The sequence below is a fragment of the Frankia sp. BMG5.23 genome, assembly GCF_000685765.2.
Lineage (GTDB): Bacteria > Actinomycetota > Actinomycetes > Frankiales > Frankiaceae > Frankia > Frankia casuarinae.
On sequence record NZ_JDWE01000003.1, the window covers coordinates 1 to 169,362 of the forward strand.

Consider the following 169,362-nt stretch of genomic DNA (forward strand, 5'->3'; position numbering starts at 1 on the left):
ATGTGGGAAGTGATGTCCCTGCCCCGGTACGCCGCCTTGGCCAGAGAGAACCGGCTATGAGCCCAGACGCGAGGAACGGCGATCCGCCAGGCCGGATGCCGCCCGGGTACGCAAAGACGGCATCCGCCTGTAAGCCCGTGACGGGTAGAGGTCCGCCTGCCCGTCACTGCGGGGAGGACCCCTGCCCCTGCCCCCAACCACCGGGCGGGGTCCTCCCCGCCTGAAGACGTGGCCGGCAGGCCTGCGCTTCCCTGCCGGCCACCTGACCGGCCTCGGATCCGGGTTGCGCCCCCTCGCGCCCGGTTCGGGGTCTTCTCGTATGCGGCGGGGACGGTAGTGCTCTACCGGTGGTGGGGATGCTTGGGGCTGGCTGGCAACGGCGGGGATGGTGATCTCGCCGGTGACTCGGTTGGGCTGGTTGCGGGGGTGGTGTGCTGGCGGGGGTGGTGTGTTGGCGGGGATGTGGGGTGTGGGGAAGGCATGCGGGGGTGGTGGGATGCTGGGTGTCCAGGGCATGGGGATGGCATGGGGATGGCCTGGGGGTCGGCGGTGGGCTGTGCGGCGGTGAGCCTGCGCCAGATTTCCGCTGCTAGTGCTTCTGTGACGGTGCGTTGATGGCGGCGCAGGAAGCTGCCCCCGGTGATGTCGTACGGCTCCGCAGCGTCTGCGCGCCGGTCGGTGACGCTGCGTTTCTCTTTCCCGTCGAGGTCCAGGAGGAGGCGGAGCGCGCGTGCTTCGCTCCCGCCGATGGCGGCAACGCTGGCTTTGATGATCGCGTGGGCGGCGAAAGCCCTGCGGAGAAGCGCGTCGGGTTCCTCGGGCTCAACTCGCGGCGGAGCGATCATGTCTGTTAGCTGTCGGCGTACATCAGGGGTGATCATGTAGGTGGGCAACCGGATACCGTTGCGGTAGCAGAGGGTTAGGACTGTGGTCAGTTCTGTCACGTCGGGGGGCATGGCGATCCTTTCTTGTCTCGTGTTGGCGCGTCCGCGTGGTGTCCGGGTTCCGTCCGCGTGCCGTCCGGCCACTGACTATGCACGGTGCGTGTCTGTGCTCCGTCTGCGTTCCGTCCGGGTTGGGGACATGTAGAGCGGACTGCGTCCGTGGCTGGTCTGGGTCTGGTCTGTGAAAGAGCCGCGGACAAGCCGCGTCTTGTCCTAGGACGTGGGATTCCTGGTCCGCAGGATGGGGTGTGTGAGGCGGTCGGCTTCACGGTCTTCGTTCCTGGAGGGTTTTCCCATGCCCCGTTACTATGTGCGGACCAGCTTCGGGTTCGGCTGGTGGGTAGCTTTCTTTTGGTGCCTGTACCTGAGCCTTTTTCTGTTTTCTGAGGCGTCGGCCGCGATCCCGTTCATCCTCGTCGCCGTGATCGTCATTGCCGTGATCCGGCTGGTCGGAAAGGCGATGTGGTGATGCGGCGGCGTGTCGAGCTGGCCTCCGAAGAGATATCCCGGCGTCATCAGGCGCTGTTCGTGCTGGCGCTGGTGGCGTGGTGCGCGGGGATGTGCGCGCTGTCGTTGGCGGCGACGGTGGTCGTGGAGGTGCTGCACCGTCCGGGGCCTGGTCCGGTGTCGGTGACCGTCGCGGCCGGTGATGCCGGTGATGCCGGTGATGCCTGGTGAGCGTGGAGAGTCTGCCGGATTTGGACATGCTGTGGATGGGGCTGTGCTCCACGATCCGTCACGGCGCCACGGCCGCACGGTTGGGGGCATATACCCCCGTGGTGGTGGATGTGCTGGAGCCGGGGGTGACGCCGTGGGCGGCGCGGATGCTCGCGGCTGAGGATCTGATCCGGAACGCGGCGGCGGGGCTGGATAGTCCGGAGGATCGGGCGGTGCGGCTGCTGCTCGGGCTCTCCCCCGGAACGGCGGGTTTGCGCGTCAGTACGCGGCGGGCGCGGGCGGCGGATGCGCTGCGGATCGCACCGGCGAGCCTGCGGGGTGACCGTGAACATGCGTTGATGTGGGATCTCGCGGTGCAGGTATGCAAACTGCTCCTCCAGCGTTAGCACGAGGGGCACGGGCGGGGTACAAGGCTTTCCTGTACCCCGCTTTTCCGTGTGCCGGGTGCGCTGGTTGTGCGTGCGGACTGCGTGAAAAGCGGATGGCCGGCTGGCGCACTTTTCACGCACAACCTAGAAGATTTCGGCGCACTACCCCGGGAGACCATGAGATCAGGCCGCTGACGGGCGGCACCAGAAGATACCAATGATCAGGGGTGACGCGATGCGGGTGATTCCCGTGGACGTGACGGCGTTTTCCGTGGTAACCGCAATGGGTCCGGCTGCGCCGGTGATAGACCGAGAGTCCGGCAGCCAGCGAGGGAACGCGGATGGGCTGCCGTTGTGGACCGTGCCGGTTGCAGTCGCGATGGCGGACGGCACAGCGGAAGTGATCACGGTCCGGATCGCGGGGGAGGCGCCGACGGTACAGCCGGGGACGCCGGTACGGCTGACGGGCCTGGTGGGCCGCTCCTGGCAGATGCAGGGCCGTCACGGCATCTCGTACTCAGCGGCCTCGATCACCGGGGTGTCAAGCAAGAGCTAGGGCTACCCGGTTCGGGGGTGGCGGTGCCCTGACCGTGTGCCGCCATCCCGGCCGGTCCTGCTCGTGCGCGCAAAGGAGTAGGTGTGTCGGTGCTACGGATCCGGCCCGGCCGGATGCGGAAAGATCAGTTTCGGCTGTCGTTGCGGCCGTCGGTGCCGGAACTGCTGGTCCGGTACGGCCTGCGGCATATCTGGGGATGGCGCCGTGAGGTGCTGGCGCTGCTCGTGCTGCTGATGGTGCCGCAATCGATCATCGGCCGGTTCGGTTCCTTCTGGGGACGGGGGCTGCTCCTCGGCCTGGTGCTGGTCGTGCTGGTCGTGCCGGTGCTGCGCCGGGCGGTGGTCGGCTGGCTGCTGGGTGGGCGGCTGCGGCGACGCTGGGCGGCCGCTTGCCATGCCTGCCGGGTGGAAACACCGTCTGCTGGGGGCGGTGGGCGTGTTCCCCGGATACGGCGGGCGCGGCGGGGCGCGGCGGGCTGGCATCTGCGGCTGGTCCTGTCACCAGGCCTGAGCGTGGACGATCTCCAACAGGCGGCGGGGAAGCTGACGGCCACGCTGAAGCTGCGGGAGGTGCGGATCTCTCCGGATCTGGACCGGGCGGACCGGGTCGGCCTGGTGTTGGTGCGCCGTGAGGTGCTGGGCCGGGCAGTCCGCGCGGATCTGCTGCCCGCCGGTGCGGCCGGTGAGCTGGACGCCCTACCGATCGGGGTGCGGGAGGACCGCCGGGCCTGGCTGCTGCCGCTGCGCGGGTCGCATGTGCTCATCGCCGGGGCCACCGGGGCCGGTAAAGGCTCGGTCATCTGGTCGATCATCCGGGCGCTTGCCCCGTCGATCCGCGGGGGCGTCGCGGAGGTCTGGGCGTGTGACCCGAAGGGCGGCATGGAACTCGCCTTCGGGGAACCTTTGTTCGCGCGTTTCGCCGTAACCGCGGCGACGATCGCGGATCTCCTCGAAGATGCCGTGACGGTCATGGAGCGGCGCACGGGCCGGCTACGCGGGGTGGCCCGGTCCCACACACCCACCCCGGACGATCCCCTGATCGTGATCATCATCGATGAGGTCGCGAGCCTGACGGCCTACGTATCCGATGCGGAAGTCAAGAAGCGGATCGCGGTTGCGCTGCAACTGTTGCTCTCCCAGGGCCGGGCACCGGGGGTCGTCGTCGTCGGTGCGCTGCAAGACCCCGGCAAGGATGTGTTGCCGTTCCGGGACCTGTTCCCCGTCCGGGTCGCGCTCCGGCTCACAGAACCAGTACAGATCAACATGGTGTTGGGAGAAGGTGCCCGGGATCGAGGCGCGCTTTGCGACCGCGTTCCCCGGGGCCTGCCCGGAGTCGGCTACGTCCTGGTGGACGAAGACCCGACCCCCGTCCGGGTCCGCGCCGGATGGCTCACCGACGACGACATCCGGACCATGGCCGCGCAGCACGCTCCGGTCCATCCCACCACCCCGATGGAACCGGCGGAAGGGTGGCGACCACAACTGCCCTCGATGCCCTCGATGCCGTCCATGCCCCCTTGCGACCCCCGCGCAGCCTCCCCACCCTGCACCACCCCCACCGGTCCCCGGGACGTGGACGACCCGACGATTCCGCTGCGCGCATGGCGGCGACCCCCGCCACCCCCGGCGCTGCCCCCGGCTCCCCCGCCGGTCACCGCGGACGACGGCTCACCAGCCGCTGAACAAGCATGGGCGCGCTGGGAAGAGCAGTTTCGGCGGTCCGACTGACCATCTCACGCCGATGACCGCGGCGCGTTCCCCCTCCATCTGATTCCCGCATGTGGGTGGTGTGGCTCTGCCACACCCGAAAGGAGTCACGGAAAGTGGCGGAGTCCGTACAGGTTGCGGTAGCCGGTGGCTGTGTTTCTCCGATTCGCCTGAAGGGCCACACCGATCATGTGGATGTCACGTCCGGGGAGGTGCGGCGGGCGTTCTCGGCGGCGGGTCTGCCCGGCGGGGTGGTGCATGTGCGGTGCAACAACCGGCGGGAGTCGGTCTGCCCGGCGTGTTCGGCGACGTACAAGCGGGATGCCCGGCGGATCGTGCTGTCCGGGCTGGCCGGTGGCACGAGCGTTCCCGACACGGTCAGCGGTCATCCGGCGCTGTTCGTGACGTTGACCGCGCCGAGTTTCGGGCCGGTGCACTCCCGCCGGTCCCGGGGGAAGCGGGGTGAGGCGCGGGCGTGCCGGCCTCGGCGGAGCGAATGCCCGCATGGACGGCCGGCGGGCTGCCACGCCCGGCACGGGGACGGGGATCCCACGCTCGGACAGCCGCTGTGCCCGGACTGCTTCGACTATCCGGGCGCGGTCATCTGGAACTCGCTCGCGCCGGTGCTGTGGAAGGCCACCCGGGACGCGACCGAATCCGCCGTAGCGGCGGCGGCCGGTCTGACGGTGGCCGGTCTGCGCCGTCAGGTACGGATCACCTTCGTGAAAGCCGTGGAAATGCAGGCCCGGGGCCTGGTCCACCTGCACGCCGTCGTCCGGGTCGACGGGCGCGGCGAGGACCCGGATGACCTCGTGGCCCCGCCCGGGTGGGCGACCACCCGTCTGGTTGCCGACTGTCTGCGGGCTGTCGTGGCAGAGGTATCGGTGACAGCGCCCGACCCGCACGATCCGGCCGGAACGCTGGCGGTGCGCTGGGGGGTGCAGGTCGATATTCGGCCGGTCGCGTTGGATGGACCCACCACCTCGGGGAAGATCGCTAACTATCTGGCGAAATACCTGACGAAGTCCGTCACGGCCGGGGGGCTGCTGGACCGGCCGGTGCGTAGCCTCGCCCATCTCGCCCGGCTCCCCCTGCACGCGCATGCGCGGCGGATGGTGGAAACCTGCTGGCAGCTTGGCACCGATGAAACGTTCGCGGCGGCACTCGACGAGGCGGCCGGACGGCTTCCGGGCCGGTTGCCGGGGTTGCTGCGTTGGTCCCACGCGTTTGGCTGGGGTGGACACTGGATCACGAAAAGCAGGAAGTACAGCACGACGTTCGGCGCGTTGCGCGGCGCGCGGCGGGTCTACGCACGGCTGATCGGCGGGGCGCTGTCCGGTCGGGGGCTGGTGGATGCGTTCGGCCGTCCGGACGGGGACCCGAACACGGTGGCCGTCGGGGTATGGCGGTATGCCGGGCGGGGCCTGCTCACCGATGGTGATATCGGTCCGGCCGGTGCGGGACCCCCTGTGTCACCTGCTGGGAGGTCAGCCCCTGGGCGGGGTGAGCCGTGAGCATCGACACGATGCTGCCGTTTGACGACTGGGACCCCGGCGGCGGCCGGCGCGAACCGGCCGGGCCGGTGGCCGTGCCGGAAGAGATGAGCACCGAAGGTGCCGATCCGCCTGTCACCCCGACCATCGGGCCAACCGCCGGGAAGGCCGTCACGCCGCGACCGGTGGGGGTGGGCGGGCGGGCCGCCGGACAGCCGTCCGCCACCCCGGGGCATAACGGACAGCGTTCGAATGGTTTTGTTCCGCCGTGTAAGGGGGTGCGGCGGGGGATACCGTCTCCAGACGAGTGGGGACGGGTCCAAGCGGCTCACGCGCCGCGCTGGTCGGCCCGGCAACGCGCGCACGCGGCTGCCCCGGTGTGCTCATCCGTGGCCGGACGATCGGCGTGCCGGTGTGCTCGCCACCGTGCCCGCGAGGGTCATCGACGGCCGGGTCGAGCACACGGTCAGCCCCGACAACCGCCGGGGCTGGCGCGGCCGGGATGTCGGGCTGGGCCTCGTCGTCGCCGTGTCCGCCCGTGGCCTTCATCAGCGTCACGAGCGCGAAGGCGACGACCGGCCACACCGCCATCGCCGGACGCCACGCTCCCGGATGGCCGGCGAGCCTGCCGCCGTCGCTGCGGACCAGGGCGGCGGTCAGGTTGCAGGCGGCGGAGAAGCCGAACGCGGCGATCGTGACGAGAACTGGCCAGAACAGACCGCCGCCGGTCCGGCGGCGGTGGCGGACCTCGAGGACGGCGGCGACGGCCATGGCCTCGCCGGTGCCGGTGATGACGACCGCAGCCCACAGCGGCTGGCCGGCCCACTCGGCGACGCGGCGACCGTGTGGACGCCGGCAACGGCGAACGCGCCGGCGCCGAGGAGGAACGGCAGCGCCCGGCGAGCAGTGCGCTCAAGCCAGCCCGGCCGGTGAAACGTGATCACTGGGATTCCTCCTTGCGGTCGAGCGCGGCGACCCGCAGGTCGAGGTCCGCCAGCACGGCGCGCCCTTCGCTGATCGCGGCAGCCGTCTGTCTGGACAGGTCCGGGTCGTCGGCGACGAGTCGCCGGGCAGCGGTCCGGACGAGGAAGGCGACCTCGGCGGCGACGTTCGTCCGGGCGACGGCCAGCGATGCCCGCTCGTCCGCCAGGCCGCTGGCCGGCTCGCGGGTGCTCACTTCCGCCACCCCGCTCCGTGCCTGCGCCGGCCACAGCCACGGCGGTTCATCGGGCATCGCCCGTGAGGTTGTCGGCCTCGGCGCGCAGGCGGTGCCACGAGCCGATCAGGGCTGATCGGTGTTGCCGCAGGTCGTCGAGGTCGGCGTCGGGCGGTGTGTCGCCGCCGTGGATCACCTGCTCGGTGGCGGTGATCGCGGCGTCGTAGTTGTCGGCGAGGGCGCGCAGCTGCGCGGCCAGGACTCGGCGGTCGAGGTCGGCCGGTTCCCGGTGCGGCCCGGGCAGCTTGGCGCTCATCGGGCCGTCTCGCTGGCGGTCCACTGGGCGGTCGCGCCGAGCGCCCTCAGCTGGGCGGTGGTGTGCCGCTCGGCGCTGTCGACCCGGGTCCAGATACCGGCGCCTTCATGTCGCCACGTCCAGCGGGCGCCACCGATGACGACCTCGGAGATAGTGCCCTCCGGGTCGTCGTCGCCCGGCTTGCCGTGGTCGTAGCTGCGGGTGCAGCCGCACCAGCGGCAGCCGCCCACCTCGTCGACGTCGCTGTGCTCAGCGCCCAGATGGCCGCACGGCGCGCCGTCGATGCCAAGGCAGACCACCGAGTCGACGCCTGCCAGGGCAGCCGGGGCGAACGCGACCAGCGATCCGCAGGCCCCCGCCTCACGCCACCCGTCGCCGCGGTGCTCGGCGACCAAGGCGCCACACTCGCAGCGCTCCACCACGATCGGCGGGCTGGGCGTCTTGTCCGTCACGGGCCCTCCTGCGCCGACATGTCCTGGGCTGGCGTCTCCCACGGTAGAGGGAACTGTATAGACAGTCAATACCGTCACTCTGGTAGTGACTGTCAAGACCGTCTCCCAGTACGGTCTGGCCATGGCGCCCGAGGAGCGGATCTACCGGAGGATCGAGGCGGACCTGCGCCGTCAGATCGCGGACGGCACCTTGCCGCCAGGCGCGAAGCTCCCGCCTGAGAAGGCGCTCGCCGAGCAGTGGGGGACGTCGCGGCCGACCGTGCGCCAAGCGCTCGCTCCGCTCGAAGTCGAGGGGCTCATCGACCGGCGGCCACCCTTCGGGACGTTCGTCCGGCGCCGCCCAGCCCTCGACACCCAGCACGTCATTCGAGACCGCGCTGTCTACCGTGACGAACGCGGCTACTACTTCGACCCCGCCGCGGTCGACTGGGTCGCGCTCGTCCCGCCGTCGCTGTCGCGCGGCCCGGCCCCCGCCGACATCGCGCGGATACTCCGCCTACCCGACGCGAACGCCGAAGTCGTCATCCGCGACCGGCGGATGGGGCCACCAGGGGGTGAAGTCCTCCAGATCGCCACGTCCTACATCCCCGCCGACCTGGCACACGGGACCGTCCTCGAAGCGATCAACAGCGGGCCAGGCGGGATCTTCGACCGCATGGAGCAGGACATGGGACTCCACCTGTCCTGGGAGGATCTCTACGGCGCGCGGATGCCGACCGGCGACGAAGCCGCGATCCTCGGGATTCCCGCTGGCGTACCCGTCTTTCGGATCATCTGCGTCACGCGCGATGAGTCCGGCCGCATCGTCGAGGTCAACGACCGGCGGATGTCCGCGGAATGGTTCATGGTCGCTCGCCCTCTGGCGAGGGCCGCCGAGGCGTAGGCCGTCTGGCCGGCCGGCGACCACCCGCCGGCCGAGACGGGACCGCCGGTCATGAGGCGACCGGCCCGAAAACCGACCACTCTGCGTGGTCACCATTCGATGCCGCGCAGGTGCTCCCTTCGGTGCGCGCTTCGTCGCCGCGCTCTTCGGGGATACTCCCGCCGGACCGCTGCCGGTTGCTGTCTGTGACGTCGATTCGCCACACCCAGGGGCCCGCCATGCTGGATTTCTCGGATCGGACTCCGGCCTTGCGCTTCGCGCGCTTGAGCTGATCGGTGCTGAACCCGTCGGCTCGGCCGGCCTTCTCGATGTCCCTCGGCGACGCCTCGCCACCGTGCCCGGTCAGGTAGTCGCGTAGCCAGTCGGCGGCTTCCGCGCGGTCGGCTTCGGCGTCGGGGTCGGGTGCACTGGAGGAGCTGAGCACGTCGGCGACGGTCCGGTCGGTGCGTCCGGTGAAGTGGAGCCGGCCGACGTGAGACGTGCCGCGCCCGGTTTCGACGACCGCGCTCGCGATGCCGTAGGTGAGCGAGGGGAGATCGTCCCTGCCGAGCGAGTTCTTCACCTGCGTCATGACACGACCGCCGGCAGCCGAGGCGTCCTCCGAGTCGTCCCGGGCGAAGCCGAACACGGCCCGGGGAACGTCCTTGAAGGCCCCGGAGCCGGTGATGAGCTGGGCTACATCGGTGCCGCTCGACTTGTTGAAGTGGGCGATTCCCAGGATGACGGCGCCCGTGCGGTCCGCGATCCCGGCCAGCGGGTCCAGCGCGCGGCGAACCTCCCGGGTTCGGTGGCTGTCGAGTGTGGCGTCGAGCGCCGACATCAGCGGGTCGATCACGACGAGCGCGGCACCGAGATCGGTGATCGTCTCTTCGAGTAGGTCGTTGTCGACCGGCAGGGAGAGCGCGACCTCGGCGTCGTCGTCCTGGACCACGTCGAACCGGGCGACCTTGGAGCGGTCGGCACCGGCCGCGATCAGACGCGGGACGAGGGTGTGTTTCCAGGAGTCCTCGACGGCGGCATAGAGCGCCGGCCGTGGCGTGCCGTAGAACGAGCCCGGGAGCAGGCCACGGCTGACCTGAGCGGTGATCCACAACCCGAACGAGGACTTCCCGGTGCCCTCTCGGCCCGCGGCGAGCGACAGAGCACCCGCCGGGATCCGCCCCTCGCCCTCGTCCGTCCAGGCCCACACGACCGGCTCAGGGTCGATCGTGTCTGCCCACGTCACGCGGGCGCGCCGGCCCGAACGAGCAGGGCGGCCCCGCGAGGCGAGCACCTTGACGACGTCGCCGGCGACCTGGTCGACGTCAGCGCCCTTCCCGATCCGCTCGGCGGCGAGCGCGAGCGCCTCGGCCGTCCGGCGCCGGTCGCCTGCAGCCGCCACCTTGGCGACGTAGTACGGCACCATCGCCAGGTTGGGGACCACGGCGACCATGTCCGTCAGATCGGTGCTCTGAAGACCGTGATGGGGCGTGGCCCGATCCGCTGCCGCGCGGCGTCCGACCTCCGCCCACACGGCGCTCGGGTCGGGTGGGACGTCGGCCGCCCAGAGCTCGACGATCACCCGGTAGATCACCCGGTGGGATGGCAACCGGAAGTCCGCGCCTTGGTCGAGCCGGGCGATCGCGTCGACCATCGTCGTGGGGTCGGCGTACATCAGCGCGCCGAGCACGACCCGCTCGGCGTGAACGATTTCGTCCTCGTCGGCGGTGCTCACCGGCTGGCCGTGCCGTCGGTGCCGCGCGGCCGGCGCCTGCGCCAGCGGGTGGCAGGCGCGCTGGAGACCACGTCGAGGCCGATCTCCCACAGCGCTCGGTCCTCGACCTCCCAGGTAGACCAGCCGGCCGTCGAGGGCCTGGCCGAGGTCACGCGGCGGTCGGCTCGATACCGAGCAGCTCCAGCAAGGGCCGAACGGGGACCAGCCAGCGATCGCCGTTGTGGATGACGCGGGTCGGCCAGGTACCGGCGCGGACCATGGCCCTGGCCTTGGTCAGCCCCATGTCGAGGATCGACGCCGCCGTCTCGACGTCCACGATGACCGGCAGCGCACGCAACTGCTCAGCGCTCCACTGCCCCTGCGCGCCCGGATCTCGGCCACACTCAGCCGACCCCGCTGCCCCATCTCTCCCGCCCCGGCATCCTGTGCTCCCACGCGCAGCCTCCCCGGTCAAATTGGGTCAAATTATGAGCATCTGTGAGTACAGACCCAGAACTACCCGTACGATCGCCACATGTCAACTAGGACCGGGCGCGATCGCCTACTGTGCCTGTATGCACAACCCCGACTGGTCGGAGAGGCAGGCCCGAGTGATCGGCGCTGAGATCCGGCGCCAACGGACCCGCCTTGGACTGAGCGCGCAGCAGGTGGCCGACCGCTGCTCGGAACTGGGACTCCAGATCAGCAGATCGCTGATCGCGAACACGGAAAACGAGCGACGGCCGGGCGTGACCGTCGCCGAGCTGGTCGTTCTCGCCGCGGTGCTCGGGGTCCCGCCCCTGCAACTGCTGTATCCGCTCGGCCACGTCGAGACCGTCGAGGCTATGCCCGGCCGAGTGGTCCCTACCTGGGACGCGGCGCGGTGGTTCGCTGGCGATGCGTCGCCGGATGGCCTACCGCCGTGGGCTCAGGTCAGCACGCAGGAGATCTTTCGTAGGCACGCAGCCGAGATCAACTACACCATCGCCGCGCGAGGTGAGGCTGAGCGCGTCGCTGAGAGGGTGGCGAGCGCGAGAGCCCGCATGGTGCCCGGCGGCGTGTCGGACGGTGAATATCACGCTGCGAGAATGGCTGCCAGCCGCGCACTCGAAAGCGCGACCAGCGAACGTTTCATTGCGGAGAAGACTGCTCGCCGGGCGGCTCAGTACCTGAAGCGGCTTCGGGACGCCATCCGGGCGACCGGCCTGACCCCGCCGCCGCTGCCGCCCAGCCTCGCCGATGTCGACAGCCTCGATCCAGGCATGCCTGAGAACGTGGGTGGGGGTCCAGCACCGAGCGGCTCCGACTGGCTGCGTGTACTCCTCTCCGAGCCGGAGGAAGGCGAGTGAAGCCGACGGTCAAGCATCTGTGTGGGTGCCGCGACCCCGAGACCCGGACGGCATATCCGTACGGGCAGTGCCCGAAGCTGTCACAGCGGGGCCATGGGTTCTGGGAATGGCGCGTCTACGTGCCCAAAGAACTGCAGACCCTCGTCGGCAAAAAGGAGCTGAAAGGCAGGGAGCCGTCGAAGACGGCGGCGGAGAAGGCTGCCGACGAGGCGATCGGGACGGTCCGCGCCGGGCAGCGCCACGCCGGCGGCCTCACCGTCAGGACCTACCTGGCCGAGCAGTGGCTGCCATCGAAACGAAAGCTGCGGCCGTCCACCCGGGCGCGCTACGAGCAGTTCATCCGGCTCTACCTCGTCCCGTACCTCGGCGACCTGCCGCTCGCCGGACTCCAGTCCCATCACATCGACACGATGTTCCGCCGGATCGAGGAGACCAACCCGACCCGGCGTAACCCCGTCGGGCCGGCGACGCTCGGCGACATCCGCGACATGCTGCGGGCGACGCTCGGCGACATCCGCGACATGCTGCGGGCGGCGCTGAACCACGCGCTACGCCAGCGGATGATCCCCTTCAACCCCGCCGTGACTGTCGAACTGCCCGAGCACGCGGCACCCGAGGTTGAGCCCTGGGAGGCGGAAGACGTCGGCGTCTTCCTCGACGAGGCGGCCGGCGAGCGGCTCTTCGCGCTCTACGAGCTCGCCGCACTGCATGGGCTGCGCCGCGGCGAGCTGTGCGGGCTGACCTGGCCCGACCTCGACGTGCTCACCGGGGTCCTACGGATTCGCCAGCAGATCACCCGGTCGGGCAAGGAGACGCACGTCGGGCCACCGAAGACGTCAGGCAGCAAGAACAAGGTCGATGTCGACGCGGGCACAGTCGACAGCCTGCTCGCCTGGCAGGTCGCCCAGGAGCAGGAGCGCGCCGATGTTGGCCTGGCGTGGAACAACGGCACGCTGCCGAACGAACACGGCGTCCCGACGCAGCTCCGCGACCTGATCTTCACGCGGCCAGACGGGCGCCACCTGGACCCGGAATACGTGACCCGGCACATGCACGTCATCGCGAAGCGGGCCGGCCTGCTGGGCACAGTGAAGGTCGCCGCGGCCGTCGGTGCGACCGAGGTAGCGATCGGGAACCTCTACCGGAAGGCCGCCGGCGACTGGAACGTCTACGTCGGCCGGGAGGACGCCGGCCACACGGTGCGGGTCGTGGGCGCGCACCGGGTAGGCGGCCGGTATCTCCTCACACTCGCCGAGCCGCTGTCGGTCGTCCTCGATGCGGGGACCGAGCTTGGCCGAGGGCTGCTCCCCCGCCGTCGTCTCCACGATCTGCGCCACGGAAGCGCCAGCATCCAGCTGGCCGCAGGCCTCGATATCACGATCATCTCGAAGAGGCTTCGTCACTCTTCGCCAGCGATCACGGGGAAGATCTACGCGCACATGCTTCGGTCGACGGGCCAAGCCGCGGCCGAGGCGGTCGCCGCGGCGATCCCTCGCCGTAGGCGCGTCGCCCAGCCATCGCCCAGCGAGCCTCCGGCCGGACCCCGCGTGGTGCGGCCGGCTGGCGTCGATGCTGGTCAGGGCACGAAAAAGGCCCGGCCAAAGGCCGGGCCTCTCGTGGAGGTGGCGGGAATCGAACCCGCGTCCTCCGGCCCCGACACAGGGCTTCTCCGGGCGCATCCTGCTACTTGTTTCTCAGCCTCGTCGGACACGCAGGCAAGCCGACATAGGCTCAGTCGCTGTTTGATGTCCCGACCGACCCCGCGACCAGGTCAGCCGGTGATCCTCCTAGCGACGTCAGATTCTGGGCCGGAGGCTCTCCCAGACTGACGACTACCTAGTCCCTCTTAAGCGGCGAGCGCGTAAGTGGGGGTAGTGGGCTGCGTCTTGTTGGCAGCTGTTGTTCTGAACGGATCGTTAACGAGATAACCGCTCATCCTCGGCCCGCTTCCCCTGCCTCGACGTCCGGAGTCGAAGCCGGTCACCCCCAAGTTCTGATCAGTTACGACGTTTCAGTGTACCGCAGACGCAGACGCAGACGCCGGCACCAGCCAACAGACGCTCCTGCCAACCCGACCCATCGCGCGCGTCACTGCGTCCAACGCTCGGACGCCGGCTCCATGTTCCCACGTCGGGCACCCCGCGTACCAACGGGTTTCCGATGTGGCGGCTGTGGCGGGCGTGGCGGCCGCGCGTCACAGCGGCCCGGCCCCGTGGGCATGCCGTCGCGGGCAACGTCGTTGTACGGAGTTGTTGTATGGATAACGGCTACCAGACGACCAGCGCCTCGGGAGATCACCGTGGAGATCAAGGAACTGGGACATCTCGTCCTCTACGTCCGGGACATCGAGCGTTCCAGCGCCTTCTACCGGGACGTACTCGGCTGGCGGCAGATCTTTCCCGACCCGGCGGGCGCGGACGGCAACCCACTGCGGGCCCCGGCCGCCGCGTTCTCCTCCGGACGCACCCACCACGAGCTGCTCCTCATCGAGGTCGGCGAGGACGCGGCGGCCATACCCCAGGGCCGGCGGGTGGGATTGTACCACTTCGGGCTGAAGGTTGGCGACAGCGACGACGAGCTGCGCGCGGTGCTCGCCCGTCTGCACGACGCGGATGTGACCGTCGTCGGCGCGTCGGATCACACGGTCACCCACAGCTTGTACATCCTCGACCCGGATGGCAACGAGATCGAGCTCTACATCGACGTTCCCGGGGTCGACTGGCGGAGCACTCCCGCGCTCGCCGCGGCTCCGGTCCGTCCGTTGCGGCTCTGATCAGATCAGAAGATCAGATCAGAGCCGCCGAAATCAGAGGCGCCGGGAGTTCCCGCCTTCCGCCGCACGGGCCGTCGCTCGGTGAAACTGTGCCCATGCGACCGTCCCCCGACCAGCGTCGGCGGCTGCCGACTCTGCTGGTGGCGTTGGCGATCCTCAGCGGTCTCGTCGACGCGGTCAGTTTTCTCGGACTCGGCCGGGTGTTCGTGGCCAACATGACCGGAAACGTCGTCCTGCTGGCCTTTGCGCTGGCCGGGGCCCCGGGCCTGTCCGCCGACCTGTCGGCGCTGGCCCTGGCTGGCTTCCTGGCCGGAGCCGTCATCGCCGGACGGATCGGCACGGTGACCATAATCGGCGGTCGCCGCTTCTCGTGGTTGATCATCGCGATGGCCGCGCAGACCGGGCTGATGGCCGGCGCGCTGATCGCCACGCTGGTCACCCAGGGACTCGGTACGGAACCCGAGATCCCCGAGATCCCCGGGGCCCGGCCCTATGCCGTCATCCTCCCGCTGGCCCTCGCGATGGGCCTGCAGCACGCGACGGCTCGGCGGATGGCCGTTCCGGACATCCCGACGAATGTGCTGACCAGCACGTTGACCGGGATCATCATCGACTCCCGGCTCGGCGGAGGAACGGGCCGCGGTGGGGCGCGGCGGACGCGGCGGTTCGCCGGCCCCGTCGCCATGTTCGCCGGAGCCCTGATCGGGGGCCTGTGCCTGCTCCATCTCGGCCGGATCGTCCCGCTCGTCCTGGCGACCGGTACCGTCGCCGGCTGCCTGATCGCCACCGTGACCGGCACCGTTGCGGCGCCATGATCAGGAAGCCGGAGAGACTTCGCCACCCGCGCCGCCCGGCCTGGTCGCACGGCGCCGCTGCCGGATGACGACCGTCGTGTCGAGACCGCCCTCGCCGTCCGCCTGGGCAGCTGCGAGATCCCGCTCAGCCAGCTCGATCATCGGCAGCGGGATACCACGCCGGCCCGCCTCGGCAAGGCAGATCCGCAGATCCTTGCGCATCCAGTCGACCGCAAACCCGAAATCGAACTCGTCGCGCACCATGGTCTGACCACGATTCGCCAGGTACCACGAGTTGGCGGCGCCGCCGGCCACGGCGGAAAGCACCAGATCGGTGTCCAGACCGGCGGCAATAGCAAAGTTGATGGCCTCGGCCGCCCCTTCGACGGCTCCCGCCACCAGAATCTGATTGACCATCTTGGTGAGTTGTCCGCTACCGACCGGCCCGATCCTCGTGATGGTCGCGCCGTAGGCGGCGAGCACCGGCCTGGCCCGCTCGATCGTCTCAGGATCCCCACCGCACATGATGCTCAGCCGGCCGGCCATGGCACCCGCCTCCCCGCCGGAGACCGGGGCATCGACGAAACCGACGCCGACCTCGGCGGTGCGCGCCGCGATCTCCTCCGCAAGTTCCGCGGAGGTCGTCGTGTGATCGACGATGATCGCACCAGGCCGAAGCGCCCCCAGCACCCCGTCGGCACCGAGGACGACCTCGCGGACGTCGTCATCGGCACCGACGCAGAGGCAGACGACGTCGACCTCGGTCGCCGCGGCGGCGGGCGACGGCGCGATCCGGCCGGAATGTTCCTCGGCCCAGCGTGCCGCGGTCGCGGCCGTGCGATTGAACGCGGTGGTGGAGAACCCGGCCCGAACCAGGTGACCGGCCATGGGAAATCCCATCGTGCCCAGTCCGACGAAGGCAACACGCATGAACGTCACTCCTGTTTCGCCCCCGATGGCGTCCACCGGGATCGGTCGGTCATGAGAGTCGGTCGGTCATGAGAGTCGGTCGCCACCGCCCCGACATCCGATACCCCCGACATCCGATACCGGGGTGCAGACGAAGGCCCAGGGAGCTCCACGCAGCCTCGTCATCACCACGGTGACGGCCGGTCCACCGGGAATCAGATCACGACGGCGGGGTAGCAACCGGCGACGGATCTCCTCGACGTCGCCGGCGAGACCGCGTCGCCGGACGTCCAGCGACCCGATCTCACGAGACCGCAACAGGTCCGCGATCCGGCGCACGTCGAAGGGCAGCTCGGCCTCGATGCACAGCAGGCGGGCGAAGGGGGTCGTCACTGCCTCGTCGGAGGTCAGGAAGGCGATCATCGGATCAATCTGCCAGGCTCCGAGGCGCCGCCCGAGCTCGCCGATCAGGCCCGCCCGAGTGACCGCCGGGCTCGGATCGTGGAGGAACCGGCCCGGAGCCGCTACCCGACCGGCTAGCTCGCCGACCCGACCCACCCGACCCACCCGACCCGCCCGACCTGTATCCGCCGGGACGACTGGATCCGGGGTCCCGGTGAGGCTCACCGGCGCTCCCCTGGCCCGCAGGGACGCCGAGCCGCCCGGCCCGGGCAGCACAGTGGCGCGACGCGAGGCGGTCGCGAGGGCCGGTGAAAACAGTACGGCCTCCTTGAGATCCCGTCCGTCGGCCACAAACTCGATCTCCCAGCCGGGGGGAACCAGCTCCGTCGCCAGCCCTGGCGCGGCCTTCACCGCGACGGCCGCAACCTTGTCGGCAAGCCCGAAGCACCAGGCCAGCGGCGGCTCGCTCGCCCGCGACACCAACCGACGGTCGCCGGCACGCCGGGCCGGATCGACGAACACGGCGTCGCATCCGGAGAGGTCCACCTCCCGCACGTCGGACAGGCGCGTCTCGAGGCATCCCGTCGGCACGGTCGATCCCGTGGGCGGCGCGGTCGTGGGCAGCGCCGTCGTGGGCAGCGCCGTCGTGCCCTCGACCGCGTGGACGGCGACGTTGAGCGCGGCCATCCGCAGATGAACCGGATCCCGGTCGACGAGCATGATCTCCCGGCCCCGCGCGAGGGCCAACGCGTCCCCGCCGATCCCCGTGCACAGGTCGACGAGCCGGCACAGACCGGCGAACCGCGCGGCCCGATGCTCGGCCGCCGCCTGCGAGGACGCTTGTTCCAACCCGGCTCGGGTGAAGAACATCCGATCGGCCCGAGCAAACTTGACCATCGCGCGCCGCCTCAGCTCCGCCTGAGTGAACGCGGCGGCGAGGAGCGCGGGGGACACGCCCTCGGCGCGCAGGCGGGCACCGACAGCCAGTTCCCGGGCCGCGCCTCCACCGGCACGCTCATCCTCGGCAAATGCCGCGACCGCCGCCGCCAGCACCGCCTTACCCTGGGCGCTCAGCAGGGCCTCGAACTGCGCCAGCCGGTCGCCGTCGGAGGCGGTCACGGCGACCCGGATGCTGCCGGAACCGGCGAATCCGCGGCACGACGACGAGATAACGACGACGGGAACATCGACAGAAACGTCGACAGGAACATCGGCGGCACCACGGACGGTGTCATGGACGGCTGGCTATCAGAGGTAGCGCCCCTTGGCTCGGCGGCCCATCGCCCGGCCGATCTCCCGGGCCGCGTCCCGCTCCGCGATCGCGTGCCGTTTGTCGTAGGACTTGCGGCCACGCGCCAGCGCAATTTCGATCTTCGCCCGCCCGTCCTTCCAGTAGAGCGAGAGCGGGACCAGCGTGAGCCCACCCTCCTGGGTCTTACCGACCAGCTTTTCGATCTCCGCCCGGTGCAGCAGCATCTTGCGCTTGCGGCGGGGAGCGTGGTTCGTCCAGGTCCCCTCGGTGTACTCGGGGATGTGCACGTTGTGCAGCCAGATCTCACCATCGCTGATCTGGGCGAACCCGTCGACGAGCGAGGCCCGCCCGGCCCGCAGCGCCTTCACCTCGGTGCCACGGAGCACCAGCCCAGCCTCGTAGGTGTCGAGGATGTCGTAGTCATGCCGGGCGCGCTTGTTCTGCGCGATCAGTCTGCGCCCCGTCTCCCTCGGCACTGTCCTGTCCCTCTTCCCACACCGTTCGCGAAATCTTCTCCGAACCTACGTCCTGCCTCCCGCGTCGGTGACACGCCGGCTCCACCGCGAGGACACCCATGGTATCGATCATGTGAGCGCCATCGTCGGTCGCCGGCGTGGCCCGGGTGACGTCGCCGAGCACTCCGTAGGGCGACGAGCGCCGTCAGCGCGCCCCGCGGAGGAGCCGCCGCGGCGGCGCGACCTGGGCGTTCAGCACCTTCCACCTCCTTGCTCGGCTGTCGAGCTTGCTCGGCCGTCGAGACGATGGACTTGATGACGATGGACTTGATGAACGGTGCCAGCGAGTACTATACTCGAACACAAGTTCGATGGCCAGAGTGTTCAGGCGGATCGGCGGCGATTCCTGCCGGCAGATCCAACCGCTCCCTCTACGCGCCCATGACAGGCGGCATGATGCATCCAGTGACCAGACCCGGTTCATCGCTTCGGCCCGGCTCACAGTCCAGTTCAGGCAAGTCCAGCCCGCGCGAGGAAGCAGAGGCTCTGGGCCCCCGCGACACCGGAGTCGACGACCGTGGTTCTCTTTCCCGTCATCTGGACTCATCGATGGTTTATGGTCGTCGTGTAGCTGAACTCGACGCGGACGGATGTCTCCGGGCAGATGTGGAGATCGGTCGGGAGATCGCGCGCTGGGAGGCGGCACGGCTGCTCGTGAGAGCGAGGTTCGCGCAGCTACGGCCGCCCACGGAAGAGGATGAGAGCGGGGTTGCTAGGGGATTTCACGAGTTCGCGGGAGACGAACTGGCCGCCGAGCTGAGAATGTCATCAGCGGCGGGAAACAAACAGTTGGGTTTCGCGGTCGGCGTCGTCCGCCGCATGCCGGCCGCGCTGACTGCCCTGGAACATGGTGAGCTAGATTCCCAGCGGCTGACCGTGCTGGAACGACTGACAGCCAACCTGTCGGACGACCAGGCCGCGGACGTGGCGGAGACGGTTCTGCGTCGGGGTGGGCGGCCGAGCCACGCAGCGTTCGCGGCCGCCGTTCGACGGCGTGTGGTGCTGGTAGACCCTCAGGGCGCGGAACAGCGTCGCCGCAGGGCGACGAAGGCGCGTCGGGTGACAGTGCGGGCCGAGCCGGATGGTATGGGCCGCATCTCGGCCTCGCTTCCGGCGGACCGCATGCTCGCGGCGTTTCGACGAGTGGACCTTCTGGCGAGGAGGGCGGGCGGTGCGCAGGACGGTCGCGGGCTCGAGCAGCGTCGGGCCGACGTTTTCTACGACCTGCTGATGGGGCGGGATCGTGACCGTGTAAGTATCGAGATGCAGGTGGTCGTGTCGGCTTCCTGTCTGCTGGGTATGTCGGAACAGCCGGCGGAACTTCCCGGTTATGGCCCGATACCGGCCGGACTCGTTCGCGAGATGGCCGAGAACCCCCGGTGCACATGGCGGCGGATACTGATGGATCCGCCGGAAGGACGAGTTCTGGAGGTCAGCCGGCGTCGCTTTCCCTCGGCCGCCCTGGCTCGTCATGTTCGAACTCGAAACCCTACATGTGTCTTTCCGGGATGCGAGCAGCCTTCCATTCACTGCGATCTTGATCATACCAGGCCGCATCGTCGAGGTGGCCAGACGAGCGAGCAGAACCTCGGGCCAAAATGCCGGAGGCATCACCGGCTGAAACACTCGGGTGAAAAGCGGCCTAGGCGTGACGCCAAGCAAGGAGCTACGAGAAGACCGGGGCGGCCGGGCACATCATCTCCTGATCAATCCACGCAGAAGGGATGGTCCGTGTGCCAGCCCAGGCCTGGACATTTCACCTGGACGAGCCCGGAGGGACGCCAATATGAGGTGTCACCCAAAGATTATCTCAAGGAAGTATTCATCGAGGATGATGTCCAGTTCGAATCGAATCGAATCGAAGCGAACCGGGGCCGAGCGACGGATGACGCCTCAGACCCGCAGATGACGGCGGAGCGCCACCGAAGCCATCACGGCGGCGGCGAGCACACCGACCCCCAGCACGACGGCCGCGGTCTCCCAGACCGCCGACCAACCGAACAGGGGGAACATCGTCTGCTTCGCGAACCGGCCGTCCACCAGGTAGATCTTGGCCAACGCAAGCACGCCCGTGGCGAGCAGCCCGCCAACCAGCCCCACCGCCGCGATCTCCAAGACGAACGGAGCCCGGATTGTTCCATTGGAAGCACCGACCATCTTCATGATCGCAGTCTCCCGTCGCCGGGCGTGCGCCGAGATCCGGATCATCGTGTAGATGAGGGCGAAGGACGCCAGGGCCTGCACGCCGGCGAGGGCGAAAGCGCCCGCTGTGAAGGCGTCGAGGAACCGGTACAACGGGTCAAGCAGGCCGCGCTGGTCGCGAACAGCTTCCACCCCGTCGAGGCCGGTGTAGGTGACGACGATGTCGCGGGCCCCTCGCGGATCGGTAAGCGTGAGTCGTAGCGCCGCGGGCAGGTCGTCGGGTCCGACACCGGCGAGGACGTCGGGCGATCCACGGAAGTCCCGGCGGAAACGGTCGTACACCTGCTGTTTGCTTTCGTACCGCACGTCGGCGACCAGTGGATCCGCCGCGATCTCGGCATCGAGGGCAGACCGCTCGCCCGGGGTGATGCCATCGGAGAGATCAACGACGACCTCGATCTGGTCGAGCAGGAAGTCGTCGATGGTGTGCACCTGCGCCCGCAGGAGCAGGCCCGACCCCAGCAACGCCAGGCAGATCGTGACAGTTATGATCATGGCACAGGTCATCGCCAGGTTGCGGCGCAGGCCCGTCCACAGCAGCGACGCCAGCAGACCCGGTCGCATCAGCGGACCCGGTCGGCCGGCACCCTGGGCCGGGGCCGGGGAATCATCGGCACCGCCAGATCATCCTGGTTGTAACGTCCGCGAGCCTCGTCCCGGATCAGCGCGCCGTCGCTCAGCTCGAGCACCCGGCGGCGCATCGCGTTGACGAGCGACGCGTTGTGGGTGGCCATCACGACGGTGGTGCCGGCCTGATGAACAGTGTCGAGCAGGTTCACGATCTCGATGCTGGTGTTCGGATCGAGGTTGCCGGTCGGCTCGTCGGCCAGCAGGATCCGTGGACGGCCAACGAACGCCCGGGCGATCGCGACCCGCTGCTGTTCGCCTCCGGAGAGTTCGTCGGGATACCGGTCCGCCTTCTCCGCGAGGCCGACCAGGTCGAGTGCCTCCGGCACGACGCTGCGCACGACATGCCGAGGACGGCCGACCACGTCAAGGGCGAACGCGATGTTCGCCGTTACGGTCCGATTCGGTAGCAGGCGAAAGTCCTGGAAGACACAGCCGACCAGCCGGCGCAACTGGGGCACCCTGCGGTCCGGGATCCGCGCGACGTCACGGCCAGCCACCAGCACCCGGCCGGACGTCGCTCGTTCCTCCCGCAGCAGCAATCGCAGCAATGTGGTCTTACCCGATCCGGACGGACCCACGAGGAAGACGAACTCACCGACACCGATCTCCGCGGTGACATCGACCAGCGCCGGCCGGTCGCCGTTCGGGTACCGCTTGCTCACGGAACTCAAAACAATCATTGCGCCTTCCCGCACGCCTATGACTTTCAGTAGCCGTATGGTAGGGCGTGACGAAGGTCGGGGACCGCAGGTTACGCCCGACCGGAATCTCCGGGAACAGCCCGGACGGGTCGCCGCCCGCCCGATCGACCTTTGACGGAGCGGCACGCCACCGTGCGCGGGCGTAACGTGGAAGTCGATCGTGCGCGTCGCCAGCGGTCGTGCTCCATCCGGAACGTCCGGGTGTTGTCCCCCATCCCGGGGAAGTGCGACGATCGCCCGATCATGGCATCCGTCACGGGTGGGAAGGAGGCGCCATGGGCAGCGAGGATCTCGTCTGCGCGCGCTGCGCCGGACTAGTGGTCGAAGGCCGGTGTCCCACCTGCCGCGCCTCGCGCGAGTATCTGCGCCAGAACTTCTTCCAGATGTCACCGCAGGTGATCGTCGCACTGATCGCAATCGTGATGCTACTGGCGGTCCTCGCCGCCCGTCACGTCTCCTGAGCCCGGCCACGCTGGGACCGCCCCGACGGTACCTATCACGCCTGCAAGTCGATCACGTAGCGTAACCACATCTCCGATTACGATGACCGCGGGAGAACTGATCGCGGCTTCGGCCGCGAGCTGGGCGATATCCACCAGGGGCCCGATGATAATCGTCTCATCGGCTGTCCCGCCAGCGTGGATCACCGCGGTCGGAGTCTCCGGCCGGCGGCCCCGCTTCACCAGCTCGTGACTGATCTCAAAGAGTGCCCCGACGCCCATCAGCACGACGACCGTGCCCGGACCGGTAGCGAGCGCGTCCCAGTCGGCAGTGGAACCGGGATGCGAAGGATCGATGTGGCCGCTGACGACGGCCACGTCCTGGGTGATGCCCCGGTGGGTCACCGGGATCCCGGCGAGCGCGGGGACCGCGACGGCGCTCGTCACCCCGGGGACGATCTCGCAGGGCAGGCCGGCCGCGGCGCAGGCCAGAGCCTCCTCGCCGCCACGACCGAAGACGAACGGATCGCCGCCCTTGAGCCGGACGACACCGAACCCGCGCAGTCCCCGATCGACGACCACCGCGTTGATCTCGTCCTGGGTCAGGTTGTGACCGTGCGGCGCCTTGCCCGCATCGATGATCTCGGTACCGGGTCGCACCTCGTCCAGCAGTTCACGGGGAGCCAGCCGGTCGACCACCACGACATCCGCAGCTTGGAGCAGCCGTAGACCGCGTACGGTGATCAGATCCGCCCGCCCGGGACCGCCACCGACAAGGGCCACCCATCCGCCCGGGGCTGTCTGCGCACCGGTCATCTTCGTCCCCTCCCGCGTCGGCTTTCTCCCAGTGTGCGGCCTGACCAGCCCGTTCGGGGCCGATCACCGTAGCCGACCGTTTCGGCTGATCGCCCGACTGATCGCCTCAGCTGACCGGCCGGGCCGCCGCGACGGGGCCGACCAGCACCCGACCGTCCTGCACCTGCACCGGGTAGACGGGGATGCGCACCCCCTCGGCATCGAGGCACTCCCCCGTCGCCAGGTCGAACGCCTGCTTGTGCAACGGCGAGAAGACCACGGCCCGGTCTCCGCGGGAGCCGACGAGACCCCGGGAGAGCACGTTGGCCAGGCCGATCGGGTCGGCGTTGCCGACGGCGAGCACGGGACCGTCGCTCAGCCGGAAGATGGCCACTTGGGCGCCGTTGACGAGCGCGGCCACGCCGCGATCGGGAGTCAGATCGTCCAGGGCACAGATGTCGGTCCAGATCATGGCGGCCTCCAAATCGTCCGTGATGCGCCTACTTGCCTATCCAGAGGCTTTTGTGTCCGTTTCGTCCCTCTGGATAGGCAAGGAGCCTGGATAGGCAAGGAAACGGTCAGCCACCACGGGTAGCGTGGCACCGGCGATGAGGGCCGCCCGCTCGGCCGGGCGGGCCGGCCGGGGCTGGCCGCGTTCGAGGACGTGGATGACGTCGGGGTCGGCCCCCTCGGGGGCGTTGACGAACGAGGCGAACCGGCGCAGTGCGACCGGATCGGCCAGCGTCGTCTTCCACTCGTCCTGATAGGTCGCGACGTGGTAAGCCATGGCCGTGTCAAGCTCAGCGCAGATGCCCAGCGAGTCGTCGACGATGACCTCGCGGACATGCCCAAGGCCGCCGTCGAGGCTCTCCACCCACGGCGCGGTGCGCTGGAGGCGATCGGCGGTGCGCACATAGAACATCAGAAAACGGTCGATGTAGCGGACGAGCGTCTCGGTGTCGAGGTCGGAGGCGAACAGCTCCGCGTGCCGGGGCCGATGACCGCCGTTGCCGCCCAGGTACAGGTTCCAGCCCTGCTCGGTGGCGATCACCCCGACGTCCTTGGACCGCGCCTCCGCGCATTCCCGGGCACAGCCGGAGACCGCCATTTTGATCTTGTGAGGGGATCGCAGGCCGCGGTAGCGTAGCTCCAGGTCGACGGCCAACGTGGTGGAGTCCTGTACGCCGTAGCGGCACCAGGTCTCCCCGACGCAGGACTTCACCGTCCGCAACGCCTTGCCGTAGGCGTGTCCGGACTCGAGTCCGGCGTCGGTCAGCCGCTTCCAGATCTTCGGCAGCTGCTCGGCCCGGGCGCCGAAGAGGTCGATGCGCTGCCCGCCGGTGATCTTCGTATAGAGGTTGAAGTCCCGGGCCACCTCGCCAATCAGGATGAGCGTCTCGGGCGTGACCTCGCCGCCGGGCAGCCGGGGGACGACCGAGTACGTGCCGTCCTTCTGCATGTTCGCGAGCAGGTGGTCGTTGGTGTCCTGCAAGGCGGCCTGCTCGCCGACTAGGACGTACCCGTTGTAGAGGGAGGCAAGAATCGAGGCCACCACCGGCCGGCAGACCTCGCAGCCCCGGCCCCGACCGTGCTCGGCGATCAGCTGCGAGAACGTCGTGATCCCCCGCACCCGGACGATCTCGAACAGTTCGGCCCGGCTGACGTCGAAGTGCTCGCACAGCGCCTTCGACACTTCGAGGCCCGCGGCGGCGAGCTGCTGGCCGAGGATCGTCCTGAGCATCGGCACGCAGCTGCCACAGCTCGTGCCCGCGTTGGTGCACCCCTTGATCCCAGCGACGTCGGTAAGGCCATTCGCGCTGATCGCGGCGCAGATCTGACCGTGGGTGACGTTGTTGCACGAGCAGATCTGCGCCCCGGCGGAGAGCGCCACCCCGGCCCCGGAGCCGCCGGCCCCGGCGACGTCGCCGGCCGGCAGGATGAGCCGCGCGGGATCGTCCGGCACGACCCCGGCGGAGCCGACCATGGCCCGCAGCGTTCCGTACTCCCCCGCGTCGCCGACAAGGATGCCACCGAGGACGCTACGCGCGTCGTCGGAGAGCACCAGCTTCTTGTAGACCTTGGCCACCGGGTCGGCGAACGTGATAGGCAGCGCACCGGGAGTCGTCCCGAAGGCGTCCCCGAAGCTCGCGACATCGACGCCGAGCAACTTGAGCTTGGTCGACATGTCGGCGCCGGTGAAGGTCGCGTCGCCGCCAAGCAGACGGTCCGCGACGACCTCGGCCATCGCGTATCCGGGCGCGACCAGCCCGTACACCCGTCCGGCCGCCAGGGCGCACTCGCCGACGGCATAGATGTGCTCGTCGCTGGTGCGGCAGCCCTCGTCGACGACGATGCCACCGCGATCCCCGACGTCGAGTCCGCACTCGCGGGCCAGAGCGTCCCGCGGGCGGATCCCCGCCGAGAACACGACGACGTCGGTGTCGAGGCCGGCCAGCCCCTCGGGGTGACGGGCGAAGACCATTCGGGCGACCCGCCCGTCGGCATCGGCCTCGATCCGCTCGGTGGCCGTGTCGGTGTGGACGCCGATCCCGAGCCCGGTGATGTGGGCTCGCAGTGTCTGCCCGCCGGCCTCGTCGACCTGGGCCGGCATCAGCCGGGGCGCGAACTCGACGACGTGGGTGGCCAACCCCAGGCTACGCAGCGCGTTCGCCGCCTCCAGGCCGAGCAGGCCGCCACCGACGACCACACCGGTCCCGGTCCGGCTGCCGCGCGCCGAGGCGGAGATCGCATCCAGGTCCTCGATCGTGCGGTAGACGTGGCAGCCGGTGGCCTCCCGGCCGGGTACCGGTGGGACGAACGGGTAGGAACCGGTCGCAAGCACCAGCGCGTCGTACCGGTAGGTGCGGCCGGCACCGGTGGTCACCGTCCGGGCGGCCCGATCGACGGCGACGACCGGTTCACCGAGACGCACTCGCAGCCGGGGGTGCTCAAGGAATCCGTCCTCGACGAGGCTGAGGTCCTCCGCGGTGGCCCCGGTGAAGTACGCCGAGAGGCCCACCCGGTCATAGGCGGGCCGAGGTTCCTCCGCGAGGACCGTGACATCCCATCGCCCCTCGACGTCGCGGTCCCGCAGCGCCGCCAACAACCGATGCCCCACCATGCCGTGGCCGACGACCACCAGTGATCGAGAAGACATCCGCGCACCACCCGCACGTCCGAACCGATGGGTGCCGGTCCGAACGGGCACCCGCTACGGCCAGAACCGTACGAACCCAGGATGTCAACGCTGACTCGAAGTCAGGTCGGTCCGGCTACAAGGCATGCACTCCACGACACGACGGGATGTGAGATGCCCGACGAACGCTCGATGCGGACGTCGTGAATACGCAACGGTGCCGGTTAACACCGGCGTTGCACACCGGCAAGCGCGTGGACATGGCCGTGTCCGATCCTGCGGTGACCGGGGGATCGGCGCGGGACCCCAGCCCAGGAGGTAGCCTTGTGACAATCCGTAGTCCCGGGCGGCCCGACGCTGGCGACCGGTCCGGCGCACCCGGGACCGCCGGAACACCCGAAACCACCAGCCCGCCCGAAACCACCAGCCCGCCCGAAACCACCAGCGCACCCGGGATGTTCCCGGCGTCGGCGACATCGAGGGAGCCGGCCGTCAGCGCCGCGCTGCCACCGCTGCTCGGCTTCACCGTCGGGGTCACGGCCGCGCGTCGCCGCGACGAGCTCGCGAACCTCCTCGAACGGCGCGGAGCCCGGGTGGTCCATGCCCCGGCCCTGCGCATAGTGCCGCTTGCCGACGACAGCCTGCTGCTCGCCGCGACCCGGGAGTGCCTCACCCGGCCGCTGGACGCGGTGATCGCCACGACGGCAATCGGCTTCCGCGGCTGGGTGGAGGCCGCCGAGGGCTGGGGGCTCGGCGAGCGGCTGCGCGACCGGCTGGACGGCGCCCGGCTGTTCACCCGCGGGCCGAAGGTCACCGGCGCCGTCCGGGCCGCGGGGCTGACCGAGTGCTGGTCGCCCCGCTCGGAATCCGGCGCCGAGCTCGTCGCCCATCTGCTCACGGAGAACCTGGCCGGGCTGCGCATCGCGGTGCAGCTACACGGCGAGCCATTGCCAGACATGGTCGAGGGACTGCGCGCGGCGGGTGCCGAGGTCGTCGAGATACCGGTGTACCGGTGGGAACCACCGGACGATCTGCGGCCGGTCCGCCGGATGGTCGAGCTCATCGTCACCGGCGGGGTCTCCGCGGTCACCTTCACCAGCGCGCCCGCCGTGGTGAGCCTGCTACGGATCGCCCGGGAGATGGGACAGTTCGACGAACTGCTGACCGCGCTGCGTGGCGAGGTACTGCCCGCGTGCGTGGGTCCGGTCTGTGCCGCCCCCCTCGAACGGCAGGGCGTGGCGACGGTGACCCCGGACCGGTTCCGGCTCGGAGCACTCGTGCGCACGCTGTCCGACGAGCTCCCGCGTCGCCGGGTGCGGACCGTCGAGGCCGCGGGGCACGTGCTGCGGGTCCAGGGCGGGGCAGTGATCGTCAACGGCGAGCCGGTGATGCTCGCACCCAGGACCGCGGCAGTCCTCGACGCGCTGACCGAGCGTCCCGGCCGGGTGCTGTCCCGAGCCGAGCTGCTGCGCCGGACGGGCACGGCCGGGCTGACCGACGAACACGCGGTCGAGATGACCGTCGCCCGGTTACGCACCGCGCTGGGACCGGCCGGCTGCGCGGTCGAGACCGTCATCAAGCGGGGCTATCGGCTCGCGGTCGTGTGAGAGAGCACGCGGTAACCGCCGGGCCCCGGACTCCAGTTTCCCGCGCCCCCGTCGTCAGGCGCCTCGGCCGAGCCGCCAGCGCGCCGCTCGATATGTCCGCCACCCCGACTGCAGTCCTCGCCGGACGCTGAGCAGGGCGTCGCGATGCCCCTGGGAAACGAGCCGAAGGATGTCGGCCGCCCCAGCGGCCCGATTGACGATCAATCGGCTGATGGCGAACCGGGACAACGTCGGTTGATGAATGCGGTATCCGACCTCACAGGCTGATTCGAACCCGGCGGCCGCGACGACATGGCGCACCGCCGCACAGTGATAACCGAAGGGGTAGCAGAAGCTGTCCGGACGCCGGCCGGTTCTCTCCTCGATCAGCCGCCGGCTGGCGGTGACGTCGTACCGCGCCAGAGCGGTCGGCACCACGTCGAGCTCCAGATGACGGTGACCGTGCGAGCCAAGCTCGATGCCCTCCCCGGCGAGCGCGGCGAGGTCGGACCAGTCCAACAGGGGGAGGTTGCGCTCGGTGTAGCCATCCAGCCAGGTGGCGCGCCGGCCGACGAAGGCGGTCGGCACATACAGGGTAGCGCTGGCCCCGATCGCCCGCAGAGCGGGCACCGCGGTGGTGACGAAGTCCTCGAAGCCGTTCTCAAAGGTAATCACCACCTGGCGGCGGGTGGGATGTGCCAGCGCGTCAGTGAGACCGGTGAGGTGGTAGCCGCTTTCGACGAGGGCCTCGAGCTGCTCGGCGAAGGCACCGGGAGGGACCTCCCAGCGTCGGAAGTCCGCACTCACCGAATCACCGACGCCGTGGTACATAAGGACGGGCAGGGGCATCGTGGGCGCACCCTCGAACACGCCGCCTGCGGCGCCGGACGCCGCAGGCGCCAGGGAGGTCACGGCGTTCCCGTACCGGCGAGACTGGCCATCTTGCCCGGATTTGCACCGTTATTTCCACACATATACATGCGTGCATTCGTGTGCAGGGACACAGACCGCACTCCCTCCGCGACAGCGGTTCGCAATTGTGAACGACCAGGTGACACGGGCGTACATCCCATCGGGTGAAGCAGTAGGCGGACCAGATCAAGACACCGAAACTAAAAAATCGAACGGTCCGCGAACTACCCGGAACTCTACACGTGTATACCCGGCATGCCAATGGCGTCAGGAGATCCGGTGGAGTCCTTCCCCGACGCCGGGCCGGGCCGAGCCGCCGGCCGGGCCTACGTCACACCGACGTTCCCACCACGGCCGGATCTTTGTCTTTTCACCGTCCGTTCCCCGAGAGGCAGGCGACATTCGGATGCCGTCCCGGAAACGGGGGATCTCCAGACCCCCGAACCCCCGGAACTCCGAACCTCCGGAACTCCGAACCTCCGGAACCGGAGCGCCGGGCGCCGGGCGCCGGGCGCTCATCGTCTCGCCGGGCCACGAGCGCCCGGACGGTGCGGCGAGGCTTGCCCGCTCAGTCCGGAACCAGACACATCCCAGGCGTCGACAAAAGCTCCGAAGAACCCTCTCACGCCTGGTTCTCAACCGACCGCCGCCACCGGATCTCCGCGTCGATGAAATCATCGAGCTCGCCGTCGAGAACACCGCTGGTGTTCGAGGTCTCGGTGTCGGTACGCAGATCCTTCACCATCTGGTACGGGTGGAGGACATAGTTACGGATCTGCGATCCGAAGGAGACGTCCTGTGGCCCGCCGGTGATGCGCTGTTTCTCCGCCGCCTCCTCGGCCCGCCGCCGCTCCAGGAGCTTCGCCTGCAACACGATCATCGCGGCGGCCTTGTTCTGGAGCTGGCTGCGCTCGTTCTGACACGTCACCACGATGCCCGTGGGCAGATGCGTGATGCGGACCGCGGAGTCGGTGGTGTTGACCCCCTGCCCACCCGGACCGGACGAACGGAAAATATCGATACGCAGATCCTTGTCGTCGATGTCGACGTGGTCGGACAGCTCGACGACCGGGGTGACCTCGACCCCGGCGAAGGAGGTCTGCCGCCGGTTCTGGTTGTCGAACGGCGAAATCCGGACGAGCCGGTGCACCCCGTGCTCACTGCGCAGCGTCCCGTACGCATAGGGCGCCTTGACCTGGAAAGTTGCCGACTTCAGACCCGCCTCCTCGGCCTCGGAGGTGTCGAAGACCTCCGTGGCGTAGCCGTGCCGCTCGGCCCACCGCAGGTACATCCGAAGCAACATCGCCGTCCAGTCGGCCGCGTCCACCCCGCCGGCCCCGGCCGAGAGCTGCACGATCGCGTCCCGCTCGTCGTACTCGCCGGACAGCAGGGTCCGAACCTCGAGACCGGCGATGTCACTGGACAGCCTGGGAAGATCGGCTGCGGCCTCGGCGAGCAGATCCTCATCGCCGAGGTCCGCGGCGGCGGCGATGTCGTCGAGACGGCGACGCAGCCCCTCCACCCTGGCGATGTCCCCGCGCGTCGACGACAACCGGCGGGTGACAGCCTGGGCCCGGTCCTGATCGGACCAGAGGTCGGGGTCCGCGGCCTGACGCTCCAGATCCTCGGCGCGACGGCGCAACCCCTCCACGTCGAGAACCGTCTCGATGCCGGTCAACGTGGCATCCAGCTGTTTGATCTCCTCGGACAGGTCGACGGCCATGCTGTTCACCTTACCGGCGGCGCCCGGGGCCACCGCCACAACGGATCTTGTCCGCCCGGACGGGAGCCGGCCGAGTTCGCATCGGCGTCGCGCCGAGCCCCGACGGCATCCCCGCGACCTCCCGACGGCATCCCGACGGCATCCCGACGACGCCTCGACCGGGAAACATCATCGTGGCGAAACATGCAATGGCTCGACGACACGAGGATGAAACATTCGCGGGATGCCACGAGCATTTCGGCCAACCGACGCCCGCACTGCGGACAATCGTTACGGCGGCCCCGGGCGGTCAGGCGGTTCAGCCGTCCGACAACAACCTCCGACAACAACCGATACCAATCCCTGAAGAGACACGTACCACATCGCCGAGTGCGCACAACTCGACGCGTCCGCGGCCCCCAAACGATACCTTCGAAGGCGGCGCTTCGCGCACGAATACGTGAACGCCGGGTTTCGTCGGGACAGTGCGGCCCCGCGACCATATGGGTGTCGGCCATGGAGAGCCCGGATGCGGAGAGCTCGGACGCATCGACCGGTGCGCGCGTGTGCACCGGTCGATGTCGCCGGGACGGGACGAAGACTCAAGGACCGACCCCTACCACGGGAAACCGACCACTACCACGGGAAGAGGAGGAAGGCCGCCGTGAATAACCGGATCCGTCGTCCGAGCGATCGGATCACGCCGTTAGCGGCGGCGACTCACCGCCCCGTCGCGTGCCAGCGGAAGGCCGCGATCATTCCCGCAGGAGCACGGAGGGTCCCATCGTGTCGGAGGTCCCGGAGGTCGCAGACCGACGCTCTGTCCTGGTTGCCACCGGCCTCGCGGCGGTGGGCTCCGTGAGTCTGCGCGGCGACGCGTCCGGCCTGCACGAAGCCTGCATGGCAGCCCTGACCGCGACGGTCAGGGCCTACGAGACGTCTGATCTGATCACTACCACGTCCGCCCTGGTCTCGCTGGAGCGCACGACACAGACCGTGCCCCGGGAGCACCGGCTGCGCGGCCGGCCGGCGCTGGAGTGGATGCGGCTGCACGCGGCGGTCACGACGGTGGCTGCTGCCACCGCCTACGACCGCGGCAAACACTCCGACGCCGCTGCGCGGGCCGACCGGGCCGCGGCGCTCGCCCGGGCGGCCGGGGACGGGCCACTCGCCGCCCGCGCCCTGGCCCTGCGCGCCCGGGTGGTCCGCCCACACAGCCCGGCGGTGTCCTTGCAGATCGCCGGGGCGGCGGCGCGGATCGCGGGGCACAGCTCCACCCGGGCCCTCATCGCCGGGAAGGTCGTCACCAGCGCCTGTGCGGCGACCGGCGACCGGGCAGGCGTCCGGGACGCCGTCGCCAGAGCCTGGCAGACGATGGAACGGCTCGACGACACCGCCCACGGCTCGCCGGGTTTCTCGCTCGACACTTACTCCCCGGCGGATCTGGCCTTGGCCTGCGCCGAGGCCCTGACCACCGTCGGCGCGGCCGACGAGGCCACGCCTCACCTGGAACGCGCCTCGACGTTGATCACCGGCAGCGGCCAGACGGGCATGGTGGTCTCGGTGCGGATGGCGCAGGCCCGGGCCGCGCTGGCCCGGGAGGTCCCGGATCGCGACGAGGCAGCCCAGCACGCCGCTCAGGCGGTGGCGCTGTCCGCCGGGCGGCCGGCCGAATGGGTGGCCCGGCTGGTCCGGGACGTGTCGGATCTGGCCGAGCGCCGCACCGGCCACGGTCTCGACGATCTCATGGACGCCACCTCGACCTGGTTGCATCAGGGGTCGGAGGAAAGCCAACGGGTGACGCGCACGCAACCGGCGCGGTTCGGCGTTCCGGCGCCGGCCGGCGTCATGGTGCAGCGGGCTGGCGGACCACCGACTGTGCCTGCGCTCCGGCACGTACCGTGACCGGACCCACCCCGAGGGAGCCGACGACCGGAAGGTCGACCACACGCGTGCCCTCCACCTCCACCGTCGTCGCGTCGACGAGGGTGGAGGTGAGGATCGTGCGGCCACTCGGATCGGCCCGGCGCTGGTACTGATCGACGGTCGTGGCGATGTCGGCGAGGGGCAGGCGCTCGAAGGCGTCGGTGGTGGTGTAGATCGCGTTCTCGTCGATGCGCTGGGCAGCGGCCAGCGCGGCGCCGTCGGCGGCCGAGGCCACCGACCGACGAGCGAGGTAGACGGCGGACACGTCGGTCACAACGACCACCAGCATCGCCGCGACCATGAGATACCCCAACGTCAGCACGAGAATGGTCCCGCCGTCCGCGCGGTTGGTCCCGTCCGGGCGGACGACTCCGTCCGGGCGGACGACTCCGTCCGGGCGGACGACTCCGTCCGGGCGGACGACTCCGTCCGGGCGGACGACTCCGTCCGGTGTTCCGGTCGACCCCGTTACTCCGGTCGACCCCGTTACTCCGGTCGACCCCGTTACTCCGGTCGACCCCGTTACTCCGGCCGACCCCGTTGCTCCGGTCGACCCCGTTGCTCCGGTCGACCCCGTTGCTCCGGCCGACCCCGTTGCTCCGGCCGACCCCGTCCCGCCGCTGGTCACAGGCACATGTTTGGTCACGGGCACGCGTTCTCCTTGCTGACGCTCCTGCCGGAAGGCCGAACAGGCGAGGCCGGAAACCCACTGCCCCAGCAACCCTATTAGCAACCCTATTGTGGAAGAATAGCAGCCCCATTGCGGGAGAATACGGTCATGCGGCACTGATCCGCCTTACTACCGGAGTCATCGACCGGTTCCGCTCGATGGACGTCAACGGCGGCGCACTGATCGTGGGACACGTCGTGGCGAGCGTGCTCGCAATCTCGTCTCGACGGCGCTGGTGTTCGGCGTGGCCTTCGCCATCGGCTTCCGCTCGCCCGCGGGCCTCGGGCGGTGGCTCGCCGCTGTGGGCGTGCTGGCGCTGTTCGTACTCTCGCTGTCCTGGCTGCAGGGCTTCGCTCGTAACCAGCAGCCGCGTGCGGGTCAAAACCATCTTGCCGTACGGCGCGCGGACAAAGTACTCACCTCACCCCTGACGATCGCGTACACCTCTAGGCTCCGAACCCGTGCACCGGGAGACTTCCGCACCACGGATCCGATATCCGGATCTCACCTCGTCACGGCCGCGGACGATCGCGCGTCCGTCGGCCAGGTTCGCCGGCAGGCTCCTTTTCCCATACCCAGAAGGGGATCATCCAAGTGACCACGGCTGCCAAGACCACGAACGTGTTCGATTTCGCGCCCAATGACAGAACACTGCTCGACGCGGAGATCGCCGCTCTCGAGAATCTCGAGAGCGGCGACTTCAAGAATCTCCCGCCGGCGACCGTGGCAAAGTTCGGGGAACTGCGGGGGGCGGGGACCTTCACGGCGACCAGGATCCCCGGAGCCGATGCCGACGTCCAACTCGACGCCGGCGTGCTGGTCCCCCTCAAGCCGGGGCCGCACCCGGTTGTCATCATGCCGGCTCCGCTGGCGCCGACGGGATGGAAGTCGTATCCGGGGATGCTCCTGAACTTCGCGCTCAAGGGATATCTGGCGGTCGCGTACAGCGAGCGTGGGATCGCCGACTCCACAGGGAAGATAGACGTCGCCGGTCCGCGGGACCGGGCGGACGGCTCGGCCGTGATCGACTGGGTACTGAACACCTATCCCGACCGCGCGGATCAGGATCGGATCGGGTTCGCGGGGTCGTCCTACGGCGCCGGCCAGAGCCTGATCATCGCGGCGCATGACGACCGGGTGCGGGCCGTGTGCGCGCAGAGCGCCTGGGCCGATCTGGGCCGATCGCTGTACGAGAACGAGACACGACACCTGCTGGCGTTCGAGGAGCTCGCCAAGCTGTTCGGCGAGGAGAACCTCTCCGCCGAAGTCAGGGAAATCTTCGACGACTTCCGGGCGAATCGGAATATCGAACGGCTGCTGGAGTTCAGCGCGGTCCGTTCACCGGTTACCTATCTGAACGAGCTCAACGCCAGGAGGGTCCCCATCTTCCTCGGCACCTACTGGCACGAGACCATCTTCTCGGTACCCGCGGTGGTGGAGTTCTTCAACGCATTGATCGGTCCCAAACGTCTCCTGGTACTGATCGGAGATCACGGCGGCGACGAGATCAAGGGATTTCTCGGCGGCATCAGTCGTCCGACAGCGACGACCTTCCGCTGGCTGGACCGCTTCGTTGCCGACGAGGAGAACGGCGTGGAGAACGACGGCGACGTGCACACCGAGTACATGCACAACCTGTTCACGATCAAGAAGCTCGCCGACTGGGACTCGTACACGCTGCCGCCGCGACGCTACTACCTGAACGCGCCGCTGCCGGGGACATCGGACGGCTCACTGACGCCTCAGCCCAACTCCGGGTGGAGCCACACCTTCCGGGCCGGCACGGACACCCCAGCACTGATAGCCCCGGCCCTGGTAAAGACCGGCGTCCTCGAAAGACTGGGGGCTCCGATCGTGTACGAGACCTCGGAGATCTCCCGCGAGGACGCCGCGGTGTGGTCGACCGAACCGCTCAACGCACCGAGTCAGATCACCGGAACCGTCTCGGCGCATCTCACGGTCACCCCGTCCGCGAAGAGCGCGACGCTCGTGGCGCACCTGTTCGACGTCGACCCGGGTACCGGTAAGGCAAAAATCATCACCAGCGCGCCCTTCACCCTGCTCAACGACCGCGAGGGAGAGACGCAAACGATCGACATCCACCTACAGCCGGCCGACTACCGCATCACGCCGGGCCACCAGATACAGCTGGTCGTGGACACCAAGGACAGGTTCTTCGGCGACGCCACCGTCACCAACAGCAAAATCGAGATCTCGTCCACCGACGGCTCCTCGTCCTACCTGAACATCCCGCTCGACGAGATTCCGCTCGAGAACGACTAGCCGACCGGATCCCACGGCGCACGCCTACCCGGGTGCGGAACCGTGGTCGCGGTCCCGCACCCGGGCTCGCCCCCCGGGTGCGGGTCGGAAGGATCGGATCGCGCCGCAGCACGATGTGCTGGTCCATCGTGCGTCGTCAAGCTCGACTATGATTGCATCGTCCTCGACGGTATCGCGGTCTGTGATGGTCGGAGGTTTACATGGCGCCTGCGCCACGGTTTCATCGGGTCGCCGCACTGCAGCGGCGTTTCGTGGACCGCGAACCGGTGCTGGCGGCTTTCGCCGAAGAGCTGACCCATCTAGGTGACGGTCCACGGGTCTTCAACGCCATCGGCGTGGGCGGTATAGGTAAGTCACGACTACTGCGCGAGTTGAAGGACCGGGCGGCAACCCGGTATCGAACGGCATCACTCGATCTGCAGGTGCACTCGTTGCGCCAGCAGGAAGACGCGCTGGCGGTGCTACGCAACGAACTGGGGTCGCAAGGGGTACACTTCGATCGCTTCGACATCGCCTACGCAGTGCTGTGGCAGCGGCTACACCCACATCTGCGGTTGAACCGTTCGGAACTGGCATTCGTCGACGAGAGTTCCATTCTCGCGGATATCGCCGACACGATGACCGGAATTCCGATTTTCGGTACGGCCCGCGGCCTTATCAAGCTGTTGGAGCGTGGCGGCTGCGACATACGCCGCCGCCTGCGGGTGCGGCGCGATCCCACCCTGGCGACACTCGACGACCTGCCGAACAGTGAGCTCGCCGACGCCGTCACGTTTCTGTTCGCTGAAGACCTTCGGGCTGCCAGCCAGGACAGACAGTATGTGATCATCCTTGACAGCCACGAGGCACTGGTGCCGAGCCCGGTACGCACCGGACGGGCGCAACTCGCGGATGCCTGGCTACGTGATCTCGTGGCACAGCTCGACCGCGGCCTGGTGGTCATCGCCAGCCGGGAACCGTTGCGGTGGGAACTGACGGATCCCGACTGGGACGGCCTCATCGAGATATGCGACATCGGCGGCCTGCCCATGGAAGCCCGGCTGGAACTCCTCGACACCGGTGGGATCACCGATCCGTTCCAGCGCCAGACAATTGCGGACGCCAGCGCAGGTCTCCCATTCTATCTGAACCTGGCGGTGGACACGCACCTGCAGACCGGTGGGCGGGTCAGCGGTGCCCTCGTGTCCCAGCAGGAGATCTTGGCGCGCTTTCTTCAGCATGTCGCCCCGGAAGAGATTCGATCACTGGAGGTCCTGAGCCCGGCGCGAATCTTCGACTATGATATTTTTCGGATGCTGACGGCCACGTTCCATCTCCCGGGACATCGCATCGCCTGGGAATCCCTCACCGCATATTCATTCGTATACCCGGCGAACACCGCGCTGCGGTTTCATCAGCTCATGGCCGCAGCCCTGCGGGAACGGCTTTCTCCGGGCACTACCACCGACATCCACGCCCTGCTACAGGGACTGTGGGAGAACCGGGCCGACCAGGCGACCGGCCAGGACAGCGGCGCTCATGCCGCCCGCGCCCTGCGGGAGGCCGCGTATCACGCCCTGCGGGGTCGGCAGATCAGCGGCGAGAGCATCCTCGGCTATGCCGACCACGCGGTTCGCCGTGGGGGACACAGCGCAGCCCAAGGCATCACCGAGGACCTGCGCGCCCGGCTCAACGACCAACCCGACCACGACAACCTGCCCGAAGCGCTGCGGTGCCTGCAGGCTGAGGCGGCGATTCGCCTCGGCGACGCGGCCACGGTCACGGCGCTGGTTCCCGAACCGGTCACCGCTCTGGCCATCGACACAATGGTCGGCGCGCGGCTCGCCGTGGCCGCCGGACATGGTCGACGCATCGCCGGTGAGACCCGGGCCGCGCTCGACGCCTACACCCAGGTCTGGGACCACGCCACGGGGGCATCCCGGCTGACCGCGGGCCTGTGGGCCGCCGACCTTCACATGGCCCAGGGCCGGTTCCGAGACGCGGAAGCACTCGCCACCGACCTGAGTGCGTCCGCTCCGGGGCAGGACACCGAGTTTCACGGAGACGTGGCCCGGATGCGTCACCTCGCCCACCGGTTCGCGTTCGAGTTCGACGCCGCCGCCCGCTATCTCGACGAGGCCGCCGCCCACTACGCCGCAGCCGATAGCGTTCTCGGGTTGGCCAACATCCAGACCAACCGGGCCGAACTCCTCGCCTATACCCACCCTGCCGAGGCCATCGTCGAGGCAGGCCAGGCGATCGAGATCCAACGCGAGATCGGCGCCCATCACGAGCTCGGCAAGGCGTATACCGCTCTCGCCATCGGGCAGCTCCGATGCGGTCAGCTCGACGAGGCCGAGACCTCCCTACGGTCCGCGTGCGCCGCCCTCGATGGGGTCGGGTATCGCTCCGGTCGAGCCCGCGCCGAGTTCTACCGCGCCCTGGTCCATGCTCGCCGGGGTCAGCTCGACGAAGCGGTTTCCTCGCTCCAGTGGAGCGTCCGCGAGCTGGAAGCAGCCGACGTCTACCCGACAATCATCCTCTGCTCGGCGCACGCACTGTCCATCCTCGGCATCGATGACGGGCAGGTGACCGCCGCCGCGAGCCGGGCACGGGCAGGAATCCAGCCGTTCGGCACGCTTACCGATCTTGACGCCCGCGTCGAGGACTTCGTCGCCGACCTGCTCAACGGGCACACGTGGCGGCCCGACGAACTGTACCGGCAGGCGGTCGGGCGCCCCGATGCCGCGTCGGGTTTCTACAATCACAACATCCGGATGGACACGCCGGCCGGAGACGTGATTGTTCGTATCCCGATTCCGGGCAGCGACATCATGGACCTGATGATCTGGCCGGAAGGGGACGTGCTGCGCGCCATCCGCGGGACCGTGACCCACGCGCCCCGTCTGCTCTACGCCCGCATGCAGCCCCGCTATCAGATCGTGGAATTCCTTCCCGGTCAGCTCCTCGACAACACCGCACCACGCGGCACCCGTGTCCCCGACCACGTCATCGGCGACGTCGTGGAACTCTTCGGGCAGCTCGGCCTCGTCCCGCGCGAACGCCTGCCGCAATCGCCGCCAGGCTGGCCGGCGGACGGGCGGACCGCCGACTTCGCCCGCCGCCTGTCCGCTGTCACCGCAGGCGTGCATTCCCGGTTCCTTCCCGACTTCGGCGATCTGTACGCCGAGTTCGGCATCCCCATCGACGCGCTCACCGAGATCAACAGTCGATGGACGACGCTGCACCCGCGGCCTTTCCGCCTTCTCCATACCGACATCCACCGCAAGAACATCATCATCTCGGATGGCCAAGCCTACTTCCTCGACTGGGAACTCGCCCTGTGGGGCGATCCGGTCTATGATCTTGCGGTCCACCTGCACAAGATGAGCTACCAGCCCGACGAGTCAGCCGCACTCGTCCATGGGTGGACCTCCGTTGTCAACGGTCCGGCCACCGAGGGATGGCAGTCAGACCTCGACACCTACCTCTCCCACGAACGGGTGAAGTCCGCCATCGTCGACACCGTCCGCTACACAAAAATCATCACCGAAGGAAACCTCAGCCGCGATGACACACATGCATTCATCGACAAGCTCGTCAGGAAACTCGCCGCCGCGCACGCCGTACTCAGCAACCGAGTTACCATCGACCACGAGGCCGCCGCAGCCCTCATACAGCAGTGGGCCGGCAGACGCCGATAGCCAGCCCAGCAAGAACGGCCAGGTGTCCGCGCGGATCGACATCAGTGGAGTCCACGGACGTGGTGTACATCGCGTGGCGGCCGAGTTTTGGGGAGCCAGTCACGCTTCAGGGACCGCAGACCGGACTCTGCTCCCCCAAATTCGCCGACCTGGCGCGCCGAGCCGAGTTGCTCCCCGAGCCGGACAAGTCCTTCGCCGCCAAAAAGTCCACCGGACCCCGTAAAACCTTGCGATCCCGCGTAACCCCGTGAACGTACGAAACCCCTGCTAGGGCTGGGTTTCCCGCCTGTCGGCGCGGAACTGATCAATCACTACGGTGAACTGGCCGTTAACCGTGACATCGGTAATGCCGGAGAACAAGGCGCCGGTTCCCGGCAGCGCCACGACCGTACGGACACAGACGACGAACGACGCGCCCGGCTCCAGGGTTGCCGCGCCGTCTCCGGGATCCCCCGCACCACAGTCGGCGCCCTCGGGAGCGAACCGGACCTGTGGCGCGCCGGGGACGCCCTGGTCGGCGAGGGCGAGCTGCGCGGCGAGCCGCGCCCGGTCCATGCCCTGCGTCTCACTGTCCGCGGTGGCGAACGCCCGCCCGGCCTCCCGGGCGGCCTGGGTCACCCCGAACGCCGCGCGCTGCACCGCGAAGACGCACAGGAACAGGTAGACGAACGGGATGAGCAGCACGACGGACAATCCAACGAATTCGATCATCGCCGAACCGTCGTCGGCCCTGGTCGCCCGGCCTTCCTGTCCGGGCCCGACAACGCGGCCTATGCGACCGACGCGGCGCACGAAAGCCACACAACCTGTCCTGATCATCATGATCGCCCGCGGCAGGGAGTGCAGGATCGCCCGCGCGACCCGATCTCCCGCCACGCCACCCCTCGTCACGGCAGTTCCTTGAGCGCATGGCCCTTCACCGTGATCGTGATGCCGTCGCCCAGTGGGACCAGGACGAGCGGCACGGCAACCCGGCAGGTGACCTCCGCGAGCGGCGTGCCACCCGGCCCATCGACCTGCGCCCCGGTGCAGACGGCGTCGGACCGTCCCGGGATGGTCCGCGCGATGAGGGCCTGGGCGTAGGGACCGCCCTCGCTCGCCGGTACGCCGAGGTTGGCCGCGTGCCTGGCTCCCTCCGCGGCGTCCGCCGCGAGCGTGTTGCGGATGTGCAGCACCAGGCCGACCTGGATGATCCCCAGGATCAGGAAGAGCAACAACGTCCCCACCAGGATGAACTCGACGACGGCCGATCCGCCGTCAGCCGCGTCAGCCGCGTCCGAGGCGTCCGAGGCGTCCGAGGCGTCCTCGACGCCGTCCTCGACCGCGTCCGGTCGGTGCCCGGTTCCCCTGGGGCCGCCGTCGATCCCGTCCGGCCCCGCGGCGGCCGCGAGCTCAGCCGCCACCGCCGATACCCGACACCGAGTTGATGGCCGAGGTGAACAGGTTCTGCAGGGCGGGCGTCGCCAGGGTGGCGATCGCGACCACCAGCGCCGCCGTCATGACGGTTATCATGACCCAGCCGGGGACGTCCCCCCGGTCGCGATCATGGCGGCTGCCCGATGCGACGGCTGACCGCCAGGCCCGCCATCTCGCTTTCACGGCCTGCCCTGTTCGTCCCATGTCTCCTCCTTCAGGCTGGCTGATCCGACCTCGCCGGACGGACGCGTCCACCCCGCGGGCGGCCACCTGCGCGCCCCCGGACACTCACTGCGCGATCACGGTGAAACTCACCAGGGCCGGGTAGAAGGCAAAAATCACGGTCGTCGGCAGGACGAGGAACACGACCGGGATCATCATCGCGATCTCCTTGCGGCCACCGGCCTCCAGCAGCTGCCGCTTGCCCGCCTCACGCGCGTCGACGGCCTGCGCGCGCAGGATGTCCGCCAGCGGCGTCCCCCGTTCGATCGCGACCGCCATCCCGTCGACGAACCGCACTAGGGGCGCCAACGCCGTACGCGCCGCGATGCCCTCCAACGCCTGCACGAGGGTGGCCCCGGCGCGGGCGTCGGCCAGCGCAAGCCGCAGCTCGCGCCCAAGCTCGCCGTGGGTCAACCGGCTGACCCGCTCCAGCGCCCCGATGGCCGACTCCCCCGCGGTCACCGCGAGCGCCAGCAGCTCCGCGATCGTCGGGAACTCCAGCAGCATCCGGTCCTCGCGTTCGGAGATCGCCCGCGACAGCCAGTAGTCCCGGGCCACCACCCCACCGGCCGTGCCAGCGACGATCAAGGCGACACTGACCAGGGCCGGCGGGCCGACGCCGAGCAGCGCGCGCAGCGCCAGCAGGAAGGCGCCGATCAGCGCCCCGCTGGCCGCGCAGATGACCTGCTGGACGCGGAACTCCTCGATGCTGGTCCGTCCGCCGGCCTGGGTCAGCCGGCGTTGCAGGGCGGCCCGGCCCCCCAGGAAACGGTCGAGTCGACCGGCGGCGTCCGCGAGTAACGGGCGCGCGAGCGCCTCGACCGCGGCGAGGCCCGGCCGCGGCACCCCCCGCGGCCGGTCGTCGAGCAGCCTCGAGGGTGTGGGGGTGTCCCGCAGGTAGGGATCGATTCGGTCAGCGAGGTGGATGCGCCGGGCCCGGGGGGAGCGGTAAACGATGATGACCAGGCCCAGCCCGACGAGGAACCCGATCAGCGCACCGCTGGCGACCGTGGTCACAATCCCGCCCCCCGGCCGGCTGCCGCTCCCCCGCGCAGCACCCGGCCCTCCTCCGGCAACCGGCCGATCCGCTTCATGAGCAGGTAGGCGAGGGCCGACACGGCGCCGCCCACCACGAGCACCAGGACCCCGGTCGGGCTGTCGTAGGCCCGCACGTTCTGCCCCCGGGTGGCCAGCAGGAGCAGCACGATCCAGGGGGCGGCGAGCGCGAGTCGGGCGGCGTTCACCGTCCAACTCTGCCGCGTCTCAAGCTCGGCGCGGGTGCGGGCGTCCTCCCGCAGGAAGGTGGACAGCGTGCGCAACAGCCGGCCGAGGTCGGTCCCGCCGACCTCCCGGGCCATCCGCAGCGACTCGATGATGCGGTCGGCCACCGGATCGGCGAGCTCGTCGGCGAGGCGGTCCAGGCAGGCCGAGAACGACCCGGTGGCGCTGTAGTCCTCGCCGAACCGGGTGAAGGCCGGTCGCAGCTGCACCGGCCCCCGCACCCCCACCGCGGCCAGGCCCTCGGGCAGCGACATCCCGGCCCGCACCGCGCTGGACAGGTTGTCGACGACGTCCGGCCACAGCTCCCGCAGATCATGCCTGCGGGCATGCCGCCGACGGACCACGAGAGCTCGGGGCAGCAGACTCGCAAACACGACGAAGGCGCCGGCCAGCGACACGGTCTCGGTGAATGCCAGGACGACCAGGCCGACCAACAGGCCCAGACCCAGGCTAATCATGACGAACTGGCGCGGGGTCACGCCGCGGATGCCCGCCTGGGCGAGCAGGTCGCTCGTCGACCGTTCCCAGCGCGCCGTCGCCGACCAGGCCGGGAACCGCGGCCGGCCGCTGGTGACGATAAGGAACAGACCCAGACCGAACAGCAGGCCGAGGAAGATGCCCATCAGCGCTCCGCGGCGATCTCGGGCCAGCCCCCGCCGGGCCGATGATGATGGTAATCATGGTCGCTCTGGGCCAGCAGGGCGGGCAGGTCGTAGCCGGCGCGGGCGAACCGTTCGGGATGTGGCGGGAAGCCGTCGGCGCGGACCAGTCCGTCCGCGCGCGAGCGGTAGATCTGGGCAATCTCGATGACATCCCCCTCCGTCCGGCCGGGCAGCGCGACGACCTCGGTGACGCGGCGCCGGCCCGAGACGTCCTTCTCCAGATGGACGACGAGGTCCACGCTGGCGGCGACGGTGGGCACCACGAAGGCATGGCTGACGTTCTCGCCGGCGAGCAGGGGCAGGGTGCACAGCTTCGTCACGGCCTCGCGAGCCGAGTTCGCGTGCAGGCTGCACATACCGGGCAGCCCGGAGTTGAGCGCGATCAGCAGGTCGAGCGCCTCCTCTTGGCGAACCTCGCCGACCAGGAGCCGGTCCGGGCGCATCCGCAGGGCCTCCTTGACCAGCCGGCGCAGCCGGATTTCCCCGCTGCCCTCCAGGTTGGCCTGCCGGGTCTGCATCGCCACCCAGTCGGCGGCCCGCAGCTTCAGCTCGAACACCTCCTCGCAGCTGATCACCCGTTCCCGGGCCGGGATGGCCGAGCCGAGACAGTTGAGCATGGTCGTCTTGCCGGCCTGGGTGCCGCCCGCAACGATGATGTTGAGGCCGGCGACGACCGCGGCGTCCAGAAAGGCGGCCGCTGCCAGCGTGATCGTCCCAAGACCGACCAGTTCGTCCAGGCTCGACGCGGACAGCACAAACTTACGGATGTTGATCGACCAGTGCACCCGGGTGACATCGGGGATGACCACGTGCAGCCGGGAACCATCCGGAAGCATGGCGTCGACGAACGGGGTCGAGAGGTCCACCCGCCGGCCCGAGGACTTCAGCATCCGCTCGACGAGGTCCTGGACCTGATCGGCGGTCAGAATGGTCGTCGTCAGCTCGCTGCGACCGGCCCGGGCGACGAATACCCGGCCCGGCTCGTTGATCCAGACCTCCTCCACAGTCGGGTCGTCGAGGTGGCGTTGCAGCGGCCCGAACCCGGCAACCGCGTCATAGACCAGCCGGGCGGTGACGTCCCGGTCGACGACCGGGGGAAGGTCGCTGACGAGAGCCCGTTCCTCATAGTCGGCGAGCACCTCGTGAACGAGCTGACGCACCTGCGCCGGGTCCCGCACGGGATCGAGAGAACGCCGCCGGACAAGCTCTCTGACCTCGTCCTCCACGAACGATGTCGCGTCCAGCCAACTGCCGCGTGCCACCGCCACGAAAACCGCTGCTCCTCCGACTTTCGTCTCTTCCCGCCCCAACAATTGCCACGAAGCGTAGAAAGAAGGTCACTGGTAAGCAACCCCCGACGTCGGGGGCAGACGCAACAACGTTCGCACAACCCCCACCGAGGGTGTGGAGCGGGTAGGACTCAGGTAGGCCACAGCCCGTACAGGGTCCCACCTTGACCACCAAGACTGCTACTCTCCGCAGTCAAAAAGCGGCCGCGGACCGGACATTCATCCTCGCTCTGCGCGCATATCGACTGCACCGACGGTGCACCAACCGCCCCGGAAACGCCCGCGCGATTTCTCCCTCGAAACGACGCCGAGGCGATAGCCTTTCGGCGGTCCCTAACCCGAACATCCCTGTAGTCGATATCGCATCGCTGGGTCGACAGGCGGAACCCCCCCACCCCGCCGGTCTCATCCAGCGTCCCACCAACGCCTGCCTCGGGGGTCCCTTCCGTGTCCGGTCAGCCAACAACCAGCGCGGTCGTCAGCCGCTCGCGAGAACCTCATTCGGCCACCAGGGCGGCGTTGCCCCCGACGCATCCCCGGCACGATCCCCCGGGGGGGAAAGGGGCATCACGATGAGTGGCGCCCGGGATCCCCGATCGTCAGACATGTTCGACACGACCGCTTGGAAAATGTTCTGGCGGATTGTCGAAAACTGCCCGGTCGCGGTATTCGCCACCGATACGGCAGGCCGGTATCTCTTTGTGAACCGGCTGTGGTCCGAGTTGACCGGCGTTACCCGCGACGAGGCGGTCGGACGGGGATGGCAACGCATTGTCCATCCCGGCGACGTAGCGAACGTCGGCAGCCGATGGCGGCACCTCGTCACGCACGGCGACGGGTTTTCGATCCAGGTCCGGTTGATCCGACCGGGCGAACCACCCTGCGACGCGGTCATGCAGACGGTGGTGACCTCGGCAGGGGACGGTAGACGACGGATCGTCGGCACCCTCACCGTGCCGTCGGCCAGTGCGTTCGAGAACGCCGCCGGGCCGGTGACGGGTGTGCCGATGAAGGGTGTGCCAGTGTCCTCGCCGCGGGTCCAGGGGCGTCGCTCCCCGATCGGCCCATCGTCCGCGGACCAGCCCGATACCGACGACGTCGCTGTCCGGGAACGAGCCGAACCCGACGTCGCCTCCCGCGAACCGGCGCCTCACGAAGCGGCCGATCTCGAACACCTTGACGACGAGCAGGCCGAACTCGACCGCCTTCACCGTCGCGAGGCGGCTTTCGAACTCGCAGCTCTCGATCCCGACCTCCTCGACGGACACCTGCTCGGTCATGATCTCCTCGGCCTCCAGGCCCTCGCCGCCGATGGGGTGCCCGCGGGCGATCTCGACAGGTTCGGCGTGTTCGACGGACCGGACCCGTTCGACGGACCGGACCCCTGTGATCTGCCGGACCAGTCCGATCGGGGCGATCGGGGCTGGGAATGGTCTGTTCCGCTTCCCCGCCGGCCGGTTCCCGGCGAACCGACGCCAGGCCGGGCGACATCCCGTGAATCCACCGAGGATCGGCCCACGGTCGGGTTTCCCCGCGGGACGCTCCCGCCTGGAGCGGAGTGGCGCGCGGCCGTGGCCCTGCATCGCAGCGAGAACGACGACCTGCGTCCCTTCGGACGCGCCAGGGGCTCGAACCACACCTGTGGCTGCCTGTTCTCCGAGGCCCGACGGATCGAGGAGGCATGCCGGGACCGGGAACGCTGGCTGACGACCCTGCTCGCCGAACTGACGACCGCCGTGCTCATCGCCGACCGGGACGGGCGTGTGGTGGCGGTGAACCAGGTGTACTGCGATCTGTTCGATCTGGCGGACCTGCCCGTCGACCTGGTCGGAACGGACTGCCGGCTGCAGCTGCGTCCCCGGCCCGGACTGGTGGACGATCCATCCGGATTCGCGACGCGCCTGGACATCCTGCTCCGCCGACGGCGGACGCTACGCCGGGAGACGGTGATGTTCGCCGACGGACGGGTGTTCGAGCGTAGCCACATCCCGCTGACCGCGGCCGACGGCTACCGCGGCCATGTCTGGCTCTACTGCGACGTCACCGACCGCCGGATCCTGGAGGCTGAGATCGAGGGACTCATCTCCGGACTGTGACCGAGCGGGGTGGAGGGCGGTCCGGTCAGTAGACGCCGCCGTAGTGCCGGGCCTGCAGATCCTGGGCCTGGCCGACCCAATCGTCGGAGACGATGCGGTCACCGAAGCCATCCAGCCGGTGAGCGAGCCGCTCGACGTCGGTATCACCCATTTCGGCCAGCTGGCTGAAGGTTGTGATGCCCAACGCCCGCAGCCGGGCCTCGATCACCGGGCCCACGCCGACAATCTCCTTGAGGTTGTCGCCGCCCGACCGCACGGGATCGAGGAGACCGTTCCACCGCGGCGCGGGTTCCAGCACGACCCGGCTACCCGTGCCCGGCTGGCCGCTGGCCCCGTTCGTTCCACCGGTGCTCCTGCCACCGGTGCTCTTCACGCCGCCGCCACTCCCCTGACCACTCGACGGCGGTCCGCCCAGGGCCGGTGGCCGGTTCTTCGTGGCAACGCCGCTCGCCTGGACCGTCGCCCCCGAGACGTTCGGCTCGGGCGACAGGGCCAGGCCGTGCGCGGGCAGCGCGCTCTTCGACGGCCCCGCGTCGTTCGGGGTGACCGCGAGGTTCGACGGGACCACGCCGCCCGCGGCAGCAACCCCGACCGCCTCGGCGGCCTCGGCAGTGGGGGCGGCCTCGGCAGTGGGGGCGGCCTCGGCAGTGGGGGCGGCCTCGGCAGTGGGGGCGGCCTCGGCAGTGGGGGCGGCCTCGGGATGCTCGGCACCGGCTTCCTCGTCGGAGGAGGCCTGGCCCAGAAGCGCCTCGGATTTCGCGATCCGCCCCAGCAGACTGAGCCGTTCGGCCGCCCATTCGGCCTGGTGCCGATCCAGCCGGGTGGTCATGGTGGCCACCTGGCGTTGCGCGTCCTCCGCCTCCGTACGGGCCATGGCCAGCCGGGAGGAGAACTTGGCCGCCCGGCCCTCGGCCTCGACGAGCTGTCTGCGCAGCAGCTCGGCCTCATGGGCGAGCTGCGCAGCCGAGGGGCCGACGGGATCACCGCCCGCCCCCGGAGAGCCCGCCGGCACCGGGCCGGCGGCACCCGAACCGGCGGCACCCGAACCGGCGGCACCCGAACCGGCCGGGAGGGCCTGGGCCGCGCCGGGTGTCACGGCGTACGCCCGGGCCCGCAGCGCCGTTTCGATCTCCTCGACCCGGGCGCCTGCGATCACAGCATGGCGCTCCGCCTCGGCGATTCGCCGTTCGGACTCCGCGGCACGCTGTTCGGCGACAGCGAGCCGGGCAGTTAGATCCGCCTTCTCCAGGGCGACGTCGTCACGCTGCCGGCGCAACCGGGCGATCAGCTCGGCGGCCTGCCCTGTGCCCGTGCCGCGGGCGCCCGAATCGGGGACACCCGTGTCGGCGTCGCCGGTGCCCGCCGGCCCGGCGTTTACCCGGTTCACGTCGTTCGCGGCTGCCGCCCGATCGGCCGACGGGACCGCGCCGGGGCGGGATTCGTCGAGGTCCGGTCCGGTGCCGGCCGGTGTCTCCCCCGATCCCGCCCGATTTCGCGCGGCGTCGGCGTCGGCGTTGCGGGCCTGCCGGCGCAGCGGCGCGATCAGGAAGACCCATGCCAGCGCCGCACCAATGAGCATCGCCACCAGCACGTACGCCAGGATCTGCCCGGCGAGGTACAGCATGGGCTGCCAGCCTCCTTACCGCGGTGGGTCGGTCGAGATCACACCTGCCAGCGGGGGTGACATCTCGGTACGAAGGTTGTGGAAAGTGGAGCCCCCTCGGCGCCATCCAGGTGGTGACCCGGTCGCCGCCGCAAGGCTCCCCAGCATTATTCGCAACGCCCGACATCGGCCGCACCCGGGGAGGTTCAACCGTTGGCCACGTCGATCTCCCTGGGTGGGAAATCACCGTTCACGGACGTCAGACGACGAACAGCACCCCAGGGAGGAGCCTGGAAAGACAACCACGAGGGCCGCCCGTCGGGAACATTTCACGCCAGCTGGTCACCAGTCCAGACAGCATGCCCCAACGAGCCGTCAACGTGCGTGGTCTCCTCCCCCGTGCGGGGGTGACCTCCACCGCGCGGGGGTCACCCCCGCGCACTCAACATCCGCGTCTCCGCCGGGGTCAGAGAAGATCGGGAAGCTCCTGAGGCGCGAACCACAGCAGTTCGAAGCCCTCGACGCTGTCCACGGTGAAGGCGGCGTCATCCCCACCGAGATCGGCCTCGACGATGCACTTCGCCGCCGCCGCGACCGCCGCGACGACCTCCTCGTCGTCTCCGTCGTCGACATGGATGGCCTGCGCGGCCGACCACGGCACCGGGAAGTCCACCTCGACCGCACCCCGCTCAAGATCGTCGCGTACCCGCACCTCGCCGTCCGCGACATCGGCCACGAAGACCACGCGCCGGCGCGGCGCGGACGGGTCGGCGTCCAGCAGTCGCAGGCTCGCCCGGCCGGCGTCGTGCAGCGCCGCGTACTCCAACTCCTCCTCGGACTCCGACTGGGCGTACCACTCACGCGTCGCGGGGGTGACCGCGAATCCGGTGCCTGGGGGGATGCGCGCGGATTCCCAGACCGATCGGGCGACGGCCAGCGTGGACGGGAGATAGATGCGCACCCGCTCAGTGTGCAACCAACCGGGGCGAGCCGGCCACGAGAACCCGGTCAGCCACGAGAACCCAGTCAGCCACGAGAACCCAGTCAGCCACGAGAACCCAGTCAGCCACGAGAACCCAGTCAGCCACGAGAACCCGGTCAGCCAGCCAGGCCGAGCCCGAGCCGGCCCCCCCTCGCCTCGGCGTCGTCGGTGGCCCCGTCGTCGGTGGCCCCGGCCACGCCGGAACGGGCGGAACGGGCGGCGACATGCAGGGCCTCGCCCGTCGTACGCAGCGCCGTCTCGAACACCTGGGCCCGCCGGGTCAGATCCATCACGTTTCCGCCGATGACCTCGAGGTCCTCCGGACCTGGGCAGAGCACCGTCACCCGGGTGCCCGCCGCCTCCACCATCTCGATCTCCCGCATCAGCCGGCGGGTGGCGGCCCGGCGGACCTGGCGTTCGACCCGGGCCACCGTGCCACGGGGTCGGTCGAGTTGGAACGAGCAGGCCGGGGCGAGCACCAGGATCTCCGCGAGGCCCGCGTCGGCAAGAAGATCGACCGATGCGGGCGATCGGGTTCCGCCGTCGACGAACCGCTGGCCGTCCACCGCGACCGGGGCGTACCAGCCGGGAATGGCACACGACGCCATCACCGCCTCGGACAAGGTCGCCCGAGGCGCATCGGCCACGCCGAACAGCACGCGCTCACCGGTGTCGAAGTTCATGGCCACCACCCGCAGCGCGGGCCTGGTCGGCCATTCGGTCGGATCGAGGCCCTTGCGGTCCATCGCCGCGGTCACCAGATCGCCGACCGCGGAGATCTTCCCACGGCCCTGTGGAAGCATCGCCGCCAGCGTGACCATCGGCGAGGACCGCCGGGGGTGCCGGGCGCTGGCCGTCAGCAGCCTCGGTGAGCCCATGCGCATCCGGGGGCGCGGGGGTAGGGAGGCACCGAGGTCGCGGTAGTCAAGAACGGGATCACCCGCCTCGTAGATCCCCCGCTCGGAATTGGCCATCACGTCGATGCCGATCCCCAGACCGAGCAGGGCCGCGACCACCGAGCCGGCGGACGTGCCGACCACCAGGTCGGCTCCGCTCAGGTCGCGGCCGGTCGCGGTCTCGACCGCCCGCATCGCGCCGATCATCCAGGCGGAGCCGAGCACTCCACCGGCCCCCAGGACCAGACCTCTGCGTGGGGCCCGTTTCCTGGTCATAGTCCACCTCCCGGCGCGGCGACCGGGAAGGGAGACGCATCGCGCTGGGATGCCCGCCGCCCGGCATGCTCGCTGCCATGTGGGCCGCCCGGTCGCACCTGGGCCGGGCCGCCCACGAACGGCGTGCCCGCCGCGTCGGGACGGCCGGGGATGGGCCAGTAGCAGTCCACGGTCCGCGTTGACCGTACCTTGCTGCTCTCGGCGCTCGAAGCGCCCGGGCAGTCCACCGGACTACTCCGGCGGCTCCTCGCTACTCTCTTCGGGGAAACTGGTCTCCAGCACTCCCCAGGTCCGCAGCCGCTCGGCGAACTCCTGGGGGGTCGTGTCGTGGAGCAGGGCGAGCGCACGCACGTCGCCATCCCGGATGGACAGCACGCGGCCGGCGTAGTCGTCCCGTTGGCGCTGGATCTGGGCGACCCACCGACGAACGAGAGCAGAGGAGTCCGGCGGAGCCTCGCTCAGCTTCTCCAGGTTGAGCACCGTACGTGGGCGACGCTCCCGCGGCGGCAGCTGATCCTCGTTGGGCAACAGCGCCGAGACCGGGACTCCGTAGAATCCCGCGAGTTCGGAGAGCTGATGCACGCTGATCATGCGGTCACCGCGCTCATAGGAACCAACGGCAGCGGTCTTCCACCGCCCCCGCGACTTCTGCTCCACTCCCTGCAGCGACAGACCCTGCTGTATCCGAATCGCCCGCAACCGGGCGCCCACGGCCTTCGCGTACTCTCGGCTCACCCGACACACCCCCAGCCGTCTCGAACGAGCATCACGTACCTCTCGTCGCGCCCATAGGAGATCAAGGTACGACTCGTGTGGCGCTGGCGAGGCATGCTCCCACTAACGTAACGTTGCCGAAAGAGACCGCTCACAGATACATATACGATGCTACGTTGCGCGACTTTCTTGTGCGACTTCTCTCGCATCTCAGGCTCTATGAATTAAGAAAGTTACTCTATGTAGTAAATCTTATAAGATCGAAAGCTATCAGCAAGATCCCTCTCACGACTTGACCGAAGTCCCTCCACATAGCGATGCCCCTAAATTGCTCGCCGTAACCGCTCCCACTACGCCGGGATGATGGTGCGAATACTTTATGTCACGGTTACGCCAAGGGCGTAACCGTGAGTTGCCGACACCGCGCGAGCGATCAGCCGAACGGCAGCAGGCCCAGCGGCAGGCCCAGCAGGGGATGCGGCTCTGGCTCGTACGTCGGGACGGCCCACCCGCCCACCAAGATCACCGGGCCTGGCGCCGCAGGCTCCCCCGCCGACGGCGGGGAGCCGCCGGGCGGCCAAGCAGCCGGCCAGCCAGCTCCCTGATCGCCAGCCGGGCCGGGGAGGTCGGAGCGATGTCACGCAGGAGCTGTCCGGCCACCTGGGCGGCGTCCAGCCCGGCGAGGTCGTAGGGCACCAGGGCCACCGGCTCGGTCCCGGTGTGGCGCAGAATCGCCCGACTGACCTCGCGGGCCGGGTCCGCGCCCACAACCGAGGCGCGCAGCCGGTTCACCACGACAAGCGGGTCGACGGCGGGGACGGTCTCCCGCAGGTCGGACAGTCCCCGCACGAACCGGACCAGACCGACCGGTTCGGCGGACGCCACCGCCAGCACGACGTCGGCCGCGCCCAGCACGGCTAGCGTCGCTCCGTTACGCCGGGGCGCGGAGGTGTCGAACGACAGTTCCTCGTCCGTCTCCAGGCAGAACCCGCAGTCCACGACGACGAAGGACGCCAGACGCCGGGCCATCGACAGCACGGTCTCAACGGATGCCGGGCGTAGCTCGGGCCACCGCGAGGGGCGGGAGATGCCGGGCAGCACTCGCAGGCCGCCGCCCAGATCCCGGCACAGTACGGCGAGCCGGGGCACGTCCAGCAGCCCCTGGTTGGCCGACCGGGCCGCCGCGGCCAGACCGGGGGCCTCCTCGAGCAGGCCGACGAGCTGCCCGACCGCGCCGCCGTAGGAGTCGGCGTCCACCAGCAGGGTGGAGGTCCCCAGCCCGGCGAGTTCGGCGGCCAGGCACAGCGCGATCGTGGTGCGTCCCGGCGCGCCGGCCGGACCCCATACCGCAATCACCCGGCCCACCCGGCCGTCGCCCGGTTCGATCGGCCCCACACCGTCGGTGACGTCGATGGCCGGGGCGAGCGGCCCGAACCCGACGAGTGGTTCGCTGTACGAACCGGACGCCCAGGTCGCCGGCGCGGCCGCGTTCGTCGCCAGCGCCCGGGATGCCTCGACGACCGCTCCCGCGATGACCTCCGCGGTGGCGTCCGAGGGGATGACCGCGGCCACGCCGAGTTGCCGCAGCCGCCGGTCGCCGTCCTCGTCGCCGGGGGCGGTCAGCCCGACCACCGCGATGCCCGCCATGGCCAGGCGGGTCAGCGCATCCCGGTCGAGCCGGCGCAGGTCCGCGGACAGCAGGGCGGCCCGGGCCGCGCCGGTGGTCGCCGCGGCCAGCAGGTCCGGCAGGTCGACGCAGCGGCGCACCACCGTAACCCCGAGGTCGCGACGATCGAAGGCCGAGACCAGGCCGGCCTCGACCATCGCATCGGTGACAGCGGTGAGGATCGGCAGGCTCACCGGCCGTACCCCGGCACAGTGGTCGGTCCCGTCGAGCCGACCTCACCGCGGGAGTCGCGCTCAAGCTTCACGACGTCGACCCGCTCGCTCTGCGAGGCCGCGACGGCCTGGATGGCGTTGTCCACCGGCACGCGCAGCGTCAGCGAACGGTCCCCGCTGGTCAGCTTCTCGAGGCTGACGAACTCGACGTCGTGCAGGACCAGCGCCTCGGCCCCCGCACCCGCGGGCGCGGCCGGTGTGCTCCGGCCGGCCTGCTGATCGCCCCCGGTAGTGCTCGGCGCTGCGGCGCCGCTCTGGAACACGAAGACGTCCACATGGTCACCCGGTCCGAGGGTCGGCAGCCGCCCGGCCTTCACAATGATCGGCACCAGCCGCGTCGGCTGGGTGTTCTGGCCGGCGAAGTCGGGTCCGCTCACCAGCTCGCCGGTGTCCACCGGCCGCGCCAGGGTGGCGCCGATCAGGTCGTCGAGACGGCTTCCCGGGTAGTAATGACCCGAGGTCCTCTCGTCGAGCCTGGCCGATACCGTGGCGAGATCCCCGGCAACGATGATGTGCCCGGCCGGCAGGTCCACCTTGGCGACCACCCACTGGCGGGTCGCGTCCGCGCTGGCGAACAGCCGCGCCCCGACGACCACCGAGACGAGCACGAGCAACACCCCGACGAGCAGCCGGGAGTCGCGCCACCGTCGGCGGGTCAACCGACGGGCCGGGGGTGATGTCGGTGGCGGGGACGCCTCCGGGCGGGCCGGTGCCGCGGCGAGCTCGGTCACCGGGAGACCTCCCTCTTCTCCTAGCCGGACCATTGGTACATGTTCGCACCTTCCGGTCGCAGAGCGTACGCGGTCGTCGGCCCTGAGCCCAGCCAAACCAGCGAGGAATCGGCTGCGGACCGAACGGGATCCGTCGACATCTGGGCCATGCAGGCGCGGGTGGCGGACCAGTCCAGTACCTGCGAGCACGGGCTTTTGGCGGTATCCGCGTGCACTTATCCACAAGCACACGCATCCGGACGCGATGAGCGGTGGTATCTCTGATACACACATGAGGAGAGACATCCGCCCTCAGAAGGAGGACTTTGATGAACGACCGCTTCCTTCAACTCAGCGATGTGGCGGACATCCTCAACATCTCCTCCAGTCAGACCTACGCGCTTGTCCGCTCGGGCGAGCTCCCCGCCATCAAGATCGGGGGGAGGGGCCAGTGGCGGGTGGAGCGCACCGAGCTGGAGGCGTACATCCAGCGCGCCTATGAACAGACCCGGGCCTTCGTCGCAGCCAATCCGATGAGCCGTAACGAGGCTCCGCCCGAGGACTAGGCACAGTAGGCGCGGCGAGGTCAGTGGATCCGACGAACGTAGGCGATCGCGTCGAGGGGGATGGTCCAGCCGGAGCGGATCTGGCCGCGCCGGGCGAACTCGCCGACGGCGTGTTCGGCCACCTCCAGGAAGTCCGAGCCGACCCGCACCGGCGTCCCGTGCAGGGTCACCCCGTCCACCAGCATGAGCGTGCACGCCGAGCGGTCCCGGACGAGCCCGCGCAGGACGTACCGCAGATCCAGCTTGGCCGCCAGCGGACCCTCATGACCCGGCTGGGCCGAGACCACCGGCAGGTTCTCCACGGCCAGCAGCGACCGCACCGGTACCAGAACCTCCGTCGCGCCGGGCTCGGTGATGAGCAACCAGTCCATCCCGAGGGCCGCCAGGGTGCCGTGCAGGATCTCGGGAGCGCGCTGACCACCCACCACCCGGCAACGTGTCGGGTGTCCGACGACGGGTCGCATCCGATCGATCAACCGCAGGTAGGCAGCCTCCCGTCGGCTGCGGTCCGCGAGCTCGGCGGAGAGCTCGGCGGCCTCGTTCGCCTCCCACTGCAGCTCCAGGTCGGCGAACAGATCCTCCCATCGCATCGATACCCCTTCCCATAAAGGTAGATTTCGCCCACTTCCCCCAGTTGCCCCTCACTCCCTACACAAGCAGGGTTGACAGCGAGATTTCAGGGGTTTACACAAGCAAACATAGGCAAACGAACGAGTTCGACAGCATCCGGCGGACAGGAGCACCCACAATGATCGCGAGGGCGGCTCGACAGACGCTGGCGCGGTTCGCCGGCGCGACCGCGGCCGCAATCACGGCGATCATATTGATCGTTTTCGGCCCCCGGCTGGCCGACCTGCCGGAGAGCGTCGAGGCCGCCCCGGAATGGTTCGCCGCCGCGCCCGAGCAGGCGCTGGCCACGATCATCGGGGGCGTCGCCTGGGTGTGCCTGCTCTGGCTGTGCCTGGGGGTTCTGCTCGGCGCGCTGTCGGCTATCCCCGGCGGAGTCGGCCGGCTCAGCGCGGCGCTGGCCCGCCGGATCGTTCCCCGCACGATCCGGCGGATGCTCGAGATCAGCCTCGGAGTGACACTCGTCACCGGGGTGGCGCCGATCATCGCCGCGGTCCCGGCCTCCGCGGCCACCGGACCTGCGGGGACCGGTGTCAGTGCGGGCGCCACCGCCGCACTGCCCGATCTGGACCGGCCCACCACCGTCGGCCATCCCCCGAACCCGATAGCCGGCTTCCCCGACCTCGATCGCCCCCCGGCCGGCACCCCCGCCGGTCACGCCCCCGCGACACCCCCCGTCTCCTCCACCGGCCCCGTCTCCCCTGCCGGCTCCACGTCCTCTCCCGAACCCGGTGCCGGTGCCGTCCCGGCGACCAGCCCCACCCCAACGATCTCGGTTCCCGGTCTCGGTGAGGCGATCCCCGTCGTGGACCTGCACGAGACCACCTCGGCGGCCGGCTCGCCAACGCCGCCCCCAGCCCCGGTTTCCGCCGCCGGCGGAAACCCGGTGCACACCGCCCCTGACCCCGGCGCCCTCACTCGGCTCACCACGGCTCGCACGACCACAGCCGGCTGGCCGGACCTGGACCGACCCGCCACCACCTCCCCGAGCAGCCCGGCCGCGCCCGGCGCGGCCATCACTCCGACACCGTTCAACCCGACATCGTTCAACCCGACATCGTCCGGACCGACATCGTCCAACCCGACATCGTCCAACCCGACATCGTCCGGACCGGCGGCTCCGATCGCATCGGTACCGGCCCGGGATCCGATCGTGCCGCCGGCCCCTCGTGGAACGGGCAGGCCCATGAGCCTCCCGGGTACCGACCGGACCTCTCCCGGCGTCGAGGCGGCGGAAATCGTCGTCCTCCGCGGCGACAGTCTCTGGTCCATCGCGGCCCGTCATCTCGGCCCGAACGCGACGCAGGAGCAGATCGCGGCCGAGTGGCCACGGTGGTGGGCCGCCAACTCCGACCTGATCGGCCACGACCCGAATCTGATCTTCCCCGGCCAACGCCTGAAACCACCCCCCGGGCCCTGACCCCGCCCACCACTTCCGGAGCCTGCCGTGACCGCCACCTACGCCCTGACCCTGCCCCGGCGTCCAGTTCCGGCCCCCGGAATGCGCCGCCTTCCCATCACCCCCCACGAACCGCCCTATGACGACGAGGCCGGCTCCTCGTCGGCCGGCGCCCCGACCGGCTCGTCGACAAGGCCGCCCCGACCCCGGGTGCGGCCGGCCGGACGCACCACCGCCGATCGTCCAGGCCGGCCCGTGACCGCCCCGGGAGGCGGCGGACGCCGCCGTGGCGGCCCGTCGGGACCCGGCGGGCCGCCACGCGGCCGTGGCGGTGCGGACGGCCAGACCGAGCCCGGTGGCACGACGGTCGATCGGACTCCTCGGCACCTCGCCATGCCCGAGCGCACGGTCACGGGCACAGGCATGGGATCAGCGGCGTCACACGCGGTGCCGGGTCTCGATCCGGTAGCCGGTCCGCGGCCGGGACACCCCGCCGGGAGCCGGACGAACCCACCGCCCCGGGAAACGGCGGTGGTCATCGTCAGAGCGATCGTCGAGACGCTCGGCGGGGTGCGCCCGGCCTCGCATCTCGCCGGATGGACGACGCCCCGCCTGCAGAACGATCTCGAACGCATCGTCGCCCAGACCACGGATCGCAGGCGGGGTCAGGTCCGCAGCGTACGGGTCAGCGAACCGCGCCCCGGAGTCGCCGAGGTCTCGGCGGTCATCAGCCGAGGTGCCCGGGTGGCCGCACTCGCGCTGCGCATGGAGTCGTCCAGCGGACGCTGGCGGGTGACGACCCTGCAGGTGGGTTAGTGCGGCCACCGGTCCCGGAGATGGATCACTCGGTGTTGCGGCGCGCCGGGTCGCCGTGGCAGCGCTTGTACTTGCGGCCCGACCCACACGGGCAGGGCGCATTGCGAGCGGGACGCGTGCCCGCACCGGGCTGCGCCGTGCCGGCCTCGCCGCGGGCGGCGCTGAGCGCACCGTCTCCAGCCGGGCGGCCCAGTCCCGACCTGCCATCCACCGTCGTGACCGGCCCGGATCCACCGTCGACCGACGGCGCGGTGTAGCGCAGGCCACCGGTCGGCCGCCGCGGCTCGAGCCCCTTGACGAAGACCGGCAGCGGTGCGGACGGAACCGGTGAAGGGGGTGGCGGAGTCTGACGGGCCGCCGCGGGGCGAACGGGCTGCGCGTCCGCGACGGGACCGGCGCCGTCCGGAATCGTCGGCACCGCCGGAGCGGGCAGGGTCGCGGCTGCGGCCGGCGGTGCGGGAGCAGCGGACACGGCCGGCTCGACGCCCACCGACGTGGCGGCCTCCTCCTGCCCCGCAACCTGGACCTCGACGTTGAACAGCAGCCGGACGGACTCCTCCTTGATGCCCTCCATCATCGTCTGGAACATGTCGAAACCCTCACGCTGGTACTCGACCAGCGGGTCCCGCTGTCCCATCGCCCGCAGCCCGATGCCCTCCTGCAGGTAGTCCATCTCGTAGAGGTGCTCGCGCCACTTGCGGTCCAAGACCGCGAGGACGACCCGTCGCTCCAGCTCCCGCATGATCGGTTCGCTGTCGGGGCCGTCGCCGAGGTCGAGTTCCCGCCGGTCGTACGCCTCCTGCGCGTCGACCTGGATGTCCTCGAGCAGGTGATCGGCAGTGAGCCCGTCTCGATCATCGACATCGGGTGCCACCACACCGACCGGGTAGAGCTGCCCGAGCGCCGTCCAGAGCGTGTCGAGATCCCACTCCTCCGGGTACCCGTCGGCGGTGGCGCCGCGCACGTATCCCTCGACGGTGTCGTCAACGAAGTGACGCACCTGCTCGTGGAGATCGGCACCGCCGAGAACCTTGCGGCGCTCCTCATAGATCACGGTGCGCTGCTTGTTCATGACCTCGTCGTACTTGAGGACGTTCTTGCGGATCTCGAAGTTCTGCCCCTCGACCTGGGTCTGGGCCGACCGGATCGCCCGAGTCACGATCTTCGATTCGATCGGGACGTCCTCGGGGATGTTCAGCCGATCCATGATGCCCTCGACCGCGGCCGCGTTGAACAACCGCATGAGATCGTCACCGAGGGAGAGGTAGAAGCGCGACTCACCGCGGTCGCCCTGCCGGCCGGCCCGGCCACGCAGCTGGTTGTCGATGCGCCGGGACTCGTGCCGCTCGGTGCCGAGCACGTACAGGCCGCCGGCGTCGACGACCTCCTCGTGCTCGGCCTTCACCGACTGCCTGGCCTTCTCCAGGGCCTCCTGCCAGGCCGCCTCATAGTCCTCGGGGGTCTCGATCGGCGAGAGGCCGCGCTGGCGCAGCTCGGCCTGGGCAATGAACTCCGGGTTACCGCCGAGCATGATGTCCGTACCACGACCGGCCATGTTCGTCGCCACCGTGACGGCGCCCTTGCGGCCCGCCTCGGCGATGATGGCCGCCTCCCGCTCGTGGTGCTTGGCGTTGAGCACCTCGTGCGGCACACCACGCTTGCGAAGCTGCTTCGAGAGGTACTCGGACTTCTCGACGCTGGTGGTGCCGACCAGGACCGGTTGGCCCTTCTCGTGCCGCTCGGCGATGTCCTCCACCACCGCGTCGAACTTCGCGATCTCGGTCTTGTAGACGACGTCCGGCTGGTCGAGCCGGACCATCGGCTTGTTCGTCGGGATGGGGACGACCCCGAGCGAGTAGATCTGGTGGAACTCGGCCGCCTCGGTCATGGCGGTACCGGTCATGCCGGAGAGCTTGTCGTAGAGCCGGAAGTAGTTCTGCAGCGTGATCGTCGCGAGGGTCTGGTTCTCCTGCTTGATCTCGACCTTTTCCTTGGCCTCGATCGCCTGGTGCATTCCCTCGCTGTAGCGACGACCGTGGAGCACGCGGCCGGTGAACTCGTCGACGATGAGAACCTCACCGTCGGTAACGATGTAGTCCTTGTCCCGCTTGTAGAGCTCCTTGGCCTTCAGCGAATTGTTCAGGTAGCCCACGAGCGGGGTATTCACCGATTCGTAGAGGTTCTCGATGCCGAGCTGGTCCTCGACCTTCTCAACCCCGGACTCGGTGATGGCCACCGTCCGCTTGCCCTCTTCGACCTCGTAATCGACATCGCGTTCGAGCAGCGGGGCGATCCGGGCAAACTCCGTGTACCACCTGGTCGGATGATCCGCTGGACCGCTGATGATCAACGGCGTGCGGGCCTCGTCGATGAGGATGGAGTCCACCTCGTCGACGACCGCGAAGTTGTGGCCACGCTGGACGAGCTCCTCCGAACTCCAGGCCATGTTGTCACGGAGGTAGTCGAACCCGAACTCGTTGTTGGTGCCGTAGGTGATGTCGCAGGCGTACTGGGCCCGCCGGACCGGCGGCGGCATCTGCGGATGGATCACCCCCACGGTGAGGCCGAGGAAACGATGGACCCGGCCCATGTTCTCGGCGTCGCGCTGGGCGAGGTAGTCGTTGACGGTGATGACGTGCACACCCTTACCGGCCAGCGCGTTGAGGTAGGTCGGCAGGGTCGAGACCAGCGTCTTGCCCTCACCGGTCTTCATCTCGGCGATGTTGCCGAGATGAAGGGCCGCGCCCCCCATGATCTGCACATCGAAATGCCGCTGGCCCAGCGTGCGCCGCGCCGCCTCGCGCACGGCGGCGAAGGCCTCGGGCAGCAGGTCGTCGAGGGTCTCCTTCCCGTCCGCGAGCCGCTGGCGGAACTCGTCGGTCATGCCTCGCAGTTCACCGTCGGACAGGCCGGTGAAGTCGTCCTCGATCAGGTTCACCTGCTCGGCGATCGCCTTGAGCTTGCGCAGGATCCGGCCCTCGCCGGCACGCAAGATCTTGTCTAGTACCACGGGCGAAACTCCTCCGGCAGGCGCGTCGGCGAGGTCACCGACCCCACGATGCTAGCCCTTCGACAGCCGCCTACAACATCCATCCGCGCGCGGTTCCTCCGGCTGGGACCGGTGAGGAGCGGGCGACGGGAAGGGGTGCCGGCGAGCGAGGCCAGGGGTCGTACGGACGGGAACGACCAGAACGGGATGACAACACGGCGTGCATGGTCCGCCCATGCCACGCCGCACTGTCCAACGACCGGGAGCGCGGATGGGTGCCCTGGATCGGCGGCAACGGTGGCGGCCGGTGCAAGGTTGGAGCATGGCACCTCTCGAACCGGCGGAGATCACGGCGGGCCGTCTGCATCTGCGCCCCTGGCACCCCCGGGACGCCGACGCCGTACACCTGGCCTGCCAGGACCCGGAGATAAGCCGGTGGACGAGAGTCCCGACGCCGTATCTGTACCAACACGCGGTGGACTTTGTCTCACGCCAGTCGCCGCAGAGCTGGGCCAGCGGGACCGGGGCGCTGTTCGCGGTGGTGGATGCCACGACCGAGCAACTCCTTGCCTCGGTCGGACTGACGGATCTCTCCGGCGACGGCGACGCGAAGATTGGTTACTGGTGCGCGGCGCCGGCGCGCGGGCGGGCAGTGACCTCCCAGGCCGTTGCCGCGCTGACCCGCTGGGGTTTCGGAGCTCTGGGGCTGGCCCGGATCGAGTGGCGGGCCGCGGTGGGCAACCTCGCGTCTCGCCGCGTGGCCGAGAAGGCCGGCTTCACCGTGGAGGGCACCCTGCGCCGGGCCCTGCTGCTGGGCGACGGTAACCGGAGGGACTGCTGGGTGGGATCGCTCCTACCGGACGATCCCGCGCCGCGGTGACGCCCCCCCGACCGGGCCTCAGGTGATCTCGAGCAGCTTCTCCCGGACCGCGTACACGACCGCCTCCATCCTGGAGTGCAGCTGGAGCTTCTCCAGGATGTTGCGGATGTGGTTCTTGACCGTGTTCTCACTGATGTAGAGCTGCTTGGCGATGTCACGGTTGTTCATGCCCTTGGCGACGAGCCGCAGCACCTCCATCTCCCGGTCGGTCAGCCGGGGGGTAGGGAGCTGCGGACGGTCATCCTTGTTCTTAATCATGGCTGCGAACTCGCTGAGCAGCTTCGACGCCATGGACGGGCTGATGAGGCTCTGCCCCCCGTACACGGCGCGGATGTCCGCGGCGACCTCGTCGATAGAGATCTCCTTCAGCAGGTAGCCCATGGCCCCCGCCTTAATCGCGTCATAGAGGTCGGCCTCCTCGTCGCTGATGGTCAGCATGACGATCTTGGCGCTCGGGACAGCCTCCTTGATGGCGCTCGTGGCGTCGATCCCGCCACGGCGCGGCATCCGCACATCCATGAGCACGATGTCCGGCGCCATCTCCTTAGCCATGGTCACCGCCTCGGCACCGTCCGCGGCCTCCCCGACGACCTCGATGTCAACCTCCTGCCCCAGCACCATCTCCAGCCCACGCCGGAACAGCGCATGGTCGTCAACGATCAGCACCCGGATGGGGTTCGCCTCCGATGGCGTCGGCAGCATCTCCTCAGAGCGCTGCTCCTCCACCGTCATCTGACCTCCCTGGACCACTGCCCGCGGCGCACCGCCCCGCGTGCCTCCACGCGGGGCGGTGCGCCGTGTACTCCGACACCCGAGGCAAATGGTCGCACGTCGGCCGGCGGACGCGGCCTTCAGATCGTCTAAACGGCGGCGGCCGAGCTCACGAAGGCGCCTCGGGTTGGCGACGGCCGCTCGTCCCGCTGATCGGCGCCCGCCGGCCCCGACCTGCCGGCCGCCGCCGAACCGGACAACCGGATGACACCGTAGTCGTAACCGACCCGCCGGTAGACGACGCTGGGGAGGCCAAGATCGACGTCGAGGAAGAGATAGAAATCATGCCCCACCAGTTCCATGTTGGACAGGGCCTCCTCCAGCGACATCGGCTCCGCCTCGTGGGTCTTCTCCCGGACGATCAGCGGAGCCTGCTCGCTCTGCTCGCCCGCACCGATCCTGGCGGTGGATTCGTCGGCCGGGGCGGCGACGACCGGCCTGGATCCGCCGCTGCCGCTCCTTCCGGCGGCACCGGCCTCCTCGGCACCGGTCGGTAGGGCAGCCGCCGGCTTCGTGCCCTCCAACGGCATGAGACTGCCGAGCGGAACCGAGGTGATCCCGGTCGGCTTGGCTCCAGCGTGGTTGGCGTGGTGGCGGACCCGCCGGTCGGCGGCCCGGCGCAGCCGCTCGGCCAGTTTGCCGGCGGCCAGGTCGAGGGCGGCGTAGCAGTCGGCCGCGGCGGCCTCGGCCCGGATCACCGGACCCCGTGAGTACACGGTCAGCTCGACCCGGTCGCAGACGTCGGACAGCCGGGGGTTGCGTTCCTTCGACAGCTCGACATCCACCCGGATGATGTTGGAATTCAGCCGTTCCAACTTGGCGAGCTTGGCCTGGACATGATTGCGGAACCGTTCCGGAACCGCGGTGTGCCTGCCCTTGACCACGATGTCCACGCGATCCACCTCCTGTTCGCCTGTCCGACGCCCACGGCCCTCGCCAAGGCTGCCGACCGTGCGCCGGTGTCTCGGAACTTCCGGAGGGAACCGTCTCCGCGGGGCCGAGACGATCCCCCGGGCGCCCTATCTACGGTTGTCGCACCTTCCCAACGTTCTGCGGCTGGCTGCCCGCATTCGGCTCCCTTCCCTTCAGCGGCGGCGCTACTCCGTCCGCCGGCCCGGTATCCGCACGACGAGTGCACTGCGACCGACAAGCGGTCACTCCCGCTCCGTCGGGCCACTCGGCCGTTGCGCCGACTGCCTGGTCAGGCGGTGCGTACTGGTAGTTTCACCCCGACGGCCCCGTCATTGCGAGCAAGCGGTCCCGTCCGCGCGTCGGGCCCGAAGCGGCCACCACCGCGACGGCGCTCGCCCGCAGGGCGCCGGCTCGTAGGGCCCGTACCGCCTCACCCGCCGTGGCTCCCGTCGTCAGTACGTCGTCGACCACGACGATGCGCGGGTCCGCGGGAGGTCCGTCCGAGAGATCGTCGGCGGCCCGCACCAGCCGGGCCGTGCGGGCAGGACCGACCAGGCCGAAGGCGCCCGTGAGGTTGACGAACCGTGCCGCCGCCCCCAGCCCGGCCTGGTCCGCCGTGTGCCGCACCGGCCGCAGCACGGGAGCGATTCCGACCCGGTGCCCGCGTCGGCGCAGGACCGCGGCCGCCACGGAACACAGCAGCTCGAGGTGGTCGAAACCACGCCGACGCCGCGCGGCGCGGTTCGAAGGCACCGGGACCAGCACCACACCGCGCCCGCGAGGACAGCGACCGGGATGCACGTCGGTGGCACCCACCGCGCCCGACGACACCGCCCGCGCTACCGCGCGGGCGAGCGCACCGCCCAGCGGACCGGCCAGGTCGCGCCGGCCACGCTCCTTGTAGGCGAGAAGGAGCGCCCGGACCCGGTCGGCGTAGCGGGCGGCGGCCAGGCACGGCGGCAGCCCTCGCCGCCACGGGGTGGCCAGGGAGCCCGCGGCGGCGAGGAACACGGGACCACGAAGCTCGGCGACACACGCCGGGCACGCCGACGCCCCCCAGTCGCCGCATCCGGCGCAGGCAAGCGGCATGATCAGATCAGCGAGAATCGCAAGATTCCTGGTGAGCAGGGACAACGTGGCTCGAGGCATGACAGGAAGGATCAGCCGCGGGCCGCGGGCCGACCAGCCCCGAGTGGTGATCTGTGGATACCGCCCCCGGCAGTCGCGAAGCGGCTGTGGACAATCCCGGGCGACGCGGTCGGCCACCGGCCCCGCAGCCGAGGTGGGGCCGGTCTGGCCGGCACGTCCCGGCCGGCACATCCCGGCCAGACCGCGTAATTCCGCCGGCATCGCCAGCATCCATCCTGGCCGAGAGCACAGAATCCTCACAGTGGCCGCGGCATGCCCACCACAAGCACGGCATCCTTACCTCGACACATCGAACCTCGACACCGAACCTCGACACCGACCGCGACGAGTGGAGACACACCGATGGCCGACGGACCCGGTTGGGCCTCGCCCGGCACCCCGCCGCCCGGCGCCCCGCAGGGCCCGTGGGGACAGTGGCGGTGGGGCCCGGCCGTCCCGAAACCGGGCATCATCCCGCTGCGCCCCCTCGCTCTGGGCGAGATCCTGGACGGCACGTTCGCCACGATCCGCACGAATCCCGGCGCGACCGTCGGGGTGACGGTGGCGGCCGCGGCGGTGGTGGAGACGGTGTCCACCACCGTCGCGATCAGCGGCGAGGACGCGTCGCCGGGCGCCAGGGCCGCCATCACCGTCGCGATGCTCGGTCTCGATCTCATCCTCGGGCTCTTTCTTTCCGGGGTGCTCAGCGTCGTGGTGAGCGAGGCGATCCTGGGAAGCCGAATCACCACAATCGACGCGGTCCGACGGGTCGCGCCGCGGCTGCCCGGCCTGCTCGGCCTCACGGTCATCGTGGCGCTGTCGGTGGTACTGGGGCTGATCGCGCTGCTGGTCGGGGCGATCGTCGTCGGGGTCTACCTGGCGCTGGCCACGCCCGCGTACGTCCTCGAGGGCGGCACCGTGCGCGACGCGCTGCGACGGTCGATCGCGATCGTGCGTGGATCATGGTGGCGGACGTTCGGTATTCTGCTGCTCGCCATGCTGGTGGCGGGGTTCCTCGGTGCGATCTTCGCCATCGCCGCCAGCATCGTGATGGCCTCCTCCGAGTCGGTGTTCGGCGACCCGATCAGGGGTGATCTCACCGTCACCGGCTACATCGTCCAGGCGATCGGCAGTCTGCTCGCCACCGCGATCTCCACGCCGATCGTCTCCGGAGCCGTCGTCCTGCTCTACGTCGACCTCAGGATCAGACGCGAGGGTCTGGACGTGACCCTCGCCGAGGCGGCCCGCGCCCGCACCGCCGGCCTGCGGCCCTCCGGATGACGCTCGGCGGTCCTGTCACTCGGGACGGAGCTCGGGAGGAGGCTCGGCGGGAACTTTCCAGGCACCTCTACAGTAGTTCCGAACCCAGCTGGTGGAGCCGGGCGGTCCGGTGGATCGACGACAGGATCGGGGATCTGGTCCACTGGCTGCTCCCCGGCGGAGACGGCCTCGGCGGAGGGTCGGGTGGTCTCGGGGTCCTCGCGCTCGTCCTCGTACTCGTCGTCGTGGCGGTGGCGCTGCGGTGGTGGCTCGGCCCGGTGCGCCGCAGCGCGCGTACCAGGCGGGAGGATAACGACCTGTCCAGTTCGTCAACCGCGGCGCAGCTGCGTGCCGAGGCTGACGGCCACGCCGCCGGCGGAGCCTATGCGGAGGCGGTTCGGTCCCGGCTACGGGCCATCGTGCGGATGCTGGAGGAGAAGGGCGTGCTCGATCCGCGCCCCGGCCGTACGGCCGGTGAACTCGTCGAGGAGGTGGCGAGAATCGCGCCGTCCCCCGACGGCGGGCAACCCCGGGGCGGAACGGACCGGCCGGGCGCGACGACGGGCGCGGCGGGCGATGGACCCGGCACGGCGTTCGAGCCGGCCGCGGCGCTCGCCGCGGCGGTCGAGGTCTTCAGCGAGATCTGGTACGGCGGGCGCCCGGGGTCCGCGGCCGGCTACCGGGTCCTGGTCGAGGCCGACCGCGCCCTGATCCAGCTGCGTCGCGGCGCAGACGGCGCAGACGGCGCAGACGGCACAGACGGCACAGACGGCACCGGCGGCACCGGCGGCACCGGCGGCACCGGCACCCTCGCGGTCCCGGCATGACCATCCCCGGCGCCCCGGCGATCACCGGCGACCATCTCGGTGGCGGCGGGACGGCCGGCGGCCGGTCCGGGCGGGGGTCGCCGAGCGCGTTGCGCAGCGGTCCCAGGCCTCCAGCGGTGCGCCGCGGGATCCTCGTGGTGGCCGTCCTCGGCGTCCTGGTCCTCTGTTACGTGGTCGTCTCGGCGCTGGCCGGGCGGCCCGACGGCCAGGCCTACCTGGACGTGGCCTCCGCCGAGCCCGGAGGAACCCGGGCCCTAGCCGAGATCCTGCGGGCACGCGGGATCATCGTCTCCGCCACGGACAACCCTTCCGGCGGCCGGCAGCAGGGGCCGAACCCCGGTGGTCTGGGCGGCGGGGTCGGTCCAGCCGGGGCGGGCGGTAGGGCGACGCTGGTCGTCGTCCATCCGGGACGGCTCACCCATGACGAGCTGATCGCCCTGCTCGGACGGGTCTGGCAGGGCGCCGACGTCGTCCTCGTGGCGCCGGACGCCACGGTGCTCGGTGCCCTAAATGTCGGGGTGGTCACAGCAGGCTCCGCGCCCAGCGGCGAGCAGAGTGATCCACGGTGCCTCCTGCCCGAGGCGACCACGGCCGGAACAACCTCGATCGGCGCCGACGAGACCTTCACCCGCCAGGGCGACGGAGCCGGTCTCGGCGACATGGCGGTCTCGTTGTGCTACGGCGACCCGCACGGCGAGGCACGCCTCGCCGTGCTGACCCCCACCCGATCGGGCTCACCACGCGCCGGTGGCGGGCGGCTGGTACTGCTCGGCTCGGCGGGGTTCCTCACCAACGAACACCTCGGCCGCACGGGGAACGCGGCGCTGGCCCTCGGCCTGCTCGCCCGGCAACCCGTACTGTCCTGGATCACACCCGACGCGGGTGGGGCCGGCGGGGTCGGCACGAAAAGCATGATGGATCTGCTGCCGTCCGCCTTCTGGTGGACCTTTCTGCACATCGTCGTCGTCCTGGCGCTGCTGGCGCTGTGGCGTGGCCGGCGGCTCGGGCCGCCGGTGCCGGAGCCCCTTCCGGTGGTCGTCCGGGCGGCCGAGACGGTCGAGGGACGCGGGCGACTGTACGCGGCGGCACACGCCCGGGACAGGACCGCCGACGCGCTGCGGGCCGGGACGCGCGTCCGGCTGGCCGAACGGATGGGCCTGCCCCTGATCTGGACCCCCGCCGGTTCCCTGAGCCCCGATCCCGTCGCTCTGGTGACCACTGCCAGCGAGCAGACGGGACGGTCACCCTCGGAGATCGGATCGCTCCTGTACGGTTCGGGCATGCCGCCGCAGACCGCCGGACCGCCCGGTCACCTCGGGCGGGCCAGGGACTGGTACCAGTCAGGCCGCTACCCGGCCGAGAACGGACAGCGGGCGGCATCCGGCGGGGCCGGACGGTATCGCGACGGCGGATCCGAGCGGACCGCCGCGGCGGGCGTTCCCCGGGCCGGCGTTCCCCGGGCCGGCGTCGGCGCCCCTCGACGCGATACGCAGGACGCGGCGCTGCTGGCGCTGGCCCACGCGCTCGACGAGCTCGATCGACAGGTAGGCATACGGTGACATCCCCGCGCATCGACGCGCCGACGACAGCCCCCCCGCCCTCGACCGCATCGTCGTCCGCCGCGGCGCCGGGTCCGGGAGAGCAGCCGGCACCACCGGACGCGCAGACGGCCCGCCGGTCCCTGATCGCGCTGCGCGGTGAGGTGGCCAAGGCGGTGATCGGTCAGGACGCGGCGGTCAGCGGGCTCGTCATCGCCCTGCTGTGCCGGGGACACGCACTGCTCGAGGGGGTGCCCGGCGTCGCGAAGACGCTGCTGGTCCGCACGCTCGCGACCGCGTTGGCACTGGACACCAAGCGCCTGCAGTTCACCCCGGACCTCATGCCCGGCGACGTCACCGGCTCGCTGGTGTACGACAACCGCAGTTCCGAGTTCACCTTCCGGGAGGGCCCGGTCTTCACCAACCTCCTGCTGGCCGACGAGATCAACCGGACTCCGCCGAAGACGCAGGCCGCCCTGCTGGAGGTGATGGAGGAGCGTCAGGTCAGTGTGGCGGGCGTCCCGCGGCCGCTGCCGGCCCCCTTCGCAGTCCTCGCCACCCAGAACCCGATCGAACACGAGGGCACCTATCCGCTTCCCGAGGCGCAACTCGACCGCTTCCTGGTGAAGGTGACGCTGCCACTGCCGCCCCGCGACGACGAGGTCCGTGTCCTCGCCCACCATGCGGACGGGTTCGACCCCTCCGACCTGCCCGCCGCGGGGGTCCACCCGGTCGCGGGACCAGCGGACCTCGCGGCGGCCCGCGCCGCGGTGCTCACCGTCGCAGTCCACCCGGAGGTGCTGGCCTACATCGTCGATCTGGCCCGGGCGACCCGCGCGGCACCGTCGGTACAGCTCGGGGTGTCCCCCCGCGGCGCCACCGCGCTGCTGGCGACGGCCCGGGCCTGGGCGTGGCTGTCGGGACGCGGCTATGCGACCCCCGACGATGTCAAGGCGCTGGCCCGGGCAACCCTGCGGCACCGGATCAGCCTCCGTCCGGAGGCCGAACTGGACGGCGTGACGGCCGATGTCGTGCTCGAACAGGTACTCGCCACCGTTCCGGTGCCCCGGTAGGCGGAAACGGTGGCGATCACCGGCCGTACCGTCGCACTGGCCCTGTTCGGGGCGCTGGTCGTCGTCCTGTCCCCCGCCCCGGGCCTGACCCTCGTGCTGGTCGACCTGGTGGTGGTGGGCTTGGTCGCCCTCGACCTCGCCCTGGCGGGTGGGGTCCGCACGCTGGAGTTCAGCCGCTCCGGACCGACCGCCGGGCGGCTGGGTCAGCCCGTTCCGCTGGTGCTCGGCGTCACGAACGGCGGCACCCGCACGGTGCGTGCCCACATCCGCGACGCCTGGCCGCCGTCCTCGGGGTCCCGGCCGCGGGAGCACCGGGTCACCGTTCCGGCGGGGGAGCGGCGCTTCCTGGAGACGACGCTGCATCCGACCCGGCGCGGCGACCGGGAGCCGTTCCGCATCACGATCCGTTCGCTGGGGCCACTCGGCCTCGCCGGCCGGCAGGGACGGCATCACTGCGCATGGCGGGTCCGAGTGCTGCCGCCGTTCACGTCACGCCGCCATCTGCCGGCCGCTCTCGCGCGGCTGCGGGAGGTCGAGGGCGAGGTCGCCATCCGCGGCGCGGGCGCCGGCTGCGAGTTCGACAGCCTGCGGGACTATGTGATCGGCGACGACGTTCGGCTGATCGACTGGCGGGGTACCGCCCGGCGCGGGACCGTCGTCGTCCGTACCTTCCGACCGGAGCGTGACCGCAGGGTCGTCTGCGTACTCGACACGGGTCGGACCTCGGCCGGGCGAATCGGCGATACCCCCCGACTGGACCACGCGCTCGACGCCGCGCTGCTGCTCACCGCGGTGGCGCTACGCGCGGGTGACCAGGTGGGTCTCGTGGCGCACGACAGCGTTCCTCGGATCACCCTGCCAGGCGGGCACGATCACGGGTTGCTCGCCCGGATGAGCGACGCGATGGCCGCCCTGGAACCGGCCCTGATCGAGGCCGATCATGGCGGAATCGTGTCGACGGTGCTGCGCGGGACTTCGCGGCGGTCCCTGGTCGTCCTATTCACCGACCTGGTACCGGCGGTGATCGAGGAGGGGCTGCTCCCGGCTCTGCCGACGCTGGCCGCGCGGCACACTGTCGTGGTCGCGGCGCTGCGCGACCCGCGCGTGGACGAGATGACGACCGGCCGAGGTGACGTCCGTGAGGTGTACGCGGCCGCGGCGGCCGAACAGACTCTGCTGCGGCGACGGGAGCTCACCGAGACGCTGCGCCGCCGCGGGGTCGAGGTGGTGGACGCACCGCCGAGCGGCTACGCGGCGGCCGTCACCGACACCTACCTCACCCTGAAATCCCTCGGCCGGCTCTAGACGACTATCTCAGCGAAATCATCGAAGGTGATTTCGCGAGGTGCCGGCCGGGCCGGCCGGTGTCCCCGGATGGTTCCGTGGCGGTAGACGGTACTCTGACCAGCATGGTCCGGGGATGGCCGCTGCCAAGGCGGCGTCACGGGACATCGCACCGACCGCGTCGCGCCCTTGTCCAGGAGGCCGGTTTCCGCGGTTCTTGGCCGGCCGAGGCACACCATGCCCCTCCCACCGCCCGGCCCGAGGCCGGCGCGACCCGAGAGTCCGCGCTCCGGCGCCCATCCGCGAGGGTGGGGCATCTCAGGAGGTCTTCCATGCAACGCCCACGGCGGCCTGCCGCTCTCGCGCTGGTGGTCGCGGCGGTACTGGCACTCGCGTCCTGCGCGTCGTCGGGTGGTTCGACCCCGGGCTCGTCGGGCACCACCGGGTCGGCCTCCCTTCACCTGGTCAAGCCCGGCCAGCTGACCATCGCCACCGGCTCACCGGCATATGAGCCGTGGTTCGCCGACGGCAGACCGGAGAGCGGCCAGGGATTCGAGAGCGCAGTCGCCTACGCCGTCGCCGCGAAACTCGGTTTCACCGCGGCGCAGGTGCACTGGATGAACGTGCCGTTCAACAGTTCGTTCGCACCCGGCGCGAAGAACTTCGACTTCGACATCAACGAGATCTCGATCACGCCGGAACGGCGGCAGGCAGTCGACTTCAGCAGCGGCTACTACGACGTCGCGCAGGCCGTCGTGGCGCTCAGATCCTCACGTATCGCGCACGTGACGACTCTCGCCGGGCTGAAGAACGCCAAGCTCGGCGCCGCGATCGGCACGACGAGTCTGACCGCCATCAACAAGCAGGTGAAACCGGCAGCGCAGCCGGCCGTCTTCAACGACACCAACGAGGCCGAGACCGCGTTGGAGAACGGCCCGATCGACGGGATCGTCGTCGACCTGCCCACCGCGTTCAAACTGACCGCCACCGAGATCGAGAATTCCGTCATCATCGGTCAGTTTCCCTCGACCGGCGAGCCCGAGCAGTTCGGCCTGCTGTTCGAGAAGGGTAATCCGCTGGTGCGCAACGTCAACGCCGCGCTGGCGGAACTGACCGCCAGCGGCGAGCTCAGGAGGATCACCGAGCAGTGGCTTTCAACCACGGCCGGAGCCCCCGTTCTGAAAACCGATGGTGCTCGCCACCCATGAGATGGTGCCGGGTAGTCGGTGTACCCGCGCTCAGGCCACCGGGAGCAGGTCGGCGCCGCCGCGTCCGGTGTCGATGTCACCGGTCTCTCCGGCCGCGGCCGCCCGGCCGCCATACAGCCGGACGTAGGCGATGAAGCCGCCGAACGCTACCGCGCCGATCCCGATCCGGATCGCCGTGGGCAACCCCGACGGGGTCACGAACGCCTCGATCAGCCCGGAGGCGGCCAGCACGAGCGCCATCCCCATCGTGATGGCCACCGCCGCGCGCCCCTCGGCGGCCAAGGCCTCCACCCGCCTGCGCGGACCCGGCGCAATGATCGTCCAACCGAGACGCAGCCCGACCCCGCCCGCGACGAACACGACCGTGAGCTCCAGCAGGCCGTGCGGGAGGATCAGGCCGAAGAACTGCCCGCTCTCCCCACAGCTGGACATGTATCCGCCGACGACGCCGAGATTCAGCGCGTTCAGCAACATGACCAGCAGGGTCGGGAGACCCAGCAGCACCCCGGAGACCACCGCCTGCGCGGCCACCCAGGCGTTGTTCGTCCACACCTGGCTGGCGAAGGACGAGGCCGGATTCTCGGTGTAGTAGGACGCGAAGTCGTGGCGGCACAGATCCGCGACCGCGTCCGGCGCACGCAGGTTCGCCTGCACCTCGGCGTCGTGCACGACCCACAGACCGACGGCCAGCGCGACGAGCAGGGAACCGAGCGCCGTCGCGACAGCCCACCATCGGCGTTCGTACACGGCCACCGGAAACGTCACCGCGAAGAAACGGCCGACGACATGCCAGCCGGGGTCGGGTGCGCCGCCCACCGCCGCCCGGCCTCGCGCCACCAGGTTCGTCAGATCGTCGACCAGGGTCGTGTCGTACGACCGGCTGCGGATGACCGAGAGGTGGGTAGCCGTGCGCTGGTACAACTCGACCAGTTCGTCGAGCTCGTCCGGTGCCATCCGCCGCGGCCGGCCGGCCTTGTCGACGAGCCGACCAAGCCGGACCCATTCCGGACGGTGCACGGCGACGTACGCATCGAGATCCATGGCGGTCTCATCCTCCCAGCCCGTCGAGATCCTCCCAGACCTCGAGCCGCACGCGTCCGAACCGTCCTCACCGCCGTCGGCGGCACCACCCGGCGAGGAGGATCGAACCGGGCGGCGTAAGCCATAAGGTGATGTCCGGATACCCATCGAGGTCCCGGGGGGCCCAGATGAACCAGGTCGTCACGGGAAAGGGATCCGCCGGTCTCGCCGGCACGGGTGTCCTCACGGGTGAGGCGATCGTCACAGGTGAAGCGATCACCATCGAACTGCGGGTGGCTCGGCTGGGCTCCCGTCTGATCGCCGGCCTGCTCGACCTGCTCATCCAGCTCTACATCCTCTACGCGGTCGGCGCCGCGGCCCTGCTGATCGTGCGGCCCGACAACGACGCCCTGATCGCCGCGGTATTCCTGCTGGTCTACGTCGGCGTCGTGCTCGGGTATCCGGTCACCTGCGAGACGCTGACGCGCGGGCGGACCCTCGGCAAGATGGCCATGGGGCTGCGTGTCGTCCGCGACGACGGAGGTCCCATCCACTTCCGGCACGCGTTCGCCCGGGGTCTGGTCGGGGCGGTCGTCGAACGTCCCGGACTGCTACTGGGCCTGCCCGCGGTGATCAGCATGCTGGTGTCGAAACACGCGAAGCGGCTGGGGGACGTCTTCGCCGGCACGGTCGTCCTGCAGGCCAGCGTGCCGCGCCCTGGCGGAGCGCCGCCGTCCGTCCCGCCCCAGCTCGTCGGCTGGGCCGCCACCCTCGACCTCACCGGGTTGGATGATGCTCTGGCCCTGCGTGCCCGCCAGTTCCTCGGCCGGGCGCACGAGCTGTCCCCGCAAGCCCTCGAACGCCTCGGCAGCGGGCTGGTCCGGCAGGTGCGGGCCGTCGTGACACCACCGCCGCCGCCCGGCACGCCGGGCTGGGCCTACCTGTCCGCCGTGTTGGCCGAGCGAACCCGGCGTGCCTACCATCGGCTGACGGCGAACCGGCCGAGATCGATACCCTCTCCCGTCTTCTCCCCGTACCCGACGGCCCAGTACCCGACGGCCCAGTACCCGACGGCCCAGTACCCGACGGCCCAAGACCAATCCCCGCCACCCCCCTACCCCACGGCCCCGCAACCCCCGCCGGGCCGGTAACCCCCGCCGCCCTCACCGGTCCCCGGCAGGCAGCCAGCCCATCATCCGGCCGCACCCGCCCGGACCAGCCGGGACACGCACCATCAGATCCACACTTCCTTAACGTCTGCTAAACAATGTGGGGCGTACCGCACACACCGGACGTGGCGGCTGGTCCGCCGGTGAAACGCTCGTCTAGCGTTACCTAGGAATCAGACCGTCCGCACCAACCGCCTCGAACCCGGCGCGCACCCGCTGCCACGTCGCACCGGGTTCGAGGCGGTGATGCCGGTGAGCGACCAAGTGCCGGCTCACGCATGCTGGACAGGTCCCAGGAAGACTCCGGCCCTTGCGCCGGTCCACGGAGGGGGTGACGTTGACGTCTGTCGGACGGGAGTCGAGCACTCCATCTCAAGCCACCCCGCCCCCGCGCGCGAGCAAGCCGGCCGACCCGAGCAAGCCGGCCCGGCCGGGTGTCCCGTCGCGCGCCGTCGCGCCGGAACGTGCCCCCGCCCCGCCCCGATCCGCCGCATCGCCCCGATCCGCCGCATCGCCCCGATCCGCCAGGCCGTCCCGATCCGCCAGGCCGGGCAACGTGGCGAGCGGCGTCACCTATGCGGACGACGGCGCTTCCGCGCGTCGCTCCCCCGGCGGCACGGGCGACGGTCCGGCCGCAGCCGGCGCGGCCGGGGCCGGTGGAGCGGGTAGGCCGCTCAACCCCCGTCCGCCCGTGAACCGGCGTCGGGTCCTGAAGAAGATGGGGCTGACGGCGATCGTTCTGGGGCTGGTCGTCGCGTTGTTGTCCCTGCCGTTCGTCGGTGCGGTCGGCCTGTTCGCCAAGGAAAGCGCGGACCACTTCCTCGGGCTGCCCGGCGAGCTCGTCACGCCTCCGTTGCCGCAGAGTTCGACGATTCTGGCCGCCGACGGATCAGTGATTGCCACGTTGCGCGGCGCCGAGAACCGCATCGTCGTGCCCGGCAACGAGATCCCGAAGATCATGCGCGAGGCGATCGTCTCGATCGAGGACGCCCGCTTCTACAAGCACGGCGGCGTCGACCCACAGGGCGTCTTCCGCGCCGCGCTGCGCAACAGCGAGGCCGGCGGAGTCGCTCAGGGCGGTTCGACGCTGACTCAGCAGTACGTCAAGAACGTGCTGCTGCAGAACGCCCGCACCACGCGGGAGCGAGAGGTCGTGGCCGGAGACTCCCTGGACCGCAAGATCCAGGAACTCCGGTACGCCCTGGACATCGAGAAGCGGTTCTCCAAGGACGAAATCCTGGAGCGCTACCTCAACATCGCGTATTTCGGTGACGGCGCGTACGGGATCGGCACCGCCGCCGAGCACTACTTCGGGGTGCCCATCTCCCAGGTCACCCTCGAACAGGCGGCGCTGCTAGCCGGGCTCGTGCAGAGTCCGTCCCGGTACAACCCCGCAGCTCACCCGGAGGCCGCGCTGGCCCGGCGCAACACCGTGCTGGACAAGATGGCCGCCGAGGGGTATGTCTCTACCACCCAGGCGGAGGCGGCGAAGCAGCTGCCGCTGAACGTCGTGAAAGCCCCGCCGCCAGCCGCGGACTCCTGCGAGACGTCGTCGGCGCCGTTCTTCTGCGACTACGTGCGCTCCCAGCTGCGGGCGAGCCCGGCGCTCGGTTCCACCCTGGAGGAACGCAACCGACGCATCTACGAGGGCGGCCTGGTCATCAGGACCACTCTCGACCCACTGGTGCAGCAGGCGGCGCAGGACGCCGTCAACTCGACCATATCGCCGAGCAACCGGGTGTCGGCGACCGAGGTCGTCATCCAGCCCGGTACCGGCAACATCCTCGCCATGGCAGTGAACCGGGTGTACGGCTCGAACACAGCAGCCAACCAGACGGTGGTGCCGCTGCCGACCAACGCCACCTTCCAGCCCGGGTCGACGTTCAAGACCTTCGTGCTCGCCGCCGCGCTCGAACAGGGCTACGGCACCTCGACGGCCTTCTACTCCCCGGCCTGCTACGAGAGCAAGAAGTTCCCGTTGGACCGCGGTGAGGGCGACTGCCCCAGGGGTTTCTCGAACTCCGATCCCGCCGAGGCCGGCATCTACGACATCCCCAAGGGCACCTGGGACTCGGTGAACACCTTCTACGTGCAGCTCGCGGAGAAGACCGGCATCCCGGCGGTCCTGGAGATGGCCAAACGCCTGGGCGTCACACCGCCGAAGGCGGACAAGATCGGCTCCACCGACGGGGCCACCGCCATCGGTGGCGGCCAGTACATGTACGTTTCCCCGTTGCAGATGGCCGACGCCTACGCGACGATCGCCGGCGGCGGGGTGCGCTGCACGCCCCGCTTCGCCACCGGGGCCGTCGACTCCAGCCACGACCCGATCGACATCGCCCAGCCGCCGCAGTGCGAACAGGTACTCGCCAAGGGTGTCGCCGACACCGTGACCAGCGTGCTCGCCGGCGTCCCGCTCCACGGGACCGGGACCAAGGCGGCCATCGACCGCCCCTCGGCGGGCAAGACCGGCACCACCGACGAGTTCTCGGCCGCCTGGTATGTCGGCTTTACCCCGCAGATCACCGCAGCGGTAGCCGTCGGCGATCCCATGGGAGCGGAGAGCCACCCGCTGCGGGGCGTCGTCGCCGACGGCCGGACCTGGCCCCGTGTCTTCGGCGGCGACCTGCCCGCGATCATCTGGAGCAAGTCGATGCGGGCCGCCCTAGCCAACCAGCCGGTAGTCCCGTTGCCCGGTGCCGATCCGACCGTCGCGCGCGGCATCAAGGGAGGTCTGCAGAACACCCCGCCAGCGCCGGCACCCGGTCAGGGCCTCGGCGACCTGTTGCAGAACCTGGGTCAGCAGATCTTCCCTGGCACGGGCGGGCAGCCGCAGGGAGGCGGCACCCCGCTCGGCCAGCCCGGCACGGACCAGAGCGGGCAGAACCAGGGACAGCCGCAGCAACCCCAGAACGGCGCCGAACCGGGATCCGGCAGAGGGGATCAGCCTGCCGCCCACTAGCCCGCCTTCCGGCGGTCTGTCAGCGCCTGAGGTCTGTCAGCGCCTGAGGTCGTGGGCGGCGGGTACCTGCACGGGATCGACCCCGAGCGCCAAGGCGAGATAAACGGCCGTGTAGTCGAACAGGCCGATGAGTGAGGCGAGCCGTTCCAACGGCCCGCCGCCGTCGGCGCGCAGTTCGGTGACGCCGACGCCTCGCTCGGCCGCCACCGCCACCGCCGCCTCGGCCTGCCGGGCGACATCCGGACGTTCGACGTCGGGATCGCGCAGCAGGACCAGGCGGAGCCGGATCGACTCGTCCTCCTCGGCGCGGTCGCGGAAGAAGTCGTCGAGGTCGTCGCGCGCCGGGTCGCCAGCCGCCGCGAGACCCGCCCCGAAGGCACCGTCGAACAGCGCGACCTGGTGGCGGGCGGGATGCGGCAGCGCCCCGGCGATGGCCGGATACTTCGCGCTCGTCGCGAGCTGGGTGACGGCACGTTCGGCCACCACGTTCGTCACCGGTGAGGTTCCCCAGATGAGCGGCAACGTACCGGCCAGCTCGAGCGCGAGCGTCTTCGCCGGATTGACGAACGACTCGCTGGACGAACGGCAACGGGTCGCGACGTCCTCGAGGCGGACGGCGGCCGCCTCGATCGCCTCGTCCGCCACCCGCGCGATACCCAGGGCCCGGGCGACGATGATCAGTGGCAGCGACAACGACCACAGGACGGCACGAGCGGGCCGCTCCGCCGAAGTCACGACGAGGGGCGCACCGGCCACCCCGGCCAGGTAGGCCAGGGGGGTGTCGGCAGGGGCGACCACGGCCACCCGCGCGCCGCGCCGGTTCGCCTCCTCCACCGCCGAACAGGTCTCCGCGGAGGCACCGGACGCCGACACCGCGAGGACGATGTCGGCCACCCCCACCCAGCCCGGAAGGCCGTAGGTGTGGTGACCGATGACGGGCACCGGGCTGGCCGGCCCGGCGACGGCGGCGAGCACCTCGGCGGCCAGCGCCGCGCCGCCCACACCCACCACGACGACCGCCCGGGGCCGTCCGTCGGCGGCGAGGCGACCGACCCCGGCCTCCTGGGCGAGGGTGGCACCGCGACGGACCTGGCGGGCGGCGGAGGCGATGTGCGGCAGGAGACCGCCGGCGTGACCGGCGTCGATCCGGGCGGTGTCGTCGAGGATCGCCTCGTCGAGATACACGTCGAGGCCGCGGCGTCAGTTCGACGCCGACGCGCCGGAGAACGGGATCGCCTCGTCGAGCAGCATCACCGGGATGTCGTCCCGCACCGGGAACGCCAGGTCGCAGGCGAGGCACACCAGCACGGGGGCGCCGCTCAGCTCGTCGGGCCGCAGCTCACCGTGCTTGCTGCACGGGCAGACAAGGATCTCCAACAGCAGCGGGTCGAGACTCATCAGGCTTCCCTTCCGCTCCGGATCCGAGCGAGGATCTCGTCGCGCAGCCGGTGCATCGTGGCGTCGTCGGGCCCCTCCACATTGAGCCGCAACAGCGGCTCGGTGTTGGACGGGCGGAGGTTGAACCAGGATCCGTCCGAGAAGGAGATCGTCAACCCGTCCAGGTGGTCCACGTCGGCAGCGTCCGGCGCGTACGCCTTCTCGATCACGTTCATCGCCGCCGCGGCGTCCGCGATCTCGGAATTGATCTCACCGGACGCGCTGTAACGGGCGTACCCCCCGAGCAGCTCGGACAGCGGCCGGTCCTGGCTGCCCAACGCGGCGAGCACATGGAGCGCGGCGAGCATGCCGGAGTCCGCTCGCCAGAAGTCGCGGAAGTAGAAGTGACCGGAATGCTCGCCACCGAAAACCGCGCCGGTACGGGCCATCTCGGCCTTGATGAACGAGTGGCCCACGCGGGTCCGGACCGGGACCCCCCCGCGCTCGGTGACCAGCTCGGGGACCGCCCGGCTGACGATGACGTTGTGGATGATCGTGCCCCCCGGCTCCCGGGCCAGCTCGCGATCGGCCACCAGGGCGGTGATGGTCGACGGAGAGACGATCTCCCCCCGCTCGTCGACGACGAAGCAGCGGTCGGCGTCGCCGTCGAAGGCCAGGCCGATGTCGGCTCCGGAGCTGCGGACGGCGGCCTGCAGGTCCCGCAGGTTCGCCGGCTCGATCGGGTTCGCCTCGTGGTTCGGGAAGGAGCCGTCCAGCTCGAAGTAGAGCGGGATCACTGTCAGCGGCAGCCCGGTGAAGGTGGCCGGGACGGTCAGCCCGCCCATGCCGTTGCCCGCGTCCACGGCGACCGTCAGCGGCCGGATCTGCGCCAAGTCGACCAAGGTGCGCAGATGACGCACGTAGGAGTCCAGCAGGTCCCGCCGAGCCACGGTGCCGCGACGACCGGGACCGGCGGGAATGCCCGCCTCGATCATCGCGCGGATGTCGGCGAGCCCGGTCTCCTGGCCGATGGGTGCCGCGCCGGCCCGGCAGAGCTTTATGCCGTTGTACTTCGCCGGGTTGTGCGACGCGGTGAACATCGCACCCGGAATGTTCAGCGAACCGGCGGCGAAGTAGAGCAGATCGGTGGATCCCAGCCCGGCGGCGATCACGTCCGCGCCCTGGCTGGCCGCCCCTTCCGCGAAGGCCTCGGCGAGCGGGACCGACGACTCCCGCATGTCGTGCGCGGTCACGATCCGCGGGGCGCCGAGCAGCCGCACGAAGGCGGCTCCGGTGGCTCGGGCGACGTCGGCGTCGAACTCCGCCGGCACCACGCCACGCACGTCGTACGCCTTGAAGATCCGCGAGAGGTCACGCATCCCTTCCAACCCTTCTCCCTGGTGTCCCCCGGCACCGGGTGAATGGTGCCTCCCGGCCGCGCGGCCACTACTGCGACCGGCTCGGTTGACCTTATCCGCCGGGTCCGACACCGCTGGAACCGCGTCCGGGCGAACTCGCGCCGAACCACTCGCCGAACCACCGGTACCAGGACAAACGGAAGATCGGGACGACCACCTGACCGGGACGGCCAAGAGGTGGGAGCGCTCCGGATCAGGACGGGCTGGGAACGGCCCGCAGGTGACCCCGCCGGCCACCCGGGGGTGGGGCCTGCGGACCCTGCGGGGGCTCCGGCCCTCCCCGCCGGGACGCCTCACGCACGGCGTCCGCGAGGGCCTCCAGATCGTCCCCGGCCACCTCACGACCCCCCTCACGGGGTGCCTCGGCCTCGAGCCGGACCACAGCCCAGCCAAGCGGCACGGTGAGCCGATCCGCGTGGGTGCCGCACAGATCGTAGGAGTGTGGTTCGACGTACGGGGAGAGCGGGCCCAATACCGCCGTGGATTCCGCGTAGGCGTACGTGAGCGTGGCGACCGCGGCTGCGGAACAGGCCGAGCGGGAGCAGCGCCGAGGCTTCACGTTCCGGACGGTAGCCCCCGGAACGGACGACGGCCACCACCTCGGGTCGTGTCGCGTGGCGCGACGACTAATCGTCACGCGGCGTCGACCATGCCATCGCGGCCCGCATACAATATCCCTCGTTCAGCACGTATCCAGAGCGATTTTGAGATCATGGACCGTCCTCGAGCTGGTAGCGATGGGGGATGGAGCGCAGGGATGTGACCGGAACCGTCGTTGCCGCGCCCACGGATCGGCGCACCACTCCGAGCGATGCCGGAAGCGGCGCGGAGTTCACCGCGATCGACGGACGACCGTCCATCCTTGAACGCTACGCTGACAGGGTGACCGAGCCCGAGCGGTTCCCGGCAGTCGCCCGGCCGATCCCGCCACGGCGCCGGCGCGACCGGCGCGGCCGTGGCATCCGGGGCACTCTCCTTCCGCCGGACGTGCCCGCCTACGCCACCCGCGGCGACCGCTTCGACGATCTCGTCTTGGACGCCGTCGAGCATCTCGACCACCGGTGGTCCACTGAGCTCGCGGACGTCGAGTTCGCCGTCGAGGACGTACCGCCGGTGGCGGTGACCGATGACGAGATCCCGCTCGCCCATTACCAGCCGGCCGGCGGCAAGGGTCGGTCGGGAACCCCGCGACGCATCGTCGTCTACCGCCGCCCGATCGAGGCGCGGGCCGTCGACAGCGAGGACCTGGCCGAGCTCGTCCTCGATGCGATCATCCACGAGATGGCTGAGATGATGGGGGTCGACCCCGCCGTGATCGACCCGGAGGGCCACGGCTGGGGCGACGAGGAATAGCGAGCAACAGCGAGGAACAGCCGAGCCGCGGTGGCTGGCCGGCCGCAGGACACCCACCACGAGGGAGACCGTGACCACCAGGAACGAGCCCGCTCGGGCGACGGCATCCGGCGCCCGGGTCCTGCCACTGCACGGTCAGGCGCAGTCGTACGCCTGGGGGTCCCCAACCGCGATTCCGAACCTGCTCGGGGCGGCCGCGACCGGTGAGCCGGTCGCGGAGCTGTGGCTCGGCACCCATCCGGTGGCGACGGCCCTCGCCGAGGACGACGGCATCCGCCGTCCGGCCACCGACCTCGTCGGTCAGCTGCCGTTTCTGCTCAAGGTGCTGGCCGCCGAGAAGGCGCTGTCGCTGCAGGTGCACCCGGACCTGGCGCAGGCCCGGGCCGGCTTCGACGCGGACGACGCGGCCGGTCTCGGCTTGGGCGATCCACGTCGACGTTACCGTGACCGGAATCACAAGCCCGAACTGATCGTCGCGCTGTCCCCGTTTCGGGCTCTCGCCGGCATGCGTGATCCCGGCCGGACCCTCGCCATCGTCGCCCGGCTGGGCTCACCGGCCCTCACCGCCGCCTTCCGACCACTGGCCGACGATCCCTCGGGCGGCGCCGCACAGGTGCTCCGCTCCCTGCTGACCATGCCGCGCGAACCCGCCCGTGACCTCGTTCGCGGCCTCGTAGCGACGGCCCGCCGGCTCGCCGCCGGCCCGTACGGCGCGGCAGCGCCGACGGCGCCGGGGCCGCCCAGCGCCGAAACGGACGACACGGCGACGGACGGGGCCGCGGTGGACGGCGCCGAAGCCGATGACGTCGCGCGGGCGGCCGATCTGATCGGTCTGCTCGCGGCCGCGCACCCGGGCGACGTCGGGATCGCGGCCGCCCTGTTGCTGAACGACGTCACCCTGCGCCCCGGGGAGGGGCTCTTCCAGCCCGCGCGGCTGCTCCACGCCTACGTCTCCGGCCTGGGTATCGAGATCATGGCGGCCTCGGACAACGTGCTGCGCGGCGGGCTCACCCCCAAGCACATCGATGTCGACGAGCTCCTACGCATCCTCGATCCCACTCCGAGCGCGGCACCGATCCTCATGCCCCGTACCCTCGCGGTCTCCTCCGGTGGTCTGCTCCGCGGCTGGGATGTCCCCGTCGGGGACTTCGCCCTCACCGAGGCGATCTGCACCGGGGGTGCCCTGGACGTGGGACGGCCCATGCTGCTGCTGGCCATCGAGGGTGCGGTCCGGGTGACCGGCACCGCCGACGACGGGACGACCGTCGCCCCGGTGGAGTTGCGCGGGGGCCGGTCCGCCCTGCTGGCCGGATCCGCCGCGTTGACCCTCACCGGCACCGGTCGGGTCTTTCTCGCCGCTTCCGGCCGCTGACGGGCGACGCCACCGACAGGGCGGGGTGCTGACGGCCCGGAAGACCGGAAACGTCACGAACCTCCCGCACGTCCTGGGAGGACGCCGACCGGTGCCCGGCCCGCCACGAGGCGAAGGTCGAAGGTCGGCGGACACAGGCCTAGCCGCGCTGATACAGGACGGTGGGATCCTCGATGGAGACCGGAGCGTCGAGGAGCCTCGACGCCCCCCACAACGGAACGACGGTGGAGATGCTCCGCGGCATCACGGGCTTGGGCATCCCGAAGGTCGACGACGCGGCGGTCGACGACGCGGCGGTCGACGACGCGGAGCCGGTGGAGCCGGAGGAACCGGAGGGGGTAGGCCCACGGGGCGGATCCCCGGATACCCGGCCCTCCCCCGGCGTACCGGGGGGAGGGCCGATCACGGCGGTGGCCTCCAGCGGGCCGCCGACCGCGACAAGCCGTCCACCGGCCCGTCCGATCGGCATGCGGGCAGTCGCGACGGTGCCCGGCCGTACCCGTACCAGCTCGCCGTCGATCCACGCCGTGACCGCTCCCGCCGGAGCTGCGAGCACGACGACGCCGGTCGCGCCGGGCGGCACCGGTGGGAGGGAGACGACCGCGTCCGGCGCGGATCCCGCCCCGGCGGCCAGCCCCGTCGGCCCGGAGAGGCCGACCGCCTGGCCGTACGCGTCGAGCCCGCGCGGGTCGAGCGGAGGATCAAGGCTGGTGGCGCCGACCCAGGTGGATCCGCCGGCCGAGCCGGTCGACCGCTCTCCCGCCCGGCCCGACGGTGCGGCCAGTCCGGCGAGCACCGGTGCGTCATCGGCCGATTCGACCAGGACCGCCGAGGCGGCGCCCGCCGGCAGCGGCACGGGCGTGGTGATCGCACCCGTGGCGGGCACGACGACGGCCTCCAGGCCGATCGGCGTGTGCCGACCCGTACCCGTGAGGACCGTGATGCGCACCGTGGCCTCCCGCAACGGTGCGGCGAGCACCAGGTGCGCCGTCGAGGACGCTGACCCCGCCGGGACGACGACCCCGCCAAGCAGGAGACGCCGGGCCGGGGCGGAGGTGCTCGGGACAAGGCTCACCGGATCCGCACGCCCCGCCCGGTCCGTCCCCGGCACCGAGTCCGTACGCCCCGCGCTGGGCCGGTCCGCGACCCAGGTGAGAACCCGGCCGGAGCGCACCTGGACGTCGAGCGCGGTCGCGGTGGCCTCCGGTGCGAGGGAGGCGAGTCGCCGGATCACCGCGTGCTCCGGGGGCACGGTGATGTCCTGCGGCGACGTCGCCGGTCCGTCGGAAAGCACCCGCACGTTGATCCGGGCCGGTTCATCTGCCAGATTCGACCAGATCACCACCGGATCCCGACCGGCCACGGTCGATGGTCCGGTGAACCAGACCCGGGCCCGGGACGGCTCGCAACGCGCCTGAATCGGCCCGACGCCGTCCATTGACCCGACGCCGTCTTTGTCCCGGGCCGTCACGGTGGCCGACAGTCCCCCGGCGGACGCACCCTGGGCGGTCACCAGGATCGATCCGCGGCTGCCCGCCACGCCGGTGACGGCGCTGCTCTCCGAGGGCCGCGGAAGGTCCAGGTGACGTCGACCACGGGCGTCCATCCGTAGTCCAAGCCCTTTGGTTGGAACCTCGGACCCCACCGTGGACACCCGCACCCGGCCCGTCGGTCCACCGCCGGCGGCCACGTCCAGGCCGAGCGAACGGGCCCGCCCGCCCGGCCCGTCCGGATCGGGTGCCACCAGCGTCAGGTCCGGGCAGGCCAGCATGGCGCCTGACAGCGGCCAGATCCGTCCCTTCCCGGCACCGGTGCTGGTGCTGGTGCTGGTGCCGGTGCCGGTGCCGGCGAGGAACGCCCCGGTCAGCCCGAGCAGTCCGAGGACCGCCAGCGGCAGCACCGTCCGCGAAACGACCGTCCGCGAAACGACCACGACGTGACACGACGGCCGCTGGTATGACGGCCGTTCGACCTTCCCGACCCGCCCCGGCTGCGTCGCAGCCGGGGGAGCCATCCGCCGCGACCGCATGACCGGGATTCCCAGCATGACCGGGATTCCCAGCAGGACGAGCGCGGCGAGTGCCGCAGCCTGGCCCACCACTGCCCGGTGGGGTGAAGTCCGGTCGTGGTCGATGCGGAGCCGACCGCCGTCGGGCGGCAGTTGGAATCCGGCTGCCCAGCCCCACGCCCGGAACGGAGCCAGCGGCCGGCCTTCCAGCCACGCGTGCCATCCGGCATCCGCCGGCACGGCGAGCACCAGGCAGCGTGCCGGGCCGGACCGGGCTGCGAGGGCGGGCAACCGCTCGCCGGAGGCCAACCGACGTACCGAGGAGGGCGCTGGCGGCAGCGGCGCCGAGAGGAGGGGAGGAACACCCGGCGCCGTACCGATCGGGCGGGTTGTCGGCCTCGTCGCCGCGGGAGCGGAGTGCCGCGCCACCGGCTCACGACGATCGGCCCGATCGGACTCCATCACCCAGGCCAGGGGTCCGCCCGCCCACCCGGATGCGTCCGGTCGCGGCGCGCCGGCCCCACCGGGCTCTCCCAAGGCCGTCGCACCACGGGCCGCAACGGCGGGGCGCCAGAGGATCGCCCCCGGGCGGGGACGATCCCGGATCAAGGACGGCGTCGCGTCCAGGCGGGCGACGAGCTGAGAGGCCGAGTCGACCGTAGGTACAGCGACCGATGTCACGCCCAGAAGCGGGAGCCAGCCGGCTGCCCGGCCACCGTTGGTGGCGAGGTCCGCGACCATGTCGGCGAGGAACCGGCCGGACCGCCGCGGGGTGCGGGCGCCGGCCTCGGGAAACGTCGGCCCGGACGCGGAGGCCAGGGTGTACCGGATCGTTCTGGCCGAGGCCGGTTGGTGCAGGACGAGGACGCGGGCACCCGGCCCGGCGGCGCGGGTCACGGCCGCGACCGCGTGGGCGAGGGCGGACCCCTCGACGCCGGCCGGGTTCGCCCCTGTGGTGTCGCCGGGCCGGGCCACGTCCACGGCCAGGAAGCGGGCGGCAAGGATCAGCGGCCCGACGAGGAGGAGCAGCGTCACGGGAAGGACCACCAGCACGGCCGTGCGCCGCCGGCGGCCCCGCTCCCGGCCCGCGAGGCGGCCGAACAACCAGCAGGCCAGACATCCACCGACGAAGCCGGCCACATCGGCCCTGGGTCCGCTGTCCGCACCGGCCAGCAGGGCCAGGGAGTACTGGGGCAACCGGGCCAGGGTGATCGCCGATTCGGTGAGGACAGCGACGGGATCCACCCGCAGGTCCGGAAGCACCGGTATGATCGTCGCGAGCAGAGCGACGATCATACCGGGCAGCCTGGACCGCGCGGTCAGGAACGCGACGACGACCAGGCCCGCCCAGGCGATGGCCAGCGTCGACGGGGCGCAGGCGATGAACCCGACCAGACAGATCGCGAGCGTCCACACCGGCCGGCCCGGCGCCCCACCGACGCCAAAGCCGGAGCCGTCCCGCCGGTCCCGCAGGACCGCGTCGGCGGCGGCGAGCACCAGGGGAAGGCCGATCACCGCGCCCACGGTGTCGGTGCGGCCGGCGAGGACCGACCCGGTCATCACCGGGTTCAACCCGTAGCCGGCGGCGAGCCCGAACCGGGCGATCGGATGTGGTCCCAGCCGGGCGAGGGCCCGGTAGACGCTCAGGCCCGCGAGCGCCGGGCCGGCCGCCAGCAGGATCCAAGCGGCCGGCGCCGGCCTCCCCCCCAGCAGAGTGGCTGCCGCGGCGAGCAGCGCGGTGAAAGGGGGTGCCGGCCCAGGACCACTCAGAGGTCCATCGGGCGCCCCCGCCCATCCAGACCACACGGCCGACCACAGGTTCCGGCTGCCTGCCGGGAGCGGCAGGCCCCCGCCGAGCATGTCCGCCGGCATCCCCCGCATGGCCAGGAGCCCGACGGCACCCAGCAGGGCCGCCAGGGTCGTCGGCGGCCAGGCCGGCCGGCGCGGGTGCACATCCGGTCTGGGCCCGGTGACCATCAAGGTGGTGTCGGCGACGTCTTCGGCGGCTCCGGCCCGATCAAGGAGATCATCGGCGCCGGCTCCGCGCCGCCACGGCAGGCGGGCCGGGAACAACGGGCGGACGGCCCGATGCGGCACCGCCCACGTGCGGGCGGCGCGCCGACGCATCCGGCGCAGCTGCCATGGCCGCCCCAGCACGGTACCGGCGAGCGTGAGCTCGGCGAGCGCCGCCCGGCGTCGGCCGCGCAGGAGCAGGCCGAGGGTGCGCACGACCGTTCCGACGAGCAGGGCGACCACCATCGCCGGAAACAGCACCGTCGCCGTGTTCGCCAGCCGGACCCGTAGAACCCCCGCGCGGTCGGCCGATGCCCTGGGGAAGGCCGGCCCCCCGGAAAAGGCTGAGGCCGAGGTCACGGTCACCGTGGCCGACGGGACGACGACGACCCGTAGGCCGGCACGGGCCACCCGCCAGCCGAGATCGATGTCATGACCACCATCGAGCTCGGGGTCGAGTCCACCCAGCAGTCGCCAGACCACCGCCCGCACGAGCATGCCCGAACACGCGACGGCGAGGACGTCACGTACCCCGTCACACTGTCCATGATCATCATAGTCCGGGCGAATTCCGGGATGCCGTCGCCCGGCCCGGTCGACGCTCACCCCGGCTTCAACCACCCGGGGTCTCGTCACCGGCCGGGACCGCGCACCTGCCGGTCCAGCGGAACCGCCCGCTCCGGCGGGTGGGACGAATTCGGCGGGTGGGGCGGATTCCGGAGCGCGGGCGAGCAGTTTGGGGCCGAGGACGGCGGCGCCCCGGTCCAGCCGGGCGTAGGCCAGCAGGGTGTGCAACGCGCCCGGGGTGGGGATCGCGGTGTCGTCGAGGAGCCAGACGAATCCGTGCTCCGGTGGGTTCCCCAGCCGAGCCAGCCCCACGGCTACGGCGGCGCCGAACGGTGTGGCGGACGGCACCTCTACGACGAGGGGCTCGGCGACCGGGTCACCGGCCTGAGCATCCGCGCCGTCGGTGCCCGGGTCGACGGGATGGTCGGCGGACGGGAGGCGACCCTCCCCGTCCAGGGGAGACGCGCGTTGCCGGGGAACGCATCCCCCGCCACCGAGCCGCACCTCGACGACCCGGTCCGGCGGTCTGGTCTGGGCACGCAGGGCGGCCCGGACCTGGGCGGCAACGTCGGGTCCACCACCCCCTCGACCGAGCACGCAGACCGCGACGACCGGCGGCCCCGCGTCATCGGCCACGGTCACCGCGGCGACCGTGGCCGCCTGTGACCTGCCCGGATCGCCCGTCATGCGCCGACCGCCGGTCACCGGTCGGGATCAGACCGCTCGGCGTCGCTGCTTGCGCCTCTCCCGCTCGGACATGCCGCCCCAGATCCCGAACCGCTCGTCGTTCTCCAGCGCGTACTCCAGGCACTCGGCCCGGACCTCACAGCCCGAGCAGATGCGCTTGGCCTCGCGGGTCGAGCCGCCCTTCTCCGGGAAGAACGCCTCGGGATCGGTCTGCGCGCACAGCGCGCGTTCCTGCCACTCCATCGCCTCGCCGAGAAGGTCCCCCATCCCCAGATCGATCACCTGGGCGAGGGCGGACCTCCCGGCCGATCCACCAAGATCCTCCAAGTCCTCGGTCTCGGCCTCGTCAGCCTCGTCAGCCTCGTCGACATCGTCGACATCGTCGATGTCCTCGACGGAATCGTCCTGGATGTCCTCGACGAGGTCGGTGCCCTCGGCGACGGACCGACCGGTCAACTCGGGGAGGGCGGGAGCGGCCGTGGCCGGCACCCGCGCCCGCGGGACCGTTTCGGATGTGGCCCGGGTGTGCCGTTCGGTGAGCACCCGCTCAGGGTGATCAGCGAACGGGTCATGCTCAGCGGGACGCTCGACGTCCGCGAGGACAGTGTGGACGCCCGCGTCGGCGTGCTCCATGTGGACTCCTCCAGACCCGTCGCGGTGCGGTCGGCCACCCCTGGGCGCCGGCGCGCAGGTGACTAGTTTCCACACCGGTCAGGCGACGCACTACCGCACGAACCCCGCCAGCGGGGGGAATGACACGCCGGTAATTACACGCTCCAGACTCGATCGCGTCAACCCCACCGTCGCAACATCTTCTACAACCAGCGATGAGACCATAGCTCACAGTCACTACAGCCTGTCGCCGAGGGTCCACGCAACCCTCCCTTCCGTCACTCTGCGCGATCAGACGGGTCGCGGCAACGGCATTATCCCGCCCAGATCTAAAGGGCATAAACCCCTAAAAGGGCAGGTCTGAGCTCGGGCAACCGCCGCAGGCGCATACCGATCAGCCGCCAGACCCGGCAACCCCAGCCCATTCGACTACGGAGAGTAGTTTTTGGTGATCAGAACTTGGCGGGTGTCAGGACACCACCGGCAGCATGGCCCGGACGGTGCGGCCCCGGGCAGCGCGAAAGCGCTCGTCAGGGATCCGGCCATACGTGGTGGTGCGTTGCCGAGCGGGACGACCCGCCCCCGCGGCCACCTCCTCGAGTTCGGCCACGGAGCGCCGCGAGCCGTGCTGCGAGCCGGCCATCCGACTGATCGTCTCCTCCATCAGCGTGCCGCCGATGTCGTTCGCCCCACCGGTGAGCACGGCCCGACAGCCCTCCACCCCGAGCTTGACCCAGGAGCACTGGATGTTGTCGATCGAGCCGTGCAGCAGAATGCGCGCCATCGCGTGCACAGCCCGGTTCTCCTGGCGGGTGGGGCCGGGACGAGCGACACCGGCCAGGTAGATCGGCGAGCTGTGATGGACGAAGGGGAGGGCCACGAACTCGGTGAAGCCGCCGGTGGAGTCCTGGATGCGCCGTAGCAGGCGCAGATGGGCCACCCAGTGTGCGGGGGTGTCCACGTGCCCGTACATCATCGTGGCCGAGGAGCGCAGGCCGACCCGGTGCGCGGTGGTCACCACCTCGACCCAGCTCGCCGCGGGCAGCTTGCCCTTCGTCAGCACCCAACGGACATCGTCGTCGAGGATCTCCGCCGCGGTGCCGGGGATCGTGTCGACGCCGGCCTCACGGGCCGCGGTGAGCCAGTCGCCGATCGACAGGCCGGTGCGGGTGACGCCGTTGAGAACCTCCATCGGCGAGTAGGCGTGCAGATGCAACCCCGGCGCCTGCCGCTTGATCTCACGGGCAAGATCGAAGTACGCGGCGCCCGGTAGATCGGGATGGATCCCGCCCTGGACGCAGACCTCGGTCGCGCCGACCGCCCAGGCCTGCGCCGCCCGGCTGCCCACCTCGTCCAAGGACAGCGTGTAGGCGTCGGCGTCCCCACGGCGTTGCGCGAACGCGCAGAACCGGCATCCGGTGTAGCAGACGTTGGTGAAGTTGATGTTGCGGTTGACGACGTAGGTGACGTCCTCGCCCACGACGTCGCGGCGCAATCCGTCCGCGAGCGCGCAGAGCTCCTCCAGGGCGGCGCCGTCCGCGCCGAACAGGGTCAGCGCCTCGGCGTCGGTGATCCCGGCCGGATCGGACCCGGCGTGGCGCAGGGCGGCGAGCATGTCGGGGTCGATCCGCCGCATGGCACCGGCACCGGCAGCCGCGCCGGCCCGGCTCGCGATGGCCCGGCTGCCCGTGCCGACGACTCCGTCAACCCCCGTCCCGGCCGCGCTGACCTGTGCCCGAAGCGACTCCCAGTCACCGTAGACCGTGTCGAAGTCCGCCCGTTTCTCGCTGCGGCGCCCGACCGTGTCGACCGCGGCGTGCAGATCGGTGCGGCCGGTGTCAGCGAGTCCGCCGTCGGGCTCCTGCCAGGGGCGGCCGACCGGGAGCACGCCGTCGGCGAGCAGGCCGTCCACGCCGGCCAACGCCCCGACGTGTCCGGCCAGGCGCGGGTCGATCCACGGTTCACCGAGATGGGAGGGGTAGACGGTGAGCCGGGGCCGCAGCGTGAACCCGGCCTGCGCCGTCACGGCCGCCAGGACGTCCAGGTCCGGCCAGGGCCGCTCGGGGTTGACGTGGTCGGGGGTGACCGGGGAGACGCCGCCCCAGTCGTCGATGCCGGCCGAAAGCAGCAGGGCGCACTCCACGGTGTCAACGAGGTTCGGCGGAGCCTGCACCCGCATCGTGGGGCCCAGCACCAGCCGGGTGACCGCGACGGCCGCGGCCAACTCCTCGGCACCGACGTCGGGCGCGGAGCGCATCGCGGTGTCGTCCTTGGCGCGGAAATTCTGGACGATCACCTCCTGGATCGACCCATAGCGGCGGGCCAGACCTCGAAGCTCGAAGATCGTCTCGGCCCGCTCCGTCCGGGTCTCCCCGATGCCGAGCAGCAGGCCGGTCGTGAACGGGATCGACAACCGCCCGGCGTCGGTGAGGACCCGCAGGCGGACGGCCGGGTCCTTGTCGGGTGATCCGTAGTGCGCCCCGCCCGGCTCCGACCACAGGCGGGTCGCGGTCGTCTCCAGCATCATCCCCATCGACGGGGCCACCGGCTTGAGCCGGGCGAGTTCCACCCAGCTCAGTACACCCGGGTTGAGGTGCGGAAGCAGACCGGTCTCCTCCAGCACGGCGATCGCGACGGCACGCAGGTAACCCAGCGTCGAGTCGTAGCCGTGGGCGTCGAGCCATTCCCGGGCCGCCGGCCACCGATCCTCGGGACGATCACCAAGCGTGAACAGCGCCTCGGCGCAGCCCGCCGCGGCGCCCGCCCGGGCGATGCCGAGCACCTCGTCCACCGTGAGGTAGGGGGCGGGCAACCGGTGCGGCACGGTGGCGAAGGTGCAGTAGTGGCAGCGGTCCCGGCACAACCGGGTCAACGGGATGAACACCTTCGGCGAGTAGGTGACGACACCCGGCCGCCCGATCGACGCCAGACCCGCGTCGCGGACCCCGGCCGCCGAGCGGCACAGGTCCGCGAGGTCATCGCCGCGCGCGGCCAGCAGAATGGTGGCCTCTACCACGTCGAGCGTGGCGCCGTCCCGGGCCCGGCGCAGCGCCCGGCGCAGCGCCGACGGGGACGGTGGGGAACTGGATTCGGCACCGCTGGATTCGGCACCGCTGGATGTCGCCGCCGTACTCATCATGAATTCCTCTGATTCTCCGGCGGCGCCCCCGGCGCCCGGCAGGTGAACCGGTCCGGTCGGTGGCCATCGGGATCGAAGGGATGCGGTGTCGAAACGGTACTGAGCGGTTCGGGAGGAAACCCGGTCGGCCCGGAGTCAGGGGGTCACGCGGCCGGCCGCACGCCACCCGGTGGCGGGTCTGCGCAGCCGGTCGAGCGTGCCGATCAACATATTCGTCCGCCGGCGCGAGGCCAGCGTCTCGACCAGAGCCTGCGTCCGGTCGGCTCGCCGGCCGGCGCCGGCGACGTCGGACCCGTCCGGCGTCGTACCGGTGGTCTGTCGCATCTGGGCCCGGCGGGCGGCCACGACCTGGGGGGCGCGGACCCCAGCAAGCGCGCGATTAAGGGAGGCAGACAGGGCTTCGAGGCTCTTGGTGGTTCTGATATCGGACATGACGGTCCTTCCAGCAACGTAGAGAGCTGGGATTCACTCTCACAGCTCTCTCTAATCGGAATCAAGAGAAAGACGGTGAGCAGGACACATCCGCCCGAGACGTCCACCGGACCCCGCTACCCGAGCCCGGCCGGAGTGCACCCACCGACACCGGGACACGATTCCGATCATGCCGGCGTCGGGACGGCGCCGGCGTGCGCCGGCGTACCGCACGGGGGCTACCACTACTGGGCATCGATTTTCTCCTGCCCCACCATGGGAGTCGTTACGCTGATCAGGTGCCACGCAACCGCCAGGAGGTTCCCCGCGAGGAACGGATCGATGCGTTGCTCACCGTCGCCGAGGAGCAGTTCCTGGCCCGCGGGTTCGCCGGGACGTCCATCGCGGAGATCGCCCGTTCCGCCGGCATCGAACCGGGCTCCGTCTACTGGTATTTTCGGTCGAAGGACCACGCCTTCGCGGCGGTGCTGAACCGACTGCTCGACGTTGAGGTCGACCGGATCGCCGCGTTACCCGGAGACCCGGCGGCGAAGCTCTTCCTTGCCCTGGACTCGGTCGAGCGGCGCCGCACGCTGCATCCCTGTGTCGCCGAACGCGCCCCGCACGCCGCGCCGGTCATGGAGTACCACGAGCGGCTGCACGACTGGCTGCACGGGCTCGCGCTCGCCGCGGTGCACGACTTCGTGCCCGAACCCGATCGGGAGCTCGCGGCGGACGCGGTGGTCGCCACCATCGAGGGCGGGCTCGCCAACCCTGCACCCTCCCGGCCGACCAGCCATCTCGTGCACTTTCTGCTCTCGGCCTTCTGCACGGACACGCCGATACCGGCGAAGCCGGAGTTCCACGGATGGATGACGCCGTTGTTCGCCCGACCGAGGCTCGGTTAGGAACCCCGACCGAGGCTCGGTCAGGAACACGACCGGCGCGCCCGCCCCGGTCCGGAGAAATCCGTCCGTGGCCCGGCGGTGGCCGCTATCACCCCGGCCGGGAGATCCACCACCGCCCACCGGTGCCCCATCCGTCGGGGCGCGGTGCCAGGATTGGTCGGTGTGAGAGTTACAGCCCTGGCTGGCGGGATCGGTGGCGCCCGGTTCCTGCGCGGCGTGCTCGCGGCGCTGCCGGAGGCCGACGTGACGGTAATCGGCAACACCGGCGACGACATCACGTTGCACGGACTGCGCATCTGCCCCGATCTCGACACCGTCATGTACACCCTGGGCGGCGGGATCTCGGCCGAACGGGGCTGGGGGCGCGAGGGCGAGTCGTTCGTCGTGGCCGAGGAACTCGCCGCCTACGGCGTCGGGCCGGCCTGGTTCGGACTCGGCGACCGCGACCTCGCCACCCACCTGGTGCGCACCCGGATGCTCGACGCCGGCTACTCCCTCTCGGACGTGGTCCGGGCGCTGTGTGAGCGGTGGAAGCCGGGGGTACGGCTGCTGCCGATGTCGGACGAGCGGGTCGAGACCCACGTGGTGATCTCGGACGCCGACGGCCAGCGCGCGGTGCACTTCCAGGAATGGTGGCTGCGGCTGCGTGCCGCCGTGCCGGCACAGGCGATCATCCCGGTAAACGCGGAAAAGGCCAGGCCCGCGCCCGGCGTCCTGGCCGCCATCGCCGACGCGGACGTCGTACTGCTCCCCCCGTCGAATCCGGTCGTCTCGATCGGCACCATCCTCGCCGTTCCCGGGATCCGCTCGGCCGTGCACGAGACCGCGGCGCCGGTGGTCGGGGTGTCGCCGATCATCGGCGGCGCGGCCGTGCGCGGGATGGCGGACGCCTGCCTGGCCGCCATCGGCGTCGAGACCTCCGCCCAGGCGGTAGGCGTGCATTACGGCGGCCGGGGGCGCACCGCCGAGCCGGCCACCGCGCCCGCCACGACCGGGCACGGGACGGCCCCGCGCCCGGGAGACGGGACGGCGGACGGCCTGCTCGACGGCTGGCTCGTCGACACCGCCGACGCCGGCGCGACCGTTCCCGGCGCGACCGTGGCCGCGACACCCCTGTTGATGACCGATCTGAAGGCCACGGTGGCGATCGTCCGGGCGGCTCTGGAGCTCGCCGGTGTCTGAGCGCAGCGCGGAACGGGCGCTGCGCGTGTTCCCGCTCACCGGCATCGGCGAGGTCCGTCCCGGCGACGATCTCGCCGTCCTGGTGGCCTCGGCCGTCCGGACGCACGGCCCGACACTCGCCGACGGCGATGTCGTCGCGGTCACCTCAAAGATTGTTTCGAAGGCCGAGGGACGGCTCGTCACGGTGTCCGGCGACCGCGAGGAAGCCAGACAGGCCATGATCGACAGTGAATCGGTACGCGAGGTCGCCCGGCGCGGCCCGACCCGGATCGTCGAGACGCACCACGGTTTCGTCCTCGCCAGCGCGGGGGTCGACGCGTCGAACATCGCCAAGGACTCCCTCGCCCTGCTCCCGGTGGATCCGGACGCCAGCGCCAGGCGGCTGCGGTCGGGCCTGGCCACCGTGCTCGGCGTGGATGTCGCCGTCATCGTCACCGATACCGCCGGACGGCCGTGGCGGCGCGGCCTGACCGACATGGCCGTCGGGGTGGCCGGCATGGCGGCGCTGCGCAGCCACGTCGGCGACCTCGACGGCTACGGCAACGAGCTGGGGATGACCGAGGTGGCCGAGGCCGACGAGCTCGCCGCGGCCGCCGACCTCGTCAAGGGCAAGCTGGGCGCCACACCGGTGGCAGTCGTCCGCGGCTACGGCCGGCTGCCCGACGACGGCGCCGGCGGGCGGGCACTGCTGCGTCCCGCTGGTGAGGACATGTTCCGCCTCGGCACCCTCGAGGCGCGCCGGGCGGCGCTGCGCGACCGGCGCACCGTGCGGGACTTCTCCGACGCCCCGGTCGACCCGGCCGCGGTCGACCGGGCGATCGCGGCCGCACTCACCGCCCCGGCCCCGCACCACACCACACCATGGCGTTTCGTGATCGTGACCGAGCGGCACGCCGCGCTGCTCGACGCGATGGCCGAAGCCTGGGCGGACGATCTACGACGCGACGGGTTCGACGAGGCGGCCGTCGAGCGTCGGCTTCGGCGCGGCGAGGTGCTGCGGCGTGCCCCGCTGCTGATCGTTCCGATCATGGTCCTCGACGGCGCGCATCCCTATCCGGACGCCCGCCGCGCCGCCGCCGAGGAGCGGATGTTCACCGTCTCCGTCGGGGCCGGGGTGCAGAACCTGCTCGTCGCCCTGGCCACGGAGGGTCTGGGGTCGTGCTGGGTGTCGTCGACGCTGTTCTGCCCGGAGGTGGTCACCCGGGTGCTCGACCTGCCGGCCGATTGGACACCGATGGGCGCGGTCGGGGTCGGGCACGCCGCCGCGCCCGCACCCGCCCGACCGGACCGCGATACCGCGGCGTTCGTCCTCCACCGCTGACCTCGTGGCCGACCTCTTCCGGGTGGCCCGGCTCCGGGATGATCCGGGACGCCACGGTCACGGTGCGGCGTGGCGGAACAGGGCGTGTCCGGTGGTGTTCGGCGGGTCGGATCCATCCTGCCCGGACGACGTGGTTCAACACTTCGTAGGATCAGTTGCCGTGGGTAAGAAGAGCGTCGAACGCAACACCCGGCTCGAGCAGTTGCGCCGTGAACAGAAGCGCAGGGAACGCCGCCGCGCGCTGCTCATCTACGGGACGTCGGGGCTCGTCGCCGTCGCGCTCCTCGTCGGCATCATCATCTACAGCGTCGCGGACAGCAGATCGAAGAACGAGGCCCGCAAGGTCGGCTACGTCGCGCCGGCCTCGGCGGCCGCCACCGCGGCCGGGTGCACCGGCACGGCGAACGACCCGTTCCGCGGCTCGACGCACGTCAGCACGGCGGTCACGTACGAGGCGTCACCGCCATCCTCGGGTAACCACAACCCCGACCCCCTGCCCGACGGCATTCCCTTCTACAACCCGAACTCGGGCATCTCGGTGGAACGGGCCGTACACAACCTCGAACACGGCTTCGTGATCGGCTGGTACGACAAGAGCCTGCCGACGGATCAGGTCGACAAGCTGCGCAAGCTCGCGGCGGACGCCGGGCCGCGGTTCATCGGTGTGCCCTGGCCCCGGAGCACCTTCGTCGACAACAAGCACTTCGTCCTGACCGCCTGGGACCGCACCCAGCGCTGCTCGACGGTCTCCGCGGACGTAATCAAGGATTTCGTCACCAAGCATGCGAACCCGGACGCCGCCGGGGCCACCTGGGACTCACCGACCGCGCCGGAGTCCGGCGCGGCGGGCGGCACCCTGAACGTGACGGCGGACGGCCCCCTGGTGGATCCGGGCGCGGCCGCCTCCCCGATCCCCGGCGCGGGCACCATGTCACTGTCGCCCACCACCCCGGCCCCGGCACCCTAACCCTCTCGGCCGGGGCGGAGATGTCGGTGACGAGGCGGGCCGCCCAGGACGAGCACCGTCCCGGGCACGGCCCGCCCGGCTAGCTCCAGATACCGGTGCTAGCTCCAGATACCGGTGATGTCCGATGCGCTTCCGGCGTTACCCGCGTGGGTGGTCAGTCCACTCAGGTCCTCCAGGGTACGTAGCACGTTGTAGTGGTTGTAGGTCGTCGACGAGCTGCTTCCGGGGGTGACGTGCGCTCCGTAGAGCACCGTGGTGATGTGATTGCCGCTGGAGCCGTTGTCCTCGTCGAAGGTCACGATGAGCAGACTGTTGTGGGTCTGGGCCCAGGTCGCGTAGGCGCTGAGATTGCTCTTCAGCCACGTGTCACCGGTGGAGACCGAGCAGTCGTGCATGTCGTTGCACAGGTTCGGGATGACGAACGAGACCTTGGGCAGCGTGGAGTAGTTGCTCGGGAACTGGGCGAAGGTGTGGGCGGTGTTCAGCGGCACGTTACTGAAGGCGAACCATGGATTGTGCTTGCGCGCATACTTGGTGCTGCTGTTGGTGCACACCGTCGAGCCCTCGGCGGGCAGGCCCTCGTTGTAGCTTCCCCAGGTGCGACCGGCGGCGATCAGCTCGGAGCCGAGATTGGCGGCGCTACTGAACCCCGGCGTGTAGCAGTTGTCGTTGGTGATGCCCTGGGTACCTCCGGAGAAGAGGGCGAGATAGTTGGGCTGGCTCGGGTGGGTCAGGCCGTACGACGCGGTGAGGTTGGCGCCACCACTTTTCAGTGTATTGTTGATGTAAGGGGCGCTGGAACTACCGATGATCTGCGAGTAGGAATGGTTCTCGAACACCACCACGACGACATGGTCAGGGCTGGGCAGCGCCGCCGCCCGCGCGGGCGCGATATTCCAGGATACGAGCACGGCGACGATCAGACCGACGGCAAACGCGGTCAACACGAGACGTGAACGCCGGACACCGGCGAGAACGGACACGGCAGGCCTCCCGAGGAACCAGAAAAGTAACAACGAGTTCTTACCGTGGAGCCAGATCAGGTTAGAGCCTCCACCGGACATCGTCAGTGCACCAGAGGTAAGAACCGGGGAAACAGGAGGGGCCGGATCCCGAACGGGAGATGTCGGGTTCTCTCCGCATCGGTAACCCGAGCGGGGTCGCGCGGAGGCCGCGGGACGAATTTCCCACGGTGTTTCTTCGGCGTATCTGTGGCCTGTCTCCGGCTATCCGGGTACAAGGCTGTCCGGTCCTCGTCAGGGCCGCGGCCGGGCCGGCTCATCACCCCGGATCCATACCCTGGACCGCCGAACCAGACGATCAGGAGGAACGGTCCTGGCCCTCGGCTCAGCCCCCGCCGTGGCGGATCGGCATCAGTAGGTAGCGGTAGGCGCCCTCGTCGACAGCGCCGCGGCCGCTGTCCTTGCCGGTGAGCACCGCGGGTTTCGCGGCGGCCTCGACCGGATCGTCGTCAACGAACCCGATCGTCGCCTGATCGTCCTCGACGGCACCGAGCCCGTCCAGCAGGTAGGACGGATTGAACAGCACCGAGAGCTCGGGACCTGCGTACTCGACCGGAATCGTCTCGCTGGCCTGTGCGCCACCACCGTCCCCGGCCTCGGCGACGACCTGGTTGTGGGTGAAAGTGAACCGCAGCGGCCCGGTGCGGGTGGCGACGACGGCCACCCGACGGACCGCCGCGGCGAGCGCCGCGGTCTGCGCGGTGACGACGAGCGCGGCCGCCTCGGGCAGGAGCTTGCGGTAGTTGGGAAACGTCCCTTCGATGAGCCGGACGATGGTCTGCCGGCCGCCGGCGGCGAGGCCGAGCCGGGCGCCGGACGGATCGTCGAGGTCCAGACCAATCACGATGCGGGAGGCCGACGTCGGCGTGCGGGCCACCTCGGCGAGAACCTTGGCAGGCACGTGCGCGAGCGCCCACGGATCGTCGACTGTCGGCTGCCAGGGTATGCCGCGTACCGCGAGCCGGTACCGGTCGGTGGCGACGAGGGCCAGCCCACGCCCGGAGATCTCCATCCGGACCGCGGTGAGCACGGGCATGGTCTCGTCCCGGCCGGCCGCCGGGGCGACCTGACCGACCGCGGACGCGAACCCAAGCGTGTCCACCTCGCCGATCGGTCCGGGAAAGCTAGGGAGCTGCGGGTACTCACCCGGGTCCATCAGCGGCACGGTGAAACGGACGCTGCCGCAGCGCAGGACCAGCCGGTCACCGTCGACCACGACGTCGACCGTCGTCGCGGGCAGGCTGCGCACGATGTCCGTGAGGAGCCGGCCGGGCACCAGCACCCGCCCCGGTTCGTCCACCGAGGCCGCGACCGGAGCCCGCACCGCCACCTCCGTGTCGTACGCGCAGATCGTCAGGACCGAGGCCGTGGCCGCCCCCAGGGGCGCCGCGGAACCGGGAGACGCCGCGGAGCCCGACGGCAGGGGAACCGCCGCGGAACCGGGAGACGCCGGGGAGCCATGGCCCGCGGCGAGCAGGATGCCGGTCAGGACGTTCCGGGCCGGGCCCGGCCGGTTGGGCAGATGCCGAGCGGCCCAGCCGGTCGCGTCGGCGAACGCGTCGCGTTCCACGCTGAACCTCATGAGTGCGATTGTCCTCGGCCACGGCGCGGAATCGCCGCATTCAGCGGACGGTTTTTGTTCCCCGTCCGTGGATGTCCGCGAGATCTCCGCACGGACGGACCGCAGCCGCCGCGTCGTGAGGAAACGCGGCGGCGCTACCAGTGGTCCGCCGCCACCCGCAACCGGTCGGCTGCGCTCAGGTGCGGTCCGAGCTGAATCGCACAGCGCCCGCCGAGAGGACGACTCCGGGGAACACGCGCGCCCCGGACCGTAGTTCGTTGCCTCGCTCGATCCGTACCCCGTCGCCGATGACCACCCCGTCGAGCGCGACACCGGAGCCGATCACCGCGTCCCGACCGATCACGCTGTCCCGCACGACCGCCCCGGCCTCGACAACCGCACCGTCGAACAGCACCGCACCGTCGATCGCGGCACCCGCGCCGACCCACGCGCCGGCCCCGACGGTCGCCCCGCCACCGATCTTGGCGTCGGCGGCCACGACGGCACCGGGCAGCACCAGGCAGTCCCCGACCGGCCCCGGCAGCGCCGGCGACGCCATCCGGCCGGTCACCAGGTCGCGACTGCCCTGCACGAACGCCGCGGGAGTTCCGAGGTCGAGCCAGTAGGTGTCATCCGGGTAACCCATGACCGCCGTGCCGGCGGCCAGCAGTCCCGGGAAGGTCTCCCGCTCGACCGAGACCGGTCGTCCCGTCGGGATCGTGTCGATGACGGACCGCCGGAACACGTAGCACCCGGCGTTGATCAGATTGGTGGGCGGGTCCGGGGTCTTCTCCAGGAAGGCGGTGACGCGACCATCGTCGTCGACGGGCACGACCCCGAAGGCACGCGGGTCCACCACCCGGGTCAGATGCAGGGTGACCGCCGCGCCGGTCCCCGTGTGCCGCGCGACGAGGGCCTGGATGTCCAGACCGGCGAGGATGTCACCGTTGAAGATCACGACCGGATCGCCCGGTCCCCCGTGGAGCCGCTCGGCCACGTTGCGGATCGCACCGCCCGTGCCCATCGGCTCGGTCTCGGTGACGTACTCCAGCTGGAGTCCGTGCGCCGAGCCGTCCCCGAAGTACTCCTCGAAGACCTCCGCCCGGTACGAGGTGGCGAGCACCACCCGGTCGATTCCCGCGTCTCGCGCGCGAGCCAGCATGTGCGCGGTGACCGGCACCCCCGCGACCGGCAACATCGGCTTCGGCGCCGACATCGTGAGCGGTCGCAGGCGGGTCCCCTGACCGCCGACAAGCATCACTGCGTCCATGGGGCGTCAGTGTCGCAGAACACGCGGTGGACGCTGAAAACGGATCGGGGTCAGGACCATACGACGAACGGCATGCCATGGTTTCGACACGTTGTGTCGGACCGGGGTTCACCAAGCCGCCCGGATATTCCAAATATCTCGGACATCCAGGACATCCATGACTACCAGCAACTCGCCTGCCGGCCATCGGCCGGCCGCGGTCCGCTCAGGCGCCCCGCGCGGCACCACCCCGGGGAAGCAGATCCGCAGAACGGGTCGCCTTCGCCCCCGCGCTGTCCCGGGCGAAGATCAGCGCGAGCAGCAGCCGAACCACGAGACCGACCCCGAGCAGCAGCCGCAGCGGCGCGCGCGCGTTGCCGGGGTACTGCCAGGACAGGTAGCGGAACATGCTGCGGTGATGAGCCAGCACCATCCGCCGTGACGACCGCTTCGTCGAGTGTCCGCCGAGATGCTCGACCACCGCGGACGGCACGTACACCGACTGCCAGGACGCCTCGCCGATGCGGCGGCCGAGGTCGACATCCTCCATGAACATGAAGTAGGACTCGTCGAACCCGCCGACCGCCTCGAACGCCTCCCGGCGCAGCAGCTGGCAGGAACCGGACAACCAGCCGGCGGTCATCTCCTGGGGGAGACCCCGCTCCCGCCGATAGGAGGCCGTCCACGGGTTCGTCGGCCAACACCAGCCGAACAAGGCGTGCCCCACCCCGCGGCCGAGCGAGGGCAGGTCCCGGGCCGAGGGGTAGAGCGCCCCGTCCGGATTGATGATCCCCGGGCCGAAGGCCCCGCCCCCCGGCCAGCGGTCGGCCGCGGCAAGCAGTTCGTCGACCGCACCGGGCGCGAAGGAGATGTCGGCATTGGAGATCACCAGCCAGGGCCCGCGGGCTCCGGCGGCACCACGGTTGACCGCGGTGCCGTAGCCGAGGTTGCGACCCGGGCGCACCAAGCGCACCTCGGCCCGCTCGGCGGCCGCCGCCGTGCCCTCGTCGAGGTGCGGCGAGTTGTCCACCACGACGACCTCGTAGGGCCGCGTGGTCGCCTTCGCCAGCGAGTCGAGGAAGGCTCCGATCACCTCCCCGGACCGGAAGGTCACGACGACGACCCGGATCTCCGGATCCACACCCATGTCTCGCCCGCCCGTTCTCGCCCACCACCGGTCGCCCGACACATTCCCGTGACGACGCACGGCACCTTGTGCACCGAGGAGACCGTAGCGCGCCCTTTGCGGCGGTCCTTGCCCCGGGGCCGGGCCGACGGGCGCCTCAGTGCTCGGCGACCGCCCGCGCGTAGCTCGCGAGATGCGCCTCGGCGCTGGCCGCCCAGGTGAACTCCCGGGCCCGGGCGAGACCGGCCTCACCGAGTTGCCTGCGCCGCTCGGCGTCATCGAGCAGGGCGCCCATCTCCCGGGCGATCGAGCCGGCGTCCGGCTGAGTGTAGGCGACGGCGTCGCCGCCGACTTCCGGCAGCGACAGACGCGGCGTGGTGAGAACCGGGGCGCCGCAGGCCATCGCCTCCAGCACCGGCAGCCCGAAGCCCTCACCGTGCGAGGGATACGCCACCAGTGACGAACCTCCCAGATAGCCCGGCAGGTCGGAGAAGCGCAGATAACCCGGCCGGATCACCCGCAGGTGGCTCGGCACCGAGGCGACGGCGGCATCGACGTCGTCGTCCCAGCCGGAGCCGCCGGCCAGGACGAGCGCGGGCGGCTCGTCCCGCCAGTGCACCGCCTCGGCCCAGCCCCGGATGAGGTTCGGCACGTTCTTGCGCGGCTCCAGCATCCCGAGGAACGCGACGTAGCGCGAGTCGCCGAGCCCGAGCCGGCGGCGCACCCGCCGCTTGTCCTCCTCGGTCGGCGGATGGAAGGTCGACGTGTCGACGCCGTGGTAGGCGACGTCGGTGGTCGTCGACTCCCCGTCGAGCACCCGCACCAACTCGTCCCGGGTGGCCTTCGAGGGGACGATGATCCGGGCCGCCCGGCGCACCGCGGTGCGCATCGCGGACCGGAAGAACGTGCCCTTCACCGCGGTGTGCATGTCGGGCTCGGTGAAGAAGGTGACATCGTGAATCGTCACGCACACGGGCTGGTGCGCCCGCAACGGCATCGTGTAGTGCGGTGAATGGATGACATCGGCATTCACCTGTTCGGCGACCAGTGGCAGCCCGGTCTGTTCCCAGGCCAACCGCGCGGGCCGGTGGGCGATGGCCGCCGGCCCGGACAGAACGGTGGCGTGTGGGGCCATCCGGCTGTAGCGTTCCTCATCCGACCGTTGGCAGACGAGCGCCATGTCCGCGCCGGTCGCGCCCAGCGCCGCGACCAACCCGTCGACATAACGCCCTACGCCACCACGGTCGGCCGGGACCGAAGTGGCGTCGACGAGCACCCGGGGTCCCACGGCGCTCCCTCCCTGACGCGCCACCCGCGACGGGGTGGTCGCTTGCTTCACGGTGACCGCTTGCTTCTCAACGGGGGCAACACTACGCCCGCCCGTCGTCGGCGACGGACACGGCGGGGGAACCGCTGACTCGACGGTAGAGCGCCCACGTCGCCAGTGCTGCCCCTTTCCAGGTAAATGACCGGGCACGGAGACGTCCAGACTCCGACAGCCGCCCCCGCAGGTCCGGATCGCCCATGACCTTCGCCACCGCGGCGCCCAGCGCGGCCGGGTCGTCCACCCCGACCACCACGGCGGCGTCCCCGCCGACCTCGACCAGCGCGGGGGCATCCGAGACGATGACCGGCACACCGTGCGCCATCGCCTCGACGACCGGCAGCCCGAAGCCCTCCGACCGGCTCGGCGCGAGCAATACGCCCGCACGGGACAGGACCACGGCGAGATCCTCGTCACTGAGCCGCCCAAGGGTGCGCACCCGGTCCGCGCCCAGACCGTGCCTGGCCGCCGCCGCGCGCACGTCCAGCCCACCCCAGCCGGTCGCGCCGACGTGGACCAACGGCAGGCCCGGATCGTCCGGTCGTCGCAGCGCCGCGAGCGCGGTGTCGAGGCCCTTACGGGGTTCGAGCGTGGCGAGGGTGAGTAGATAACGCCCCGGAGGGGGTAGCCCCATCCGCGCGGCGCGGGCGTCGGCATCGGGCGGAACCCGGACCACCGCGTCGGCGACTCCCTCCCCGATCGCGTGCAGGCGATCTTCGGGGATCGGCAGATGCCGGGCGATCTCGGCCGCCACCGCGAGCGTCGGCACGACGATCGCGTCGGCGTGGCGTGCGGCCCGTTCGCCCATCAGCCGGTGCCACCGGACCCCGTGCGGGGTCAGGGTCTCGGGATGCGTCCAGGGAACGGCGTCGTGGATCGTCACGACGAGCTTCGGGCGCGGCCGGCGCCGGTCCAGGGCATCGCCCAGGGCCGGCGCGACGGTTCCGGAGGCCCAGGAAGCCAGCGACGGACGGGGCGGCGCGCCGGAAAGTCCGGAAGGTGGATATGAGTCCACATAACCAGGGGAGCACCGATAACCAGGAGAACGCCGATAACCAGGAGAACGCCGGGAGCCACCGGACCGTTGCCCGCGCCGGGACCCGGTCCGGTCGTCGAGGCCGCGCAGGGCGTCCGCCACCGAACCGGTCACGAACCCCCGGGTGCCACCCGCGGGTGGCACCAGCAGGGTCGGAGCGTGAATGACGTCTACCCCCGTCGGAGCCGGACCCACGCCACGCGCCCAGGCCACGGCGAGTGCGCGGCGAGGCAGACCGAGCCGGAACGGACCGAGGACGCCGGGCAGCACGGCCGGACCGACCTCTCGGCGCCCGGCACACCACCCGGTCACCCGATCCTCGGGAGCGGCGGTGCGGGCGAGCGCCGCCGCGAGTTCGGCGGAGTAGCGCCCGGTCCCGCCGGGAACCGGCGCGAGCAGCTGCTCGACAAGGAAACCCACACGCACGGGTCACAGTCTGCCCCTGCCTCCTCCGTCCCCGGACAGCCGGCCCGGTCCCCGGACAGCCGGGGCCGGCGGGTCAGCGGGCCGGCGGGTCAGCGGGTCAGCGGCCGCGGGCGCGCAGAGCCGCGAGTACCATCACGACGCAGGAGATCCCGCCGACCAGGTATCCCCAGCCCCGATGGCCGAAGAGCGCGAACCCGGCACCCGTCCCGGCCACGATCAGCCCGAACAGCAGCACTGTCAGGACGGCGGCGAGGATGCGCTGGTTGCGCAGGGAGGTGGGGGGCGCCGGCGGGCCCGTCCGCGGGTCGTGCTCCGGCTGCCGGCGCGGTTCACGGCCGGGGCCCGGGCCTGCCGACCGGCCGGCGGGCGCCATCGTTCAGCCCTCCCGTCTGCGGGCGTGGGTGAGTACGACGCTGCCCGCGGTGTCGGGAGCCCGCCGGTCCGACAGGGCGACGGCCGGCGAGAGCACGGCCGCGGCGTTCCATCCCGTCCTGCCGCCCTTGGCGGACAAAGTCAGGTAGAGCCGCTCGGCGCGTTCGCTGCGGAACATGTACGTCTGCCGGATGACCTCAAGCCCGACATCATCGAGCAGCTTGGCGAGATGGTCGCCGGAATAGGTGTGCCTGACGTGGTAGCGCTCGCGGTGCCGGTCGAACAGGTCCGGCCAGGACGCCGCCCGGGTGAGGGCGTCGGCGGACATCACCAGGTCGCCACCCGGACGCAGCACCCGCGCCATCTCGGCAAGCGCGGCCGGACCATCGTCGAAGTGCTCGATGGCGCAGACCGACATGACGACGTCGAACGTGGCCGCGGCGAACGGCAGCGCCAAGGCGTCCCCCTCGACGAGCCCGGGATGCCCGCGCAGCCGGCGACCGAACTGCAGCTTGTGCCGGGCGAGGTCGAGGCACACCGCCCGAGCCCCGCGACGGACGGCCTGGCCGGCCCAGTAGCCGTCACCGCCGGCCACATCGAGCAGGGTGCGCCCGGCCAGTTCTCCCGCCCACGACAGCAGGGTGCCGACCTCCCGGCGGCGCATGACATGTACCTGATGGCCCACGAAGGCGAGGGCGTCGTCCCGCACCGGGCTCACAGGTCGGCCCCGCCCGTCCAGTCAGCCCCGCCGATCCGGTCCGCCTTGCTCATTCCACTCCGCCTTCCGAGTCCACGATTCACCCGTGGGCCGTGACCCATGGATGGGCCGTGACCCATGGATGGGCCGTGACTCGCGTATGCGCCACGGCTCATGTGCGCCCAAGCGCGCCCAACGTCACATCAAGGTAACGCTCCCACGCCCCGTCAACGTCCGGCGGTATGACCTTCGAGCGCAAACCGGCGAGCACGCCGGGCTCGTAGAGCCGCCGCAGCGCCACCGCCAGCGCCTCCGCGTCGTCGGGCGGCACGAGTAGACCGTCCACCCCATCGCGGACCGTGGTGGCGAGCGTTCCCACCGTGGTCGCCACGACCGGCACGCCGTGCAGGTGCGCGAGACCGACGTTCTGCGACGCCGTTCCGGCCCGGTAGGGAAGCACCAGGGCGTCGGCACCAGCGAACAGCGCGGGCACCTCCGCCGCGTCGACATAGCCCGACCGCAGGTCCACCCGGGTGGCCAGGCCGAGCTCCTCGACCAGCCGGGCGATCTCCCCCGTCCCGCCCCAGAACTCGCCGGCGACGGTGAGACGGACGTCCGCCGGCCCGCGGGCCAACGCCCGCAGCAGGACGTCCAGTCCCTTGTACGGCCGCACCAGCCCGAAGAACAGCAGGTTGCGCCGGGTGACGTCGGCGGATGGCCCACCGCGGCCGGCCACCGGCCCGGGCGGCGAGGACGACAGAGCCGAGGACCACAGGTGCGTGGCCATCTCGGCCACCAGGACCGGAGCAGGGGTGAGGCGCGCGGCGAGCTCCGCCTGGGCCGGCGTGTGGACGAGAACAGCCGACGACCGGCGCAGCACCGCACTGGTCAGCGGTTCGTCCACGGCCCGGCGCTCGTGTGGCAGGACGTTGTGGCAGAGCGCGACGACCGTGGGACCCGCACCCCCGGGGTCCGCACCCCCGGAACCCGCTCGCCCGGAAGCCGTGCCCCGGCCGCGCGGCCCCCGGGCCCGCAGTGCGCCGAGGACGCCCAGGTACGCCGGGGCCTGCACGGGAGTGACGACGACCAGGATCACCGCGTCGGCCTGCCGCCGCAGGCGCCTGCCGAGCCGGATCCATCCGTCCGGCCGGCGCCACGACAACGGGTAGCGGGTGACCTCGAACGGCTCCATCTCGGGCTCGGTGACGCGCTGCACGCCGGGATAGAGCCGCGCGGGGTACTGCGCCGACCAGGACTCGACCGCCACCTCGTGGCCCCGCGCCGACAGCCGGTGCGCGAGCTCGGTGGTGTGCTGCGCGATCCCCCCCTTGTAGGGATGGGTCGGACCGACGATCGCGATGCGCACGCCGGTCAGGTGTCGCTGCGCGAGCGGGCCACCAGATCGCCGATCAACGCCAGCACGACGATCTGGAAGCCGACCAGAATCGCCAGCAGCGTTGACGTCGCCACATGGAAGTCGTAGCGGATCAGGTCCACGATCAGCTTGACGAAACCCAAGCCCATGATCCACAGGGCGACCGGCATGAGAACCTTGATCGGATCGAAGTACATCACCATCCGCAGCACCTGAAGGATGTAACGCCGCGCGTCCCGGAAGGGATGGAACTTCGACGTTCCGGACCGTTTTGCGTAATCGATCGGGATGTAATCCACCGGATGCTGGTTCGACAGGAAGGACATCGTGATCGTGGTGACGCAGGAGAAACCGGGGGGCAGCAGCCGCAGATAGGGCAGGGAGACGTCCCGGCGGAAGGCGCGAAGCCCGGAGTTGAGGTCGGGAATCTTCATGCCGGACAGCCGCTGGGCGATCATCCGGATGAACCATTTCGCCGGCACCCGGGCCCACTTGTGAGTGCCCTCCTCGGTGCGGCGCGCCCCGACGACCTGGTCGACGTCGAGGTTGTCGTCCAGGTAACGGACGAACTCCGGGATGCGCTCGTTCGGGTACGTCATGTCCGCGTCGGTCCAGACGACGATCTTGCCGCGGGCCTCCTGGGTCCCGATCCGGCGGGCCGTGCCGGAACCACCGTTGCGGCGGAACGGCATCACCCGCATGCGCGGAAACCGCGGGGCCACCTCGCGCAGCACCGCGAGCGTGTTGTCGGTCGACTTGTCGTCGATCGCCAGGACCTCGTAGGAGTAACCGCTCGCGTCCATCGCGGCGGTGATGCGCTCGAGTTCGAGCAGCACATGGTCCTGCTCGTTGTAGCAGGGCAGCACGATGGTCACGTAGGGGGCGTCCGGACCGACGGCGGCGACGCCGTCCCCGGAAGCCGCCTGCACTGGGGTGCCGGCCTGCGGATGTTCAGGTCGGTGGATGGCGCTGACACTCACGTCGGTGTGGCTCCCGGTCGTCGTTCCGGCCCAGCGGCGTCCCGGGCCGGCGTCCTGGCGGTCCGACGTCGTCGTTCCCGCTCCGATCGCCGGTCCGTGGCGGTGGTGCACGCTCCGTCGAGGGCTCGCGCACGACTCTAGGGTGGCACGCCCGACCCGGCGAGCCGACAGCCGGGCGGTCCGGCCACCTGGGCAGCGCCTACTGTTGCTCCGTGGGTGCGTTCAAAAGTGATCTGCGGGAGTATGTGCGGCACGTTCGTTCGCTGCGGGCGGCGCAGGAGACCTCGGCCCGCTCGTTCGTGGCCGGGCTGCGTTACCCGCTCGCATACAGGCAACCGATCTGGACCGGTTCCCCCACCGTGATCGAAGGCCGGGAGCGCATCGAGTTCGCCGAGGGCGCGGCGCTGCGGGTGGGGCTCGGCGCGTTCGGGCTGTCGACCCGACGCGATACCTCGATCATCCGGGTGCATCCCGAGGGCCGCCTGCGCTGCGAAGGTGTCGTGTCGCTGCAGCGGGGCGTGCGGATCGTCGTCGACTCGGGCGTGCTGGAACTCGGCCCCGGGGCGAACATCAACGGGTTCGCCAAGATCCTCGTGCGCGAACGCGTCTCGATCGGCGCCTGCTGCAACGTCTCGTGGGACACCCAGCTACTCGACAACGACTTTCACCCGATGGTCGTCGACGGCGTGGAGCAGCCGATGAGCGGACCGATCGTGCTGGAGGACCGGGCCTGGATCGGCGCGGGGGCCATCGTGCTCAAGGGCGTGACGATCGGCGAGAGCGCCGTCGTCGCCGCGGGCTCGGTGGTGACCCGGGACGTGCCGCCCAAAGCCGTCGCCGCCGGATCCCCCGCGAAGATCGTCGGCCACATCGACTCCTGGCGCTGATCCGGCGTCCGGATCACGCGCTCCGGACGCCGGACCTCGGACCTCGGACGCCAGGGTGGGAAGCCGGACGTCGGGGGCAGTCGGACGTCAAAGGCGGCCTCGGCTGTCCGCGTGCCACGCGGACACCTCCGCGGCCACGCCTAAACCGGAATCTTCGCCTCGCCGAAATCCGACAGATCCTGCTATCCGACAGGTCCTGCTATCCGGCGGACTTCGCAGCCGGATAGCCGAGGACATCCGTATCGACCTCCCGATTCAATGACGGTGAACCGGCCCTCGGGCGGTCAGGATGATGGTTGCGGGCTGCGACGTTGATGGTCCGGGAACACTGACGGTCCGGGAACACCGCGACAACGGTCTGGACACCCGCCCGGGAGCACCCTCACCACCGTGCGCGACCAGGGCTGACGGGAGAAGGGCACCCATGATGTCGACGGGGAATCGGGGGTCCGTAGCATGACTCCACCTTCGTCCGATGGGACTCTGCCACTCGTGGGTGACTCTGTGGATTCGACCGCAACGGCCCGCGCCGACGCCGAGGCCGGCGGAGACGTGTTCCCGATGGGGACGCGCTTCCGGCCGTGGGGGATTCTCCGCACCATCCCCGCGGCCATCTGGGTGATCACCCTGCTCTTCACCGCGCTGCTGGCCGGCTGGTCGGTGATGATGCCGCAATACCATGCGCCCGACGAACCAAACCACGTGGACGCTGTGATGCGGCTCGTCGAGGGCAAGGGCTGGCCGCATCCGGGCCATGCGATCGTGACGCAGGGCGGCGTGGGGGCGATCATGGCTGCCCCCTACGGATCCGAGGAGCGGCCCCGCGACCTGTCCGCCGGCCCGTTCACCGCGGCCGACGCCGTCCCCCGCCACGATCGTCCCAGCTGGGAGGAGTTGGACCGGACGCCGGCGCCGGAGGGTAGCATCCAGCAGCTCGTGCAGCATCCCCCGCTGTACTACTGGGTTGACGCCATGATTCTCAAGGCCGTCCCCGGCGGTGGCGACCACCTGCGCTGGGACGAGATCATCGGGATCCTGCGCCTGATCAGCGTGGCAATGGTCGCGCCGTTGCCGTTGCTCGCCTGGGCCGGGGCGAACCGGCTCAGCGGTGGCAGCCGGGTGGCGGGGATCTGTGCCGCCCTGGTACCGCTCGGGATCCCCCAGCTCACCCACATCGGATCCAGCGTCAACAACGACAACCTGCTGGTTCTGACCAGCGGCCTGGCCACGGTCTCGATCGTCTACGTGCTGCGCGGGGACACCTCCCTGCGCACCGCGACCTGGACGGGGGTCTTCGTCGGCCTCGCCCTGATGACGAAGTCACTGGCGATCACGCTGGTTCCCATGGCGGCGCTGGCCTACCTCGTCGCCTGGGGCCGGGCCCGACGCGACGCCCGGGCTGCGTGGGCGCGGGGACCAGCGGTCGCCGTGGCAGTAACCGGACCAGCCGCCATCGCCCCTTACCCGGCCACCCCTTACCCCGCCGGCCCCCGCACAACCGGCCCCCGCACAACGGGCCCTCACCCCACCGGGACGGAGCCCTTCCTGCTCGCCGAGGCCGGACCCGCGGGACCACCCGCCTCCGCGCTTCGCGTGCCCTGGCGCCAGCTGCTGCTTGGCGGCGCGCTGGCGATCGCGCTCGGCGGCTGGTGGTGGATCGTCAACATCGTCCGCTACGGCACCTTCCAACCGGAGACGCCGGGATTCCCGCTCGGCCAGTATCTGGGCGACGACTGGGGTGCCTACACCGAGCTGCTGATCAACGGGACGATCCTGCGCTGGTGGGGATCCTTCGGATGGTTCGAGGTCAACCTGACGACGGTCCCGGTGCGCACGGGCACCGCCGTCGTCATCGTCTTCTTCGCCCTCGCCCTCATCCGGGCCCGGACCGGACGCATCCGGGTGGACCTGCTGTTCCTGCTCTGGCCCACCTGGGCGCTGTTCGGCCTGATGACCCTGCAGTCCGCGAAGAACTTCGACAGGTACTTCCACGTCAGCGGGATCTCCGGCCGCTACCTGTACGCGGGCCTGGCGTCGCTGGCGATCGGGGTCGGGATGGGTGCGGCGGCGACCGGCCGTTATCTCTCCCGGATCATGCCGCTGCTCTTCCTGGCCGGCGCGACCACCCTGCAGGCCTGGGCGATCTCGATGGTGTTTCCGCACTTCTGGCGACCCACGGGCGGCGACCTCAGCGACGCGTGGGACGCGATGGTGGCGTGGGCCCCATGGCCGCAGGGCGCCCTGACGTGGCTTGCCGGCGCGGTGTGCGTCCTCGCCGTGGCAGCCCTGGCCTGCTGCATCGGGGTCCTTGTCACCGGCGGTCCGGCCACCCGCTCCGCCGGCGGGGCCCCCGCTCAGCCTCCGTCCTCGTCCAGGGGACGGTCGCCATCGACGGGACAGCGGCCGGCTCCACCCCTCGCGCCGTATCCGTCGCACCTGCCGCCGAAACGGCCGCGGACCGCCGGCGCGCCGGATGCCACCACCGGCTCGAAGGCGGTCACCGGCTCGGGCCCGGCGGCCGGCACGAGTCCGGAGCCCACCGGCCAGGGCCCCTCCGCCGCGGGGCATCCGCGCTCCCCCTGATCCGGCATCGCCGACAAGGAACCGGAAACCATCCGACCATCGTGCGCGTTCTCTCACGGAGAGTAACACTGAATCCTGGGCCTCGGACAAGGCGCAACCGGCCACGGCGGCGCTGCGCATCGGGGCTCGGGGGCCTCGGATGGTGATTCCGAGGCGCATAGGATCCGCGATGTCAACCATCTCGGTTCGGGAGGGGTCTTGCGCCGCAAGCGGGAGACGGGCAACGCGGGGACGGTGGCGCCCCCGTCCGCATCGCCCGCTCGACCCGACCCCGCCTCCGAAGCGAACCCCGTGGGACCCGAGACGCCCTCCGGACCCGCCGCTCGGTCGGGACGGGGGACGTCCTCGGCGCCGGGCTTCGGCCCGGTGGGCGGCAGCGGTCTGACGGGGCCGTCCATCGAGCCCCTCGACAGCGGCGACCCGACCGAACTGGGCCAGTTCACGCTGCTGGGACGCCTCGGTGAGGGCGGGATGGGGACCGTCTTCCTCGGGCGGGGCAGGCCGGACGTCGCCGAGCACGCCGGCCGGCTCGTCGCGGTCAAGGTCATTCGGCCCGACCTGGCCCGGGTGCCCGAGTTCCGGGCCCGGTTCCGCCGGGAGGCCGACATCGCGCGCCGGGTCGCCCGCTTCTGCACCGCCGAGGTACTCGGCGTCGTCGATCCGCCGGACGGGCGGCCCTACCTCGTCACCGAGTACATCGACGGCCTCACCCTCGCCCAGACGGTGGCCGCGGACGGCCCGCTGCGGTCGGCCGACCTGGAGCGCGTCGCGGTCAGCGTGGCCGCGGCGCTGACCGCCATCCACGGCGCCGGCCTCGTACACCGTGATCTCAAACCGTCCAACGTGCTGCTCTCAGCCTTGGGTCCCCGCGTCATCGACTTCGGCATCGCCCGGGCGCTGGACGCCCCGACGATGCTCAGCCAGGAGATCCAGCGGATCGGTACACCGGCGTTCATGGCCCCGGAGCAGGCCAACGGCGAGCCGGTGACGGCGGCGGCGGACGTCTTCGCGTGGGGTGGCCTGGTGACCTATGCGGGCACCGGTTCCTTCCCCTTCGGGGACGGGCCGACGCCGGTGCAGCTCTACCGCGTCGTACACCGCGAACCACTGCTCGACGGTCTCGCTCCAGCCCTGCGGCCGATCGTCGAAGAGGCCATGCGCAAGGACCCGGCCACCCGGCCGAGTGCCCAGGAGCTGTTCCTGCGTCTGGTCGGAATGGGTCCGACCACGCATCCCGACCCGGAGGTGACCCGCGTCATCCGTGCCGGGGTGTCGATGCCCGCGCCCCCGCAGCGGACCGACCCGGACCGCTGCGCGCCCGGACAGATGTCTGCCCCGGGCGGGTCTGCCTCAAGCGGGTCGGTCGGCGCCGGGCCGCCCGTCGACCTGTCGGCACGGGACCGCGGCCGGTGGAACTGGCGCCGCGTCGCGCTGCTGGCCGCCCCGCTCCTCGCGGTCCTGCTCATCGCGGCCCTCATACCATTCGCGCTCACCACCGGCAGTGACCGGCGGCCGAGCCGGGAGGAGACGGCCGCTCGCGTCGCTCTGGCCGCCGAGGCCGTCCGCAACTCCGATGCGAACCTGGCCGCCCGGCTGTCCCTGGCGGCCTACCGCATCAGCCCGGTGCGGGAGGCCCGCGCCGCCCTGCGCACCTCCTTCGCCGCCGCGACGGCGACGGTGCTCGACGGGCACACGCAGTCGGCGCTCGGTGTGGACATCAGCCGGGACGGGCGCCTGCTGGCCTCGACCGGTGCCGACAACCTCGTCCAGCTGTGGGACATCTCCGCGCGTTCCCATCCGGTGAAGCTCGCCACCCTGGCCAGGCACACCTCGTGGACGCTCGACGCGGCGTTCAGCCCGGACGGACGGCTGCTCGCCACGGTCAGCTACGACCGGTCGGTGATCCTGTGGGACCTCGGCGATCCGCGCCACCCCGTCGAACTCTCCGTCATCCTCGGACACAACGGCTGGGTACTCGACGCCGCGTTCAGCCCGGACGGGAAGGTCCTCGCCACCTCGGGCTATGACAACACGGCCCGGCTGTGGGACGTCACCGATCCGCGCCGCCCCAGTCAACTGTCCGTGCTCGACCGCCACACCAGTTGGGTGAACGAGGTCGCGTTCAGCCCGAATGGTCACCTGTTGGCGACCGCCAGCGCCGACCGGACGGCCCGGCTGTGGGACGTCACCGATCCGCGCCGGCCGCGACCGCTCGCGGCCATCACCGCGCACACCGACTACGTGTGGGCGGTCGCCTTCAGCCCGGACGGCCGGCGCCTCGCCACGGGCGCCTATGACGGTACGGCCCGAATCTGGGACATCACCAATCCGTCTCGGCCGGCGGCCACCGCTTCCTTCCCGGCCGACGAGAAATGGGTGTTCGACGTGGCGTTCAGCCCGGACGGCAGGACCCTGGCCACCGCGGGCTGGGACACCACGGTGCACCTGTGGGATGTCACCGAACCGGGCCGGCCGCCGGCGATCGGCACCATCACCGGGCACGGGGACTGGGTGCAGGCCCTGGCGTGGACACCGGACAGCCACAGCATCGCCACGGCAAGCGACGACTACACCGTGCGCATCAGCCGGATCGGTGACGCCGACCTGATCGCCGCCGCGTGCGCCGACCCGTCGAAGCAGATCACCGATGCCGAATGGCAGCGCCACATCTCAGACGTGCCCTACCAACCGGTCTGCTGACCATCCGAGGTCCGCTCCGAGGGCGGTCGCCGCATGCCCGGCGGCGCCGCTGCCGGCGGGGGTGGCACCGGGGTGGCCGAGCGACGGCGCAGCGCGGGCAGGGCGCCGCGACCCGCGCCGGCATCGGCGATCCGCGTCTGTACCCTCGCCAGGCGGTCCTGTCCGGTGGTGCTCAGCCGGGACCGCAGCACCGAGTTCGCGATCCGCGCGACCTGCATCAGCTTGGGCTCGTCGACGTCCGCGGCCGCCCAGTGGCTCTGGGCCCACCGCTCCTCGCGTTCCTGCTCGCGCCGGCGGAGCTCGGCGACCTCCTGCTCAAGCTGGGCGATACGGTGCAGGTGCTCGAGCTCGATGGCCGCGAGCCGGCTGCGCTCGTCGTCCAGGCGCGCCCACTCCCGCTGCCGCGCCCGGGCGACCGCCGCCGCGGTGTCCTGCAACCGCAGGACGTGCAGGTAGAGGTCGATGCGGTTGCGCTCCAGGCGGGAAAGTAGCCGGTTGGACACCCACGGAATGAGCAGGTCGGCGACGCGACGCGCCCAGGGAGCCCGCCGGTCGATCACCACGCCCAACCCGAAGATCGGTGCCACGGTGAAGAAACGCAGGTCAGGGTGGTCTGCGACGAAGTCCTCGACGGCCGTGCGCACCCCGTTACGCGGACCGCCCTCGGTCAGCGCCCAGGCGAAGGCTCCCATGCCCCGAAATCCCCCGGGAACCGTCTCCCTGTTGTCGATCTCGACACCGACGTCCCACGAGTGCGGCTGCCGGGCGCCCTCGGGAATGCGGTCGGGGTTGTAATACTGGTCGCGCCGGCCTGCCGGCCAGCCGACGTCGTGCAGGATCACCAGGGGAAAGTAGGACCGGCCGAACAAGGTGACCGCTCGGTCGATCTCGGTGAGCTCGCCGTGCACGGTGGCGTAGTTGTGGTCCCCGTCGATGAGGTAGGCGTCGGTCGGCGCGTGGCCGTCGAGCGCCTGCGGGCTGTGCCCCCGGATCACGTGCACATCGAGGCCCCCGCCGGAGGCCGGCGACACCCCGGGCTCGGGATCGATGACCACTAACCGCCCGCCACCGCCACGGCGCAGCAGGTCGACGAGGAGCGAGGTGGTGACCCCGCTCTCGGAACCGATCTCCGCGATGCTGCGCGCCCCGGACGTCTCCAGCAGCGGCACCCAGATCTCGCGCAGATCGGACAGGGAGTGCAGGAGCAGGGGCGCCAGCGTGGGTTCGGCGGCGTCCCCGACCTCGACGGCGTGATCGCCCTGCCAGGTGGGCGCCGTGCCTGGTCCGGTGCCCGGTCCGGTGCCTGGTCGGGCCTCGAGGTCCGTTCCGGCGTCCATCCCGGCGGCGACGGCGGCGAGCTCGGCGAAACTGTCCCGAACCTCGCTGCGCTCTGAGTCCGGGTGGTCCGTCACCGCGATCCCCCGAGCTCGCGCCGGATCTTGCGGGCCGCCCGCAGCGGCAGACCGTCGCGGGCGGGCTCCGCCGCGGGCAGGGCCAGCGGATCACCCCGGATGCCCATCCAGCCGAACGCCAGCTCGACGTCGAGGGCGTAGACCCCGGCGAGCTGCGGCTGTGTGGCGAGGTCGATCGTGTAGACGAACTGTGGGTCGTCCCCGGTGATCTCTACCAGGTTCGGCTGGAGCAGCCGGCAGCCGAGGAGGGCGAGCTGCTGGGCGGGATCGTCCAGCGAGGTGATGGTTATCTTGTCCGGCTCTGGGGTGTTGTTGATATGAAAGGACAGCGTCAGCCAGTCCAGGCGGAGCAGACCGCGCCGACCCGCCGGGTCGATGCGGATCCGGCGTACCCCGACCGCCTCCAGGCTGAGCCGGACGATCGACAGGCCGTCGCGGGCCGACCGGGTGACCGCCGTCTCCTTCGGACCGTTGACGAAGTCCCCGCCCGTGTCGATGTAGACTTCCACGGGCCCCGCCGCGGCCTCGGGCGAGACCTCCTCCGGCGGGATGCCCGCGGCGGCGGCCAGCCCGCTGATCACGGCCAGCGGCCGGTTCGCGACCCCGGCCACCCCGGCGGGCCAGTAAAGCTCGCGCATGGAGATCCGGTCGATGTCGGCCGGGGTGAGATACGGCATCCGGCGGACCAGCTCCGGCGGCAGCAGGCCCTCGGTGGCGTCGGAGCCGAAGTTGTCGTCGTGCGCCCAGGCACCGAAGGCCGCGGCCTCCACCGCGGTCGGCCGGGCGACGAAGCGGGTCAGCGTCCGCAGCCCCGCCTGGCGCGCCCCGGCGCAGGCCAGCGACGGCATCGGGGTCTCCGAGCGCCGGTAACGCAGCCATTCCCGCTGGAAGGCCAGGACGCCGTCCTGGACGGCGGCTCGCTGGGCGACCTGCGTCCGCGAGGTCCGGTCGATGCTGAGCACCGGATTACCCATCTCGTCGAAGGAGACCAGTGACCCGACGTCGGGCATGCAAAGCTGCTCGAGTACCTCGGGGCTACGCATGAGCTGGTTCGCCAGGGTCTCGGGCTGACCGCTTGTCGCAACATATCCCTCCAGCTCCAGACCGGCCAACCGGTGCGTCATCGCCGCCTGGTTCGTAGCCAGGTACAGGCCGAGGATGTCCAGCCCGCGGCCGGTGGAGGCGAGCAGCCGGGTGAGCAGCGCCTGGATCGTCCCGCCCCAGCCCAGGTCGAGGAAGACGACCCGGCCGCTCTCGGGTAGCTGGCTGTCGAGGTAGCGCACGTAACGCTCACGCAGGCGGGACGCGGTCAGCACGATCTCGCTGCGGATCCGCTCATCGGAACAGAGCGCCTCGAGGGTGTCGTCGAGCAGGCCGGGCACGTCGAGGCGGCGGTCGGCCAGCGCCGAGATGCCGGCGACGTTCTCCAGCCGGACCCCGAGCTGGCGCAGCAACTGCCCCACACTCGGCGCGTGCCGACGGACCAGGAAGCTCCTGAGCTCCTCGGGGTTGCCCTCGAAGACGTTGGCCAGCGCGCACACCTGCCGCGACGCCCACAGCGTCGAAATGGTGACCCCGACATCCTCGCCGGGACCGACGAGCAGGCGGGAAAGGAAGTCGCCCTCCCGCATCAGGCAGTGGATGTGGTCGGCGCCGAAGTCACGGGCCCGTTCCACAGCCCACTCCGCGAAACCGGTGAAGACCGGCCCGAAGACCGTCGCGCCGGCCTCCCAGTACCGGCGCAGCCCCGCGGGGACCGCGAGGGCGTCGGCACGGTGCAGTGACCGGGCTCGCAACGCGGTCATCCCGTAGTCGCCGTCTACCGGGTCGATCGGGAGGTCGTCGCTCGGCGCCTTACGCAGACCCTCGAGCTCAAGGGTCTGCTCCAGCGCCCCGGAGTACTTCGGGTAATGGATGGCGACAAGCCCGTGCTCGCGGGCGCCCTCGACGTCGGCGACGGGGTGGTCGCCAAGGTGCACGACCCGGGACGGCCGCAGGTTCGACGCTGCGAGCATGTGCTGGAACAGCCCGTCACTCTTCGACGTCCCTGCGTCGGAGGAGGTGAAGATGTGGGTGAAGGGCACGCCGGCCAGCTCCGGCCGGTTCAGCAGCCGTTCGAGCTGGCCGGCCGAGAAGTACGTGTCGGACAGCAGGTAGACCGGCAGGCCGAGCTTCGTCATGGCGAGCTCGGCGAGCTCCACCACGGCGAGGTCGGCGCGGCAGAGCTCGCGTTCGACCGCGACCTCTGCGTCCAGGAGGTCCTGGACGCCGGGGGCACCGGGTAGCGCAGGCAGCAGCAGCTGCCAGATCTCGTCCAGCCGCACCTCATGGGTACCGCGGGTGGCCTCGGCGTGCAGGCGGGCCAGCTGCTCGGCGTGGACCCGCAGCCGGGCAAACTCGCCCGGGGAGACGCTGGCGGGCAGGTGGCCCGCGTCCGCGAGCCGCCGGCCCAACAGCACGAAGGCATGGGCGGGCTCTGGCACCATGCGCCACAGGAGGGTGTCGAAGACATCCAGAGTCAGGGCCTGTGCCCCGCCCGACTCCAGGTGCGACCACACTTCGCGTAGCCGGACGTCGGTGAACACGACCGTCCTCTCCGTGCGGCCGGTTACGACCGCTCCATGCGGCCGGTTACGACCGCCTCCGCCGGGTCAGCCACGACGGCCGGCGTGCGTCGGGATTCTCCCCCGCGGCCTCGGCCGGCCGAAGCCAGATGGACGGATCAATACTATGAACCGTGCTCTGGCCGTCGGCCACCGGAGTGGGTGGCGTCGCCCGCCCGGCGATGGCACGGTACCGTCCGATTCTGACGAGAAGCGGGCCAGTTCGACCCTGGACACCATTGACTATTCTTCCGCAAGCAGGGCGATACTCTCGGTAGCCGGAAAAGACGGCCGGTCGAGTCGCGGAACCCGCTTGGACGTGGGACGAACCAGGGGCGCCTCGGTCTCGGTAGTGTTCAGGTCCCCGAAGCGTCGAGCCAGAGTGTCGAGCCGAAGTGTCGAGCCGAAGTGTCGAGGAGGAGCGGACAGGTGCAGCTCCAGTCGCGCCATGGCGGCGAGCGGTACCCGCGCGTTCGGGAGACGGGGAGGGCGGGCCGTGTCACATCTGGCTGACGCCGCGCTGCCGCCGGTGGCTCCGTCCGCCCCGGAGCCGCAGACCGGTCCGCCAGGGCCGCCCGGGCCGGAGCACCATCACGCGCTGGACGTGAGCCGGCTGGCCCGTCGCAGCCGGGCCCAGACGAGGGTGCGCTGGGAACTGCTGCGCAATCTCATCCGCAAGGATCTCAAGGTCAAGTACAAGGGGTCGACGCTGGGATTCGCCTGGTCACTGGCGAACCCGATGCTCCTTCTCGTCGTGTATACCTTCGTGTTCCAGATCGTGCTGAAATCAGGAATCCCCCGCTTCGGTATTTACCTGATGTCCGGGCTGCTCGTCTGGAACGCCTTCTCGGGCAGCGTGTCCGCGTCCTGCGGCAGCGTCGTGGCGAACGCGAACCTCGTCAAGAAGGTCCGCTTTCCCCTCGCCGTGCTCCCCCTGTCGGCGGTCGGCTTCGCCGCGGTGCACTTCCTGCTGCAACTGCTGGTCCTGTTCGTGGTGATCCTCGCGCTCGGCTACAGCCTGCTCGGCCCCGAGCTGCTGCTGCTCGTCCCGGCCGGAGCCGTCGCCCTCACCTTCACCGTGGCACTGTCCCTGCTGGTCAGCGCGCTCAACGTGCGTTACCGCGACACCGCCCATCTGCTCGACGTGGCGCTGCTCGCCTGGTTCTGGCTGAATCCCATGGTGTACGCCTTCGGCCTCATCCAGAACAGGTTGGCCGACCTGACCTGGGTGTATCTGCTCAACCCGATGGCCGTCGTGGTCATCACGTTCCAGCGGGCGATCTACGATCCACCCCCGGGTAACTCGACGGGCTCCGCCCCCATCCTGGCGAACCCCGGTTACACGTTCTACCTGGAACATCTCGCCGTCGCCGGGGTGATCTCCCTCGCCCTGCTGTGGCTGGGGCTGCACGTGTTCCGCGCCCTGCAGGCGGACTTCGCCGAGGATCTGTAGTCGGCCCGTGGCGGACCGGCCCTGTCCTCGTCGCCCGCCGAAGGCCCCGGGAGCCAGCACGCCGACCGCGGTGCGATCATGATGGGACGTCCGCAGGCGGCCAGCAAGGAGTAGCAGTAGTGGCCCGATACTCGTCCGCGTACCCGCCGAGCCCCGCCGCCCCGCCCGAGGGCAGGGAGGCCGCCGCGTCACCCGACCCGGCGCGCGAGGCGCCCGTGGTGATCGAGGCCGCCGGAGTGAGCAAGAAATTCGTCTCGTACCACAACCGGGCGACCAGTCTGAAGGAACGGTTCGTCCGTCGGGGCGGCCCCGCCGGGGACGACTTCTGGGCACTGCGCGACATCGACGTGACGATCGGACGAGGCCAGACGGTCGGTCTCGCCGGTGCGAACGGCTCGGGCAAGTCGACGCTGCTCAAGGTGCTCGCCGGGATCCTGCGCCCGACAGACGGACGGGTCTCGGTACACGGTCGGATCGCCTCGCTGCTCGAACTCGGTGCCGGGTTCAACGGCGAGCTCTCCGGCCGGGACAACGTCTACCTCAACGCGTCCCTGCTCGGACTGTCCAAACGGGAGATCGATCAGCTCTTCGACTCCATCGTCGACTTCTCCGAGCTGCGCCACAAGATCGACGATGACGTCAAGCACTACTCGTCGGGCCAGTACGTCCGCCTCGGCTTCGCCGTCGCCGTGCACGTCGACCCGGACGTGCTGCTCGTCGACGAGGTCCTGGCCGTCGGGGACGAGGCGTTCCAGCGCAAGTGCCTGGCCAAGATCGCCGAATTCCGGGCCCAGGGCCGCACGATCCTGTTCGTGACGCACTCCCTCGACCTCATCGAGAACATGTGCGATCGCATCCTGGTCTTGGAGTCCGGGTCGCTGTTCTTCGACGGCCCGCCGGCCGTGGGTACCAAACTGCTGCGGCAGAAGCTGGGCAGCCTGCCCGCGGGGGAACCGGTCTCCTACCAGTACGCCACGGTCAGGCCGGAGTCGGTCACCTTCAGCCACGAGCCGGGCGGGCCGCCCACCGTGCAGTACGGCCCCGGCGAGTCCCTCACCGTCAGCGTCGAGTTCGACGTCACCGAGGGTGCCCCCGAGCACGTGTACCTGCACACCTACATCGTCGGCCAGAACGAGGTGCCGATCTGGATGATGGAGACGCCACTCGGCGGGCTCGCCATCGGGCCAGGCCGCCACATCGTCGACTTCTCGGTACCACGCCTGCCCGAGCTGCTCGGCGCCTTCGCGGTGAAGGTGCACGTCTCGGACGCCGCCACCGGCGTCCCGGTCACCACCCGCCGGTTCGAGGAGCTGTTCGGCGTCGGTGGTGCGCAGGCGGACGGACTGCTCAAGGTCGACTACGATGCGAGGTTGCGCGGATGAGCGAGGAACGCCCGACCCGGCCGGAGGCGGGATCGGCCGTCGAGTCGAAGACCGTCGAGCCGCTGGCGACCATCGTGATCGTCAACTGGAACGGCGCGCATCTCCTCCCGGCCTGCCTGGACGGCATCGCCAAGCAGGAGGCGGATTTCGCCTACCAAACCTGGGTGGTCGACAACGCCTCGTCCGACGGCTCGCGGGAGCTGCTCGCCGAGCGCTACCCCTGGGTACGCGTGGTGCCCGCGGAATGCAACCTCGGTTTCGCCGGCGGCAACAACCTGGCGCTGCGCCAGGTCACGACGCCGTTCGCGGTCCTGGTGAACAACGACGCGATCCCCGAGCCCACCTGGCTCGCGGCGCTGCTGGCGCCGTTCGACGAGCCCGGCGGCCGGCATCTCGGCGCCACCACCGGCAAGGTCGTCTTCCTCCCCCGGTTCCTGCGGATCAGGCTGCACACGCCTACCTTCGTCCCGGGTCCGCACGACTCCCGCGAGCTGGGGGTGCGGGTGTCCTCGGTGACGGTGGACGGGCGCGAGGCGCTGCGCGAGGTGCTCTGGGAGAACCTCACCTATGGTGCCGAGGGACCGAGCGGCTCGCCGTACTTCTGGACCCGAGGGGACGGCGAACTGTGCGTGCCGATCCCCGACGGCGGCCCGGTCACCCTCGGGTTCACCTGGGCGGCGGAATCGCGCAAACAGGTCACCCTGAGCTGGGACGGCCCGACCGGCACGTCGGCCGGAGGGCGAGCGGACCTCGCGGTGGGCCCCGAGTCGACGACGGTGTCGCTGACCGTCGGCGGTGAGGCGCCGCGGGTGGACGTCATCAACAACGTCGGCGGCATCGTCCTGACCGACGGTTACGGTGCCGACCGTGGTTACCAGCAGGTCGACGTCGGCCAGTTCGACCAGCCGGAGGACGTGTTCACCGCCTGCGGGAACGGGATGGCGATCCGTTCGTCGCTCGGCCACGAGCTCGGCTGGTTCGACGACGCGTTCTTCCTCTACTACGAGGACACCGACCTGTCCTGGCGGATCCGGGCCCGCGGGTACGGCATCCGCTACGTCCCGGGGGCGGTGCTGCGTCACATCCACTCGGCGTCGAGCGTCGAATGGTCACCGCTGTTCGTCTTCCACACCGACCGCAACCGGCTGCTGATGCTCACCAAGGACGCGACCGCGCCGATGGCGCTGGCCGCCGTGATCCGCTACCCGCTGACCACCGTCTCGATCGCGGTGCGCACGCTGCGCCAGGCCTGGCGCGCGCGCAGCCAGCCCGCGATCCGACCGACCCTGCTGCGGCTGCGGGTGTATGGCTCCTACCTGCGGCTGCTGCCCGACATGCTGCGGGCCCGGCGCGAGATCGGGCGCAGCGCCGCGCAACGGCGGGCGAGCCTGCAGAGCTGGCTGGTGTCCCGATGAACGATCCCGCGAGAGCCGGCCAACCGGCCGAGAACGACCAACCGGCCGACGGGGTGCGGGCGGCGGTCTACAACCGGTTCTGGCACTCCATGGGCGGCGGGGAACGCCACAACGGCATGATCGCCCAGGTACTGGCCGCCGAGGGCGCCGTGGTCGATCTCCTCGGGCACTCCGAGGTCGACCTCGCGGCGCTCGGCGAGCATCTCGGGCTGGATCTCGCCGACTGCCGGTACGTGCGGTTGCCGGACCGGGGCGAGGAGGCCATCGCCGTCCTCTCCAGACGCTACGACCTGTTCGTAAACGGTTCGTACATGAGCCGGATCATGCCGAAGGCCCGCCACTCGGCGTACCTGTGCTTCTTCCCGACGCCGTTCGACCACGACATGGCGGCCTGGCGCAAGGCCGCGGTCCGCACGGCCGGGCCGCTGCTGCGCGGGGTTCGCCCAGCGGTGAGCTTCGGCCAGGGCTGGTACCCGCCGGAGGGCGGCCGCCGCCGGCAGTGGACCTGGACGAACGGGGCGGGCATCCTCGCCGTCAGCCCGGGCAAGCGGCGCACCCTGCGCGCCGATATCGGCCGGCCCGGCGCGCCCGTCGGTACGGCGTTGCGCCTCCTCGACGCCGACGGCGGCGTGCTGGCCAAGCTGCGGATCGGCACCGACTTCACCCCGTTCGAGGTATCGCTGCCGCCGTCGGCGAACGGTACCGAGCTCACCCTGGTCAGTGACGCGTTCTCGCCAGGCGCGGCGGACGTGCGCGAACTCGGCGTGGCGGTGAGCCGCCCCCGGGTCACCGATGGTGGCGAGGGGCCGATCGCCCGGCTCCCGCTGCGTTTCCCCTGGCTGCTGCGGGACCCGGCCGACCTCGGCTACCTCGACGGCTACGACGTGGTCATGGCCAACTCGCGGTTCACCCGCGGCTGGATCCGCCGGTTGTGGAAGCGCGACGCCGACCTGCTGTTCCCCCCCATCCAGGTGGAACGGTTGCATCCGGCGCCGCGGCGGGAGAAGGCCGTCGTCACCGTCGGCCGGTTCTTCGCCCCCGGCCTCGGCCACGCCAAGCGACAGCTGGAGATGGTGCAGTGGTTCGGCGACCTGTACCGTGCGGGCAACCTGCCCGACTGGACGATGCACGTCGTCGGCGGCTGTGAGGACTCTCAACTGCCCTACCTGGAACAGGTCCGGGCGGCCGGCGCGGGGCTGCCGGTGGAGATCCATCCCAATGCCCCGCGCGCCGAGGTCGAACGGCTGCTCTCGACCAGCTCGGTGTTCTGGTCGGCCACCGGGTACGGCGAGGACGATGACCGGCGTCCCTGGACGGCGGAGCACTTCGGGATGACCACCGTCGAGGCGATGGCCGGGGGCTGCGTTCCCGTCGTCATCGACCGGGCCGGCCAGCGAGAGATCGTCCGGCACGGAATCGACGGCTACCGATGGACCGGCCCGGAGCAGGTTGCCTCCTTCACTCGCCGGCTCGCCGCCGAGGACGGTCTACGCGGTCGGCTCGCCGCCGCGGCGATCGAACGCGCCCAGACCTTCTCCGATGCGGCGTTCGCGCGGCAATGGCGGGAGATCGCCATCCGGCACGGGTTGTACGAGCGGTGAACCGGCGGGGCGTGGCACTCCCGGAAAGGAGGGGATGATTCCGGCATGAGGGTCGTGCTGGACGGCACGCCGTTGCTCGGGCAACGCACCGGGGTCGGCCGCTACACCGAGCATCTGCTGACCGGGCTCGCCCGGCTCGCCACCGAGCCCGGGCGGGAAGCCGGGGCCGGGTGGGAACTCGCGGCGACGGCGTTCACCTGGCGCGGGCTGGACGAGCTGCCGGGCGCGCTGCCGGCCGGGGTGCGAACGGCGGCCCGGCGGGCACCGGCCCGGCTGTTGCAGGATGCCTGGGCCCGCTCGGAGTACCCGCCCGTCGAGTGGCTCACCGGCCCCGCCGACGTCGTGCACGCGACGAACTTCGTCCTTCCACCGCTGCGCCGGGCCCGCGGTGTGCTGACCATCCATGACCTGTCCTACCTGCGTACCCCGGACACGGTGACGGCGGCGTCCGCCCGCTACAGCGATCTGGTCCCCCGCGGCCTGCGCCGGGCGTCCGCCGTGCTGACGCCCAGCCGCGCGGTGGCCGACGAGGTGGTGACGGCCTACCGGCTCGACCCCGCGCTGGTGACCCCGACGCCGCTCGGCGTCGACGACGCCTGGTTCACCACGGCGAAGCCGAGCCTCGCCTGGCGCAGGGCCCGTGGCCTGCCCGAGCGGTACCTGCTGTTCGTCGGTTCGGTGGAGCCCCGCAAGAACCTCCCGGCGCTGCTGGAGGCGGTCCGCCGGCTGCACGCGGCGAAAATCGACGCTCCGCCGTTGGTGCTCGTCGGGCCTCCGGGGTGGGGACCGGCACTGGACCTGGCGAACCTGCCGTCCGACGCCGTCGTCGTCGCCGGTTATCTCGACAGCGAGGCACTGCGGATGACCGTCGCCGGAGCGAGCGTGCTGTGCTTCCCGTCCCGGTACGAGGGCTTCGGGCTACCCCCCCTGGAGGCGCTCGCCGCCGGGACTCCGGTGGTCGCCGCCGACATCCCGACCGTGCGGGAGGTCACCGCCGCTCTCGTCGACGTCGCCGCCCCCGCCTGCCGGTCCCCTGAGCAGACCCCTGGCCAGGCCCCCGGGCTGACCATCACCCGCTCCACCAGTCCGGTGCGGCTCGTTCGGCAGACCGACCGCGACTCGTTCGCCGACGACCTCGCCGAAGCGATCCTGGAGCTGCTCGACTCCCCCGGCGACACCGACGCCGGCCGGGCGCACGCCCGCACGTTCACCTGGCGGCGCACCGCGCAGCTCACCGCGGCCGTCTACCGCCGGGTCAGCGAGCTTCCATAACGCGACGACGAGCAGGACACCGCCGAGAACGGCCCATCCCGCCAGGCACGACAGCCCGAGGTCGGGCGGGCCCGGGGCCGTCTGGTCCCAGGCGGTCCGCAGCCGGTCCAGGTTCGCCAGCGGGGCGAGCGCGGGCCGCTTGAATGCCAGGTCACGGATGAGCATGACCACGGTGAGCGCCGCCAGCGCGGCGACGACCGCGACCGTCGGCAGGCCGCGACGGCCCAGCGGCAGCGATCCGCAGCAGGCCGCGACGACAAGGGCGAGGATCGGCAGTATCGGCAGCAGGTACCGGGTGAACGGCGCGCCTCCGACGGCGACGTAGCCCACCAGGGTGGCGACGACGAGCAGGCAGTGCAGGGTGAGCAGAAGGCCGATGACGACGCTGCCGGCCAGCCGACCTCCCGGTGGATCCGCCTCGGGATGCCCGTCGTCCGCCCCGTCGTCCGCCGGCCGGGTATCGGTGGTATCCGCGATCCGAGTGCCCGGCCGCGCAACGGTCCGCAGCCGGGCGCCCAGGACCCGAATCCCCGCCGCGACCAGACCCGCACCGGTCACGACCGCGACCCCGACGGCGATCGTCCGGGCGTGACCGGTCAGCAGGACGGAACGTCCGAAGAACCCGCGGTAGATGTGCCACCAGAAGTCGCTGTCGCGTGACACCTGCCAGGCCGACGTCCGCCCATCGCGGATCGGGAACATCTCGGCGACCCGGCCCGAGGCGGTGGGATCGCCGTACCGGCGCACGTTACGCAGGTAGAACCAGCCGGTCGCGGCGAAGGTCAGCGCGACGAGCACGACCGCGGCCGTCAGGCCACGCCCGGCTCGCCGCAGCGCGCCACCGGACGTCCACATCGAGACGGCGACAGCGAGAGCCGGGACGACCACCGCGACGGCCAGCGCGCCGCTGGCCCGGCTCGCCGCCGCCGCCGGGCCGAGCACCGCCAGTGCCGCCAAGGTCCGCGGCCCCGGTCCCCGGCGGATGATCGCAACGGTCACCGCGAGCAGGCCGGTGATGGTCGCCACCGCCAGGGTGTCGTTGTAGACCTGGCCGGAGATGAGGACGAACATGCCGACCACGCCGACAATCGCCGCCGCGCCGACCGCGACACCGGGCCGCCCCGGCAGCACACCGCGGACCAGCGCCGCAGTCGCGATCACCGCGGTAATCCCAAACGCCACGTTGAGAAGGCGGGCGGCCCGGAAACCGGCCAGCGGATGATCCAGCGCGACGCCCGTCCGGAGCGGGACGGCCTCGACCGCGTAGAACAGTGGTGGATGGTTCGCGGTGTAGGTGAGGTCGACGTTCGCCAGTGGTCGGCCGAGGCGCACCCCACAGAGCCGATCGACGTGGGAGGCCACCGCGGCCCGCGCCTGCGGCGGCGGCACCACGCAGTCGGCGGGCAGTCCCGGCATGCTCGGGATGCGGGAGTGCACGGGCGAGTCGAGCACGGGCAACGAGCCGTCGGCGACGTCGAACGCGTAGGCGGTGTGCTGTGCCTCGTCGGCCGAGGTGAAGGGAGGCACGACCGCGGCGACGAGCACGCCGAGCGCGGAGAAAACCATGCCGGCCGCGACCACCCCGATCACAAGCCAGCGCCGCCCCGGATCCGCCACCCGCCAAGCCTCCGGCGCCGCACCGGTCCCAGGCACCCGCATGGAGGTCTCGACCGCCTGCCACGCATCCCCGCCAGGCACGTCGGCAACCCTCTCCGCCTCGGCCGGGTAGTGTCGCCCCGACTACCACGCCGCAACGCCGGTCAGCCCATCGAACATCAGCGACGATCGTTTGGCGGATACGACGGTATCGTCCGCTTGGCGTCAGCTGTCCGGCGGGCTGTTATCCGGCGGTCGGCGCTGTCCGGCGGTCCGGCTTTGGAGCGCGGCAACTAAGCCGGCCGCGCCCAGGACCGCGGCCGATCCGATCGGCCCGATGACCGCGGCGAGGTAGCGGTAGTCGAATCCGGAGGTCAGCGCGGACAGCACGAGGGTCGACAGGCCGGCCCCGGCGGCCAGCCAGAACAGCCGCCCGAGCCCCGGCCACGCCGCCGTCACCCCACTCCTGCGTACCCGGCGAACGGCCTCGAGCAGTACTGCCGCGAGACCCGCCAGCAGACCCAGGCCGACAAGCGGCATCGGAGCGTAGGCCAGGCGAGAGTAGCCGGCCAGCCAGCCCGCCGTGGGGTTGTGCACCTCGGTCGCGACGAAATAGCCGTCGTCGGCATGCGGATCGTCCGGGGTCAGCACGTTGGTCACGCCGGACGGCAGTTCCCAGGTGTCCGCCCGCGAGGTCTTCGTCGTCTCATGCCGGACCGGGGAGAGATAGCCGACGAGGTACCGGGCCGACGTCGTCACCAGCATCCACGGCTGGTGACGCACGACCTCGTCCGCGAACTCGGCCGCGAGGTCCTCCCGCCCCGGTGGGATGTGCCGGTGCCCCTGACGCAGAGGGGAGCCGGCCGGCCACAGGTAGCGAACCGGCGAACCACGCTCGTCGACCGGCCGTGGGTCGCACAGGGTGCGCAGGTCCGCTCGTGACAGCGCGGAACAATCCGCGAACGGCGCCACCCGCCCGTACAGGAAGAACCCGGAGTGCGCGGAGACGGCGAAGCCCCCTCCCGCCGAGGCGCTCCACCCGGAGTAGGCCAGGATCGGCGCGGCGGCGGCCAGCACGAAGGCGAGGACGGGTCGGGCCGCCCGAGGAGCGGCAACCGACCCGGCCCGGGAAGTCGCGCGCCGCCGGTCGGCCACCACGGTGCCGAGCAGGACGACCAGGCCGACCGCCAGCGGGCCGTAGCCCACTGTCCGCACGCACAGGCCTGCGCCGAGCAGCAGGCCGGCGGCGGCGCAGGCAACGGGCCGAGGGCGTCCCGGTAACGCGAGCAACGCCACGCCGACCGAGACGAGCACCCCGAACAGGCTGTCGGCGAGGACGAACTGGCCGAGGTCCAGCACCCACGGGGAGAGCAGCGCGGGGGTGGCGGCGAGGGCGGCGAGCCACGGCCGGCGGACGACCCGCAGCGCCACCGCATAGAGCGCCACCGCCGCGCCCAGCGTGAGCAGGTGCTGGACGACGACGACCCGCGTCAGGTGGGCCTGGCCGTCGAGGATCCGCAGGAACATCGGGTAGCCCGACGGCCGCCAGTCGCCCGGCCAAATGTCCCGCCACGCCTGGTCGAGGTAGGCCGCCGAATCCCCGAGGTACATCAGCGCGGGCGGGTAGGTGACGATCACCAGGACCCGAGCGGCGATCCCGGCGGCGACCAGCAGCAGAAAGACCGCGTGCCGACGGGGCGTCCCGCGCAGACGCCGACGCGCGGTCGAAATCGCGGCTACTTGAGGACCTCCGCGGTCTCATCCGCCTTCGCCGAGCCCGGCGCCGCGGGCCGCGGGCCGCCGACGGTGTTTCCCAGGCGGATCTCGGGCAGCAACCAGGCCAGCGCGAAGGCGCACAGACCGATCGGCACCGCCACCAGGAAGACGGTCTGCATCGCGTCCGAGAACGCCTGGACGAATCCGTCCCGGATCGTCGGGGGCAGCCTGTGGAGCACCTGGGGGCTGAGGTTGGAACCGGAGGCGGACAGACCGGATGGCAACGGGATGCCCGCAAACCGCTCGGCGAGGTTACCCCTGAGCTGGTTCGCGAAGATCGCGCCGAACACGGCGGTACCGAACGACCCGCCGATGGACCGGAAGAAGGTCGCACCCGAGGTGGCCACGCCCATCTGCCGGTAGTCGACGGCATTCTGCACGGCCATGACCAGGACCTGCAGGACCGCGCCGATCCCGACCCCGAGGACGAACATGGACAACGTGAGCTGCAGCGTGGAGATGTCGGGACTGATGAACGACAGCAGGAACAGGCCGATCGACATCATCGCGGTACCGACGACCGGGAAGATCTTGTAACGGCCCCACCGGCTGATGAGCCGGCCGGAGATGATCGAGCTGAGCAGCAGCCCACCCATCACCGGCAGCATCTGCAGGCCGGAGTCCGTCGGGTCGACTCCCTTCACCACCTGGAGGAACAGCGGCAGGAAGACGATCGCGCCGAACATCGCGAAGCCGACGACGAAGCCGACCGCGCCGGCCACCGAGAACACCCGGACCCGGAACAGCGTCAGCGGCAGCACGGGTTCGACCGCCACTCGTTCGACGAACACGAACCCGACGAGGAGCACGACTCCCGCGACGCCCATCCCGATGATCTCCGGTGATCCCCAGGCGTAGGTGGTGCCGCCCAGGCTGGTCAGCAACACGAGGCTGGTCGTTGCCATGGCCAGGAGCACGGTGCCGAGGTAGTCGATGACGTGCCTGATGCGGTTCCTCGTCGCCGGGAGCGCCAACGCCGTCACCACCAGGGCGACCGCGCCCACCGGCAGGTTCACGTAGAAGACCCAGCGCCAGGAGAGATGGTCGACGAACAGGCCGCCGAGCAGCGGACCGACCACCGACGACACACCGAACGTCGCGCCGAACAGCCCCTGGTAACGGCCTCGATCGCGCGGCGGAACGAGATCACTGATGATCGTCATCGCACTGATGATCAACCCGCCGCCGCCGAGCCCTTGGATGGCACGGAAGGCGATCAGCTGCCCCATCGACGTACTGGCACCGGCGATCATCGAGCCCACCAGGAAGATGACGATCGCCACCTGGAACAGGATCTTGCGGCCGTACAGATCACCGAGCTTGCCCCAGACCGGTGTGGACACCGTGGAGGCCAGCAGGTAGGCAGTCACCACCCAGGAGAGATGGGTGGCGCCGCCGAGATCCCCGACGATCGTCGGCAGTGCCGTCGACACGATCGTCTGATCCAGCGAGGCCAGCAGGATTCCGAGGAGCAGCGCTCCCATGATCAGCCAGAGCCGGCGCTGGTCGGAGACCGGCGAGGGGATCACGGCGCCGCCGCGGGGCGCCGGAGACGTGCCGGCGCCGGTTCTGGCGGACTCGACGGAGTCCACGGAGTCCACGGAGTCCACGGGCTCGGCGGACTCCGCTGATCGAGCCTGCGTCATGACCGGCTCCCTTCATGGTCGTCGCTGACGTCGACGTGCTCGGTCGATCTCATTCGGGTCGCTGTCCTCGTTGTTCTCGTTCCCGGTGCTCCCGGTGCTCCCGGTGCTCCCGGTGGGACGACATGATCGGCGCGTTCGGGGTGCCCACCACGTCGAATCCGTCCGACCCGCCGGACTCGGGTGGGGCGCCGGACCCGCCCAAGGTGCCGGAGGGGCCGGAGGGGCCGGAGGGGCCGGAGGGGCCGGGCGGAGCCAGGCCGCGGGCCAGGATGTCGAAGGCGCGGCCGAGAGTGTCGGGCAACGAAGCGTCATCCGGGGACTCCTGCCACCGCACGGTCAGGGTCCGCACGACGGCCAACGTCGTCGCGACCAGCACGACGGGGTAGGGGTCACGATCGGGATCGAGCCCGCAACGCCGGCCGATCGCCTCGGCGAGAGCACGTTCGTAGGAACTCCAACTGGCCGCGTAGGCCATGGTCAGATGAGGATGGGCACGGATGATCGCGAGCCGGACGCGCCACAGCTCGACCTGATCGGGTGCGACGAGGGCGGCCCGGTCCAGCATGACCGCCCGCAACGCCGCCAGCGGCTCCTCCTCGGGAGGACGCTCCGCCAGCGCCGTGCTGATCTCGGTGATGTCCTCGGGATCGATGCCGGCGATCGCGTCGTCCTTCGTCGGGAAGTAGTTGAAGAACGTCCGGGTGGAAACCTCGGCCGCGGCGGCGATCTCGTCGACCGAAACGTTCTCCAGACCACGCTCCGCGACAAGCCGGATGGCCGCGGCCCGCAGGGCCCGGCGGGTCTGCCGCTTCTTGCGCTCCCGCAGCCCCGGCCCGGACGACCTCCCGGGCTCGCCAGCCCGACCCGGGACGGTCGCCGCGGGTGCCGCCGTCGGATCCTTCCCCGTCACCGCTTCCCCGATCTCGATCCGCTCCCTCGATATCCTCTTTCTCGATAACTTTGCAGCACGCGCACTTATTCTCATCGTGCAAAATTCTACTGTGACAGTCAACACGATCGGCGCCCACCGGGAACCGTCGCCGAAGGGCCAGGTAGATCGGGCCAGGTAGATCGGGAAGACGGGGCCGGGCGGGGACCGGACATCAGGCGAGAGTCAGGCGCGCCCCCGCCCACGGCCGGGGTGCGGTGGGTCGACGCTGGCCGGTCGCGCAACGATCGACAGAAAGATCGGTACCCGGCAGAACGATCAGCCGCGCAGCGCGTCGCCCGCCGCGGCGAAGGCCGCGGACAGCGCGGCGTCCCAGGCCCGCGGAGGAGTGAGTCCCGCGTCCACCCATGACCGCCCGGAGAGCACCGCGTAGGCCGGGCGCCGGGCCGGACGGGGAAATGCCTCCGTCGTCGTCGGCGTCACCTTGGCCGGGTCCTGGCCCAGAGCGGCGACAATCTCGCGGGCGAAGCCGAACCACGTGGTCTCGCCGGCGTTCGTGCAGTGGTAGACGCCGGTCGGTGCCGTCGAGGAAGCGAGTTCGAGCAGCCCCGACGCGAGATCGGCCGACCAGGTCGGCGAGCCCACCTGATCGTCCACAACGGACAGCGTGTCCCGCTCACGGGCCAGGCGTGAGATCGTCTTCACGAAGTTGCTGCCGGTCCGGCCATAGACCCATGCGGTGCGCACCACATACGAGGCATCGGGCAGCAGGGCTCGGACAGCCTCCTCCCCGGCCAGTTTCGTCCGGCCGTACGCCGAGACGGGACCGGTAGGATCGTTGACCTCGTAGGGCTTGGCGGCCCGCCCGTCGAAGACGTAGTCAGTCGAAATATGGATCAGGGTCGCGCCGACCTCGGCGCAGGCCGCGGCGAGGTGCGCCGGCCCCGTGGCGTTGACCGCATAGGCGCCGGCCTCGTCCGACTCCGCCGCGTCGACGTTTGTCCAGGCCGCCGTGTTGAAGACGACCAGCCCACCCTGGATCTTCGCAGGACGCGCCTGGTCGCGCAGGACGGCGCGCACCCGGGCCGGATCGGTGATGTCGAATTCCGCCCGAGTCAGACCGGCCCAGCCGGACACCGGGGAGCCCGGTTCCGCGGCTCGGGCCTCGAGCAGCCGGCAGAGGTCGGCCCCGAGCTGACCGGCGGCACCGGTCACGAGAAAACGCACCTTCCGAGTGTCGCAGACACCGTGACCCGCCCGGTTCAGGATCCGCCCAGGATCAGCCCGTGTCGAGAAGAGTGCGACAGACAGGCAACGGTTACCCCACGCCGAGCTCGTCCAACCTCTCACATCGGTCGTCTACGCTGGCGTCAACCATGGATGCCCCAGAGCCGTCGATCATCGACTGCATCTACACCACCGGTTCCACGCCCGATCCCGCGGCGGAGACCAGGCCGGCAGGGACGAGGCCGGCAGGGACGAGGCCAGCCGCCGAGGCGGTGTCGATGCCCGGTCCGCGGCGCGTGCCGGTGTTATTGCTCCTCATCACGGCGGTTCACCTCGGCCTGCTGCTCAGCTACGCGTTCGTGTATCCGACCTGGACGGGATACGACGAGGCTCAGCACGTGGACATGGTCTACGGCCTGCAGCACGGAGTCGGCTGGCCCGCACCAGGCAAAAAGATCATCTCGACGGGTGTAGCCGCGACCTCTGACGACTTCGACCGCGGCCGCTTCCAGGACATGTTCCAGGCCGGTGGGAAACGGCGGGGCTCCCCGTCCTTCGCCGAGATCGATCCGACGCCACGCGGCCAGCGCCAGTCGTTCGACGCCCTCGGCGGGGTTGCCCCCGTCGGCGACGGCCGTCTCTCCAACCAGATGGTGCAGCATCCACCGTTGATCTACGTGGTCGGCGCCAGGCTGCTCGACGCCCTGCCGGGCTCCAAGCACTGGGCCTATGACCAGCAGGTCTTCGTCCTGCGTCTGTTGAACATCCTGGTGGTCGCGCCGCTGCCCCTGCTGGCATGGCTGGCGGCACGCCGCTTCGGACTGGATCAACCATCGGCCCTCGCCGCGGCGACCCTGCCACTCGCCGTGCCCGGGTTCACCAGGGTCGGTGCCACCTTCAACAATGACGGCCTCCTGATGCTCGCCACCGGCGGGCTGACCGTCACTCTCGTGGGTGTGCTGCGCGGCGACATGCGTCGCCGCACCGCCGCCCGGGCCGGGATCTGGTTGGGAATCGCCCTGCTGACCAAGGCGTTCGCGCTGGCCCTGCCGGCCATGATCGTCGCCGCCTATCTGGTCGGCTGGTGGCGCCTGCGGCGTGCGGGGCGGCAGGCACCGGAACGGTCCGCGTATCCGGCCGGCCGGCTTTTCGCGTCGCGTCGCGCGATCGGCTCCCTGCCATGGACGCCGGCCACGCTGGCGGTCGGCCTCGGGCTCGCCCTGGGAGGTTGGTGGTGGATCAGGAACTACGTCCTGTACGACTCCGTCCAGCCGAACGGGTGGGCGACGAACCCGCCGCGGCGGGAACCACTGCTGCTTCCGGACTCCTTCCTCACCTGGTTCTGGTACTTCTTCCGGACTATGATCAGCCGCTTCTGGGGCGGGCTTGGCCTGTTCGAGCCGCCCCAGCTCTCCCCGGTCGCCATCGTCGTGGCGACCGGGGCGGTTGTCGGACTGTGCGCGGCCGCGCTGGCCGCCGGACCCCGCCGCGCCGCGCGGCCGGACCGGCTGGCGAGTACCGCCGGGCCGGCGGTACTGCTGCTCCCGGTCGCCTTCGCCTATCTGATGGTCGGGCAGCGCAGCTGGGCGGAGTACCAGCAGTACACCCGCGGCATCGCCGTCCAGGGCCGGTATCTCTACCTGGGGCTGGTCGGTCTGGGGGTGGTGTTCGCTCTGGGCCTGCGCGCGGCGCTGCGCGGCCGGGAGCGACTGGCACCCGCCGTCACGCTGGTCGGCGCGCTGCTGATGCAGGGTCTGGGGCTGCTGGCGGTCTGTTCGTACTACTGGTTGCCGCGCCAGGTGTCCTTCACCCCGGCCCGCGTTCCCGAGATCGTCGCGGGGGCCGGCCGCTGGGCGCCGTTCCCGATCGGCGTCACGATCACGGTCTTCGCGCTGTCGGCGGTGCTCGTCGTTCTCTGCCTCGCCGTCGCGGTGCGGGCGGGCGGAGCCAGGGGCACGCGGGAGGCCGCGATCACGGGTCCGGGATCGGGTCCGGGATCGGGATCGGGATCGGGCGGTCACCGGCCGACGCCCGCCCCACGAAGTCCGTCACGGATGCGCAAGGGACATCCGCTCCGGGCAGGCCTCAGGTCCCCGTCGTAGCCACCGAGACGCGGGAGTGGTCGCCCAGCATGAGCCGATGCGCCCTGGGCAGGGCCGCGGAGGGGACGACCTCGACATCCCGGCCGATCAGCGAGTCCTCGATCCGCCCGATCCCACGGATCGTCGCCCGCTCCAGCACAATCGAGTACTCGATCTCGGTCCGTTCGATGACGCAGGAGTGAAAGATCGAGGTGAACGGGCCGACATAGGTATCGACGAGGGTGGTGTCCCGGCCGATGATGGCCGGCCCGCGCACGGTGGACCGGACCAGCGAGGCGCCCTCCTCGATCACCACACGGCCAACGATCGTGCTGTGCTCGTCAACGCTGCCACGGATCGCCGGCTCGATCGACTCGAGGAGATGGCGGTTCGTCTCGAGCATGTCGTCGAGTCGGCCGGTGTCCTTCCAGTAACCCTCGACCAGGTGGGAGGCGACCTCGTATCCGCCGTCGACGAGCCACTGGATCGCCTCGGTGATCTCCAGCTCGCCGCGGGCCGACGGTTTGATCGCCCCCACGGCGTCGTGGATGGGGGTGCCGAACATGTAGACGCCGACGAGCGCCAGGTCACTCGGCGGAACGAGCGGCTTCTCGACCAGTCGAATGATCTGCCGATCCGCACCGAGCTCGGCGACACCGAAGGCGGAGGGGTTGTCGACCCTGGTCAGCAGGATCAGGGCGTCCGGAGTGGTCCGTCGGAATTCCTCGACCAGGCTGGAGATCCCACCGATAATCAGGTTGTCGCCGAGGTACATGACGAACGGTTCATCGACGAGGAAGTCGCGGGCGATGAGCACGGCATGTGCCAGTCCGAGCGGCGCGTCCTGGCGGATGTAGGTGACCTGGATCCCGAATGCCGAGCCGTCACCTACCGCCGCCTGGATCTCGCCGGCCGTCTCCCCCACGATGATCCCGACATCGGTGATACCGGCGTCACGGATGGCCTCCAGGCCGTAGAAAAGCACCGGCTTGTTCGCCACTGGAACAAGCTGTTTGGCCGAGGTGTGGGTGATCGGCCGCAGACGGGTTCCCGAACCACCAGCAAGGACGAGGGCCTTCATGATCCGAAACCCTATCGTGCCGCTTTGAGCTGACAGAAAGTAACCGCCGATGTGATTCCTATCACATGACGGCTCGATCCATCTTTGCCCGCCCGTCACCGTGAACACCCACATGTGCAACGGGTATTTCCAGGCGCACCGGGCCGGCGACAGGCACACCCCGCCCAATACGGGTACGTTGGGTAGTCGCAGGGTTCGGGGCGGCCAGTCGGCGGGAAACCTTACCGCGCATCTGATCGTTCCAGACTCAGCAGACATCTCGGGCCGCCTGGGAGGGGGACACGGTGACCGACGCGCCGCCGCGTCTGTCCGCGGGGTCCCAGGGCCCGCCCCCGCGGCGACGAAATCGTCTGAATCCGACCGCCCGTGCGTATCGAGGCCCGTCTCCGACCCGGGACGACCACCAGGCACGCGACGACCACCAGGCACGCGACGACGAACACGACACTCGCCGGAAGCGGTCTCTGACGTCCCGCCTGCTCACGGTAGTCGCAGCGATGCTCGCCGCCGTGGTACTCCTTGCCGCGGTGGGCGGCTGGACCGCCTACGAGTATTTTGACGCCCAGATCAACCGGATCCGCCTCGGGCTCGGCGGGGACCGGCCGGCGGAGGCCGCGGAGGGCACCCGGAACTTCCTGCTGGTCGGATCGGACAGCAGGGCGGGCACCGGCGGCGAGTACGAGAGCCAGGGAGCGGTGACCGACGAACGGTCGGACACGACGATGCTGGCCCACCTCGACGTGGACGGGACCACGACGATGGTCTCCTTTCCGAGGGACACCCTCGTGCGCATTCCGGGGCACGGCCTCGGCAAGCTGAACTCGGCGATCACCCTCGGCGGTCCCAGTCTCCTGATCAGAACGATCGAGAATCTCACCGACATCAAGATCGACCACTACGTCTCGGTCGATCTGGCCGGTTTCAAGGAGATGACCGACGCCATCGGCGGTGTCACCGTCTGCGTAAAACCGCTACCAAACGGCGGAAAGTCCAATCTGTACGATCCGTGGTCACAGTGGCGGGGCACGGTAGGCAAGAATTATCTCAACGGAGAGCAGGCACTCGCCTTCGTCCGCCAACGCCACGGCCTACCCGACAACGATTTTGATCGCATCCGCCGTCAGCAGCAGTTCATCGGCGCCGTCTTCACCCAGGCAACCACGACCGGGGTGCTCGCCAACCCGGTCAGGCTGGAGAACCTGCTCCAGGCCGCGACCAGGGCGCTCACCGTCGATGACGGCACCAGCATGAACGACATGCGCGCGCTCGCGACACGGCTGCGCGGGATGTCCGCCGATCAGATCCGGTTCGAGACGATCCCCGTACACACCCCGACGCCGGCCGAGGGCGGCAACGCCGTGGGGGAGCTGCCGAGGTTCGGCTCCGTGCAGCTTTACGACCCCGAGACGCTGGAGAAGTTCCTCGCTCCGCTGCGCGGGCGGGCCCGTGACACGCGGGAGTCCTCCGTTACCCCGGCACCGACTCCGACGGTCGACCCGGCGCAGGTGCTGATCGACGTCTACAACGGCGCCGGAGTGGGGGGCCTCGCCGCCAAGGCCGCCGGGGCGCTGCGGCAGGCCGGTTTCCGGGTCGGCCCGCCGCAGACGTGGCAGGCCGGCGTGGTGGAGACGACGCAGGTGCGCTACCGCCCAAGCGAACAGGCCGCCGCCCATGCCGTGCAGGCCGACGTGCCCGGCAGCCGGTTGCGCGCGGACGCCTCCGTCCCCGCCGGCCACATCGCCCTCGTCCTGGGCACGTCCTACAACGGGGTGAACCCGAGTCCAGCGGCCGGGGGCGCCGGATCGACCGGTGGTACCGGCACAGCCGCCGGGGCGACCGGCGGGTCCGCTACGGCGGACCCGCCTCCCGCCTCACCGTCAACGGCCGCGGATCTCACCTCGGGGTGCACGTACTAACCGCTCGCCGTCTGACTCACCGCCGGCTGACTGATCGTTCACCCGACCGTCCGATCACATTCCGCGCCGTCCGCACTACGGCCGGAGACGAGATCAACCCCGCCGCGAACATCCGTGCTTGTCATGGCAACGTCTTGGCCGTCCGGAACGTCCAGTTAGACGGACACGGCTGCCACATCACGACCACGACGGCCGCGGCATGCGTTCCGGCGGGGGTTCTCCCGCCCCGGCCGCCTGAACGAGGAGGGCTTTCGACTCAGGTGAGCCCCGATACCATGCGCCCGCCGGCCCTGCCGTCCGCGTTGGACCCACGTGGGCCCCGTCGCCACCGCTCCCCGCTGCGACGGCTGTCCGTTGGAGCCGTCGCTCTGCTGTCCGTGCTGGTTCTCGGTCTGAGCACCATCGGGTGGGCCGCCTACCGACAGTTCGACAAGGCCGTCACGCGCGTCGACTGGGACATCGAGGGTGCCCGCCCGGCGAGCGCGGACGGCGAGGAGAACGTCCTGCTGCTCGGCGACGACAGCCGGGAGGGCACCGGGGGTGAGTACGGCGTGGTGGACGGCGTCCGGTCCGACACCACCATCATCGCCCACTTCGGCAAGGACGGCTCGGCCACGTTACTGTCCTTCCCCCGGGACATGCTCGTCCCGGTGGTGCCGCGGGAGAAGGCCACCGCCCACGACGGCCGGTCGAAGCTCACCGAGGTGCTCGGGCTGGCGGACGTCCCCGGTCTCGTCACCACGCTGGAGTCCCTGACCGGCCTGAAGATCGACCATACCATCTCGATCAATCTCGCCGGTTTCAAGACGATGACCGACGCGGTGGGAGGCGTGAGCGTGTGCGTGACGCCCCTACCGAACGGCAGCACCCGCAACCTGCACGACTCGATGTCGGGATGGAGCGGACGGCTCGGCGAGAACCGTCTCAACGGTGATCAGGCGCTGGCCTTCGTCCGGACCCGTTACGCGCTCGGGGACGAACGCCTTCGCATTCTGCGCCAGCAGCAGTTCCTCTCCAAGCTGCTGGCGACAGCGACCAGCAGCGGAGTGCTCACCAACCCAGCCAAGATCACTTCACTGATCGGTGCGGTCGGCAGCGCGCTGCGGATCGACCAGGGTCTCGACCAGACCGCGATGCTCAAGCTCGCGAAGCGGGTCAGCGAGCTGGGTCCGGGAAGAATTCACTTCGTGACAGTCCCTACGCACATCGCGCTGCGCTCCGATGGCGCGGTTGACGACCTGGGTTCGATTCCCCCGCACGGGGCCGTACTCATCGTCGATCAGGCCGGCCTCGACCAGGTCCTCGCTCCGCTGCTGCCCGCGGGCACCAAGCCTCCCGCACAGCGAACTCTCGACCCCGCCCAGGTCTCGATCGCCGCCGTCCGCAACGCCTCGGGACGTGCCGGACTCGCCACCGGCACGGTCGACGGACTGCGGGCACGCGGCTTCACTGGGCCGATGACCGCCGCGACATCGACCCGCCAGACTCTGACCGAGGTACGCCATCCCCCGGGCCAGGAGGCTGCGGCACGCACCCTGGCGGCGACGATCCCCGGCAGCCGGATCGTCGCGGACGCCGGCCGCTCCGGGGCCGGCCTCGTCCTCGTCCTCGGATCCACCTTCACCGGCCTGCCCAGCTCCGGCCTGCCCAGCGGTGGGCTGCCGGGCGCGGCGGCAACCGTCGGCACGAGGATCTCGACGACCTCGACCGCCGCCGGTGGTGACACCCGGGCGACCACGATCGGCGGCACCGCGACGCCGACCCCGGCGGCCGGCGGGGCCGGCGTCGGCGGCACCACAGGCACCGCGGCCGCTCCGGTCGGTCCCGTTCCCTCCGACCCCTCGTGCACGCCATGAGCGCCTCCGTGCCGCGGCTGGTCGCCGCACGGACGCTGCTTGGCCCGGCCGCGGACGCCGACGCCGCACCCGCGGCGGGGGTTCGCGGCATCGCGTCCGTCCTCGCGCACCGGCTGGCCACCGATCCCGCCCGCCCGCTGGTCACCTTCTACGACGACGCGACCGGCGAACGCGTGGAATTCTCGGCGACCACCTTCGACAACTGGGTGGCGAAGACCGCGAACATGCTGGTCGACACGCTCGGCCTCGGCATCGGTGACCGGGTCGGCGTCCACCTGCCGACGCACTGGCTCAGTTCGGTCATCCTGCTCGCCACCTGGTCGGCCGGGATGGACGCGGTCCTCGTCCGGGACGCAGCCGGCGAGCAGGACGGCGGGGACGCCGAGAAGGCCGGCGGGGAGCTCCCGGTCGCGACCCCCCTCGACGCGCTGTTCGTGGCCGAGGACCGGCTCGACGAGGCATTCGGCCTGATGGTGGACGAGATCGTGGCCCTGTCACTGCGCCCGCTGGGTGGTCGGATGCGCAGGCCCGTCGCCGGGGTTCTCGACTACGCCGCGGAGGTGCCCCCGCACGGCGATCGGTTCGCCGCCCCGGCAGCGCCGCCTGGGCAGGCCGCGCTGCTGCGCGCGGGTACCGCGATCGCGGGGGCGTGGGGCCTGGGACCCGCGGACCGGGTGCTGTTCACCGCGCCGCTCGCCACGACCGAGGGCCTGGTCGGTTCGCTGCTTGCTCCCCTGGTCGCAGGCTCGTCGATCGTGCTGTGCCGGCATCTCGACAGCGCCGCGCTCCCGCGGCGCATCGAGACGGAGAAAATCACCGCCGTCGGCCGGTCAGTCCTGCGGCACGCGCCCAGCCCACTGCCCGCGGGGGTCCGGTCGCTGCCGCTCCCCCGCCTCGGGTGAAACCCGTACGACCCCCGTATCGGGCCGCGGCCGGGGAATGACCATACCCGACATCCGGGCGGCTCACAGACGGCGTGACCATCGAACGGCGCGACGGCCAACGAGAATTGGGGCAGCGCGGCGGCCGTCTTTACCACGTGCAGCGGAGGTCACTCAGACGTGAGCACGTCACCGGTTCTTCACCTCAGCGTCATCGGCACCGGCTATCTGGGCGCGACACATGCCGTGTGCATGGCGGAACTGGGTTTCGAGGTCATCGGTGTCGATATCGACGCGACCAGGACGCAGCGGCTCGCCGCGGGTGAGGTGCCCTTCTTCGAGCCCGGTCTGGAAGGGCTACTCCGCAAGAACCTGGAGGCGGGACGGCTGACCTTCTCGAGTTCGCTCGCCGAGGCGGTTGACCGGGCCGAGGTGCATTTCATCTGCGTGGGAACACCGCAACGGCCCGATTCCGGCGCGACGGACCTGCGCCACGTCGAGGCGGCGACGAATGGTCTGATCGCGGCCGGGCTGCGGCCCGGGACGCTGGTGGTGGGCAAGTCGACGGTTCCCACGGGCACCGCGGCCCGGCTGGCCGGACGACTTGCCGCCGGCGCCCCGGGCGCGGAACTTGCGTGGAATCCCGAGTTCCTCCGGGAGGGGTCCGCCGTCGACGACACCCTGCGGCCGGACCGCCTGGTCTTCGGGGTCGTCCCGGGTGGCACCGCCGAGGCACGGCTGCGGACGGTCTACGCCAGAACGATCAAAGAAGGCACACCCGTCATCGTCACCGACTTCGTCACGGCCGAAATCGTGAAGGTCGCCGCGAACGCCTTCCTCGCGACGAAAATCTCCTTCATCAACGCGATGGCCGAGATCTGCGACATGACCGGGGGGGACGTGACCGAACTCGCCGCCGCCCTGGCCCACGACCCCAGGATCGGGCCCCGGTTCCTCCAGGCCGGCATCGGCTTCGGCGGCGGCTGCCTACCCAAGGACATCCGTGCCTTCCAGGCCCGTGCGGACGAGCTGGGAGTCGGCTCCGCGCTGGCCTTCCTCACCGAGGTCGACGCCGTCAACACGCGGGCCCGGACGCGGACGGTGGCGCTGGCCACCAAGGCGCTGGGGGGCTCGCCGACGGGCCGGATGGTGGCGGTCCTCGGTGCCGCCTTCAAACCGAATTCCGATGACATCCGCGACTCGCCCGCCCTCGACGTGGCCACCGCGCTGCACCGCGCCGGCGGCCACGTGTCCGTCTACGACCCCGCGGCGATCCCGAACGCCCGCATTCACTATCCGTACCTGCACTACACCGACTCGGTGATACGGGCCGTGGCAGGCGCGGAGATCGTCCTGGTCCTGACGGAATGGAGTGAGTTCCGCGAGATCGACCCGGCCGCCCTACGGCCGCACGTCAGCAGACCCATCGTCATCGACGGACGGCACGTCCTGGATCCCGCGGTCTGGCGGGATGCCGGCTGGATCTACCACGCGCTCGGACGGCCACTCGCGTGACCCACCGACCGGACCGAGCAAGCTTGGTCCGACGACGATCCGACAATGCGGCCTATCCCCACGCCGCCGTGGACCGCTCTACGGCAGAACCTCGACCAGTGCCCCGGTCTCCACCTGGTAGACGAACCCGCGTACCGAGGTGGTGGACTGCAGGAACGGCGACGAACGCAGCACCCTGACGGACTTGCGCACGTCCTCCTCGACATCGGGAAAGGAATACACGGCCCATTCGGGACGAACGCCCGTCTTGCACTCCAACTGGTCCCGGAACCCGTCGTCGGTGATCCTTTCGAGACCACACCCGGTGTGATGCAAAAGAATGATCTCCGTCGTTCCCAGCACGTGCTGGCTCACGGCGAGCGAGCGGACCACATCCGGGGTGATGACACCACCGGCGTTGCGCAGGATGTGGGCGTCACCTTCGACAAGACCGAGCAAGGCCTCCACCTGGATCCGCACGTCCATACACGCAACCACCGCGACGCCCAGGCGCGGCCGCGCGCCGGGCAGGGCAGGTAGCCCGGCCTCCCGCCGCCGGGCGGGGTGACCTGCAGCGTAGCTCAGCAGGAGTTCGGTCGCCGTGGCAGCGCCGCTCACCGGGCTCACCGTATCCGCGGGGCGCACGGTGTCCGCATGGACATCGTCTGCATGGACATCGGCAACGGGGTCGACAGCGGTGTGGTCATCGGTGTCCACGTGGTCATCGGTCCTTGACGTCGGCATCAACGGCTCGGCCAACGACTCGAGCGGATCATGATGATGCGTCCTTCCGATCAATGGTCCCCACTCTCCCAACTGCCAGGATGCCGTCCATGGGCCCAGCTTCGCCAACGTTCCCGAGTTTTTGCCGAAGTTGTGCCACTCACGTTGCCCGCCGCACCGGATTGGTGGCATCACCTAGCGTAGAGATGGGAACAGCTACCCGGTGACTCCACCACGCGCCGGCGCGTTCACCGCTACGTCCGGCATCATGTCCGGTGAGCCGGCCTCGCCGCGGATGTCCACCACGCCACCGTCGACGGGGGTGGCACGGTGGGCGGCCGGGAGCAGCCGGTACTCTCTCTGGGTGGTAAATATCGATCGGGGTCGCCCGTGGTGAGACACCGACAGACCCGCTCACCGGTGCAGGTACTCGTCCACGAGATGGGCAAGTTCGGGCTGGTCGGCGGTGCGTGTTACGCCATCGACTTTCTCGTCTCCAACCTGTGCCACACGCTTCTCGGAATGGGTCCGCTCAGCGCGAAGACCGTCTCCACGGTGGTCGCCGCCACCTTTTCCTACATCGGGAACCGGCAATGGTCGTTCAACCATCGCGCCCGAACCGGTCTACGTCGCGAGTACACACTCTTCGTGATCCTGAATACGGTCGGGTTGCTGATCGCGCTCGGCTGCCTCGGGTTCGCACGCTATGTACTCGATCTCAAGGGCGTACTTGCGTTCAACCTGTTCGGTAACATCATCGGCACCGGGCTGGGCACCGTATTCCGGTTCTGGGCCTACAAGAAGTGGGTCTTCCTCCACCCGGACCACCCCAAGGCCGCCACGAGCTGCGGAGCCCGTCAGGACGGTCGTCGGCACATCCCGGAGCATGCGGGCCGGATCTGACCGCACCAGCGGCCACCGGCCCGACACCCCGGCCCGGCGCGCATTCCGCCACCTGCTCCGGCACCGGACCGGCCGTTTCAGGCGCACCGCGCATCGCCGCCACCCCGGACGCCCAACACGCCCGCCGACACGGCACGACAGCGGAACAGGACGTTCCGCCCTCTCACCGTCCCCGGCGGACAAGTCGGGAACAACCCAGTTCCGATACCGAACGGTTCCCGAACCTTCGCCGGTGGGCTACGCTCGGCGGGCCAGGCTGGCGCCGCGCGCCCACAGCCCTCCATCCAGCGAGACACATCGGCTACCGGGAACGCCGCGTGGAGCGCCGTCCAGTCCGCAGCAACCTGGAGGGTGTGTCGTGACCCCGTTCTCGCTCGCGTCGTCGCACCCCGGCGGCCGACCTCGCGACGAGAGCCGGGACCAGGCGATCCGCACCGCCACCCTGGACCTTCTGGCCGAGGTCGGATACGACGGTGTGACGATGGACCGGGTGGCCACCCGGGCGCGAGCCGGCAAGGCCACCATCTACCGGCGCTGGCCGTCAAAGCTCGCCCTGGTGATGGACGCGGTCAACGCCTTCACCGAGCAGCGGATGCCGGCACCCGACAACGGCTCCCTCCGCCTGGACATCCTTGAGTTCCTGACCTCGTTCCATGACGCGATCCGCGGCGATCGGGGACGGATCCTCGCGGAACTGATCTCGGAGATGCCGCGCAATCCCGGTCTGCGCGACGCCCTGCGCCGCGGCCTCTGGATGCAACGCCAGGCGAGCTCGGAAGCCATCATCGAACGCGGGATCGCCCGCGGCGAGGTCCGCCCGGACGTCGACCGCACGGTACTCATAGAACTCGGAACCGCCGTCATCCTCCAACGGGTGCTGCTGACCGGAGACCCGGTCGATCAGACGTTCCTGGAGATGATCGTCGACGACATCGTGATCCGTTACGCGGCCTGATCCGACACCTTGTCTCCAAGACGACCCGGGATCCCCCTCCGAACACAAAGCTCCTAACATCGAGCATCGAGCCCGACCTGGGCCGAACGGGGCGATCCGTCCCGCTCTAACACAGATGGACGGTTGCGAGAACCGCCCGGCACCACGGCGGGATCAGCAAGATCACGAGTGCGGGCAGGGGCCGCTCTTCGCGCAGCGCAGGAGGACGTCATGCAGTCACCGGGCCCAGGCCCCCAGGACCCGGACGCCCAGACCCAAGGGGTTGACGGCAACGCTGGTGGTTCCTATTCCGCCTCGCCGTACTCCGCGGGCTCGGCACCGTTCGGCGACGAAGACGAGACCCACCTGATCGGCGACAGCGCACCCGGCGTCAACCAGCCCGGCGGCTACCCGCCCACGGCACAGTACTCCCAGCACCAGCACCCCCAGCACCAGTACGCACAGAATCCGTACGCACAGCACCAGCACCCCCAGCACCAGTACGCACAGAATCCGTACCGCGGCACCGATCAGTACCCCCCGACGGCGGTCCACCCACCCGGCGAGGGCTACGGCCAGGATTATCCCGTCGGCGGCTATCCCACGGAGAGTTATCCGCAACAGGCATATCAGCAGAACTATCAGCCGGGTTACCAACAGGGCTATCAGCAGCAGGGCTACCCCGCGGCGGACGGTTACGGAGGCTATCCGCCGCCGGGGGCGCCCCCCCGGCCCGGCGGCTCTCAACGTCGGCGTAACACCATCATCGCTGCCGCGGTGGCGGCGACACTCCTCCTGATCGTTGTTTCGGTTGCGCTCCTCTCCGGAGGTTCCGACAACCCGGGCACGGTGGCCGCGTCCGAAAGCCCCAGCGCCTCGCCGACCTCGACAAGCCCATCGTCATCGCCCTCGCCAAGTCCGAGTCCGAGTCCGAGTGTGAGTCCGAGTGTGAGTCCCTCGGCGCAGTTCACCTCGGCGCAGCACGCCCTGCTGGCCAAGCTCGACTCGTCCGTGATGATGGACTGCGAGCCCAACAGCGAAGCCGAGGGCGGCCACATCAAGGCGTCGTTGTTCTGCAACTCGGATGATGGGAAGGTGGTAGCCGCCTACTCCTACGCGACCACCAGTGATCTGAACAGCGACGTCGAGGTGCGCAAGTCCCTGGTCACCACCACCGGAGGCAAATGCGAGCAGGGCGGCGACGAGGTCTTTACCTGGAACTTCCACGAGGGTGCGACCCAGGGCACGGCCGTCTGCAACGTACGTGACGGTGATCATTTCATCTTCTGGTCCTACAACTCCACGTTGGTCTCCTTCATGGCGACCGGCCCCGACGGGGCGGCCCTGTACGAATGGTGGAGTAATTTCGATCCGGTGCCCAAGGCCTGACGTCGCGGTGGACGCCGCCGGGACGCGGCCACGTCCACACGGCGGGGCGCCGTTTGCTGTGAATTCGATCTTGCCTGCTTGCCTTCGGCCGGGCGGGTGGTGATAGAGCAGTATTTGTGACGCAGTAGCCTGACATCGCCCATATCCGGGTGGTGAGGGGCCTACGCTGGGGTCGCACCTGTCACCCATCTCGGGAGGAACCGTGCCCAGCCCCGGCCAAGGCGACAACGAAGCGTCGCAGGTGTCCGAGCCACCGCCGGACTTGCCGCGGCCAGGGAGCGGCCCCGATGCAGACCCGGACGGGCCTGACCGGACCATCCTGTATCCACTGCACCGGGGACCAGGGGTGGAGCCGGGGCATGCCTTGTCGCCTCCGCCATACACGAATCCGGTCCCACCGCCGTCGGCCCTGGGCTCGGGACCGCCGCCGGGTTCCATACCGCAAGGCCCGGTTCTGCCACCGGGCCCGCCGGTTCCCGCGGTTCCCACGGTTCCCCCCCGCTTCGGGGGACTGCCCGGTCCGGGTGGCCTGCCGGGGCCGCCCGCGCCCTCCACTCCGTCATGGCCTCCCGCTCCCCCCGGGCCACCCGAATCTCTCGCCCTGCCCGGCTCCGCCCCGCCCACCGGTCCCCCCGCCTGGTCCGCCCGGGCGGACCAGCCTGGTCCGGGCGGGCAGGGACCGCCTGGCCTGCCGGCTCGGTCGGGGACGCAGGGACCTCCCGGCCCCCCGGGACCCCCCGGGCCACCCACAGGCATGGCCGGCCCGCCCGGTCCGCTCTACTACGGCTCGCCAACCAGATCCGGCAGCTCTGACTCCCCGGTGGCCTTCGGCCCCCCCCTGCCTTCGGGACCTCAGACGTCCTCCGGAGTGTCGATGTCCCCACATCACACCCCATCGTCACCGTGGCCGGACGACGGCGACCTCACCTATCGCCTGACCCCGCCCACCGGACGGCCCGGCATCCAGGGCGGCGACCCTAACCAGCCCGGAACCCTCGCGAACCAGCCCGGAACCCTCGCGGCCGAAACCGGCACCGGGCTCGGCACGAACGGTGACACGGCCTTCCTCGGAGCCTTCGAGGCCCGGGGCAGGTCCACGAACGGCGTTGACGCGCAGGCCGAGCCGTCCGCACCGCCCATCGGTTATCCGGCGCCAACTCCCGGAGCGACAATCGGTGTCAACCCGCCGAACGGATTCCCTTCGGTGAGCGGAACTCCGGTCACATCCGGCGCATCTCCGCTTCCCGTATCACCCGCCGACCACCCGTTGACGGGCGGGACGCCTGTCCCGACCGGCGGCTTTCCAGCGTCGGCGCCCGTCAATCTCCTCGGCACGTCCGCCCCCTCGGTCGACACGGCCACCGCCGTGCGGCTCGGCGCGCCTGCGGATTCCAGACGGCCCTCGTCGTTACCGGGGCTGTTGCCGGGACTTCCGCCGGAGCCGCCCGTCCACCCGACGGGAATCCCCGCCGGCGCGGCCGGACCCGGGCTCACCGAGCGCGCCGTGGCCCCCCTGGCCCCCATGGCCAAGCGCGGCACGGCCTCCCGGCACGAGGTCAGCGTGGATCGACGCCTGCTGTTCGCGGGCGGCGGTCTCCTCCTGACCCTGGTGATCCTGCTCGGAGTCGTCGTCTTCACCGGCGGGGACGGCGCCGACACGACGAGCGGACAATCCGTCGCCAGAACATCGACCATCGAAGCGTCGGGGAGCGGTGGACAGCCGGCCGGCAATCCACAGGAGATCCTCCGCTCACTACTGAACCCGGTCGTCATGACGGGATGCGCCGTCCCCGCACACCGTGACAGCGCCTACGCCGACGCCGCCCTCGTCTGCAAGGATTCCAGCGGCATCGAGGTCACCGCCTTCCACTTCCCGAGTCAGTCCGCCATGGACCGGCAGATCGGCGCCCGTGAAACGTACTACTATGACGAGGGGAACTGCGACGATGGCCAGCAGAGCTCGGAGCAGTGGAGCTCGCCGGCCGAGTCGACCGGTGGCACCCGGCTGTGCTACTTCTTCGCGAAGCGTTTCTACGAGTTCTGGACCTACGACGACTATCGAATCGCGTTCTCCGCGGATGATCAAGATCCGGGTAACCTCAACAGATGGTGGAAGTCGTTCGATCCACTCCGCCATTGAGCTGACCTTCCTCGGGAGGCCGGATACCTGTGAACGGTTCCGAAGACGGATTCCCGCGGAATCCGGCCGACGGTGACGAGGATCCATCCGGTGGAACCGGCTCGTGGTGGCGTCGTGGACCCCTCACCGCGATCGTCCTGATCATCGCGGCTCTGATCGCGAGTGGCATCACCATCGGACTCGCCGTGACCCACGATCCGAGCGACAGCCCCGCCGGTCGCCACCCGTCGGCGTCCGGCACGACGGGCACCGCAGGCACCGTGGCCTCCGGAGGGCCCGGCGTCGGACCGTCGCCGGGCCCGACGCTCGACGCCGCCGAGGCCCGGCTGCGGTCCTCGCTCAAGCCGTTCGCGGTCGACGAGTGCACGAGTGCGCCGCCCAGCGAGGGACAGGCGGTACCCGATGGCGTGGAGGCGGCCCTCAGCTGCGTCCCCGGGGTGGCGACCGACGCTCCAGCCCCCGCTCGAATCCTCGTCCTGCGTTACCGGGACGCCTCGGCCCTGACCCGCGACATCGCCCGCCGGTCCGCAGCCCTCGCCGACGTCGGCGACTGTTATCAGGGACAGACCGGCATCGAACGCTGGGCACGCGGCTCCCGACGCCGTGGCACCTTCCTGTGCGATGCAAGACCCGGCCGGTTCTCGGTGTTCTGGACGGTTGACGACGAGCGTCTCGGCTTCGCCACGGAGGACCCGCAGGCCGACAAATTGCTCGCATGGTGGCGGGAGTTCGATCCGGTGTGACGGATCTGCCGTGCTTACCGCCTCCGGCCGTCCCGGCGTCAGGCCCCCGGATAGCCCCGTGACTGGTAGGGCGCGGAGAGATCGGCGAGGGTTTCCTGCACCCGCTCGGCGTGCGGCATACACGACAGGCTGACCCGGCCCCGCTGCCCCACCGCCTCAATGATCAGCTCACCCGAGCCCAGAAGCCGGTCGATGACGTTCTGCTGCACCGTCGCGCCAACCAACCAGGCGAGCGGGACGTCACGCCCGACCCGCGTGACGACCCCTTCGCGGATCACCAGTCGATGGTTCGTCACGACGTAATGGGTCGTCATCCGACGTAACCATGGCATCACACTCAGGTAACCGATCGCACCGAAGGCGACCAGAAGCACGAGATACTGGATGGGCTTCTGCAACACCCCTCCGGGTGCGAAGAAAACCCCCAGCACGGCGAAAAGGAGGGCGGCAACCGTCCAGAACGCCGGGACTACCAGGCTGACCCAGTGCGGGTGCACATGAAGGACAACCTCTTCGTCCTGGGTGAGGATATCGTCGGGAAACGCCACGGCAACGATCGTCGCATCTCGGGCGGACAGATCACTGCCGGGTCCCTCGTCACCGCAGGTGAACGATGTCGGCGGCGCTGTAGGGTCGCCCGTTGACGACGAGCCGGCCGTCGGGGTCAACGTCGGTGGCGGTCCCGAGCACCGCCGAACCGTCCGGCAGCTCGACGCGCACCCGCCTGCCGATCGTCGCGCACACCCGTAGGTACTCCGCGCGAGCCGCTTGCGGGTCGGCCTCCCAGCCAGTGATCGCCCCGACGAGATCCGCGAGTACCACCCCGAGCAGCTCGGTCCGGTCCAGAGCCGCCGGAAGCGCGCCGCTGAGCAGCAGGCTTGTCGACCGCTCCGGGAGCTCGTCACGCTCCGCCATGACATTCAACCCAAAACCGATAATCACCGAGGGTGACGATAGTGGGACCTGGACGACCTCGACCAGGATGCCGGCGAGCTTCGCATCGTCAACGAGAACGTCATTGGGCCATTTCAGGACTGCGGGAACCGCCGCCACCTCGCGTAGCGTCGCCAGAAGCGAGGTTCCGACCACCATGGGCAGCCAGCCGAACAGTGACATCGGTAGCCGGGGTTGCAGCAGCAGCGAGACCGTCAACCCGGCACCAGGGCGAGACTCCCATGATCGGTCGAGCCGACCACGACCCGCCGTCTGCCGTTCGGCGACGAGAACCCGTCCCCGGCCGCGGGCGGTGTCTTCGCCCCGGGCGGTGTCTTCGCCCCGGGCGATGCGCGCCAGCGCGGCGTTGGTCGAGTCGGTCTCCTCTACCACCGTCAGGTCGAGACCGACCGCGGCGGCACGGGCCGCGAGGCGTGCGGCGTCCAGCGGTTCACGTGTTCCGACGGACGAGAATCGCCCCTCTCCGGCAGGGCGGGCCCGAGGGGACGCCGGCGAGGGCTTGCCGGACGGGAGCTTGCCGGACGCGGGCTGCTCGGGAGAGGGTCCCGCGGGTGCGGGCTCCTTCGAGGGTGGCACCGGTCCACCCTGCCAGACCGTCCGGTCACCCGTCGGCGACTCGGACGATCGGCGGACGATCGGCGGACGATCGGCGGACGATCGGCGGACGATCGGCGAGCTGATCCGGGATACGGTCAACTCGCCGGAGGCCCACGAATCTCGCCTATCCGGTGAGATCCGCTGCACATCAATCACACGCGTGGACCCACGGGGGTCGTACGCTGCCGGTTATGGCTCTTCCCGCGTCCGCAGAGGATTCCGCTCCCGACCCGCACACCACCGCAGGCCGACTCGCCCACCTGCGGCGCGTGAACGATGATGCCGTCCACGCCGGGTCCCAGCGAGCGGTCGACGCGCAGCATGCCAAGGGCAAGATGACAGCCCGCGAACGGGTCGAGGCCTTCCTCGACCCCGGGTCGTTCGTCGAGACCGACGCCTTCGCCCGCCATCGCGCGCACGACTTCGGCGTCCAGGCCAACCGGCCGTACGGCGACGGCGTGGTGACCGGGTACGGGACTGTCGACGGCCGGCAGGTCTGCGTGTTCAGCCAGGACTTCACCGTTTTCGGTGGCAGCCTGGGTGAGGTCTTCGGTGAGAAGATCGTCAAAATCATGGATCTTGCGTTGAAGACGGGCTGCCCCGTCGTGGGCATCAACGACTCCGGCGGAGCGCGTATCCAGGAGGGTGTCGTCTCCCTCGGTCTGTACGGCGAAATCTTCTACCGCAACGTGATGGCCTCCGGCGTCGTCCCACAGCTCTCACTGATCATGGGGCCATGCGCCGGTGGCGCCGTGTACTCCCCGGCGATCACCGACTTTACCCTGATGGTCGACCAGACCAGCCACATGTTCATCACCGGCCCCGACGTGATCAAGGAGGTCACCGGCGAGGACGTGGGCATGGAGGAACTGGGTGGCGCACACACCCACAACTCCCGCAGCGGTGTCGCGCACTTCCAGTCGGCCGACGAGACGGAGTGCCTCGAACTCGCCCGTGCGCTGCTGTCGTTCCTTCCGTCGAACAATCTCGACGACGCCCCGAGCTACGACGCCGTGGACGATCTGGACGCCGAGATCGACCCGGATCTCGACACGTTCATCCCCGACTCCCCGAACACTCCGTACGACATGCACCAGATCATCGAGCGGGTCCTCGACGAGGGTGACTTTCTCGAGGTCCACGCTCAGTTCGCCCAGAACATGATCGTCGGATTCGGCCGGGTGGATGGACGTTCTATCGGGGTGGTCGCCAACCAGCCGATGCAGTTCGCCGGCACCCTCGACATCGACGCCAGCGAGAAGGCCGCCCGGTTCGTCCGGACCTGCGACGCATTCAACATCCCGGTGCTGACTCTGGTCGACGTCCCCGGCTTCCTTCCCGGCACCTCCCAGGAGTGGAACGGCATCATTCGCCGTGGCGCCAAGCTGATCTACGCCTACGCAGAGGCCACCGTACCGAAAGTGACGGTGATCACTCGGAAGGCCTACGGCGGTGCCTACGACGTCATGGGGTCCAAGCACCTGCGGGCGGACATCAACCTTGCCTGGCCAACCGCCGAGATCGCGGTGATGGGCGCCCGGGGTGCCGTCAACATCATCTATCGACGGGATCTAGCCAGGTCCGAGTCACCGGAGACTCGTCGGGCCGAGCTGATCCAAGACTACACCGATCACTTCGCGACCCCTTACATCGCGGCGGAACGGGGCTATCTCGACGCGGTCATCAGCCCGTCGGAAACGCGGCGCGAGCTCATTCGAGCACTGCGTCTGCTGCGTACCAAGCGTGAATCCCTGCCACCGAAGAAGCACGGCAACATCCCGCTATAGGCGGGATCTGCCGTCGCCGGCTCGCCGGAAGGGGAATCCGCCCGCGGCGGAGATCTCCCGGGCCGCGGGCCCACGGACGGCATACGTACGACGCACCAGCTACTCGAGGTACCGAGGAGAAAAACGTGGTTCAGGACGATGACAGGCGGGCGAGTCAGCCTCGGCTGCAGCTGATCCGCGGTGAGGCGACGCCGGAGGAGATCGCCGCCGTGGTGGCGCTCCTGACGGCTCGCGCCGTTCCCTCGTCGGCACCGGCCACCCGCCGTTCGTCCTGGGCCAGCCCGACGCTGGCGCTCCGTGGCAGTCTCACCACCGGACCGGGGGCGTGGCAAAGGTCCGGGATGACGCCGGGTGCGCGCACTCGAGCCGACTGGTGATCAACCGATAGACATGACGTCGGGATGTCTGCAGCATCACATCTGGGTACAATGACAGCAAAATGTGCGGCCCGACTCACCTACACGCAGGCAGGCCGGACGAGGACGGGAGCGACGTGCGTAAGATCCTCATCGCCAATCGGGGAGAAATCGCGGTTCGAGTGGCCCGCGCCTGCCGCGACGCCGGATACACCAGCGTCGCAGTCTACGCGGAACCAGATATCAATGCCCTGCACGTACGCGTTGCTGACGAGGCATTTGCGTTGGGAGGCGCGACCCCTGGTGATTCGTACCTGCGCATCGACAAAATTCTCGATGCCTGCGAGTCCTCCGGGGCCGACGCCGTCCACCCGGGATACGGTTTTCTCTCGGAGAATGCGGACTTCGCGGAGGCCGTGATCTCCGCAGGCCTCACCTGGATCGGCCCGCCGCCGGAGGCCATCCGCCGTCTCGGAGACAAGACCGCGGCCCGGCATATTGCACTAGCGGTCGGCGCGCCGCTCGCGCCCGGCACCGCAGACCCCGTGGCCGGCGTCGATGAGGTTGTCACCTTCGCCGGGCAGTACGGCCTTCCGGTTGCCATCAAGGCCGCTTTTGGTGGCGGAGGGCGCGGACTGAAGGTCGCTTGGACCGCGGAGGAGCTCCCCGAACTGTTTGACAGTGCCGTCCGGGAGGCGGTCGCGGCGTTCGGTCGCGGGGAATGCTTCGTCGAGCGGTATCTGGACCAGCCGCGCCACGTCGAGACCCAGATCCTGGCGGATACGCACGGCAACGTCGTCGTGGTCGGTACCCGCGACTGCTCACTCCAGCGCCGTTACCAGAAGCTCGTGGAGGAGGCGCCGGCACCGTTTCTCTCGGAGGCTCAGCTCCACTCGCTGTACGACGCCTCGAGGGCGATCTGCAAGAAAGCCGGCTATGTCGGGGCCGGGACCGTCGAGTTCCTCGTCGCCCGCGATGGCATGATCAGCTTCCTTGAAGTCAACACCCGCCTCCAGGTCGAGCATCCGGTGACCGAAGAGGTCTCCGGAGTGGACCTGGTTCGTGCCCAGTTCCGTATCGCCGAGGGTGAGGCACTCGACTTCACCGATCCGGCTCCTCGCGGTCACTCCATCGAATTCCGCATCAACGGTGAGGATCCCGGCCGTAACTTCCTTCCCGCACCCGGCACGGTCACCAAGCTGATCGCGCCGGCCGGCCCCGGCGTCCGGCTCGATACCGGCATCGAAAGCGGCAGCGTCATCGGCGGCGCCTTCGACTCCCTGCTCGCAAAGCTCATCATCACCGGAGCAACCCGGCAGGAAGCTCTGCAGCGGGCTCGGCGTGCCCTCGATGAGATGGTCATCGAGGGAATGGCGACGGCGCTGCCGTTCCACCGCGCGGTCGTACGGGATCCCGCCTTCGCCCCGGAGGACGCCGCAGAGCCTTTCCGTATCCACAACCGCTGGATCGAAACCGAGTTCGACAACACCATCCCGGCCTTCGCGGGAGGGACTGAGGCCGACACCACCCCCGAGCCGCGGGAGACCGTGGTTGTCGAGGTGAGCGGCAAACGCCTCGAAGTCGTGCTACCCGCCGGATTCGGTTCTGCCCCCGTCGCCGCTTCCCGGGGAGCGGCGCCCAAGCGGCGCGCTCGCGGCACGGCGGCGGCCAGGGTCACGGGCGACGCCCTGGCCAGTCCCATGCAGGGCACCATCGTGAAGGTCGCGGTCAACGACGGCGACACCGTTTCCGCGGGTGATCTGATCATTGTTCTGGAAGCGATGAAGATGGAACAGCCGATCAACGCGCATCGGGATGGCACGGTCACCGGACTGGCTGCGACCGTCGGCGCCGTTGTCACCAGCGGCACCGTGCTCTGTGAGATCAAAGACTAGAGCACACTGAAGCTCGACCTGCCCACCGTCGACTGCCACCTCTCCACCGCAGACTTCATAGGCTGCGAGGTATGGACGGTAACGACAGCCCGACGGTGAGCGGCCAGGACCGGAAGCTGGCGGTGGCCCGCCCGGTCGTTCAGCGACCACCGCTGACCGGGCGAGTGCACTACCTGCTTGGGGGGACCCTTCCTCCGGCCTACAACGACTGGGTCTCGCATGACCTCACCGGCCCCGGCTGGAGGCTGCGCCAGGCGACACGGCCCTTCCTGCTGATGTTGCCCTTCGCGCTGATCTTTGCCCTGCTGCCCGGTGAGCTCGAAGTCCGAGCCATCGTCGTCGCGTTTCTTCTGATTTCTGGGATCGGGCTCGGCTTCGCCACCAGCGGGTTCTTCCGGAACCGCCGGCTGGAACAGCATGGCTTTCCTCCAATTTTCCCCACGAGCGACGATGAGGACGAGGGGGACGGGGACAACTCGTAGCCTTCTCCACAGGCAGGCGTCGGCAGTACTCGCCGCGCCGACCTTCGTCATGAGAGTCGGGACGGGTCGGTGCCCGCGCCACTCGTCTGCGTCTGCGGGCAGCGCCCGGCAGCGGCGACTGCCGTCCGCGGCCCAACACGGCAGCCCAAGATGGCAGGAGGTGCCGCGCGCGGCCCTGCCGGGCCCCTGCTCACTCTGGGTTGTCGAATCCCGCGAAGAAGTCGCGCGTACGCAGGACGCGAGCCGCCTCGGTGATCGATCCGGAGAGCGACGGGTAGATCGAGAACGTATGTGCGATTTGATCGACGGTCAGACCGTGTTCGACCGCGAGCGAGATAGAGAGGATGAGTTCGGATGCACGCGGCGCGACAATGACACCGCCAAGCACACTTCCACTCCCCGGACGGCAGAACAGTTTCACGAAGCCGTCCTCAATACCCATCATCTTCGCCCGCGGATTCCGCGAGAGTGGAACTGTGGTCACCTCGGCTGCGACTGCCCCGGTGTCCTTCATCACCTGCGTGACTCCGACGGTGGCGATTTCCGGCTCGGTGAAGATGTTGGACGACACCGTCCCGAGCCGCAAGGGTGTGACGGCCTCGCCGAGGGCGTGCCACATGGCGATACGCCCCTGCATCGCGGCGACCGATGCGAGCGGGAGGACTCCGGTGCAGTCACCGGCCGCGTAGACACCCGGCACCGAGGTCCGCGACATCCGGTCCACGTTCACATGCCCACCAGGCCCAAGCCGTACCCCCACGTCAGTCAGTCCCAGGCCCTTGGTGCGTGGTACCGAACCAACCGCCATCAGAGCGTGGCTTCCCGTAACGGTCCGGCCGTCGGTCAGCTCGACGATCACACCGTCCCCGATGCGCCGTACCGACGCCGCCCTCGATCGGTTGAGCACCTCGATCCCACGCCGCACGAACACATCCTCGATGACCCGGGCGGCATCCGGGTCCTCCCCCGGCAGCACGCGTTCGCGCGAGGAAACCAGCGTGACCTCGGCGCCAAGCGCCCGATACGCGCTGGCGAACTCGGCTCCGGTGACGCCGGAACCGACGACGACCAGATGTTCGGGTATCTCCTTGAGGTCGTAGAGGTGGCGCCAGGTGAGAATCCGCTCACCATCTGGCCGGGCCGTGGGGAGGTCGCGTGGTGAGGCGCCGGTCGCGATCAAAATCACATCACCGACGAAGGTTTCACCGGTGCTGGTCTCGACTGCGTGCGGCCCGACGAGGCGCCCAGAGGCGTGCACGACATCGACCTTCTCGCGCTCGAGCCGGCGCTCGATGTCCAGGGACTGGGCCTTGGCTAGATCACGGACCCGTTCGTACACCTGCTCCGCATCCACATTGACGACCTCCGGGGGCGTGAGCGGCCGGGTGCCCGAGTCCGTGCCGGTACTGATCCCCCAGGCCACGGGGGGCAACGCCGGTTCCGGCCCAGAGCCAAGACTATGCGGGCGGACACCCAGGCCGGGAGCTAGAGCGAGGTTCGTCATGGTCTCCGAAGTTGCGATCAAGGTTTTGGAGGGAACGCAGTCGGTGAGCACACAGGCACCACCGACCCCCTCCGAGTCGATGACGGTGACCGTCGCGCCGAGTGAGGCGCCGACGAGAGCCGCCTCGTAGCCTCCGGGCCCTCCACCAAGAATGACGATGCGAGTCACGTGCCCTCCCGATCCGGTATCGCTTCCTTATCATCTTGCCCCGCCGCCGCGGCCGCTCTCCTGCCGGTGCGGGAGGCTCCGTAGGATCGCAGACGGAGTCCGACATCGGCGATGTCAGGTAGGGCCATCTTCCTCCTTTCATGAGCGGAAATTACAGTTACAATCACGCACCGTAACCCTCCGAGAGATCACAATGACCTTGTACGCGGCTTACGCCGGCAACCTCGACCCGGCGCAGATGAAGGAGCGGGCCCCGCACTCGCCCGTGACCGGCACTGGATGGATCAATGGCTGGCGTCTCACGTTCGGCGGTGAAAACGTCGGTTGGGATGGAGCCTTGCCGACCATCGTCGAGGCTCCGGGTGCTCACGCGTACGTCCTTCTGTACGACCTCGACCGTTACGACCTGGAACGGCTCGACGTCTGGGAGGGCGCGGACACCGGCCTGTACACCCGCATCCGGGTGCGGGTCTCCACCCTTGATGGGGAGGCCCTCGCCTGGACCTATGTTCTCGACGCCTACGAGGGAGGACTCCCGTCGCGCCGGTACCTCGAGATGATCGCCGATTCCGCGGAGAAGGCCGGGGCACCCGCCGATTACGTGGCCGAACTCCGTTCGCGACCGACCGCATGACGCATCACGGCAGCGTGACGCATCACGGCAGCGTGACGCATCACGGCAGCGTGACGCATCACACCATGAGGCGCGGCCGCGGATCCGGACAGAGGCGGACGTAGCGTCACGGCGCCGGGGGCGTATGGGTCAGCAGATCGAGAGCCGCGCCGGCAAGCAGCTTCACGCCCACACCGATCGCCCTCTCGTCCACGTCGAAGCTGCCCTGGTGAAGGTCGTAGGTGTGGCCGCCGGGTGTCCGAGTGCCCAATCGGGCCAAGGCCCCCGGCACGTGGTTCAGATACCAACCGAAGTCCTCGCCACCAAGCGATTGCGCCACCATGGTGGAGGCCCCATGACCAAACACGCGGTCGACGACGGTCCGAAGGACCTCGACGACATCCACGCTGTTCACCACGGGCGGCACGCCACGGCGGTAGTCGACCACGATCTGTGCTCCGTACGGTGCGACGAGCTGCTCGGCAACCTGAGTGACCAGCGCCGGCACGCTCTCCCAGGTCTCCCGGGACAGGGTGCGGACCGTGCCTCGAAGCTGACCGGTACGAGGGATGGCGTTGGCAACGGTTCCCGCCTGCACCTGACCCCAGACCAGGGAGAGCGCCGACCTGGGATCGACCAGTCGCCCCAACGCGGCAGGGAGATCGGCCGCAAGGCGGACGAGCGCGTACACCAGGTCGACTGTGTTCTGTGGCCGGGAGGTGTGACCGCCGGGCCCGGCCAGCGTGATTTCGACGGCATCGGCGGCAGAGGTGATCGGACCCGTCCGCAGACCGATCATGCCCAGGTCGAGCGCCGGATCGCAGTGCAGCGCGATCGCCGTGGTCACCGGCTTCAGCACGCCCGCGTCGATGATGTCCAACGCGCCGCCCGGCATGAGCTCCTCCGCGGGCTGGAACACCAGGCGCACGGTCCCGGGCAGCGTGGACACGCGTGCGACCTCGGCAAGCGCGAGTCCGGCGCCGAGCGCCACGGTCGTGTGTACGTCATGTCCGCAGGCGTGAGCCACACCCGGAACGGTGGAGCGGTACGGCACGTCCTTGATATCCGAGAGCGGAAGAGCGTCCATGTCGGCCCGCAGCATGATCACGGGAGCGCCTGGATCATGATCGACGCCGGCACCGATGTCACACCACAGGCCAGGAAGGTCCGGCAGGCGCTGCGGCGACAGTCCCGCGGCCCGAAGCCGCGCCTCGACCTGCTCGGCGGTGCGGTGCTCCTGCCGGCCGAGCTCCGGGTGAGCGTGGAGATCGCGACGCAACGCGATCAGCTCGGATTCGTGCGCGGCCACCCACCCGGCGACCGCCGCGGTCTCGTCAACCTTCATCTGCCGGCCGGGCTCCTCCCTGCACACGCCACGCGGGCCCTGAACGCAGGCGGTTCGGGGTATTCGCCGGCGTGTCTAGCCGTCGACTACCGGACGGCCGGTGTTCATCTCTTCGAGAAGGGTATCGACGACCCGGGTGAGATCTCCACCGGCCCGCCGGGCGGCGTCCCGCTGCCGGATATAGCTCGCGCCCGTCCGCAGGATGGTCAGCGTGTCGGAGAGCTCGGATGAACAACCGAGACGGTGGGCGACCGGAAGCAGATCCTCCACGAGATCGGTGATGTCATCCCGGACCGGCCGGATACCGCCCCGACCATCGACGATGATCTGCGCGTCCAGACCGTACCGGGCCGCCCGCCACTTGTTCTCCTGCACGAGCCATCGTTGCGGGGTCGGGAGACGATACCCACGATCGATCTGGGTGTTCATGCGGTCAACCAGGCACTGCGCGAGAGCCGCAACCGCCCCCACCTCCATCAGGGACGGCAGACCATCGCAGACCCGCAGTTCCACGGTGCCGAAGTTGGGATGTGGACGGATGTCCCACCAGACCTCGCGGATCGTCTCGATGGTGCCGGAGACAATCAGTGTCTCCATGAACGACTCGAAACCCGGCCAGTCCTCCAACGGGTACGGCAGCCCCGCGGTGGGCAGGCTCGCGAAGACCTGTGATCGCGATGAGGCCAGCCCGGTGTCTCCGCCCAGCCAGTAGGGCGACGACGCCGACAAGGCGAGAAAATGTGGGACATAGGCCATCAGAGCGTTCACGATCGGCATGGCCTTGTCCGCAGACCGCACTCCGACATGTACGTGGACGCCGAAGATGAGCAGCCGCCGGGCCAACCACTGCATCTGGCTGACCAACCGGAAATAGCGATGATCCTCGGTGATGCGCTGTCCCATATAGTCACTGGCTGGGTGCGTGCCGCTGCACATCAGCCCGATCCCGCGCCGTTCCGCCAGATCGCGCAGCAGCGAGACGGTTCCAGACAGGTCCGCGGTCGCTTCCTCCACCGAGTCGCAGACCCCGGTGATGACCTCGATGGTCGACTCGAACAGCTCGTGCTTGGCCTTGGCCGCCTCGCACTCCCCGACCTTCGCCCGCAGCTCGTGAAGAATCCCGCTGGCCTCGCCGCGAAGTTCGCGCGATTGCTGGTCGACGAGCTGCAGCTCCCATTCGATGCCGAGACTGGTGCTCGACGACGACGAGAAAGGGATCTGCACCTGGCCTCCTGGGGTCGGGTCTCGGGGTCGGTAACAGCTCGGGGTCGGTAACAGCACCAGACAGCCGTCACCCACCGGCTCGGCTCACGGGCAGCAGAAGGTGACTACCCCATTCGGCCCGTTCCTACCCCACCACCCCACCGGGGAAGCTGGCCAAAGGCCTGGTCGCGGCAATGCCCGGCCCCGACCACCGCACCGCTCATCGGCCAGGCCCGACGCACTCAGACGGCTACCGGGCCCTGCCCCTGTCCCGGTGCCGGTGCCGGTGCCGGTGCCGTGACCACCCGCACCCCCAGCTCACGCAGCTGACGATCGGTCACGGGCGTCGGGGCGCCCGTCAACGGGTCGAGTCCCGACTGGGTCTTGGGAAAGGCGATGACCTCCCGGATGTTCTCCTCACCGGCGAGGATCGCCACCAACCGGTCGATCCCCACCGCGAATCCGCCGTGCGGTGGTGCCCCGTAGCCAAAAGGGGTGAGGAAGAAGCCGAATCGAGCCTTCGCCTCCGCCGGCGAGATTCCGAGGATCCCGAAGATGCGCTGCTGGAGACCGCTCTCATGGATCCGGATCGAACCGGATCCGAGTTCCCAGCCGTTGAGCACCAGATCGTACGCCCGGCTACGCACCGCGAGCGGATCGGTCTCCAGCTTGTCCACATCGTCGGGGTGCGGACGGGTGAAGGGGTGATGCCCCGGCTTCGGCCGTCCGGTGCCAGGGTCCACCCCGACGAACAGCGGGAAGTCGACGACCCACACGAACCGCAACGGACCTTCGCCGGCCGGTGGGCGGCCCAGATCGTTGCGAAGCTGGCCGAGTACCTCGCAGGTGGTCGCCCACTCGTCGGCGACCAGGAGAAGAAGGTCTCCCGCCACCGCCGCGGTTGCCGCGACGATGCCGGCGAGTTCCTCGGCGGAGAGAAACTTCGCCACCGGGGACTCCAGTTCACCGCCGGGACCGACCCGCATCCAGACCAGGCCCTTCGCGCCCAGTCCCTTCGCCCGCGCGGTGAGATCGTCGAGCTTGCGCCGGTTGTGCGAGGCCGATCCGCCGGGTACGCGGATTCCCTTGACGGCCTCGGCCCCGGCGAACGCCTTGAAACCGCTACCCGCGAAGACCGCGGTCAGCTCTACGAGTTCCATGCCGAACCGCAGGTCCGGCTTGTCGACCCCGAAGCGGTTCATCGCCTCGTGCCAGGACATCCGCTCGATCGGCGGCACGGGGCCGCCGGTCACCGCCCGGGCCGCGGCCAAAACCGCCGCCGACGTCACGTCGAGCACGTCGTCCTGGTCCACGAAGCTCATCTCGAGGTCGAGCTGGGTGAACTCGTACTGCCGGTCGGCCCGTAGGTCCTCGTCGCGCAGGCACCGGGCGAACTGGAAATAGCGATCCGTCCCACCCACCATGAGCAGCTGCTTGAAAAGCTGGGGTGACTGCGGGAGGGCGTAAAAACTGCCTGGGAACTGGCGCGACGGAACGATGAACTCCCGTGCTCCCTCCGGGGTCGAGGGCATCAGCAGCGGCGTCTCGACCTCGACGAAGTCCAGCGGGGCAAGCGCCGAGCGCATCGCCGCAAGAACCGCCGAGCGGATCCGCAGGTTGCGCTGCATCCGGTCACGGCGCAGATCGAGATAGCGGTAGGCGAGACGAGTGGCCTCATCGACGGAGTCGGCTCGATCGTCCAGCGGGAACGGCGGCGGTGTCGCGACCGAGAGCACCTGCACCTCGCAGTCGCGTAGTTCGACCTCGCCCGTGGCCAGGGCGGGGTTCGCGGTCCCCTCCGGGCGGACGGCGACGGTACCGGTGATCCGCAATACGTACTCGGTCCGGACGTCGACCGAGCCGTCGACGACCGCCTGAATGATCCCGGAATGGTCACGCAGGTCGACGAAGGTCAGCGACTGGCCATGCTGACGGCGATGCGCCACCCAGCCACACACCGTCACGGTCTGGTCAACGTGATCCGATCGCAGATCACCGCACATATGTGTGCGCATGGCCGTGCGCTGCCGCCCGCCCGAGGTGGCGGCCCCCGCCACCGGGATCGGTAGCTCGCCGGTGGTCGACTGGGTCGTAGTCATCGATCCGTTGTTCCCATCGCAGTCTGGTCCGGCCCGCCGGGTACTTTTCTCGCCAGATGTGTGGCGATGTCACCGCGCCCGTCGCGGGATCCAGTCCTGACCCTATCGGCCGGTAACCGCGAGACCGCCGCTCCCGGCGGCCGCACGGGCCACACAGGCCGCACAGGCCGCACGGCGAGATCGTTCACTGTTAGCGCAGCGCGCGGATGAAACGGCTCGCCTCCCCGCGTAGCCGGGCCGGGATGCGCAGAACCTGACGGCCGCGGGGAGTGGTGAGCTCGACGGTGATCACATCTCCGTGCTTGACGCCTCGGGACGCCGTCACCTCACGACGGTCGAAGACGACGTCGAACCAGTCGCCCTCCCGCGGGAAGGGGGCGAGGACCAGCAGCCGCCGATCGGTCAGCACGATCCAGCGCGAGGCCCCGAACCGGTGTCCGACGAAGGATTCGACCTTCGCCGTGAACCGTCCGGGTCCGCTCGGGTCGGTGAGCCGACCGCGCAGCACGACCTCGGTGAACTCGCCGGACTCCAGGGGCACTGCCGGGAGACGACGGTGGGACGGTATCAGGGGCACGGGCGTCAGTGTCCTCCACACACCCCGTACAGTCGCCGGGTGAGGGCACAGGCGGACGAACCGAATGCGGCGGCCTCGGCCGCCACCCTGGCCGAGCTGACCGGAGCCGACCGGCACGACATCGCGATTGTGCTGGGATCGGGCTGGCCCCCGGCCGCCGATGTACTGTCCCGGCAGGCGACCGACGTCACCGAGGTCACGTTTACCCAACTCGGCGGCTTCCCCTCCAACACCGACGTTCCCGGGCACAAGCCGACCGCACGCTCCGTCCAGCTCGGCGACCGTCGCCTGTTGATCTATCTGGGTCGCGTGCATCCGTACGAGGGCCATGACCTGTCCCGGGTGGTCCACGCGGTCCGCCTGGCCTGTGCGGCCGGCGCGTCGACCGTCATACTGACGAACGCCGCCGGCGGTCTGCGCGCGGACATGTACGTCGGCCAGCCCGTCCTCGTCGCTGACCATCTGAACCTGACCGGCCGCTCGCCCCTGGTCGGCCCGGCGTTCACCGACCTGACCGACGCCTATTCCCCCCGGCTACGGACGCTTGCCCGCGAGGTCGATCCCACCCTGACCGAAGGGGTGTATGCGGGACTGCCCGGTCCGCACTTCGAGACACCCGCGGAGATCCGCATGCTGCGGCTCCTGGGAGCCGACCTGGTCGGCATGTCGACCGTGCACGAGACGATCGCGGCGCGGGCCGCCGGAGCGGAGGTGCTGGCCCTGTCCCTGGTCACCAACCTCGCGGCGGGGATGAGCGGCAAGCCGCTGGATCATCTCGAGGTGCTGACCGCGGGAGCCGCCGCCGCGGAACGCCTGGGTATCCTGCTCGCCGACATCGTCACCCGGCTGTAGGACCGCGGCGGAATCGCGATGCCGTCCGCGTCCCGACCCGGCCCGACGTCCCTGCCCAGCCCGACGTCCCTGCCCAGCCCGACGTCCCTGCCCAGCCCGCTCGCCGAGCAGGTCGAGGCCTGGCTGAACGATGATCCGGATCCCGCCGACCGGGCCGAACTGGCCCGGCTGCGCGACGGCGCGGGTCACGATGCCACGCTGCTCGCGGAACTGACCACACGTTTCCACGGACCGCTGCGGTTCGGCACAGCCGGGTTGCGCGGGCCACTGCGCGCCGGTCCAGCCGGCATGAACACTGCCGTGGTGCGCCGCGCCGCCGCCGGACTCGCCACCTGGCTCACGAGCAGGGCACCACCAGCACCGGCACCACCAGCACCGGCGGCACCGAAGCCGGATCCGGCCACGGCCGGGAGCTCCATGAACGCCGCACCGGGCTCGGCCGCGGCCCCGAATTCCTCGACGGCGACCGTCGTCGTCGGCTACGACGCCCGGCATCGCAGCGAGGCGTTCGCCCTCGACAGCGCCCGGGTGTTCGCCGGTGCCGGATTGCGGGCGCTGGTACTCCCCGGGCCGCTACCCACTCCGGTGCTGGCCTTCGCCGTGCGCAGGCTGGGCGCGGACGCCGGCGTGATGGTCACGGCCAGCCACAATCCGGCCACCGACAACGGCTACAAGGTCTACCTGGGTGATGCTTCCTCTGACGCCGCGAGGGGAGCGCAGCTCGTGGCTCCGGCGGACCGTGAGATCGAAGGAATGATCGCGGCTGCCGGCCCCGCCCGGGCGATCCCACTCGCCGAGACCTGGCGGAGGCTCGATGCGGATGTCGTCGACGACTACATACACGCGGCGGCCACGGCCGGCCGGGCAGCCACCGCCACCGCCACCGCCACAGCCACAGCCACCGCCACCGCCACAGCCACAGCCACAGCCACAGCCACCGACCTACGCACAGACGTGACCACAGACCCGACGGCCCTGACCGTTGCGTACACCCCGTTGCACGGTGTCGGCGCAGGCGTTCTCGGCGCCGTGTTCACCGCCGCGGGTCTCGCCGCACCCAGGGTCGTCCACGAGCAGGCCGAACCCGATCCGGAGTTTCCGACAGTCCAGTGGCCGAACCCCGAGGAGGCGGGGGCGATGGACCGGGTTCTGGCGCTCGGCGAGCGCATCGACGCCGATCTGGTACTCGCCAACGATCCCGACGCCGACCGGTGCGCCGTCGCCGTCGGAGGGCGGGTACTCAGCGGCGACGAGGTCGGTCTGCTTCTCGCCGATCATGTCCTGCACTCCTGCCCCGGTCCGGTGGCGACCACCATCGTCAGCTCCTCCGGTCTGCGTGCGCTGGCCGCCGAGGTCGGCGTTCCTTACGCCGAGACGCTGACCGGATTCAAGTGGATCATGCGTGCGGACGCGCGGCTGGTCTTCGGCTACGAGGAGGCACTCGGCTACGCCGTCGCCCCGGAGCTGGTCCGCGACAAGGACGGCATCACCGCCGCCCTCGCCATCGCCCTGGTCGCCGCGCGGGCGAAGCAACGAGGCCGGACCTTGCCAGACCTGCTCGACGAGTTGTCCGCACGACTCGGTGTCCATCTCACGGGGCAACGCTCGGCGCGCTTCGACGACGTCACCCAGATCGACGAGACGATGCACCGCCTGCGGGCCCAGCCGCCGACCAGCCTCGCCGGGCGTCCCGTCACCGCGGTCCGTGACCTGCTGGCCGGTCCGCGGGACGGGGACGCACCGGCGGGAGGCATTCCCCCTCGACCCGCACGCCCCGTGGACCGCGCCGACGCGGCGCATCCGGTTCTGCCACCCGCCGACGTGCTCATGCTGTTCCTCGACGAGGACCGGGTGATCTTCCGCCCGAGCGGGACCGAACCCAAACTGAAGGTGTACCTCGAGACCGTGGAGCCGGTGCCGGGGCATGCCGTTGACGCGGTGCCCGCGGCTCGGGACCAGGCCGCGGCACGCCTGCTCCACCTGCATACGGCCGCGGGCAATCTGCTCGACGGACGCGACGGAGATCACATCTCGCCGAAGATCCGATCACCCGCGTCGCCGAGCCCGGGCACAATATAGGCCGTCTCGTTCAATCTCTCGTCGACCACGGCGGTCACAACGGTCAGGTCCGCCGTGCCGACCGCAGGGCCACCGGATTCCAGCGCCGCAAGGCCCTCCGGTGCTGCCACCACGGAGACCACGGTGACGCCCCGCGCCCCGCGGTCGGCGAGCAGCCGCAGACAGTGCAGGGCCGAACCGCCGGTGGCGAGCATCGGGTCGAGCAGCAGCACCGGGCGGCCGGCCAGATCGCTGGGCACCGCCTCCAGGTAGACCGTGGGTTCGAAGGTCGTCTCGTCGCGGGAGAGCCCGATGAACGCGGTGTGGGCGTCGGGAAGCAGGTTGAGCGCCGCCGGCAGCATGCCGAGCCCGGCCCGCAGCACCGGGACGACGACCGGCTCCGCGGCCAGCCGCACCCCGGAGGTCGTGGCCAGCGGAGTCGTGACGGCGACCGGCATCGTCGGCAGCGTACGGGTCGCCTCGTACACGAGCATCATCGCCAGGTCGTACAGGACGGGCCGGAACCGGGACCGGGGCGTGCGCTCGTCCCGCAGGACGGTCAGCGACGAGGCCGCGAGGGGATGGTCGACGATGTGCAGCTGCACGGAAGGACTCCTCGTACGCGAAGCCGGGCGATCGGCAATGATGCAACGTATGACAACGGCTCCGGCAGGATCGGACCGTCCCGGCGAGGAACCCGAGAAGTCCCCCTCCCGACCGGCCGCCGGCGCTCGCCCCACCCTGCGGCGCGCCGAGGTGGCCCGGATGGTCGACCACACACTGCTACAGCCGTCCGCCACCGGCGAGGAGATACTCGCGCTGTGCGGGGAGGCTGCCAAGCTGGGTGTCGGTGCTGTCTGTGTGGCGCCGACCCATGTCTACCTGGCCGCCGCGAGTACCCGACGGGACCGCGGTGAGGTCAGGCCGGCCTTCGGCGTCGCCTCTGTCATCGGCTTTCCGCACGGCACGCACCTGACCGTCATCAAGGCCGAGGAGGCGCGGCGGGCGGTCGCGGACGGCGCCACGGAGATCGACATGGTCATCGACATCGCCAACGCGATGGACGAGAACTGGCGAGCGATCGAGACCGAAATCACCGAGGTCCGGCTGTCGGTGCCGCCGGACGTCGTGCTCAAGGTCATCCTGGAGACGGCCCTGCTGCCGGACGAGAGCATCGGCGCCGCCTGCCGGGCAGCGGAGGCCGGCGGCGCCGAGTTCGTCAAGACCTCCACCGGTTTCCACCCGGCCGGCGGGGCCAGCGTGCGCGCAGTGCGGGCGATGACGGCGGCCGTGGGTGGCCGGCTCGGCATCAAAGCCTCGGGCGGCATCCGCACCACCGAGAAGGCGATCGAGATGATCGAGGCCGGCGCGACCCGGCTCGGGCTGTCCGCCTCCGCGGATGTGCTCGCCGGCTTTCCCAGGTGACCGGCTTCCCCGGATGATCCGCCGGAGCTCCACCCAGCCCATCCGGCCGGTTCACGGCCACGGACTGAACCGCCGCCGACGGCCACAGCCGAGATCTGACGGCTAGCCCACGCCCCCCGCCACCCAGCAGCCAGACAGATGATCATCAACGAGCCCGCAGGCCTGCATCAGAGCATAGGCGGTGGTCGGACCGACGAAGACGAACCCGGCCGCGCGCAGCCCCTTGGCGAGCGCCACCGACTCGGGGGTCTTCGCCGGCACGTCGGCGAGGGTGGCCGGCGCCGCCCGCCCCGTCGGCTCCGGCTGGAACGACCAGATCAGCTCCTCCAGAGGATGGTCGAGCGTAAGGACGGCGCGGGCGTTGACGATCGTCGCCTCGATCTTGCGACGGTTTCGGACGATGCCGGCGTCGGCGAGCAACCGGTCGACATCCGCGGAACCGAACGCGGCCACGGCTGCCGGGTCGAATCCGGCGAACGCCGCCCGGAACGCCGACCGCTTGCGCAGGATCGTCAACCACGACAGGCCGGACTGGAACGCCTCCAGGGTCAGCCGCTCGAACAGACCGACCGTGTCCCTGACCGGACGCCCCCACTCGTAGTCGTGGTAGGCGACGTACTCCGGCGTGGACAGACCCCACGGGCATCGCGGGCAACCATCGGCTCCCACCACGACATCCGAGGCGGGCCTCACCGGGACATCCGAGGCGGGCCTCACCGGCCCGGACGTCCCGGACCCGGAGATCCCGCTACCGAGCAGATCGGGTTCAGCGCCCGGCGGACCGCCGCTCAGCGGACCACCGCTCAGCGGACCACCGCTCATCAGGCTGACTCCGCGGAGACGAGCTCCGCATAGCCCGGCTTGATGACGTCGTTGATGAAATCGAGCCGCCGGTCGAAGGGCAGGAAGGCGGACTTCATCGCGTTGAGGGTAAGCCAGCGGATGTCGGACCAGCCGTAGCCGTTGACGTCCACGAGGGTCGCGAACTCACTCGACAGCGACACGCCGCTCATCAGCCTGTTGTCCGTGTTGACCGTGACCCGGAACTGCAGCCGGCGAAGCAGCCCGATGGGGTGCCGCTCGATGCTTGGCGCGGCTCCGGTGTGCACGTTCGACGAGGGACACATCTCCAGCGGCACCCGGACGTCGCGCACGTAGTTCGCGAGATCACCGAGGATCGCCTTACCGTCCGGATCGACCGTGATGTCATCGACGATGCGCACTGCGTGCCCCAGCCGATCGGCGTTGCACCACTGCACGGCCTCCCAGATCGACGGCAGGCCGAACGCCTCGCCCGCATGGATCGTGAAGTGGCCGTTCGCCCGCTGGATGTATTGGAAGGCATCCAGGTGACGGGTGGGCGGATTACCCGCCTCGGCGCCCGCGATGTCGAACCCGACCACGCCGGCATCGCGCCACCGGACCGCGAGCTGCGCGATCTCCAGCGAACGGGCCTGATGGCGCATCGCGGTGAGCAGGGCGCGAAGGTGCAGCGGTGTGCCGGCCGAACCGGCTCGGAACCCGTCAAGCACGGCCTCGACCACCGCGTCCAGGGACAGCCCGCGCTCGAGGTGCAGCTCGGGTGCGAACCGTACCTCGGCGTAGACGACGCCGTCGGCCGCGAGATCCTCCGCGCACTCCCGCGCCACCCGCATGATCGCATCCTGGGTCTGCATCACCCCCACCGTGTGCCGGAACGTCTCCAGGTAGCGGACGAGCGAACCGCTGTGCGCGCCGCCACGGAACCAGGTGCTCAGGGCGTGGACGTCCGTGGTCGGCAGATCGCGGTAACCGGTCTCGTCGGCGAGCTCTACCACCGTGGCCGGCCGGAGCCCGCCATCAAGATGATCATGAAGCAGTACCTTCGGTACCCGGCGGATATCCTCGACCGTGATCGTCGGGGACCGTGCGTCGTTCGTCATCATGTCCTCCGTCATCGTCTCGACGGTAGGCCACGGGTACGACAGAACAGCGACGGCACGATGACGACCCGGACCGCCGGGACCGGTTCAGCTGATGTGATCGAGGACAAGCGGTGTGCTCGGGGGCGGCGTCGCGGCGACCTCCACCGCTCCCGCCAGGGCCTCCCGGGCCCGCTCGACGCTGGCCGGGTCATCGGTGTGCAGTTCCAGCAACGGCTCGCCGGCCGTGACCGGGTCACCGATTCCCACCCGCCACCGCACGCCCGCCGTCGCGGAGACCGCGTCCTCCTTGCGGACCCGGCCCGCGCCAAGCCGCCAGGCCGCCAGGCCGACCGCTCGGGCGTCCAGGCGGTGGAGATGGCCGGTCGCCGGCGCGGGGACGGTCTCGACATGGCTCGCCGCCGGAAGCGGCGCGTCCGGATCGCCGCCCTGGGCCGCGACCATCGCCCGCCACACCGCAAAAGCGTCCCCGGCAGCCAGTACCTGCGCGGGATCATGAAGAGCACCGGACCGGTGGCCGAGTTCGGCGGCGACGAGGTCGATCATCACCCTGGCCAGCGCGACGGTGACCTCCACCAGATCCGCCGGCCCACCACCACGGAGGGTCTCCACGGCCTCGGCCACCTCCAGCGCATGCCCGGCGGTCCGGCCGAGGGGATGGTCCATCCCGGTCAGCAGGGCCTCGGTGCGGACCCCGGCGGCAACGCCGATCCGAACCATCGTCCGGGCGAGCTCACGGGCCTCATCCACCGACGTCATGAAGGCCCCGGAGCCGACCTTGACGTCCAGGACCAGCGCCGACGTGCCCTCGGCGATCTTCTTGCTCATGATCGACGATGCGATGAGCGGGATCGACTCGACGGTTCCGGTGACGTCCCGCAGCGCGTAGAGCCGGCGGTCGGCCGGGGCGAGGCCGGCACCCGCGGCGGCGATCACCGCACCCACCTCGGCGAGGAGCTCACGCATCCGGGCGGCCGACAGATCCGCCCGCCAGCCGGGGATCGCCTCCATCTTGTCCAGCGTTCCACCGGTGTGACCGAGCCCCCGCCCGGCGAGCTGTGGGACCGCGGCCCCACAGGCGGCGACCAGCGGCACCAGCACGAGCGAGACCTTGTCGCCGACCCCTCCGGTGGAGTGTTTGTCGACGGTGGGACGTCCCACACCGGTCAGATCCAGGCGCTCCCCACTGTCGATCATTGCGGCGGTCCAGCGGTCCAGCTCGGCGGGAGTCATCCCGCGCCACACCACCGCCATCAGGTACGCCGACATCTGCTCGTCGGCAACCAGACCCCGGGTGTAGGCGTCGACGAGCCAGTCGACGGCCCGGGGATCGACGGGTCGACCGTCCCGCTTGGCCCGGATCAGATCGACGACGTCGAAGCTTCCGCTCACGCGACACCCGGCAGATCGTGCGGTCCGAACGCTGCGGGGAGCAGGTCCGCGATGGTGCGCACGCCGTCGCCCATGGCGACGAGCAGATCCGGCCCGCCGTGCTCGTAGAGCAGCTGACGGCACCGTCCGCAGGGCGCCAACGGCGCACCGTCGGAGTCGACGCAAGCGAACGCCAGCAGCCGACCACCGCCTCTGGCGTGCAGCGCCGAGACGAGACCGCATTCGGCGCACAGCCCGAGGCCGTAGGACGCGTTCTCGACATTGCAGCCGACGACGATCCACGGGTCGTCACCGGTGGTACGTCCGGCGGCGTCCGGCAGATCCACGACCAGTGCGGCAGCACCAACCCGCAGACCCGAGTAGGGCGCGTAGGCACTCTGTGCGACACGGACAGCAGCGTTCCGCAACCGCTCCCAGTCTTTGTCGTTCACACTCCACCCCATGTCCGTGGTCCGTTCGGTCGCTGTCGCCAGCATGCCCGACCCCCCACGATCCGGCCACGATGTGATCCCATGGACGCGGGCCCCACCGGCGATCGGAAGGGACGACGGGATGGCAGGCGAGTCCCCGGACAATCCGGGTTCGGCCAGGGCGGTGACCCTCGTCGGGGGACGGTACCGGCTCGACGGGGTCATCGGACGCGGCGGATTCGGCGTCGTGCACCGGGCCACCGACGAGCTGCTCCAGCGCGTGGTTGCAGTCAAGGAAGTACGGCTGCCGCTCGGGGAGAACGCGGACGAACGCGGCCTGACCCGCGAGCGGGTCCTGCGCGAGGCGCGCGCCGCCGGTCGGCTGCATCATCCCGGTGCCGTCGCCGTCCTCGACGTCATCGACGATGGCGAGCTGCCCTGGATCATCATGGAATACGTTGACGGCCGGTCCCTCGCCACAATCATCAACGATCGCGGACCGCTGCCGGTCGAGGAGACGTGCCGGATCGGCATCAGCCTCGCCTACGCCCTGGAGGCCGCGCACCGGCTCGGCGTGGTGCACCGCGACGTCAAGCCGAGCAACGTGCTGGTGACCGCGGACGGCCGGGCCCGGCTGACCGACTTCGGCATCGCGGTCAGCCAGGGGGATCCCCGGCTTACCAGCACCGGGATGGTGATGGGCTCCCCCGCCTACCTGCCGCCGGAACGCGCCCGTGGCGATGCCGGCAGCGCCGCGGGTGACCGGTGGGGACTGGGCGCCACGCTGTTCACCACCGTCGAAGGTTACCCGCCCTTCACCGGCGGTGACCCGATTTCGGTGCTCGCCGCCCTGGTTCAGGGACGACGCCAGCCCTTCCGGCTGGCCGGACCGCTTATACCGGTGATCGACGACCTGATGGCCCCGCACGAGGCGAGCCGACCACCGCTCACCGTCGTACGCAGGCGACTGCGCGAGATAGTCGAACGAGATGCGGTCCGCCGGCCCTCGCGTCCTTCTCGGCCCACTCGCCCCCGCTCATCGACACGTACCACCTCCCCGGCCGCACGGGCCATACCGACCACACCGGCCGAGTCCGCCACCGAAGCCGTCCCCTCCGGCGACGTCACCGGGTTCCCGGAGACCGAGGTCCGGTCGGAGACCAGTGCCGTCTCCGGGATCAGTGCCGTCCCGGCACCGGTGGCCGCCCTGACCACGCCGGACACCGAGACGCGTCAGGACACCGAGACGCGTCAGGA

General features: G+C 70.3%; 136 protein-coding genes, 1 other RNA gene and 3 pseudogenes. 64 read left to right on the forward strand and 76 right to left on the reverse strand.

Going from position 1 to position 169,362, the window contains the following annotated elements; all coding sequences use genetic code 11:
* Positions 1-614: 614 nt before the first annotated feature.
* From BMG523DRAFT_RS01900 to BMG523DRAFT_RS01925, 6 genes are all read left to right on the forward strand, one after another.
* Complete coding sequence (locus tag BMG523DRAFT_RS01900) at positions 615-854, forward strand: hypothetical protein (protein WP_043590227.1); 240 nt, start codon at positions 615-617, stop codon at positions 852-854.
* Between the two features lie 385 nt (positions 855-1,239).
* Positions 1,240-1,413 (forward strand): hypothetical protein, encoded by a 174-nt coding sequence (locus BMG523DRAFT_RS25630; protein WP_023839945.1) that lies wholly within the window; start codon positions 1,240-1,242, stop codon positions 1,411-1,413.
* Entirely contained in the window at positions 1,413-1,622 is a 210-nt protein-coding gene (locus BMG523DRAFT_RS01905; protein WP_023839944.1) for a hypothetical protein, read from the forward strand. The genes BMG523DRAFT_RS25630 and BMG523DRAFT_RS01905 overlap by 1 nt, the downstream gene beginning before the upstream one ends.
* Entirely contained in the window at positions 1,619-2,008 is a 390-nt protein-coding gene (locus tag BMG523DRAFT_RS01910; RefSeq protein ID WP_023839943.1) for a hypothetical protein, read from the forward strand. The genes BMG523DRAFT_RS01905 and BMG523DRAFT_RS01910 overlap by 4 nt, the downstream gene beginning before the upstream one ends.
* 621 nt (positions 2,009-2,629) lie before the next feature.
* Entirely contained in the window at positions 2,630-4,273 is a 1,644-nt protein-coding gene (locus BMG523DRAFT_RS01920; protein ID WP_023839941.1) for an FtsK/SpoIIIE domain-containing protein, read from the forward strand.
* 95 nt (positions 4,274-4,368) lie between these two features.
* Positions 4,369-5,766, forward strand: a complete 1,398-nt coding sequence (locus BMG523DRAFT_RS01925; RefSeq protein ID WP_023839940.1) for a replication initiator — start codon at positions 4,369-4,371, stop codon at positions 5,764-5,766.
* 150 nt (positions 5,767-5,916) lie between these two features.
* Here the strand turns inward: BMG523DRAFT_RS01925 and BMG523DRAFT_RS24095 are convergent, their stop codons facing one another.
* From BMG523DRAFT_RS24095 to BMG523DRAFT_RS01945, 4 genes are all read right to left on the reverse strand, one after another.
* A complete protein-coding gene (locus BMG523DRAFT_RS24095; RefSeq protein ID WP_023839939.1) occupies positions 5,917-6,516 on the reverse strand; it encodes a hypothetical protein in 600 nt (199 codons plus the stop codon).
* A 169-nt stretch (positions 6,517-6,685) separates the two neighbouring features.
* Positions 6,686-6,979, reverse strand: coding sequence for a hypothetical protein (locus BMG523DRAFT_RS01935; RefSeq protein ID WP_023839938.1), 294 nt, complete (start codon positions 6,977-6,979; stop codon positions 6,686-6,688).
* The gene (locus tag BMG523DRAFT_RS01940; RefSeq protein WP_023839937.1) at positions 6,969-7,217 is read right to left on the reverse strand and encodes a hypothetical protein; all 249 of its coding nucleotides are present in this window, start codon (positions 7,215-7,217) and stop codon (positions 6,969-6,971) included. Before BMG523DRAFT_RS01940 ends, BMG523DRAFT_RS01935 begins: the two co-directional genes overlap by 11 nt.
* Positions 7,214-7,669, reverse strand: a complete 456-nt coding sequence (locus BMG523DRAFT_RS01945; RefSeq protein WP_023839936.1) for a hypothetical protein — start codon at positions 7,667-7,669, stop codon at positions 7,214-7,216. Before BMG523DRAFT_RS01945 ends, BMG523DRAFT_RS01940 begins: the two co-directional genes overlap by 4 nt.
* 85 nt (positions 7,670-7,754) lie before the next feature.
* Between BMG523DRAFT_RS01945 and BMG523DRAFT_RS01950 the strand changes: the two genes are divergently transcribed.
* Entirely contained in the window at positions 7,755-8,552 is a 798-nt protein-coding gene (locus BMG523DRAFT_RS01950) for a GntR family transcriptional regulator (protein ID WP_023839935.1), read from the forward strand.
* Positions 8,553-8,601: 49 nt separating this feature from the next.
* Here BMG523DRAFT_RS01950 and BMG523DRAFT_RS01955 read toward each other — a convergent pair whose 3' ends face one another.
* The 3 genes from BMG523DRAFT_RS01955 to BMG523DRAFT_RS01960 are packed head-to-tail and all read right to left on the reverse strand — an operon-like array spanning position 8,602 to position 10,603.
* Entirely contained in the window at positions 8,602-10,266 is a 1,665-nt protein-coding gene (locus BMG523DRAFT_RS01955; RefSeq protein ID WP_023839934.1) for an AAA family ATPase, read from the reverse strand.
* A complete protein-coding gene (locus BMG523DRAFT_RS25135; protein ID WP_157493295.1) occupies positions 10,263-10,418 on the reverse strand; it encodes a hypothetical protein in 156 nt (51 codons plus the stop codon). The genes BMG523DRAFT_RS01955 and BMG523DRAFT_RS25135 overlap by 4 nt, the downstream gene beginning before the upstream one ends.
* Positions 10,415-10,603: a hypothetical protein gene (locus BMG523DRAFT_RS01960; RefSeq protein WP_023839933.1), complete on the reverse strand. Its 189-nt coding sequence runs from the start codon at positions 10,601-10,603 to the stop codon at positions 10,415-10,417. Before BMG523DRAFT_RS01960 ends, BMG523DRAFT_RS25135 begins: the two co-directional genes overlap by 4 nt.
* 253 nt (positions 10,604-10,856) lie before the next feature.
* Here BMG523DRAFT_RS01960 and BMG523DRAFT_RS01965 point away from each other — a divergent pair, with 253 nt between their 5' ends.
* Together BMG523DRAFT_RS01965 and BMG523DRAFT_RS26135 are read left to right on the forward strand one after the other, a co-directional pair.
* Positions 10,857-11,594 carry a helix-turn-helix domain-containing protein gene (locus tag BMG523DRAFT_RS01965; RefSeq protein WP_160323697.1) on the forward strand — a complete coding sequence of 246 codons (738 nt, stop codon included), beginning with the start codon at positions 10,857-10,859 and terminating at the stop codon, positions 11,592-11,594.
* 119 nt (positions 11,595-11,713) lie between these two features.
* Positions 11,714-11,938: pseudogene (locus tag BMG523DRAFT_RS26135) on the forward strand (site-specific integrase); the annotation flags it as partial.
* Positions 11,939-12,430: 492 nt separating this feature from the next.
* Here BMG523DRAFT_RS26135 and BMG523DRAFT_RS26140 read toward each other — a convergent pair.
* A complete protein-coding gene (locus tag BMG523DRAFT_RS26140; protein ID WP_070982750.1) occupies positions 12,431-12,931 on the reverse strand; it encodes a hypothetical protein in 501 nt (166 codons plus the stop codon).
* Between the two features lie 277 nt (positions 12,932-13,208).
* Positions 13,209-13,582: a transfer-messenger RNA gene (ssrA, locus tag BMG523DRAFT_RS22495) on the reverse strand.
* 311 nt (positions 13,583-13,893) lie between these two features.
* On the opposite strand from ssrA, the gene BMG523DRAFT_RS01975 reads away from it, so the two are divergent.
* Entirely contained in the window at positions 13,894-14,367 is a 474-nt protein-coding gene (locus BMG523DRAFT_RS01975) for a VOC family protein (protein WP_023839931.1), read from the forward strand.
* Between the two features lie 95 nt (positions 14,368-14,462).
* Positions 14,463-15,182 carry a YoaK family protein gene (locus BMG523DRAFT_RS01980; protein ID WP_011435257.1) on the forward strand — a complete coding sequence of 240 codons (720 nt, stop codon included), beginning with the start codon at positions 14,463-14,465 and terminating at the stop codon, positions 15,180-15,182.
* On the opposite strand, the gene BMG523DRAFT_RS01985 is transcribed toward BMG523DRAFT_RS01980, so the two are convergent.
* The 3 genes from BMG523DRAFT_RS01985 to smpB form a co-directional block, all read right to left on the reverse strand.
* On the reverse strand, positions 15,183-16,091 hold the full coding sequence (locus tag BMG523DRAFT_RS01985; protein ID WP_011435256.1) for an NAD(P)-dependent oxidoreductase: 909 nt from the start codon (positions 16,089-16,091) through the stop codon (positions 15,183-15,185).
* A 66-nt stretch (positions 16,092-16,157) separates the two neighbouring features.
* Complete coding sequence (locus BMG523DRAFT_RS01990; protein WP_043590233.1) at positions 16,158-17,591, reverse strand: hypothetical protein; 1,434 nt, start codon at positions 17,589-17,591, stop codon at positions 16,158-16,160.
* Between the two features lie 129 nt (positions 17,592-17,720).
* Positions 17,721-18,200, reverse strand: a complete 480-nt coding sequence (gene smpB, locus BMG523DRAFT_RS01995; RefSeq protein WP_011435254.1) for an SsrA-binding protein SmpB — start codon at positions 18,198-18,200, stop codon at positions 17,721-17,723.
* Between the two features lie 588 nt (positions 18,201-18,788).
* On the opposite strand from smpB, the pseudogene BMG523DRAFT_RS22500 reads away from it, so the two are divergent.
* Positions 18,789-19,664: pseudogene (locus BMG523DRAFT_RS22500) on the forward strand (DUF222 domain-containing protein); the annotation flags it as partial.
* 468 nt (positions 19,665-20,132) lie between these two features.
* On the opposite strand, the gene ftsX reads toward BMG523DRAFT_RS22500, so the two are convergent.
* Entirely contained in the window at positions 20,133-21,005 is an 873-nt protein-coding gene (gene ftsX, locus BMG523DRAFT_RS02005; RefSeq protein WP_043590237.1) for a permease-like cell division protein FtsX, read from the reverse strand.
* The gene (gene ftsE / locus BMG523DRAFT_RS02010; RefSeq protein WP_043590238.1) at positions 21,005-21,751 is read right to left on the reverse strand and encodes a cell division ATP-binding protein FtsE; all 747 of its coding nucleotides are present in this window, start codon (positions 21,749-21,751) and stop codon (positions 21,005-21,007) included. Before ftsE ends, ftsX begins: the two co-directional genes overlap by 1 nt.
* 296 nt (positions 21,752-22,047) lie before the next feature.
* Between ftsE and BMG523DRAFT_RS02015 the strand changes: the two genes are divergently transcribed.
* A complete protein-coding gene (locus BMG523DRAFT_RS02015) occupies positions 22,048-22,233 on the forward strand; it encodes a hypothetical protein (protein ID WP_023839929.1) in 186 nt (61 codons plus the stop codon).
* Here BMG523DRAFT_RS02015 and cobA read toward each other — a convergent pair.
* The 3 genes from cobA to nirB form a co-directional block, all read right to left on the reverse strand.
* On the reverse strand, positions 22,198-23,028 hold the full coding sequence (cobA, locus tag BMG523DRAFT_RS02020; RefSeq protein ID WP_011435249.1) for a uroporphyrinogen-III C-methyltransferase: 831 nt from the start codon (positions 23,026-23,028) through the stop codon (positions 22,198-22,200). The two genes, BMG523DRAFT_RS02015 and cobA, sit on opposite strands and share 36 nt — an antisense overlap.
* A gap of 106 nt (positions 23,029-23,134) precedes the next feature.
* Positions 23,135-23,479 carry a nitrite reductase small subunit NirD gene (gene nirD, locus BMG523DRAFT_RS02025; RefSeq protein WP_011435248.1) on the reverse strand — a complete coding sequence of 115 codons (345 nt, stop codon included), beginning with the start codon at positions 23,477-23,479 and terminating at the stop codon, positions 23,135-23,137.
* Between the two features lie 36 nt (positions 23,480-23,515).
* Positions 23,516-26,164 carry a nitrite reductase large subunit NirB gene (gene nirB, locus BMG523DRAFT_RS02030; protein WP_011435247.1) on the reverse strand — a complete coding sequence of 883 codons (2,649 nt, stop codon included), beginning with the start codon at positions 26,162-26,164 and terminating at the stop codon, positions 23,516-23,518.
* Between the two features lie 434 nt (positions 26,165-26,598).
* Between nirB and BMG523DRAFT_RS02035 the strand changes: the two genes are divergently transcribed.
* Positions 26,599-27,750: a uroporphyrinogen-III synthase gene (locus tag BMG523DRAFT_RS02035; protein WP_011435246.1), complete on the forward strand. Its 1,152-nt coding sequence runs from the start codon at positions 26,599-26,601 to the stop codon at positions 27,748-27,750.
* A 54-nt stretch (positions 27,751-27,804) separates the two neighbouring features.
* Here the strand turns inward: BMG523DRAFT_RS02035 and BMG523DRAFT_RS02040 are convergent, their stop codons facing one another.
* Both BMG523DRAFT_RS02040 and prfB read right to left on the reverse strand, forming a co-directional pair.
* Positions 27,805-28,641 carry a polysaccharide deacetylase family protein gene (locus tag BMG523DRAFT_RS02040; protein WP_011435245.1) on the reverse strand — a complete coding sequence of 279 codons (837 nt, stop codon included), beginning with the start codon at positions 28,639-28,641 and terminating at the stop codon, positions 27,805-27,807.
* Between the two features lie 622 nt (positions 28,642-29,263).
* Complete coding sequence (gene prfB, locus BMG523DRAFT_RS02045) at positions 29,264-30,364, reverse strand: peptide chain release factor 2 (RefSeq protein ID WP_011435244.1); 1,101 nt, start codon at positions 30,362-30,364, stop codon at positions 29,264-29,266.
* Between the two features lie 765 nt (positions 30,365-31,129).
* Between prfB and BMG523DRAFT_RS02050 the strand changes: the two genes are divergently transcribed.
* Positions 31,130-32,248 carry a hypothetical protein gene (locus tag BMG523DRAFT_RS02050; RefSeq protein WP_011435242.1) on the forward strand — a complete coding sequence of 373 codons (1,119 nt, stop codon included), beginning with the start codon at positions 31,130-31,132 and terminating at the stop codon, positions 32,246-32,248.
* Here BMG523DRAFT_RS02050 and BMG523DRAFT_RS02055 read toward each other — a convergent pair.
* Complete coding sequence (locus BMG523DRAFT_RS02055; protein WP_049761044.1) at positions 32,190-32,597, reverse strand: pilus assembly protein TadG-related protein; 408 nt, start codon at positions 32,595-32,597, stop codon at positions 32,190-32,192. The two genes, BMG523DRAFT_RS02050 and BMG523DRAFT_RS02055, sit on opposite strands and share 59 nt — an antisense overlap.
* Before the next feature lie 476 nt (positions 32,598-33,073).
* Between BMG523DRAFT_RS02055 and BMG523DRAFT_RS27150 the strand changes: the two are divergent.
* The 3 genes and pseudogenes from BMG523DRAFT_RS27150 to BMG523DRAFT_RS02065 all read left to right on the forward strand — a co-directional run.
* Positions 33,074-33,282, forward strand: a pseudogene (locus BMG523DRAFT_RS27150) (ABC transporter permease); the annotation flags it as partial.
* Between the two features lie 251 nt (positions 33,283-33,533).
* Complete coding sequence (locus BMG523DRAFT_RS02060) at positions 33,534-35,222, forward strand: CocE/NonD family hydrolase (protein ID WP_043590240.1); 1,689 nt, start codon at positions 33,534-33,536, stop codon at positions 35,220-35,222.
* Between the two features lie 200 nt (positions 35,223-35,422).
* Positions 35,423-38,905: an aminoglycoside phosphotransferase family protein gene (locus BMG523DRAFT_RS02065; protein ID WP_011435238.1), complete on the forward strand. Its 3,483-nt coding sequence runs from the start codon at positions 35,423-35,425 to the stop codon at positions 38,903-38,905.
* Between the two features lie 267 nt (positions 38,906-39,172).
* Here BMG523DRAFT_RS02065 and BMG523DRAFT_RS02070 read toward each other — a convergent pair whose 3' ends face one another.
* From BMG523DRAFT_RS02070 to BMG523DRAFT_RS02095, 6 genes are all read right to left on the reverse strand, one after another.
* A complete protein-coding gene (locus BMG523DRAFT_RS02070) occupies positions 39,173-39,616 on the reverse strand; it encodes a hypothetical protein (RefSeq protein ID WP_035730816.1) in 444 nt (147 codons plus the stop codon).
* A 176-nt stretch (positions 39,617-39,792) separates the two neighbouring features.
* Positions 39,793-40,308, reverse strand: coding sequence for a TadE/TadG family type IV pilus assembly protein (locus tag BMG523DRAFT_RS02075; RefSeq protein ID WP_011435236.1), 516 nt, complete (start codon positions 40,306-40,308; stop codon positions 39,793-39,795).
* Positions 40,298-40,525 carry a hypothetical protein gene (locus BMG523DRAFT_RS27155; RefSeq protein ID WP_023839919.1) on the reverse strand — a complete coding sequence of 76 codons (228 nt, stop codon included), beginning with the start codon at positions 40,523-40,525 and terminating at the stop codon, positions 40,298-40,300. Before BMG523DRAFT_RS27155 ends, BMG523DRAFT_RS02075 begins: the two co-directional genes overlap by 11 nt.
* A gap of 84 nt (positions 40,526-40,609) precedes the next feature.
* Positions 40,610-41,560, reverse strand: a complete 951-nt coding sequence (locus tag BMG523DRAFT_RS02085) for a type II secretion system F family protein (protein ID WP_011435234.1) — start codon at positions 41,558-41,560, stop codon at positions 40,610-40,612.
* The gene (locus BMG523DRAFT_RS02090; protein WP_011435233.1) at positions 41,557-42,447 is read right to left on the reverse strand and encodes a type II secretion system F family protein; all 891 of its coding nucleotides are present in this window, start codon (positions 42,445-42,447) and stop codon (positions 41,557-41,559) included. The genes BMG523DRAFT_RS02085 and BMG523DRAFT_RS02090 overlap by 4 nt, the downstream gene beginning before the upstream one ends.
* Complete coding sequence (locus BMG523DRAFT_RS02095) at positions 42,447-43,754, reverse strand: CpaF family protein (RefSeq protein WP_011435232.1); 1,308 nt, start codon at positions 43,752-43,754, stop codon at positions 42,447-42,449. The genes BMG523DRAFT_RS02090 and BMG523DRAFT_RS02095 overlap by 1 nt, the downstream gene beginning before the upstream one ends.
* A gap of 626 nt (positions 43,755-44,380) precedes the next feature.
* On the opposite strand from BMG523DRAFT_RS02095, the gene BMG523DRAFT_RS02100 reads away from it, so the two are divergent.
* Entirely contained in the window at positions 44,381-45,871 is a 1,491-nt protein-coding gene (locus BMG523DRAFT_RS02100; RefSeq protein WP_368671083.1) for a PAS domain-containing protein, read from the forward strand.
* A 25-nt stretch (positions 45,872-45,896) separates the two neighbouring features.
* On the opposite strand, the gene BMG523DRAFT_RS24105 is transcribed toward BMG523DRAFT_RS02100, so the two are convergent.
* The 6 genes from BMG523DRAFT_RS24105 to BMG523DRAFT_RS02130 all read right to left on the reverse strand — a co-directional run bounded on the left by BMG523DRAFT_RS24105 (position 45,897) and on the right by BMG523DRAFT_RS02130 (position 52,972).
* Positions 45,897-47,495 carry a hypothetical protein gene (locus tag BMG523DRAFT_RS24105; RefSeq protein WP_043590244.1) on the reverse strand — a complete coding sequence of 533 codons (1,599 nt, stop codon included), beginning with the start codon at positions 47,493-47,495 and terminating at the stop codon, positions 45,897-45,899.
* Between the two features lie 445 nt (positions 47,496-47,940).
* Complete coding sequence (locus tag BMG523DRAFT_RS02110; protein WP_023839918.1) at positions 47,941-48,435, reverse strand: hypothetical protein; 495 nt, start codon at positions 48,433-48,435, stop codon at positions 47,941-47,943.
* A gap of 137 nt (positions 48,436-48,572) precedes the next feature.
* Positions 48,573-49,628 (reverse strand): patatin-like phospholipase family protein, encoded by a 1,056-nt coding sequence (locus tag BMG523DRAFT_RS02115; RefSeq protein WP_043590245.1) that lies wholly within the window; start codon positions 49,626-49,628, stop codon positions 48,573-48,575.
* Positions 49,629-49,859: 231 nt separating this feature from the next.
* Positions 49,860-50,363 carry a transcriptional regulator gene (locus BMG523DRAFT_RS02120; protein WP_011435227.1) on the reverse strand — a complete coding sequence of 168 codons (504 nt, stop codon included), beginning with the start codon at positions 50,361-50,363 and terminating at the stop codon, positions 49,860-49,862.
* A gap of 501 nt (positions 50,364-50,864) precedes the next feature.
* Entirely contained in the window at positions 50,865-52,202 is a 1,338-nt protein-coding gene (locus tag BMG523DRAFT_RS02125; RefSeq protein ID WP_011435226.1) for a chromosome partitioning protein, read from the reverse strand.
* Positions 52,199-52,972: an SAF domain-containing protein gene (locus BMG523DRAFT_RS02130; protein ID WP_011435225.1), complete on the reverse strand. Its 774-nt coding sequence runs from the start codon at positions 52,970-52,972 to the stop codon at positions 52,199-52,201. Before BMG523DRAFT_RS02130 ends, BMG523DRAFT_RS02125 begins: the two co-directional genes overlap by 4 nt.
* A 308-nt stretch (positions 52,973-53,280) precedes the next feature.
* Here BMG523DRAFT_RS02130 and BMG523DRAFT_RS02135 point away from each other — a divergent pair, with 308 nt between their 5' ends.
* Positions 53,281-53,517: a helix-turn-helix domain-containing protein gene (locus BMG523DRAFT_RS02135; RefSeq protein ID WP_011435224.1), complete on the forward strand. Its 237-nt coding sequence runs from the start codon at positions 53,281-53,283 to the stop codon at positions 53,515-53,517.
* Positions 53,518-53,537: 20 nt separating this feature from the next.
* On the opposite strand, the gene BMG523DRAFT_RS02140 is transcribed toward BMG523DRAFT_RS02135, so the two are convergent.
* Complete coding sequence (locus BMG523DRAFT_RS02140; protein ID WP_011435223.1) at positions 53,538-54,107, reverse strand: hypothetical protein; 570 nt, start codon at positions 54,105-54,107, stop codon at positions 53,538-53,540.
* A gap of 158 nt (positions 54,108-54,265) precedes the next feature.
* On the opposite strand from BMG523DRAFT_RS02140, the gene BMG523DRAFT_RS02145 reads away from it, so the two are divergent.
* Together BMG523DRAFT_RS02145 and BMG523DRAFT_RS27160 are read left to right on the forward strand one after the other, a co-directional pair.
* Positions 54,266-55,564, forward strand: coding sequence for a LysM peptidoglycan-binding domain-containing protein (locus BMG523DRAFT_RS02145; RefSeq protein WP_043590247.1), 1,299 nt, complete (start codon positions 54,266-54,268; stop codon positions 55,562-55,564).
* 402 nt (positions 55,565-55,966) lie between these two features.
* The gene (locus BMG523DRAFT_RS27160; RefSeq protein WP_330219003.1) at positions 55,967-56,359 is read left to right on the forward strand and encodes an Rv3235 family protein; all 393 of its coding nucleotides are present in this window, start codon (positions 55,967-55,969) and stop codon (positions 56,357-56,359) included.
* A gap of 25 nt (positions 56,360-56,384) precedes the next feature.
* On the opposite strand, the gene secA is transcribed toward BMG523DRAFT_RS27160, so the two are convergent.
* Positions 56,385-59,369, reverse strand: coding sequence for a preprotein translocase subunit SecA (gene secA, locus BMG523DRAFT_RS02155; protein WP_011435220.1), 2,985 nt, complete (start codon positions 59,367-59,369; stop codon positions 56,385-56,387).
* Between the two features lie 301 nt (positions 59,370-59,670).
* Between secA and BMG523DRAFT_RS02160 the strand changes: the two genes are divergently transcribed.
* Positions 59,671-60,228 (forward strand): GNAT family N-acetyltransferase, encoded by a 558-nt coding sequence (locus BMG523DRAFT_RS02160; protein ID WP_035940907.1) that lies wholly within the window; start codon positions 59,671-59,673, stop codon positions 60,226-60,228.
* A gap of 18 nt (positions 60,229-60,246) precedes the next feature.
* On the opposite strand, the gene BMG523DRAFT_RS02165 is transcribed toward BMG523DRAFT_RS02160, so the two are convergent.
* The 3 genes from BMG523DRAFT_RS02165 to BMG523DRAFT_RS02175 form a co-directional block, all read right to left on the reverse strand.
* Complete coding sequence (locus tag BMG523DRAFT_RS02165; protein ID WP_011435218.1) at positions 60,247-60,960, reverse strand: response regulator transcription factor; 714 nt, start codon at positions 60,958-60,960, stop codon at positions 60,247-60,249.
* A 128-nt stretch (positions 60,961-61,088) separates the two neighbouring features.
* A complete protein-coding gene (raiA, locus tag BMG523DRAFT_RS02170; RefSeq protein WP_011435217.1) occupies positions 61,089-61,892 on the reverse strand; it encodes a ribosome-associated translation inhibitor RaiA in 804 nt (267 codons plus the stop codon).
* Between the two features lie 331 nt (positions 61,893-62,223).
* Positions 62,224-63,060: a ComF family protein gene (locus BMG523DRAFT_RS02175; protein WP_011435216.1), complete on the reverse strand. Its 837-nt coding sequence runs from the start codon at positions 63,058-63,060 to the stop codon at positions 62,224-62,226.
* Positions 63,061-63,402: 342 nt separating this feature from the next.
* Here BMG523DRAFT_RS02175 and BMG523DRAFT_RS02180 point away from each other — a divergent pair, with 342 nt between their 5' ends.
* From BMG523DRAFT_RS02180 to BMG523DRAFT_RS02205, 6 genes are all read left to right on the forward strand, one after another.
* Positions 63,403-64,320, forward strand: a complete 918-nt coding sequence (locus BMG523DRAFT_RS02180; protein WP_023839914.1) for a hypothetical protein — start codon at positions 63,403-63,405, stop codon at positions 64,318-64,320.
* Positions 64,317-65,126 (forward strand): DUF4129 domain-containing protein, encoded by an 810-nt coding sequence (locus BMG523DRAFT_RS02185; RefSeq protein ID WP_043590248.1) that lies wholly within the window; start codon positions 64,317-64,319, stop codon positions 65,124-65,126. The genes BMG523DRAFT_RS02180 and BMG523DRAFT_RS02185 overlap by 4 nt, the downstream gene beginning before the upstream one ends.
* Complete coding sequence (locus BMG523DRAFT_RS02190; RefSeq protein WP_023839912.1) at positions 65,123-66,685, forward strand: DUF4350 domain-containing protein; 1,563 nt, start codon at positions 65,123-65,125, stop codon at positions 66,683-66,685. Before BMG523DRAFT_RS02185 ends, BMG523DRAFT_RS02190 begins: the two co-directional genes overlap by 4 nt.
* Before the next feature lie 122 nt (positions 66,686-66,807).
* The gene (locus tag BMG523DRAFT_RS02195; RefSeq protein ID WP_217494699.1) at positions 66,808-67,737 is read left to right on the forward strand and encodes a MoxR family ATPase; all 930 of its coding nucleotides are present in this window, start codon (positions 66,808-66,810) and stop codon (positions 67,735-67,737) included.
* A 9-nt stretch (positions 67,738-67,746) separates the two neighbouring features.
* Complete coding sequence (locus BMG523DRAFT_RS02200) at positions 67,747-69,042, forward strand: DUF58 domain-containing protein (RefSeq protein ID WP_043590250.1); 1,296 nt, start codon at positions 67,747-67,749, stop codon at positions 69,040-69,042.
* A 311-nt stretch (positions 69,043-69,353) separates the two neighbouring features.
* Positions 69,354-70,229, forward strand: a complete 876-nt coding sequence (locus BMG523DRAFT_RS02205; protein ID WP_011435210.1) for an ABC transporter substrate-binding protein — start codon at positions 69,354-69,356, stop codon at positions 70,227-70,229.
* A 30-nt stretch (positions 70,230-70,259) separates the two neighbouring features.
* Here the strand turns inward: BMG523DRAFT_RS02205 and BMG523DRAFT_RS02210 are convergent, their stop codons facing one another.
* Positions 70,260-71,270 (reverse strand): stage II sporulation protein M, encoded by a 1,011-nt coding sequence (locus BMG523DRAFT_RS02210; protein ID WP_011435209.1) that lies wholly within the window; start codon positions 71,268-71,270, stop codon positions 70,260-70,262.
* Between the two features lie 167 nt (positions 71,271-71,437).
* On the opposite strand from BMG523DRAFT_RS02210, the gene BMG523DRAFT_RS02215 reads away from it, so the two are divergent.
* Both BMG523DRAFT_RS02215 and BMG523DRAFT_RS02220 read left to right on the forward strand, forming a co-directional pair.
* Positions 71,438-72,400 carry an RDD family protein gene (locus BMG523DRAFT_RS02215; protein WP_023839910.1) on the forward strand — a complete coding sequence of 321 codons (963 nt, stop codon included), beginning with the start codon at positions 71,438-71,440 and terminating at the stop codon, positions 72,398-72,400.
* Between the two features lie 736 nt (positions 72,401-73,136).
* Positions 73,137-75,380, forward strand: coding sequence for a transglycosylase domain-containing protein (locus tag BMG523DRAFT_RS02220; RefSeq protein WP_148214902.1), 2,244 nt, complete (start codon positions 73,137-73,139; stop codon positions 75,378-75,380).
* A gap of 36 nt (positions 75,381-75,416) precedes the next feature.
* On the opposite strand, the gene BMG523DRAFT_RS02225 is transcribed toward BMG523DRAFT_RS02220, so the two are convergent.
* The 4 genes from BMG523DRAFT_RS02225 to BMG523DRAFT_RS02240 all read right to left on the reverse strand — a co-directional run bounded on the left by BMG523DRAFT_RS02225 (position 75,417) and on the right by BMG523DRAFT_RS02240 (position 78,734).
* The gene (locus BMG523DRAFT_RS02225) at positions 75,417-76,565 is read right to left on the reverse strand and encodes an SIS domain-containing protein (RefSeq protein WP_011435206.1); all 1,149 of its coding nucleotides are present in this window, start codon (positions 76,563-76,565) and stop codon (positions 75,417-75,419) included.
* Between the two features lie 15 nt (positions 76,566-76,580).
* Positions 76,581-76,778 (reverse strand): Trm112 family protein, encoded by a 198-nt coding sequence (locus tag BMG523DRAFT_RS02230; RefSeq protein WP_011435205.1) that lies wholly within the window; start codon positions 76,776-76,778, stop codon positions 76,581-76,583.
* Positions 76,778-78,136, reverse strand: coding sequence for a phosphomannomutase/phosphoglucomutase (locus BMG523DRAFT_RS02235; RefSeq protein ID WP_043590252.1), 1,359 nt, complete (start codon positions 78,134-78,136; stop codon positions 76,778-76,780). Before BMG523DRAFT_RS02235 ends, BMG523DRAFT_RS02230 begins: the two co-directional genes overlap by 1 nt.
* 232 nt (positions 78,137-78,368) lie before the next feature.
* Positions 78,369-78,734: a DUF3499 domain-containing protein gene (locus tag BMG523DRAFT_RS02240; protein WP_035908204.1), complete on the reverse strand. Its 366-nt coding sequence runs from the start codon at positions 78,732-78,734 to the stop codon at positions 78,369-78,371.
* A 401-nt stretch (positions 78,735-79,135) separates the two neighbouring features.
* On the opposite strand from BMG523DRAFT_RS02240, the gene BMG523DRAFT_RS27165 reads away from it, so the two are divergent.
* Both BMG523DRAFT_RS27165 and BMG523DRAFT_RS02250 read left to right on the forward strand, forming a co-directional pair.
* Positions 79,136-79,528: a metallopeptidase family protein gene (locus BMG523DRAFT_RS27165; protein WP_035940918.1), complete on the forward strand. Its 393-nt coding sequence runs from the start codon at positions 79,136-79,138 to the stop codon at positions 79,526-79,528.
* 70 nt (positions 79,529-79,598) lie between these two features.
* Positions 79,599-80,900, forward strand: a complete 1,302-nt coding sequence (locus tag BMG523DRAFT_RS02250) for a type I phosphomannose isomerase catalytic subunit (protein WP_011435201.1) — start codon at positions 79,599-79,601, stop codon at positions 80,898-80,900.
* Positions 80,901-81,039: 139 nt separating this feature from the next.
* Here the strand turns inward: BMG523DRAFT_RS02250 and BMG523DRAFT_RS26150 are convergent, their stop codons facing one another.
* The 4 genes from BMG523DRAFT_RS26150 to BMG523DRAFT_RS02270 form a co-directional block, all read right to left on the reverse strand.
* Complete coding sequence (locus BMG523DRAFT_RS26150; protein ID WP_051623738.1) at positions 81,040-86,175, reverse strand: DUF5719 family protein; 5,136 nt, start codon at positions 86,173-86,175, stop codon at positions 81,040-81,042.
* A gap of 27 nt (positions 86,176-86,202) precedes the next feature.
* Entirely contained in the window at positions 86,203-86,808 is a 606-nt protein-coding gene (locus tag BMG523DRAFT_RS27170) for a WhiB family transcriptional regulator (RefSeq protein ID WP_043590254.1), read from the reverse strand.
* 448 nt (positions 86,809-87,256) lie between these two features.
* The gene (locus tag BMG523DRAFT_RS02265; RefSeq protein ID WP_051623739.1) at positions 87,257-89,923 is read right to left on the reverse strand and encodes a bifunctional FO biosynthesis protein CofGH; all 2,667 of its coding nucleotides are present in this window, start codon (positions 89,921-89,923) and stop codon (positions 87,257-87,259) included.
* Between the two features lie 138 nt (positions 89,924-90,061).
* On the reverse strand, positions 90,062-90,358 hold the full coding sequence (locus tag BMG523DRAFT_RS02270) for a hypothetical protein (protein ID WP_011435197.1): 297 nt from the start codon (positions 90,356-90,358) through the stop codon (positions 90,062-90,064).
* 278 nt (positions 90,359-90,636) lie between these two features.
* On the opposite strand from BMG523DRAFT_RS02270, the gene BMG523DRAFT_RS02275 reads away from it, so the two are divergent.
* From BMG523DRAFT_RS02275 to BMG523DRAFT_RS02290, 4 genes are all read left to right on the forward strand, one after another.
* Positions 90,637-91,245, forward strand: a complete 609-nt coding sequence (locus BMG523DRAFT_RS02275) for a TetR/AcrR family transcriptional regulator (RefSeq protein WP_035940905.1) — start codon at positions 90,637-90,639, stop codon at positions 91,243-91,245.
* 162 nt (positions 91,246-91,407) lie between these two features.
* Positions 91,408-92,427 (forward strand): 2-phospho-L-lactate transferase, encoded by a 1,020-nt coding sequence (cofD, locus tag BMG523DRAFT_RS02280; RefSeq protein WP_023839904.1) that lies wholly within the window; start codon positions 91,408-91,410, stop codon positions 92,425-92,427.
* Positions 92,420-93,748, forward strand: coding sequence for a coenzyme F420-0:L-glutamate ligase (locus tag BMG523DRAFT_RS02285; RefSeq protein WP_011435194.1), 1,329 nt, complete (start codon positions 92,420-92,422; stop codon positions 93,746-93,748). The genes cofD and BMG523DRAFT_RS02285 overlap by 8 nt, the downstream gene beginning before the upstream one ends.
* Before the next feature lie 160 nt (positions 93,749-93,908).
* Positions 93,909-94,715, forward strand: a complete 807-nt coding sequence (locus BMG523DRAFT_RS02290) for a DUF3105 domain-containing protein (RefSeq protein ID WP_023839903.1) — start codon at positions 93,909-93,911, stop codon at positions 94,713-94,715.
* A 98-nt stretch (positions 94,716-94,813) separates the two neighbouring features.
* On the opposite strand, the gene BMG523DRAFT_RS02295 is transcribed toward BMG523DRAFT_RS02290, so the two are convergent.
* The 10 genes from BMG523DRAFT_RS02295 to BMG523DRAFT_RS02340 form a co-directional block, all read right to left on the reverse strand.
* Positions 94,814-95,638 carry an alkaline phosphatase family protein gene (locus BMG523DRAFT_RS02295; RefSeq protein WP_349256652.1) on the reverse strand — a complete coding sequence of 275 codons (825 nt, stop codon included), beginning with the start codon at positions 95,636-95,638 and terminating at the stop codon, positions 94,814-94,816.
* Positions 95,639-96,062: 424 nt separating this feature from the next.
* On the reverse strand, positions 96,063-97,319 hold the full coding sequence (gene dnaN, locus BMG523DRAFT_RS02300) for a DNA polymerase III subunit beta (protein ID WP_035730754.1): 1,257 nt from the start codon (positions 97,317-97,319) through the stop codon (positions 96,063-96,065).
* A 175-nt stretch (positions 97,320-97,494) separates the two neighbouring features.
* Positions 97,495-98,568: a sugar phosphate nucleotidyltransferase gene (locus BMG523DRAFT_RS02305; RefSeq protein WP_011435190.1), complete on the reverse strand. Its 1,074-nt coding sequence runs from the start codon at positions 98,566-98,568 to the stop codon at positions 97,495-97,497.
* Positions 98,569-98,773: 205 nt separating this feature from the next.
* A complete protein-coding gene (locus BMG523DRAFT_RS02310; protein WP_023839899.1) occupies positions 98,774-99,694 on the reverse strand; it encodes a glycosyltransferase family 2 protein in 921 nt (306 codons plus the stop codon).
* Positions 99,695-99,830: 136 nt separating this feature from the next.
* Complete coding sequence (locus tag BMG523DRAFT_RS02315; protein WP_011435188.1) at positions 99,831-100,961, reverse strand: glycosyltransferase family 1 protein; 1,131 nt, start codon at positions 100,959-100,961, stop codon at positions 99,831-99,833.
* An 82-nt stretch (positions 100,962-101,043) separates the two neighbouring features.
* Positions 101,044-102,459, reverse strand: coding sequence for a glycosyltransferase family 1 protein (locus BMG523DRAFT_RS02320; RefSeq protein WP_011435187.1), 1,416 nt, complete (start codon positions 102,457-102,459; stop codon positions 101,044-101,046).
* 97 nt (positions 102,460-102,556) lie between these two features.
* Positions 102,557-102,832 carry a hypothetical protein gene (locus BMG523DRAFT_RS02325; protein WP_011435186.1) on the reverse strand — a complete coding sequence of 92 codons (276 nt, stop codon included), beginning with the start codon at positions 102,830-102,832 and terminating at the stop codon, positions 102,557-102,559.
* A gap of 3 nt (positions 102,833-102,835) precedes the next feature.
* Positions 102,836-103,549 (reverse strand): class I SAM-dependent methyltransferase, encoded by a 714-nt coding sequence (locus BMG523DRAFT_RS02330; protein WP_011435185.1) that lies wholly within the window; start codon positions 103,547-103,549, stop codon positions 102,836-102,838.
* 151 nt (positions 103,550-103,700) lie between these two features.
* Positions 103,701-104,894 (reverse strand): glycosyltransferase family 4 protein, encoded by a 1,194-nt coding sequence (locus BMG523DRAFT_RS02335; protein WP_011435184.1) that lies wholly within the window; start codon positions 104,892-104,894, stop codon positions 103,701-103,703.
* 5 nt (positions 104,895-104,899) lie between these two features.
* Positions 104,900-105,832 (reverse strand): glycosyltransferase family 2 protein, encoded by a 933-nt coding sequence (locus BMG523DRAFT_RS02340; protein ID WP_049761042.1) that lies wholly within the window; start codon positions 105,830-105,832, stop codon positions 104,900-104,902.
* Positions 105,833-106,095: 263 nt separating this feature from the next.
* Here BMG523DRAFT_RS02340 and BMG523DRAFT_RS02345 point away from each other — a divergent pair, with 263 nt between their 5' ends.
* The 3 genes from BMG523DRAFT_RS02345 (at position 106,096) to BMG523DRAFT_RS02355 (ending at position 112,053) form a co-directional block, all read left to right on the forward strand.
* Positions 106,096-106,770, forward strand: coding sequence for a DapH/DapD/GlmU-related protein (locus BMG523DRAFT_RS02345; protein ID WP_011435182.1), 675 nt, complete (start codon positions 106,096-106,098; stop codon positions 106,768-106,770).
* Positions 106,771-107,274: 504 nt separating this feature from the next.
* Positions 107,275-109,353 carry a DUF2142 domain-containing protein gene (locus BMG523DRAFT_RS02350; RefSeq protein ID WP_235462814.1) on the forward strand — a complete coding sequence of 693 codons (2,079 nt, stop codon included), beginning with the start codon at positions 107,275-107,277 and terminating at the stop codon, positions 109,351-109,353.
* Positions 109,354-109,719: 366 nt separating this feature from the next.
* Positions 109,720-112,053, forward strand: coding sequence for a WD40 repeat domain-containing serine/threonine protein kinase (locus tag BMG523DRAFT_RS02355; protein ID WP_255353839.1), 2,334 nt, complete (start codon positions 109,720-109,722; stop codon positions 112,051-112,053).
* Here the strand turns inward: BMG523DRAFT_RS02355 and BMG523DRAFT_RS02360 are convergent.
* Positions 112,035-113,465 carry a class I SAM-dependent methyltransferase gene (locus BMG523DRAFT_RS02360; protein ID WP_011435179.1) on the reverse strand — a complete coding sequence of 477 codons (1,431 nt, stop codon included), beginning with the start codon at positions 113,463-113,465 and terminating at the stop codon, positions 112,035-112,037. The genes BMG523DRAFT_RS02355 and BMG523DRAFT_RS02360 overlap by 19 nt on opposite strands.
* Entirely contained in the window at positions 113,462-116,050 is a 2,589-nt protein-coding gene (locus tag BMG523DRAFT_RS02365; RefSeq protein WP_011435178.1) for a haloacid dehalogenase, read from the reverse strand. Before BMG523DRAFT_RS02365 ends, BMG523DRAFT_RS02360 begins: the two co-directional genes overlap by 4 nt.
* A gap of 514 nt (positions 116,051-116,564) precedes the next feature.
* On the opposite strand from BMG523DRAFT_RS02365, the gene BMG523DRAFT_RS02370 reads away from it, so the two are divergent.
* The 5 genes from BMG523DRAFT_RS02370 (at position 116,565) to BMG523DRAFT_RS22535 (ending at position 123,191) form a co-directional block, all read left to right on the forward strand.
* A complete protein-coding gene (locus tag BMG523DRAFT_RS02370) occupies positions 116,565-117,521 on the forward strand; it encodes an ABC transporter permease (RefSeq protein WP_011435177.1) in 957 nt (318 codons plus the stop codon).
* Positions 117,522-117,640: 119 nt separating this feature from the next.
* Positions 117,641-118,903: an ABC transporter ATP-binding protein gene (locus tag BMG523DRAFT_RS02375; RefSeq protein WP_011435176.1), complete on the forward strand. Its 1,263-nt coding sequence runs from the start codon at positions 117,641-117,643 to the stop codon at positions 118,901-118,903.
* Complete coding sequence (locus BMG523DRAFT_RS02380) at positions 118,900-120,318, forward strand: glycosyltransferase family 2 protein (RefSeq protein ID WP_011435175.1); 1,419 nt, start codon at positions 118,900-118,902, stop codon at positions 120,316-120,318. Before BMG523DRAFT_RS02375 ends, BMG523DRAFT_RS02380 begins: the two co-directional genes overlap by 4 nt.
* A complete protein-coding gene (locus tag BMG523DRAFT_RS02385; protein WP_011435174.1) occupies positions 120,315-121,919 on the forward strand; it encodes a glycosyltransferase in 1,605 nt (534 codons plus the stop codon). The genes BMG523DRAFT_RS02380 and BMG523DRAFT_RS02385 overlap by 4 nt, the downstream gene beginning before the upstream one ends.
* A gap of 45 nt (positions 121,920-121,964) precedes the next feature.
* On the forward strand, positions 121,965-123,191 hold the full coding sequence (locus tag BMG523DRAFT_RS22535) for a glycosyltransferase family 1 protein (RefSeq protein ID WP_011435173.1): 1,227 nt from the start codon (positions 121,965-121,967) through the stop codon (positions 123,189-123,191).
* A 1,821-nt stretch (positions 123,192-125,012) separates the two neighbouring features.
* Here BMG523DRAFT_RS22535 and BMG523DRAFT_RS02395 read toward each other — a convergent pair.
* From BMG523DRAFT_RS02395 to rfbD, 4 genes are all read right to left on the reverse strand, one after another.
* Positions 125,013-126,425 carry a hypothetical protein gene (locus BMG523DRAFT_RS02395; RefSeq protein WP_011435171.1) on the reverse strand — a complete coding sequence of 471 codons (1,413 nt, stop codon included), beginning with the start codon at positions 126,423-126,425 and terminating at the stop codon, positions 125,013-125,015.
* Positions 126,426-126,523: 98 nt separating this feature from the next.
* Complete coding sequence (locus tag BMG523DRAFT_RS02400) at positions 126,524-128,209, reverse strand: MDR family MFS transporter (protein WP_043590256.1); 1,686 nt, start codon at positions 128,207-128,209, stop codon at positions 126,524-126,526.
* 49 nt (positions 128,210-128,258) lie between these two features.
* Complete coding sequence (locus BMG523DRAFT_RS02405) at positions 128,259-129,119, reverse strand: TetR family transcriptional regulator (protein WP_051623740.1); 861 nt, start codon at positions 129,117-129,119, stop codon at positions 128,259-128,261.
* Positions 129,120-129,416: 297 nt separating this feature from the next.
* Positions 129,417-130,325 (reverse strand): dTDP-4-dehydrorhamnose reductase, encoded by a 909-nt coding sequence (gene rfbD / locus BMG523DRAFT_RS02410; protein ID WP_232234961.1) that lies wholly within the window; start codon positions 130,323-130,325, stop codon positions 129,417-129,419.
* Positions 130,326-130,603: 278 nt separating this feature from the next.
* Between rfbD and BMG523DRAFT_RS02415 the strand changes: the two genes are divergently transcribed.
* Entirely contained in the window at positions 130,604-132,427 is a 1,824-nt protein-coding gene (locus BMG523DRAFT_RS02415) for a DUF2142 domain-containing protein (protein ID WP_011435167.1), read from the forward strand.
* Here BMG523DRAFT_RS02415 and BMG523DRAFT_RS02420 read toward each other — a convergent pair.
* Positions 132,411-133,487: a glucose-1-phosphate thymidylyltransferase gene (locus BMG523DRAFT_RS02420; RefSeq protein ID WP_011435166.1), complete on the reverse strand. Its 1,077-nt coding sequence runs from the start codon at positions 133,485-133,487 to the stop codon at positions 132,411-132,413. The genes BMG523DRAFT_RS02415 and BMG523DRAFT_RS02420 overlap by 17 nt on opposite strands.
* 284 nt (positions 133,488-133,771) lie before the next feature.
* Between BMG523DRAFT_RS02420 and BMG523DRAFT_RS02425 the strand changes: the two genes are divergently transcribed.
* The 4 genes from BMG523DRAFT_RS02425 to BMG523DRAFT_RS02440 all read left to right on the forward strand — a co-directional run bounded on the left by BMG523DRAFT_RS02425 (position 133,772) and on the right by BMG523DRAFT_RS02440 (position 139,655).
* Positions 133,772-135,403 (forward strand): LCP family protein, encoded by a 1,632-nt coding sequence (locus BMG523DRAFT_RS02425; protein ID WP_043590257.1) that lies wholly within the window; start codon positions 133,772-133,774, stop codon positions 135,401-135,403.
* 260 nt (positions 135,404-135,663) lie between these two features.
* Positions 135,664-137,259: an LCP family protein gene (locus BMG523DRAFT_RS02430; protein ID WP_308726840.1), complete on the forward strand. Its 1,596-nt coding sequence runs from the start codon at positions 135,664-135,666 to the stop codon at positions 137,257-137,259.
* Complete coding sequence (locus tag BMG523DRAFT_RS02435) at positions 137,256-138,161, forward strand: TIGR03089 family protein (RefSeq protein ID WP_011435163.1); 906 nt, start codon at positions 137,256-137,258, stop codon at positions 138,159-138,161. The genes BMG523DRAFT_RS02430 and BMG523DRAFT_RS02435 overlap by 4 nt, the downstream gene beginning before the upstream one ends.
* A gap of 159 nt (positions 138,162-138,320) precedes the next feature.
* On the forward strand, positions 138,321-139,655 hold the full coding sequence (locus BMG523DRAFT_RS02440; RefSeq protein ID WP_011435162.1) for a UDP-glucose/GDP-mannose dehydrogenase family protein: 1,335 nt from the start codon (positions 138,321-138,323) through the stop codon (positions 139,653-139,655).
* Between the two features lie 78 nt (positions 139,656-139,733).
* Here the strand turns inward: BMG523DRAFT_RS02440 and BMG523DRAFT_RS02445 are convergent, their stop codons facing one another.
* On the reverse strand, positions 139,734-140,351 hold the full coding sequence (locus tag BMG523DRAFT_RS02445; protein ID WP_011435161.1) for a carbonic anhydrase: 618 nt from the start codon (positions 140,349-140,351) through the stop codon (positions 139,734-139,736).
* 399 nt (positions 140,352-140,750) lie between these two features.
* On the opposite strand from BMG523DRAFT_RS02445, the gene BMG523DRAFT_RS02450 reads away from it, so the two are divergent.
* The 5 genes from BMG523DRAFT_RS02450 to BMG523DRAFT_RS02470 all read left to right on the forward strand — a co-directional run bounded on the left by BMG523DRAFT_RS02450 (position 140,751) and on the right by BMG523DRAFT_RS02470 (position 146,466).
* On the forward strand, positions 140,751-141,260 hold the full coding sequence (locus BMG523DRAFT_RS02450; protein ID WP_235462821.1) for a GtrA family protein: 510 nt from the start codon (positions 140,751-140,753) through the stop codon (positions 141,258-141,260).
* A 358-nt stretch (positions 141,261-141,618) separates the two neighbouring features.
* Positions 141,619-142,215, forward strand: a complete 597-nt coding sequence (locus BMG523DRAFT_RS02455) for a TetR/AcrR family transcriptional regulator (RefSeq protein WP_023839889.1) — start codon at positions 141,619-141,621, stop codon at positions 142,213-142,215.
* Between the two features lie 210 nt (positions 142,216-142,425).
* On the forward strand, positions 142,426-143,583 hold the full coding sequence (locus tag BMG523DRAFT_RS27085; RefSeq protein WP_043590269.1) for a hypothetical protein: 1,158 nt from the start codon (positions 142,426-142,428) through the stop codon (positions 143,581-143,583).
* An 874-nt stretch (positions 143,584-144,457) separates the two neighbouring features.
* Positions 144,458-145,723, forward strand: a complete 1,266-nt coding sequence (locus tag BMG523DRAFT_RS02465) for a hypothetical protein (RefSeq protein ID WP_023839887.1) — start codon at positions 144,458-144,460, stop codon at positions 145,721-145,723.
* Between the two features lie 29 nt (positions 145,724-145,752).
* The gene (locus BMG523DRAFT_RS02470; RefSeq protein WP_011435156.1) at positions 145,753-146,466 is read left to right on the forward strand and encodes a hypothetical protein; all 714 of its coding nucleotides are present in this window, start codon (positions 145,753-145,755) and stop codon (positions 146,464-146,466) included.
* A 38-nt stretch (positions 146,467-146,504) separates the two neighbouring features.
* Here BMG523DRAFT_RS02470 and BMG523DRAFT_RS02475 read toward each other — a convergent pair whose 3' ends face one another.
* Positions 146,505-147,014 carry a PH domain-containing protein gene (locus BMG523DRAFT_RS02475; protein ID WP_011435155.1) on the reverse strand — a complete coding sequence of 170 codons (510 nt, stop codon included), beginning with the start codon at positions 147,012-147,014 and terminating at the stop codon, positions 146,505-146,507.
* 49 nt (positions 147,015-147,063) lie between these two features.
* Positions 147,064-147,996: a biotin--[acetyl-CoA-carboxylase] ligase gene (locus BMG523DRAFT_RS02480; protein WP_011435154.1), complete on the reverse strand. Its 933-nt coding sequence runs from the start codon at positions 147,994-147,996 to the stop codon at positions 147,064-147,066.
* Between the two features lie 212 nt (positions 147,997-148,208).
* On the opposite strand from BMG523DRAFT_RS02480, the gene BMG523DRAFT_RS02485 reads away from it, so the two are divergent.
* From BMG523DRAFT_RS02485 to BMG523DRAFT_RS02500, 4 genes are all read left to right on the forward strand, one after another.
* Positions 148,209-149,804, forward strand: coding sequence for an acyl-CoA carboxylase subunit beta (locus BMG523DRAFT_RS02485; protein ID WP_011435153.1), 1,596 nt, complete (start codon positions 148,209-148,211; stop codon positions 149,802-149,804).
* Between the two features lie 125 nt (positions 149,805-149,929).
* A complete protein-coding gene (locus BMG523DRAFT_RS22545) occupies positions 149,930-150,181 on the forward strand; it encodes an acyl-CoA carboxylase subunit epsilon (protein WP_011435152.1) in 252 nt (83 codons plus the stop codon).
* A gap of 116 nt (positions 150,182-150,297) precedes the next feature.
* Positions 150,298-152,055, forward strand: a complete 1,758-nt coding sequence (locus BMG523DRAFT_RS02495) for a biotin carboxylase N-terminal domain-containing protein (protein WP_011435151.1) — start codon at positions 150,298-150,300, stop codon at positions 152,053-152,055.
* 71 nt (positions 152,056-152,126) lie between these two features.
* Positions 152,127-152,537 (forward strand): DUF5313 family protein, encoded by a 411-nt coding sequence (locus tag BMG523DRAFT_RS02500; RefSeq protein WP_011435150.1) that lies wholly within the window; start codon positions 152,127-152,129, stop codon positions 152,535-152,537.
* A gap of 190 nt (positions 152,538-152,727) precedes the next feature.
* On the opposite strand, the gene BMG523DRAFT_RS02505 is transcribed toward BMG523DRAFT_RS02500, so the two are convergent.
* Positions 152,728-154,209 (reverse strand): NAD(P)H-quinone dehydrogenase, encoded by a 1,482-nt coding sequence (locus BMG523DRAFT_RS02505; RefSeq protein WP_011435149.1) that lies wholly within the window; start codon positions 154,207-154,209, stop codon positions 152,728-152,730.
* Positions 154,210-154,402: 193 nt separating this feature from the next.
* Between BMG523DRAFT_RS02505 and BMG523DRAFT_RS02510 the strand changes: the two genes are divergently transcribed.
* Positions 154,403-154,843, forward strand: a complete 441-nt coding sequence (locus BMG523DRAFT_RS02510; protein ID WP_011435148.1) for a gamma-glutamylcyclotransferase — start codon at positions 154,403-154,405, stop codon at positions 154,841-154,843.
* A gap of 106 nt (positions 154,844-154,949) precedes the next feature.
* Here the strand turns inward: BMG523DRAFT_RS02510 and BMG523DRAFT_RS02515 are convergent, their stop codons facing one another.
* From BMG523DRAFT_RS02515 to BMG523DRAFT_RS02530, 4 genes are all read right to left on the reverse strand, one after another.
* The gene (locus BMG523DRAFT_RS02515; RefSeq protein ID WP_023839885.1) at positions 154,950-156,167 is read right to left on the reverse strand and encodes an amidohydrolase; all 1,218 of its coding nucleotides are present in this window, start codon (positions 156,165-156,167) and stop codon (positions 154,950-154,952) included.
* Between the two features lie 75 nt (positions 156,168-156,242).
* Positions 156,243-157,391: a glutamate--cysteine ligase gene (locus BMG523DRAFT_RS02520; protein ID WP_011435146.1), complete on the reverse strand. Its 1,149-nt coding sequence runs from the start codon at positions 157,389-157,391 to the stop codon at positions 156,243-156,245.
* Between the two features lie 221 nt (positions 157,392-157,612).
* A complete protein-coding gene (gene aspS / locus BMG523DRAFT_RS02525) occupies positions 157,613-159,469 on the reverse strand; it encodes an aspartate--tRNA ligase (RefSeq protein WP_051623742.1) in 1,857 nt (618 codons plus the stop codon).
* A gap of 190 nt (positions 159,470-159,659) precedes the next feature.
* Positions 159,660-160,046, reverse strand: coding sequence for a hypothetical protein (locus tag BMG523DRAFT_RS02530; protein ID WP_023839883.1), 387 nt, complete (start codon positions 160,044-160,046; stop codon positions 159,660-159,662).
* 39 nt (positions 160,047-160,085) lie between these two features.
* Here BMG523DRAFT_RS02530 and BMG523DRAFT_RS02535 point away from each other — a divergent pair, with 39 nt between their 5' ends.
* Together BMG523DRAFT_RS02535 and BMG523DRAFT_RS02540 are read left to right on the forward strand one after the other, a co-directional pair.
* Positions 160,086-160,898, forward strand: a complete 813-nt coding sequence (locus BMG523DRAFT_RS02535; RefSeq protein WP_023839882.1) for a purine-nucleoside phosphorylase — start codon at positions 160,086-160,088, stop codon at positions 160,896-160,898.
* Between the two features lie 18 nt (positions 160,899-160,916).
* Positions 160,917-162,977, forward strand: a complete 2,061-nt coding sequence (locus BMG523DRAFT_RS02540) for a phospho-sugar mutase (protein ID WP_043590259.1) — start codon at positions 160,917-160,919, stop codon at positions 162,975-162,977.
* Here the strand turns inward: BMG523DRAFT_RS02540 and upp are convergent.
* Entirely contained in the window at positions 162,923-163,561 is a 639-nt protein-coding gene (upp, locus tag BMG523DRAFT_RS02545) for a uracil phosphoribosyltransferase (RefSeq protein ID WP_011435142.1), read from the reverse strand. The genes BMG523DRAFT_RS02540 and upp overlap by 55 nt on opposite strands.
* Before the next feature lie 37 nt (positions 163,562-163,598).
* On the opposite strand from upp, the gene deoC reads away from it, so the two are divergent.
* A complete protein-coding gene (deoC, locus tag BMG523DRAFT_RS02550; protein WP_043590261.1) occupies positions 163,599-164,381 on the forward strand; it encodes a deoxyribose-phosphate aldolase in 783 nt (260 codons plus the stop codon).
* Positions 164,382-164,483: 102 nt separating this feature from the next.
* On the opposite strand, the gene BMG523DRAFT_RS02555 is transcribed toward deoC, so the two are convergent.
* From BMG523DRAFT_RS02555 to BMG523DRAFT_RS02570, 4 genes are all read right to left on the reverse strand, one after another.
* On the reverse strand, positions 164,484-165,203 hold the full coding sequence (locus BMG523DRAFT_RS02555; protein ID WP_235462815.1) for a DNA-3-methyladenine glycosylase I: 720 nt from the start codon (positions 165,201-165,203) through the stop codon (positions 164,484-164,486).
* Positions 165,203-166,303, reverse strand: coding sequence for an adenosine deaminase (locus tag BMG523DRAFT_RS02560; RefSeq protein ID WP_011435139.1), 1,101 nt, complete (start codon positions 166,301-166,303; stop codon positions 165,203-165,205). The genes BMG523DRAFT_RS02555 and BMG523DRAFT_RS02560 overlap by 1 nt, the downstream gene beginning before the upstream one ends.
* An 87-nt stretch (positions 166,304-166,390) precedes the next feature.
* Positions 166,391-167,695 (reverse strand): thymidine phosphorylase, encoded by a 1,305-nt coding sequence (locus tag BMG523DRAFT_RS02565; RefSeq protein WP_011435138.1) that lies wholly within the window; start codon positions 167,693-167,695, stop codon positions 166,391-166,393.
* Positions 167,692-168,126, reverse strand: a complete 435-nt coding sequence (locus tag BMG523DRAFT_RS02570) for a cytidine deaminase (protein WP_035730893.1) — start codon at positions 168,124-168,126, stop codon at positions 167,692-167,694. Before BMG523DRAFT_RS02570 ends, BMG523DRAFT_RS02565 begins: the two co-directional genes overlap by 4 nt.
* 121 nt (positions 168,127-168,247) lie before the next feature.
* Between BMG523DRAFT_RS02570 and BMG523DRAFT_RS26165 the strand changes: the two genes are divergently transcribed.
* On the forward strand, positions 168,248-169,362 hold a 1,115-nt coding region (locus tag BMG523DRAFT_RS26165; protein ID WP_235462818.1), incomplete at its 3' end, for a serine/threonine-protein kinase.

Coding starts and splice junctions, on each gene's coding strand:
- BMG523DRAFT_RS02465 (WP_023839887.1), top strand. CDS start 144,458: ATGTCCCCACATCACACCCCATCGTCACCGTGGCCGGACGACGGCGAC.
- BMG523DRAFT_RS02070 (WP_035730816.1), bottom strand. CDS start 39,616: ATGATCGAATTCGTTGGATTGTCCGTCGTGCTGCTCATCCCGTTCGTC.
- BMG523DRAFT_RS02515 (WP_023839885.1), bottom strand. CDS start 156,167: ATGAAGGTTGACGAGACCGCGGCGGTCGCCGGGTGGGTGGCCGCGCAC.
- BMG523DRAFT_RS02190 (WP_023839912.1), top strand. CDS start 65,123: ATGACCATCCCCGGCGCCCCGGCGATCACCGGCGACCATCTCGGTGGC.
- BMG523DRAFT_RS27155 (WP_023839919.1), bottom strand. CDS start 40,525: ATGGGACGAACAGGGCAGGCCGTGAAAGCGAGATGGCGGGCCTGGCGG.
- BMG523DRAFT_RS22535 (WP_011435173.1), top strand. CDS start 121,965: ATGAGGGTCGTGCTGGACGGCACGCCGTTGCTCGGGCAACGCACCGGG.
- BMG523DRAFT_RS02015 (WP_023839929.1), top strand. CDS start 22,048: ATGGGCAGCGAGGATCTCGTCTGCGCGCGCTGCGCCGGACTAGTGGTC.
- BMG523DRAFT_RS01900 (WP_043590227.1), top strand. CDS start 615: ATGGCGGCGCAGGAAGCTGCCCCCGGTGATGTCGTACGGCTCCGCAGC.
- BMG523DRAFT_RS01940 (WP_023839937.1), bottom strand. CDS start 7,217: ATGAGCGCCAAGCTGCCCGGGCCGCACCGGGAACCGGCCGACCTCGAC.
- ftsE (WP_043590238.1), bottom strand. CDS start 21,751: ATGATTGTTTTGAGTTCCGTGAGCAAGCGGTACCCGAACGGCGACCGG.
- BMG523DRAFT_RS02310 (WP_023839899.1), bottom strand. CDS start 99,694: ATGGGTGTGGATCCGGAGATCCGGGTCGTCGTCGTGACCTTCCGGTCC.
- BMG523DRAFT_RS02175 (WP_011435216.1), bottom strand. CDS start 63,060: ATGCCTCGAGCCACGTTGTCCCTGCTCACCAGGAATCTTGCGATTCTC.
- dnaN (WP_035730754.1), bottom strand. CDS start 97,319: ATGAGGTTCAGCGTGGAACGCGACGCGTTCGCCGACGCGACCGGCTGG.
- prfB (WP_011435244.1), bottom strand. CDS start 30,364: ATGGCCGTCGACCTGTCCGAGGAGATCAAACAGCTGGATGCCACGTTG.
- BMG523DRAFT_RS02500 (WP_011435150.1), top strand. CDS start 152,127: ATGGACGGTAACGACAGCCCGACGGTGAGCGGCCAGGACCGGAAGCTG.
- BMG523DRAFT_RS02305 (WP_011435190.1), bottom strand. CDS start 98,568: ATGGACGCAGTGATGCTTGTCGGCGGTCAGGGGACCCGCCTGCGACCG.
- BMG523DRAFT_RS02400 (WP_043590256.1), bottom strand. CDS start 128,209: ATGACGCAGGCTCGATCAGCGGAGTCCGCCGAGCCCGTGGACTCCGTG.
- BMG523DRAFT_RS02325 (WP_011435186.1), bottom strand. CDS start 102,832: ATGGCGCCCGCCGGCCGGTCGGCAGGCCCGGGCCCCGGCCGTGAACCG.
- BMG523DRAFT_RS02555 (WP_235462815.1), bottom strand. CDS start 165,203: ATGAGCGGTGGTCCGCTGAGCGGTGGTCCGCTGAGCGGCGGTCCGCCG.
- BMG523DRAFT_RS02435 (WP_011435163.1), top strand. CDS start 137,256: ATGAGCGCCTCCGTGCCGCGGCTGGTCGCCGCACGGACGCTGCTTGGC.
- BMG523DRAFT_RS02165 (WP_011435218.1), bottom strand. CDS start 60,960: ATGACGGTGGAGGAGCAGCGCTCTGAGGAGATGCTGCCGACGCCATCG.
- BMG523DRAFT_RS02380 (WP_011435175.1), top strand. CDS start 118,900: ATGAGCGAGGAACGCCCGACCCGGCCGGAGGCGGGATCGGCCGTCGAG.
- BMG523DRAFT_RS01980 (WP_011435257.1), top strand. CDS start 14,463: ATGCGACCGTCCCCCGACCAGCGTCGGCGGCTGCCGACTCTGCTGGTG.
- BMG523DRAFT_RS24095 (WP_023839939.1), bottom strand. CDS start 6,516: ATGGCCGTCGCCGCCGTCCTCGAGGTCCGCCACCGCCGCCGGACCGGC.
- BMG523DRAFT_RS02090 (WP_011435233.1), bottom strand. CDS start 42,447: ATGGGCATCTTCCTCGGCCTGCTGTTCGGTCTGGGTCTGTTCCTTATC.
- BMG523DRAFT_RS02415 (WP_011435167.1), top strand. CDS start 130,604: ATGCCCGGTCCGCGGCGCGTGCCGGTGTTATTGCTCCTCATCACGGCG.
- BMG523DRAFT_RS02185 (WP_043590248.1), top strand. CDS start 64,317: ATGACGCTCGGCGGTCCTGTCACTCGGGACGGAGCTCGGGAGGAGGCT.
- BMG523DRAFT_RS02385 (WP_011435174.1), top strand. CDS start 120,315: ATGAACGATCCCGCGAGAGCCGGCCAACCGGCCGAGAACGACCAACCG.
- cobA (WP_011435249.1), bottom strand. CDS start 23,028: ATGACCGGTGCGCAGACAGCCCCGGGCGGATGGGTGGCCCTTGTCGGT.
- BMG523DRAFT_RS02220 (WP_148214902.1), top strand. CDS start 73,137: ATGGGGCTGACGGCGATCGTTCTGGGGCTGGTCGTCGCGTTGTTGTCC.
- BMG523DRAFT_RS02145 (WP_043590247.1), top strand. CDS start 54,266: ATGATCGCGAGGGCGGCTCGACAGACGCTGGCGCGGTTCGCCGGCGCG.
- BMG523DRAFT_RS02420 (WP_011435166.1), bottom strand. CDS start 133,487: ATGAAGGCCCTCGTCCTTGCTGGTGGTTCGGGAACCCGTCTGCGGCCG.
- BMG523DRAFT_RS02160 (WP_035940907.1), top strand. CDS start 59,671: ATGGCACCTCTCGAACCGGCGGAGATCACGGCGGGCCGTCTGCATCTG.
- BMG523DRAFT_RS02205 (WP_011435210.1), top strand. CDS start 69,354: ATGCAACGCCCACGGCGGCCTGCCGCTCTCGCGCTGGTGGTCGCGGCG.
- deoC (WP_043590261.1), top strand. CDS start 163,599: ATGATGCAACGTATGACAACGGCTCCGGCAGGATCGGACCGTCCCGGC.
- BMG523DRAFT_RS02265 (WP_051623739.1), bottom strand. CDS start 89,923: ATGAGTACGGCGGCGACATCCAGCGGTGCCGAATCCAGCGGTGCCGAA.
- BMG523DRAFT_RS02540 (WP_043590259.1), top strand. CDS start 160,917: ATGCCGTCCGCGTCCCGACCCGGCCCGACGTCCCTGCCCAGCCCGACG.
- BMG523DRAFT_RS02115 (WP_043590245.1), bottom strand. CDS start 49,628: ATGACCAGGAAACGGGCCCCACGCAGAGGTCTGGTCCTGGGGGCCGGT.
- BMG523DRAFT_RS02035 (WP_011435246.1), top strand. CDS start 26,599: ATGTTCCCGGCGTCGGCGACATCGAGGGAGCCGGCCGTCAGCGCCGCG.
- BMG523DRAFT_RS02510 (WP_011435148.1), top strand. CDS start 154,403: ATGACCTTGTACGCGGCTTACGCCGGCAACCTCGACCCGGCGCAGATG.
- BMG523DRAFT_RS27160 (WP_330219003.1), top strand. CDS start 55,967: ATGGGATCAGCGGCGTCACACGCGGTGCCGGGTCTCGATCCGGTAGCC.
- BMG523DRAFT_RS01905 (WP_023839944.1), top strand. CDS start 1,413: ATGCGGCGGCGTGTCGAGCTGGCCTCCGAAGAGATATCCCGGCGTCAT.
- BMG523DRAFT_RS25630 (WP_023839945.1), top strand. CDS start 1,240: ATGCCCCGTTACTATGTGCGGACCAGCTTCGGGTTCGGCTGGTGGGTA.
- BMG523DRAFT_RS02135 (WP_011435224.1), top strand. CDS start 53,281: ATGAACGACCGCTTCCTTCAACTCAGCGATGTGGCGGACATCCTCAAC.
- nirD (WP_011435248.1), bottom strand. CDS start 23,479: ATGATCTGGACCGACATCTGTGCCCTGGACGATCTGACTCCCGATCGC.
- BMG523DRAFT_RS24105 (WP_043590244.1), bottom strand. CDS start 47,495: ATGCTGTACCTCGCCGGGCAGATCCTGGCGTACGTGCTGGTGGCGATG.
- BMG523DRAFT_RS01935 (WP_023839938.1), bottom strand. CDS start 6,979: ATGCCCGATGAACCGCCGTGGCTGTGGCCGGCGCAGGCACGGAGCGGG.
- BMG523DRAFT_RS02210 (WP_011435209.1), bottom strand. CDS start 71,270: ATGGATCTCGATGCGTACGTCGCCGTGCACCGTCCGGAATGGGTCCGG.
- ftsX (WP_043590237.1), bottom strand. CDS start 21,005: ATGCGACCGGGTCTGCTGGCGTCGCTGCTGTGGACGGGCCTGCGCCGC.
- BMG523DRAFT_RS02065 (WP_011435238.1), top strand. CDS start 35,423: ATGGCGCCTGCGCCACGGTTTCATCGGGTCGCCGCACTGCAGCGGCGT.
- BMG523DRAFT_RS02140 (WP_011435223.1), bottom strand. CDS start 54,107: ATGCGATGGGAGGATCTGTTCGCCGACCTGGAGCTGCAGTGGGAGGCG.
- BMG523DRAFT_RS27085 (WP_043590269.1), top strand. CDS start 142,426: ATGCAGTCACCGGGCCCAGGCCCCCAGGACCCGGACGCCCAGACCCAA.
- BMG523DRAFT_RS26150 (WP_051623738.1), bottom strand. CDS start 86,175: ATGACGGGCGATCCGGGCAGGTCACAGGCGGCCACGGTCGCCGCGGTG.
- BMG523DRAFT_RS02215 (WP_023839910.1), top strand. CDS start 71,438: ATGAACCAGGTCGTCACGGGAAAGGGATCCGCCGGTCTCGCCGGCACG.
- BMG523DRAFT_RS02485 (WP_011435153.1), top strand. CDS start 148,209: ATGGCTCTTCCCGCGTCCGCAGAGGATTCCGCTCCCGACCCGCACACC.
- BMG523DRAFT_RS02560 (WP_011435139.1), bottom strand. CDS start 166,303: ATGACGAACGACGCACGGTCCCCGACGATCACGGTCGAGGATATCCGC.
- nirB (WP_011435247.1), bottom strand. CDS start 26,164: ATGTCTTCTCGATCACTGGTGGTCGTCGGCCACGGCATGGTGGGGCAT.
- aspS (WP_051623742.1), bottom strand. CDS start 159,469: ATGACTACGACCCAGTCGACCACCGGCGAGCTACCGATCCCGGTGGCG.
- BMG523DRAFT_RS02180 (WP_023839914.1), top strand. CDS start 63,403: ATGGCCGACGGACCCGGTTGGGCCTCGCCCGGCACCCCGCCGCCCGGC.
- BMG523DRAFT_RS27170 (WP_043590254.1), bottom strand. CDS start 86,808: ATGGAGCACGCCGACGCGGGCGTCCACACTGTCCTCGCGGACGTCGAG.
- BMG523DRAFT_RS01985 (WP_011435256.1), bottom strand. CDS start 16,091: ATGCGTGTTGCCTTCGTCGGACTGGGCACGATGGGATTTCCCATGGCC.
- BMG523DRAFT_RS02100 (WP_368671083.1), top strand. CDS start 44,381: ATGTTCGACACGACCGCTTGGAAAATGTTCTGGCGGATTGTCGAAAAC.
- BMG523DRAFT_RS02230 (WP_011435205.1), bottom strand. CDS start 76,778: ATGAGTCTCGACCCGCTGCTGTTGGAGATCCTTGTCTGCCCGTGCAGC.
- BMG523DRAFT_RS02270 (WP_011435197.1), bottom strand. CDS start 90,358: ATGTCCGATATCAGAACCACCAAGAGCCTCGAAGCCCTGTCTGCCTCC.
- BMG523DRAFT_RS02235 (WP_043590252.1), bottom strand. CDS start 78,136: ATGCGTGACCTCTCGCGGATCTTCAAGGCGTACGACGTGCGTGGCGTG.